The following is a 222,809-nucleotide window of genomic DNA, read 5'->3' as shown; positions in this document are numbered from 1 at the left end:
CTCCCGAGGCCGGCGGCCACCTGCCGCAGATAGGGGTTGGTGGCGCGCTCCTGGCCGATGGTCGTCTGGGGACCGTGTCCCGACAGCACCACGGTCGAGTTGTCGAGGGGCAGGCACACGCGGGCCAGCGATTCGAGCATCTCGTCCATGTCACCGCCGGGCAGGTCGGTGCGTCCGATGGAGCCGGCGAAGAGCAGATCACCCGAGAAGAACACGGAGGGAATCTCCGGGGTCTTCGGCATCTGGAAAGTCACCGACCCCTTGGTATGACCGGGCGCATGCGCGACGGAGAACTCCAGTCCGGCGAGATCCAGCTTCGCGCCGTCGGTGAGCTCGTGCACGTCGTCCGGCTCGCCCACGGTCAGTTCGCCCATGAGCGGCATCCCGATGGAGCGGCCGAGGGCCTTCTCCGGGTCGCTCATCATGTACCGGTCGGAGGGGTGGATCCACGCGGGTACGTCATGGGCGCCGCAGACCGGGACGACGGAGGCGACATGGTCGATGTGGCCGTGGGTGAGGACCACCGCGACGGGCTTGAGCCGATGCTTCTTGAGCGTCTCCTCGACTCCCTGGGCGGCCTGGTGGCCCGGGTCGATGATCACGCACTCCTCGCCTGCGGCGGGGGCGACCAGGTAGCAGTTGGTCCCCCAGGCCCCGGCGGGGAACCCGGCAATCAGCACGATCGTCCTTAAATGTCGTCCGGCGCGAGGGTGCGGCGGAGCGGAAGCGGCAGATCAGAGCCTACCGGCGCTGCGTATTCCACAGCCAACCCGTATACGGTACGGGCACACCCGGCCAGGACAGGAACAGACGACCGACAAGGAGCAGACCCGGTGGTCAGCAGCGATCAGCGGCGGCGGCAGCTCGCCAGGGAGAAGTACGCGCGGCAGCAGCAGCGACGGCAGGAGGCGCGGCAGAAGGCCAGGCGCCGTAACACCGTCATCGCCGCCTCGCTGGCCGTCGTGCTGGCCGCGGGCGGCGCGGTGTACGCCTCGGTCGCGCTGACCGACGGTGGCACGAAGGGCTCGGACAGCGCCGCGGGCGGCGACCCGACGCCCTCGACGAGCGAGTCGACGACGCCCGAGCCGGCGATGGCCGTCGACCAGAAGGCCACGTACACGATGGCCCTGAAGACGAACGTCGGAGACATCTCCCTGGCCATGGACGCGGCGAAGACCCCGCGGACGGTGAACTCCTTCAAGCACCTGGCCGACAAGAAGTACTTCGACGGGACGAAGTGCCACCGGCTCACCACCGACGGCATCTTCGTCCTCCAGTGCGGTGACCCGAAGGGTGACGGCACCGGCGGCCCCGGGTACACCATCCCGGACGAGAACCTGGACTCCCTCGGCAAGGCCGGTGCGGACGGTTCGGTGACCTTCCCGGCCGGAACGGTCGCCATGGCCAACACCGGTCAGCCGGGCACGGGTGGCAGCCAGTTCTTCCTCGTCTACAAGGACACCAAGCTGCCGCCGAGCTACACCCCCTTCGGGAAGATCGACGCGGCCGGTCTGAAGGTCGTCCAGGAGGTCGCGAAGGCCGGTGTCGAGGGCGGCGCCAAGGACGGCGCGCCCAAGAAGGCCGTCACCATCGAGAAGGCCACGGTCGCCAAGAAGTGACGCACGGCGCGACCGTTGAACTTCGGTCGCGCTGAGTGCGGACAGCCGGGCGGCCGGTCGCCTAGATTGGCGTTGTGCAGCGCGGACCTGTATTCGCGTTGTTGAGGGCGGGCGAGGCCCGCCGGGAAACTGTGGACGATGCCCAGGGGGCACAACCCCCTCGTCGGCATCATGTGGAGGAGGCGCTGTGAGCAGCGACCCGTGGGGCCGCGTCGACGAGACGGGCACCGTGTACGTGCGTACTGCCGAGGGCGAGAAGGTCGTCGGATCGTGGCAGGCCGGCACTCCCGAGGAGGCACTGGCCTACTTCGAGCGCAAGTACGAGGGCTTGGTTGTCGAGATCGGCCTCCTCGAGAAGAGGGTGAAGACCACCGACCTCTCGGCGAAGGACGCCACTGCCGCGATCGACCACATCCGGCAGCAGGTCGACGAGCATCACGCCGTGGGTGACCTCGCCGCGCTGACCACCCGGCTCGACAAGCTGGTCGAGACCGTGGAGTCGCGCCGCGAGGAGCGCAAGGTCCAGAAGGCCAAGCAGACCGACGAGGCGCGCGGCGCCAAGGAGGCTCTGGTCAAGGAGGCCGAGGAGCTGGCGCAGAGCGAGCAGTGGCGGGCCGCCGGTGAGCGGCTGCGCGCGCTCGTGGACACCTGGAAGGGCCTGCCGCGGCTCGACCGGAAGTCGGACGACGAGCTGTGGCACCGGTTCTCGCACGCCCGCTCGGCGTTCTCCAAGCGCCGCAAGGCGCACTTCGCCTCGCTGGACGCGCAGCGCGAGGAGGCCCGCAAGGCCAAGGAGAAGCTGGTCGCCGAGGCCGAGTCGCTCTCCAACTCCACTGACTGGGGTGGCACGGCTGCCCGCTACCGCGAGCTGATGGCGGAGTGGAAGGCCGTGGGCCGCGCCCAGCGCGAGCACGAGGACGACCTGTGGAACCGCTTCCGCGGCGCCCAGGACGTCTTCTTCGCGGCGCGCGGCGAGGTCTTCGCCGAGCGCGACGCGGAGCAGACCGAGAACCTCAAGCTGAAGGAGGAGCTCGCGGTCGAGGCCGAGAAGCTGGTGCCCGTGACGGATCTGAAGGCGGCGCGTGCGGCCTTCCGTTCCATCAACGAGCGCTGGGAGGCCATCGGCCACGTTCCGCGCGACGCCCGGCCGAAGGTCGAGGGCCGGATGCACGCGGTGGAGCGGGCGATCCAGGAGGCCGAGGAGTCGGAGTGGCGCCGGACCAACCCGGAGGCACGCGCGCGTGCTGCGGGTCTGACCGGCCAGCTGCAGGACGCGGTCGACAAGCTGCAGAAGCAGATCGACACGGCCCGTGCCGCGGGCAACGACGCCAAGGCCGACAAGCTGGCGCGTGAGCTGGAGGGCCGCCAGGCGCTCCTCGACCAGGCGCTGAAGGGCCTGCAGGAGTTCGGCGGCTGAGACTCCGCCGTACGTACGAGAAGGGCCCCGGTACCTCGCGGAGGCGCCGGGGCCTTTCTCGTACGCGCCGTTACGGGCGCCGCGCCGAGGTGACCCGGTAGACGTCGTAGACGCCCTCCACACCACGGACGGCCTTCAGGACGTGTCCGAGGTGCTTCGGGTCGCCCATCTCGAAGGTGAAGCGCGAGGTGGCCACGCGGTCGCGGGAGGTCTGGACGGCCGCCGACAGGATGTTGACGTGCTGGTCCGAGAGGACCCGCGTGACGTCCGACAGCAGCCGGGAGCGGTCGAGCGCCTCCACCTGGATGGCGACCAGGAAGACCGAGGACTGGGTGGGGGCCCACTCGACCTCGAGGATGCGCTCGGGCTCGCGGGAGAGCGAGTCGACGTTGACGCAGTCGCTGCGGTGAACCGATACGCCGCTGCCACGGGTGACGAAGCCGATGATCGGGTCGCCCGGTACGGGCGTACAGCAGCGGGCCAGCTTGACCCAGACGTCCTCGACGCCCTTGACGACGACACCCGGGTCGGCGCTGGAGCGGCGCTTGGCGCGACCGCGCGTGGGCGGGGCGGTCTCGACGAGGTCCTCGTTGGCGGCTTCCTCGCCACCGAGCGCCTGGACGAGCTTCTGGACGATGGACTGGGCCGTGACATGACCCTCGCCGATCGCCGCGTACAGCGAGGAGATGTCGCTGTAGCGCATCTCGTGGGCCAGGGTGACGAGCGAGTCGCCGGTCAGGATGCGCTGGATCGGCAGGTTCTGCTTGCGCATGGCCCGCGCGATGGCGTCCTTGCCGTGCTCGATCGCCTCCTCGCGGCGCTCCTTGGAGAACCAGGCGCGGATCTTGTTACGGGCCCGGGGGGACTTGACGAAGCCCAGCCAGTCGCGGGACGGCCCGGCGCCCGCGGCCTTGGAGGTGAAGACCTCGACCAGGTCGCCGTTGTCGAGGGTCGATTCGAGCGGGACGAGCCGCCCGTTGACCCGGGCTCCTATGGTGCGGTGGCCGACCTCGGTGTGGACGGCGTAGGAGAAGTCGACGGGGGTGGCCCCGGCGGGCAGCGCTATGACGTCGCCCTTGGGGGTGAAGACGAAGACCTCGTTGCGCGACAGGTCGAAGCGGAGGGACTCCAGGAACTCGCTGGGGTCCTCGGTCTCCTTCTGCCAGTCGAGGAGTTGGCGCAGCCACGCCATGTCGTTGAGGTGGTCGTCCTTGCCGGCGTTCTTCGGCACGTCGGTGCGCACCTTGGAGGCCCCGGCGACGGCCTCCTGCTTGTACTTCCAGTGCGCGGCGATGCCGTACTCGGCCCGGCGGTGCATGTCGAACGTACGGATCTGCAGCTCGACGGGCTTGCCGTTGGGCCCGATGACCGTCGTGTGCAGCGACTGGTACATGTTGAACTTCGGCATCGCGATGTAGTCCTTGAACCGGCCGGGGACCGGGTTCCATCGCGCGTGGACGGTGCCGAGCGCCGCGTAGCAGTCGCGGACGGTGTCCACGAGGACGCGGATGCCGACCAGGTCGTAGATCTCCGCGAAGTCACGGCCGCGGACGATCATCTTCTGGTAGACGCTGTAGTAGTGCTTCGGCCGACCGGTGACGGTGGCCTTGATGCGGGCGGCGCGCAGGTCGGACTGGACCTCGTCGGTCACTATGGCGAGGTACTCGTCGCGCTTGGGCGCGCGCTCGGCGACGAGCCGGACGATCTCGTCGTACATCTTGGGGTAGAGGATCGCGAAGGCGAGGTCCTCCAGCTCCCACTTGATGGTGTTCATGCCCAGGCGGTGAGCCAGGGGCGCGTAGATCTCGAGGGTCTCGCGGGCCTTCTTCTCCTGCTTCTCCCGCTTCAGGTAGCGCATGGTGCGCATGTTGTGCAGGCGGTCGGCGAGCTTGATGACCAGGACGCGCGGGTCCTTGGCCATGGCGACGACCATCTTGCGGACGGTCTCGGCCTGCGCGGCCTCGCCGAACTTGACCTTGTCGAGCTTGGTGACGCCGTCGACGAGCAGGGCGACCTGGTCGCCGAAGTCGCGGCGCAGGGTGTCCAGGCCGTACTCGGTGTCCTCGACGGTGTCGTGCAGCAGACCGGCCATGAGCGTGGCCGGGTCCATGCCGAGCTCGGCGAGGATGGTGGTGACCGCGAGCGGGTGCGTGATGTACGGGTCCCCGCTCTTGCGCTTCTGACCGCGGTGCCAGCGCTCGGCGACCTGGTAGGCCCGCTCGATCTGGCGGAGCGTCGCGGTCTCGATCTTCGGGTCGTTGGAGCGGACGATCCGCAGCAGGGGCTCGAGGACCGGGTTGTACGGGGAGGAGCGCTGGACACCCAGGCGGGCGAGGCGGGCGCGCACGCGGTTGGACGAGCCGCCGCCGGAACGGGCCACCGGGGCGGGCGCGGGCTTGGGCGTGGAGGCCGGTAGCGGGGTGGGTGCCACGGGCGCGGGCCTGCTCTCCGCGGGCTTGTTCTTGGGCGTCGCGGGTTCCGCCGCGGCCTTCTCGGCCTGCGGGTCGGGCTGCGCGGCGGAGAATGGCTGGGCCTCGTCTGGCAAGAGCGCTCCTTGGGGTCCCCCCGGACGAAGTCTGGGGGAGGTTCCGGGTCCCCCGGTCAGGCCCGGAAAGGCCATGGTATCGATCCGGGAGCGCCCGTGCTCACGCGTGCGAGTGGTGAGACGGCCGCCACGCGCGCGAACGGTCCCGTTCCGGGACATACCGGGAAAACGGTCGGGGCGCCCCGGGGATTCCCCGGAGCGCCCCTCACCACACGGGGGTGCGGTGTCAGACCGTGATCAGCGCCTCGAGCGGGGCGCCGCGCAGCGCGGGCTCCAGCCGGGCCCGCCCGGCGAGGAAGCCGAGCTCCATGAGAACCGCGACGCCCGCGACCTCGGCGCCGGCCCGCCGGATGAGCTCCAGCGAGGCCTCGGCGGTGCCGCCGGTGGCGAGGACGTCGTCGATGACCATGACGCGGTCGCCCGCGGCCAGGTCCTCGGCGTGCACCTCGATCTCGGCGGTGCCGTACTCCAGCTCGTACGCCTGCTTCAGCGTCGCACCGGGCAGCTTGCCGGCCTTGCGGACCGGGACGAAGCCCAGGCCCGCGCGGACGGCCACCGGTGCGGCGAGGATGAAGCCGCGCGCCTCCAGGCCGACGATCTTCGTCGCGCCGTGCGTGGCGCACAGCGTGGCGAGGGTGTCGGTCAGCGCGGTGAACGCCACCGGGTCCGCGAGCAGCGGGGTGATGTCCTTGAACAGCACGCCCGGCTTCGGATAGTCGGGGACGTCCCGGATCCGGCTGAGCAGCAGACCGGCGGTGTCCTGGATCTCGGCAGTCATCAGCGGCGCTCCGACTGCCTGCCGCGGCGGCCACGCTGGCCGACGACGGCGGCCTCCGCCTCGTCCTCGAAGCCTTCCGCGGCCTCGTCGGCGTCGGCGTCCAGGGGCTCACCCTTGGCCGCCGCGGCCTCACGCTTGGCGAGCACCCGCTTCTTGAGCGCCTTGATCGCCGGCTCGCGCTCCTTGAGGTCGGCGACGAGCGGGGTGGCGATGAAGATCGAGGAGTACGCGCCGGCGGCGAGGCCGACGAACAGCGACAGCGAGATGTCGTTCAACATGCCGGCGCCGAGGACACCGCCACCGATGAACAGCAGACCGGCGACCGGCAGCAGGGCCACGACGGTGGTGTTGATCGAACGGATCAGGGTGCCGTTGATCGACCTGTTGGCCAGATCGCTGTACGTGTAGCGGGTCTGCTTGGTGATGTCCTTCGTTCCCTCCTTGAGGGAGTCGAAGACGACGACCGTGTCGTACAGCGAGTAGCCGAGGATCGTCAGCAGACCGATGACCGTACCGACCGTGACCTCGAAGCCGACGAGCGAATAGATGCCGACGGTGATGGTCAGGTCGTGGATCAGGGCGACGAGCGCCGCCACCGCCATTCTCCACTCGAACGCGATGGCCAGATAGATCACCACGAGGATCATGAAGACCGCGAGACCGGTCCATGCCTTGGTGGCGATCTGCTCGCCCCAGCTGGGACCGACCAGCTCCGCCGCGATCTTGTTCTCGGCGACGTTCAGGTCCTTGGCGAGCTCCGCGCGGACCTGGTCGGACTTCTCGGTGTCGAGGCCGCCGACCTGGATGCGCAGCGCGCCGCTGCCGAGCTTCTGGACGACCGCGTCGTGGCCGGAGGCCTCTTCCGCGTACTCCTGGGCCTGCGAGACCGAGACGTCCGACTTCGGGGTGGTGAAGACGGCGCCGCCCTGGAACTCGATGCCCATGTTCAGCCCGCGGACCGCGAGGGCCACGATCGCCGTGATGGTGATCAGGATCGAGATGCCGTACCAGAGCCTGCGGTTGCCGATGAAGTCGTAGACGACCTCACCGCGGTTGAGCCGGGCGCCGAGACTGTCGTGCTTCTTCGCCATCTCACGCCTCCTTCGGGTCGACGGGGGCGGAGACACGGCGGGTGCGGCGCAGCGGCGGCTTGGCACCGAGGCGCTTGGGGTCCAGGCCGGACCAGGCGTGGCCCTCGCCGTAGAACTTGGTGCGCGCGAGCAGCGTCATCAGCGGCTTGGTGAAGAGGAACACCACGACCACGTCGAGCAGGGTGGTCAGGCCGAGGGTGAACGCGAAGCCCTGCACCTTGCCGACGGTGACCAGGAAGAGCACCGCGGCGGCGAGGAACGACACGAAGTCGGAGACGAGGATCGTGCGGCGGGCACGCGGCCAGGCGCGCTCGACCGCGGGGCGCAGCGAGCGGCCCTCGCGGACCTCGTCGCGGATGCGTTCGAAGTAGACGATGAACGAGTCCGCGGTGATACCGATGGCCACGATGGCGCCACAGACGGCCGGCAGGTTCAGCGCGAAGCCGATGGCCGGGCCGAGCAGGGCCATGATCACGTACGTGAGGAGCGCCGAGACCGCCAGGCTGAGCAGGGCGATCAGCGACAGGCCGCGGTAGTAGACGACCAGGTAGAGCACGACCAGGGCCAGACCGATCGCACCGGCGATCAGGCCCGCCTCCAGCTGCTCACCGCCGAGGGCGGCGGTGACGGTGTCGACGCTCTGGGTGTCGAAGGAGAGCGGCAGGGCACCGTAGGACAGGATGTTGCCGAGGTCCTGGGCGGACTGCTGGGTGAAGCTGCCGGAGATCTCCGCGTTGGCGCTCAGCGTGGTGCGCACCGACGGGGCCGAGACGACCTCGCCGTCCAGCACGATCGCGAACTGGTTCTGCGGCTCCTGCTGCTGCGAGAGCTTGCTGGTGATCTTCGAGAACTTCTTGGCGCCCTCGTCCGTGAACTCCATGTTCACGATCCACATGCCGCGCTGCTGGTCGAGCACGCCCTTGGCGTTGTCGACGTCCTTGCCGTCCACCTCGGCCGGGCCGAGCAGGTACTTCTCCCACTGGCCGATGGCGTTCTTGCCACAGGCGACGGTGGAGTCGGCCGGCTTGACGCCCTGGCCGGCGGCGGCCCGCTGCTTCGGGTCGAGGCAGTTCAGGGCGGCGAACTTCTGCTCGAGGGCGGAGGTCGCCGGGTCGGTGCTCGGGGTACCGGAGGCCTTGGGGCTCTCGGAGCTCTTCGGGGTGGCGGAGCCGCTCGCGGTGGGCGTGGGGCTCGGCGCCTTCAGGGCCTCGGAGAGCGCGCGGCCCTGGGTGGAGGCGCTCGACGACGGAGTGCTCGACGACGGAGTGGCGGACTTCTCGTCCTTCTTGCCACTGTCCGCGGTCGCTCCGGAGGCGGAGGGCTTCGGCGAGGCGGAGGAGCTCGCGTCCGGCGCGGGCTGCTCGGAGGGCGCGTAGGTCAGAACGGGCCGGAAGTAGAGCTGGGCGGTGGTGCCGACCTGCTCACGGGCCTGCTTCTCGTTCACACCCCGGGGGATGTTCACGATGATGTTCTCGCGGCCCTGCGTCTGGACCTCGGCCTCGGAGACACCCAGACCATTGACACGGCGCTCGATGATGCCGACCGCGGTGTTCATGTTGGTCTCGTTGACGGCGTCTTCCTGACCCGGCTCGGCCTTCGCCTTGAGCGTGATCGAGGTACCGCCCGCGAGGTCGATGCCCAGACGCGGAGTGGTGTGACCCGACCAGAACATTCCGCCCGTGAGCGCGACCATGGCGATCAGGATCAGAGCCAGGGCACGCCCCGGCCTGCTCTGGCCCCCCGCCGGCCTTCGGCCCTTCTTCGGTGCTGCCACCTTGTCGTTTCTCCCTGTCCAACCGTCCCGCGCCGGGTGTGCGCGGTGCGGCCACGAAGTGTGTGTGGGGACCTGCCCCCGCAGACGTGGAACCGTGCCGGGGACCGCGGACGCCGGTGGGCGTCCCGCGGTCCCCGGACTGGACTACTTCGCCTCGGTCTCGCCGTCGGCCTTGCCGTCCTTCTTGACCGCGGCCTCGGCCTCGGCGGCCTCGACCTTCTTGGTCAGGTCGGGCTTGACGTCCTCGGACACCTCGGCGTCGTCGTCCGACGCGTCGGCCTCGGCCGACTCGGTCAGCGAGGAGGCGTCGTCCGGAACGACGGTCTCGGCGTCCGGCTCGTCACCGTGGACGATGCGGTTGTACTCCTCGTCCTGGAGAACCGCGCCGATCGCGTTCTTCGCGTAGACGGCGTGCACGCCGGGAGCGACCTCGAGGAGGACGGTCTCGTCGGCGATCTCCTTGACGGTGGCGTACATCCCCCCGATCGTGCGGACGCCGGTGCCGGGCTGCATCTCGTCGCGCATCTGCGCGGCCGCCTGCTGCTTCTTCTTCGCAGAGCGGGTCATCAGGAACATGGCCCCGATGAGGACGATGAAGGGGAGGAGGGTCACGATACTCACGGGACGGGTTTCCTTCGCACGGACGCGGAGATCCCGCGGCCTGATCTTCGGGGGTGGGCGTGCCGGCCAGAAAGGTCGGCATCGGCGGAGTCTAGGCGAGTCCGCATCGATGGAACAACGTCCAGCATCGCACCCTGGTTCCTGCTCCGACGAGTCTCCGCGCCGTCACGCCCCGAAGAGCCCCTGTTGTCCGCTTCCTGGCGCGCCCGGGGCCGCTGCCTGCGGCGGAACGAGTCCGAGATGGGTCCATGCCGCGGGAGTGGCGACCCGACCACGGGGCGTACGGGCCAGAAGTCCCTCCCGTACGAGGAAGGGTTCGGCGACCTCCTCGACGGTCTCGCGCTCCTCCCCCACCGCGACCGCGAGGGTGGACAGACCGACCGGCCCGCCGCCGAAGAGCTTGAGCAGGGCCTCCAGGACGGCCCGGTCGAGCCGGTCGAGACCGCGGCTGTCCACCTCGTAGACCCCGAGTGCGGCGGCGGAGATCTCGCGGGTGATCACGCCGTCGGCCTTGACCTGAGCGTAGTCGCGGACGCGGCGCAGCAGACGGTTCGCGATCCGGGGGGTGCCCCGGGAGCGGCCGGCGATCTCGGCGGCTCCGGCGGTGTCGATCTCGACGTCGAGGAGTCCGGCGGAGCGGTGGATGACGCGCTCGAGCTCGGCGGGGTCGTAGAACTCCATGTGGGCGGTGAAGCCGAAGCGGTCGCGGAGCGGGGGCGGCAGGAGTCCGGCCCTGGTCGTGGCGCCGACCAGGGTGAAGGGCGGCAGCTCCAGCGGGATGGCGGTGGCGCCGGGGCCCTTGCCGACGATCACGTCGACGCGGAAGTCCTCCATCGCCATGTAGAGCATCTCCTCGGCGGGGCGGGACATGCGGTGGATCTCGTCGAGGAAGAGGATCTCTCCCTCCTGGAGGGAGGAGAGGATCGCGGCCAGGTCGCCGGCGTGCTGGATGGCGGGGCCGGAGGTGATCCGGATCGGCGCGTTCATCTCCGCCGCGATGATCATCGACAGGGTGGTCTTGCCGAGGCCGGGGGCGCCGGAGAGCAGGACGTGGTCGGCGGTGGCGCCGCGCTGGCGGGCCGCCTTGAGGACCAGGTCGAGCTGCTGGCGCACCTTCTCCTGGCCGACGAACTCGCTGAGGTCCTTGGGCCGCAGGGCCGCCTCGACGGCCTGGTCGTCACCGTCGGCGGAGGCACCGACGATGCGCGCCTCGTCGTCCCCGGTGGTCTCGTCGTCCCAGTTCACGGTGTCTGCCTTCGTGGTGGTGGTGGTGCGGTACGTGTCTGCGGGGCGGGGCCGCTGTGCGGGGCTCTTTCCACACCCCGCCTTCAGCCCGTCCGGCGTTCGAGGACACGGCCGAAGGCCGTACGGGGTCCGGGGGCTTGCCCCCGCTTTCGGGAAGGGGCGGGGTGGGGTGGGGAACTGGCCCCGCAGGGCTATCTGGCGCGGTTCAGGGACTGGAGCGCGGCCCGCAGGAGCTGCGGGACCGGGGCCGAGCCGCCGGCGGCGATCGCGGCCTCGGCCTGCGGCGTCACCGCGGAGACCGCGTCCTCCGCCTCGCGCGAGGCGTACCCGAGACCGATCAGCGCGGCGTGGAGCTGCTCCGTCCACGGCGCAGGACCGGACGCCGCGCGCTGAGCGCCGACGAGACCACTGCTGCCCAGCGGGGCGCCCAGCTTGTCCTTGAGTTCGAGGAGGAGCTTCTGCGCGCCCTTCTTGCCGATGCCGGGCACGGCGGTGAGCGCCTTCTCGTCCCCGGTGGAGAAGGCGAGCCGCAGCGCGTCGGGGCTGTGCACGCCGAGCATCGCCTGGGCCAGCCGGGGTCCGACACCGCTCGCGGTCTGGAGCAGTTCGAAGACCTGCCGCTCGTCGTCGTCCGCGAAGCCGTACAGGGTCAGGGAGTCCTCACGCACCACCAGGGACGTGGCCAGCCGGGCCTCCTGACCGATCCTCAGTCCGGCGATGGTGTTCGGGGAGCACTGGACGGCCATGCCGACACCGCCGACCTCGATGACCGCGGTGGTGGGGGCGAGCGCGGCGACCGGGCCGCTGACAAAGGCGATCATGCGGAACGGCCTTTCGATGCGTGATGGGCGGCGACGGCCTGCTGGAGGCGGTTCTGGGCGGGGGCCCGCCAGATGTGACAGATGGCCAGGGCGAGGGCGTCGGCGGCGTCGGCCGGCTTGGGCGGGGCGGAGAGCCGGAGCAGCCGGGTCACCATGGCTCCGACCTGGGCCTTGTCGGCCCGCCCGCTGCCGGTGACGGCGGCCTTGACCTCACTCGGGGTGTGCAGGGCGACGGGGATGCCGCGGCGTGAGGCGCAGAGCATGGCGACGGCGCTTGCCTGTGCCGTGCCCATCACCGTACGCACGTTGTGCTGGCTGAACACCCGCTCCACGGCGACCAGTTCGGGCGAGAAGCGGTCGAGCCACTCCTCGATGCCGCGCTCGATGCCGACCAGGCGTACGCCGATGTCGGCGTCCGCGGCCGTCCGCACGACGCCCACGCCGAGCATGGTCAGGGGCCGCCCGGCGACGCCTTCGACGACGCCGACCCCGCACCGGGTCAGCCCCGGGTCCACCCCGAGCACGCGCACCTGAGCCCCTCCCTGGACCGTCTTCGTAAATCTGTTTGTGCAGGCTATCCGCTGCCACTGACAACGCCGCACGAACGGCGGCGGGCCGACGGGGTGTGTCCCCGTCGGCCCGCCGAAGTCGCCGTTGGATCAGGCGTGAAGGATCAGGCGCCCTTGATCAGGCGTCGACCTTCTCCATGACGTCGTCGCTGACGTCGAAGTTGGCGAAGACGTTCTGCACGTCGTCGCTGTCCTCCAGCGCGTCGATCAGCTTGAAGATCTTGCGCGCGCCCTCTTCGTCGAGCTCGACCTGCATGGTCGGGACGAAGCTGGAGTCGGCCGAGTCGTAGTCGATGCCGGCCTCCTGGAGGGCGGTGCGGACCGCGACCATGTCGGTGGCCTCGCTGATGACCTCGAAGCTCTCACCGAGGTCGTTGACCTCCTCGGCGCCCGCGTCGAGCACCGCGCCGAGGACGTCGTCCTCGGTCAGCTCACCCTTGGGCAGCACGATGACGCCCTTGCGGTTGAACAGGTACGAGACCGAGCCGGGGTCGGCCATGGAGCCGCCGTTGCGGGTCATGGCGACGCGGACGTCGGAGGCGGCACGGTTGCGGTTGTCGGTGAGGCACTCGATGAGCACCGCGACACCGTTCGGGCCGTAGCCCTCGTACATGATCGTCTCGTAGTCGACGCCGCCGGCCTCGAGGCCGCCGCCGCGCTTGATCGCCGAGTCGATGTTCTTGTTCGGGACCGAGCTCTTCTTCGCCTTCTGGACGGCGTCGAACAGCGTCGGGTTGCCGTCCAGGTCGGCACCGCCGGTCCGGGCGGCGACCTCGATGTTCTTGATCAGCTTCGCGAAGAGCTTGCCGCGCTTGGCATCGATCACGGCCTTCTTGTGCTTCGTCGTAGCCCATTTAGAGTGGCCGGACATCTGCCTGTCTCCTTCGCGTAACCAATTTCTGAACGAACCCCAGAGATCCTACCGGGACCTCGTCACCGCGCGGCGCGCACCATGTCGACGAACAGGGCGTGGAGGCGGTGATCGCCGGTGAGTTCGGGGTGGAACGAGGTGGCCAGGGCCTGGCCCTGCCGTACGGCCACGATGTGCCCCTCGTGCTCGGCGAGCACCTCGACCTGGGCGCCGACGGACTCGACCCACGGGGCGCGGATGAAGACGCCCTCGACGGGGCCGTCCTCGATGCCGGTCACCGCGACGCCGGCCTCGAAGGACTCGTTCTGCCGTCCGAAGGCGTTGCGGCGGACGATCATGTCGATGCCGCCGAAGGTCTCCTGGCCCGAGCGCGGGTCGAGGATCTTGTCGGCGAGCATGATCAGACCGGCGCAGGTGCCGTAGACCGGCAGGCCGGCGGCGATGCGCTCGCGCAGCGGCTCCATCAGGCCGAAGAGGTCGGCCAGCTTGGAGATGGTGGTGGACTCGCCGCCGGGTATGACGAGGCCGTCGACCTCGGCGAGTTCCTCGGGGCGCCGGACCGGCCTGGCCACGGCGTCAGCCGCGGCCAGGGCGATCAGGTGCTCCCGTACGTCGCCCTGGAGGGCCAGGACACCGATCACGGGTGTGGTCATGGGTGATTACCAGCCGCGGTTGGCGTAGCGCTCGGACTCGGGGAGGGTGTCGCAGTTGATGCCGACCATGGCCTCGCCCAGGTTGCGGGAGGCGTCCGCGATGATCTTCGGGTCGTCGTAGAAGGTGGTGGCCTTCACGATGGCGGCGGCGCGCTTGGCCGGGTCGCCCGACTTGAAGATGCCGGAGCCGACGAAGACGCCTTCGGCGCCGAGCTGGCGCATCAGCGCGGCGTCGGCGGGGGTGGCGACACCACCGGCGGAGAACAGCACGACCGGCAGCTTGCCGAGCTCGGCGACCTCCTTGACGAGCTCGTACGGGGCGCGCAGCTCCTTGGCGGCGGCGAACAGCTCGTTGTTGTCGAAGCCGCGCAGCTTGGCGATCTCGTTCTTGATCTGGCGCAGGTGACGGACGGCCTCGACGACGTTGCCGGTGCCGGCCTCGCCCTTGGAGCGGATCATGGCCGCGCCCTCGGCGATACGGCGCAGGGCCTCGCCCAGGTTGGTGGCGCCACAGACGAAGGGGGTCGTGAAGGCCCACTTGTCGGAGTGGTTGACCTCGTCGGCCGGGGTGAGGACCTCGGACTCGTCGATGTAGTCGACACCGAGGGACTGCAGGACCTGGGCCTCGACGAAGTGGCCGATACGAGACTTGGCCATGACGGGGATGGACACCGCGCCGATGATCTCTTCGATCATGTTCGGGTCGGACATGCGCGCGACGCCGCCGTCCTTGCGGATGTCGGCGGGGACCCGCTCCAGGGCCATGACGGCCACGGCACCGGCGTCCTCGGCGATCTTCGCCTGCTCGGCGTTGACCACGTCCATGATCACGCCGCCCTTGAGCTGCTCGGCCATGCCGCGCTTGACGCGCGCGGTGCCGGTCTCGGGAGACTGGGTGCTGTTGGGAAGCGTGGTGGACACGGGGACCTCACTCAAGAAAGCGGTGTTGAGACAAGAGTGAGGAAACAGGCCACCACCAGTCCACATCAAGGGCCAATGTGGAGCCGGTGGATCGTTTTCGTTGTTTTCGCAGGTTACGGGGGTCAGGCCGGGCGATCGGCAAGGGCGACGGGCGGTTCGTCGTCCATTTCGAAGGCCAGCGGGAATGGGGCGTGACCGGCCAGCCGGAACCAGCGCACCGTGCGGTGGCGGCGCAGGGCGCGGGCGGCCCGCACGGCGTCGTTGTGGAACCTGCGGGCCATCGGCACCCTGCGGACGGCTGCGGCGAGCTCTCCGGCGGCCTCCTCGCCGCCGGGGGCCTCCCGTACCGCCTCGACCTGCTCCGGCTCCCCGAACACGGCGCGCAGGGCCTGGCTCAGCTCGCTCTCGGCGACCTCGCGGTGGTCCTCCTCGGCCTGCCGGGCGGCGTGCGCGGCCTCGTAGAGCACGATCGAGGCCGCGGGGTCGAGGATCCCGGACGTGGCGAGTTCCTGGGCGACCGAGGCCCGGCGGAGCAGCTGGGCGTCGAGGGCGGCGCGCGCCGCGTCGATCCGCGCGTGCAGTCGGTCGAGCCGGCCGGCGGTCCAGCTGAGGTACAGGCCGATCGCGATCAACACGACGACGGTCCAGATCAGGGTTTCGGTCACGGGCGCACAGGCTACCGTCGCGGTGGCAGCACACCCGCCCAGAGGTCACGGTCGTGGGCGAACCGGACGTATGCGGTCCGCCCGTCGGCGAGTTCCGCGAGCCGGTCGAGCCAGGGGCGGTACGGGACGCCGAACTCGGCCGCGAAGTCGTACGCCTGGCCCGCGAGGACGGTGACGTGCTCGCCTTGGTCCACCACCAGCGACTGGTGGCCCTCGGTGTGCCCGGGCGTCGGCACGACCGTGATCCCGGGTGCGATCTCGTACTCGCCGTCGATCTCCTGGTACCGGACGCCGTCGAGCAGCCGGTCGAGGGTGTAGCCACCGGCGCGGGCGGTGGCCAGTTCCTTGCGCTGGACGAGGACGGGGGTCTCGGGGAAGAGCGGGTTGCCGCCGATGTGGTCGAAGTGGAGGTGGCAGTTGACGACGAGATCGACGTCCTCGGGGCCGACGGGCAGGGGGAGGCGGGTGGGTCGGTAGTGCGCGTCCACCTCCGCCGAGCCGGCACCGATACCGGTGTCGAACAGGAGCGTGCCGCCCGGGTGTTCCACGAGATAGGCGAGGACGGGCTCCACGCGGTCGTGGGGCCCGTCCCACTCGTGTGCGGGGCGCACGATGTGACCGAGGTCCAGTAACTGAAGGGAGTTCATGGGCTCAGCGTGCCAGGCCACCGGGCCGAGCGGACCTGGAAACGGCACCGCCGTCGTGGGGTTGTGCCAGGCGTCGCGGACCCCGCCGTGATCCGCCGGACCGGCCCTAGTCCCGCGACGCCAGGCCGAACCTCGCCCGCAGGCCCGTGCGTTCGTCCGTCGCCACCGAGGCCGCGCCGTCCGTCACCGTCTCGTAGACCGCGAGGATGTCCGCGCCCACCGTCGACCAGTCGAAGCGCCGCACGTGCGCGCTGCCGCGCTTGCGCAGCTCGTCGCGCCGTACCTCGTCCCCCAGCAGCCGGATCGCCGCGTCGGCCAGGGCGTCGGCGTCCTCGTTGGCGAACAGCTCGCCGGCCGCGCCCTGGTCCAGGACCTGGGCGAAGGCGTCCAGGTCCGAGGCGAGGACCGGCGCCCCGGCCGACAAGGCCTCGACCAGGATGATCCCGAAGCTCTCGCCGCCCGTGTTCGGCGCCACGTAGACGTCGACGCTGGCCAGCAGCCGCGCCTTGTCCTCGTCGCTGACCATGCCGAGGAACTCGACGCGTGACCGCATCTCGCGCGGCAGCGATGCCACCGCCTCCTCCTCGTCACCGCGCCCGGCGACGAGAAGCCGGGTCTGCGGACGCTCGGCGAGGATCTTCGGCAGGGCCTTCATGAGGACCGGAAGACCCTTCCTCGGCTCGTCGATCCGCCCGATGAACCCCAGGGTCTCGCCCTGCCACTCCGCCTTGGGCTCGGCCCGCGCGAAGAAGTCCACGTCGACGCCGTTCGGGATGACGACGGCGTCGCCGCCCAGGTGCTCGACCAGGGTGCGCCGTGCGTACTCGCTCACCGCGATCCGCGCGCTGATCTTCTCCAGGGCGGGCTGCAGGATCGGGTACGCCGCGATCATCGCCCGCGAGCGCGGGTTCGAGGTGTGGAAGGTCGCGACGATCGGTCCCTGCGCCGCCCAGCAGCTCAGCAGGCCGAGCGAGGGCGAGGCCGGCTCGTGGATGTGGATGACGTCGAAGGTGCCGTCGTGCAGCCAGCGGCGTACCCGCGCCGCCGACAGGAAGCCGAAGTTGAGGCGTGCCACGGAGCCGTTGTACGGCACCGGCACGGCGCGCCCGGCCGAAAGGACGTACGGCGGCAGCGGCGTCTCGTCGTCGGCCGGGGCGAGGACGGACACCTCGTGGCCGAGCCGGATCAGATGCTCGGCGAGGTCGCGGATGTGGAACTGGACGCCGCCCGGCACGTCCCAGGAGTACGGGCAGACGATGCCGATCTTCACGTCCGCCCTTCCTCCCCGCGCTCCTCCAGGTCCGCGAGCCACAGTCGTTGCAGCATGTGCCAGTCCTCCGGGTGGTCCGCGATACCGCCGGCGAAGGCGTCGGCCAGCGCCTGTGTCATCACAGACGTCTTGTCGGCCCGCGTACCTGTCTCGGGTACGTCGATGGGCGCGTGCACGCGCCCCTTCATGACCGGGCTGTCGTCGTACCAGAGGGTCACGGGCAGCAGCAGCGCGCCCGTCTGCTGGGCCAGCATCGCGGGACCGGCAGGCATCCGCGCCGTCTCGCCGAAGAACTTCACCTCGATGCCGGAGGCGGACAGATCGCGGTCGGCGACCAGACAGACCAGGCCGCCGGCCCGCAGCCGCCGCGCCAGCGTGCCGAAGGCGGAGCCACCGGTGTGCGGCAGGACCTCCATGCCCAGCGACTCGCGGTAGGCGACGAACCGGTCGTACAGCGTCTCCGGCTTGAGCCGCTCCGCGACCGTGGTGAAGGGCACGCCGAGCGAGCGGGTCACCCAGACGCCCGCGAGGTCCCAGTTGGCCAGGTGCGGAAGGGCGAGTATGACGCCGCGCCCCGAGGCGAGGCCGTCCTTCAGGTGGTGGACGTCCTTGATGTCGAAGCCGCTGTCGACGCGCTCCTTGCTCCAGGTGGGCAGCCGGAAGGACTCCATCCAGTACCGCATGTACGAGCGCATCCCGGCCTTCGACAGCTCGGCCAGCCGCTCGGGGGTGGCGTCCGGGACCACGCGCGCGAGGTTGGACTCCAGGCGCAGCACGCTCTTGCCGCGCCGCTTCCAGGCGACGTCGGCGATCCGCCGCCCGAGCCCGGCGGCCACGGGTTCCGGCAGCTTCTTCACGGTCGCCCAGCCGAGCCCGTACAGCCCGTCGGTCAGCCGGTCCTTCATGGCACTCGAGCCACTCATGACGTCGCCTCGTTCCCCCGTGCGGCGGCCGCGTCCGCGTCCGCCTCCGCCGACTCCCGTCGTACCGTCACCACACGCTGCCCCAGCGTCACCGCGGAGCCCACGGCGACGATCCACAGCGCGATCGGCAGCAGGACGTCGATGCCGGGCACGCCGAACGCGTGCAGTCCGGCGAGCCCGGCGGCGACCAGCGAGATCACCAGCCGCTCGGCCCGCTCCACCAGGCCGTTCACCGCGACGGGCAGGCCAATCGATTCACCACGCGCCTTGGTGTACGAGACGACCTGACCGCTGGCGAGGCAGAAGATGGAGACGGCGCACAGCACGTTGTCGTTGCCCGTACCCGCGTACCAGAGCGCGAAGCCACCGAAGATGGCGCCGTCGGCGACCCGGTCGAGGGTCGAGTCGAGGAACGCGCCCCAGCGGCTGGAGATCCCGGCCTGCCGGGCCATGTTGCCGTCGACGAGGTCGGAGAAGACGAAGAGGGTGATGACGATCGTGCCCCAGAAGAACTCTCCCCTGGGGAAGAAGACCAGTGCACCCGCCATCACTCCGGCCGTGCCGACGAGCGTCACCGCGTCGGGGCTGACGCCCCGGCGGAGCAGAAACGCGGCGAACGGTGTGAGGACACGCGTAAAAAATGCACGCGCGTACTTGTTCAGCATGGCCTTCCCGACGTTCGGTGGGCCGCGCGGCCCCTATGACCACCGGCTCGCCCATCGTAGCCAGGACCACCCTGCCGTACGGTCGGCCACCCGCCCTGTCGCGTCATGGGGATGTATGCCACCCTCCCCGTCGCGTCGTGTACGACGTATGGACGTGCCCTGACGTCGGTGCAAAGCTCGAAGAACCACCGCGGGCATCGCCGGAGCTGCACGCGATCCCCTCCCGCGCCGACTCCCCCGCGCCCGCGCCCCGCCGCACCGTGCAGCCGTCGGTGCAAGCGATCGGGAGGAACATCATGGGCGACAAGGCGAACGTACACTCCGGGGCCGCCGGCAGGGCTCCAACGGCCGACCAGCCCTCGGCCGTACGGAACGTGGTGCTGGTCGGCCACAGCGGATCGGGAAAGACGACGCTCGTCGAGGCGCTCGCGCTGACCGCGGGGGCGGTCAACCGGGCCGGACGCGTCGAGGACGGCGGAACGGTCTCCGACTACGACGAGATCGAGCACCGTCAGCAACGTTCCGTACAGCTCTCCCTCGTCCCCCTCGAATGGGGCGGGTGCAAGATCAATCTCCTCGACACACCGGGATACGCCGATTTCGTCGGGGAACTGAGGGCCGGTCTGCGCGCCGCGGACGCGGCCCTTTTCGTCGTCTCGGCCGCCCAGGAGGCCGACGCGATCGCCGGGTCGACCCGCATGGTCTGGGAGGAGTGCGCGGCGGTCGGCATGCCCCGCGCCATCGTCGTCACCCACCTGGACACGGCCCGCACCGGCTTCGACGAGCTGACCTCCGTCTGCGCCTCGATCTTCGGCGGCGACGACCCCGACGCCGTGCTCCCGCTCTATCTGCCCGTGCACGGCGCCGAGGCGCCGGACGGGCACGCCCAGGCCACCGGCCTGGTGGGACTGCTCTCGGAGCGGATCTTCGACTATTCCACGGGCGTACGGCAGGAGAATCCGCCGGACGACGGGCAGCAGGCGCTGATCGCGGAGGCCCGCAACCGGCTGATCGAGGGGATCATCGCCGAGAGCGAGGACGAGACCCTCATGGACCGCTATCTCGGCGGCGAGGAGATCGACATCAAGTCGCTGATCGACGACCTGGAGAAGGCCGTCGCCCGTGGCACCTTCCATCCCGTGCTGGCCGCGGCGCCCGCCACGGACGGCGGGAAGCAGGGGCTCGGCACCGTGGAGCTGCTCGAGCTGATCACCGGCGGCTTCCCCACCCCGCTGGAACGCGAGGCGCCCGCCGTGACCACGCCCGACGGCGTTCCGCGGCCTCCCCTCACCTGCGACCCCGACGGCCCGCTCGTCGCGGAGGTCGTGAAGACCGCCTCCGACCCCTATGTCGGCCGGATCTCGCTGGTCCGGGTCTTCTCCGGCACCCTGCGCCCCGACGAGACCATCCATGTCTCGGGGCACGGGCTGACCGACCGTGGGCACGAGGACCACGATGTCGACGAGCGGGTCGGCGCGCTGACCTCGCCCTTCGGCAAGCAGCAGCGCACGCTCAACCGGTGCATCGCGGGCGATCTCGCCTGTGTCGGCAAGCTCGGCCGCGCGGAGACCGGCGACACCCTCTCCGCGAAGGACGATCCGCTCCTGATGGAGCCCTGGACGATGCCCGATCCGCTGCTCCCGCTGGCGATCGAGGCCCACAGCAAGGCGGACGAGGACCGGCTCTCCCAGGGGCTCGCCCGGCTCGTCGCCGAGGACCCGACGATGCGTCTGGAGCAGAACCAGGACACCCACCAGGTCGTTCTGTGGTGTCTCGGCGAGGCCCATATGGACGTGGCCCTGGAGCGGCTGCGCAACCGGTACGGCGTGCAGGTCGACGCGGTCCCGCACAAGGTGTCGCTCCGTGAGACCTTCGGCGGCCCGTCGGCCGGACGGGGCCGGCATGTCAAACAGTCCGGCGGCCACGGCCAGTACGCGATCTGCGAGATCGACGTCGAGCCGCTGCCGCCGGGCAGCGGGGTCGAGTTCGTCGACAAGGTGGTGGGCGGAGCGGTGCCGCGCCAGTTCATCCCGTCCGTCGAGAAGGGCGTCCGCGCCCAGGCCGCGCGCGGGGTCGCCGCCGGATATCCGCTGGTCGACGTGCGGGTCACACTGCGCGACGGCAAGGCCCACTCGGTCGACTCCTCCGACGCAGCCTTCCAGACGGCGGGCGCCCTCGCGCTGCGCGAGGCGGCCGCGGAGGCGAGCATCCAGCTCCTGGAGCCGGTCGCCGAGGTCCAGGTCCTCATCCCTGACGAGTACGTGGGGCCGGTGATGAGCGACCTCTCGGGGCGGCGCGGCCGGGTCGTCGGCACCGAACAGGCGGGTCCCGGACGGACGTTGGTCCGCGCCGAGGTCCCCGAGATCGAGATCGGCCGGTACGCGATCGACCTCCGCTCCGTCTCGCACGGAACCGGCCGTTTCGACCGTACGTACGCCCGCCATGAGGCCATGCCGCCCCATCTCGCGGACAGGATCCGCGAACAGGCGGAAAAGGGATCCTAGCCACATCACGGACAGCCGGATGCCGCCCGTCCAACCCCCCTCCGACGGGCGGCATTCGGCCGACTCGTGACGCATCCGCCGGTACCCGGTTACGCTGTGGTGCCCAGCTCAGCAGGTGTGCGGGGCACGGTAGTTGGGAACAGGCCGCAGAGGGAACGCGGTGAACCACGCGGGCGCGCGGCGATGGGGGCATCAGTGACGATCGGCAGTTTCGGACCCGGGGCGCAGATTCCGCTGCAGGGCTCGGACGGACAGACGGCGGCGACGCATGCCCTCGCCTCCGCCGCGTACCGGGACGGCGACGTCAAGGCGATCCTGGACGCCAACAACGACTGGCACAAGTCCAAGGTCACGGAAGGCAAGTGGAACAAGCTCTTCCGTCCGGATCTCGGCGAGGCCTTCTCGCGGGCGGTCCAGGTACGGATGCTCGGCGGCGCCCGCAAGGCACTCATCCAGTCCTTCGGCACCGAGCCTCAGCCCGTGGTCGAGCACTGCCTGGCGGCCACCCGCATCCGCAAGCAGCGTGACGTCAAGCTGACGCTGATCACCCTGCTCTTCGGCATCCTCTTCCTGCCCGGCCTGCTGCTCTGGCTGGGCGTCATCCAGCTGCGCCGCTTCGTCGCCGGCACGGAGAACAGGCGCACCAGTGCCGTGGGCACCGCGCTTCTGATCGGCGCCGGCCTGCTCGCCGCCATCGTCCTGATCAGGCTCCCGTTCGACGGGGTGCTGTCGCTCTACCTGCGAGCGATGATCGTGGCCCCGGTCGTCGGCTGGTTCCTCGCCAAGCGGGTCTGCGAATCCACGGCCAAGGATCTGCGCGAGCGCTGGTCCTCCCTGCTCAGCGGCGGAGGCATCGGGGCCAAGATCCCCGAGGCCGTTCCCCAGGACCCGACCGAGAAGGCCGCCGAGGCGCTCCGTCAGAACCTGGAGAAGCTCACCGCCGAGCAGCACTCCAACGTCGTCTTCTACGCGGGCCCCAAGGGAATACTGGGCATGGGCACGCGCTGGGGCAGCTGGACGCTCGCCGAGGAACTGGTCCCCAAGGACGGCAAGGAGATCCACGACTTCCGCGCCTGGGACGTCGTACGGAAGATCCACGACCAGCTCACGCTCCTGGAGCGTGGCTCCCTCAAGACCGGTTTCCCCAAGCCGACCGTCAAGCACTGGATCGTCTCCCCCGTCGGCGAGGGTGCGGACGAGGTCGCCCGCCCCGACGGCGAGAACATCGTCCACTTCCAGGTGAAGCCGCACGAGATACAGCGCATCTGCAACGACCAGCAGTTCGGCAGCGGCAACCGCCACTACCTGGGCGTGCAGTTCACGCTCTGGGACGGCCAGCTGGTCCTGACCATGATGATCACGGTCACCTCGCTCCTGCACACGCTGCGGGTCGAGGTCACCGGCCACGCCCTGGGACCCGTCCACTCCCTGTTCACCACCAAGCCCAAGGCGAAGACCAAGGAGGTCTCCAAGACCGTCCGGTTCTGGGAGACCAAGGAGATCCAGCTGCCGCTCGTCGACACCGACGAGGTGGTCCGCCTCGCGGTCCGCGCCCCGCTGACCTGGTTCCCGCCGATCCTGGACTTCCTCGGTGGCAAGCTCGTCCTGCCCGAGCCGTTCGGCCTGCGGCACGCCTGGGCCGCGCAGCCCTGGCGGCACCGCTTCATGGCCGACGACGCCATCCGCACGGCGACGCCCGTGATGCGCGCCGTCCACGCCGCGACCATCGAGGTGCTCGACGATCACGGCGTGGACACGGAGCGCTTCACCAACCGTTCGCTGATCCTGAGCGGAACCATCCAGGACCCGGGACCGAAGAAGGCCGACGTCTACGACGCGTGAGGACGCGCGTCAGACCCCGCGTCAGGGTTACGCCAGCTCCGAGGAGGCAGGCCAGGCGTCCGCGAGCATCTTGCGGGTGTCGGCGAGGAGCTGCGGCAGCACCTTGGTGTGGCCGACGACCGGCATGAAGTTGGTGTCGCCACCCCAGCGGGGCACGACGTGCTGGTGGAGATGGGCGGCGATGCCGGCACCCGCGACCGAGCCCTGGTTCATGCCGATGTTGAAGCCGTGCGCGCCGGACGCGGCCCGCAGCGCGATCATCGCCCGCTTGGTGAACTCGCCCAGCTCGGCGGTCTCCGCCGCGTCCAGATCCGTGTAGTCGGCGACGTGGCGGTACGGCACGACCATCAGGTGCCCGCCGTTGTACGGGTAGAGATTGAGCACCGCGTACACCTTCTCGCCGCGCGCGATCACGAGCCCGTCCTCGTCCGACTTCGCCGGAATCGAGCAGAAGGGACAGCCGTCCTCGGCCCCTGGCCCGGTCGGCTTGTTCTCGCCCTGGATGTACGCCATCCGGTGAGGCGTCCACAGGCGCTGGAACGCGTCCTGCGTCCCCACTCCGATCTGCTGTTCCGGCTCAATCGTCATGCTGTGCAGCATATTGCTTCGCCCGTTCGGAACGTGTCGCCGGGGCGTTGATCACCCTGCCTCGGAGATGCTGATCCGATGGACGAGAGGCCGGAGAAGCAGGAGCGCTGGGACCGGCGCATGGAGACACCGCTCGCGGTGGCGTCCCTGCTCTTCCTCGCCGGGTACGCGGTACGGGTCCTGGCCACCGGCCTCGGCCAGGTCTGGCTGGACCTCTGCCTGGCGGTCACGCTCCTGGCCTGGGCCGTCTTCATCGTCGACTACGCGGTACGGTTCCGGCTCAGCGGCCTCGGCCCGCTGCGCTTCGTCCGCGCGCATCTCCTGGGCACGGTGATCCTGGTACTGCCGCTGCTGCGGCCCCTGCAGATGGTGAAGATCTACGACCAGATCCAGCGCCGTCGCGACCAGCCACGTCTCACCCTCTACGCCCGGGTCATGACCTACTCCAGTCTCACGGTGACCCTGCTCGGCTTCGCGTGCGCGCTCGCCGTCTACCAGCACGAGCGGGGAGCCCCGGGTGCCACGATCCGTACCTTCGGCGACTCGGTCTGGTGGGCCGCCGAGACGCTGACGACGGTGGGGTACGGGGATGTGACCCCGGTGACCCCCGTCGGCCGGACCATCGCGGTGGGTCTGATGGCGTGCGGCGTCGCGCTGATCGGAGCCGTGACGGGTTCGTTCTCGTCCTGGCTGATCCAGACGTTCACTCGGGAGGACGAGAAGAGGCCCCCAGGGGATTCCCCGGGGGCCTCCTGACGTGCTGTCCCAGGTCAGACCTGGACGCGGTCCTCGACGATCTTGGCGATCTTGGCGATGGCCTCGTCGACCGGGATGCCGTTCTCCTGCGAACCGTCGCGGTAGCGGAAGGAGACGGCGCCGGCGGCCATGTCCTCGTCACCCGCGATGATCATGAACGGCACCTTCTGCTTCTGCGCGTTGCGGATCTTCTTCTGCATCCGGTCCGAGGAGGCGTCGACATCGACCCGCAGCCCCTGCCTCTTCGCCTTCGCGGCGAACTCCTGCAGGTACGGGATGTGCGAATCGCCGATCGGGATACCGGTCGCCTGCACGGGGGCCAGCCACGGCGGCATGGCGCCCGCGTAGTGCTCCAGCAGGACGGCGAAGAAGCGCTCGATGGAGCCGAACAGCGCGCGGTGGATCATGACCGGACGCTGCTTGGTGCCGTCGGGGCCGGTGTACTCCAGGTCGAAGCGCTCCGGCAGGTTGAAGTCAAGCTGCACGGTCGACATCTGCCAGGTGCGGCCGATGGCGTCGCGCGCCTGCACGGAGATCTTCGGGCCGTAGAACGCGGCGCCGCCCGGGTCGGGGGTGAGCGGGAGACCCTGCTTCTCGGCCACCTGCTGGAGGACCGCGGTGGCCTCCTCCCAGATCTCGTCCGAGCCGACGAACTTCTCCGGGTCCTTGGTGGACAGCTCCAGGTAGAAGTCGGTCAGACCGTAGTCGCGCAGCAGGTTCAGGACGAAGGTGAGGGTCTTGTCCAGCTCCTCCGCCATCTGCTCCTTGGTGCAGTAGATGTGCGCGTCGTCCTGGGTGAAGCCGCGGGCCCGGGTCAGGCCGTGCACGACGCCGGACTTCTCGTACCGGTACACGGTGCCGAACTCGAAGAGGCGCAGCGGCAGTTCACGGTAGGAGCGCCCGCGCGCGTCGAAGATCAGGTTGTGCATCGGGCAGTTCATGGGCTTGAGGTAGTAGTCCACGCCCTCGTCGAGCTGCATGGGCGGGTACATGCCCTCGGCGTACCAGTCCAGGTGGCCCGACTTCTCGAACAGCTTGCCCTTGGTGGCGTGCGGCGAGTAGACGAACTCGTAGCCCTCCTCCTCGTGGCGCTTGCGCGAGTAGTCCTCCATGACCCGGCGGATGATGCCGCCCTTGGGGTGGAAGACGGCGAGGCCGGAGCCGATCTCGTCCGGGATGGAGAAGAGGTCGAGCTCGTTGCCGAGCTTGCGGTGGTCGCGCTTCTCGGCCTCGGCGAGGAAGTCGAGGTGGGCCCTCAGCTCGTCCTTCGACGGCCAGGCGGTGCCGTAGATGCGCTGGAGCATCGGGTTCTTCTCGCTGCCGCGCCAGTACGCGGCGGCGTTGCGCATCAGCTTGAACGCCGGGATGTTCCGGGTGGTGGGCAGGTGGGGACCCCGGCAGAGGTCCTTCCAGCACAGCTCGCCGGTCTTGGCGTCCAGGTTGTCGTAGATGGTCAGCTCGCCGCCGCCCACCTCGACGTTCGCGCCGTCGTCGGTGGAGGCGGAGCCCTTGATGCCGATGAGCTCCAGCTTGTACGGCTCGTCCGCAAGCTCCTCGCGGGCGGCCTCGTCGGTCACCACGCGACGCGAGAAGCGCTGGCCACGCTTCTGGATCTCCTGCATCTTCTTCTCGATGGCCTTGAGATCCTCGGGGGTGAACGGCTTCTCGACGTCGAAGTCGTAGTAGAAGCCGTCACGGACCGGCGGGCCGATGCCCAGCTTGGCCTCGGGGAAGAGCTCCTGCACGGCCTGGGCCATGACGTGCGCGGTGGAGTGGCGCAGGATGTCGAGGCCGTCCGGGGACGAGATCTCGACGGGCTCGACGACATCGCCCTCGGCGACGACGTAGGTGAGGTCCTTCAGCTCACCGCCGACGCGGGCGGCGATCACGGACCGGTCGTCGGCGAACAGCGCGCCGGCGGTGGTGCCCGCGCTCACCGCCCGATCCTCGGCTCCTGAGGCGGACTGGACGGTCACACGGACATCAGACACGGATGCTCTTTCCATAAGGGCGCAGGCAGACACGAGGTGCCGGCGCCGACGGTGCGCGGCAGAGACGAGGTGCCGCGTCGCCCCCGATCCTATCGGGGCGGCCCCGGAGCTGCCGTCACTCGCCGGGCCGCATGGCCCGTGGCTGGCCTCGCTCATCCGGGCCGCCCGGCCCCGCGGCGGCCGTCACTCGCCCGGGCCGCACGGTCCGGAGCTGCCGTCACTCGCCCGGGCCGCACGCCTCCTCGAAGAAGTCGAGGTTCTCGTGGAGGGACTTCATCAGCCGGTCCCGCTCCGCCTCGTCCACCTGCACCGGTACGACGCCGGTCGCGTCGGTCAGCCGCCGGAAGCCGCCCCGGCTCTCCAGCCGCCCCACCACCCGGATCGGCAGCCCCACCAGGTGGGCGTGGCCCGCCGTGCGGTACGACTCCTCGTCCAGCGTCACCCGGACGTGCGGCACCTCCGCCCCGCCCAGGACCCGCAGCCGGACGGTTCCCTCCCCGCGCGGGCCGGAGCGGCGCATCCGGACGACGGCGCCGGTGATCCGCACCGGTACGGACGGCTCGTCGGTCAGATAGCGGGCGCCGGCCTCGCGCAGGGCGGGCAGGTCCCCCGCCGAGAACTCCACCGGCTCGGGCCGCGCCGCGCATCCCGCCGGGGTCCCGGCCGCGGGCGCCCACTCCAGCGCGATCCGGGCGCCCTCCGTGCCCCGCACCAGTGCGACGAGGGCCTCGGTGAGCTCCCGGCTCACCCCGGCCTCCACGGCGGCGTCGAAAGCCTCCATGCCACCGGTCGCCCGCTGGTAGTCGGTGGCTTCCCGCGCCGCGTAGAGCGCGTGGTACAGCCGTACGGCGATCGCCCGGCCCGGGTCGACGGGGACGAACGCGGTCAGGCCCCGGCCTCCCGGCGCCGCACCCACGACCACGCTCTCCAAGGACGCCTGGGCCTGGCGGCGGTGCCGGCCGCCGTAGTACCCGGCGCGGCCGCGGACGGCGAGCGCGCCTGCGAGCAGGAGCTGGCGGGCGGCCGACCTGAGCTGTTCCTGGACGGTCCAGGGAACGGTGCCCGCGGGCCCGGGCGGCACGTCGCGCCACCAGCGGATCTCGTCGCTGGGCACGGTCAGCCCGACCAGCACCTCCCGGGCGGACGGCGCCGCGCTGTGCTGGAGGGCGGTGAGCGCCTCGCCGAGCAGGTCCTCGCAGTCGGGGAAGGCACGGCTCTCGGGCACGAGAAGGCTCGTGGCGCCGGTGGAGCCGCCCGGTCCCGGCGGGGTCCAGCGGCTGTAGCGACCCGCGGCCCCGCCGCGCCGTCGCCAGCCGTGGCGGGCGAGGAGCGCGCCGAGGACGAGCGGGTCGACCCGTCCGGGGTCCGGCGCACCCCCGGACTCGGTCCAGGGGCCGCCGGGGACGTCGCCGGGCGTGGGGTGGGGGCGGAACGGCGGCAGCGCGGGGCCGAAGCCGGACCCGCCTCCTCCTGGTTCCTCGATCGGCCGGTGCATCAAGGTCTCCCTCCCACGCCGACCCGGGTCATGATCTCGCAGAGCGCCCGGTCGTCGAAGATCCGTGCCGTCGGTATGCGCACGGTCGTCCGGCGCCGTCCCGTGACCGGGTGGCCGGCCAGGTTGATCCAGTAGCAGCAGTGCCTCAGGTCGAGCCGGTCGTGGCCGGCCCGCAGCCAATCCTCCTGGGAGCGCGGCACGATCATCACGACGAGGATCTTGTGCACCGAGACGGGGGTCCGCGCCAGCTTCACCAGATGGTCGTTGTCGAGAGTGAACGAGAACGCGGGCCCGGACGGCCGCGGCGCCAGCTGGTAGGTGCACTTGAGCTGCACCTTGATGGTCACTTCGTCGTCGACGGTGTGGCCGGGAGCACTGTGACTCACGTGCCAGTCGATGCCGTTGTCCGGAAAGGGCTGCGACAGCGAACAGCCCGCCGCCGCCGCGACCGCGTGGAGATATCCGACCTGGAGCGTCTCCATGCAGGCGGTGGTGGCGAGTGAGCCGCGCAGCGGTGCTGCCCGCTGGGGCGGCAGCCCTCCCGATTCGGGCTGGGCGAGCGCCATGTCAATTCCCTTCCCCGTCATCTGTGTTGTCACCGGCCCGCGTACGGCGCAAACAGCCCGGGTATCACCGATTCGGGCAGGGGGACAGCCATCTGCCGCAGAGGTGCGAGGAGTTCGGGGATGACGACGCACTGGTACGACGGGCCCCTGGCCGCATTCGACACGGAGACCACGGGAGTTGACGTCGAGGAGGACCGGATCGTCTCGGCCGCCCTCGTCGTCCAGGACACGGCCGGCGGGCGTCCGCGGGTGACGCGCTGGCTGGTCAATCCCGGGGTCCCGGTGCCCGCTGCGGCCACGGCGGTCCATGGTCTGACGGATGAACATCTGCAGCGGTACGGGCGTTGGCCCGCGCCCGTGATGGAGGAGTTGGGGCGGGCGCTCGCCGAGCAGTGTGCGGCGGGGCGGCCGTTGGTGGTGATGAACGCGCCGTTCGATCTGACGATCCTGGACCGCGAGCTGCGCCGCCACCGCGCCTCCTCATTGGGCCGCTATCTGGAGAACGCGTCGCTGTGCGTGCTGGATCCGCGGGTGCTCGACAAGCATCTGGACCGCTATCGCAAGGGCCGCAGGACGCTGACGGATCTGTGCGCGCAGTACGGCGTGGAGCTGGACGGCGCGCACGACGCGGCGGCGGACGCGACGGCGGCGATGGACGTCGTACGGGCGGTGGCGCGGCGTTTCACGTCCCGACTGGAGCGGCTGTCGCCGGCCGAGCTGCACACCCTGCAGGCGGTGTGGCACGCGGCACAGGCGCGCGGGCTGCAGGCGTGGTTCACGCGGAACGGGACGCCGGAGACGGTGGATCCGGCCTGGCCGCTCCGTCCGGAACTGCGGACGGCCGCGTGAGGGCGGAGGCCGGGAATGCGGAAGGCCGGTCCGTCTTTCGACGAACCGGCCTCTCCCGGTGGGCGATACTGGGATCGAACCAGTGACCCCTTCGGTGTGAACGAAGTGCTCTCCCGCTGAGCTAATCGCCCGGGAACGGGTTGAACCATACAGGTTTCCGCGGGCTTCCTTCAAACCGAATGCAGGTGGGCCGCCAAACCACGTCGTCCGGCCCGCATCATCAGGGCGTGGTTGACGCGGAACACGGGCCGGCCGGGGACCGCGAGGCGGCGCATGAGGGGGCTGGTCACCTCGACCTCCTGCTCGTAGACCGCGCGGGTCCCGGAGCCGTCGGTCCCCTTGAGGGTCCAGCGCGCCCAGCCCTCCAGATCGCCACGCAGCTCGACCTCCAGGACGCCGGCGGCCGGGTCGCGGCGCCGGGCCGCGACGGTGACGATCAGGTCGTACGGGAGGAGGGAGCGGAAGCGCGCGGTGCCGGTGTCGTCGTCGACGGGGACGACCTCGCGGACCTGGGGCCACCACCGGGGGTAGTCCTCGCCCCGTTCGAGCACGGCGAAGACCGCGTCGGGCGGGGCGGCCAACTGCCAGACGCTGCGGAAGCGGTAGCGGCACCAGTCCATGTCCCCAGTGTGTACGTACTCAGGCCGCGATCTGAGTACGCGCGCGCATTACGGCGGAGTGTGTCCGGGGCCACACTCCGGGTATGGACACTCCTCTGCCGCCCGCCGACGAGCTGGTGCTCGTCGACCGCGAGCTGGCTCAACTCGATTCCCGCCGGGCCCAGTTGCTGGCCCGCCGGGCCTGGCTGCTGCAGGTGCTGCACCCGGTGGCCGTGGCTCCTCGGCCCGTTCCGCCGCGCCCGGTCGCGGACTCCACCCCGCGCAGCGCGCAGAACGTGCTGCTCACGCTGGGCGGGGTGCTGCTGACGATCGCGGCGCTCGCCTTCACGCTGGTGAGCTGGGGCTCGATGGGGATCGGCGGCCGTGCGGCCGTGCTGGGCGTGGTGACGTCGGCGGCGCTGGCCGTGCCGGTGGTGCTGCTGCGCCGGGGCCTCGGCTCCACGGCGGAGTCGGTGGCGGCGCTCGGGCTGGTGCTGATGGTGCTCGACGCGTACGCGCTGCACCGGGTGGCGCTGCCCGGCACGGACGGTCTCGGGTATGCCGCGGTGGCCTCGGCGGTGCTCGCCGGCGCCTGGACGGCGTACGGCGCGGCGCTGGGCCGGCTGCGGATTCCGCTGCCGGTCGCGGTCGTGGCGGCGCAACTGCCGTTGCCGCTGGGCGTGCTGGCTGTGGACGGCGGCACGCTCGCGCTGGGCTGGGCCGCGCTCGCGACGGCGGTGGCGGATCTGGCCGTGGTGCTGTGGGCGAAGCCGGTGGCGGTTCGGACGACGGCGGGCGTCGGCGCCGGGGTGATGGGCGGCTGGGCCCTGGCGACGGGCGGCAGTCTGTCGCTGTCGTCGGCGATTCCGGCGGGCGCGCTGCTGCTGGCCTGCGCGGGGGTGGCGCTGTCCCTGGCGTGGCGGGTGGCCCGGGTCGCGGTGGCCGCGTCCGTGGTTGCCGGGCTGGCGGTGGTCGCGGCGGCGGGTGGTGCGCTGCGTGTCGTGCTGCCGGGTGACTGGGAGGTGCCGGGGTACGTGCTGTGCGCGGTCGCCCTGGCGGCGGTCCTGCGGTCTCCGGCGCCGCGTGCGGTGCAGCTGGGCCTGACGGGTGCGGGTGGAGGCGTGCTGGCGCTGGGCGTGGCCTGGGCGCTGCCGCCGGTGGCGGCGTCGCTGCTCACCCCCCTGGCGCGGACGGCCCCGGTCTGGTCCGGCGCCCACGCGGACCGCGTCCTCGCCTCGTACCCGTCGACGGCCCCGCTGGTCCTGCTCGTCGCGGCAACGGCTCTGGCGGCCGTGCCGCGCCTGTGGGCCCGCTGCGCCGCCCTCGTCCTCGCCTGGTCGCTCCTGACGGCCCTGCCGCTGTCCCTGGGTCTGCCGTACGCCCTGACGCTGACCGTTCAGCTGCTGACGACCGCGGTGGCCCTGTTCCTGGCGGTGCGGCCGGGGACGGTGACGCGGGGACTCCCCGTTCCCGCCGTGACCGCGACCGGCCCCGGGGAGACGAACGGCGTCGGGGCAGGCGACGAGGTCGGCACCGAGGCAGGCGTCGAGGCCGGACCGTCGCCGGATGCGGCCGGCCTCGACACCGGAGCCGATGACGCGGGTGCTCCCTCCGCCGGGGGGAGCGGCGGCGGCGCGGACGGGCCGACACCGGGCTCCGGCATCGCCGGGGAGACCGGTCCCGGGACGCGAGGCCAGTGGGCCGGGTGGGGGCCGGGGACGGCTCCAGGGACCGTCGGGGCGCCGCTGTCGCCGCGGGAGGCTCTCGGGTGGAGTGCGCTCGGCTGTGGGCTCGCGACGGCGGCGAGTGCGGTCGCGGCCGCTCTGGACACGCAAGCGGCGACGTTCACCGTGCTGGGCGTCCTGTGCGGGCTCTTCGTCGCGGTCGCGTTCCTCGCGGAGGGCGTGCGGCGGGCCGTGGCGGCCTGTGTCGCGGTCGGTACGGCGGCGGGCCTCGTGGGCGCCGGAGCGGCCGCCACGGAGCTGCAGGACCACCACACGGCGCTCGCGCTGCTCGTGGTCCCGGCGGCCACCGCCCTGGCCGGTGCGCGGCTGCGGCGCCATCCGGTCGCCCTTCCCGTGGAGATCACCGGCGCCGCCGTCGGTCTGCTCGCGATCGTCGCCGCGGTGCCCCGACCGGCCGTGCTCGCGCTCGTCCTCGCCCTGTGCGGGGTGATCGCGGCGGCGACGGCCGTCCGCCCCGAGCGGCGCTCGTTCGCCTCGTGGACGGCCGCGGCGCTGTTCCTCCTCGCGACCTGGGTACGGCTCGCGGTGTGGGACGTCGAGACCCCGGAGGCGTACACGCTGCCGGTCACCGTGCCGGCGCTGGTGGTCGGCGTGCTGCGCCGGCGCCGTGACCCGGAGGCCTCGTCCTGGGCGGCGTACGGCCCCGGTCTCGCGGCGACCCTCGTGCCGAGCCTCGCCGCCGCCTGGGCGGACCCCGACTGGGCGCGCCCGCTGCTCCTCGGCCTCGCCGCGCTCGTGGTGACGCTGCTGGGCGCCCGGTTCCGGCTGCAGGCGCTGCTCGTGCTCGGCGGCTCGGTGCTCGCCCTCGACGGGCTGCACGAGCTGGCCCCGTACGTCGTCCAGGTCGTCGGCGCCCTCCCCCGCTGGCTTCCCCCGGCGCTGGCCGGACTGCTGCTCCTCGCGGTGGGCGCGACGTACGAGCAGCGACTGCGGGACGCCCGCCGGCTCCGGGAGCGGCTCGGCCGTATGCGGTGACGTGACGCGGGAACGCCGAAGGCCCGGAGACTGGATCCAGTCTCCGGGCCTTCGGTCCGGGTGGTGGGCGATACTGGGTTCGAACCAGTGACCTCTTCGGTGTGAACGAAGCGCTCTCCCACTGAGCTAATCGCCCGGGCGCACCGCAAACATTACCCCATGTCAGAGGGTCGCCCGACCGCCTGCCGGTCAGTCGTTGATCTTCCAGGGCATCACGAAGCCGTACTTCCACAGATAGAAACCGAGCAGCACCGCGATGATCACCAGACCGATCGTGGTCAGGATGATGTTGCGGCGCCGGACCTTCGGGTCGAGCGCGCGCTGAGCCGCCTCGGTCACCTTCCGCTTCGTCCAGCGGAGGACGAGCTGCGCCCACACGAACTCGGTGGCCCAGATCGCCATACCACCGAAGATCACCAGCCAGCCGGGGCCCGGCAGCGGCAACATCACGATGCCGGCCCCCACGACCGCGAGCCCCACGATGAAGACGCCGACCTGCCAGCTCAGGTGCAGGGTCCGGCGGGCCTTGATGAACTCGGGGGCCCGGGATCCCAGCTCGGACTCCCCGCCGGCCGCGGACTCCCCGGTCCGCTCGTCACTCTCCGCATTCATGGGTCCAACTTACCGGATCTGAGGCTCTCACCTGATTGGCGGTATTACCCAAAGTTACACACGCCCGAACGAGCTACCTGAACGATCACAAAACAGACAGAGGGGTTTACAACGGCACCGTAGGTGGCATGTCGATTTCGCCGACGTGCGAATCCCCGAGCGCACACTGAGCGAAAGGCCCTGGCGCTTATGAACACCACGGTCAGCTGCGAGCTGCACCTGCGCCTCGTTGTGTCGAGCGAGTCCTCACTGCCTGTACCCGCGGGCCTGCGGTATGACACGGCCGATCCGTATGCCGTGCACGCCACCTTCCACACCGGAGCCGAGGAGACGGTCGAGTGGGTCTTCGCCCGCGACCTTCTCGCCGAGGGGCTGCACCGGCCCACCGGCACCGGCGACGTCAGAGTCTGGCCGTCCCGCAGTCACGGTCAGGGCGTCGTCTGCATCGCGTTGAGCTCCCCCGAGGGCGAAGCCCTGCTCGAGGCCCCGGCGAGGGCCCTGGAGTCGTTCCTGAAGCGGACCGACGCCGCCGTGCCACCGGGCACCGAGCACCGTCACTTCGACCTCGATACGGAGCTCTCCCACATCCTGGCCGACAGCTGAGCCAGGCCGAGAGCCGCACGGCGCCGTCCGACTCGGGGAGACGGCGCCGCGCGGACAACCCCATAACGCAGACATCGGCGTCCTCACCGCGCAGCCGGCGCGGAGGAGGGCGCCGATGCCCGTTACCGGGTCGCGGACGGCAGGTCGGGGCCTGGTTTCGGCCCCGTTCCGGCCCGCTTTCGGTCCGCTCCGGGCCCTGCGCGGGGAAGCCGCTAGAGTCAGCGCAATTCCGCGGGCACCCGCCCGCAGCCTGCCAGGGAGCGAATCGTGCTGATCCCCCACGACACCCGCATCGCCCTCGACACCGTCGTCGATCTGATGAACACCGCCCCGCAGGGCGACCGCGACGACGAGCTCGGGGACCTCCCGTCGTTGCAGACCTTCGTCCGGGCTCACGACGTCAGCGACGTCGGCGAGCTCGACGAGAACGACCTGCGGGCCGTGCGCGAGCTCCGCGCCAGGTTCGCGGCCGTCTTCGCGGCGCCGGACGCCCGGATCGCGGCGACGCTGATCAACCAGCTGGTCGCGGCCGCGGGCACCACCCCGCAGCTCACCGACCACGACGGCTACGACTGGCACGTGCACTACTTCGCGCCCGGCGCGTCGATCGCCGATCACCTCGGTGCGGACTGTGGCATGGCGCTGGCGTTCATCGTGGTGGCCGGCGAGCAGGAGCGGCTGCGGCGCTGCGAGGCCCCGGACTGCGGCCGGGCCTTCGTCGACCTGTCCCGCAACCGTTCGCGCCGCTACTGCGACAGCCGCACCTGCGGTAACCGGCTCCACGTCGCCGCGTACCGGGCGCGCCGCAAGGAAGCCGCCGGCTGATCCGGCCCACTCCGGCCCGTCACAGCACGAAGAGATCGTGCACGGCGGCCATCAGGAGCAGACAGCCGATGACCGCGAGGAAGATCATCAGCGGCGGCTGGGAGAGCGCGAACAGACAGCCGCGCGGCTCTTCGGTGGGGGCGGGGGCGTGATCCCGCGAGGTATCCAGCATCTCGGGGGCGATCATGGCGCAGCGACCGCCGGGACAGCCCGCAACACGCCCCTCGGGGACGGCAGTTCATCACATCCCGTGGATATGCGGGCTCCCGCGGAGATGCGGCACCGTCCGGTCCCGTGGGGGATCCCGGGTCAGATCCCGTGCTTCTTCAAGATCGCCTCGATGTCACTGAAGTCGTCCCCGGTCGCCGTGGCCTGCGGCTTCGGGGTCGCACCACGCTGCCCCTGCCCCAACGCGGGCGCCGAAGCGGCCGGCGCGGCGGCATCGGGCCGGGCGCCCTTGGCCGCCTCCTTGCGGGCCGGGCCCCTGCGCCGCTCCACGGCCCGTGTGGTCATGAAGAGCCCCCAGGCCACGCCGAGCACACCGAACCCGACCCAGGCGGTCGGGCTGAAGGCCGTCTCGAAGGCCCACTCCACCGCGCCGGTCATCACCAGGCCGACGGGCACCAGCGCGTACGCCGCGATGCGCGCCGCGGTGAGGAAGCGCCTGCGGTACGCCGTGATCGCGGCGATGCCAAGCCCCGCCGCAGACACCGCGGAAAAGATGGTCTCGGCGAGCATGCGATCCTCCTGGCGCGGGGCGATACGTCCCTTCCATCCTGCACCGGGGAGGCCGCTCGCGGCCATGTCCCGGGGCGGACCTCAGGGAGATCTCCGGGTCGTCCCCTGCGGATCTCCTCCCCAGGTCCCGGTTGGGCCGTGTCACCGGCGGCTGGAAGACTGCTCCCATGAGTGACTCCACCACCCCGTCCGCCTCCCCCGTCGTCGTCGAGGCCTGGTTCGACCTCGAGTGCCCCGACTGCTTCCGCGCGCTCGACGACGTGCGCGCGCTGCGCGAGAGGTACGGCGACCGGATCGACGTCCAGCTGCGGCACTTCCCGCTGGAGAAGCACAAGCACGCCTATGCCGCCGCCCAGGCCGCCGAGGAGGCGGCCGAGCAGGGCAAGGGCTGGCCGTACGTGGAGGCGCTGCTGGCCAGGACGGAGCAGCTGAGCGACCGGGGCGAGCCGCTGCTCCTGGAGGTCGCGCGCGAACTGGGTCTGGACGCGGAGGAGTTCGACACCGCTCTGATCGACGGCAGGCATCTGCTGACCGTCGACGCCGACCAGGCCGAGGGCAAGGCGATCAAGGTCACCGGCACGCCGACCTATGTCGTGGACGGCGAGCGCATGGACGGCGGCAAGAGCCAGGACGGCCTGCGCGAGCGCATCGAGGCGATCGCCGACCGCCTGCTCGCCGGCTAGCCGCGCGCGCCTACAGCAGCTGCTTGTAGCTGTTGATGTGCGTCGTCCGGTAGCCGAGCGACTCGTAGAGCCGGATCGCCGGGGTGTTGCCCGCGAAGACATGGAGTCCCAGCAGGCGCTCTCCGGCGTCGATGGCGACCCGTTCGGCTAGGAGCATGAGCGCGCGGCCGTGACCCTGGCCCCGATGCCCCTCGGCGACCTGCACGTCGTAGACGTACCGACCGCGCACGCCCGGCTCCAGCTCGCGGGGCGCGCTCCACACGTGGCCGACGACCTCCCCGTCCCGTACGGCCAGGTCGATGCTCGTACCTGGGGTGGCCAACCCCTGCGGGAGCAGCTCCCGGTGGCTGGCCTCGGCCTTGGCCCGCGCCTGGTCCTCCGGTACGCCCCGGTCCATCCAGCTCCGCGCGAAGGCTTCCCGGGCCTTCGCCTCCCAGTCCGCGTACTCCGCCTCGGTCATGGGGCGGACCTCGATGCCGGGTGGCAGCGCGGGAGGCTCCGCCGGAAGTTCCTTGACCATGTTCCGGCTGCGTTCGGTGTAGCCGAGGACGGTGGCCATCCGCAGCGCCGCCGTGGCCGCCGCCGGTACGGAGATCTGGACCTGGCCGCAGCCCCAGCCGCGCAGCACCTCCTCGGCGGCCAGCGCGGCGACCGTGCCGCGGCCGCGGCGGCGGTCCTTCTCGTCGATGCCCAGGGCTTCGATCACGCCGGACGCGGCGCCGAAGTCGGGGGCGGTGGCGAGGTGCACGGAGCCGACGCGACGGCTGTTCACGCAGACGTCGTAGGTGCGTGAACGGTCGCCGCCGTCGGTCTGCTGAAGCGGCCCGGCCGGCCGCAGGGTGGTGGTCATCACCGGTGTTGTACCCACCGGGCGGCCGTCCGTCATCCCGTTTTACAGGTGCGGGTCCCTGTCGGCGGCCGCGCGCTCGTCGAAGATCCGCATGGCCTTGGCGGTCACCGGCCCCGGTGCGGCGGTGAGGGTGCGCCCGTCGACACGGTGGACGGCCTGGACGTCGCGGAGGGTCGAGGTCAGGAAGATCTCCTCGGCGCTCTCGAGGACGTCGAGGGGAAGGTCGGTCTCCACCGCTCCGGTCCACTCCACCGCGAGGGCGCGGGTGATGCCCGCCAGGCAGCCGGAGGAGACGGGCGGGGTGTGGATCCGGCCGTCGATCACGACGAAGACGTTGGATCCGGTGCCCTCGCACAGCCGGCCGACGGTGTTGGCGAACAGCGCCTCGGAGGCACCCTGTTCACGCGCCCTGGCCAGGGCGACGACGTTCTCGGCGTACGAGGTGGTCTTCAGGCCGGTGAGCGCGCCGCGCTCGTTGCGGGTCCAGGGGACCGTGATCACGGCGGTCGAGTCGGCGCGGCGGCCGGTCTCGCCGAGCGCCACGACGAGGCCGGGTCCGTCGTCGCCGCGCTCGGAGCCGAGTGGGGAGAGTCCGCCCGTGTACGTGATGCGGAGCCGGCCCAGCTCCATCGGGTTGGCCTCCAGGACGGCGGCGCAGGCGCGGCGGACCTCGTCGAGGTCGGGGTCGGGCAGGCCGAGACCGCGCGCGGAACGGGTCAGGCGCTCCAGGTGGAGGGTGAGGGCGAAGGTCTCGCCGCGCTCGGCCTTGACCGTTTCGAAGATGCCGTCGCCGACGGTCAGACCGTGGTCCAGTACGGACACCCGGGCTTCCGCCGCGTCGTACAGCCCGCCGTTGACCCAGAGTTTCATCGAGAAATGGCCCTTCCGCTCGCCTCGTACGTGCCCGACGCTACCGCCAGCAGGCGGGACGCCTTCAATTCGGTCTCCGCCCACTCGCGCTCGGGGTCGGAACCCCAGGTGATGCCGGCGCCGGTGCCGAAGCGGAGCACGCCCTCGGCGCGGTCGATCCAGAAGGTGCGTATGCCGACGGCGAGCTCGGCCGTGCGGCGGTCCGCGTCGACCCAGCCGATGCCTCCGCAGTACGGGCCGCGGGGCGCCGTCTCCAGGGCCTTGATGATCCGCAGGGCGCTGGACTTCGGGGCGCCGGTGACGGAGCCGGGCGGGAAGGTGGCGTCGAGCAGTTCCCGCCAGCCGGCACGCTCGTCGAGTTCGCCGCGCACGGTGGAGACGAGGTGGACGAGGCCGGGGTGCGGTTCGACGGCGCACAGCTCGGGGACGGTGACCGAGCCGCTCGCGCAGACCCGGCCGAGGTCGTTCCGCACGAGGTCCACGATCATCACGTTCTCGGCGTAGTCCTTCTCCAGGAGGCCGTCGGCGGTCCGGGCGGTGCCCTTGATGGGGCCGGACTCGACGGTGCGGCCCTCGCGGCGCAGATAGAGCTCGGGGGACGCGGTGGCGATCTCCACCCCGTGAGCGGGCAGCCGAATCGTTCCCGCATACGGGGCGGGGTTGCCGCGGGCCAGGACGGCGGTGAGGGCGTCCACGTCGGCGGCCTGCGGGTCGGGCAGGGGCGCGGACATCACACGACAGAGGTTCGCCTGGTAGACCTCGCCCCTCGCGATGTGCGCGCGGATCGTACGTACGCCGGCCGTGTACGCGGCGCGGTCGAGGGAGGACGTCCAGTCACCGACCGCAGGCCCGCGCCAGGCGCCCGGGACGGGCGCGGGTACGGGATCCGGCCGTACGTCGCCGAAGCGGGCGCAGGTGAGGCGGCCCTCGAAGTCCGCGGACACGGCCCAGAAGCCGGCGGAGTCCAGGGCCTCGGGGTCACTGGTGACATCCCGCAGGTCGGTCGCGACGAGGCCGCCGAAGCGGGCCAGAGGAGCAAGGTCGTGCACGGATCGAGTCTAGGGGTGTCGGGTACGTCAGGCCGCGGGCTCGCGTCGGGGCGGCTGCGCGCCACCTCGGGAACACGAGGAGTGAACGCCGCGCGAACCCTCTCCGCCGCCCGGATCCCCGCGCAGCTCAGCACGCTGCGGAAACGCGTTTTTGTGCTGGCCCAGGAATCCGCTAGAGTTCAACACGTCGCCGGGACGCGCAAGCGGAACGGAAACGACAAGCGGACGTGGCTCAGTTGGTAGAGCATCACCTTGCCAAGGTGAGGGTCGCGAGTTCGAATCTCGTCGTCCGCTCGATGTGGGGGATCTTCCCGAACCCCCGTATTCACTCCTGGTGGAGTGGCCGAGAGGCGAGGCAACGGCCTGCAAAGCCGTCTACACGGGTTCAAATCCCGTCTCCACCTCCAAGGACGATTAGCTCAGCGGGAGAGCGCTTCCCTGACACGGAAGAGGTCACTGGTTCAATCCCAGTATCGTCCACTGATCCGTAAGGATCTGGTCCGCAAGGATCCCCGCGCGATTAGCTCAGCGGGAGAGCGCTTCCCTGACACGGAAGAGGTCACTGGTTCAATCCCAGTATCGCGCACGCAGTAACACCTGGTCCTGTAAGGTTTGGGACCGTCCCGCGCGATTAGCTCAGCGGGAGAGCGCTTCCCTGACACGGAAGAGGTCACTGGTTCAATCCCAGTATCGCGCACCACCTCGAAGCCCCCGGCCGCCTCTCGCGGCCGGGGGCTTCGTCGTACCCGCTTCCTCCGCTCAGGAGGAGAAGAGCATCCGGCCGAAACCGCGCTGGCGGTAGTGACCGCCGTGGTGGCCGCCGTGGTGCGGGGCGCCCCAGGCGGGGGCGGCGGGGGCGGGCTGCGCCGGGTACGCCGGCGGGGCGGGCGCGGGCGGGGCCTGCTGCACCCACTGGGACTCGAGGCGGGTCAGGGCCTCCAGCTCGCCGTAGTCCAGGAATATCCCGCGGCAACCGCTGCACTGCTCGATCTGGACACCGTTGCGGTTGTACGTGTGCATGGCCGCATGACACTTGGGACACTGCATGTTCGGCTCAACTCCCTGCCGTTCGGATGGTGCTCTCAGCTTATGAGGACGCAGGCGGGGACAACTCGGTTCGGAGCGAACCGATTCGGGCGCAGGTGTCGATCATCACTTCCTCGACCTCGTCGAGCGGGCGCTGCTCCGCGGTGGATTTGGCGAGGGCGAGCGCGGCGGTCTGGACGGTCAGGGCGCGGGCGGGGACGTCGAGTTGGGCCCAGGGGTCGTGGGCGGCGACGGCGGGGCCGCCGGCCGCCACGTACGCGTCGAGGAATCGGGACCAGACGTCCGGGGGCAGGATGCCGGCGGCGAACCAGGCGGCCGGGCGGGCCAGGTCCCAGGCGGGGTCGCCCAGACCGAGGTCGTCCACGTCGATGAGGAGCCAGGGGCCGTCCGGTGTCCGTGGATCGCGTACGAGCTGGCCGAGGTGGAAGTCGCCGTGGCAGAGGAGGGCGGGGTCGGGGGCGGCGGCCGGCTCCTCGGGGAGGGTGGCCCAGGCGCGCAGCACGACCTCGACGGCGGGGCGGGGCGCGTCGGCGAGGCGCATCCGGTGGACAGCGAGGGCGGCCTTGGCGGGGGCGCGCATGGGCGGAAGCCCGGGGGGCGGCGGGGTGCGGTGGAGCCTGGCGAGGAGCCGGGCCGCGTCCTCCCAGGGGGCGGCGTCGGGGTCGGCCGGGTCGACGGGGGTGCCGTAGGGCCAGGCGGTGAGGGGGCGGGCGTCGGCGGTACGGGTGGGGAGCGTGGGGTGCGGGTGCGGGTGCGGTGGGAGCAGGATCCCGTCGAGCGCGTCGAGGGCGGCGACGGCGATCCGGGCCGCGTGCTCATCGGGATCGATGCCGGGGGCGTGGGCCTTGACGACGACGGCGCCGTGGCGGACGACGGTGCCGTCGTCGCGGTCGGCGAGGACGATTCTGGTGCGCGAGGCGCACGGGCAGTCCGCGTCGGCCCGGTGCGCGGCGTCCCGCGCGAGGTCGCTGAGCTGTTCGAGTTCGGCGTGCTCCACGCGGGGAGCGTACGCGCTGCGGCCGTGGGTACGGAGGGGAGCTCCCCCACCCCACCCCTTCCCGAAACCCTGCCGGGGGCTGGTGGGAGCTGCGGATTCCTTCCCGGGGGCTCCGCCCCCGTCCCCCCGGGAAGCGGCAGCTTCGCGCCGCCCGCGTCGCCCAGCGGCTGCGCGGCCCAGGAGCGGGCGGGCCGCATCGCCTGCGGCCGTTGAGGCCGGCACCCTGTGGTGGGACAGCAAGCGATCGACCGGGGCGCACCGTCGGCAGCGTCGCGCCGCAGGAGCGGGCCGGGCCTGCACCCCGGAGGCCCCGCATCGGCGGCTGCGCGCCGCAGGAGCGCCTGGGGGCGGGGAGAGGTGGCATCGTGCCACGGTGTCGGGTCGCGAGCGAGTCGGGTCGGGTCACGCCGGGCCGCATCGGCGGCGGCCCTGGAGGCGCGGGTGGCAAACCGACCGGGTAGTGCCCGGAACCGCAGGGCGGCGGCTGTGCACCGGAGGAACGGGGCCCACATCGCCGGTAGTCGAGGGGGGCGCAACCGGGCCGCGCTGGGCGGCCCGGGAGCGGCAGCTTCGCGCCGCAGGAGCGAGCGGGCGCCTGTATCCCCGGCAGCCCCGACTCGGCGGCTGCGTGCCGCAGGAACGGGCCCGCTCGCCCGGGGCGGGGAGAGGCGAGCTCGTGTCGCGGTAGCGGTCTCGGGTCGCGAAAGCGCGAGGGCCGGTCAGCTCCCCAGCTGACCGGCCGCACGCTGCCGTCCGCCGCACCCCCGTCCCCACGGGGTTGTTGGCCGGATGTCCCCGACCCGGGCCGCTCTCCCGGGTCCGGGGCGCCGCTCAGCGCCCCAGCATCACGCCCACGGACGACGCCTGTGTGACCACTGCGTCCCAGCCGCCGAAGACGACGACCAGCAGGGTCGCGAGAGGGAGGACCATGGCGGTCGCCACCAGGGGGTGGCGGCGGCCCGAAGGTCGGGTGTTGATCCGCGATGCCGTGTACGCCATGGTTCCTCTCCTGTCGTGTCTGGCAGCGGCGGGTGTCTGACCTCGGGGGACGAGTGCTGCACCCGCCGCTTGACCTCAACACTAGGGATCGGATGCCGCCCGGACGTCATGCCCGCGTACCGATCTCCGGGCCTCCCGGAGGATGACGAGCACCCCCGCCGCGTACTCCCCTGGGTGGAGAGCCCGCCCTAGGACTGAGGGTCTTCCCGGAGGGGTACCGGCTGCTCGACCAGCGCGAGGACCCGGCTCGCCATGAAACGGGCCGTCCGGACGACCACCCCGGTCCGCGTGACTTCGCTCACTTCCACCACCCCTCGTCGTACCGCCGTCTCCACCCTCCGGCCCGCCCGGCTTGCCACCACTTCGTACGTCCGTGTCGTGTCCCCCGCATCCACGACTATCTCCACGCGATCACCCTTCATCGATCCAATCCCCCTTCTGCGACCGGACATTGGGAAATCCCGCGGCCCGAACGGCCGTCAGCGCCGTCGTCCTGACCACCCCTCAAGTGTCCCCCTCAGCACTGACAATCGATCCTCCGGCGAGGGCGCGGCCTATGAGCACACCGGGGCGCCAATACGTAAGCTGTGCCACGTCGAACGGACGAGGGGACGGACATGGCGATGATGCGGCTCCGGCGGGAGGATCCGCGGATCGTCGGGTCGTTCCGGCTTCACCGCCGGCTCGGGGCCGGCGGCATGGGGGTCGTGTATCTGGGGTCCGACCGGCGCGGTCAGCGCGTGGCCCTGAAGGTGATCCGGCCCGATCTGGCCGAGGACCAGGAGTTCCGGTCGCGCTTCGCGCGCGAGGTCTCCGCGGCCCGGCGGATCCGGGGCGGCTGCACGGCCCGGCTGGTCGCGGCCGATCTGGAGGCCGACCGCCCGTGGTTCGCCACCCAGTACGTTCCCGGCCCCTCGCTGCACGACCGGGTCGCCGAGGAGGGTCCGCTGCGGGCCGCCGACGTCGCCGCGATCGGGGCCGCGCTCTCGGAGGGCCTGGTCGCCGTCCACGAGGCCGGTGTCGTCCACCGGGACCTCAAGCCCTCGAACATCCTGCTGTCCCCCAAGGGGCCGCGGATCATCGACTTCGGCATCGCCTGGGCCACCGGAGCCAGCACCCTCACCCATGTGGGCACGGCGGTCGGCTCCCCCGGCTTCCTCGCGCCCGAGCAGGTGCGGGGCGCGGCCGTCACCCCGGCCACGGACGTGTTCTCGCTCGGTGCCACCCTCGCGTACGCGGCGATGGCGGACTCACCCTTCGGGCACGGCAGTTCGGAGGTCATGCTCTACCGGGTGGTGCACGAGGAGCCGCAGCTGAACGGCGTACCGGACGCGCTGGCGCCGCTCGTCCGGGCCTGTCTCGCGAAGGACCCCGAGGAGCGTCCCAGCACCCTGCAACTCTCCATGCGGCTCAAGGAGATCGCCGCCCGTGAGGCGCAGGGACTGCCCGCCGGCCGCCCGCCGGCCCAGCGGGAGCGTACGGAGCAGTCCACGGGCAGTCGGCCGACGGAGCGGTACACCGAGCGCAATACGCAGGGGCGGGCACAGGGTCCGGCCTCGCGGCCTTCCGCCTCCCGCACCGGCGGCGGTCGGCCGGCCCCGCAGTCCCGGCCCAACGGACGTCCCGCACCGTCCCGGCCCGGCGCCCGCACCACCTCGACCGGCCGCCGCCCCGCCAATCCGCGGCTGCTGCGTCAGCGGTTGTTCGTGTTCGTGGTGGTGACGTTGGTGGTGGCGCTGGGGATCGCTGCCGCGCAGGCCCTGCAGGGCTAGTGGCCGCCATGATCCGCCGGACAGGCCCTGGCGGCCGCTGAAGAGGCCCTAGTCCTGCGGGCGGCCGCTTGCCACCGCGTAGAAGGCCACGGCGGCCGCCGCGCCCACGTTGAGCGAGTCGACTCCGTGGGCCATCGGGATGCGGACCCATTCGTCCGCGGCGCGCAGTGCCTGTGTGGACAGGCCGTCGCCCTCCGCGCCGAGCATCAGCGCCGCCCGCTCCAGCTTGTGCGGGGCCGCCACGTCGATCGGGGACGCCTTCTCGTCGGGGGTGAGCGCGAGGAGCTTGAAGCCCGCCTCCCGTACCGCCTCCAGGCCGCGCGGCCAGGTGTCCAGACGGGCGTACGGGACGGAGAAGACCGCGCCCATGGAGACCTTCACGGACCGGCGGTACAGCGGGTCGGCGCAGTCCGGGGAGAGCAGCACCGCGTCCATGCCGAGGGCGGCGGCGCTGCGGAAGATCGCGCCGATGTTGGTGTGGTCGTTGACCGACTCCATGACGGCCACCCTGCGGGCGGTACGGAGGAGTTCCTCGGCGCTCGGCAGCGGCTTGCGCTGCATGGAGGCGAGGGCGCCCCGGTGCACGTGGTAGCCGGTGACCCGCTCGGCGAGGTCCGGCTGCACCGCGTACACGGGCGCCGGAACCTCGTCGATGACGTCGCGCATGACGTCGACCCACTTGGCGGACAGCAGCATCGACCGCATCTCGTACCCGGCCTGGCGGGCCCTGCGGATGACCTTCTCGCCCTCGGCGATGAACAGGCCCTCCGCGGGCTCGCGTCTGCGGCGCAGCTCGACGTCGGTCAGCCCGGTGTAGTCGCGCAGACGCGGGTCGTCGGGGTCGTCGATGGTGATGAGTTCGGCCACGAGGTGATACTGCCTTGTCCGGGGTGCGGTGCCAATGTGTGCGGCAGGGGGTTGGGTTACCCCTGGTTACTTCACGAGCTTCTCGGGACCCTCGCCGACGACCTCGCCGATGACGATGACCGCGGGCGGACGGACCTCCTGGGCCTTGACCGTCTCCGCGACCGTGGCGAGCGTGGCGTCCACGCGGCGCTGGGTGGCCGTGGTGCCCTCCTGGACGAGGGCGAGCGGGGTCTCGGGGGCCTTGCCGTGGGCGATCAGCGCCTCGGCGATCTTCCCGATCTTGTCGACGCCCATCAGGATCACGAGCGTGCCGGTCAGCTTGGCGAGGGACGCCCAGTCGACCAGCGAACGCGGGTCGTCGGGGGCGACATGGCCGCTGACCACGGTGAACTCGTGCGCCACACCGCGGTGGGTGACCGGGATGCCGGCCGCTCCGGGGACGGAGATCGAGCTGGAGATACCGGGGACGACCGTGCAGGCGATGCCCTCCGCCGCGAGCGCCTGGGCCTCCTCCATGCCACGGCCGAAGACGAAGGGGTCGCCGCCCTTGAGCCGTACGACCGACTTGCCGGCCTTGGCGTGCTCGATGAGCGCGTTGTTGATGGCCTCCTGGGCCATGAAACGGCCGTAGGGGATCTTCGCCGCGTCGATCACCTCGACGTGCGGAGGCAGTTCGTTGAGCAGGTCGCGGGGGCCGAGGCGGTCAGCGATGACCACGTCGGCCTCGGCGAGCAGCCGGCGGCCGCGGACCGTGATCAGGTCCGGGTCGCCGGGGCCGCCGCCGACCAGCGCCACGAAGGGGGTACGGGAGCGGTGCTGCGGGGCCGCGATCGAACCGTCCCGCAGGCCCTCGACGATCGCGTCGCGCACGGCGGCGGAGCGGCGCGGGTCGTGACCGGTGAGCACGGCGACGGTCACGCCCTCACTGCGGCCGGTGGCCGGGGTCCATGCGGTGGCCGCGTCGGCGTCGTCGGAGCGCACGCACCAGGTCTTGGTCCGCTCGGCCTCGGCGGAGGCGGCGGCGTTGGCGACGGGGTCGCTGGTGGCGACGAGGGCGTACCAGGCGTCGGCGATGTCCCCGTCCTCGTAACGGCGCCTGACCCAGGTGATCTCGCCGGCCTCGGCCATCGCCTCGACGGAGGGAGTGGCCGAGGGGGAGATGAGGGTGACATCGGCGCCGGCGGCGATCAGGGCGGGGAGGCGGCGCTGGGCGACCTGGCCACCGCCGAAGACCACGACGCGGCGGCCGGAGAGGCGGAGTCCGACGGGGTAGGCGGGGTGCGCGGCGTGCTCGGCCATGGGTGTGCGGCTCCTCGAAGGGGCGTGTGTGGAGGCCGCTGCGGCGGTGAAGCGGCTGGTGGGGCAGGGTTTCGGCCGCCCGCACCCACGATATCGGTCACCGGGGGTGGGCGGCCTGTGACGGATATCCCCCTCGGTGACCTGGCGGGTCTCCGGCCCCGGTGCGAAGGAACGTGCCGACGCACCGGGGCCGTGGTGTGGTCCCCACCCGTTGCGGATCAGTCGTCCACAACGGTTACGGCTACTTCTCCGTGACACCCGCCGAGTCGAAGGTCGCCACCTCGTGCATCGCGCGGGCCGCGCTCTGGACGACCGGGAGGGCGAGGAGCGCGCCCGTGCCCTCGCCGAGACGGAGGTCGAGGTCGACCAGAGGACGCAGGCCCAGCTTGTTGAGGGCCGCGACGTGGCCCGGCTCCGCGCTGCGGTGGCCCGCGATGCAGGCCGCCAGGGACTCGGGCGCGATCGCCCGGGCCACCAGCGCCGCCGCGCCGGTCGAGACGCCGTCCAGGACGACCGGGGTACGGAGCGAGGCCGCGCCCAGGATCAGGCCGACGAGCGCCGCGTGCTCCAGGCCGCCGATCGCCGAGAGGACACCGATCGGGTCCGCCGGGTCCGGCTTGTGGAGGTCGAGGGCGCGACGGACCACGTCGACCTTCCGCGCGTGCATCTCGTCGTTGATGCCGGTTCCCCGGCCGGTGACCTCGACCGGGTCGACCCCCGTGTACACGGAGATCAGCGCCGCGGACGCGGTCGTGTTCGCGATGCCCATCTCACCGGTCAGCAGGGCCTTGTTGCCCGCCGCCACCAGGTCCCGCGCGGTCTCGATGCCCACCTCGATCGCGGCGAGCACCTCCTCGCGGGTCATCGCGAGACCGGTCGTGAAGTCGCCCGTACCGGCACGGACCTTGCGGGGCAGCAGCCCCGGCGTGGACGGCAGCTCGGAGGCGACGCCGACGTCGATGACGCAGACCTCGGCGCCGACCTGGTTCGCGAAGGCGTTGCAGACCGCTCCCCCGCCGAGGAAGTTCGCGACCATCTGGCCGGTCACCTCCTGCGGCCAGGCGGTGACGCCCTGGGCGTGCACCCCGTGGTCGCCGGCGAAGATCGCGACGGCCGCGGGCTCCGGGATCGGCGGCGGGCACATCCGGGAGAGCCCGGAGAGCTGCGCCGAGATGATCTCCAGCATGCCGAGCGCCCCGGCGGGCTTCGTCATGCGCTTCTGCCGCTCCCACGCCTCGCCGAGCGCCTTGGCGTCCAGCGGGCGGATGTTGGAGACGGTCTCCTGGAGCAGGTCGTGCGGCTCCTCGCCCGGCAGGGCGCGGCGGCCGTACGTCTCCTCGTGGACGACCCAGGACAGCGGGCGGCGCTTGGACCAGCCCGCCTGCATCAGCTCGGGCTCCTCGGGGAACTCGTCGACGTACCCGACGCACAGGTACGCGACGACCTCGAGGTGCTCGGGGAGGCCGAGCGCGCGGACCATCTCGCGCTCGTCGAAGAAGCTGACCCAGCCGACGCCGAGGCCTTCGGCACGGGCGGCGAGCCAGAGGTTCTCGACGGCGAGCGCGGAGGAGTACGGCGCCATCTGCGGCTGCGTGTAGCGGCCCAGGGTGTGCCGGCCGCCGCGCGTGGGGTCGGCGGTGACGACGATGTTGACCGGGGTGTCGAGGATGGCCTCGATCTTCAGTTCCTTGAACTGCTTCGCCCTGGCCTTGGGCAGCGACTGGGCGTAGGCCTCGCGCTGACGCTGGGCCAGTTCGTGCATGCTCCGGCGGGTCTCGGCGGAGCGGATGACGACGAAGTCCCAGGGCTGGGAGTGGCCGACGCTGGGGGCCGTGTGGGCGGCCTCCAGGACGCGGAGCAGCACCTCGTGCGGGATCGGGTCGGAGCGGAAGCCGTTGCGGATGTCGCGGCGCTCGCGCATCACGCGCAGCACGGCCTCGCGCTCGGCCTCGTCGTACCCGGGCGCCGGGGCACCGGCGGCCTCCTGCTCCTCGGCCTCCTGGACCTCAGAGGCTTCCTGGGCTTCCGAGGCTTCCGAGGCGTCCGGGGCCTCCTGAGCCTCAGGGGCCTCCTGAGCCTCCGGGACCTCCTGGGTGGAGTCCTCGACGGCAGCGATCTCCTCGGCCACCGGCTCCTCGACCGCCGGCTGTTCGGCGGCGGGCGCCTCGACGGCCTCGACCACGGGCTCGGCCTGGACGTCGACCGCGGGCTCGGCCTGGACCGCCTCGGCCTGGATCTCGGGCTGCTCCTGCTCAGGGGCCTCGACGACGGCGGGCTCCACGGCGACGGCGGGCTCTTCGGCGACGGGGGCCTCGGCGACCGGCTCCGTCTCGGGCTCCGGTGCCTCCTCGGCGACGGGCTCGACAGCGGGCTCGACGGCAGCCTCGGTCACGACCTCCTGGACCGGCTCGGCCTCGACAACGGCCTCTGCCTCGGCCTCGACGGGCGGTACGGGAACGGCGGCGGACGAACCGCCGTCGCGCGGGGCGGGGACGGCCACCGGGGCCTCCGCCACCGGCTCTTCGGCCACGACGGAATCCTCGACCGGAGCCTCGACCGCGGGCTCGGCGGCGACGGGCTCGACGGCCTGCGCCTCCACCTGCGCCTGCTCAGGCTCGGTCACCGGTTCCGGTGCCGGAACCGGCTCCTCGGCGGCGGCCTCGACCACCGGCGGCGTCGGTGCCAGGTGCGGGGTGGTCGGGACCGTGCCCTCGACCTGGACGAACTGGCCGACCGTTTCTGCGGGTCCTGCCTGCTGCACCGGCGCCCCCACGGGACCCTGGGGCTGCGGGTCCCACGGCACGGCGCCCTGCGGCGGGAGTTCGCCGAACTGGGGGGCGGCCTGCGCGGCGGGCTGCTCTCGCGGGACGTCGAGGTACTCGAGGCCGGTCGTCGCCGGGCCCTGCGCATGGGCCGGAACCGCGGCGGGCACCGTGGAGGCGACAGGCGCGGGGGCCGGGGCGGGCGCCGGCGCGGCGACGTGTGCGCCGGCGGGACCACGGTCGGCGAGCGAGCGCACGACTCCCCCGCCGGCCTCGGGCACGGGCGGGCCCATGTGCAGCGGTCGGCGGGCGGGCGGCGGGGTCGGAGCGGCGGCCGGCGGCGGTACGCGTACCGCGCCGAGGTCCACCGAGCCGGAGTCGCGGCCGGCTGCCTCGTGGGCACCGGTGTCCAGGATCCCGGGCTCGTACCCGTGGTCGGTGACGACCGGCTCCTGCGGGGCAGCCGGTACCCCGTGCGCCGGGGTGGAGACGGCCTCGTGCGCGACCGGCGGAGCCGGTGCGACGGGCGTCTGGGCGGCGAGGGCGTCGGCGATCGGACCCGCCAGCGGGTCGGTGAGCGGGTCGCCGACCTGGGGCAGTTGCCCCGGCATCATCCCGGGCGGCGGTACGGCGACGGGCGGCGCGGGCACGGCGCCCGGCTGGTGCTCGCTCCACGCGCCCTGCGCGCCCGGCATCAGAAGGAGGTCGTCGTCCTCGGCTGCGCTCTCGGAGGGGTCCAGGAAGGTGTACGCGCCCGGTGCGGGGATGCCCGGCTGCTCCACCATGCCTGCGTTCTCCGGCAGCCCCTCGCCCGGGACCTGGCCGGTGTCCGTCATGCGTACCCCTCGCCCATCGGTTGTGCTCCTTCAGACCTTCGCCCGTCAACAAGAACGAGCGTGCGCGCCGTGCGGCACGAATGACGCGCGGACACCACAGCATTGTCGCGGGCTTCGGCCATCGTGGCAGGGAGATCCGCCACGGTGCGCTGTGGACTGCGCCACGTCGCGCGTCCCCCGGTTGCTCCGTACCACATCAGCGGCCCAAAGGAGCCCCTACTTCCGGACATTGGAGAACAAAACACCGAAGGTCCGGCTGCGGTACAACAATCGGCCAGCCTACCTGGCCCTCCGGGCGGCACGGTCAGGGGGCGGCGCGGTCGATCCGGCGTCCGGAGAGGAGGAAGACGACGGTGCGGTCCCGTTCCGACCAGTCGTTCGGGTCCAGGCCGACGCTCTGCAGCAGGGCGCATTCGACGGTGTAGCCGCCGTCGGTGAGCGCGGCGCCGATGGCCTCCGCCTCGTCGCGCGTGGAGGCGTGGGCGACGATCGCTTCGGGCCTGCGGTCGGTGCAGGCGGTGACGACGGGGACGCCGCCGCCCCCGATCCGTACGACATCGGGCTCGGGGAGCCGTTCCAGTACGTGTGGGGCGCGGCCGGCCACGGCCTGCAACTGGACGCCGTTGCGGCGGGCAGCGGCCTCGGTGCGGGCGCACGCGTCCGGGTCGGCGTCCACGGCGATGACGGCGGCGCCGAAGCGGGCGGCCTCGACCGAGAACGCGCCGCCGCCGCAGCCGATGTCCCAGACCAGGTCGCCGACGCGGGGGCCGAGCCGGGCGAGCTGCGCCGCGCGCAGGGTCAGGTCCTGGCCGCTGCCGCCACCAGTCTCCTCCGAGGGCAGCGCCCAGCCTCGTACGGCCGGGGTCTCGTGACCCATCAGCCAGCCTCCGCCCTGTCCGCCGGCGGAGCCGCCGATGACGATCACGACGTTCGGGTCGCGCCAGGCGTGGTCGGCGGCCTTGTCGGAGGTGAGGACGGTGACCTGTTCGCGGTCGGTGCCGAGTTCCTCGCAGATGACGAACGTCCGGTGCACCCCGTCGAGGAGGAGCGCGAGCTCGGCGGGACCCGCGCCGGGCGAGGTGAGGACGGCGACCTTGGGGTGGGCGCGGCAGACGTTCACGGCGCGGCGCAGGGTGCGCTGGTGGGCGACGACGATCCGGGCGTCGTCCCAGGGCATTCCGGCCCGGGCGAAGGCGGCGGCGACGGAGGAGACGGCGGGCACGACCTCGACCTCGAGGCCGTGCTCGGGGGCGCGCAGGGTGCGGACGACGCCGAAGAAGCCGGGGTCGCCGTCGGCGAGGACGACGGCGGTGCCTCGGTGGCCGGCGATCCTGCGGGCGGCGAGGTCGACGCTGCCGAGGCGGATGCGCTCGGCGCCCGGCGGCACCTCGGGCAGGGCGAGGTGGTGCGGGGCCCCGGCCACGAGGGTGGCGGCGGAGAGCGCGGACCGGGCCGCTGCGGTGAGGGGCGAGCCGTCCCAGCCGATCACCGTGACCCGGTCGGCCATCGTCGTCTGTCTCCTGAGGTCTTGTCGCAGGTCGGGGAGCGTGTCGAGCGTACCCGGGATCGGTGGCGGGCTCAGCTCCAGTCGGTGAACGAGGAGTATCCGGCCTCAGCCATCTGGTCGGCGACGCCTTCGAGGTCCTCGGGGAGCAGTCCCCAGACGATGAAGTCGGTGCGGAGGTCGGCCCACGTGCCGTCCTCGGTGCGGGTGCGGGCTATGCAGGCGCCGCGCAGGACGCCTTCGCTGATGCAGCCGATCTTCTGGGCGACCTGCTGGGAGGCGGTGTTGTCGGCGGCTGTGCGCAGCTCGATGCGTTCGAATCCCTGGTCACCGAAGAGCCACTGGGCGGTGGCGAGGGCGGCTTCGGAGGCGTATCCCTCGCCGCGGGCCCAGGGCGCGATGATGTACGACATCTCGGTGGACCTGACATGCCAATTGGTCTTGCCCAGCTGGATGATGCCGACGAGGCGCTGAGTGAGGAACTCGGTGACGGCGAGGTCGAGGCCGCGGCCGGCTTCGCGTTCGGTAGGGGCGTACTCGGTGATCCAGCGGAGCGCGCCGTCCTCGGTGAAGGGCTGGGGGACGGCCGTCCAGGCCGCGACCATCTCGTCGTTCATCATCTCGGCCAGGGCCGGGGCGTCGGCCTCTTCGAGCGCGCGCAGCACCAACCGGTCCGTGTTGATGGAGATGTCCGGAAAGGTGGTAGTCATGCGCAGCTCCATGCCGTGGACCGTCCGAATCGACCGTGAACGCACAGCATGCAGCATGCAGCGGCCGGTGCGCATGGCCGGGTCCGATGTGGCGTCAGATACGGGAGGGTGCGACAAAGGCCCCGCGCACCGGACGGGATGCGGGGGCCTTCGTCACAAGAACTGTACTGCGGGCCTTACTTGGCGACGGCGCCGAAGGCCGGGACGACCGAACCGTTCTTGTAGGTGTCCTCGATGTACTTCTTCACCTCGGGCGAGTTGAGGAGCTTGGCGAGCTTCTGCACGCGGGCGTCCTTCTCGTTCCCCTCCTTGACGGCAAGGAAGTTGGCGTACGGGTTGCCGTCCGCCTTCTCCAGGGCCAGGGAGTCGGTGGCCGGGTTGAGCTTGGCCTCGATGGCGTAGTTGCCGTTGACGACCGCGGCGTCCACGTCGTTCAGGGCGCGGGGCACGGTGGCGGCCTCCAGCTCCTTGAACTCCAGGCCCTTCTTGTCGGTGATGTCGGAGAGCTTGCCGTTGGAGCCGACGCCGTCCTTGAGGGTGATGAGCCCGTTGTCGGCGAGCAGCTTGAGCGCGCGGCCGCCGTTGGTGGTGTCGTTGGGGACGGCGATGGTCTGGCCGGCCTTCAGGTCCTTGAGGTCCTTGACCTTCTTGGAGTAGAGGCCGAGGGGCTCCAGGTGGACGTTGACCACCGGGACGATGTGGGTCTTGTTCTTCAGGTTGAAGTCGTCGAGGTACGGCTTGTGCTGGAAGAAGTTGGCGTCGACCTGGCCGGACTCGGTGGCGGTGTTCGGCAGGACGTAGTCCGTGAACTCCTTCACCTCCAGCTTCAGGCCCTCCTTCGCGGCGAGGTTGTCCTTGACGTAGTTGAGGATGTCGGCGTGCGGCGTCGGGGACGCGGCGACGACGAGCGCCTTGTCCGCGGATCCGGCCGCGTCCTTGGAGGAGGACGGGTCGGAGGAGGTGCCGCAGGCCGTGAGGCCCAGGGCGAGCGCGGTGGTGGCGGCGAAACCGGCGGCGAGCTTGATGTTCTTACGCACGAAAAGTGCCTCTTTCTGGTGGTGCGGTGGACGCCTGGACAACAAGTCCGGGCTCTTCTTCGAAAATCGAAGTCTGTGGAGTCGCGCGGTGGTCGGCGCGACGGGCGGGGGCGCGGTCAGGCGGTGCGTCCCCGGCGGGCGAGGAGGCGGACGGCCAGGTCGCCGATGAGCTGGACGACGGTGACGATCGCGATCAGGACGACGACGGTGACCAGCATGAACTGGGTGTCGAAGCGCTGGTATCCGTAGGTGATGGCCTTGGAGCCGAGGCCCTCGCCGCCGACCGCGCCGGCCATCGCGGAGTAGCCGACGAGCACGATGACGGTGGTGGTGACGCCGGAGACCAGCGAGGGCAGCGCCTGCGGCAGCAGCACCTTGCGGATGATCGTGGGCACCGAACCGCCCATGGACTGGACGGCTTCGACCAGTCCGTGGTCGACCTCGCGGACCGCCGTCTCGACGAGGCGCGCGAAGAACGGGATGGCGCCGATGGCGAGCGGCACGATCATCGCGGTGGGGCCGATGAAGGTGCCGACGACGAAGGTCGTGAAGGGGATCAGGGCGATCAGCAGGATGATGAACGGCAGCGAGCGGCCGATGTTCACGATCACGCCGACGACCTTGTTGACCACGGTGTTCTGCAGCAGTCCGCCCTTGTCCGTGAGGACGAGGAGGATGCCGAGCGGCAGTCCGCCGAGGACGGTGACGAGCGTGGCCCACAGGACCATGTAGAGCGTGTCGACGGTGCCCTGCTCAAGCAGCGGCTGCATCTCCGACCAGGTCACTTGGCACCTTCCTTGACCAGTTCCGCGGTGGGCGCGGTCTCCTCGTCGACGACGTCGACCTGGAGTCCCTGCTCGCGCAGGAAGCCGACGGGCACGACGTTCTCCTCGTACCGTCCGGGCAGTTCGATCCGCATCCGGCCGATCTGCTTGCCGCCGACGGTGTCCATCGCGGCGCCGAGGATCGAGATGTCGATGTTGTACGTACGGGAGAGCTGCGAGATCACCGGCTGGGTGGCGGCCTCGCCGTGGAAGGTGACGTCGACGACCGTGCGGTCGGGGCCGGTGGCGGCGCCGCTGACGGGGAAGAGCTCGGCCGCCAGCTCGGAGCCGGGGGTGGCGAGCAGTTCGCTCACGGTGCCGGACTCGACGATCCGACCCTTCTGCATCAGCGCGGCGGAGTCGCAGATCGTCTTGACGACGTCCATCTCGTGCGTGATGAGCAGGACGGTGAGGCCGAGTTGCCGGTTGAGGTCGCGCAGCAACTGGAGGATGGAGCGGGTGGTCTCCGGGTCGAGGGCGCTGGTGGCCTCGTCGGAGAGCAGCACCTTGGGGTTGCCGGCCAGGGCGCGGGCGATGCCGACGCGCTGCTTCTGGCCGCCGGAGAGCTGGCCGGGGTAGGACTTCGCCTTGTCGGCGAGGCCGACGAGGTCGAGGAGTTCCAGGGCGCGGCGCGAGCGCTCGGCGCCGGAGACGCCGAGGATCTCGAGCGGCAGCTCGATGTTGTCCTTGACGGTGCGCGAGGACAACAGGTTGAAGTGCTGGAAGACCATGCCGATGCTGCTGCGGGCGCGGCGCAGGTCCTTGCCGGCGCGGCGGCCGCTCGCCGCCAGCGCGGTGAGGTCGACGCCGTCGACGGTCACGGTGCCGGAGGTGGGTCGCTCCAGGAGATTGACGCAGCGGATGAGCGAGGACTTGCCGGCGCCGCTCTGGCCGATCACGCCGAACACCTCGCCCTCGCGGACGTGGAGGTCGACGCCGTCCAGAGCGGTGACCTGGCGGCCGCGCGACTCGTAGACCTTGGTCAGGCCCGAAGTGGTGATCACAGGGGTTTCCGTCACTGTCGAGTGCGCGGCGCGGGGTCCGCCGGGCACGGGGCATTCGTCATTCGGACAGTCAGGCGCGAAGTCGGCTGGTCCGGTGGGTGACCGGGCGGCAGCGCGTGCGCGGGGCGGGCACGGTCCGGCGCCGGAAGGGCGGGCGGATCGGCTCGGCCGTCGGGGTCTCGCTTCGGGGCGCGAGGCTCAGGCGGGGGCCCTCAGAAGGCGCACATTCGACACATACAACGAGCACCGGGCGTCGTGATCGCCTCGGTCGCAAGGGTGCGGCTGCTCGTCGTGGTCATGGCTGCAAGTAAAGCACGCACCTGTCAGGCCGGATCCGGAGTGTCCGAATAGCGGACGTCGCCGAGATGCCATCCGGACACCTCGCCCGGCCGTCGCGCACCGGGGGCGGCCTCCGGTACCCCGGGCGTGGCCTGCGTGGATGGCTCCGCCAGGCCGGCCACGACGACATCGGCACGACCTCGGATCGGCCGTGGCTTGTGGCCAAGGCCACGGTCCTCATGCCTACCGCACAGTGGGGGCCGCGCGGCTCCACACGGTGGGGGGCGAGAGCATCGGGTCTCTTGGCCCGTAATACCCTCGGGCCCATGCTTGACGCCCTGACGGTCGCGGTTTCGGTGGCCGCGCTCGCCCTCGCCGCCTGGTGCGGCTTCGCCTTCACCCGCGATCAGCCGACCAAGGACTGGCACTTCATCGGCATGGCCGTGGTGACCTTCCTCGCCCTGGTCCAGCTGATCGTGGGCATCGTGCAGCTGTCGCGCGGCGAGAAGGCCGAGGAGGGCACGACGATCTTCGTCGCGTATCTGCTGGGCTCGCTCTGCGCCGTGCCGGCAGCCGGCTTCATGTCGCTCGCGGAGCGGAGCCGCTGGGGCTCGGCGACGGTGGCGGCCGGCGCGGTCGTGCTCGCCGTCCTCGAGGTGCGTCTCTTCGACATCTGGACGGTGGGCTGATGACCGCGACCGAGGGAACCGCCCGCCTGGTCAAGGGCCCCGGCATGCTGCTGGTCTGGCTGTACGGAGTGATGTCGGTCGGCGCGGTCTCCCGCTCGATCTACCAGATCGCGACCGAGTTCGACCGGGCGCCGCTCGCGTACTCGCTGTCGGCGGTGGCGGCCGTGGTGTACGCCTTCATCACGTACACGCTGGTCCGGGGCGGGGAGACGGCCCGCAGGGCGGCGCTGGTGTGCTGCGCCGCCGAGCTGGTGGGCGTACTGACCGTGGGGACCTGGACACTGGCGGACCCGTCCGCGTTCCCCGACGCCACGGTCTGGTCGGACTACGGCTACGGCTACATCTTCATTCCGGTACTGCTGCCGGTGACCGGGATCTGGTGGCTGCGCCGGTCCCGGACGAGCGCCTAGGCGGCCTTCTCCAGGGTCACGAGCGTGAGCCGCGGGCCGATCTCACGCGTGGCGACCTGCTCGTAGCCCTTGCTGCGGTACAGCCTCAGGTTGCCCTCGCTGCGGTGGCCGGTGAAGAGCTGGAAGCGCTTGGCGACGGGGGCCGGGTCACCGGCGAAGTGGCTCTCGATGGCGTCGAGCAGCCGGCCGCCGAGTCCGTGGCGCTGCATCCGCGGGTGGACGATGAGCTTGGCGATCCGTACGGTGCCGGTCTCGTCGACCCGCCCTCGTACGGAGGCGACGACCTCGTCGCCGAGGCGCGCCACGAGGCCGTGGCCCTGGGCGAGTTCGGCCTTGAGGGCGTCCAGGGTCTGGGTGAGAGGCTCGATGGAGTAGTCGCCGTAGAGCTCGGCCTCGCTCTGGTAACAGAGGTACTGCAGCTTGAGTATGTGCTCCGCGTCCTGCGCGGTTGCCGCTGAGATGGTCACGCTCATGCCCATGTGCGCATGCCTCCCGCTCACCTGGTCCACCGGTCGGTCTACCGCACCTTTCCCCTCGAGGTCGATGCGGGAACCTCTGCAGCCAGCATTCTGCGCAGGCATCCCAGGCAGCGGGAACGCATCGGCCCCAGACTGCCCTGTGAGATACCCAACTCCCCTGCGATTTCCCGGTAGGTGGGGTCGGCCGGATCGAGCATCGCGGTGAGCAGGCGCGGGCAGTGGCCGGGGGTACGGCGGACGGCCGCGCGCACGACGCGGCGGCGTTCGGCCACGAGGGCCGAGCTCTCGGGGGAGTCGTGCGGTTCGGCGGCCTCCTCCTGGTAGGGGCGTTCCCGCAGGACCGCGCGGCGGGCGCGGCGCGCCTCTGCGCGGACGGCCCGGCGCAGCCAGTCGGCGGGGCGGGTGGGCGCGTCGTCGTCCTGGAGCCGTTCGAGGAGTTTGAGCCAGACGGCCTGTTCGATGTCGCCCGCGTCGACGCCGGCGGCGGGGGCCTCTGCGTTCGATTCGGCGGCGAGAAGAGGGGCGAGGGTGCGGAGGAGGTGGGCGTCGGTGGCGGTCATGCCGGGGACGACGGGCCGGGGCGGCGGGCGGTTGCGGGCTCGTGCGTAAACCACTCGCGTGGGTGCCGTTCATGCAGTGCGGGCCGCGCCCCGGGGTGGACGTCCTTGCGAAAGGCGCCGGCCCCGGGGCGTTGTGCCCACCCGTCCCCCTAGGACTTCGGCCTGGGGACCCCCACCGCGGGACGAATGCTCACAACAGGGCCTTACAAGTCCGCCGCTGCCAGGAGGGCCGTGTCCGGGTTGTCGGAGAAGATGCCGTCGATGCCGGTCGACAGGTAGGTCTTCAGGGCGCCGAAGACGTCTCCGTAGGCTGTCGGGTCCGTGCCTCGGCGGTATTCGGCCGGCAGGAAGCTGTTCTCGTTGCGCTGGGTGTACGGGTGGAGGATCAGGCCCTCCGCGTGCGCGTCGCGCACCAGGGTGGTCGGGCTCCCGAGGCGGCCGCTCGCGTCGCGCGGGATGACCAGGTCCAGGGTGGGGCCGATGCCCTGCGCGTACGAGGCGATCCAGCGCAGGCCCTGGGGCGTGACGAGGTCGGCGACCGTGCGCGGGTCGCCCGCCTGGACGAAGTCCCAGGGGCGGCTGCTCGCGGCGGAGAGCAGCACCACGCGCGGGGAGTTCACCAGCTTGGCGAGGCGCTGGATGCTGCTCGGCTCGAAGGACTGCAGGAAGACCGGGGAGTCGGCGCGGTGGCGCCCGTACCGGCGCAGCAGCTTGGCGAGGCGCTCCTCCAGGCCGAGGCCGAGGGAGCGGAAGTAGGTGGGGTGCTTGGTCTCGGCGTGCAGCCAGACCTCGCGGCCCCGGCGGCGGCCCTCCTGCTCGGCCCAGCGCAGCACCTCCTCGAAGGTCGGAATCTGCCAGCGGCCGTCGTAGAGGGTGTTCTCCTGGCGGGTGCCGGGGATGCGCTCCTTGGCGCGCAGCGTCTTGAGCTCGGCGAGCGTGAAGTCCTCGGTGAACCATCCGGTGAGGGAGACCCCGTCGACGGACTTGGTGGTCCTGCGGGAGGCGAACTCCGGGTGGTCGGCGACATCGGTCGTGCCGGTGATGTCGTTCTCGTGCCGGCAGACCAGATGGCCGTCCTTCGTGGGGACGAGATCCTGTTCGATCACATGGGCGCCGAGGTCGAGCGCGAGCTGGTAGGAGCCGAGGGTGTGCTCGGGGCGATAGCCGCTGGCGCCGCGGTGGGCGATGACCGTGGGGACGGGGAGGGAGCGGAAGCCGTGGCCCTTGCCCCGTGCCTCGGCGGCCTGCGCGGCGCCCGTGGGCAGGACCGTCGAGGCGCCCAGTACGGCCGCGCCCGCCGCCCCGAGGACCGTCCGCCGGGCCGGGCTCCGGTGCTCACCCTGTGTCATGAAGGCTCCTTCGATGTGATGTCCCGCACCTGTCAACAGCTGCTCCGACCGTAGGCAGTCACCCCCTCCTCGCGGCAGACCCTGGTCGAACATGGCGGAAACACACGTCAACACTGCGTATCCACTCGGTGAACCCGATGTGCGTACGGTGGTGACCCGCGAGTATCGTCCTCACCTGCATACTCCCCCACACACCGACGCCGTCCGTCCCGACACCGGAGGAACCGTTGTCCCGTCTGGCCCTCATCAAGGCAGTGCTCGGACCGATCCTGCGCCTGATGTTCCGCCCACGTGTGGAGGGCGCCGAGAACATCCCGGGAACGGGTCCGGTGATCCTCGCGGGCAACCACCTCACCTTCATCGACTCGATGATCATGCCGATCTGCACGGACCGCCCGGTCTTCTTCATCGGCAAGGACGAGTACGTGACGGGCAAGGGCGTCAAGGGCCGGCTGATGGCCTGGTTCTTCACCAGCGTCGGCATGATCCCGGTGGACCGCGACGGCGGCCGGGGCGGTGTCGCGGCGCTGATGACGGGCCGCCGGGTGCTGGAGGAGGGCAAGATCTTCTCGATCTACCCGGAGGGCACCCGCTCCCCCGACGGCCGGCTGTACCGGGGTCGTACCGGCATCGCGCGCCTCACGCTGATGACCGGCGCGCCGGTGGTGCCGTTCGCGATGATCGGCACGGACAAGATCCAGCCGGGCGGGGCGGGTCTGCCCCGGCCGGGCCGGGTGACGGTGCGGTTCGGCGAGCCGATGGAGTTCTCGCGGTACGAGGGGATGGACCGGGACCGCTATGTGCTGCGGGCGGTGACGGACTCGGTGATGTCCGAGGTGATGCGGCTGTCCGGCCAGGAGTACGTGGACATGTACGCCACCAAGGCGAAGGCCGCGTAGCGGTCGCGAGCAGGTAGGCCCACGGGGCCGGGATCCTCGAGAAGGATCCCGGCCCCGTGGTGTTGGGCCCGCGGCGGGTTACGGGTGCTCCACCCCGTCCTCCAGCTTCTGGCCCTTCAGCAGGAACCAGGCCGCGGCCGCCGTGGCGAGGAGGACCGCGGCGCCGACGCCCGCCGCGATGTTCAGGCCGTCCACGAAGGCGTCCTGGGCCGACGCGACCAGGGTGGTCGCCGTGTCGGGGGCGAGCCCCGCGGAGGCCTCGACCGCGCCGCCGAGCGACTCGTGGGCCGCCGCGGCGGCATCCGAGGGGACGCCCGCCGGGGTCGTGAAGCCCTGGTAGACGCCGGTGACTATCGAGCCGAGGAGCGCGATGCCGAGCGCCGCGCCCAGTTCGTATGCGGTCTCGGAGACGGCGGAGGCCGAACCGGCCTGCTCCTTGGGCACGCTGGAGAGGATCACGTCGGCGGTGACGGTGAACGAGAATCCGGCGCCGAGGCCGACGACGAGCAGGGCCGCGCCGAGCAGCGGGTAGCCGGTCTCCCGGTGGACCAGGGTGATGACGGCGAGCGCGAGTCCGATCGCGGCGAGACCACCGGCCACGATGCCCCGTACCGAGAACCGCCGGGCGTACCGGCCCGCGATCAGACCGGTGACCACCGCGCCGACGGCGGCGGGCAGTTCGGCCAGGCCGGCCTCCAGCGGCTCACGCCCCTGGACGAGTTGCAGGAACTGGGAGAGGAAGAAGACCAGTCCGGACAGTCCGAAGACGGTGAGCAGGTCGGCCAGGACCGCGCCCGAGAAGCCGCGGTGCTTGAACAGCCGCATGTCGAGCAGCGGCGCGGTCAGCGCGTACTGGCGCCGGACGAAGGCGTAGAGGGCGGCGGCGCCGATGGCGACGGCGCCCCCGGCCTCCATGGACGGGCCGTGGGAGGCGAGTTCCTTGACCGCGTAGACGACGCCGATGATGCCGACGAGCGAGAGCCCGACGCTGATCAGGTCCCAGGGGCCGGCGACCGGGTTCTTGGACTCGGGCAGCAGCTTGATGCCGACGAGGACCAGGACGGCCATGACGGGCAGGTTGATGAGGAAGACCGAGCCCCAGTAGAAGTGCTGGAGCAGCGCCCCGCCGACGACCGGGCCGATGGCCGCGCCGGCCGAGGCGGTGGCGCCCCAGATACCGATGGCGAGACTGCGCTCCTTGGGGTCGTGGAAGATGTTCCGGATCAGCGCCAGGGTCGACGGCATCAGGGTCGCACCGGCGACACCGAGGAGCGCGCGGGCGACGATCATCATCTCGGGGCTGGTGGCGTACGCGTTGAGCACGGAGACGGCGCCGAAGGCGGTCGCACCGATCAGGAGCAGCTTCTTGCGGCCGATCCGGTCGCCGAGGGAGCCCATGGAGACGAGCAGGCCGGCGATGACGAAGGAGTAGATGTCGCCGATCCACAGCAGCTGCGTGCCGGACGGCTTGAGGTCCTCGCTGAGCGAGGGCGTCGCGAGACCGAGTACGGTGGCGTCCACCGCGACCAGCAGGACGGCCAGGACCAGCACCGCGAGGGCGAGCCAGCGGCCGGGGCTCTTCACCTCCGTGCCCTGCGTCGGGGTCAGTTGCCGGGTCCCGCTCATTGCTCCACGCTCCGTCGTGCGCCACCGAGCAGCAGCTCGGTGGTCATGTAGTGAAAGTCCTTGGCCGCGACCCTGCCGTCCATGACGGACCAGGCGCAGGAAGAGATGAGGCCGTAGAGGGCCTCGGTGAGCCAGGCGGGGCTCAGGTCGATCCGGAAGGTGCCCTGCTCCTGGCCGCGCCTGAAGAGGTCGCTGACCCTCGCGTCGAGCCGGGCCCAGCCCTCGTTGACCTGGTCGCCCTCGAAGAGCTGGTTCTCGGTGACGAGGAAGGCCAGCAGCTGCGCGCAGGGCTCGGATTCGGCGACGAGGCGCCGCAGGGCGTCGTCGGCCGGACCGTCGTCGAGCCGTGCCGCGTCGAGCGCGGCTTCGAACTCCTCGATGCCCATCGCCTCCAGCGCCCTGACCAGCGCGTCCCGCCCGGCGAAGTGCCGGTGCAGGGTGGCGCGGCCGATGCCCGCGGCCCGGGCGACCTCGTCCATGGTGGCGGTCGATTTCCGGGAGAGCAGGGCGGCAGCGGAGCGGAGCACCTGGGTGCGGTCGACTGACATGAGACAACCATACACCGAATGAGACATCAATGTCTCATTCGATAAATCGACGCCTCACCGCGAGGCTGGAAGGAATGCTGTGAACATGACGAAGCCGCTGCTGCTGATCGACGTGGACGGGCCGCTGAATCCTTATGCGGCGAAGCCCGAACGCCGCCCCGAGGGATACGGCACGCACCGGATGCACCCGACGGGCTGGACGGGGGCGAAGCCGCTGCGAGTCTGGCTCAACCCCGACCACGGAAGCGAGCTGCTCGCGCTCGCCGAGGCGTACGAGCTGGTCTGGGCGACGACCTGGAAGGGCGAGGCGAACGACTGGATCGGGCCGCATCTCGGGCTGCCCGAGCTGCCGTTCATCGACTGGCCCCAGATGCACGGAAAGGCCCCTCGCGGGACCTTCTGGAAGACGCAGTACATCCTGGAGTACGCGGCCGCGCGGCCGTTCGCCTGGGTCGACGACGACATCACCTCGTACGACCACGAGTATGTGGACCAGAACCACCTCGCCGCCGCCCTGTTGCTGCACATCGATCCCCGGCTCGGACTGCTCCGGCCGGACTTCGACGCGCTCGCGGACTGGGCGGCGGCGCTGTGACGCTGCTGCGGACTACTTCTTGGCGGTGGCCCAGGCGTGCTGGATCACCAGGTCCGCCTTGACCTCCACCAGCTGGGCGGCGACCGCCGACGGAGCCGTACCGCCGCGACCGTCACGGGAGGCGAGCGCGCCCGGGACGTTGAGGACCGTGCGGACCTCGGGGGTCAGGTGCTCGGAGATCTTCACGAACTGGTCGTCCGTGAGCTCGTCGAGCTCCTTGCCCTCCGCCTCGGCGACCTTCACGCACTCGCCCGCGACCTCGTGCGCCACCCGGAACGGCACGCCCTGCTTGACCAGCCACTCGGCGATGTCGGTGGCGAGCGAGAAGCCGGCCGGGGCCAGCTCCTCCATGCGCTCCCGGTTGACGGTGAGCGTCGCCATCATGCCGGTGAAGGCGGGGAGCAGGACCTCCAGCTGGTCGCAGGAGTCGAAGACGGGCTCCTTGTCCTCCTGGAGATCGCGGTTGTAGGCGAGCGGCAGGGCCTTGAGGGTGGCCATCAGACCGCTGAGGTTGCCGATGAGACGGCCCGACTTGCCCCGGGCCAGCTCGGCGATGTCCGGGTTCTTCTTCTGCGGCATGATCGACGAGCCGGTGGAGAAGGCGTCGTGCAGGGTCACGAAGGAGAACTCCTTCGTGTTCCAGATGATGATCTCCTCCGCGATACGGGAGAGGTTGATCCCGATCATCGCGGTGACGAAGGCGAACTCGGCCACGAAGTCGCGCGAGGCCGTGCCGTCGATGGAGTTGCCCGCCGAGCCGCGCTCGAAGCCGAGGTCCTTGGCGACCGCCTCCGGGTCGAGCCCGAGGGAGGACCCGGCCAGCGCGCCGGAGCCGTACGGGGAGACGGCGGTCCGGGTGTCCCACTGCCGCAGCCGCTCCGCGTCCCGGGAGAGGGACTGGACATGGGCGAGGACATGGTGGGCGAAGAGCACCGGCTGGGCGTGCTGGAGGTGGGTCCGGCCCGGCATGGCGACGTCCGGGTGGGCCTCGGCGAGGCCGACGAGGGCGTCCTGGAGGTCGGCGATCAGACCGCCGATGATCCGGGCGTGGTCGCGCAGGTACATCCGGAAGAGAGTGGCGACCTGGTCGTTGCGGGACCGGCCCGCGCGCAGCTTGCCGCCGAGGTCGGGGCCGAGGCGCTCCAGGAGGCCCCGCTCCAGGGCGGTGTGGACGTCCTCGTCGGCGATGGTGCCGACGAACTCGCCCGAGGCCACGTCCGCTTCGAGCTGGTCGAGGCCGGCGAGCATGCGCGTCAGCTCGTCCTCGGTGAGCAGCCCCGCCTTGTGGAGCACGCGCGCGTGGGCGCGGGAACCGGCGATGTCGTACGGCGCGAGCCGCCAGTCGAAGTGGACCGACGCGGACAGCTTTGCCAGGGCCTCGGCGGGACCGTCGGCGAAACGGCCGCCCCAGAGCCGGACGTCACCGTTGTTGCTGCTCACAGCTACTGCTCCTCAAGGGGTGGGTACAAGGCCGCCTCCCTGCCGGGGAACCCTCGGGGAGGCGGTTGTGGAACGAGTCGTGGTCGGGCGAGGTCACGTCGGGCTACGCCCGCAGATCACGCCGTGCGGCGATCTTCGCGGACAGCGCGAAGATGTCGATGAAGCCCTGCGCCTTGGACTGGTCGAAGGTGTCGCCCGAGTCGTACGTCGCGAGGTTGAAGTCGTACAGCGACTCCTCGGACCTCCGGCCGGTGACGACGGCGCGGCCGCCGTGCAGGGTCATCCGGATATCGCCGGTGACGTGCTGGTTGGCCTCGTTGATGAAGCCGTCGAGGGCGCGCTTGAGCGGGGAGAACCACAGGCCGTCGTAGACCATCTCGCCCCAGCGCTGCTCGACCTGCCGCTTGTAGCGGGCCAGCTCGCGCTCGACGGTGACGTTCTCCAGCTCCTGGTGGGCGGTGATCAGGGCGATCGCGCCGGGAGCCTCGTAGACCTCGCGGGACTTGATGCCCACGAGCCGGTCCTCGACCATGTCGATCCGGCCGATGCCCTGGGCGCCGGCCCGCTCGTTGAGCTGCTGGATGGCCTGGAGCACGGTGACGGGCCTGCCGTCGACGGCCACGGGCACGCCCTCCTTGAAGGAGATGACGACCTCGTCGGCCTCGCGCGGGGTGGCGGGGTTCTGCGTGTACTCGTAGATGTCCTCGATCGGCGCGTTCCAGATGTCCTCGAGGAATCCGGTCTCGACGGCGCGGCCGAAGACGTTCTGGTCGATGGAGTACGGGGACTTCTTGGTGGTCGCGATGGGCAGGTTCGCCTTCTCGGCGAAGGCGATCGCCTTGTCCCGGGTCATGGCGTAGTCACGGACCGGGGCGATGCACTTCAGATCCGGGCCGAGGGCCTGGATCCCGGCCTCGAAGCGGACCTGGTCGTTGCCCTTGCCGGTGCAGCCGTGGGCGACGATGCCGGCGTCGTGCTTCCTGGCGGCGGCGACGAGGTGCTTGACGATGGTCGGCCGGGAGAGCGCCGAGACCAGCGGATACCGGTCCATGTAGAGGGCGTTGGCCTTGATCGCCGGGAGGCAGTACTCGTCGGCGAACTCGTCCTTGGCGTCCGCGACCTCGGCCTCGACCGCACCGCAGGCGAGCGCGCGCTTGCGGATGACGTCCAGGTCCTCGCCGCCCTGGCCGACGTCCACGGCGACGGCGATGACCTCGGCGCCCGTCTCCTCTGCGATCCAGCCGATGGCTACGGAGGTGTCCAGGCCGCCCGAGTAGGCGAGTACGACGCGCTCGGCCATGGTTTTCTCCTTACCTTGCAAGCACTGACATGCATGAGTATGCATTCCTCCGCATGATTCGTCAATCGACGCCCGGATCCGGAGCGCGAGACTGGACATGCCCGCTACAGAACGGAGGCACAGCCATGACCCCACGCCTGCGCGACGGCGTGTCCTTCGCCCAGACCGAGTACGGGCTCGCGCTGCTCGACGAGGAGCGGGGCAGCTACTGGCAACTGAATTCCACGGGGGTCCAGGTGCTGCGCGCCCTGCTCGCCGGACGCCCGGCGGAGGCGGCCGTGCGGGAACTGGCCGACGAGTACGGCGTCGACGCCGACAGCGTCCACCACGACGTGCAGGAGCTGGTCGCCGCTCTCTTCGCCTCGGGCCTGCTGGTACGTGGGGAGGACGGCCGGCCATGAAAGTCTCCGGCCCGTGGCGGTGCGCCCAGGTCCATGGGGTCGTCGGTCTGGCCCGGTTGCCGGCCCTCCGGCCGCCGGGCCGCCTCCGTGCGGTGCTCGTCCGGCTGGGCCGCGGTGCCGCCCTCGGGCAGCGCCGAGCCCGTTCATGACGTACGACAAGGACCGCGATCTGCACGCGAAGCGAGGTGGGTGACGGCCGGCCGTTCCTCCGTACCGACCGTCACCATGTGCCTACCGGCTGAACCCTCAGCGGTCGTTCTGCGCCAACCGCAGGAGGTGATCGGCGAGTGCCTGGCCGCCCGCGGGGTCGCGGGAGATCAGCAGCAGCGTGTCGTCACCCGCGATCGTGCCGAGGATCGCGTGGAGTTCGGCCTGGTCGATGGCCGACGCGAGGAACTGGGCCGCCCCCGGCGGGGTCCGCAGGACCACCAGGTTGGCGGAGGCCTCGGCGGAGATCAGCAGTTCGCCGGAGAGGCGCCGCATTCTCTCCTCCTTGGCGGACTCACCGAGCGGCGCCTGCGGGGTGCGGAAACCGCCCTCGCTGGGCACCGCGTAGATCAGCTCTCCGCCCGTGTTGCGGATCTTCACGGCGCCGAGCTCGTCGAGGTCGCGGGAGAGCGTCGCCTGGGTGACGCTCAGCCCGTCGTCCGCGAGGAGCTTGGCGAGCTGGCTCTGCGAGCGCACCGGCTGCCGGTTGAGGATGTCGACGATCCTGCGGTGGCGTGCGGTGCGGGTCTGCGGAACGGACGGCCCGCCGTGCTCGGATTCCTGCGCGTCGGTCATCGTCGTCTCATTCTCCGGTTCGTCCTTCCCCGTTCACCGCTTCGTCGAGGACACCGGGGAGCACTGCCAGGAATGCGTCCACCTCCGCGTCTCCGATGGTCAGTGCCGGCATGAGCCGTACGACATCGGGGGCGGGCGCGTTCACCAGGAGACCGGCGTCCTGAGCCGCCTGCTGCACCTGGGGCGCGAGGGACTCGGTGAGCACGATACCCAGCAGGAGGCCCGCACCACGGACATAGGAGACCAGCGGATGGTTCAGACCCTCGATTCCGCTGCGCAGCTTCTCGCCGAGACGCTTGACCTCGTCGAGGGTTCCGCCGGTCGCGAGGGTGTCGATCACGGCGAGGCCGGCGGCGCAGGCGACCGGGTTTCCGCCGAACGTCGTGCCGTGGTGGCCGGGCGTGAACAGCTCGGCCGCCTCGCCGAAGGCGACGGTCGCGCCGAGCGGCAGCCCGCCGCCGAGGCCCTTGGCGAGGGTCACGATGTCGGGCTCGACGCCGTCGTGGCCCTGGTACTCGAACCAGTGGCCGGTCCGGCCGATGCCCGTCTGGACCTCGTCGAGGACGAGGAGGGTGCCGGTGGCGCGGGTGATCTCGCGGGCGGCCTGGAGGTAGCCGACGGGCGGGACGACGACGCCGTTCTCGCCCTGGATCGGCTCGATGATCACCAGGGCCGTGTCCTCGGTGACGGCCGCGCGCAGGGCCTCCACGTCTCCGTACGGGACGTGCGTGACGTCGCCGGGGAGCGGCAGGAACGGGGTCTGCTTGCCGGGCTGGCCGGTGAGCGCGAGCGCGCCCATGGTCCGGCCGTGGAAGCCGCCCTCGGTGGCGACCATGTGGGTCCGGCCGGTCAGCCGGCCGATCTTGAAGGCGCTTTCGTTGGCCTCGGCCCCGGAGTTGCAGAAGAAGACCCGCCCGGGCCGGCCGAAGAGCTGGAGCAGCCGCTCGGCGAGGGCGACGGGCGGCTCGGCGACGAAGAGGTTGGAGACATGGCCGAGGGACGCGATCTGCCGCGATACGGCCTCGACGATGGCCGGGTGCGCGTGACCGAGGGCGTTGACGGCGATGCCGCCGACGAAGTCGAGGTACTCGGTGCCGTCGGCGTCCCAGACCTTGGCGCCCTCGCCGCGGACGAGCGGCAGCCGGGGCGTGCCGTAGTTGTCCATCAGCGAGCCCTGCCACCGCCGGGTCAGTTCCTCGTTGCCGCTCACGACTCCCCCTTCTCGTCCGGCACGACCATCGTGCCGATGCCCTCGTCGGTGAAGATCTCCAGCAGGATCGAGTGCTGGACCCGGCCGTCGATCACACGGGCCGTGGTGACCCCGTTGCGTACGGCGTGCAGGCAGCCCTCCATCTTGGGGACCATTCCGCTGGAGAGCTCGGGCAGGAGCTTCTCCAGCTGGCTCGCGGTGAGCCGGCTGATGACCTCGTCGCTGTTCGGCCAGTCCTCGTAGAGGCCCTCGACGTCGGTCAGGACCATCAGGGTCTCGGCGCCAAGCGCCGCAGCGAGAGCCGCAGCCGCCGTATCAGCATTGACGTTGTAGACATGTCCGTCGTCCTGGGAACGGGCGATGGAGGAGATGACCGGGATCCGGCCGTCCTCCAGGAGCGCCTCGATGGCGCCGGTGTCGATGGCGGTGATCTCGCCGACCCGGCCGATGTCGACCTGTTCGCCCTCGATGACCGGCTGGTGCTTGGTGGCCGTGATGGTGTGCGCGTCCTCGCCGGTCATGCCGATGGCGAACGGGCCGTGCTGGTTGAGCAGGCCGACGAGCTCGCGCTGGACCTGCCCGGCGAGGACCATCCGTACGACGTCCATGGCGTCCTCGGTGGTGACGCGCAGGCCGGCCTTGAACTCGCTGACGATGCCGTGGCGGTCCAGGGCGGCGCTGATCTGCGGGCCGCCGCCGTGCACGACGACCGGCTTGAGGCCGGCGTGACGGAGGAAGACGACATCCTGGGCGAAGGCTGCCTTGAGCTCGTCGTCGATCATGGCGTTGCCGCCGAACTTGATGACGACCGTCTTGCCGTTGTGGCGGGTCAGCCAGGGCAGCGCCTCGATGAGGATCTGGGCCTTCGGGAGCGCGGTGTGCTTACGGGTTCCGGTCATGACGAGTACGCGCTGTTCTCGTGGACGTAGTCGGCGGTGAGGTCGTTGGCCCAGATGACCGCGGACTCGGCACCGGCGGCGAGGTCGGCGGTGATCGTGACCTCACGGAAGCGCATGTCGACGAGGTCACGGTCCTCGCCCACCGAGCCGTTCTTGCAGACCCACACGCCGTTGATGGCGACGTTGAGCCGGTCGGGGTCGAAGGCCGCCTGCGTGGTGCCGATGGCGGAGAGCACCCGGCCCCAGTTGGGGTCCTCGCCGTGGATGGCGCACTTGAGGAGGTTGTTGCGGGCGATGGAGCGGCCCACCTCGACGGCGTCGTCCTCGGTCGCGGCGTTGATCACCTCGATACGGATGTCCTTGCTGGCGCCCTCGGCGTCGCCGATGAGCTGGCGGGCGAGGTCCTGGCAGACGTCCGTCACGGCCTCGGCGAACTCCTCGTACGCCGGGGTGATGCCGGAGGCGCCGGAGGCGAGCAGGAGGACGGTGTCGTTGGTGGACATGCAGCCGTCGGAGTCGACCCGGTCGAAGGTGACCTTGGTGGACTGCCGCAGCGCCGAGTCGAGGTCCTTGCTCTCCATATCGGCGTCGGTGGTGACGACGACGAGCATGGTGGCCAGGCCCGGGGCGAGCATGCCCGCGCCCTTCGCCATACCGCCGACGGTCCAGCCGTCCTTGGTGACCACGGAGGTCTTGTGGACGGTGTCGGTGGTCTTGATGGCGATGGCGGCCTTCTCGCCGCCGTGCTCGGACAGCTCGCCGACGGCCTTCTCGACGCCGGACAGAACCTTGTCCATGGGGAGCAGCAGGCCGATGAGGCCGGTGGAGGCGACGGCGACCTCGCCGGCGCCGACCTGGAGGAGCTCGGCCACCTTCTCGGCGGTCGCGTGGGTGTCCTGGAAGCCCTGCGGGCCCGTACAGGCGTTGGCGCCGCCGGAGTTGAGGACGACGGCCGCCAGCTCACCCGCGGTCAGGACCTGCTGGGACCACAGGACGGGCGCGGCCTTGACGCGGTTGGAGGTGAAGACGCCGGCGGCGGCGCGGCGGGGCCCGTTGTTGACCACGAGGGCCAGGTCCGGGTTGCCGTTCTCCTTGATCCCGGCGGCGATACCGGCCGCCGTGAATCCCTTCGCTGCGGTGACGCTCACTGTGATTCTCCGTTCGCTTCTCCGCCCACGCAGCGCAGAGGCGCGGGCATCGTCTTCGTCTGCGGCCCGGCGGCTGCGCGTGCGCCGCTCACCGTGCTGCTCCGTTCGCTTCTCCGCCCGCGCAGCGCAGAGGCGCGGGCATCGCCCTCGTCTGCGGCCCGGCGGCTGCGCGTGCGTCGCTCACCGTGCTGTTCCGTTCGCTTCTCCGCCCGCGCAGCGCAGAGGCGCGGGCATCGTCTTCGTCTGCGGCCCGGCGGCTGCGCGTGCGTCGCTCACGGAGCGACCCCCATCGTCGAAAGTCCCGTGTCCTCGGGAAGCCCGAGGGCGATGTTCATGCTCTGGACCGCGCCGCCGGCGGTGCCCTTGGTGAGGTTGTCGATGGCGCTGATGGCGATGATCCGGTTCGCGGCCTCGTCGTACGTGACCTGGATCTGAACGGCGTTGGAACCCTGGACGGATGCCGTGGACGGCCACCGGCCCTCGGGGAGCAGGTGGACGAACGGCTCGTCCGCGAAAGCCTTCTCGTAGGCGGCCCGTACGGTCTCCGCGGTCGCACCGGGCTTCGCCTTGGCGGAGCAGGTGGCGAGGATGCCGCGGGACATCGGGGCGAGGGTCGGCGTGAAGGAGACGCTGACGCGCTCGCCGGCCAGGCCGCTCAGGTTCTGGATCATCTCGGGGGTGTGCCGGTGGCCGCCGCCGACGCCGTACGGCGTCACGTTGCCCATGACCTCGCTGCCGAGCAGGTGCGGCTTGAGGGCCTTGCCCGCGCCGGACGTGCCGGTGGCGGCGACGATCACGGCCTCGGGTTCGGCGAGACCGTTCTCGTACGCGGGGAAGAGCGCGAGGGAGACGGCGGTGGGGAAGCAGCCGGGCACCGCGATGCGCCTGGACCCCTCCAGCGCGGCGCGGGCACCCGGCAGTTCGGGAAGGCCGTAGGGCCAGGTCCCGGCGTGCGGGGACCCGTAGAACGTCTCCCAGTCGGCGGAGTCCTTCAGCCGGAAGTCGGCGCCCATGTCGATGACCAGGACGTCGGGCCCGAGCTGCTCGGCGACGGCGGCGGACTGGCCGTGCGGAAGCGCGAGGAAGACGACGTCGTGCCCGACCAGCTCCTCGGCGGTGGTCGGCGCGAGGACGCGGTCGGCGAGCGGGAGGAGGTGGGGCTGGAGGGCCCCGAGCTGCTGTCCGGCGTTGGAGCGGCCGGTCAGTGTGCCGATCTCCACCTCGGGGTGGCCGAGGAGGAGACGCAGGAGCTCTCCACCCGCGTATCCGCTCGCGCCTGCCACTGCTGCTCGTACCGTCATCGAAACCCTCCTCCTGGATGGCATGACTATACGCAGCTCCGCAGTTTTATGCAAAGATGAAATCCGGCCCCCGCGCGCCGTGGGAACGGCCCGAACTCGCGGGGCCCGCACTGCTGCCCATACATCCAGTCTCACCCTGGTCCCCGTTACGGAGCAGCGTCACACCCGCGCCCTCACGCCCGTCATGGCAGTGAAGGAAGCGACGAGGAGTGATGACCACCATGTACGACCAGGAGTTTCTTGCCAGGCGGTTCGACGCCCACCAGGACCGGCTGCGGGCCATCGCCCGCCGGATGCTCGGATCGCACGGCGAGGCGGAGGAGGCGCTGCGTGAGGCGCGGACGCGGCTCGACGGGGTCGAGAGCTGGCTGGCGGTCGCGGTCGGGCGGGTGTGCGTGGACAGGCTCCGGACCCGGGCCGCAGGCGCGTACGGACCGCCGGGCGGGTACGGACCGCCGGGCCGGGGTGAGGCCAGGGAGACTGTAGGCGCGGCGGGCGCCGGGGGCGCTGTCGACTCCGTGTGGCTCGCCCTGTTCGTCGTACTGGAGTCGATGGCGCCGGACGAGCGGCTCGCCTACGTCCTGCACGATCTGTTCGGCCTGCCGCTGCGCGAGATCGCACGGATCACCGGCTGCTCCCCCGAGGAGGCGGAACGCCTCGCCGGACGGGCGCGGCACCGGGTGCGGGGCTCGGGCGGGCGGGACTCCGGCGGTACGGAGGCGGAAGACGAGCCGGGGCGCCGGCGCGCGGTCGTCGAGGTGTTCCTCGCCGCCGCCCGCGCGCGGGACGCGCGGGCCCTCGCCGCCGTCCTGGACCCCGATGTCGTGGCGTACTCCGAGAACGGTCCGGTCCACGGCGCGCCCGCCGTCGCGGAGGGGGCCGCCACGTTCGCCCGGCTCGCCGCGGTGGCGAAGCCCGCGCTGGTGAACGGTGCGACGGGGGTCGTCACGTTCAGGGAAGGGCGACCGGTCTCCGCCGTGGCGTTCACGATCCGGGGCGAACGGATCACCGCCCTCGACATCACGACCGACCAGGAGCGGCTGCGCGGACTGGACCTGGTGTTTCCGGAGTGCTGACCGGTGTCCCCGCGCCCTCCGGGGCCCGGGCCGGGCCTGACCCCGCGCGCCCCGGGCGGAAAACTCGGGTGCGCGTCCCCCATGGCCCCCGTTAGCCTCGACGGCATGTCTACGCCCCGAATCTCCTAGCTCAAGGACCCGCTTCCACGCCACCCGTGTGTCCTTCTGCTTTTTCGGAGCGTTACCCCATGATCACCGTTCGTGGTGCCGACGTGCGCGCCGGCGCCCGGCTGCTGCTGTCCGACATCTCCTTCCACATCGCCCCCGGCGACCGGATCGGCCTGGTCGGCCGCAACGGCGCCGGGAAGACCACCCTCCTCGACACCCTGGCCGGGCTGCGCCGCCCGGCCGCGGGGTCCGTCACCCACACCGGCGAGCTCGGCCATCTCCCGCAGGACTCCCGCGCAGCCGACCCGGCCGTCAGCGTCGCGGACCGGATCCTCTCCGCGCGCGGGCTCGACCGCGCCGCGCACGCCCTGCAGGCCGCGGCGACCGCCCTCGGCGACACCGGCGACGCGCGGACCATGGCCGCGTACGCCCGCGCCGAGGCGGAGTTCGAGGCGCGCGGCGGGTACGCCGCCGAGGCCGAGGCCGCGCGGGTCGCCGCCGGACTCGGCCTGCCCGCCGAGATGATGGGGCGGGCCGTCGGCACGCTCTCCGGCGGCCAGAAGCGGCGGGTCGAGCTGGCCAGGATCCTGTTCGCGGGACACGGCCGCGAGGGCACGCTGCTGCTCGACGAGCCGACCAACCACCTCGACGCCGACTCAATCGGCTGGCTGCGCGGCTTCCTGACGGCTCATCAGGGCGGTCTCGTGGTGATCAGCCACGACATCGGCCTCCTGGCCGACACCGTCAACCGCGTCTTCCACCTCGATCCGCAGCGCGCCACGATCGACATCCACAACACCGGCTGGGCCGCGTACCTCGCCCAGCGGGACGCCGACGAGCGCCGCCGGACCCGCGAGCGGGCCAACGCCGAACGCAAGGCGGCCACCCTGCACGCCCAGGCGGAGCGGATGAAGTCACGGGTCGCGACCGCGACGACGGCCAGGAGCATGGCCCGCCGCGCCGACCGCCTGCTCTCCGGGCTCGAACCCGCACGCCGGGCCGATCAAGTGGCCCGTATCCGGCTCCCCGAGCCCGCGCCGTGCGGTCGGATGCCGCTCGGAGCCGTATCGCTGACCAAGGCGTACGGGGAGGGGCGCCCGGTCCTCGACGGCGTCGACCTCGCCGTGGACCGGGGCAGCCGGCTCGTGGTCCTCGGGCTCAACGGCGCGGGCAAGACCACGCTGCTGCGTCTGCTGGCCGGACGGGAGGTTCCCGACTCCGGGCGCGTGGTGCACGGTCCCGGCCTGCGTGTCGGGTACTTCGCCCAGGAGCACGAGACGCTCGACCCCGACCGCACGGTCCGCGAGAACCTGGCCGCGGCCGCTCCTCATCTGACGGACGGGGAGGTACGGGGTGTCCTCGGGGCTTTCCTGTTCCGGGGCGACGACGCCGAGAAGCGGGCGGAGGTCCTGTCGGGCGGCGAGAAGACCCGGCTCGCGCTCGCCGGCCTCGTCCACTCGGGCGCGAACGTCCTGCTCCTGGACGAGCCCACGAACAACCTGGACCCGGCGTCGCGGGACGAGGTCCTGGCCGCCGTGGGCACGTATCCGGGCGCGATCGTGATGGTCACGCACGACGAGGGGGCGATCGACGCGCTGCGGCCGGAACGGGTGCTGTTGCTGCCGGACGCGGACGAGGACCTGTGGAGCGAGGAGTACCGGGACCTGGTGACCTTGGCGTAGCCGGTCCCGGGGCCGGATCGCGGGCCGGGCGCCTCGACCGTCGGCCCTGCCCATGGGGCAGGGCCGACCCCGTGACGTGCGTTGACTACGCTCCACTCCATGATCGTCAACGCGCAGACCCGGATTCGTGTCGCCCGTCCCTCGCGGGACATCGCCGCCGCCGAGCGCTTCTACGTCGAGGGGCTCGGCCTCGACGTGCTGTGGAGGAGCACGGAGCGGGTGTCCGGCAAGCACGACCTGGTCATGGTCGGTCCCGCGGACGGCACCTGGCACTTCGAGCTCACCCACGACCCCGAGAACCCGCTGGAGCCGACGCCGACCGTCGACGACCTGTTCGTGGTCTACCTGGGCGCGCCCGTCGAGGAGGCCCAGGTGGCCCGGCTGCTCGCGGCCGGCGGGACGCGGGTGCCGGCGCACAACCAGTACTGGGAGGAGTTCGGGGTCACGGTCGCCGACCCCGACGGCTACCGGCTCGTCCTCTGCTCCCGCGCCTGGAAGCCCTAGCGCGGCGCGCGTTGTCCGCGCGGTGCGGCCGGCGCAGCCGCCTGCCCCGCTGCCTTCCGGCCCTGCCCGCCCGACTGCTTGACGGCCCGCAGGACCACGAACTTCGGGTCGCTCGCGACCAGTTCGCAGGAGCCGAAGATGCGGCGCAGCGTGACGTGGTAGCCGAGGTGCCGGTTGCCGACGACCCACAGTTCCCCGCCCGGCCGCAGGGCGCGCCGCGCGTCGGTGAACATCCGGCGTGCGGTGCGGTCGGTGGTGGCCTGGTGGCTGTGGAACGGCGGGTTGTTGAGCACGAGGTCGACCGAGCCGGGGGCGAGGTCCGCCAGGCCGTCCCCGACCACGAACTCGGCGGTGCGGCCGGGGGCGGCGTGGGTGCGGAAGTTCTCCTCGGCCGAGGCGACGGCCTGGTACGACTCGTCGGCGAAGACCAGCTCGGCCTCGGGCTCGGTGAGCGCGACGGCCAGGCCGACGACTCCGTTTCCGCAGCCCAGGTCGGCGACCCGGGCGCGGCCGAGGCCCGTCGGCAGGTGCTGGAGGAAGAAGCGGGTGCCGATGTCGAGGCGGTCGGCGCAGAAGATCCCGGCCTGATTGGTGACGGTCCGTCCGGCGACGACGGCGGCGTCGGCGGGGAGTTCGTACCGGTACGGCCAGGGGTTGGCCGCCCGCTCCAGAGCCGGTTCCGGGGTGCAGAAGATCAGCCGGGCCTTCTTCGCGGCGAGCGAGGTGCGGGTGGGGCCGAGGATCTTCTCGAAGAGCTGGAGCGTGGAGGTGTGGATCTCCTTGACCATGCCGGTCCCCACGACCACGGTTCCCTCGTGCACGGCGGGCGCGAGCCGGTGGAGCTGGTCCTCCAGCAGAGCGAGGCTCTTGGGGACACGGACGAGCAGGACGTCGACGCGCTCGGGCGGCGGGTCCTGGGTGGTGAGCAGGGTGACCGCGTCCGGGGCGGCCCCGGAGCGGGCCAGGTTCTCCTCGGTCGCCCGGCGGCCGAGGTAGGAGTCGCAGATCTGCGTGAGCGCGGCGGGGCGGCGGGCGGCGAGGGCGGTGGTCAGCGCGCCCCAGCGGTCGCCGACGACGGCGACCGCGCCGGACAGGTCGGTGTCCGTCTCGGCCAGGTGCCGCAGCAGGTACTCGTCGGACGCGTCCCAGGCTCGCAGGGAGTCGCGCGGGTCCTCGGGGAAGCGGGTGAGCGGGAACTCGCCCCATGACGTGGTCAAACGGTTCATCGTGGTCTCAGGCTAGCCGGTCGGTCCCTAGAGTCCGGCGGCCGCCTGCAGATGGAGGTGCCACAGTCCGGGGCGGCCGGTGAGGGTGACCGTGGACAGCGGGCGGACGTCGACGTTCCAGAACGTGGCGGGCGGCGCCTTGAGCGCGTACACCAGGGCGGCGCGTACGACGGCGGGTTCGGCGACGGCCACGATGGAGCCGTCGTCGGCGGGCCGGGTGTCGAGCCAGCCCCCTATGCGCGAGATGAAGGCGAGGAGGGTCTCGCCGCCGTGCGGGGCGGTCCGCGGGTCGGCCAGCCAGGCGTCGACGGCGGCCGGTTCGAGCGCGGCGACCTCGGCGAGGGTCAGTCCGCGCCAGCGGCCCATGTCGCAGTCACGCAGGGCGGGCTGGGCGAGCGGGGCGTACCCGAGCGCCGTGCCGGTGGCGCGGCTGCGGGGCGTCGGGGAGCAGTAGCGCAGCTCGGCCGCGCCGAGCGGGACCAGCGAGTGTGCGGCGAGCTGCACCTCGTACCAGCCGGCCTCGTCGAGCGGCCGGTCGTCGTCGAAGCGCTCGGCGAGCAGGGAGGAGCTGCGCGCCGCTGTGACGAGCGTGACCCTTGTACCCATGGCCGCGATCGTGGGGCCGGAAGCCTGGCAGGTCAAGAGGGCATATGCGCGAACCCCGATTTGTGATCCTGAGCCGGTGGCGCGGTCAGTGCAGCCCGAGAGTCATCCACTTGTCCGGGTTCCGCAGGGTCTCGAAACCGACCTTCTCGTACACACCGTGCGCGTCGGCGGTGGCGAGCATGATGCGACGCAGCCCGTACGGCTCCAGGTGGTCCCGGACGGCGGTCACGAGGGCGGTGCCGAGCCCGGTGCCGCGGGCCGGCCGGTCGACGTATACGTCGCAGAGCCAGGCGAAGGTGGCGTGGTCCGTGACGACCCGGGCGTAGGCGGCGATCTCCCCCGTCTCGCGGTGGTACGCGCCGAAGTTGAGGGAGCCGTCGACGGCCCGGTCCTGCTTGTCGCGCGGGCGGCCCAGTGCCCAGTACGCGTCGGTGGAGAGCCAGTGGTGGACCCGGGCCCGGTCGATCCGGGCCGGGTCGGTGGAGATCTCGTACGCGCCGTGCGTGAGGAGCGGTGTGGCGTTCGTGGTGCTCATGCCGGGCAGGCTTCCAGGCCGCCGCGGCGGTTGTCAGGTCATTTTGCGGGCCGTCTCAGGGGGCGAGTTCGTCGACGGCCGTCCGCAGCCGCCGCACCCCCTCGGCGATCTCGGCGGGCCCGGCCACGCCCGCGAAGCTCAGCCGGATGTGGCCGGCGGGGGGCTCGGCGCAGAAGTAGGGGCGGCCGGGGGCGACGGCAACGCCGGCCCGCAGGGCGCCCGCGACGAGGGCGGGCTCGGGGATGCCGTCGGGGAGCCTGAGCCAGAGCTGGTAGCCGCCGGAGGGGATGTGAGGCAGGGCGAGTTCGGGGAGGTGGAGGGCGAGGGCCCCGGTCATGACCTCGCGGCGGCTTCTGAGCTCCTGGGAGACGGCGCGCAGATGGCGGCTCCAGGCGGGCGAGCCGACGAGTTCCAGGGCGGCCTCCTGGAGCGGGCGGGCCACGAAGAAGCTGTCGACGACCTGGATGGCGCGCAGCCGTTCCAGGACGGGGCCCCGGGCGGCGAGGGCGCCGACGCGCAGGCTCGGTGAGGTGGGCTTGGTCAGGGAGCACACGTGCACGACCACGCCGTCCGCGTCCTCGGCGGCGAGGGGCGCGGGCAGCGGGGCGGCGTCCTCGTGGACGAGCCGGCGGGCGAAGTCGTCCTCGACGACGAAGGCACCGGCCGCGCGGGCGATCCTGACGACGTCACGCCGGCGCTCGGCGCCCAGGACGGCGCCGGTCGGGTTCTGGAAGAGCGGCTGGCAGACGAGGACCCGGGCGCCGGTGGCCCGGAAGGCGGCCTCCAGCAGGTCGGGGCGGACACCGTCGGCGTCGGCCGGGACGGGGACGGGACGCAGGCCGGCCGCGCGGGCGATCGCGAGCATGCCGGGGTAGGTCGGCGATTCGACGAGGACGTGCGTGCCGGGCGGGGCGAGGGCCCGCAGGGCGGTGGTGATGGCGGACTGGCCGCCTGCCGTGATGAGGACGTCGGCGGCGGTGACGGTGCCGCCGATCTCGCGGGCGAACCACTCGCGCAGTTCGGGCAGGCCGTCCGTGGGCGGCCGGCCCCAGGCGCCGGGGCGGCGGCCCGCGCGGGCCAGCGCGGCGGCCATGGCGCGTTCGGGCTGGAGCGAGGGGTGCAGATATCCGCCGTTGAACTCGACGACGCCCGGGGGCGGCGCCGACAGCGTCACGAGCACGCCGGAGGCGTCGACGGCCCGCGGGACCAGTTCGGTCGCGGTGTCGGCGCTGAGCGCCACCTCCTGCCAGGAGGTGTCCCCCACGACGGGCGTCTGCGCGCGGGGCTCGGCCCGGAACGCCCCGGCCCCCGGCCGGGTGACGACGAGGCCCTCGGCCGCTAGCTGGGCGAGGGCCCTGGTGACCGTCACCGGGGAGACCCGGTAGCGCTCGACGAGGGCACGGCTCGACGGCAGCTTTCCTCCGGGTGAGTAGCGGTTGAGTTCCGCCCTCAGGGAGTTGGCCAGTTCACCCACACTGCTACACTCTTGCATGACAGCACAGAATAGCGCTACTCCCACTTCGGCGATAGCGGTCGGCAGCGCCACCACCGCCTCCCCGCGGGCCCGCGGAACGCTCCTGGCCGCGCTGGGCGTGGTCTCGTTCTCGCTCACCTTCCCCTCCACCGCCTGGGGGCTCGAGAGCTTCGGCCCCTGGTCGCTGGTCGCCGTGCGCTCGACGCTCGCCGCGCTCATCGCGGGGGCCTTCCTGCTCGCGATGCGGGTGCCGCTGCCCGAGCGCCGCCACTGGGCCGGTCTCGCCGTCGTCGCCGGCGGTGTCGTGGTGGGCTTCCCGCTCCTGACGACCCTGGCCCTGCAGACCTCCACGACCTCGCACGCCGCCGTGGTCGTGGGCCTGCTGCCGCTCACCACGGCCACCCTCGCCGCGATCCGTACGGGCCGCCGGCCGTCGCGTACGTTCTGGATCGCCGCCGTCTCCGGCGCGGCGGTCGTCATCGCCTTCACGCTCCAGCAGAGCGGCGGCGCCCTGTCCACGGGCGATCTGTACCTTTTCGGCGCGCTCCTGGTCTGTGCGGCCGGGTACACCGAGGGCGGCCGGCTCGCCCAGCACATGCCGGGCTGGCACGTCATCGGCTGGGCGCTGATCCTCTGCCTGCCGCTGATGGTCGCGGGTTCGGCCGTCGCGCTGCCCTTCGAGCCGGTCAGCCTCAGCGCCCACGGCATCATCGGCCTTGTCTGGGTCGCGGCCGGCTCCACCTTCTTCGGCCTGTACGTCTGGTACCGCGGCATGGCGGCCATCGGTATCCCCAAGGCGAGCCAGCTCCAGCTCGCGCAGCCGCTGCTGACCCTCGTCTGGTCGGTCACGCTGCTCGGGGAGTCCCTGTCCCCCGCCGCACCCCTCGCCGCCGGCGCGGTGCTCGTCTGCATCGCGGTGACCCAGCGCGCGAAGAGCTGAACGCGCGCACGGGGGTGATGCGGGTCACAATGGCGGACGTAGACTCCGAAACAGGACAGGCACGGCCGCGAGGAGGTCACCCCGATGCAAGCGACAGTGGGCGACAAACTGCTGGTGCACGGCCGGACCGTCGGTCAGCACGACCGTACGGCCGAGGTCCTTCAGGTACTGGGCGAGAACGGCAACCCCCCGTACCGCGTGAAGTTCGACGACGACGGTCACGAGGCCCTGATGTCACCGGGCCCCGACACCGTCGTGCGTCACCACGAGAAGACGTGAACCGAATCGCCTAGCGCGGCGGGCGGACCCAGGTCGGGTAGTGATCGGCCACGACGGCGGCCATCGCCCCGATCCGGTCCGACGCGACTTCCTTCGCCGAGAAGTAGCAGTGCCCGCCCACCTTCGGATAGCGGCCGGCGAGCGTCAGATGGCGGGAGAGTTCCTTCGGGTCCCGCCAGGCCGCCGGCTGGGCCGGGTCGCCGCACTTGTAGAGCGCCTCGCCGATGTACAGGCTGACGCCCGTTCCCCGTACCGTCGCGTCCCACCAGGGCACGAGCTTGGCGTAGTCGGCGGCGGCGAAGCCGATGTGCCAGTAGAGCTGGGGGACGACGTAGTCGATCCAGCCCTCCTTGATCCATTTTCTGGTGTCGGCGTACAGCTCGTCGTAGGTCTGCCTCGCCTGGGTGTCCGAGCCCGCGGGGTCGGTGGCCGCGTTGCGCCAGACGCCGAACGGGCTGATACCGAAGGCCTGCTGCTTGCCGATCTCCTTGATCCGGGCGGCCGTCTCGGAGACCAGGAGGTCGATGTTGTTCCGCCGCCAGGACGCCCGGTCCCGGAAACCCGCGCCGTACCGCGCGAAGGCGGCGTCGTCGTCGAAGACCTGACCCGCGACCGGGTACGGATAGAAGTAGTCGTCCCAGTGCACGGCGTCGATGTCGTAGCGGCGGACCGCGTCGAGCATGGCGTCCTGGACGAAGCGGCGGACCTCGGGCAGGCCGGGGTTGTAGTAGAGCTGCCCGCCGTACCGGACGAGCCAGTCGGGGTGGCGCCGGCCCGGGTGGGCGGCGGACAGCCGGGCCGGGTCGGCGTGAAGCGCCACGCGGTACGGGTTGAACCAGGCGTGCAGCTCGAGGCCCCGCGCATGGGCCTCCGCGACGGCCGTCCCCAGCGGGTCCCAGCCCGGGTCGCGGCCCTGCACCCCGGTGAGGCACTCGGCCCACGGCTCGTGTGGGGATGGCCACAGGGCGTCGGCGCTCGGCCGCACCTGGAAGATCACGGTGTTCAGCCGTCGCTCGACGGCCGTGTCCAGATGGGCGAGGAGTTCGGCCCGCTGCCGCTCGGGGGCGAGGCCCGTACGGGAGGGCCAGTCACGGTTGAGGACCGTCGCCAGCCACATGCCGCGGAACTCACTCGCCGCCCGCGATCTCTTCCGTACCGACTCCGACTCCGACTCGTTCTCCGACGCCGGCTCCATCCCCGGCTCCGTCCCCGACGCCGTCCCCGACGCCGACGCGGGCGCGCTCGCGGTGCCGGCGGCGGCGGAAAGCGCGGCCAGCGCGGTGCCCGCCACGAACCCTCTTCTGCCGATGGGTCCCATATGTCATCCCTCAGGTGTCGGATACGTCACACGCATGAGCTGATGATGCCCGCCCCGGACGATCGATCATCGGTTAATGAGCGGTAACGTCGTGGGGTCGAGGCGGACGCACCGGAATGACACGGGGCCCGCTGCCAGAGAAGAGCGAAAGGCACGAGGTGACGGACTCCATGGCCGACATTGAGCGCGTCGGAGTGGTGGGCTGCGGCCAGATGGGCGCGGGCATCGCGGAGGTGTGTGCCCGCAGCGGTCTCGAGGTGAAGGTCGCCGAGACCACCGGCGAGGCACTGGAGATCGGCCGCACGCGGCTCTACAACTCGCTCGCGAAGGCCGCCGAACGCGGCAAGATCAGCGAGGAGGAGCGCGACGCGACGCTGGCGCGGCTCAGCTTCACCACCGACCTGGGCGAGTTCGCCGACCGCGACCTCGTCATCGAGGCCGTCGTGGAGAACGAGCAGGTCAAGACCGAGATCTTCCAGGTCCTGGACCAGGTGGTCACCCGGCAGGACGCGATCCTCGCCTCCAACACCTCCTCGATCCCCCTGGTGAAGCTCGCCGTGGCGACCTCGCGCCCCGACGCGGTCATCGGCATCCACTTCTTCAACCCGGCCCCGGTGCAGAAGCTCGTCGAGCTGATCCCGGCCCTCACCACCTCCGAGGGCACGATCAGCCGTGCGCAGGTCTTCGCCGAGAAGGTGCTCGGCAAGCACGCCATCCGCGCCCAGGACCGGTCGGGCTTCGTGGTCAACGCCCTCCTCGTCCCGTATCTGCTCTCCGCGATCCGTATGTTCGAGTCGGGCATCGCGAGCCGTGAGGACATCGACAACGGCATGGAGTTCGGCTGCGCCCACCCGATGGGCCCGCTGAAGCTCGCCGACCTCATCGGCCTGGACACGATCGCCTCGATCGCCGACTCGATGTACACCGAGTACAAGGAGCCGCTGTACGCCGCTCCCCCGCTCCTCCAGCGGATGGTGGACGCGGGCCGGCTCGGCCGCAAGACCGGCTCGGGCTTCTACCCGTACTCCTGAGCCGCCCCGATCACCGTTCGGCCCGTACACCCGCACAGGTACGGGCCGTTCGGCGTTCTTCCCGAGGTCAGCCGAGTCGCAGATGGTGGAGCATCAGCAGCCCGGCGGCCATGTTGGCGGCCGGGATCTCACCCCGGGCGATCATGTCCGGGACCAGTTTGAGCGGTATCCACTCACGCCGCGAGGACTCGAAGTCGTCCTCGGGGGGGCCGATGTACGTGGCCTCCTCGGCCCAGTAGAGGTGGTGCCGGGCGTCGGTGAGGCCGTTGGAGGGCTCGACGGTGAGGAGATGGCGCAGGGGTCCCGGGCGCCAGCCCGTCTCCTCCTCCATCTCGCGGGCCGCGGCCGTCTCCAGATCCTCGCCGTCCTCCACCACGCCGGCGGCCAGTTCCCAGCCCCAGCTGTCCGTGATGAAGCGGTGCCGCCAGAGCATGAGGACTTCGTTGGCCTCGTTGACGGCGGTCGCGACGGCGACCGGGCGGAGCCGGATCAGATAGTGGTCGAGGTGGCGGCCGTCCGGGAGTTCGACGTCCGCGAGGTTCACCCGGAACCAGCGGTTCTCATACACGGGCTGTTCGCTTAATTTCGTCCACTGCACGTTTCTGCCACCTTCCGATTGGTCGGTGGCAATATGGCAGCAGCCCAAGGCTCACAGGGGAACGCGTAGCGCCCCGTCGATGAGTTCGGCCGCCTCACGCGCGTCCCCGCAGTCGCTCGCCAGCAGGTGCTCCCGTACGAGCCGCAGCCGGTCGCGCAGTCGCTGCGACTCCATGCCGCGCGCCCGCTCGGTCATCTCCACGGCCGTCCGCGCCGCCTCGTCGGCCTCCCCCTGCAGCAGCTCGATCTGGCACAGCATCGCCAGCCGGTGCACCCTGCCCCGGTCGTGCGCCGGTGTCTCCACGGCCGCCCGCGCATGCTCCCGCGCCGCCGGAAGATCACCCAGACTGAGCAGAGCCTCCGCGACCTGCACATTGACGAGCCCCGGCTGCACATAGCCCGTCTCGGCCGGCTCGTGTCCAGGGCTGATCCGCTCCGCCTCCGCCTCCGCCCGCCGGATGCAGGTCAACGCCGCCGCCCCGTCGCCGAGATGGGCGTACGCCTTCGCCTGCATCGCGGAGAGATCGGCGGCGAGCGCCGGGGTGATCTGTCGCCCGGCCGCCCGCAGAGCCGCCTCGGCGAACGCCACCGCCTGCCGGAACTCCCCCATGAACAGAGACTGGTTGACGAGCAGCGCGATCACATACGCGCCGAGGCCCCGGTCCCCGCTCGCCTTCGCGAGGCGCAGCGCCTGATGGAAGTAGCGCTGCGCGAGTCCGTGCGCGTCGGAGTCGTAGGCGCAGATGCCGGCCACCGCCACCAGACCGCCCGTGGCGCGGTGCAGCTGCCGGCCGAGATCGTCGCTGTACGCGCCCCGCAGCAGCGGCGCGGTCTCGGTGTTGAGGAAGCCGACGACCCGCGCGCGGGTCGCGATGCCGCCGGCCTTGCGATACATCTGCTCGTAGTGCGCACGGGCGGCGCGGAGCATCGTGATGTCGGCCATCGACACCCTGGTCCGGCCGTCGCGAGACACGTCGGAGTCCTCCGGCGGGTTCTCCCACTCCCAGACCGGCATCACGGCGGGGGTACCGGTGACGGCCTGCGCCCCGAGTATGTGCGGCCGCTGCTGCTCGTCGGAGCGCCAGAGGGCGGTGGCCCGCTCGACGAACCCGGAGAGCGGCGAACCGTGCACGACGGCCTCGCCGCCCCGCACGCCCAGGCCGATGTCGTCGAGGGTGACCGCCCGGTGCAGCCGGGCGGCCAGCACCTCGCAGATCAGGTCGGGGACCTGGCCCCGCGGCCGCTGCCCCTTCAACCAGCGGGCCACGGCCGTGTGTTCGTATCGTAGGGCGAGGCCACGGGAGCGGCCCGCCTGGTTCACATGGGCGGCCAGGCCGGCGTGTGAGACGCCCGCCTCGTCGAGCAGGGCGTCGAGCAGGGTGTTGGGCTGCATGGCCCCTCCCTCGGTCCATGGGCAGGCTCAGCGTAGCGGCGGGCGGTTTCGCACGGGGTGTGAATGAAGTGCCCGTATTTCCGGTCCGTGCACGCTGCCGCCGTCCCGTCCGGACCTGTTGACTGGGCGCCTCGCCGCAAGGCGACCGGGCCGCCGGCTCCCCCTCGTACAGTGCGGCGGCCCGCACTCGCCGCCCGCCCTGCCGACCTGCCCGACACTCCGTGGCAGGGCGGGCGGCACGACCGTTCCCATCGCTCACCAGTGAGGGGAGGGCTCAGGTCGGGTACGGCGCAGCCCGGGTTCGGCGGGCTGCGCCGGAACCCGCATCCGGTCGTTGCGGACGACCAACAGGGCGACGTCGTCGGCGAGTCGGCCGCGGGTGTGCCGCAGCAGGGCGGTGTGCACACGACGGACGAGCGCGGCAGGCGGAACGGACACGTCCCGGGCGGCCTCGGCCAGGACCGCTTCGAGGGCGAAGAAGCGACCGGCCCCGTCGCGGGCGTCCTCGGCACCGTCGGTGTGCAGGAAGAGCGCCTCGCCCGGCAGGAGCCGGGTGCAGTGGTACGAGGTGAGGTCGGCGGGCAGCGGGAAGGCGCCGAGCGGCGGGAGCGGGTCGCCGACGGGGACGGACTCCACCCGGTGGCCGATCCGGTAGGGCCCGGGGTGCCCGCAGTTGAGGGCGTACACGTCCCCGTCCGGGCTGATCTCCAGGAGCAGCACGGTGACGAACTCCTCGGCCGCGGGATGCTCCGGCTCACGTCCCTGACAGGCCGCCGGGTGTTCGTCGCGGGCCCGTTCGCGCAGATGCCTGCCGAGCGCCCGGTCGAGCCGGCGCAGGACGCCGCCGAGTTCGGGTTCGTCATGGGCGGCCTCGCGGAAGCTGCCGAGCACGGCGACCACGGCACCGAGGGCCGCGAGACCGTGGCCCCGGACGTCCCCGATGACGATCCGCACACCGTAGGGCGTGGCCACCGCCTCGTACAGATCCCCGCCGACGGCCGCGCCCCGGGAGGCGGAGAGCTGGCCGGCCGCGACGGACAGGCCGTCGAGCCGGGGCGGCGGCGGGCGCAGCAGCACGCTCTGTGTGGCGTGCGCGATGGCCCGCATCCGCTTCAGCTCGCGCGAGAGGCCGCGGCGGATGCCGAGGATCAGCCCGGTGCCGACGGTGAAGAAGACCACGCTGGTCGCGATGCGCATGGGGAGGCCCGGTTGCTGGGCCAGCGGACAGCCGAGTTTCCAGGTCACGGCCACGGCACCCCAGAGGGTGGGAAGGGCGAGTGGTCCCAGCCGGCGCAGCCGGGAGTCGTCGGAGAGCAACGTCCTGGTACGGATCATGCACGGCCCTTCCTGAGGCCCTGCAGCGCCCGAAGGCCCTGCGGCACACAGGCCCGCCCCTGTGGCCGCGTCGATTCTCCCGACCGTATGGGGGACGGGGGAACACCGACCGGACATCTCACCCGAAGGAGTGAGCGCCCCCGGCGCGCCGCGGCGCGCCACCCGTCCGCCACCCGCACAGGAGGGGGAATCCCGCACGGGTGCCCCCCTCGGCATCAGGTCGTCGTGCGGCGCACGATGTCGACGACCCGTTGGTAGAGCCGCTCCGCCTCGGTCAGGTCGCCGCGCAGGCGCAGGACGGCGCCCAGGGCGTTCAGCGGCGGGGCGAGACGTGTGTCGTCGGGACCGTAGGCGCTTTCGTAGAGGTGCACCGCGTGGCGCAGGGCCTCTTCCGCCTCGGCGGGTCGGCCCAGGGCTTCGAGCAGGATGCCCAGGGCCGACGCCGCATCGGCCGTCTCGGCCGAGGCGGGACCGGGCGTGCCGCGCGCGAGCCGGAGCGCCGCCCGCAGCGCGCGCTCGGCCTCCGCGTAGCGGCCGCCGGCCCGGTGCCACCGGGCCCGCGCCAGGTGCTCGCGCACGCGGCGCCGGGGTGTCGTCGGGTCCGTCGTCGTGTCCGTCGTCGTGTCCACGAGGCACCCCTACGCGGGGACCTTCGCCTTCGGCCGGCGGTGCACGGCGTTTCCCGCGAGGTGCCGGACGACGTACTCCGCGTCCCGGCCGGCGCCTCCGATGAGCATCGAAGCGAAGGCGTACTGGAAGGCCAGGCCGACGAAGTACAGCCCGGGCGACGAGGGCACCACGCCGCGTTCCTCGAGCGGCCAGCCGTCGTCGTCCGTGACCGGGATGTCGATCCAGGAGAAGTCCTGCCGGAAGCCGGTGCACCAGACGACGTTGGCGACGTCGAGCACACGGCCCCCGTCGAGGACGGGCAGTCCGTCGCGCACACCGGCGGTCCGTTCCGGGACCATCTCGACGCCTGCGCGGGAGAGGTCGGCCCGCTTGATCCGGATCAGCGGCCCGCCATGGGCTCTGACCTCGGGACGGATCTTGCGGCCGATGGGGGTCCGGAGAGTCAGCAGGTGCTGCGCCAGGAACCACAGGGCCGGGAAGATCACGTGGGCCGGCCCGCCCTCGATGTCGAACGGGATCTCGCCGTGGATCGGCCCGCTGAGCACGGTCGGGTGGCCCGCCGAGCCCACCTCGTAGGCGACGTCCCCGCCGGAGTGCGAGGCTCCGACCACGAGCACGCCGCCGGGCCGCAGCTGAGCGGGATTCTTGTAGGCGCTGGAGTGCAGCTGTGTGATGCGCGGGTCGAGCGCGTCCGCGAAGGCAGGGATGTACGGGGTCCGGCCGAATGTGCCGGAGGCGACGACCACGTTGTCGCACACATAGGCCGTGGTGTCCGTCTCCACGACGTACCGCCCGTCCTCGCGGCCCACCCGCTGTACGCGCTGCCCGTTGCGCACGGGCAGCCCGAAGGTGGCGGCGTACGTCTCCAGGAAGTCGGCCATCTCGTCCTTGGTGGGGAACGACATCGGCGGCGCGGGGAAGCGCATCCCGGGCAGCGAGGCGACGCGCGCCGGACTGAACAGGCGCAGGGAGTCCCAGTGGCACCGCCAGTTGTCGCCGATGCGGTCGTTGCCGTCCAGGACGACGAACGGAAGGCCGCGCCCGGCGAGGTGGTATCCGGTCGCGAGACCCGCCTGACCGGCGCCGATCACGACCGTCTCGATGTGTTCAACCCTGTCGGTGAGGTTCATCGTCGGCCTCCTCGGTCGTTCCTTGTGTTCGACACTAGGAACGTGGGAGGCACGACGGCTTCGGGAGAACGCCCCAACCGCGCGGCTCGACGGCGATGGGTGATTCTGTCCAATGTGCCGGTGCCCGAAGCCCATCTGGTGGGCCTCGGAATCGCCGCGTGGCTGCGGCGCGCGCATCCCTGGGCGCTGCTGCACGTCGGCGCGGCGGTCGCCGGCGGCTCGGGCTGGGCTCTGGCGTCGTTCCTGCCCGTCGCCGTGTGTACGCACGGCGAGGTGCTGCGCGAGGAACGAGCCCTCACTGCCGCGTTCGGTGAGGAGTACCGGCGCTATCGGGCCTCCGTGCCCCGCTATCTGCCGCGTCCTGGCCGCTGCGCCGCCCGCTGACCAGGTCGTGCTCGTAGGCGTACGCCGTGGCCGCGGACCGTGAGGAGAGGCCGAGCTTGCCGAAGATGTTGCTCAGGTGCCGGGCCACCGTCTTCTCGCTGAGAACCAGGTCGGCGGCTATCGCATGGTTGGTCCGGCCGGTGGCGACGAGTCGCAGGACCTCGATCTCGCGCGGGCTGAGCCTGGTGTCGTCGGCGGGCCGGTCGCGGGTGGGCGTGTCGAGCCGGGCCAGGTCGGGGGCCGCGCCGAGCTGCCGGAACACCTGACGCGCCGCGTCGAGTTCCAGCCGGGCCGTGTCGGCGTCGCCGAGCCGCTGCCGTGCCCGGCCGACCAGGACGCGGGACCGTGCCCGGTCGTACGGAGCGTCGAGTTCCGCCCAGGTCCGGGACGCGTCGAGCAGGGTGTCGAGCGCGGCCCTGGCATCGCCCTCGGCCAGGAGTACGGCCCCGCGGGCATGCGCGGCGACGGCGGACAGCAGCGGGGCGCCGATGTCGTCGGCGATCCCCGACAGCTCGTCCGCCGCGCCGCGGGCCGCGGCCACGTCGTCGGCGGCCAGCATGATCTCCACGTACGCGGCCAGTACCTTCGCCCGGCCGAGCCGGTCCGGCGTCTCGTCCGCGGCACCCCTGATCGCCGCGACGGCCGCGTCGACCCGGCCCTGGGCCAGCCACAGCAGCGCGAGTCCCGGCCGTGCCGGGTGCCCGCTCCGGTCCGCCCGGCGGTAGCCCTCCTCCGCCTTCGTGAACGCACCGCGTACCCGGTGCAGCTCGGCCTGCTGGTAGAGGGCCATGCCGAGCGCCGGGTGGCCCGGCGACTCGGAGAGCCGGTCGCACGCCTGCCGCGCCTCGTCCAGCGCGTCGGGCCATGCGCCGCGGGTCTGGAGCACCTGGGAGCGGTGGACCAGGCACTGGCCGCGGTACGGCACGAGGTCCGGCTGGGAGGCGCACCATTCGGACAGCGCCGCCGTCCACTCCTGCGCGCGGCGCAGGTCGAACATCTCCTGGCAGGCCTCGATGACGCTGCAGTAGACGATGCCGGTCACGAGCGGCGACAGCTCGCCGGAGGTGACCGCGACCATGCTCTCGTCGAGGAGCGTCACACCGGCGGCGATCTCTCCCCCGGCGATCAGCGCCCGGCCCTGGCCGTGCCGTGCGAGGGCCACCAGCTCCGGGTCCGCGAAACGTTCGCCGATCTCGACCGCCTTGGTGAAGACGGCGTGCGCCGCCTCGGCGTCGCCCTCGTAGACGAGCCGCACGCCGGAGGGGAACAGCACATAGCCCTGCTCCACACAGTCGAGCCGCCCGTCGTCGATCAGTCGCTGCCCTCGGGCGAGCCAGCCGCCGCCGCGGGCCACGTCGCCCTTCAGGATGAGCGGCATCGCCATCCAGAAGGCGCACCGCACCGCTCGCGCCGGCAGGCCCAGACGCAGGTACGCATGATGCGCCCGCTCGGTCGCCGCGCCGCTCTCCGCGTCGTGTCCGACCAGATAGGCGGCGGTGGCCAGCCGTACGAGGTCGTCGGGGTCGAGCGGATCCTCCCGGTCGGCGCGCGACAACCGGGTGTAGGCGTCCCGCCATGCCTGACGACCGAAAGCGTCCCTGGCCTGTTCGAGTTCCGCAGCGACGTCCATGGCGCCTCCTCCCCCATTGCACCTCGCGATCGCGGGCTTGTCAGGCCGAGGAACCCCGGGGGGAACGCCGGAGGGGGCCGGCCCGGTGGTGTCCGGGCCGGCCCCCTCCTGAGGGTTCCGCGATCAGGCGCCGCGCAGGACGGCGCCCGTGCGCTCGGCCGCGAGGGCCACGGCCGCGTCACGCGCGGCACTGGCCTCGTCGACCGTGAGGGTGCGGTCCGTGGCGCGGAACTTCAGCGCGTACGCCAGGGACTTCCGGCCCTCGCCGAGCTGGTCGCCGGTGTAGACGTCGAACAGCCGGATGGACTCGAGGAGTTCACCGGCGCCGTCGCGCAGCGCGGCCTCGACCGTGTCGGTCGGGACCTTCGCGTCGACGACCAGGGCGACGTCCTGCGTGGCCACCGGGAAGGAGGAGATGCTCGGGGCCTTCAGCGGGCCTTCGTTCGCCTTCTCCACCAGGTCCAGGTCCAGCTCCATCGCGCAGGTGCGGTCCGGCAGGCCGAGCGCCTTCACGACGCGCGGGTGCAGCTCACCGCCGTGGCCGACGAGGGTCTTCTCGCCGTCCACCACGACATGGAACGCGGCGCAGCGGCCCGGGTGCCACGGGGCGTGCTGGTCGGCGCTGATGATCAGCTCGACACCGGCCTCGGCGGCGACGGTGCGCGCCGCCTGGATGGCGTCGGCCCAGTCGGAGGGGCGGCCCTTGCCCCACCAGCCGGCCTGCTCACGGGCGCCGGCGAGGACGACGGCGACCCGGCGCGGCTGCGCGGGCAGCGCGGCGTTGACCGTGGCGATCTCCTCGTCGGTGGGACGACGGTCGACGGGCAGCCGGACGGCGACACCCGGCTGCTCGCCCGGCCGGAAGACCAGACCGGTCTCGAAGAGCGCCAGGTCGTGGCTGCCGCGTCCGTCGTTGCGGCGCAGCGCGCCGAGCAGGCCCGGCAGCAGCGTCGTACGGAGCGCGGGCTCCTCGTCGGAGAGCGGGTTGACCAGCGTGACCACGCGGCGGCGGGCGTCGTCCGCGTCCAGGCCGAGCTGGTCGAAGACCTGCTCGCCGATGAACGGGTAGTTCAGCGCCTCCACGTAGCCGGCCCCGGCCAGCGCGCGGCCGACCCGGCGGTGGGTGCGCTGGCGCTCGGTGAGGCCGCGCCCGGCCGGAGGCTTGGGCAGTGTGGAGGGCAGGTTCTCGTACCCCTCCAGGCGGATGACCTCTTCGGCCAGGTCGTTCGGCACGAACAGGTCGGGGCGCCACGACGGGACGGTGACGACGAGTTCGTCCTGCCCGTAGACGTCGCAGCCGATCTCCTGGAGGCGGCGGACGACGGTCTCGCGACCGTAGTCGACGCCCGCGACGCGGTCCGGGTGGTTCGCCGGCATGGTGACCGTGCGGGGCGCGGTCGGGGCGACGATCTCGGTGACACCGGCCTCGGCCGTGCCGCCCGCGAGCAGCACGAGCAGGTCGACCGTGCGCTGCGCGGCCGCCGCGGCGGCCTGCGGGTCGACGCCGCGCTCGAAGCGCCTGGACGCCTCGGAGGGCAGCTTGTGGCGGCGGGCCGTGCGCGCGATCGAGATCGCGTCGAAGTGCGCGGCCTCGATGACGACCTCGGTGGTGCCCGTGACGATGCCCGTCTCGGGGTCGGTCACCGGGTCGGCGATCTCCGTGTTGGCGCCGCCCATGACGCCCGCGATGCCGATCGGCCCGCGGTTGTCGGTGATGACCAGGTCCCCGGAGTCGAGGACGCGCTTGGCGCCGTCGAGCGTGGTGATCGTCTCTTCGGCGGCGGCGCGGCGGACCCCGATGGGGCCGTCGAGCCGGGTGCGGTCGTAGGCGTGCAGCGGCTGGCCGAGCTCGAGCATCACGTAGTTGGTGATGTCCACGGCGAGGGAGATCGGGCGCATGCCGGCCTTCTGGAGGCGGCGCTGCAGCCAGATCGGGGAGCGGGCCTCGGGGTCGAGGCCGACCACCGTACGGGCGGTGAAGCGGTCGCAGCCGATCGGGTCGGCGATCTGGACCGGGTAGCCGTACGAGTTCGGCGCGGGCACGTCGAGGAGCGCCGGGTCGCGCAGCGGCAGGCCGTACGCGATGGCGGTCTCGCGGGCGACGCCGCGCATCGAGAGGCAGTAGCCGCGGTCGGGCGTGACGGCGATGTCGAGGACCTCGTCGTACAGCTCCAGGAGCTTGGTGGCGTCGATGCCGACCTCGTGCTCCGGCGGGAGCACGATGATGCCGTGCGAGCCGTCGTCGCCCATGCCGAGCTCGCCGCCCGAGCAGATCATGCCGCGGGAGACCCGGCCGTACGTCTTGCGCTCGGCGATCTGGAAGTCGCCGGGGAGCACGGCGCCGGGCAGCGCCACGACGACCTTGTCGCCCTCGGCGAAGTTCCGGGCGCCGCAGATGATCTCCTGGGGCTCGCCGGTGCCGTTGGCCTGGCCGACGTCGACGGTACAGAAGCGGATGGGCTTCTTGAACTCCGTCAGCTCCTCGATGGTGAGGACCTTGCCGACCACCAGCGGGCCGGTCAGGCCGGCACCGAGCTGCTCGACCGTCTCGACCTCGAGTCCTGCCGAAATGAGCTTGGCCTGGACGTCGCGTCCGGTCTCCGTCGCCGGCAGGTCGACGTACTCCCGCAGCCAAGAAAGCGGGACCCGCATCAGATCTCCATCCCGAACGGCCGGGTGAACCGGACGTCACCCTCGACCATGTCTCGCATGTCTTCGACGTTGTGGCGGAACATCAGCATCCGCTCGATGCCGAACCCGAAGGCGAATCCGCTGTACTTCTCCGGGTCGACACCGCAGGCGACGAGCACCTTGGGGTTGACCATGCCGCAGCCGCCCAGCTCGATCCAGCCCTCGCTGCCGCAGGTGCGGCAGGGCCGGTCGGGGTTGCCGACGGACTCGCCGCGGCAGACGTAGCAGAGCATGTCCATCTCGGCGGACGGCTCGGTGAACGGGAAGAAGTTCGGACGGAGCCGGGTCTTCATGTCGGGCCCGAAGAGCGCCTGGACCATGTGGTCGAGGGTGCCCTTGAGGTCGGCCATGGTCAGGCCCTCGTCGACGGCGAGCAGCTCGATCTGGTGGAAGACCGGGGTGTGCGTGGCGTCGAGCTCGTCGGTGCGGTAGACGCGGCCGGGGCACACGACGTAGACCGGGGGCTCCCGGTCGATGAGCGTGCGGGCCTGCACCGGGGAGGTGTGCGTGCGCAGCACGACGCCGGACTCGTCGCCCGTGGTGCCTTCGGGGCCCTGAACGAAGAAGGTGTCCTGCATCTGGCGCGCCGGGTGGTCCGGGACGAAGTTGAGGGCGTCGAAGTTGAACCACTCCGCCTCGACCTCGGGGCCCTCGGCGACCTCGTAGCCCATGGAGACGAAGACGTCGGCGACCCGCTCCATGAGCGTGGTCAGCGGGTGGCGGGCACCGGCCGGGACGCGGTCGTACGGCAGGGTGACGTCCACCGCCTCCTCGACCAGGACGCGGGCGTCGCGCTCGGCCTCCAGCTCGGCCTGCCGGGCGGCGAGGGCCTTGGAGACCGCACCGCGGGCCTGGCCCACGAGCTTTCCGGCCGCGGCCTTGGCCTGCGGCGGCAGCGCGCCGATCTCCCGGTTGGCCAGCGCGAGCGGCGAGGTGCCACCGGTGTGCGCGACCTTCGCGTGCGCGAGCGCGTCGAGGTCACCCGCGGCGGCGAAGGCGGCGAGCGCCTCGTCCCGCATGCGCTCGATCTCTTCCGGTTTCAAGGCCTCGACCTCGACCGGGTCGTACGACTTATTGGGTGCGGACATCTCTTCCCGTGCTTCCGTTTGGCTGGCTGGGCGCGGCCCCGCTCGACGACAAGGGCGCAAACGTGCCAAAGGTCGAGTCTAACGGGGCGCAGGGACGCGAATGAGCCCGTGGGCGGCCCGGGCGGCTCGTGATCTCGTCAGGCGAGATAGGCCGGGGCGCCGACGGGCAGGATAAATCGGAACTCGGCGCCGCCGCGGGGGCCGCGGCCGACGGTGATCGTGCCGCCGTGGGCTTCGACGATGCCCTTGACGATGTAGAGGCCGAGTCCGGTGCCACCGCGCTTGCTTCCCCGCCAGAAGCGGGTGAAGACGCGTCCCATCGACTCCTCGGGGATGCCGGGGCCTTCGTCGCTCACGGTGACCGCCGTTCCCTTCTCTCCGTCGGTGGTGGCGCAGGTGGGTGCCACCTCGATGGTGACGGTTCCCTCGCCGTGGCGCACCGCATTTTCGAGGAGGTTGCCGAGGATCTGGTCGACCTTGTCCGGGTCGGCCCACAGGTCGGGCAGCTGGGGCTGGACCCGTACGAAGAAGCGGTCCGGGGACTGGCCGCCGGTGGTGTGGGCCTGGATGTGCCGGCCGACGGCGGCGGCGATGTCGACGGGCTGGCGGCGCACCTCGAGGCGGCCGGAGTCGATCCGGGAGATGTCGAGGAGTTCGGCGATGAGCCGGGTGACGCGGTTGGCGTCGGCGTCGACGGTCTCCAGCATCAGCCGCTTCTGGTCGTCGGTGAACCGTTCCCACTTGGCGAGCAGCGTCGCCGTGAAGCCCTTGACGGAGGTCAGGGGGGAGCGCAGCTCGTGGGCGACGGTGGCGATGAGTTCGGCGTGGCTGCGTTCCGTACGGCGTCGGGCCTCGGTGCCGCGCAGGGAGACGACGACGCGGCGGACGGGCCCGGTGGGGTGCTCGCGGACGTAGCGGGCGGAGACCAGGACCTCGCGGCCGCCGGGCAGGAGGAGGTTGCGCTCGGGCTGGCCGCGGCGGGTGGCGAGTCCGCCGTACGGGTCGGTGAGGGTCCACCAGCGCCGGCCCTTGAGGTCCTCCAGGGGCAGAGCCTGCTCCAGGGGGAGGCCGAGGGCCTCGCCTCCGGGCACGGAGGTGATGCGGCTGGCGGCGGCGTTGAAGCAGACGACCCGGCCCGTGGCGTCGGCGACGACGAGGCCGTCGGGCAGCTCGTCGGGGTCGATCCCGACGCCGTCAGGCGCCGGGCCGGCCGGTTCCCCCGGCTCCTCCGGGGCAGGCCGCTCGGCACCGCTCCGTGCGTGTGCGGGACTGTCCGTGCCGACCGTCATCCCCGTTCCCCACCCCTCCGTGTAGCGCAGTGGGCCCCCGAGCCCGTCACCCTACTAGGTGGAGGTGGCGGAGTGGACCCCCTCAGGCGGAGGTTCGGGGGCGCTGGGCACGCGCGGAGGCGTAAAGGCACACGGCGGCGGCCGTCGCGAGGTTGAGGCTTTCGGCCTTGCCGTGGATCGGGACGCGTACCACCGCGTCGGCCAGGGCGCGGGTCTCCTCGGGGAGCCCCCATGCCTCGTTGCCGAAGACCCAGGCGGTGGGACCGCCCATGGTGCCGGCGTCCAGCTCGTCGTCGAGGTCGTCCTCCCCGGCCCCGTCGGCGGCCAGGATCCGTACACCCGCGCTCTTCAGGCCGGCGACGGCCTGCTCGACCGGGACGCCGACGACGACCGGGAGGTGGAAGAGGGAGCCGACGGAGGCGCGGACGGACTTGGGGTTGTACAGGTCGACGGAGGCGTCGGTGAGGACGACGGCGTCGGCGCCGGCCGCGTCGGCGCAGCGCAGGACGGTGCCGGCGTTCCCGGGGTCGCGGACATGGGCGAGGACGGCGACCAGCTTGGGCTTGGCCGCGAGGATCTCCTCGAAGGGCGAGTCGAGGAAGCGGCAGACACCGACCAGGCCCTGCGGGGTGACGGTCTGGGAGACCTCGGCGAGGACGGCGTCGGAGGCGTGGTGGACACGGGCCCCGGCCGCGCGGGCGGCTTCGACGATCCCGGCGTACCGCTCGGCGGCCTCGACGGTGGTGAAGAGCTCGACGAGGGTGGGCTCACCGGTGCCGCTACGGTGCTCGACGGCCTCGCGCACGGCCTGCGGGCCCTCGGCGATGAAGAGGCGGTCCTTGCCCCGGAAGTTGCGCTTGGCGAGCCGCCTGGCGGCGACGACACGCGGGGAACGCGGGGAGATCAACTCGGGGGTACCCATGGGGTCGGTGGCTCTTTTCGGGGGTCCGGGCGGGTGAAGGGGCTGGGGGTGTCCGAACACGACCGGACCCGCAGGCCCGAAGGCCTGCGGGTCCGGTGCAGAAGATCTGCGGCCTGGGGATCAGGCAGCGGCCTTCGGGGCGTTGACGTCGGCCGGGAGGGCCTTCTGCGCGACCTCGACCAGCGCGGCGAACGCGTTGATGTCGTTGACGGCCAGCTCGGCGAGGATCTTGCGGTCCACCTCGATGTTGGCGGCCTTCAGACCCTGGATGAGGCGGTTGTACGTCATGCCGTTCTGGCGGGCAGCGGCGTTGATGCGCTGGATCCACAGCTGACGGAAGTCGCCCTTGCGCTTCTTGCGGTCGTTGTAGTTGTAGACCAGGGAGTGGGTGACCTGCTCCTTGGCCTTGCGGTACAGGCGCGAACGCTGACCGCGGTAGCCGCTGGCCTGCTCGAGGATCGCCCGGCGCTTCTTGTGGGCGTTGACTGCCCGCTTGACGCGTGCCACTTCTTAACTCCTTGTAGCGGGGTCGTGGTGGTCCTCACACGACCCGGAAATCGGATGGGTCCCGGACTTGGCCGGATGCCCTCGTCGCCGAGGGCGGGAGATCAAGCTCAGATGCCCAGCATCTTCTTGATCTTGGCCGCGTCGCCCGGGGCCATCTCGGCGTTGCCGGTGAGGCGACGCGTCAGCTTGGACGACTTGTGCTCGAGCAGGTGGCGCTTGCCGGCGCGCTCGCGCAGCACCTTGCCGGAGCCGGTGATCTTGAAGCGCTTCTTGGCACCGGAGTGCGTCTTGTTCTTCGGCATCGCGCCGTTATCTCCTCGTCAGTGGCGCTCCCACCCGGTGCGGGCACCGGGCATCCGGGAGCGTCAGATTCGTTTGGTGGTTCCGGGCGGAGCCCGGGGCTGCCTGGGTGGCAGCCCCTCGGGTCACGCCTCGGGGTTCTCGGCCTCGGCGGCAGCCTCGGCCGAAGCCTCCTCGGCCGGAGCCTCGGCGGTCTCGTCGGACGAACCGCCCTGACGCTCCGCCTTGCGCGCGGCCTGGGCCTCACGCGCCTCGGCCATGGCCTCGGTCTTCTTCTTGTGCGGGCCAAGAACCATGATCATGTTCCGGCCGTCCTGCTTCGGGTTGGACTCGATGAAGCCAAGCTCCTCGACGTCCGACGCCAGCCGCTGCAGCAGCCGGAAACCAAGCTCGGGGCGGGACTGCTCACGACCACGGAACATGATCGTGATCTTGACCTTGTCGCCCTGCTTGAGGAACCGGACGACGTGACCCTTCTTGGTGTCGTAGTCGTGCGGGTCGATCTTCGGCCGGAGCTTCATCTCCTTGATGACCGTGTGCGCCTGGTTCTTGCGCGCCTCACGGGCCTTCATGGCCGACTCGTACTTGAACTTCCCGTAGTCCATGAGCTTGCACACGGGCGGACGGGCGTTCGCCGCGACCTCGACAAGGTCGAGGTCGTACTCCTGTGCGAGCTCCAGGGCCTTGGCAAGCGGAACAATCCCGACCTGCTCGCCGCTGGGTCCGACAAGTCGCACCTCGGGAACGCGAATCCTGTCGTTGATGCGGGGCTCGGCGCTGATGGATCCTCCTCGGTAGCACCACGCGACCGCCTGGCGGACGGACGCGTATGTCTGTTTCAGTGAGACCAACCGCGCCGGTACATCAAAAATGCCCCGGACGGGACACAGGCGGGGCTCCACGGAAATACCGGAGCACCGCCGCGGTCAACCGCGGGGCGCACATCGGGCGGCTCCATCGTCCGTACGGAACGATGGGCGCCACCTGACCGGTGACCCGCCGTCCGTGAGGACGGCCAGGTGGGAGATCGGAGCCTCCACTTGTGGGCCGGGCACACACGTGTCCGGCCGGTCGTTACACAAGGTTAGCACCGACCGCCGGGGTTCGCTAACCGAGGACCGCGGGAGGGACGACGCGGTCGCCCGGCTTATCGTGTGGGCATGAGCGAGACGCCCCCCAACGAGTCCCCCGACTTCGACGACATGACCCGTGACATCGCGGAGGTCCCCGCGGTCGAGGTCATCGTGACCGTCGCGGTGAACCTGATGAGCGCCGCCGCGGTGAAGCTCGGCCTCACCGAGGACGGCGAGAAGCACAAGGACCTCGACGAGGCGCGCAAGCTGGTCCACGCGCTGGCGGGCCTTCTCGACGCCGGCGCGACGGAGATCAGCTCCTTCCACGCGGCGCCGCTGCGGGACGGCCTGAAGTCCCTGCAGCTGGCCTTCCGCGAGGCCTCGATCGTCCCCGACGACCCGGGCCAGGGCCCGGGCGAGAAGTACACGGGGCCGGTGTACGGCTAGACCCCGTCGGGGGTACGGGGGTCGGCCCCCGGCCCCGATTAGTTCTTTACGTAGAAGGGCTCGCCCGGAGGCGTGGCCGTGGCCGGCAGGAGTGCCAGGTCGAGGCCGCGCACCAGGCGGGCCCTCAGTGTTTCGTCGGCCGCCAGGGAGCGGGCCACCCGCTGGGCCGCCTCCGCGGGCGCGTCGTCCTCGGCCAGGACGAGGGCGAGGGTGCCGTCGGCGCTGCCGGGGCCGAGATGGGCGCGCAGGACCGCGGGCTCGGACGCGACCGCGTTCCGTACCGCCTCCCGTACTGCCGGGTCCTCCAGCGGGTCCACGCTGGTGCGGCCCTCCGCGAGGGCCAGCAGCGCCGGGCCGCTCAGCTGGTACGGAACGGGTCCCGCCAGGTCGAGGACGACGGTGTCGGCCTTCTCGTGGGCGGCGGCCTGCAGCGCCTGGTGCAGGGGGACGGCGACGGGCCGGGCCGCCGGGTCCCACAGCGCGAGCGAGGCGATCGAGGTGAACGCGGGCAGCGCCCTCCGATCGCCCGCGGTCAGCGTGGGCACGGCCATGTCGCTGGTCTTCTCCCGGCGCAGCCCCGTCTCGGGGTCCTCCTCGACCTCGCCGAGGACGGCGACCACGGGGACGAGCAGGCGCGCGTCCCGCAGGGCCTCCAGGACCGGGCCGTGAGCGGTTCTGTCCTCCGCCCAGGCCGCGAGGGCCGCGGCGAGCCGCGGGTCGGCGGTGCCGTCGTCGTCGGAGAAACCGGGGTCAGGGATGTTCTTGAGCGCCACGCACCGAGCCTAACCGCCACTCCGGGGCCGCTTTCCCAGCGGGTGGCCGGCTCGCGCACAGGGCACACCCAGGCGGGGTTCCTAGCGTCCCGCCCATGCCCCGCCCCAGACTTGCCCTGCCGGCCGTCGTGCTCACGGCGGCCGCCCTGTGCCCGCCCGCCGTGCGGCCGGCCGATCCGGTGCCGGCCGCCGCGCGTCCCACCATGGAGGAGACCGCCACCGTGACCGTGGAAGTGGATCTCGACGCCGTGCTCGCGGAGGCGGTCGACCCCGTCGTCGCCGGAGCCGCCGGAGCCGCCGGCGGTGACGCGTCCCTGTCGGTCGCGGTGCTCGATCTGGAGACCGGGCGCTCGGCCTCGTACGGCGGTGCGGGACGGACGTACGACACCGCCAGCATCGTGAAGCTCGACATCCTCGCCGCCCTGTTGCTGCGCGCGCAGGACGAGGGCCGGGAGCCGACCGCGGCGGAGCGGACGGCGGCCGCCGCGATGATCGAGCGCAGCGACAACGCGTCCGCGACCACGCTCTGGCAGACCATCGGCGGCGCGGAAGGGCTCGACGCGGCCAACGCGCGGCTCGGGCTCACGGAGACGACCGGGGCGGCGGCGTGGGGTCTGACCCAGACCACGGCGGACGACCAACTGGCGCTGCTGGAGGCGGTGTTCGGCACGGACTCACCGCTGGCGGCGGACTCCCGTGCGTATGTCGCGGAGCTGATGGAAGGTGTGGTCGCCGGGCAGGACTGGGGCGTGTCCGCGGCGGGCGCCGGCCCGGCGCTGAAGAACGGCTGGCTGCCGCGGGAGGCGACCGGCCTGTGGGACATCAACAGCGTGGGCCGGGTGACGGCGGGCGGGCGGGTCTACCTGGTGGCGGTGGTGTCCGACGGGCACTCGACGAAGGAGGCGGGGATCGGACTCGTGGAGGACGCGGCCCGGGCGGCGGTCACCGCGGTGGGCGCGGTCCTGTAGCGCGGCTCCCCCGCCACAGGACCACCGCCGCGGCGAGCAGCAGCGCGCCGAGGCCGCCGGCGGCGGGGGCGAGCAGGCCGACCGGCTCACTGTCCTCGGGGGCGGCCTGCGGTCCGGGGCCGAAGTACCGGCCGGCGTAGCCGGAGGTGGCGCCCTTCGGGTCGGCGCCCTTGAGCCGGACGCCGGCCTCGATCGCGGCGGCCGGGTCGACGGTGCCGTACCCCTTGTCGTCGCTGCGGCCGTTCTTGGGACGGTTGCGGGCGGTGTCGATGAGGAGCTGCTTGACCTGGGCGGGGGTGAGGTCCGGGTGGGCGGCACGGACCAGCGCGACGGCGCCGGAGACGAAGGCGGCGGCCGCGCTGGTGCCCCAGCCCTCGTAGTAGCGGCGGTCGGGGTCGGCGATGACGATGTCGACGCCAGGGGCGCTGACGGTGGCGTACCAGCGGCTGGTGGAGAACGAGGCGTGGGTGCCGAAGCGGTCGACGGCGGTGACGGCGACGACGCCGGGGTAGGCGGCGGGGTACGAGATGTGGTCGCCCTTCTCGCCTCCGTTGCCTGCCGAGGCGACGACGGAGACGCCCTTGGCGAGGGCGTACTGGACGGCGGCGTCCTCGCCGGCGTCGGGGTGGGCGGACTTGGAGTCGTCGCCGAGGGAGAGGTTGATGACGTCGGCGCCGTGGTCGGTGGCCCAGCGGATGCCCTCGGCGAGGGCGGTGCCCCGGGTCTTGCGGGCCTTGTCACGGGCCTTGTCGGTGCCTTCGAGGATGACCCGGACGGGCAGGATCTTCACCTTCGGCGCGACACCGAGGACGCCGTCCTGGCGGCCGGGGCCGTGGCCGTGTCCGGCGATGATCCCGGCCATGGCGGTGCCGTGCCGGGCCCAGGCGCGCTCGCCTTGTTCGGCGCCGAAGCCGACGAGGTCCTTGCCGGTGAGGACGGAGCCGGCGAGGTCGGGGTGGTCGGCGTCGACCCCGGTGTCGAGGACGGCGACGGTGATGCCCTCGCCCTTGGTGGTCCGCCATGCCTCGGTGGTGTGCAGGGCTTCGAGTCCCCATTGGCGGGCGCGGATGGTGTCGGCGTACGCGGGGGTGGTGGTGGCGGGGAGGATGGCGAAGGCGGCGGCGAGCAGGGCCGCGAGGGTACGGGGGCGGGGGCGGGGGCGGGTCACTGGTCGTCGTCCTTCGCTGCCGCCGTGACCGCCGCGCGCAGTCCGCGTTCGATGCGGTCGGCGACGCCCTTGGCCTCGTGGCCGAGGCCGGCCTGGGCGGGGGCGCTGGTCTGTCCGGAGGCCATGGCGCGTTCGGCGGGCTCGGGGCGGTCGACCCGGCGGCCGTCGGCGAAGCCGGAGACGGTGGTGACGACGACGGGGAGATCGGTGAGGGGGCGCGTGAACCAGCTGGCGCGCTGTGCGGCGCCGAAGCGGGCGGCGACGGTACCGGGGGCGGCGAGCGCCGGGGGGACGTCGGTGGCGATCAGGGCGGCGGACCCGGCGGCGAGGGAGCGGGTGGCCTCGGGGTCGGCCTGGGTGAAGACGAGGCCGACGGTGACGACGCTGCTGGCGGTGGCGTCGGTGTACGTGGCCCGCAGGACGCGCTCGCAGCCGACGGTCCGCACCGCCGTGAGCAGGGACTTCTGCAGGACGGCGGCCGAGCAGGGGGCGTCGGCCGCGACGACGACGCGTGTCCAGGTGCGGTCGGCCGCGCCGGGGCCGGCGCCGGGGCCGGCGAGGGTACGGGGGAAGAGGGTGTCCACGGGGACGTCGTGCCACAGGCTCTTGGCCTCTTCGTACCCCGCGGGCCGGGCCGGTGCACCGGCGTCGGCGGCGGCGAGTACGGCTCCGGCGACGGCCCCGCCGATGAGACCGAGCCCCAGGACGAGACAGGCCCCGGCGGCGACGACACGCCCGGGGCGGCGCTCACGGATGGGTCGCAGACGGGTGGTGGTCTCGACGGGAGTCTCGGGCGGCGCGGTGTACGGCCGGTAGGCGCCGTAGGCCTGATGGGGCCTCGGGGGCGCGGGGTGCGGCGGCCCGGGGCGAGAGGGTGCGGGCCGCGCGGGTGCGGGCCTCTGATGCTCGGTGGCACGGATGGGCCGCAGGCGCGTCGTCGTCTCGACCACGGGCACGTCGGAGGCCGGGGCGGGGCGCTGCACGGCGGGAGCAGACGCGGGGCGCTGTGCGGCGGGGGCCGGGGCGGCGCCGGGTATGGGGGGCGCATCCTGCGGGCGCGGCGGAACGCCGTGCGGGGGCTGGGGCGCGGGGGCCGGCATGGGCTGGGCGCCGGCGGCCCGCGTGGGCTGCGGCGCGGGGGTCGGGGTGGGCTGCGGCGCGGGCGGGGCGGCTTCCGGACGCGGCGGCGCCACGCTCGGACGGGCGGCGCTCTGCCCACCGGGCGGAACGGCCTCCGGCCTCGGCGGTGCCACGCTCGGACGGACGGCGCTCTGCCCGCCGGGCAGAACGGCTTCCGGCCTCGGCGGCGCCACGCTCGGGCGGGTGGTGCCCTGCCCGCCGTGCGGAGCGGCTTCCGGCCTCGGCGGCGTCACGCTCGTGGAGCTCTGCCCGCCGTGCGGGGCGGCGTTCGGGCGGGGCGTGTTGCGGTCCGGTGCGGCTGCCGCGACCGGGCGGGCCGAGTTCTCGGGCCGCGCCGCGGGGTCGTCGCTCGGCAGCAGGGCGTCGGTGATGCGGGACGAGGGGTGGTGCGCGTCGGTGCTCATCCCCGTCCCCCTGGTCGTCCCGTCGTGGTGCCTGCCCCGGCAATGCCCGCCACTCTACGGGCTGTTCCCCGCAGCGCGGGAACTCAGGGGCTACCCACCCGTAAACCCGTCTGGCAAGCTCGGGCCATGACTCCCCGCGCCGCCGACCGGGCCCGGTACGACCGGGCCACCGCCCATCTCGACGCGCCCGTCGCCATCGTCGACCTGGAGGCGTTCGACGCCAACGCCGACGATCTCGTCCGCCGCGCGGGCGGCAAGCCGATCCGGGTGGCGAGCAAGTCCGTTCGGTGTCGTGCGCTCCTGGAGCGGGTCCTCGCGCGCGAGGGCTTCGCCGGGATCATGTCGTTCACGCTCGACGAGTCGCTGTGGCTGGCCCGGGCCGGGTTCGAGGACGTCCTGCTCGCCTACCCCTCCGCGGACCGCACCGCGTTCGGCGAGCTGGCGAACGACCCCAAGCTCGCGGCCGCCGTGACCGTCATGGTCGACGACCCGGCGCAGCTGGACCTGATCGACGGGGCCCGCGCGGGCGGCGGTGAGGAGATCCGGGTCTGTCTGGAGCTGGACACCTCGCTCCGGCTGCTCGGCGGCCGGGTGCGGGTCGGTGCCCTGCGCTCCCCGCTGCGCGAGCCCGCCCAGCTCGCCGAGCTGGCCCGCTCGGTCGACCGCAGGCCCGGCTTCCGGCTCGTCGGGATCATGGCGTACGAGGGGCATGTCGCCGGGGTCGGGGACGCGGTCGCCGGACGGCCCCTGCGGTCCCGGGCGATCCGGCTCATGCAGTCGGTCGCCCGCAAGGAGCTGGAGTCCCGGCGCGCGGCCGTGGTCCGTGCGGTGCGGGCGGTGGCGCCGGACCTGGAGTTCGTCAACGGCGGCGGTACGGGCAGTGTGCAGCACACGGCGGCCGAGGACGCGGTGACCGAGATCGCCGCCGGCTCGGGCCTCTATGTGCCGCGTCTCTTCGACAACTACACGTCCTTCACCGGCCGCCCCGCCGCCCTTTTCGCCCAGCCCGTCGTGCGCCGCCCGGGCGTCGGCGTGGTGACCGTGCTCGGCGGCGGCTACCCCGCGTCCGGTGCGGCGGGCCCGGACCGGCTGCCCGTCCCGTATCTCCCGGAGGGGCTGCGCTACGACCCGCAGGAGGGTCCCGGCGAGGTGCAGACGCCGCTGCTCGGGTCCCCCGCCGACGATCTCCTCATCGGGGACAAGGTGTGGTTCCGGCACGCGAAGGCCGGGGAACTGTGCGAGCGGTTCGACAGCCTGCAGCTGATCGAGGGCGACCGGATCACGGCGACCGTCCCGACGTACCGGGGCGAGGGCCGCACCTTCCTGTGACCGCCGGTCAGGACCCCGGGGTGATCGAGCTGCCCACTCCCCCGCCCGTCGCGCTGCCGATGGGCAGGATCCCCTTCGCGATCTCGTCCATCGCGGCGAGCGGCGGACCGTCGGGTCCCGCGTCGAAGGCGAAGCGCACGACGACCGGCGACTCGCTGCCCGTGGGGGACGGGAAGGCGAGCGACTGGACGTAGCCGCCGGGGCCCTTGCCGGTGGTGACCTGCCACCGGACCAGATAGCCGGTGCGTCCGGCGACGACGGCGGGGCGGGCGGCGACCTGCTTGTGGGACTGGATGTCGCCGTACAGCCAGTTCCCGAAGACGTCGTCCCCGAAGTAGGCGTCGGCGGCCAGGGCGATGTCCTCCTTGGCCAGGGCCTCGGGGGTGGCGGCGTCGGTGCCCGACGCCGAATGGGAGGACACGGTGCCGTGCCGGCACTGCTTGTTGGTGGCGCCGGGGCAGGGGTACTCGCCGACGGTCGTGACCGTCGGCGAGCCGCCCGAGTGGAACTCCGGCTTCTCCCAGCCCTTGATGACCGGGAGCGTGATCCCGTTGAGCTGGTCTTCGACCTTCGTGGGGTCCTCGGCGGGCGGGCTGCTGGAGGCGGACGACGTCGGCGCCGAGCCGGTCGTGGTCGCCGCGGTCGGACCAGCCGTGCCCGGGTCGCCCTCCTCCTCACCGCCGACGAGGGCGACGACTCCGGCGACGATCGCGGCGACGACGGCCACCGCGCCGGCACCGAGCGCGACGGCCCTGCCCCGCCCGTGGCCACCCACGGGAAGAGCGGCGACGGCCGTCGTCGGCGCTGTCGCCTGCCGGGTGTGCGCGGTCCAGGTCGTACCGTCCCACCAGCGTTCGACGGTGGGCGTGGCCGGGTCCGGGTACCAGCCGGGAGGGGTCGTCATGCTCATCCCGCAAGCCTAGAGGGCGGGTTCAGGAGCCGAACACGGAGTCCCGCTGGTCGGGAACGACGCTGCCGTCGGCCCGCCGGACGGGCTGCGCCGTGCCGTCGGCGGCGGTGTAGGCGGTGGTGGCGCACGGATAGGGGCTGGTCTTCTGCTTCTTCGGCTCGATGAACATCGGGTTCACGATCCACCGCCCGTCGCTGTTGTCGTACGCCCGGCACATCAGCTCGTTCTTGTTGCGGTTGAGGACCAGGCGCAGACCGGTCGCGTCGCGCAGGAAGGAGATGTCGGTGTCGGAGTCCCCGGCGGCGAACACCTGGCGCCGGGCTGCCGGTTGGACACGCTCGGCCGCGGGCCCGCGCACGCCGAATATCTCCTGGTTGATCCAGCAGCGCTTGCCGTCGATGTACGTGATCATCGAGTCCTCGCCGTCGCGGACGCCACCGCAGCCCTTCAGCCGGGCGCCGAGGCGGCCGTGTTCGGTGGTGTTGCGGATGCCGAGGGCGTGCGAGGGCGCGATGCCGACGCCCCTGGCCCAGACGTCGACGACCGGTTCGGGCGAGGCCGAGACGATCCAGACGTCGAAGCCCGCCTTCCGGAGGGTACGGACGAGGTCGCGCTGCTGCTCGTAGTAGCGGACCCAGGCGGTGACCTCGCCGCTGCCGACCCGCTGGGTGGCGCCGATGGGCGCGGCCAGGTTCTCGGCGCGGGCGGCCGCGGCGAAGGACTCGACCTGGCGGGTGGTCCAGCCGCGCAGGAGCTGGGCGAGCCAGGCGTACTGCGGTTCCATGCGGCGGTGGTCGAAGCCCGTGAACGCCTCACTGCCGGCGGTTGTGGCGCCGTCCGCGTAGACGGAGAGGATCTCGTCGGCGCAGCGGGTGTCGGTGGCCGTGGGCAGGGGGCGGACGCCGGTGGGGCAGGCGTCGCGCAGCGCGACGGCCGCCTCCGGGGTGAGATAGCGGCTGGTGGTCGTCCAGTCGTCGCTCTGGGGCGGGCGGATGCGGCTGTTGCGCAGGAGCCAGAAGAGGGTGGCATCGCCGACGTCGTTCTTGATGACGGTGTTGTCCCAGTCGAAGACGGCGACGGGCCGGTCCGCGCCCTTGTCCCCGCAGTGCGCGTCGATGAGCTGTTGCAGCCGGGCGCGGTTCTCGCCGTACCAGCCCTCGGAGACGGTCAGTGTGGGGCATGGCTCGGGCCTCGCCTGGGCGGGTGTGGCGGTGACCAGGCCGGCGAGGGCGAGGACGGTGGCGGCTGTCGCCGCGATCCGGCGGAATCGGGGGTTCAAGGGCGCACTCCTGTCTGGGGATGTCCGGCTCTCCGGATGTCCGGATGCACGACAGCCGGGCGCCTTGCGACGCCCGGCTGCCGGGTGGGGGTGGGGGGTGGGGTCGAGGTCTAGAGCGGGGTCACGTACGCACCGGAGATGCCTCCGTCGACGAGGAAGTCGGTGGCGTTGATGAAGGAGGAGTCGTCGCTGGCGAGGAAGGCGACGGCGGCGGCGATCTCCTCGGCCTCGGCGAACCGGCCGACGGGGATGTGCACGAGCCGGCGCGCGGCCCGCTCCGGGTCCTTGGCGAACAGCTCCTGCAGGAGCGGGGTGTTGACCGGTCCGGGGCAGAGGGCGTTGACGCGGATGCCCTCACGGGCGAACTGGACGCCCAGCTCGCGGGACATGGCGAGCACGCCGCCCTTGGAGGCGGTGTACGAGATCTGGCTGGTGGCCGCACCCATGACGGCGACGAAGGAGGCGGTGTTGATGATGGAGCCGCGGCCCTGTCGCTGCATGTAGGGCAGGGCGGCCTTGCAGCACAGGTAGACCGAGGTGAGGTTGACGTCCTGGACGCGCTTCCAGGCCTCCAGGCCGGTGGTGAGGATGGAGTCGTCGTCGGGCGGGGAGATGCCCGCGTTGTTGAAGGCGATGTCCACGGAGCCGTAGGTGTCGAAGGCGACCCTGAAGAGGTTCTCGACCTCCTCGGGGTCCGTGACGTTCACCTTCACGAAGGTGCCGCCGACCTCCTCGGCGGCGGCCTTGCCCGCGGTCTCGTCGATGTCGCCGCAGACGACGTTCGCGCCTTCGGAGGCGAGGCGGCGGGCGGTGGCGAGGCCGATGCCGCTGCCGGCCCCGGTGATGACGGCGGTACGGCCGACCAGACGGCGGCAGACGATCTCTTCGGTGCTCATGCGGTTCAGGCCTCCGTGCTTTCCGTGCTGATGAAGACGTTCTTGGTCTCGGTGAAGGCGGTCAGGGCGTCGGGGCCGAGCTCCCGGCCGAGGCCGGACTGCTGGTAGCCGCCGAACGGGGTCCAGTAGCGGACGCTGGAATGGGAGTTGACGGAGAGGTTGCCGGCCCGGACGGCGCGTGAGACGCGCAGGGCGCGGCCCACGTCCCGGGTCCAGATCGAGCCGGACAGGCCGTACTCGGTGGCGTTGGCGAGGCGGACGGCGTCGGCTTCGTCCTCGAAGGGCAGGACGACGGCGACCGGGCCGAAGACCTCCTCGACGGCGCAGGGCGCGTCCTCGGCGAGGCCGGTGAGGACGGTCGGCGGGAACCAGAAGCCGGGGCCCTCGGGGGCCTTGCCGCGGATGCCGGGGAGGGCATCGGGGACGTACGCCCGTACGCGCTCCAGCTGGGCCCTGGAGATGAGCGGGCCCATCTGGGTCTTCTCGTCGGCCGGGTCGCCGACGACGATCTCCTCGATCGCGGGGGTGAGCAGCTCCAGGAAGCGGTCGTAGACGCTGCGCTGGACGAGGATGCGGGTACGGGCGCAGCAGTCCTGGCCGCTGTTGTCGAGGAAGGACATCGGAGCCGCGGCGGCGGCCGCCTCGATGTCGGCGTCGGCGAAGATGATGTTGGGGCTCTTGCCGCCGAGTTCGAGCGTCACGCGCTTCACCTGGTCGGCGCACTTCGCCATGATGCTCTTGCCCACCCGCGTCGAGCCGGTGAAGACGATCTTGGCGATGCCGGGGTGCTCGACGAGCGCGTTGCCCGCGACGGCGCCCTCGCCCGGGAGGACCTGGAAGAGGCCCTCGGGGAGTCCGGCCTCCAGGGCGAGTTCGGCGAGGCGGAGCGCGGTGAGCGGGGTGGTCTCGGCGGGCTTGAGGAGGACGGCGTTCCCGGCGGCGAGGGCCGGGGCGAGGCCCCAGGCGGCGATCGGCATGGGGAAGTTCCAGGGCGCGATCACGCCGACGACGCCGAGCGGTTCGAGGATCGTGACGTCGAGGCCGCCGGCGACGGGGATCTGGCGGCCGTTCAGCCGCTCCACTCCCCCGGCCGCGTAGTCGAGCAGGTCGCGGACGTTGCCGGCCTCCCAGCGGGCGTTGCCGAGGGTGTGACCGGCCTCACGCACTTCGAGGAGGGCGAGTTCCTCGATGTGCGTGTCGACGACGGCGGCGAAGCGGCGGAGCAGACGGGCCCGGTCGGCGGGCGCGGCCGCGGCCCAGTGCCGCTGGGCCGCCGTGGCCCGTACGACGGCGGCGTCGACGTCGGCCGGAGTGGCGGCGGGGACGGTCGCGACGACCTCTTCGGTCGCCGGGTTGAGTACCTGGAGTTCCTGGAGCAACTCTTGCCTCACATGCGTTCGAAGGAGCGGCGCAGCTCCCAGTCGGTCACCGCGGCGTCGTACGCGTCCAGTTCGACGCGGGCCATGTTGCGGTAGTGCGCGACGACCTCGTCCCCGAAGGCGGCCTTGGCGATCGGGCTGGTCTCCCAGAGTTCGGCAGCCTCGCGCAGGGTGGTGGGGACGTGGGCGTACTCAGCGGTGTAGGCGTTTCCGTCGCAGGCCGGAGGCAGTTCGAGCTGCTGCTCGATGCCGTACAGGCCGGCGGCGACGAGGCCCGCGACGGCGAGGTGGGGGTTGACGTCTCCGCCGGGCAGGCGGTTCTCGAAGCGCATCGAGCGGCCGTGGCCGACGACGCGCAGGGAACAGGTGCGGTTGTCGACGCCCCAGGCGACGGCGGTGGGGGCGAAGGAGCCGGGCTGGAAGCGCTTGTAGGAGTTGATGTTGGGGGCGTAGAGGAGGGAGAAGTCGCGCAGGGCGGCGAGCTGGCCGGCCAGGAAGTGGCGCATGACGTCCGACATGCCGCCGGGTCCGTCACCGGCCATGACGTTGGTGCCCGCGTCGTCGATGGACTGGAGCGAGAGGTGGATGTGGCAGGAGTTGCCCTCGCGCTCGTTGTACTTCGCCATGAAGGTGAGCGAGACGCCTTCCTGGGCGGCGATCTCCTTGGCGCCCGTCTTGTAGACGGCGTGCTGGTCGCAGGTGACGAGGGCTTCGTCGTACTTGAAGGCGATCTCGTGCTGGCCGGGGTTGCACTCGCCCTTGGCGGACTCGACGGTCAGTCCGGCGCCGGCCATCTCGTTGCGGATCCGGCGCAGGAGGGGCTCGACCCGGCCGGTGCCGAGGACGGAGTAGTCGATGTTGTACTGGTTGACCGGTGTCAGGTTCCGGTAGTTCGCGTCCCAGGCCTGCTCGTAGGTGTCCTTGAAGACGATGAACTCCAGCTCCGTACCGACGTGGGCGGTGTAGCCGTGTTCGGCGAGCCGTTCCAGCTGGCGGCGGAGGATCTGGCGGGGTGCGGCGACGACGGGCGAGCCGTCGTTCCAGGCGAGGTCGGCGATGAGCATCGCCGTACCCTCGTTCCAGGGGACGCGGCGCAGGGTGGAGAGGTCGGGGTGCATGGCGAAGTCGCCGTAGCCGCGGTCCCAGGAGGACATCTCGTATCCGTCGACCGTGTTCATCTCGGCGTCGACGGCCAGGAGATAGTTGCAGCCCTCGGTGCCGTGGTCGAGGACGTCGTCGAGGAAGAACGGTGCGGCGAACCGCTTGCCCTGGAGCCGTCCCTGCATGTCGGGGAAGGCCAGGACGACTGTGTCGATCTCACCGCTCGCGACGAGAGCACGGAGCTCCTCGACGGAGAGCGGGGCTTGGCGGTCTGCCACGGGAATACTCCTCCTTCGGCCAGCCGGGAGCCATAAGGTATTGCGGAAGACCATTGCTTGGGAAGGGGAAACGAGAACGTGTCCAGTACGAGTGAATCGGCGGACCGGCTGACGCCCGTGCTGCGGCCGGTCCGGGCGGGCAACGGTTTCGAGGAGGCCCTGCAGCAGATCCTCCAGGTGGTGCGGCTCGGACTCGTCCCCGGCGGGGAACGACTGCCCGCCGAGCGGGAGCTGGCCGACCGCATGGGGATCAGCCGGGTCACCCTGCGCGAGGTCCTCAAGGTTCTCCAGGAGCAGGGGCTCGTGGAGAGCCGGCGCGGCCGGTACGGCGGAACGTTCGTACTGCAACGCCCCCAGACGGCGGACGAGGACGAGCTGCGGCGGCGGATCGCCACGATCGACGTCGAGGACACCCTGCGTTTCCGGGAGGTCCTGGAGGTCGGCGCGGCGGGGCTCTGCGCGGCGCACGGGCTGACGGACGAGGGTGCGGAGCGGTTGCGCGCGGCGCTCACGGCCACCCACGACGCACCGCTGGCCGACTATCGGCGCCAGGACACGCTGCTCCATCTCACGCTGGCCGAACTCTCGGGCTCCCCGACGCTCACCGCCCAGTACGCCGCCGTCCGGGCGACGGTCAACGACCTCCTGGACTGCATCCCGCTGCTCGTACGCAACCTGGAGCACTCCCAGCACCAGCACACCGCAGTGGTGGAGGCGGTCCTCGACGGCGACGCGGACGCGGCCCGCGAGGTCATGCGCGAACACTGCGGAGGCACGGCGGCGCTGCTGCGCGGCTTCCTGACGTAGAGCGCCGACGCAGGGGGCGAACCGAGCCCCGAAGACGGGCCCCCCGTAACCCGAAAGTAACGCACGGGGGTTGCGTTCCGGCCGACCCGGCGCAAAGGTATGGTCCCATTCCATTGGGCCCGACGCGGGAGCTGACGCTGCCATGACGCTCGAAGACACCACCGGGGACAAGACAGCACCTGACGACTACCTCGAACGCCGGGCCCTGCGCCGCGGCAGCGCCGGCTGGCTGCTGCTCACCGGACTCGGCGTCGCGTACGTCGTCTCCGGCGACTTCTCCGGCTGGAACATCGGCCTGTCCAAGGGCGGATTCGGCGGACTCGCCATCGCCACCGTGCTGATGGGCGCGATGTACGCCTGTCTCGTCTTCGCACTCGCCGAGCTCTCCGCCATCCTGCCCACCGCGGGCGGCGGCTACGGCTTCGCGCGCCGGGCGCTCGGCACCTGGGGCGGCTTCCTCACCGGCACCGCGATCCTCATCGAGTACATCCTCGCCCCCGCCGCGATCTCCATCTTCATCGGCGACTACGTCGAATCGCTCGGCCTCTTCGGCCTGGAGTCGGGCTGGCCGGTCTATCTCGCCTGCTTCGTGATCTTCATCGGGATCCATCTGTGGGGCGTCGGCGAGGCGCTGCGCTTCAGCCTCATCGTGACGGCGATCGCGGTCGCGGCCCTGGTGATCTTCGCGCTGGGCGCACTCAGCGACTTCCACGTCGACGGCCTGAACGACATCCCGGTGGACGGCGAGGCCCTCGGCTCCAACTCCTGGCTGCCGTTCGGCCTGCTCGGGATCTGGGCGGCGTTCCCCTTCGGCATGTGGTTCTTCCTCGGCGTCGAGGGCGTGCCGCTCGCCGCGGAGGAGGCGAAGGACCCGGTCCGCTCGATGCCGAAGGCGCTCGCGATCTCGATGGGCATCCTGGTGCTGCTCGCCGTGGTGACCTTCTTCGCCTCGACGGGGGCGCGCGGCTCGGCGGCCATCCAGGAGGCGGGCAACCCGCTGGTCGTGGCGCTGCAGGGCGACGGGGATCCGACCGCGCTCAGCCGCTTCGTGAACTACGCGGGCCTCGCGGGCCTCGTGGCCTCCTTCTTCTCGCTCATCTACGCCGGCTCGCGCCAGCTCTTCGCCCTGTCCAGGGCCGGCTACCTGCCCCGGTTCCTGTCCCTGACCAGCCGCCGCAAGTCACCGTACCTGGGGCTGCTGATCCCGGGCGCGATCGGCTTCGCACTCGCCGCGGGAACCGGGAACGGCGCGCGGATGCTGAACATCGCGGTGTTCGGCGCGACCATCTCGTACGCCCTGATGGCGCTCTCCCACATCGTGCTGCGCCGCCGCGAGCCGGATCTGCACCGCCCGTACCGGACGCCGGGCGGCGTGGTGACCTCGTCCGTGGCGTTCGTCCTCGCCCTCTCGGCGCTGGTGGCGACCTTCCTGGTCGACCAGGACGCGGCGTTCATCGCGCTGGGGGTCTATGTGATCGCCCTGGCCTACTTCGCGTTCTACAGTCGGCGTCATCTGGTGGCCAAGGCGCCGGAGGAGGAGTTCGCGGCGCTTGCGGCGGCCGAGGCCGAACTCGAACGCGACTGACCACCGCTCTCTTCAGGAGGAGTCTTCCGTGTCCAAGCCGCTCATCGGCGTGACGACCTATCTGGACCAGGCCCGCTGGGGGGTGTGGGACATGCCCGCGGCCCTGCTGCCCGCGCAGTACCCCCGCCTGGTCCAGGCGAGCGGTGGCCTGGCGGCGATGCTCCCGCCGGACGAGCCGTCCGCCGCGGCCGCGGTGGTGGCCCGGCTCGACGGTCTGGTGGTCGCGGGCGGCGCGGACGTCGAGCCGGTACGGTACGGGGCCGCGCCCGATCCCCGTACCGGCCCGCCCGCCCGGGCCAGGGACGCCTGGGAGCTGGCCCTGGTCGAGGCGGCGCTGGCCGCCGGCACCCCGGTGCTCGGCATCTGCCGGGGCATGCAGCTGCTGAACGTGGCGCTCGGCGGCACCCTGATCCAGCACCTGGACGGCCATGTGGAGGCGGTCGGCGTCATAGGGCGCCACACGGTGAAGCCCGTCCCGGGCACGCGGTACGCCTCCCTGGTCCCGGAGCAGACCTCGGTGCCCACCTACCACCACCAGGCGGTGGACCGCCTAGGCGAGGGCCTGACCCCGTCGGCGTACGCGGAGGACGGCACGGTCGAGGCGGTCGAACTGGCCGATCCGGTCTGGGCGCTCGGCGTCCAGTGGCACCCGGAGATGGGCGAGGACCTACGGGTGATGAGGGGCCTGGTCGCGGCATCGACCTGAGAAGGCCCCCCGGGGGGCGCGGCGACCTGAGAGGCCCTCTCAGGGGCGCGGGGAACTGCGCGACCAGCCACGACGGACCCGCAGCCACCCGACGGCACCAGCACGCCCGCCCCTCAGGGACGCAGGGAACTGCGCGACCAGCCACGACGGACCCGCAGCCACCCGACGGCACCAGCACACCCGCCCCCCAGGGGCGCGGGGAACTCCGCGACCAGCCACAACGGACCCGCACCTGCCCACCGGCCGGGATCGCCCCCGCCCTCACCCCGACGGCGTCGCCCGCGTCAAGGACAGCAGGTCCCGCGCCGGGCCCGTGGGCCGGTGGCCCGTCGGCCAGACCGCGCGGAGGTCACGGCGGAGCAGGACGCCCTCGACCGGGACCTCGACCAGGCGGCGCGACGCCAGCTCCTCCGCGATCGCCAGCTCGCTCAGCACCGCCGGCCCCGCCCCGCTGACCGCCGCCGCCTTCACGGCCGTCGTGGAGGCGAGCTCCAGGAGGGGCTGGGCGAGGCCGCCGTGCGCGGAGAGCGCGGAGTCGAGGACCTGGCGGGTGCCCGAGCCGCGTTCGCGCAGGATCAGCGGGGTCACGGCCAGCTCGCCCGGGTCCAGCGGCCTGCGGCGGCGGGCCCACGGGTGGGAGGGGGCGGCGACCACGACGAGCCGGTCACGGGCCACCACAGCTCCGTCCAGGCCGTCGGGCACGGCGAGCCCCTCCACGAACCCCAGGTCCGCCTCGTCGGCGAGGAGACGCTCCGCGACCGCCGCCGAGTTCCCCGCCATCAGCGACACGGCCGTGTCCGGCCGCTCCGCGCGCAGCGCGATCAGCCACCCCGGCAGCAGGTACTCGGCGATCGTCATCGACGCGGCCACCCGCAGCCGCGAGTCCCGCCGTCCCCGCAGTGCCTGCGCCCCGGCGTCGAACGCCTCCGCCGCCTCCACGATCCGCCGCGCCCAGTCGGTCACGAGTGCCCCCGCGTCCGTGAGGCGCGAGCCGCGCGGCGAACGGTCCACCAGGGCGACGCCGAGCTGCCGCTCCATCGACCGGATGCGGCTGCTCGCGGCGGGCTGTGTGATGCCCACCTCGCGGGCGGCCCGCCCGAGGCTGCCGTGCCGGGCGACGGCCAGGAGCAGTTCGAGTGCGCCGAGGTCGGGGACCCGGTGGGACAGGGGTGCGGGATCGACAGGCTCGCTGCTCATAAAGTCAGCTTATGACGTCATAGCACCAAGATCCCTGGTCGGGCCCGGGAATCGGCACGAGGGTGGGGCCATGGCAACCCTCGCACCTTCCCGTCGGGCCTCCCTCGCCACCACCCCCGGCGTACGGGCGGCCGCGGTCCGTCACCTCGGCCCCAACTGGTACGCCTCGGTGATGGGCACCGCCATCGTCGCCAACGCGGGAGCGACCCTCCCCGTGGACGTCCCGGGGCTGCGCACCGCCTGCACGGCGGTCTGGGCGCTCTCCTTCGCGATGCTCCTCGCCCTGCTCACCGCCCGCTCGCTGCACTGGGTCCACCACCGTGACCGGGCGCGGGCCCACCTCATGGACCCGGCCGTGGCCCCGTTCTACGGCTGTCTGTCGATGGCTCTGCTCGCGGTCGGCGGCGGCACCCTGATCGTCGGCCAGGACTGGATCGGTCTCCCGGCGGCCCTGGCGATCGACACCGTCCTGTTCACGGCCGGAACGGTCATCGGCCTGGCCGCGGCCGTCGCGATCCCGTACCTCATGGTGGTGCACCACAAGATCGAGAGCGCGTCCCCGGTGTGGCTCCTCCCGGTCGTCGCCCCGATGGTGTCCGCCGCCCTCGGCCCCCTGCTCGTGCCGCATCTGCCCGCCGGCCAGGCCCAGGAGACCCTTCTCCTCGCCTGCTACGCCATGTTCGGCATCAGCCTGCTCGCCACCCTCGTGATGCTGCCGCTGGTCTTCGGCCGGCTCGTCACCGGCGGCCCGCTGCCCCTCGCCCTCACCCCCACCCTCTTCCTGGTCCTCGGCCCGCTGGGCCAGTCGACCACGGCCGCGAACAAGTTCGCCGACGCCGCCGCGAGCGTGCTGCCCGCCTCGTACGCGCATGGCTTCGCCGCCTTCGCCGTCCTCTACGGCGTGCCGGTGACGGGCTTCGCCCTGCTGTGGCTGGCGCTCGCGGGAGCGATGGTGCTGCGGGCGCGGCGCCGCGGCATGGGGTTCGCGATGACCTGGTGGGCCTTCACCTTCCCCGTCGGCACCTGTGTGACCGGCGCCGAGGGGCTCGCCCAGCACACGGGGCTCTTCGCCTTCCGCTGGCTCGCGATCTTCCTGTACGTGTTCCTCGTCGCGGCCTGGCTGGTGGCCGGATTCCACACCCTGCGCGGGCTGTTCAGCGGGGCGCTGCTCGCAGGGCCCGGGACAGCACCCGCGGGGCCTCGGCCAGTGACGGCCCGTACCAGGTGAGATGACGCCCGCTGACGAGTGCGGCGGCGGTCCCGGGGAACGCCTCGGGGCCGTCGTCGGGCGTGAAGCGGTACGGCTCGTCGGGCAGGACGACGAGGTCGGCGCCGGCGGCCCGGAGTTCGTCGAGAGGGATGCGCGGATAGCGCTCGGAGTGACCGCCGTACAGCTGATGCACGCCTAGGCGGGCCAGCAGGTCGCCCGCGAAGGTGTCACGGCCGAGGACCATCCAGGGCCGGCGCCAGATCGGCACGACGGCGGTCAGCGGCGGTCCCGGTGCTTCCACGGCGGCCCACGCCTCCTCGGCCTCGTCCAGCCAGCGGGGCCGGTCGGGGACACCGCAGGCCCGGAGCGTCCGGTCCAGCTCGAGGAACGCCTGGTCGAGCGTGCGGACCTCGGTGACCAGGACCTCGATCCCGGCGGCACGCAGCGCGGCCAGGTCGGGGGCGCGATTCTCCTCCTCGTTGGCGATCACCAGGTCGGGCCCGAGGGCGGTGATCGCGGCGACGTCGGGGTTCTTCGTGCCCCCGATCCTCACGACGGCGAGATCCGCCGGATGGCTGCACCAGTCAGTGGCGCCGACGAGCAGGCCGGGCGCGGTGACGGCGACCGCCTCGGTCAGCGAGGGGACGAGGGAGACGACCCGGGCCCTCATGACGCGTCGTCGGCCTCGATGTGCTCGGCGACGGCCACGACGAGCAGGCGGGTGCCGGACTCCGTGGCGCGCCACCGGTGCCGTACCCCTCCGGAGAGGTACAGCGTGTCCCCGCGTTCGAGCCGGTACGCCCGCCCCTCGGCCTCGACCTCGGCGGCGCCGTCGGCGACGAACAGCAACTCGTCGTTGCGGTGCTGGAATTCGCGGCCGGCGTCCTGCTCTCCGGTGAACTCCAGGGCGTGCAGCTGGTGCCGGCCGCGGACCAGGGGGCGTACCCCGATGGGCATGTCGTGCAGCTGCTCGGCGGCCCGTACGACGTCGACGGTACGGGCGGACTCCGCCGCGGCCAGCAGCTCGGCGGCCGTGGTCTCCAGGGCTCCGGCGACGAGCTGCAGCGACCGCGTGCTGGGGCGGGCCCGCTCGTTCTCGATCTGGCTGAGGAAGGGCACGGACAGGCCGCTGCGCGAGGCGACGACGGCCAGGGTGAGCTTGAGCGCTCTGCGGCGCCTCTTGACGGCCGCGCCCACGCGCAGTGATTCCTTCTCGTCCATGTCGGCTCCCTCCCTCGTGCCTCGTGCCTGCGTACTGGTCGGTTACCTGAACCTTACGCAGCTTTCGGGCGGGGTTTCGCGTCGTGGCGAAAAGGGGCGGTCGCCGAACACGCTCGGCGACCGCCCCTTTTCGGACAGGAGTCGGGAATCCCTGTTCTTCCTTACTGCGGAGCCAGCTTCTCGGCGAGGCCGGGGTTCTTGTCCAGCCAGCCGCGGACCGCGTCCTGCTCCTTGCCCTTGCCGGTCTCCTGGATGGCCGCCTCAAGATCCGTGAGCTGCTTCTCCGTCAGCTTGAAGTTCTTCAGCCAGGAGCCGACCTCGGGGTTGTCGGCGCTGAAGCCCTTGCGGGCGAGGGTGTGGACGCCGTCGCCCTTGCCCCAGGTGCCCTTGGGGTCCTTGAGCTTCTTCAGGTCGTAGGACGAGTAGGCCCAGTGCGGCGACCAGAGCGTGACGACGACCGGTTCCTTCTTGTCGTAGGCGCGCTTCAGCTCGGCGAGCATGCCGGGCGTGGAGCCGTCGACGACCTTGTACTCGCCGGCCAGGCCGTAGTCGTTCAGGACCTTGTCCTTGAGGATGCCCATCATTCCGGCGCTCGGCTCGATGCCGATGATCCGGCCCTTGAACTCGCCGCTCTTGCCCTTGAGGTCCTCGAGCGAGTCGATGCCCTTCATGTAGGAGGGCACGGACAGCTCCAGAGAGGTGGGGCCGTACCAGGAGCCGAGATCCTCCAGCTTGTTCTGGTACTTCTCCCAGTACTGGGCGTGGGTGACGGGGAGCCAGGAGTCGGTCTGGAAGTCGATCTGGCCGCCCGCGAGACCGGTGTAGAGCGCGCCCGCCTCCAGCTGCTTGGCCTCGACCTCGTAGCCGCGGCGCTCGAGCAGTTCCTTCCAGAGGAAGGTGGAGGCGATGCCCTCGTCCCAGGGGATGTAGCCGAGGCTGATCTTCTTGCCGTGGCCGATGTCCTTGCCGCCGGCGGCCGTCGACGCCTTGCCGCCGCCGAGGAAGCCCATGCCGCCCGCGACCAGCGCGAGGACGACCACGCCGACGAGCGCCGTGACGGGCTGCGGGCGGTGGTTCCAGAGCTTCGCCCCGGCGCGCGCCGCGCTCGCGGCCCGTGTCTTGGCGAGCGCCCGGCGGCCGAGCGGCGAGACCTGGCGGCCGAGCGCGCCGGTCATCCGGTCCAGGTACATGGCGAGGATGACGATGGAGATGCCGGCCTCGAAGCCGAGGCCGATGTCGACGTTGCCGATGGCGCGGTAGACGGCGCCGCCGAGCCCGCCGCCGCCGACCATGCCGGCGATGACGACCATGGACAGGCCCAGCATGATGACCTGGTTGATGCCGGCCATGATCGTGGGCAGGGCGAGCGGCAGCTGGACGCGCAGCAGCGTGTTGCGCGGGGTGGTGCCGAACGCCTCGGCCGCCTCGACCAGCTCGCCGTCGACCTGGCGGATGCCGAGCTCGGTCATCCGTACGCCGGGCGGCAGGGCGAAGACGATGGTGGCGATGATGCCGGGGACCACGCCGACGCCGAAGAAGATGATGCCGGGGATCAGGTAGACCATGGCGGGCATGGTCTGCATGAAGTCCAGGACGGGGCGCAGCACGGCGCTGACCGTCTTGGAGCGGGCCGCCCAGATGCCGAGCGGGACCGCGATCACCAGGGTCACCAGGGTGGCGACGAGCACCAGGGAGAGGGTCGACATGGCGTCGTCCCACAGCTCGATGGAGTCGACGAGCGCGAATCCGGCGAAGGCGAGCAGACCGGCGGGCAGCCCGCGCAGCCACCAGGCGACGACGGCGAGGATGCCGGCGAAGAGCAGCGGCTCGGGCGCGGAGAGGACCGCGTCGAGGCCGTCGTAGAGACCGGTGACGGCGGCGCTGATGGCGTCGAAGAGCCAGGACAGCTGGGCCTGGAGCCAGTCGACGGAGCTGTCGACCCACTGGCCGAGAGGGAGCCTAGGCATGCGGGGCCACCTCCTTCGTACCGGTGGTGCAGGCAACGGGCGGGCGCTGCTCGTCTCCGATGAAGCCGATCAGGCGGGACTGCGGTACGACGCCGAGGACGGCGCCGTCGGTGTCCTTGACGGCCACCGGGTGCGGGACGCGGGCGCTGACCGCGCACAGGTCGGCGACCGGGGTGTCGGGGCCGACGGTCTCGCAGTCGCAGGCAGCGGCGTCGTCGCGCTCCGCGTCGGTCATCACGGCGGCGGCCGTGAGCACGCGGGAACGGTCGACGTCCTGGATGAACGAGGCGACGTAGTCGTTGGCGGGGCGGACCAGGATGTCCTCGGCGGTGCCGAGCTGGACGATCCGGCCGTCACGCATCACCGCGATGCGGTCGCCGAGGCGCATGGCCTCGTTGAGGTCGTGGGTGATGAAGACGATGGTCTTCTTGAGGCGCTTCTGCAGTTCGAGGAGCTGGTCCTGCATGTCGCGGCGGATCAGCGGGTCGAGCGCGCTGAACGACTCGTCCATGAGCAGCAGGTCGGCGTCGGTGGCCAGCGCGCGGGCGAGGCCCACACGCTGCTGCATGCCGCCGGAGAGCTCGTCGGGCCAGGACTTCTCCCAGCCGGCGAGACCGCACAGCTCCAGGGCCTCGGTGGCGCGCTTCTCACGCTCGGCGCGCGGTACGCCCTGGACCTCCAGGCCGTACGCGGCGTTCTCCAGAACGCTGCGGTGCGGGAAGAGGGCGAAGTGCTGGAAGACCATGCTGATCTTCGTGGACCGCACGGTGCGCAGATCGCGGGGGCTGAGCGCGGTGAGGTCCTTGTCGTCGAAGAGCACGCGGCCCGCGGTGGGCTCGAGCAGCCCGTTGAGCATCCGCAGGAGGGTGGACTTGCCGGATCCGGACAGACCCATCACGACGAAGATCTGGCCGGGCTCGACGGTGAAGGACGCGTCGATCACGGCTGCGGTCGTACCGTCGGCGCGGAGCTCGTCGCGGTCCGCGCCGTCACTGAGTTTCTTGACGGCTTCGTCGGGTCGTCTGCCGAACACCTTGAACAGGTGATCGGCCTGGAGCCTGGACACATATACCTCGCGTGTTGAAACGAAAACGGCCCTCCCCCAGGACTTCGTCCTGGGGCTCCCACCCCGCGGCCGGGCCGTGGAGCGGGGCGGTTTCGGCCCGCGACTCCCGTGATGTACCGGGATTCGTTGTTGAATCCCGTACCGGGTCCGCTCCGGGCCCGCGCCTGCCCCCGGCTCCACGGGGCAAACGCAAAGGTGACGGGGGTCACGGAAGCCCGCGGGAACCGGGCCGCGCTGTCGGTCGGGGCCGGTGTCGGTGGGGTGCGGCATGATCGGGGTGTGACGCGACGCCTGATGCTCCTCGACACCGCCTCTCTCTACTTCCGCGCGTACTTCGGCGTGCCGGACTCGGTCCGGGCCCCCGACGGCACGCCGGTGAACGCCGTGCGCGGCCTGCTGGACTTCATCACCCGGCTCGTCCAGGACCACCACCCCGACGACCTCGTCGCCTGCATGGACGCCGACTGGCGGCCTCAGTGGCGGGTGGACCTGATCCCCTCGTACAAGGCACACCGGGTCGCCGTGGAGACCGAGACGGGGCCGGACGAGGAGGAGATCCCCGACACGCTCGCCCCGCAGGTGCCGGTGATCGAGGCCGTCCTGGACGCCCTCGGCATCGCCCGGGTCGGGGTCGCGGGCTACGAGGCGGACGACGTGATCGGCACGCTGGCCGGGCAGGCGAAGGGCCCGGTGGACATCGTGACGGGCGACCGGGACCTCTTCCAGCTGGTGGACGACGAGCGCGGTGTGCGCGTGCTGTACCCGCGCAAGGGGGTCGGCGACTGCGATCTGGTCGACGGCGAGCTGATCCGTACGAAGTACGGGGTGCGGGCCGACCAGTACGCCGACTTCGCGGCGCTGCGCGGTGACGCCAGCGACGGGCTGCCCGGGGTGAAGGGCATCGGGGAGAAGACGGCCGCGCAGCTGATCACGGAGTACGGCGATCTGGCGGGCGTCCGGGCGGCCGCCGTGGACCGCACGTCGAAGCTGACCCCGGCCAAGCGGCGCGGGATCGTGGAGGCGGCCTCGTATCTGGACGTGGCCCCGACGGTCGTCCGGGTGGCCGGGGACGTACCCCTGCCGGAGTTCGACCCGGCCCTGCCGAGCGGGCCCCGGGACCCCGAGGCGCTGGCGGAGCTCGTGACGCGGTGGGGCCTGGGCGGGGCGGTCGGCAGGCTGCTTCCGGTGCTGGGCCGCTGAGGCGTTCTGGGCCGGAGTCGCCGGGGATGCTAGCTTAGGCATACCTAAGTTCGCAGAGTCAGGGGAGACCGTCGTGGCAGAGCAGCCGGCGCGCAAGGCACCGAAGGCCCACGAGGCGCGGGTGGTGCGCACGGAGCGGATCACGCCGCACATGGTGCGGGTGGTGCTCGGCGGGAACGGCCTCGACGCGTTCGAGCTGGGCGAGTACACCGACCACTACGTGAAGCTGCTGTTCGCGCCGGAGGGCGTGAGCTATCCGGAGCCGTTCGACATGGAGCGGATCCGCGCGGAGTTCCCGCGCGACCAGTGGCCCACCACGCGGACGTACACGGTACGGAGCTGGGACCCGGTCCACCGCGAGCTGACCGTCGACTTCGTGGTCCACGGCGACGAGGGTCTGGCCGGGCCGTGGGCGGCGCGGGCGCGGGCCGGCGAGACGATGCGCTTCCTCGGGCCGGGCGGCGGTTACGCGCCGGACGCCGAGGCGGACTGGCACCTGCTCGTGGGCGACGAGAGCGCACTGCCGGCGATCGCGGTGGCCCTGGAGCGGCTGCCGGAGGGGGCGACGGTGCACGCGTTCCTGGAGGTCGCGGACGCGACGGAGGAGCAGAAGTTCGCGACGGCGGCGGGCGTCGAGGTGACCTGGCTCCACCGGGGCGCCCGTCCGACGGGCGAGGCCCTGCTGGACGCGGTGAAGGGCCTGGACTTCCCGGCGGGCGACGTCCACGCCTTCGTCCACGGCGAGGCGGGCTTCGTGAAGGACCTCCGCCGCCACCTGCGCCTGGAGCGCGGGGTGCCCCGCGAGCGCCTCTCGATCTCGGGCTACTGGCGCCTGGGCAAGACGGACGAGGCCTGGCGCGCGATCAAGCGCGAATGGAACGACCAGGTAGAACGCGAACAGGAGAACTGACGCGCGCACCACTCCCGGGGGGGCACTCCCGCCCCCCGGCCCCCCGTTATGGGCACAGGCCCTGCAGGGGTGCTCCCACCCCTGACCCGTTGTGGGCCCAGGCCCCCACGGAGGCGCACTCCCACCCCCCTGACCCGTTGTGGGCCCAGGCCCCCACGGAGGCGCACTCCCACCCCCCTGACCTGTTGTGGGCAATCGTCCCGCAGGGCGGGACGGGTGGCCACAACCCCACGGGGGCGGCGCCCGTTCAAGGGCCGTTCAGCCCATGGGCGGGGGCACCCCGATGCGCCCGCACCCGCAGGGGCCGGCCACGCCGGGGCCCGGGGGTCACCCCGAGGCGCCCGCACCCGCAAGGCGCGCGGTCACCCCCCGGTCCCGAAAACCCGCACCGACGCATCCACATGCGCCAGCCTCCGCAGCGCCCCGAACACCGCGTCCCCCAGCACCGTCCCCACCACCACGCTCTCCACCAGGTCCTCCCGCTCCACGTTCCGCGCCACGTACTCCAGGTCCGCGTGCGCCACCCGCTCCGCCGCCTCCGCGTACGCGTCGAGCACCTCCGCGAAGCCCCCGTGCCCCACGGTCTCCAGCGCCGCCAGGGCCACCGCGAGCGCCTCCGCCGCCGGGCTGTCCCCGTGCACGCGCCAGCCGCGCCGCGCGATGAGCTCGGCCACCTTCTTCCGGGCCTCGACAACACCCTCCCCCGGCTCCTCGGTGTAGCGCGGCACCACCCGGTCCGCGGCGCTGCCGAGCAGCTTGTGCACCGACCGGTCCGGGTCGTCGACCGCCGCGATCACCTCGCGGATCGCCGCGACCGAGAGTCCGCCGACATCCAGCAGCGCCCGGATCAGGCGCAGGCGCCGTTCGTGCGTCTCGTCGTACGAGGCCTGGTTCGGGCTCGTCAACTGCCCGGCCGGCAGCAGCCCTTCCCGTACGTAGTACTTGATCGTCGGCACGGACACCCCGGTCCTGCGGCTCAACTCTCCGATGCGCACTCTGCGTTCACCTTCCCGATCCTGCCCCGGCCTTGCCGACCGGCACCTCCATCATAGATAGTGGCGCTATCAGATAGCGGCAAGTGCCGCTATCCATAACTCGCGGGGGTACCCATGTCTTCTCCGTTTCCGCAGGTCCGCGACCTGCATCGTCCGCTGGTGTGGTTCTCCGCCTCCATGGCGTTACTCGCCCTGGTCTCCGTCGGCGGCCTGATCCTCGACGACCGGATGCTGGTCGGCGTACCGATCTGGACGAAGCCGTTCAAGTTCGCGGTCTCGTTCGTCGCGTACTGCATGACGCTCGCCTGGATGCTCACCCTGCTCCCCCGAGGCCGGCGAGTCGGCTGGTGGGCGGGCACCGTGCTGGCCGCGGCGAGCGCCGGGGAGATGGTGCTGATCACCACTCAGGTGATCCGCGGCAAGCAGAGCCACTTCAACAACGAGACACCCTTCGACGCCGCCGTCTTCCAGGCGATGGGCCTCACCGTCGTCGTCCTGTGGCTGGCCGCCCTGGCCATCGCGATCCTGCTGCTGCGCGCCCGGATCCTGGACCGCGCCACCGCCTGGTCCGTACGTCTCGGCTCCCTGATCGCCCTCGTGGGAGCCGCCGTCGGATTCCTGATGGTCCAGCCCACCCCCGAGCAGCGCGCCGCCGGGGACGACGCGAGGATCGTCGGCGCACACAGCGTCGGCGTTCCGGACGGCGGCCCGTCCATGCCGGTGACCGGCTGGTCCACGACCGGCGGTGATCTGCGCATCGCCCACTTCTTCGGCATGCACGCCCTGCAGGTGATCCCGCTCCTGCTGCTCGCCCTGGTCGCGCTCGCCCCGCGGTTCGCCCGGCTGGCCGACGAGCGGGTACGGCTTCGACTGACGTTCGTGGTCTCGGGGACGTACGCGGCGGTGTTCGCCCTCCTCACCTGGCAGGCCCTGCGCGGTCAGGCGCTGCTGGATCCCGACGCCACGACGCTCGCCGCGACCGGCGCGATCGCGCTGCTCGGCGCGGCGGCGACCTGGGCGGCCCTGCGTACCCCGATCCGTACCGAAACCGCGCTCCCCGCCAAGGAGTTCACCGCATGACCGGCTTCCTCTTCGAGCTGAGCTTCTTCCTCGCCGCACCCGTCTGGCTGTTGATGATCTTCGCTCCGGGGTGGCGGGGCACGGAGCGCCTCGCGGCCTCCCCGCTGACCGCCGTACCGATCCTGGCGGTCTACCTCACCCTGGCGCTCCCGGTCCTCCCCGAGCTGTGGGCGGCGGTCAGCAACCCCGACATCGACACGTTCCGGGACCTCATGGCGCTGGCGAACGGGGCGGGGGCGATCTGGGCGCAGGTCATCGCCTGGGATCTGCTGCTCGGCCAGTGGATGTACCGGGAGGCGCGCAGGCTGGGACTCTCACCCCTGCTGATGGGCCCGTTGCTGGTCCTGACGATCCTGCTGTCCCCGATCGGGCTGCTCGTCTTCCTGGGGCTGAGGGCGGCGAGGAAGCCCACTCCCGTGCCGGTGCGATGATTTCGGCGAGCCGGGGGCTCCGGCCGTCGGCCGAGGCTCCCGCCGACCTCAGGCGGTTCGCTCCGCCGCCCGCAGCGGGCATCCCGTGCCGACGCGGGCGGCGAGGTCGGCGCGGAGGGTGGCGAGTTCGGCCATGCGGGCGTCGATGACCTGGATCTTCTCCGCGAACAGCGTGGAGAGCGCGTCCGCGGAATCCGGCGCCTCGCGCAGCTGCTCCCCGTGGCGTGCGATCTCCGCCAGGGAGAAGCCCAGCGTCTGCGCGGTGCGGACGTAGTGCAGCCAGGCCACGGCCTCGGGCGGGAAGTCGCGATACCCGTTGGGGAGCCGACGGCCCTCGACGAGGCCGACCTTCTCGTAGAACCGGATGGCGTCCCTGCTCACACCCGCCTGCGCGGCCAACTCCCCGATGCGCATGGCCCCTCCGTGCCGTGATGGGCTTGACCTTGGACCCTACTCCACTGTTTAGCGTGAGGCGTCGCCGCAACGAGACCGGCAGGAGCCTCATGATGACCCGTCACTTCGCCTCCGTACGCCCCGGAGACCTGGAACGGCCCGGATATCTTCGCCTCGTCCGCGCGAGCGCCTGGTACGACCTCGTCGTCACGGCGGGTTTCGCGACGCCCTGGACATACGCGCTGGTGCACGGCGCCCTGTCGTCGACGGGCGAGGCCCTCGGGATGGGCGGGATGCCCGAACTCGACCCGATGCAGACCCTGTACGCGAATCTGATGGGGTCGGTCGTGGTCGTCTGGGCCGTTCTGCGCATCGTCCGGCCGCTGCCGCTGCACGGCCTGTTCGACGGCGTCGCGCGCACGTTGTTCGCGACGTGGCAGGCGTACGCGCTGGCCCACGGCGCGACGCGGCTGCTGTGGCTGTTCCTGGTCGTCGAGGTGGTCTTCGGCGTCGTCCAGCTCGCACCGTGGCGCCGGCACCGGCTCGCCGGGCGCCGCCTAGGGGTTGACCGACCCTGATCCGCCGGACAGGCCCTCGGGCAAGGGGGCGGCCCGAACCCGCCCGTGCCATGACCTGTATGGCGCACCGAGACCTTCCTCCCGGGTGATCCCGGTGGCGTGAGTCCCGGTGTCGCCAGTGTCTGTACGAAGGTGGAGCAGGCAGAAAGCGAGAGACGATGGAGCGGAAGCACAAGCACCTGGCCACGCCCCGGGCCGCCGGGATGGCCGGAGTGGTGTTCGCGGTCCTGATGGCCACGGCGATCGTCCTGGTGCGCATCGCTCTGCCGGGCGGAGCCGACGGGGACGAGGTGACCGTCGACGCCGGACAGCGGAGCGCCGTGCGGACGGCGCTGGAGCTGCTCCCGTTCGCCGGGATCGCGTTCCTGTGGTTCATGGGCGCCCTGCGCGAGCAGGCGGGCGAGGGCGAGGACAAGTTCGTCTCCACCGTGTTCCTGGGCAGCGGCCTGGTCTTCGTCGCCACCCTGTTCGGCGCTGCCGCGGCGGCCTGGACCGTGCTCGACGAGAGCCAACAGGACTCTCCCTTCGGCCGCCACTTCGTCTACGCCCTGCTGAGCACGTACGCCATGCGGATGGCGGCGGTGTTCATCATCACGACCGCGACCATCGGCCGCCGGCTCGACCTCCTCCCGCGCCCGCTCGTGGTCCTCGGCTATCTGGGGGGCCTCACGCTGCTCGTGGTGGGAGCGGACGTGCCCTGGTCCGAACTGGTCTTTCCGGCCTGGGTGCTGCTCCTCAGCCTGAACATCCTGCGGGGTCGGCGTCCCGAGGCGTCACGGCCCGCCGCCTCGACCTGATCCGGCCGCACCGCTCACTCGAACGGTCCGCTCCTCGTCGCCGCGGCCCGCCCGGCCACCGAGAGTGGGCGCAGAGGCTCGACCGGGCCATTGGAGAGGACCGATCCCGTGGTAAGGGTTGCCGTCGATCTGAACCGCTGTCAGGGGTATGCGCAGTGCGCGTTCCTCGCCCCCGAGATCTTCGTCATGCACGGCGAGGAGGCGCTGCTGTACGACCCGGAGGCCGACGAGGAGCAGCGCGAGAAGCTGGCCCAGGCCGCCGCGGCCTGCCCCGTCCGGGCCATCCTCGTCGATGCCGTGGACGAACCGGCCGAGGCGGTGGCCGGTGCTCGGTGACGGAGCCTTGGAGCAGCTCAAACGCGAGGGCCGCATCGTCGTCGTCGGCGCCTCGCTGGCCGGCCTGCGGGCTGCCGAAACCCTGCGGGCCAAGGGCTTCGCGGGGTCACTGACCATGATCGGCGACGAGCCCTGCGAACCGTACGACCGACCCCCGCTGTCCAAGCAGGTGCTGCTGGGCAGGGCGCGCGCCGACCGCACCGCACTGCCAAGGCTCCGATCCGTCGACGCGACCTGGCGGCTCGGCGTTCCGGCCACCGGCCTGGACATGGCCGCCAGGCGGGTACGGCTGGCCAACGGCGACGAGGTGCCGTACGACCGGCTGCTGATCGCCACCGGGGTTCGGGCGCGCCCGTGGCCGCGCGAGGACGAGGCGGAACTCGACGGCGTCTTCGTGCTGCGGACCCGTGACGACGGCGCCGCGCTCGCCCGGCGGCTCGCCGAGGGACCCAGGCGGGTCCTCGTCATCGGGGCCGGGTTCACCGGCTCGGAGATCGCCTCCGCCTGCCGCGAACGCGGCCTCCCCGTCACCGTCGCCGAACGCGGCGCGGCGCCCCTGGTCGGCGCACTCGGCGGGGTGGTCGGCGCGGTGGCCGCCGACCTCCAGCGCGGGCACGGTGTGGACCTGCGGTGCGGGGTCATGGTGACCGCTCTGGAGGGCGACGCCTCGGGACGGGTGCGCGCCGCGCATCTGTCCGACGGCTCGACGGTGGAGGCCGACGTGGTGATCGTCTCCCTCGGCGCCATCCGCAACACCGAATGGCTCTCCGGTTCCGGACTCGGGGCCGGCCCACGGGGCATCGCCTGCGATGCCGGCTGCCGGGCCTTCGACATCCGCGGAATCGTCACCGACGACATCTATGCGGCGGGCGACGTCGCCCGCTGCCCGCACCCGCTGTTCGGCTACCAGTTCCTGTCCCTGGAGCACTGGGGCAACGCCGTCGCCCAGGCCGCGATCGCGGCGCACAACATGCTCAGCGAGAGCACCGAACGCGTGCCGCACATGGAGGTGCCGGCCTTCTGGTCCTCCCAGTTCGGCGTCAACATCAAGTCGGTCGGAGTGCCGTCGATGGCGACGGAGATCCTCATCTCGCAGGGCTCGCTCGACAGCCGCCGGTTCATCGGCGTCTACGGGTACCAGGGGCGCGTCATCGGCGCCGTCGCCTTCGACCATGCCCGGTGGCTGCCGTTCTACCAGGAGCTGATCGAGACCACCGCGCCGTTCCCCCCGACGTTCGCCACGGTCGACCGGCGCCCGGACGGACAGCGACCGATCGACGCGGACTTCCCCGACCCCTCGGTACCCACCCACGGGCCCACCGTGACCCTCAGCGGATACTCACCGGCCGACCGCCGGATGACGTTCACCCCCGCGCACTGACCCGCACGGCCACGAGGACCTGCCATGACGCAATCGCTGCTGCACCAGATCCTGGACTACGCCAACCGGGCCGATCCGTACCCGATCTACGAAGAGCTGCGGAAGACGCCGGTCCACCACGAAGCCGACGGGCCGTACGTGATCAGCACCTACTACGAGATCCGCAGCCTTCTGCACGATCCCCGGATCAGCTCCGACGCCCGCAACCTGGCCTCGAACACCGGTGACCCGCTGGGCGAGGCGGCCCCGGAGGAGGGCGCCCTGCCGCCGGGCTTCCTGCGGCTCGACCCGCCGGAGCACGACCGGATGCGACGCATGACGAACCGGCACTTCGGCCCGCCGCACTCCCCCCACCGCGTCGACGGAATGCGCCCGGAGCTCCACGAGATCGTCGCCGACCTCATCGACGGCATCGGCGACCCGGGCCGGATCGACCTGGTGGAAGAGTTCTCGTACCCCTTCCCGGTGACGGTGATCTGCAGGCTGCTCGGAGTGCCGCGCGAGGACGAGGCGCGCTTCCACACCTGGGCGGACACCCTCGCCGCAAGCCTGGACCCCGACCCGGACGCAGATCCCGCCGAACGGGGCAAGGGCGCGCACGACGCCCGGATGCAGTTGGGCATGTACCTGGCCGGCCTGATCGAGGAGCGCCGCAAGAACCCCGGGGAGGACATGCTCTCCCAGCTGGCCACGGCCAAGGGCGCGGACGGCCCGATGACCACGATGGAACTGCTCAGCACGGCGGCGCTGCTGCTGATCGCGGGGCATGAGACCACGGTCAACCTCATCACCAACGGAATGCTCACCCTGCTGCGCAATCCCGACGTCCTCCAGCGGCTGCGTGCCGAACCTCGGCTGGCCGTGCCCATCGTGGAGGAGCTGCTGCGCTTCGAGCCGCCGGTGCAGCTGCTGCCGCAGCGCACCACTCTCGCCGACATCGAGGTCCGCGGCGTCACCATCCCCAAGGGCGCCACCCTCTGGCTGGTCCTGGCGTCCGGCAACCGCGACCCCCAGCGCTTCGAGGACCCGGACCGTTTCGACCCGGACCGCCCTGACGTCCAGCACCTCGGCCTGGGCAGCGGCATCCACAGCTGCTTCGGCGCACCGCTCGCCCGCCTGGAGGCCCAGCTCGCCCTGTCGGAGCTGGCCCGGAGGCTGGAAAACCCACGCCTGGTGGAGGACCCGCCCCCGTACCGGCAGAACGCCGTGCTCCGCGGACCGCGGCACCTACACATCGCTTGCGACGGAATCCGCCCCTAGACCCTGCCCGACGGGCCCGGGGCTGACGGGCCCTAGGCTGACGGGCCTAGGCTGACGGGATGCGAACGATCGAGCGTGCCGTCGGCGCCGTACTCGGCTCCGCGGTGGGGGACGCGCTGGGTGCCCCTTTCGAGTTCGGGCTGCCGGGCGTCTTCCACGAACGCTTCCCCGACGGCGTCGGCGCGATGTGCGGGGGCGGCGGCTGGGACCCGGGCGAGGCCACCGACGACACTCAGATGGCCGTCCTGGTCGGGGAGTCGCTCCTCGACCGGGGTGGCCTGGACCTGCCGGACGTCTTCGACCGGTTCCGCCGCTGGGCGGCGTCCGAACCGAAGGACATCGGCCTGCAGACCGAGGACGTCCTGACGAGCGGCGACCCCTGGGACACGGCAGCCGCCCTCCACTTCCAGATCAACGGCCGCGCGGCGGGCAACGGTTCCCTGATGCGAGCCGCCACGTCGGCGGTGTACTTCGCGGCGGCGGGGCCCGAGGCCACGATGGACGCCGCCCGCCGCATCGCGGCTCTCACCCACGGAGACGGCGCGGCGTGGGAGGGTACGGCGATCCTCCACGACCTCGTCCGGGTCGCCCTCCTCGGCGAGGACCCGCTCGCAGCCCTGCCCACCACGCTCGCCGCCGTCGCCGCGCCGCACCGGGAACGCTGGTCGACGGTCCTCTCCCCCGGCTGGCACCCGGACGACGCCACCGAGTTCAACGGCGCGGTCTGGCCCTGCCTGGGCTCGGCGGTCTGGGCCGTTCGTACGACGGACTCGTTCGAGCGGGCCCTTGCCGCGGCGATCGACCTGGGCGGCGACACGGACACCGTGTCGGCGGTCACGGGCACCCTCGCGGGCGCCGTGTACGGCGACAACGGCATCCCCGCCCGCTGGACTGATCCCCTCCACGTCCCCCTGCCGGGCTTCGGCGACCGGATCCTGCGCGCCGAGGACCTGCGGGACCTGGCCACCCGTCTGCTCGCCCCCGCCGCCCCACGCCCCTGAGCCCGCGACCGCTCGCCCCCGCCGCGTCCGCCGCCGACTCGCGGGCGGAGGGCGGACGAGGCAGCGCCCCGGCGCCCGGACGCCTCACCGCCCCGGCAGCAGTCGGGTCTCGGCTTTCGGGAGCTTGCTCCACCAGTGGCCGTAGCGGCGGTACACCTGCGGGTCGCGGTCGGAGAGGAAGGCCACCAGCGCGCGGGCCTCGTCGGCCAGTCCCTCCCAGACCTCGTCCGGCAGGTCGTGAAACGCGGTCGCCTCGATCCCGCCCTCGGCCGGGCGCCACACACCGGCGACGTATCCGTCGATCAGGAGGGTCGGCAGCACGTCTCCGTTCCGGCGGATGACGAGGGTGCGGTAGTCGGGAGGGATGACCCGGCCGCGGTCCGCGTAGGCCAGCAGGGTGCTGTCCCACATGGCCATCAGCCGGGGCGGGGCGGGCGTGTCCTCGTCCGGTCGGGGTGCGTCCGGTATGTCGAACAGCTCCTCGCCGTCCGGCCCTTCGCACCGCTCGAGCTCGTCGGTCAGCGCGGCCAGCGCCTTCCTCACCCTGGCCCGCTGGACCAACGCGAACTGCGCCACGTCCGCCACCGACGCCGGCCCGAACCCCTGGAGATAGCGCAGGACCAGCGTGCGCAGGGCGGCGTCGGACACCTCCGGCTCCGGCGTCGCCGGCGGGTCGGGCGGTGCGACGTAAGCGGGGCGTTCCCCGAACGACCACGGTGGGGTGGTGGGCGCGTGCAGCAGCGGGGTGTAGTGCCGCAGCCCCCACCACGCCCCGGACTTCGGCATGGCGCCCACCCGTTGCTCGAGCCATGCCTCGTACTCCGCGTTCGTCCGGGGCCGGTCGGCGAATGCCAGCAGTTCCGGGACGAGCGCGTCGGCGTCCGCCGGGGTCAGCCCCGACTCCGCGAAGCGGCCGCCCAGCCTGCCGGACCTCAGCAGGGGATGCACCGCCTCCCGGAACGGCCGGTAGTCGTCGGCGTGCACGGCATGCAGGGTGATCCGCATCAGTGTCGACTTGACGACCGTCCCGACGGCGAAGGCGCCGTCGAGTTCGGTCGGGTCGAACGCGGCGGTCCTGTTCCACAGCGCGAGATACGGAGACGCGGGCTGCTGGGCCTGCAGCGCCACGACGCGCCGTACCGCTTCCGCGGCACCGATCGCCTCCCGTCGGAGCAGCAACTGCCGGGCGAGAGTGGAGCGGTTGAGCCCCCGCGCACTGATCTTCATACCGGAATCTTCCCGCACCTCAACGGCGCGCCCGGACGGTGGCGAGGACCTCCCGCTCCGGCTGGAGCGTCAGGCTCGGCACGGGACGTATCTCCCCGGGGTCGATGTCGAGGCGGAACCGGCGGGCGAGGACGGCGAGGATCAGGACGGCCTCGACCATGGCGAACCGGGTTCCGAGGCAGACGCGCGGCCCGCCCCCGAAGGGGAACCAGGCGTACTCCGGTATCTCCTCGGCGGCCGCGCCCTCGCCCGTGCCCCAGCGTTCGGGGCGGAACTCCTCGGGATCGGTGAACCAGCGGCCGTCCCGGTGAGTGGCCCACTGGCTGCTCCACACCCGTGTCCCGGTCGGGATCGGCATTCCGCCGAGGGTCGCTCCTTCCTTGGCGATACCGGTGAGGAGCCAGATGGTCGGATAGAGCCGGAGGGTCTCCTTCACGACGGCCTGGGTGTAGGTCAGTCGGGCGTAGTCGTCGAAGCCGGGTTCGTGGTCGCCGAGGACGCGGTCGAGTTCTTCGGCGAGCGCCTCGCGCCCGCGGGGGTTGCGTGAGAGCAGGTGCCACGCCCAGACGAGGGTGGAGCTGGTGGTCTCGTGTCCGCCGATGTAGAGGGTGACGGTCTCGTCGCGGATCTCCTGGTCGGAGAGATGGGCGCCGGTCTCGTCCTGGGCGGCGAGCAGCCTGCTGAGGAGGTCGGGTCGTTCGGTCTCGCCGTCGCGATGGCGGGCGACGATCCGGGAGACCTCCGCGTCGATGACGGCGGTGGCGCGCTTGATGCGGGCGCGTCCCGGGGTGGGCACCCAGTCGGGCAGCAGGGCGCCGATGCCGCTGAACTCGGCGCCGATCTCCTTCTGGGCAACGTCCATGGCACGGCCGATGGCCTCGGCGTCGGCTGCGGTGTCGACGCCGAAGATGGTGCGGACGGCGATGAGCTGGGTGAGGGCGGCCATCTCCTTCTTGATGTCGATGCGCTGCCCGTCGCTCCACCGGTCGGCGACGTCGATGGCGCACTCGGCCATCGTGGCGGCGTAGGACCGCACCTGCTTTGGCCGGACGGAGGGCTGGACGAGGGACCGTTTGCGGCGCCAGTCGGCGCCCTTGGCGACGACGACTCCGTTGCCGAGCAGGGTGCGGAAGGCGATACCGAGGTCGGGCTGGTCGAAGGTGCGCTCGACTTCGACGAGGAGTTCCCCGATGGTGTCGGGGTGGGCGACGAAGAGCGCGGGGCCCGGTCCGAATCGCCAGCTGACGAAGTCTCCGCGCTCGCGCAGCCGCTCGAAGAAGGCGAGCGGGTCCTTGCCGAACTCCGGCAGGTTCCCGAGCAGCGGGACGCCCCGTGGACCCGGCACGATCTTCTGTCCGTCCGCGGTCTCCTCGACCGCGGCCGAACCGGCTTGCGTGGTCACGTGCGTCCCCTCCCAGCGGTGTTCCCCGGTGTGTGAGTCCATGGAATCGGAGAGGTCGGACACTCCGCCACCCCTGTGGACAGCGCCCTGTGGACAACCGGGACGAAGACCGCAACACGAAGGGCCCGTGGTATCAACCACGGGCCCTTGCAGGTGAGTTCAGGAGGTCAGCCCACCGAGCTGTAGGCGACCACGCCCCTCAGCAGCGATTCCACCGCCTTGCGCGCGTTCTTGGCGACGGTGCTGTTCTCCTTGGGCGCGGCGGCGGCGATCTGTCCGAGGACGTCGATGACCTGCTTGCACCAGCGGACGAAGTCGCCGGCCGGCATCTCGGCCTCGCGCAGGACTTCGTCGAGCCCCTTGTCGGAGGCCCACTGGTAGGCGGCCCAGGCGAAGCCCAGGTCGGGTTCGCGCTGCCCGACCCCTTCCGCCTGGTTGATCTTGAACTCTTCCTCCAGGGCGTCGAGCCGCCCCCAGATCCGTACCATCTCGCCGAGCGCGGCCTTCGCCTTCCCGGTGGGGAGCTTCGGCGGCACGGCGTCGTCGGACTGCCGCGCCTCGTACACCAACGCGGAGACACAGGCGGCCAGTTCGGGCGGGGTGAGGCCCTCCCAGACGCCCTCACGCAGGCATTCGCTGGCCAGCAGGTCGAGTTCGCCGTAGAGCCGGGCGAGGCGCTTGCCGTTGTCGGTGACGTCGTCGCCGCGAAGGTAGTCGAGCTCGGTGAGGAGCGCGACGATCCGGTCGAAGGTGCGGGCGATGGTGTTGGTCCGGCCCTCGATGCGCCGTTCCAGCTGCCGGGTGTCGCGCTGGAGCCGGTGGTAGCGCTCGGCCCAGCGGGCGTGGTCCTCGCGCTCGTCGCAGCCGTGACAGGGGTGAGCGCGCAGCTCCGTACGGAGCCGGCTGATCTCACGGTCGTCGGCGGCGGCCGAGCGATCCCTGCGGTGTCGCTCCGGGTTGAGGTGTCCGGCCTTGGTACGCAGGGCGGAGGCGAGGTCCCGCCGCGACTGCGGGGAGCGCGGGTTGAAGGACTTGGGGATCCTCATACGCTCCATGGCCTCGACCGGGATCGGGAAGTCGATCGAGGCGAGCCGCTTGACCTGCCGTTCGGCGGTGAGCACGAGCGGGCGGGGCCCGTCGTGGTGCTCGAAGCCGCGGTGGCCGTTGGTCCGCCCGGCGGGGATGCCGGGGTCGAGGACGAGGGCGAGTCCGGCGAACTTGCCCGTGGGGACGTGGATGACGTCGCCGGGCTTGAGCTTCTCCAGGGAGGCGGCGGCCTGGGCGCGGCGCTGTGCGGCGCCCTGCTTGGCCAGTTCGGTCTCGCGGTCCTTGAGGTCGCGGCGCATCCGCGCGTACTCCTCGAAGTCCCCGAGATGGCAGGTCATGCCCTCCCGGTAACCGGCGAGGCCCTCCTCGTTCTTCTGGACCTGGCGGGAGATGCCGACGACGGACCGGTCGGCCTGGAACTGCGCGAAGGAGGTCTCGAGCAGCTCGCGGGAGCGGTGGCGCCCGAACTGGTCGACCAGGTTGACGGCCATGTTGTACGAGGGCTTGAAGCTGGAGCGCAGCGGGTACGTACGCGTGCCGGCCAGCCCGGCGAGGTGGCCCGGGTCGAGGCCGCGCTGCCACAGGACGACGGCATGGCCCTCGACGTCGATGCCACGGCGCCCGGCGCGTCCGGTGAGCTGGGTGTACTCGCCGGGCGTGATGTCGGCGTGCTGTTCGCCGTTCCACTTGACGAGCTTCTCCAGGACCACCGAGCGGGCGGGCATGTTGATGCCCAGCGCGAGGGTCTCGGTGGCGAACACGGCCTTGACGAGGCCGCGTACGAAGAGCTCCTCGACGACTTCCTTGAAGGTGGGGAGCATTCCGGCGTGGTGGGCGGCGATGCCGCGCTCCAGGCCTTCCAGCCACTCGTAGTACCCGAGGACGTGGAGGTCTTCGGAGGGGATGGAGGCGGTGCGCTCCTCGACGATCTCGCGGACCCGGTGGCGGGCCTCGTCGTCGTTGAGCCGCAGGCCGGCGTACAGGCACTGCTGGACGGCGGCCTCACAGCCGGCCCGGCTGAAGATGAAGGTGATGGCGGGCAGGAGACCTTCGGCGTCGAGGCGTTCGATGACCTCGGGCCGTCCGGGCGTCCAGATGCGGGAACGCTGGCGGCGCTCGCGCTCGCGGTCGGCCTCGCGGATCATCTTGCCGCGGCGGCGCTCGCGCGGGTTGTACGTGCGGGAGTTCTCAGTGCGGGCCAGGCGCATCAGGTCGGGGTTGACCTCGCGGCGGGACGCGCCGCGGCCGCCGTGGTCGGTCTCCTCCTCGAACAGGTCGTACATCCGGCGGCCGGCGAGGACGTGCTGCCAGAGCGGCACGGGGCGGCTCTCGGAGACGATGACCTCGGTGTCGCCGCGGACGGTGTCCAGCCAGTCGCCGAACTCCTCGGCGTTGGAGACGGTCGCGGAGAGTGAGACCAGCGTCACGGACTCGGGGAGGTGGATGATCACTTCCTCCCAGACGGCGCCGCGGAAGCGGTCCGAGAGGTAGTGGACCTCGTCCATGACCACGTAGCCGAGGCCGCTGAGCGCCTGGGACCCCGCGTACAGCATGTTGCGGAGGACCTCGGTGGTCATGACGATGATCGGGGCGTCGCCGTTGACACTGTTGTCACCGGTGAGGAGGCCGACCTTGCCGGGTCCGTAGCGCTTCACGAGGTCGGCGTACTTCTGGTTCGACAGCGCCTTGATGGGTGTCGTGTAGAAGCACTTGCGCCCTTGGAGCAGGGCGAGGTGGACGGCGAACTCGCCGACGATGGTCTTGCCCGAGCCCGTGGGGGCGGCGACGAGCACGCCTTTGCCCGCCTCGAGGGCCTGGCAGGCCTCGATCTGGAAGGGGTCCAGACCGAACTCGTACATCTCGCGGAAGGGGGCCAGCGCCGTGGCCTGCTCGGCGTTGCGGGCCCGAGCAGCTGCGTACGCTTCGGCTGGTGTGAGGTCCTCTGTCATCTTGCTCTCGAGCCTACCCGCCACCTCTGACACTGACGCGATCTTTAATGACGGACCGATTTTCCACCCGAGCACGCCTCCCGAGCCCGCCGCCAGGACGCGACCCGCGCCCGCCGTAGCGGCGCTCCGCGTCAGGGCGCCAGGACGCGCAGTGCACCCGGTACGCACACGGCGGTCAGCGGCAGCGGCCCCAGCGGCTCGCCGTCGGCATAGCCGGTGATCCCGGGGGCGTCGAGGGTGAGGGAGCGGACACGGTGGACGGTGACCTTGGGGTGGTCGAGGTGGGTGCCACGGTAGACCCGGGGAAAGACCTTGATCAGCGTCGTACGGGAGCAGTCGCCGACGACGGTGACGTCGAAGAGGCCGTCGTCCATGCGCGCTCCGGCGCAGATGCGCATGCCGCCGCCGTACGAGGTGCCGTTCCCGACGGCGACGAGCGTGGCCTCGACCTGCCGCTCGGTGCCGTCGTCGAAGGTGAGGCGGTACGGCACGGGCCGGAACGCGGCGAGCTCGGCGATCATGGCGAGGTCGTACTTGAAACGGCCGACGGGCAGCTTCATGCGGTTGCCGCGGTCGTTGACGCGGGAGTCGAACCCGGAGGCGAGGACGGTGCCGAACCAGCGGTCGCCGACCCTGCCGAGGTCGATGTCGCGTCCACCCCCGCCCTCGAGCAGCTCGGCGGCGAGCCGGCCGGCCGCCGCGGGGTCGCGCAGGGGCAGGCCGAGGGTGCGGGCGAAGTCGTTTCCGGTACCGACGGCGACCACGCCGAGCGGGGTCCGGGTGCCGGCGAGGGCCTGGAGGGCGAGCGAGATCATGCCGTCACCGCCGACGGCGACGACCGCGCCGGTTCCGCCGGCGACGGCGTCACGGGCGCGTCGCAGGGCGTCGTCGGCGTCGACGCCGAGGACGGTACGGACGGAGAAGCCGGCGTCCCTGAGCGCGCGGGCGGCCGGCTGCGCGGCGTGCGCGCCCCGGCCGCGTCCCGCGGTGGGATTGACGAGGAGGGTGATCTCGCTGGTCATGGGGGTCCCCCCGGACGGAGTGTCTGGGAGGAGGACCCTACAAGATCAGGTGATGTCGTCGTAACCGCCGGGCCTGAGCGACCTACCGCCGTCGGCCTCGCCGCCGGACTGCTGGGGCAGTGCGCGGGTGGCACTGACGGGTTCGACGGATCCGACACCCTCGGGAGTGAGGTCGAGGCTGGACGCCTCGTCGTCGTCGAGTTCGGCGTCGGGGTTGTTGCGGGCCCGGCGCTTGTCGTTGAGGAGCGAGAAACCGACGGCCCCGAAGTACAGGACGGTGATCGGCCCCGCGAGGGCGATCATGCCGACGGGGTCGGTGGTCGGGGTGATGACGGCGCCGAAGACGAAGACGCCCATGATCACGCCCCGCCACCAGCCGGCCATGCGGCGGCCGGTGAGGACGCCGGTGAGGTTCAGCATCACGAGGACGAGCGGGAGCTCGAAGGCGAGGCCGAAGACGAGCACCATGCGCAGGGTGAAGTCGAGGACGTCACCGAGGGAGAGGATGTTCGCCGATCCGCCGGGCGTGAGGCTGATGAGGACCTTCACGCTGATGGGGAGGATGAGGTACGCGAGGTAGGCACCGGCCGCGAACAGCGGAACCGCGGCACCGACGAAGGCGTAGGTGTACTTCTTCTCGCTCCTGTGCAGGCCGGGCGCGATGAAGGCCCAGAGCTGGTAGAGCCAGACCGGGCTCGCGACGACGAGGCCGGTCACGAGGCTGACCTGGATCGTCGTGCTGAACGGTGCGATCAGCGTGTTGAAGGAGACGACCGCACAGTTACCGCCGTCCCCCATCGTGCCCTGCGGGCACTTGGGCACGGACTTCGTCAGGAACTGCATGAGCTCCTCGCTGTACACGAGGGCCACGACGGTGACCGCGGCGACGGCCAGCAGGCCCTTCGCCATGCGGTTGCGAAGTTCACGCAGGTGCTCCACGAGGGGCATCCGGCCCTCGGGGTCCTTCTCCTGCTTGCGGGCAGACTTGAGCAACCCACGTCCTCATCTCGTGCGGCAGGCCGCCGCTCGGTGCGGCGGCCGCGGCGGACCGGGTCAGCGCTTGGTGGTGTCCGTGGGCTCGGTGACGGGACGCGAGCTGGTCACGTCGCCGGGCGCGGCCTGGATGGTACGCGGGGCGGCCTGGTCCGGGGTGCCGGGGGTCGGCGGGTCGGCAGGGGCGCTCTGCTGGTCGTCCGACTTCATCGCCTTGGCCTCGCTCTTGAGGATGCGGGCGGACTTGCCCAGCGAACGGGCCATGTCGGGGAGCTTCTTGGCGCCGAACAGCAGGATGATGACGACGAGGATGAGAATGATCTCGGTGGGGCCGAGCCTACCCATAGCTGTTTACCTTCTTCACCGAGGCGACATGGTGTGCATGCCCGGCGGGTCGGACATGCGTCCGGCCACCGCGCTGTCTGCGATCGTAACCCGCAGGAGTAAACGCAGGGCAATGCCTGTGCATACTCACGATTGCGGTCCGAGCACCCCCGTCAGGACCGTCCTGAGCAGCGTACGGCACGGTCTCAGCGCAGCGCTTCGCCGGTGCGGGCCAGCTGCCCCGCGGCGTTCTCGAGGTCTTCGGCGGCGCGGTTGATGCGCTCGGTGGTGTGTGCCACTTGGCGGCCGAGCCGCTGGGCCTCGACGAAGACCTTGATGCCGAGGACGCCGAGGACGGCGATGCCGAGGAATCCGAGAGCGATGGCGAGCATGGGCCAGAACATGTGCCGAGCCTAGACGTTGTGCGCCCCTTGGCCGAGCTGCCGGGGCGTCAGACGGTGGAGTGCAGCCGCAGGGTGCGGACGCCGCCCCCGGTGAGGAGTTCGACGATCCGTTCGCCGGCGGGCTTGCGGACGGAGCTGCCGCACTCGGGACACGTGAAGGAGTAGAAGGTGGTGCGGCGGCTGGCGCCGATCGCTAGGCGCAGCGCACCCGCGGAGAGTTCGAGACGAGCACGGCAGTCGGGACAGGACGCTTTGAAGAGGACGGGTGCGATCGACGCCGTCATTCCGTGCATCACGGACATTTCCCTCATCCCTCTCGGTTCCCGCGCTCGCGGAGTCCGCACTGTCGCGAATCCATCGGCTTCACAGGCAACAGCGTCGACCCGGCGGGGAATGTCACATTCCCCTTCGGGTCACCCCTGGCCGTCTCGTGTCACTCCTGGCCGTCGTAGGCGGCCAGGGCGGCCGTCGCCGCCTCCCGGGCGCTGTCGGCGAGGTCCTGCGGGGAGACGATCCGCCCGTCGCTGCCGAGTCGAAGGGCGAGGCGCCGCAGCGAGGCGGGGGCCGGCGTCCGCAGCGTGATCCGCAGTCCCCCGTCGGGCAGCTCGTCGGCCCGGTCGTGCGGGTAGTACTCGGCGACCCAGCGACCGCCGGGTCCCACCTCGACGACGACCTCCGGATCCTCGGCGGACGGCTGGACCAGCCCCTCCGAGAGATCCCGCAGTTCGATCTCGGGCGGCGCGGACTGCTCGTCGAGGATCCGGATCTCGGCGACGCGGTCGAGCCGGAAGGTGCGGCGCGCCTCGGAGAGCCGGCACCACGCCTCCATGTACGTGTGGCCGACGGCGAACAGCCGGATCGGATCCACCTCGCGCTCGGTCAGCTCGTCGCGGGCGGGCGAGTAGTAGCGCACCCACAGCCGTCGGCGCTCGGAGATCGCCCGGTCCACCTCGGCGAAGACACCGCCCTCGGACTCGAAGGTGACCGAGAGCCGGGCGCTGGCCCCCGCGGCCTCGCCGGCCGCCGTCTCCAGCTTGGCGGTGGCGCGCAGCAGCGCCTCTCGGTCGCTCTCCCGCAGACCTGGCAGCGTGGCGACGGCCCGAGCCGCGACCAGCAGCGCCGTCGCCTCGTCGGCGGCGAGCCGCAGCGGCTCGGCGACATCGTCCGGGTTGTGCCACCAGATCCGGTCGCCGTCGGTGTCGATGTCGAGCAGATCGCCACCGCGGAAGCTCGTCCCGCACATGGGCAGCACATCGAGGTCGGAGATCAGCTCGTCCTCGGTGATCCCGAAGGCGCGGGCGACATCGGCGACATGCGCGCCGGGCCGTTCCCGGAGGTAGGTGACGAGGGAGAGCATCCGCCTCGTCTGGTCGATCGCGTTCGCAGCCATGCTGTACGTCTCCCCCTTCAGCCCTTGGCCACGGCGCGCAGCCGGTCCACCACATCGGCCCGCAGATCCGCGGGTTCCAGCACGACGACATCAGGACCGAACTCCACGAGCCAGGCGTCGAGACCGTGCCCGTACGGAATCTCCAACTCGTCCCAGCCGTCCGCGCCTTCCCGTACGGACTGGGCCCTGGCCCGCAGCGGATAGCCGCAGCCGACGCGCAGCCGGATCCGGGCGGAGCGGGTGGCGATCTCGCCGGCCCAGCTCTCGACGGTCTCGCGGACCGTGACCACGTCGGGCACCGGCGCGGTGAAGGCACCGGCCCGCGAGCGGACCTTGCCGGTGATGCGGGAGAGGCGGAACACGCGCTCGGCGCCGCGGTCGCGGTCCCAGCCGGCCAGGTACCAGTGGCCGCGCCAGCACTCCAGGGTCCACGGCTCCACCTGGCGGGTCTCCGGGCGGGCGGCCGTGGCCTTGCGGTAGTCGAAGACGACCGGGCGCCGGTCGCGGCAGGCCAGCATCAGGGGCTCGAAGGCCGTCTCGTGGACGGGGATGCGGGGCTCGAGCGCGCTGTGCTGGGTGTCGTACGAGTCCTCGGCCTCGGGCATCCCGGCGGCGCGCAGCTTCTGCAGGGCCCCGCTGGCCGCTCCGGCGAGGCGGGCCTGCTGCCACACCTTGGCGGCGAGGCCGAGGGCCGCGGCCTCCTCGGCGTCGAGCGTGATCGGCGGGAGGCGGTTGGAGTCGCGGCGGGCCAGATAGCCGATCTCGCCCTCGAGGTTCTCGACCGTCTCGATGACCAGGCCGAGCTCGCGCAGATCATCCTTGTCGCGCTCGAACATACGGTTGAAGGCGTCGTCGCCACCGGCTTCGAGATACGCCTCAATGGATCCGCGCAGCTCACGCTTGGAGAGCGGCCGGCGGGTCCCGAGCAGACAGAGGGCCAGATTCATCAGCCGCTCGGCCTTGGCAATCGCCATCGACGCCCTGCACCTCTTCTGCCGGATTGACTTCTCGGACATCCGACCGTACCGCCCCGGGGTGTCCGGGCAAAAGCCGAGGGTCCCCGCCGTACGACGGGGACCCTCGAGTGACCGTTTCAGGTCGTGACGTGACCGATCAGACGGCGATCAGGTCGCAGACGAAGATCAGGGTCTCGCCCGGGGCGATCTTGCCGCCGGCGCCACGGTCGCCGTAGGCGAGGTGGGCGGGGATGATCAGCTGGCGGCGGCCGCCGACCTTCATGCCCTGCACGCCCTTGTCCCAGCCGGCGATGACCTGGCCGACACCGAGCTGGAACTGCAGCGGGGTGCCGCGGTTCCACGAGGAGTCGAACTCCTCGCCGGTGGAGAAGGAGACGCCCACGTAGTGGACGGAGACGGTGGCCCCGGCCTTCGCCTCCGGGCCGTCGCCCTCCCAGATGTCCTTGATCTCCAGGTCGGCCGGCGGCTCGCCGCCCGGGAAGTCGACCTCGGGCTTCTCGATGCTCACTGCAGTGTGCTCCTCAAACTGATGAACCGCGCGAACGGTGACCGCGCGACCCGGACAACCTACCTTGCGACCGGTGCTCCGGCCGGGATTCGCTACTGCTTGGCCAGGATGTCCACGGAGAAGACGAGGGTCGAGTTCGCCGGGATGGGACCCTGGGCCTGATCGCCGTAGGCGTCGCCCGGCGGCACGACCAGCAGCACCCGGCTGCCGACCTTCTTGCCCTCCAGGCCCTTGCTCCAGCCCGGGATGACGCCGGCCAGCTGGAACGTGGCCGGAGCACCACCGCGTGCATAGCTGCTGTCGAACTCCTTGCCGTCCTTCCACAGGACGCCCTTGTACTGGACGGTGAGCGTGTCCGTGGCCTTGACGGCCTCGCCCTTGCCCTCGATCACGTAGTTGGAGACGAGCTTCGCCGGCGGGTCGACCTTGGGGACGGTGATCGAGGGGGCCTTGCCGTCGGTGTTCGTACCGACCTTCGGCAGATCCTTGTTCTCCTGGGCGACCTCGGTGCCCTCGGCGGACTTCGGAATCGTGGTGGCCTTCAGGATGTCCACGACGAAGACGAGGGTGGCGTTCGGCTTGATGTCGCCCTGCCCCTTCGCGCCGTAACCGAGCTCCGGCGGGATGCCGATCTCGATACGGCTGCCGACCTTCTGGCCCTCCAGGCCCTGGTCCCAGCCCTTGATGACCTGGCCGGCGCCCAGGGTCAGCGCGAACGGCTGGCCCCTGTCGAAGCTGTTGTCGAAGGGCGTGTCCGAGTCCCAGGCCTGACCCAGGTAGTTCACCTGGAGCGCGTCACCCTTCTTCGTGACCGCACCGTCGCCCTCACTGATCACATTGACCTTGAGGTCCTTGGGCGGATCACCCACCCCCTTCGCCAGAGTGGGCTTCTCCCCGAACTTCTCACCCGCGGTGATGGCGGGCAGTCCGTTCTTCATCGAAGCGGAATCGGAGCCCTTGTCGTCGCTGCCGCAGGCCGCTGTCGAGAGCAGCAGCAGCGGGACGACCAGTAGGCCGGCAAGTCGGCGCACGTGTTCCTCAGATCTCAGACGGCACAGTAGTTGCCCGACACTCTAGGGGACCATCCGGACAGGCCAAGGGCCCCGCACGTCAATCGCGCGGGGCCCTGGCACTTCGTACGGCGATGTCCTACATTCCGGCGATCAGTTTTTCCACTCGGTCGTCGACCGACCGGAAGGGGTCCTTGCACAACACGGTGCGCTGCGCCTGGTCGTTGAGCTTGAGGTGGACCCAGTCGACGGTGAAGTCCCGCCGCTGCTCCTGCGCGCGGCGGATGAAGTCGCCGCGCAGCCGGGCCCGGGTGGTCTGCGGGGGCACCGACTTGCCCTCGAAGATCTTCAGGTCGTTGCAGATCCGGGCCGCCTGGCCCTTCCTCTCCAGGAGGTAGTAGAGCCCGCGGCGGCGGTGGATGTCGTGGTACGCGAGGTCTATCTGAGCGACCCGGGGGTGCGACATGGTCATGTTGTTCTTCGCCCGGTAGCGCTCGATGAGCTTGTACTTCATGACCCAGTCGATCTCGGTGCCGATCCGGTCGAGGTCCTCGGCCTCGATGGCGTCCAGCGTGCGGCCCCAGAGCTCCAGGACCTGGGCGACCGTGCCCGTACGGATGCCACGGCGGTCGACGAAGTCGGCGGCCTTCTCGTAGTACTCGCGCTGGACCTCCAGGGCGGAGGCCTCGCGGCCGCTGGCGAGCCGGACCTTGCGCTGCCCCGTGATGTCGTGGCTGACCTCTCGGATGGCCCGGATCGGGTTCTCCAGGGTCAGGTCACGCATCACGGTGCCCGCCTCGATCATGCGGAGCACGAGGTCGGTGGCGCCGACCTTGAGCAGCATGGTCGTCTCGGACATGTTCGAGTCGCCGACGATGACGTGCAGCCGCCGGTAGCGCTCGGCGTCGGCGTGCGGCTCGTCGCGGGTGTTGATGATGGGCCGGGAGCGGGTCGTCGCGGAGCTGACGCCCTCCCAGATGTGTTCGGCCCGCTGGGAGACGCAGTAGACCGCGCCACGCGGGGTCTGGAGCACCTTGCCGGCGCCGCAGATGAGCTGTCGGGTGACGAGGAAGGGAATGAGGATGTCCGCGAGCCGGGAGAACTCTCCGTGGCGGGCGACGAGATAGTTCTCGTGGCACCCGTAGGAGTTTCCCGCCGAGTCGGTGTTGTTCTTGAAGAGATAGACGTCGCCGGCGATTCCCTCCTCGTGCAGGCGGCGTTCGGCGTCGACGAGCAGGCCTTCGAGAATGCGTTCGCCCGCCTTGTCGTGCGTGACCAGTTCGGTCACGTTGTCGCATTCGGGAGTTGCATATTCCGGATGCGAACCCACGTCGAGGTAGAGGCGGGCGCCGTTCCGCAGGAAGACATTGCTGCTGCGGCCCCATGACACGACACGGCGGAAGAGGTAGCGCGCCACTTCGTCAGGAGACAGTCGGCGCTGTCCCCTGAACGTGCACGTGACGCCGTACTCGTTCTCCAGCCCGAAAATGCGGCGGTCCATGTCTGAACATTACGCCTGATGGCCTGAGCTGAAACCGGGTTCGACAGCCCCGTTTCGATCATTTTCCGATGAGTGCGCGTTCTTTTCGGCGTGTCCGCTGCTCCCGGTGGTGCCACTGACGGCGTGTCGCACGCTGCGGCCGGGGGCCGTGAGGACCCGCCCGGTGGCCAGGAGGACGAGCAGGGCCACGAAGCCGCCCGCTCCGGCGACGGCGAAGCCCGCGGTGGTTCCGGCGAGTTCGACGGCCGGTCCCGCGACGGCCGAGCCGAGGGCAGCCCCCACACCGAACGTGGTGACGAGCCAGGAGAAGGCCTCGGTGACGGTTCCGCTGGGCGCGTGCCGGTCGACGACGATGAAGCCGCAGGCGAGGGCGGGGGCGAGGAAGACGCCGGAGAGCGCGGCGAGGGCCGTCATCGGGACGACACCCGGCGTGAGCATGAGCGGCAGATAGCCGAGGGCGAGCAGTCCGACGATGACCGTCAGCCGCCGCTCGGGAGCGCCCGCCCAGCGCCGGGCGCCGTAGAGCACGCCGCCGATCAGCGCGCCGAGACCGAGAGCGGCCATCAGCCAGCCGTAGGCCGATTCGTTGCCCTGCTCGTCGGCGTAGGCGAGGCCCGCGACGGTGATGGAGCCCAGCGCGAGACCGACGAAGAAGAACGAGCCGAGCAGGGCGAGCAGGCCGGGCGAGCGCAGGGCGCCGAGCCAGTGGGCCTCGCGGGGCTCCGAGCGCCACGCGCGCGAGGGCTCGGACAGGACGACGGAGAGTGCGCCGAGGACGCCGAGGACGTTGATGACGAGGAGCGCGGCGGCCGGCGACCGGAGGGCGACCAGGAGGGTCACCAGCAGCGGTCCGACGGTGAACATGACTTCCTGGGCGACCGCGTCCAGGGCGTAGGCCCGGTGGACCCGGTCCTCGCGGCGGAGGACGCTCGGCCACAGGGCGCGCAGTCCGCCTTCGAGGGGCGGGGTGAAGAGCCCGGCGACGACGACGGCCGCATAGGCGAGGACGAGGGGGCTGATTCCGGCCACGGCCAGGACGATCATGCCGAGGGCGGAGACGATCGCGGCGGGCAGCTGGACGCGCGGCTGACCCTTGAGGTCGACGGCCCGGCCGAGCAGGGGCTGGCCCACGGCGGTGGCGATGCCGTACGCGGCGGTGAGTCCGCCGGCGAGGCTGTAGCTGCCGCCCTCCGATCGGGTGAAGAGCACGATGGCTATGGGTCCGGTGCCGTTCGGGAGTCGGCCGACGAGGGTGCCGGTGAGCAGTCGCAGGGCGTGCGGCGCCCTGAGGATGTCGAGATAACCGCTGCTCTCCTTGGCCTCGGTGGCCATGTCCGTCTCCTCTCCCCCGGTGCCCCCACCAGAGGTTTTACGTATAACTTCCAGGGTCATACGTACCATGGCGGCATCCCGCGGGTCCACCCCGCGGGCAGCAACCATCCCTCGCGGAGGCATCGAGTGCAGACCCCGGAATCCCTCAGCGCCGCACGTCCCACCAGCCGGGACGTCGCCAGGGCCGCCGGAGTGTCCCAGGCCACGGTCTCCCTCGTGCTCGGCGACAAATGGCGCGGTCGTGTCTCCGAGCGCACCGCGGAGGCCGTACGCGAGGCCGCTCGCGGTCTCGGATACCGGCCGAATCTCGCCGCCCGCAACCTCCGCCTCGGGCACACCAGGACCGCGCTCCTCGTAGTCCCCGCACTAACCAACGAGTTCTTCGCCCGCGTCTACACGGGCGCCGCCACCGTCGCCGCCCGGCACGGCTTCGGTGTCGTCCTCTACCCGTCCCCCGACGGCGTCGGCCCCGCGAAGGACCCCTTCGCCTCCGCGCGCGCGGCGCTCGACGGGGTGATCGCCTCCTCCATGGCCGCCGACGCCCTCAAGGCCTTCCGCGGCACCGATCTCCCACTGGTCATGCTCGACAGCGACCCCTCCGACACCGGCGCCGCCCACGTCAACCTCGACATCGCGGACGGGATGCGCCAGGTCACCGGGCACCTCCTGGCCCTCGGGCACCGCCGCTTCGTCCATCTCGCCTCGGCCGTGCCGTCCTGGACCTTCGACGTACGGGCGGCCGCGCTCGCCGAGGCGCTGCGCGACGCCTCGGTACGTACCGTGCGCGCGCCCCTGGACGTGGACGGGGCCCGCGCCGCCGCCGAACGCGCCCTCACCGGCCCCGGCCCGCGGCCCACCGCCCTCGTCTGCGACGACGACATCCTCGCCGCCGGCGCGTGCAAGGCCGTGCGCCGCCTCGGGCTGCGCGTCCCCGAGGACGTCTCCGTCACCGGCTTCGACGACCTGGCTCTCGCCACCGCCGTCGAACCGGAACTCACCACCGTCCGCCTCCCCGCCGAACGCATCGGCGAGCGCGGCATGGCCGCCCTCCTGGCCGTCCTGGCGGGCGAGAGTCCCGAACCGGGCGATCTCCCGGTGACCCTGATGCCCCGCGACTCCTCCGGCCCGGCACCGGCCGCCTGAGCACGACGAAGCCCCGGCCCGCAGAAGCGGGCCGGGGCCATCGTGCGTGCGGAGGAAGGAACTACTCCTCCGTGTCCTCCGGAATCTCGTCCGACGGCTCGTCCGTCTTGGCGATCGCCGCGTTGTCCGCCTCGAGCAGACGCACCAGCTGACGCCCGACGATCCGCTTGAACTTGCGCTGCTGCGGGCGCGTACGGTCCAGGACCGCCACCTCGAGCCGCTCCGCGGGGATCTCCCGCTCACTGCCGTTGGTGTCCCGCGAGAGCGCCTGCACGGCCAGCTTCAGCGCCTCGGCGAGCGACATCCCGTCACGGTGCCGCTGGTCGAGGAAGCTGCCGATCTGCTCCGCGTTGCCGCCCACGGCGACCGAACCGTGTTCGTCCACGATCGAGCCGTCGTGCGGCAGGCGGTAGATCTGGTCGCCCTCGGGCTCCGCACCGACCTCGGCGACGACCAGCTCCACCTCGTACGGCTTCTCCCCGGCACTCGAGAAGATCGTGCCCAGCGTCTGGGCGTACACGTTCGCCAGGCCCCGGGCCGTGACGTCGTCCCGGTCGTAGGTATAACCACGCAGGTCCGCGTACCGGACACCGCCGATCCGCAGGTTCTCGTACTCGTTGTACTTGCCGGCCGCGGCGAAGCCGATCCGGTCGTAGATCTCGCTGAACTTGTGCAGCGCGCGGGACGGGTTCTCGCCGACGAACACGATGCCGTCGGTGTACTGAAGGACGACCAGACTGCGGCCGCGGGCGATGCCCTTGCGGGCGTACTCCGCCCGGTCGGCCATGGCCTGCTGGGGTGAGACGTAGAACGGAGTCGACACCGGCTACCCGTCCCTTTCTTCTGGGATTCTTCGGACGACGAGTGATCAGAGCAGGGCCGCGCGCGGACCGTCGGGCTGCTCCAGGCGCCGATCGGTGACCGAGCGGGCGAGCGCCGAGGACTCCTCCTCGGTGAGCCTGCGGAAGCCCTCGTCGGTGATGACGGTGACGATGGGGTAGATGCGGCGGTACAGGTCGGGGCCGCCGGTCGCCGAGTCGTCGTCGGCGGCGTCGTACAGCGCCTGCACGACCAGCGTCGTGGCCTGCTCCTCCGTCAGGTCGGGGCGGTACAGCTTCTTCATGGAACCCCGGGCGAAGATCGAACCGGAGCCGGTGGCGGCGAAGCCGTGCTCCTCCGAGCGGCCGCCGGTCACGTCGTAGGAGAAGATCCGGCCCTTCTCCTTGCCCTCGTCCCAGCCCGCGAAGAGCGGCACGACGGCGAGGCCCTGCATGGCCATGCCGAGGTTGCCGCGGATCATGGTGGACAGGCGGTTCGCCTTGCCCTCCAGGGAGAGCGTGGCCCCCTCCACCTTCTCGAAGTGCTCCAGCTCCAGCTGGAACAGCTTGACCATCTCCACGGCGAGACCGGCGGTGCCGGCGATGCCCACGGCCGAGAACTCGTCGGCCGGGAACACCTTCTCGATGTCGCGCTGCGCGATCATGTTGCCCATGGTCGCCCGCCGGTCGCCGGCCAGGACCACGCCACCGGGGAAGGTCACGGCGACGATGGTGGTGCCGTGCGGCGCCTCGACGACCCCCTCGGGGAGCTTCCGGTTGCCCGGCAGCATCTCCGGCGAGTGGTCGGACAGGAAGTCCATGAACGAGGACGATCCCGGCGTCAGGAAGGCAGCTGGTAGACGCCCGGTGCTACGAGTGTTGGCTTCCACGCGTGTCCCTCCAAATATTGAGATGGCCCGACGCAGAGTGTCGGGAACGTCTCCCAACTTGCCGATGGCCGAATTGCAGTTGAAGCACAGTACGCCACGGACCCTACCCGTCTTGTGACGGTGATCCACATGGATCGCGAGGGCAGTCGGTCGCACCGTTGTTCGAACATCGTTTGCGACCGGACGGCGCGAGCAGCTTCGCCCGCACCGTCCGGCAACCGCTTGGGGTACCCCCGCCCCGGCCTTCGATCCGAAGGCTGGACGACCTTACTGGCCACCCTTTTGCACGAAGGACCGCACGAAGTCCTCGGCGTTCTCCTCGAGCACGTCGTCGATCTCGTCCAGCACGGAGTCGACGTCGTCGCTCAGCTTCTCCTGGCGTTCCTTGAGGTCGGAGCTCGCCTCCGCGGTCGTCTCCTCGACCTCCTCCGTGGAACGCGTCGCCTTCTGCTGTCCGCCGCCGGTGTCCTTGGTCGCCATATCCCTCACCCCGCTCGAATCGGCCCGCTCGGTTGGGTCTCTCAAGATCAGACCCTACAAGCCAGGTCTGACATCGGCCCCGCAGTTTGGTACAACGTCCGGGCACTAGTCCCATGATTCCCAGTGCCCGGGCATTTCAGCCGCCCGACAGGATGCGGACCAGTTCCTCCGCCGTCCTGCACCGGTCAAGCAGCTCCTTCACATGGCTCCTGGTACCCCGCAGGGGCTCCAGGGTCGGTACGCGCTGCAGGGAGTCGCGGCCCGGGAGATCGAAGATCACCGAGTCCCAGGAGGCGGCCGCCACGTCGTCCGCGTACTGCTCCAGGCAGCGGCCGCGGAAATACGCCCTGGTGTCCTCCGGAGGCTTCGTCTCGGCCCTTTCGACCTCGGTCTCGTCCAGGAGTCGCTTCATGCGCCCGCGGGCCACCAGACGGTTGTACAGGCCCTTCTCGGGGCGTACGTCGGCGTACTGCAGGTCCACGAGGTGCAGCCGGGCCGCGTCCCACTCCAGGTTGTCGCGGCGCCGGTAGCCCTCCATGACCTCCCGCTTGGCGATCCAGTCCAGCTCCCCGGCGAGGCTCATCGGATCGTTCTCGAGCCGGTTGAGGGTGTCCTCCCAGCGGATCAGGACGTCCTTGGTCTGGTCGTCGGCGTCGACGCCGAAGCGCTCCTCCACGTACTTCCTGGCCAGCTCGAAGTACTCCATCTGGAGCTGGACCGCGGTGAGTGTCCGGCCGCTGCGCAGCGTGATCAGGTGCTGGAGCGTGGGGTCGTGGGAGACCTGGTGGAGCGTGCGTACGGGCTGGTCGACGGCGAGGTCCACGTTGATGAAGGAGTCCTCGATCATCGACAGGACCAGGGCCGTGGTGCCCAGCTTGAGGTAGGTGGAGATCTCCGAGAGGTTCGCGTCGCCGATGATCACGTGGAGGCGCCGGTACTTCTCGGCGTCCGCGTGCGGCTCGTCGCGGGTGTTGATGATGGGGCGCTTGAGCGTGGTCTCCAGACCGACCTCGACCTCGAAGTAGTCGGCGCGCTGACTGATCTGGAAGCCGTGCTCACGGCCGTCCTGGCCGATGCCGACACGGCCGGCGCCCGTGACGACCTGGCGGGAGACGAAGAAGGGCGTCAGGTGGCGCACGATGTCCGAGAACGGGGTCTCCCGCTTCATCAGGTAGTTCTCGTGCGTGCCGTAGGAGGCGCCCTTGTTGTCGGTGTTGTTCTTGTAGAGGTGGATGGGCTGGGCGCCGGGGAGCTGGGCGGCTCGTTCGGCCGCCTCCGCCATGATCCGCTCGCCGGCCTTGTCCCAGAGGACGGCGTCGCGGGGGTTGGTCACCTCGGGGGCGCTGTATTCCGGGTGGGCGTGGTCGACGTAGAGCCGGGCTCCGTTGGTGAGGATCACATTGGCCAGGCCGATGTCCTCGTCGGTGAGCTGGCTGGAGTCGGCGGCCTCGCGGGCGAGGTCGAAGCCGCGGGCGTCCCGCAGCGGATTCTCCTCCTCGAAATCCCAGCGGGCGCGGCGCGCCCGGTGCATCGCCGCCGCGTAGGCGTTGACGATCTGGGACGAGGTGAGCATGGCATTGGCGTTCGGGTGGCCCGGAACGGAGATCCCGTACTCCGTTTCGATGCCCATTACTCGCCGTACGGTCATGCGGCCCTCCTTGCCCGGCGGCGCTCCCCTCCGGGTGCGGCGCAACAAGTACCGACGAGCCTAGAGCGACTCCGCGCCGGTGGGGAGATCGATTCAGGTTTTGCTGAGATGGAAGCTGGGGTGGAACTCGGGTGGAATACGACGGCTGCGGATGTCCGTGGTTCCGGACATCCGCAGCCGGTGTGCGATCTACAGGTACTGACCGGTGTTCGCCACCGTGTCGATGGAGCGTCCGGTGTCCGCGCCCTGCTTTCCGGTGACAAGGGTGCGGATGAAGACGATCCGCTCGCCCTTCTTTCCGGAGATCCGGGCCCAGTCGTCGGGGTTGGTGGTGTTGGGCAGGTCCTCGTTCTCCTTGAACTCGTCCACGCAGGCCTGGAGGAGGTGGGAGACGCGGATGCCCTTCTGGTTGTGGTCGAGGAAGGCCTTGATGGCCATCTTCTTGGCCCGGTCCACGATGTTCTGGATCATCGCTCCGGAGTTGAAGTCCTTGAAGTAGAGGACTTCCTTGTCGCCATTGGCGTACGTGACCTCGAGGAAGCGGTTCTCCTCGGATTCCGCGTACATCTGCTCGACCACGGACTGGATCATTCCGTGGGCGGCGGCCTCCTTCGACCCGTGGTGCTCGGAGAGGTCGTCGGAGTGCAGCGGCAGCGAAGGCGTGAGGTACTTCGCGAAGATGTCCTTCGCGGCCTCCGCGTCCGGGCGCTCGATCTTGATCTTGACGTCGAGCCGGCCGGGCCGCAGGATCGCGGGGTCGATCATGTCCTCGCGGTTCGAGGCGCCGATGACGATGACGTTCTCCAGGCCCTCCACGCCGTCGATCTCGGCGAGCAGCTGCGGGACGATCGTGTTCTCGACGTCCGAGCTGACTCCGGATCCTCGGGTGCGGAAGAGGGACTCCATCTCGTCGAAGAAGACGATGACGGGGGTGCCCTCGCTCGCCTTCTCTCGCGCACGCTGGAAGACGAGGCGGATGTGCCGCTCGGTCTCACCGACGTACTTGTTGAGGAGTTCCGGGCCCTTGATGTTGAGGAAGTAGGACTTTCCGGCCGGCTGGCCGGTGACCTCCGCGACCTTCTTGGCAAGGGAGTTGGCGACGGCCTTCGCGATCAGCGTCTTGCCGCAGCCGGGCGGACCGTAGAGCAGGATGCCCTTCGGAGGCCGCAGTTCGTGCTCCTTGAAGAGGTCCGGGTAGAGGTACGGAAGCTCGACCGCGTCCCGGATCATCTCGATCTGGCCGCCGAGGCCGCCGATCTTGTCGTAGTCGACGTCCGGGACCTCTTCGAGGACGAGCTCCTCGACCTCGCTCTTGGGGACCACTTCGTAGACGTAGCCGGACCTGGGTTCGAGCAGCAGGGCGTCGCCGGGGCGGATGGTGATGTCCAGCAGCGGCTCGGCGAGCCTGACCACCCGTTCCTCGTCGGTGTGCCCGATCACCAGGGCGCGCTCGCCGTCCTCGAGGATCTCCTTGAGGGTGACGATGTCCCCGGCGCGCTCGAATTCCATGGCCTCGACCACGTTGAGCGCCTCGTTGAGCATGACTTCCTGGCCGCGCCGGAGCTCGTCGAGCTCGACGCTGGGACTGACGTTCACACGGAGCTTCCGGCCTCCGGTGAAGATGTCGCAGGTGCCGTCCTCGTTGGCCTGAAGGAAGACACCGAAGCCTGCCGGTGGCTGTGCGAGCCGGTCGACCTCCTCCTTGAGGGCCACGATCTGGTCGCGGGCCTCGCGGAGCGTGTTGGCGAGCCGCTCGTTCTGTGCGGACACGCCGGCCAGGTTTGTCTGCAGCTCGACGATCCGCTCTTCGAGAATCCTCGTATGACGCGGAGAGTCGGCGAGCTTGCGGCGCAGGACGGCGATTTCCTGCTCGAGATAGGCAACCTGGCCGGCAGGGTCTTCAGACCCCCGCCCCGGCCGGATGCCGCGGTTGATGTCGTCGTCGTGGGCTGCCACGGTCCTCACCTCCTCCAAGGGGAGCTGGACGCTTCCTGACCCTACCTGCGTGGGTGGTGATTGAAACCCCTAGATCACAAAGACTGTCGGGGCGTGTCCGATCTTCACCCTTGCGCTTCCCCTCACGCCAGTGGAATACCCACCCATCAACATCGGAAAGCGGGCGGTTGTATCGTCGTGAGTGGTCAACACCCGTCAGGCTTGGCCGGACTTAGAAGAACGATCTCTTTCGACACCCAGGAACGGCAGGAGACATGACCGTGCAGCACGAGGCCCCGACGACCGGCGCCGACGAGGCGCTGGAGGTCTGGATCGACCAGGACCTCTGCACCGGTGACGGGATCTGCGTGCAGTACGCCCCCGAGGTCTTCGAGCTGGACATCGACGGGCTCGCGTACGTGAAGAGCTCGGACGACGAGCTGCTGCAGGAGGCCGGGGCGACGACGCCCGTGCCGCTGCCGCTCCTGCAGGACGTGGTGGACTCCGCGAAGGAGTGCCCGGGCGACTGCATCCATGTGCGCCGGGTTTCGGACAGCGTCGAGGTCTACGGCCCTGACGCGGAGTGACGCGTCACATACCACGCGCGTCCGACTGCGCGGCACGGACGAAGGCTCCGCCCCTCCAGCGCCAGCCGACGCGCTCCTGCTCGTCGGGGCAGCAACTGGGTACGTCCGGGGACGAGTAGCCGAGCAGCGTGGCGGTGACCGCCCCGTCGCGTACGGCGAGGTCGGCGACGTTCTTCTGCTCGGAGGGCTCGACGAGGGTCGCGACCACGCGTGCGTCCGGGCCTGTCTTGGCGTGGGTCAGCACGTAGACGGCGTGGGGAGGCGTTCCCGATCCGGCTTCGCAGTGTACGACTGCGACGGTCTCGGGGTTCGCGTCGCCGTCGAGGTCCCCGGTGGCCCGCTGCGCGATCTTGACGGGGGCTCCCCCGCACTCCAGGGGGTAGTCGGCCGACGCGGCGTCGGGTGCCGGCCGTGGGGCGGTCGAGCCGCTGCCGGCGGTCGTGGTGGTCGCGGTGGCGGGGCCGGGTTGCAGGAGGCCGGCGGCGGCAACGACGGCGGCCATGGCGGTCGCGGTGGCCAGCCAGTGCACCGGCCGGGCGTGGGTGTGCGCGAGGTCCGGGACGGCGGGGGGCTGCACGCGGGATGTCTCCTGTGAGGGCGGTGCGGAAGGAGTTGCGGGCATCGTGCCACACGTCACAGGTGGGTGGAACAGTCGGGGTGCGGGCTGTCCGCAAAGATGCCGAACGTGAAGGTGCCGCCGTCGAGTTCCCTGCCCTGGGGGCGGAACTCGACGGCGGCACGCCTTCGTTGTCGGGGTGTCAGCCCTTGTTGGGGCCTTCGTAGTCCTCGCCGTACGCGCCCTTGGCGGGGCGACGGCGGCGCATCGGGGGCTCGACGCCGTCCGCGAGGCGGCGGGCGGTGACGAGGAAGCCGGTGTGGCCGATCATCCGGTGGTCCGGGCGGACGGCCAGGCCCTCCACGTGCCAGTTGCGGATCATGGATTCCCACGGCTGCGGTTCGGCGTAGCAGCCGAACTCGCGGATGGACTCCACGGTGCGCGCGAGCTGGGTCGTGGTCGCCACGTAGCAGCAGAGGATGCCGCCGGGGACGAGCGCCTTGGAGACGGCCTCCAGGCACTCCCAGGGGGCGAGCATGTCCAGGATGACGCGGTCGACGTCGGTGTCGGACAGGTTGTCCTGGAGGTCACCGACGGTCAGCTGCCACGCGGGGTGCGGGCCGCCGAAGTAGCGCTCGACGTTGCCCTTGGCGATCTCGGCGAAGTCCTCGCGGCGCTCGTAGGAGTGCAGCATTCCGCTGTCGCCGATGGCGCGCAGGAGGAAGCTGCTGAGCGAGCCCGAGCCCACCCCGGCTTCCACGACGCGGGCGCCGGGGAAGATGTCGGCGAAGGCCAGGATCTGCCCCGCGTCCTTGGGGTAGACCACGGCGGCGCCGCGGGGCATGGACAGGACGTAGTCGGGGAGCAGGGGGCGCAGCGCGAGGTAGGCGACGTTTCCCGTGGTACGGACAACACTGCCCTCGGGAGCACCGATCAGCTCGTCGTGGGGGAAGGAACCCTTGTGGGTGTGGAAATTCTTCCCGGCCTCGAGCGTGAACGTGTAGTGGCGTCCCTTGGGGTCGGTGAGCTGGACCTGGTCCCCGACCTTGAAGGGCCCGCGACGGCGGGCGGCACCGGTCGGTTCGGACATGTGACCAGAGTACCGGGGTTAGGCGGAGGGTCGTGCCATGGCCTTGACGAAGGCGCGTTCCACATCGTTGGTGGAGAGGACTCCGTAGATCTCGCCGGTGTCCTCGACGACGAGGTATTCGGTGGCGGGGCTGGCGCGGAGGTGGTCGAGGAGGGGCTGGCCGGTGAGGTCGGCGGGGACCCTCATGCCGTCCGTGAGGTCCTGGGCGAGGGTGCTGACGGCGACCCAGGGGCGGCGGTGCTGGGGGACGCCGGCGATGGCGCTCTCCCGGACGAGGCCGGTGGGGTTGCCCTGTCCGTCGACGACGACCAGGGCGCGGGCTCCGGCCTCGTTGGCGCGGCGCAGGGCCTCGGAGAGCGGGGTCGCGGGCTCGACGGGGATGGCGCGCCGGGTGAGGGTGCGGGCGCCGAGTTCGGGGAGGTGCTCGCGAAGCCGGGCCATGCGCAGGCTGTTGCCGGCGCCGGTCCAGATGATGGCGGCGAGGATCGCGGCGAGCAGGGCGTCGGTGACGGTGTCCATGCCGCTGATGTCTTCGGTGGAGTTGCCCAGCAGGCCGGTGCGGGTGAGGAGGGGGAGGCCGATGAGGACGGCGACGGCGAGGGCTCGGCCGACCCAGGCGGCGGCGACGGTGCCCGCCATGGGCTTGCCGGTGATCTTCCAGACGACGGCGCGGAGCATGCGGCCGCCGTCGAGCGGGAGGCCGGGCAGCAGGTTGAAGACCGCGACGATCAGGTTGGAGATCATGAGGCCGGCGAGGAGGACGCCGGGGACGGTGCCGGGCTCGACGGCGTACAGGGTGAGGTAGAAGACGCCGGCGAGGACGAGGGAGAGCAGCGGGCCGACGAAGGCGAGGACGAATTCGCGGCCGGGGGTCTCCGTCTCCTTCTCGATCTCGGAGACACCGCCGAAGAACTGGAGCTGGATGCGGCGCACCGGGAGCTTGAAGCGGAGTGCGGCGATGGTGTGGGCCAGTTCGTGCACGAGGACCGAGGCGTAGAAGGCGATGGCGAAGAAGAGGGAGACGAGGTAGCGGGCGGCGCCGAGCTCGGGCAGGACGCGTTCGATCTGCTCGCCGAAGACCCAGGTGATGAGGGCCGCGACCAGGAACCAGCTGGGGGCGACATAGACGGGCACGCCGAAGGGGCGGCCCATGAGGATCCCTCCGCCGGGTTCCTCGTTCCGCCGGGAGCGGGAGTCGGCGGTGGCCGGCGGTTCCGCTTCGCCGGACCGCGGCCGCTTGTTCTCGCCGCGCTCGTCGTCCTGGTTCACGGGTTCCTCTCGTAAGCCTTCCGCGCGACCGCCGTCGTGCGTCACTCTTCGATCATGCAGCGTGACGTGGTCTGTCGTCGATGGTATTCCGCTCGCTGTCGGTGGCGGGTCGTAGGGTCTGGGTCATGAGTACGAGCGAGCAGCCGCCCGTGGGGGCCAGGACACCCATGTCGTTGTCGCCCTCACGGGCGAGCGACTTCATGCAGTGTCCCCTGCTGTACCGGTTTCGGGTGATCGACAGGCTGCCGGAGAAGCCGAGCGAGGCGGCGACGCGGGGCACGCTGGTGCACGCCGTGCTCGAGCGGCTCTTCGACGATCCGGCGGTGGACCGGACGGCGCCGCGGGCGAAGGCGATGATTCCGGGGCAGTGGGACCGGCTGCTCGAGTCGAAGCCGGAGCTGGGCGAGCTGTTCGCCGAGGACGCGGAGGGTGAGCGTCTGGCCCGCTGGCTGGGCGAGGCGGAGCAGCTGGTGGAGCGGTGGTTCACGCTGGAGGATCCGACGCGGCTGGAGCCGGCGGAGCGTGAGCTGTTCGTGGAGACGGAGCTGGAGTCGGGGCTGCGGCTGCGCGGGGTGATCGACCGGATCGATGTGGCGCCCACGGGCGAGGTGCGGATCGTCGACTACAAGACGGGCAAGGCGCCGCGGCCGGAGTACAGCGAGGGCGCGCTGTTCCAGATGAAGTTCTACGCGCTGGTGATCTGGCGGCTGAAGCGGGTGGTGCCGCGTCGGCTGCAGCTGGTGTACCTGGGCAGCGGCGACGTGCTGACGTACGACCCGGTGGAGGCGGATCTGCTGCGGGTGGAGCGGAAGCTGCTCGCGCTGTGGGAGGCGATCCGGCTGGCGACGGAGACGGGTGAGTGGCGCCCGCGTCCGACGAAGCTGTGCGGCTGGTGCGACCACCAGTCGGTGTGCCCGGAGTTCGGGGGGACTCCCCCGGTGTATCCGCTGGAGATCCGGCGGGAGATCGTTTCCGCGCGCCCGCCGGAGTCGGGCGAATCGGGGCAGGGCAGAATGGGGCCGGTCCAGCCCACGCCGTGAAGGAGTTCCTGTGGCTATCCGCGTCCTGTTGGTCGACGACCAGCCGCTGCTGCGTACCGGTTTCCGGATGATTCTGGAGGCGGAGCAGGACATCGCGGTCGTCGGTGAGGCCGGGGACGGTCTCCAGGCCCTGGACCAGGTCCGGGCGTTGCAGCCCGATGTGGTGCTGATGGACATCCGGATGCCGCGGATGGACGGGGTGGAGGCGACCCGGCAGATCACGGGGCCGGGGCGGGACGGGCCGGCGAAGGTGCTGGTGCTGACGACGTTCGACCTGGACGAGTACGTGGTGGAGGCGCTGCGGGCGGGGGCCAGCGGCTTCCTGCTGAAGGACGCGCCGGCCAACGAGCTGGTGCAGGCGATCCGGGTGGTCGCGGCGGGTGAGGCGATGCTGGCCCCGTCGATCACGCGGCGTCTGCTCGACAAGTACTCGGCGCATCTGCCGTCGGGCGACGAGCAGGTGCCGGACACTCTGAACACGCTGACCGAGCGTGAGGTCGAGGTGCTGAAGCTGGTGGCGCGTGGTCTGTCCAACGCGGAGATCGCGGCGGATCTGTTCGTCAGCGAGACGACGGTGAAGACGCACGTGGGTCATGTGCTGACCAAGCTGGGGCTGCGTGACCGGGTGCAGGCGGCGGTGTACGCGTACGAGAGCGGTCTGGTGCGCCCGGGCGGGCAGTAGCCGACGGCGAAGGACCTACGGGAAGGGGCCCGGCACGCGACACGCGCGCCGGGCCCCTTCCGTACGGACGACCGGTGTGGACGGCCGATGGGCCGTCAGCCCTTCTTGATCTCCCAGAAACGGAAGACGGTCGAGGCGTCCAGGGTCCACTCGAGGCCGGTGACGCCGTCGCGGGCGACGGCGTACTGCTTGCCCTGCCAGAGCGGGAGGACGGGCAGTTCCTCGGCGACCAGGTCCTGAAGCCTGCCGAAGTCCTGGTTGGTGGCGGCGCGGTCGGCGGCGGCCGAGGTCTTCGGGAGCAGGCTGCCGGTTATGGTGGCGTTGTCGTAGTTGTTGCCGAGGACGTTGCCCGCGCCGAAGAAGGGGGCGGTGAAGTTGTCGGCGTCGGGGTAGTCGGGGACCCAGCCCTTGACGTACACCCCGTACTTGCCGGCGGCGATGTCCTTCTCGTACTGCTCGAACTCGACGGACTGCACATCGGCCTCGAACAGGCCGCTCTTGTTGAGCTGTTCGGCTATCGCCTTGAGCTCCTGGTCGGTCGCGGGGCCGTAGCGGCTCGGCGTGGACCAGAGGGTGAGCTTCACCTTGTCGGTGATGCCCGCCTTGCGCAGCGCCTTCTTGGCCTTGGCCGCGTCGGGGCTGCCGTAGGTGTCGAAGAAGGCGGTGTTGTGGCCCGCGATGCCCGCCGGGACGATCGAGTAGAGCGGGGTGGCGGTCGACTTGTAGACGTTCTGGACGAGCGCCTCGCGGTCGACGAGGTGGGCGATGGCCTGGCGGACGCCACGCTTGCCGACGACGGGGTCCTTGACGTTGAAGACGAGGTGCTGGACCTCGGCGCTGGTGCCCTGGATGACCTCGACGCCCTCGTCGGCCGTGGTGGCGGACGCTTCGAGTGCGGCGATGTCGTCGGCGGACAGACCACGGTAGGCGACGTCGATGTCGTTGTCGGCGATGGCCTTGGAGAGGGCGGCACGGTCGCCGCCGTAGAGCTTGAGGGTGACGCCGCTGTTCTTCGGCTTGGCGCTGCCCCGGTACTCGGAGTTGACGGAGAAGACGGCCTCGGTGTCGCTGATGGACTCCAGCTTGTACGGGCCGGAGCCGACCGCCTTCCCGTCGGTGCGCAGCGCGTCCTCGGAGTACTCGCGGTGGTCGACGATCGAGCCGGCACCGGAGGCGATCTTGCTGGGGAAGGTGGCGTCGGGGGTCTTCAGCCGGAAGACGACGGTCAGGTCGTCGGGGGTCTCGATGGAGGCGATCGTGGACAGCAGCGGCGCCGGGCCGGCCGGGTCGTCGATCTTCAGCGCGCGGTCGAAGGAGAACTTGACGTCCTTCGAGGTCAGCGGGTTGCCGTTGGAGAACTTCAGGCCCTCGCGGAGGGTGCAGCGGTAGACCTTGCTGCCCCCTTCGAAGTTGCACTTCTCGGCGGCTTCCGGTTCGGGCTCGGTGGTGCCCTTGGGGAAGCTGAGCAGGGACTGGAAGACGTTGTTGAACAGCAGCCAGGAGCCGGGGTCGTAGCCGGCGGCGGGGTCGGTGGCCAGAACCTCGTCGGACATGCCGACGCGGACGTTGTCACCGGAGCTCGCGGCGCCGTCGCCCTGCTCCGTGCCACAGCCGCTGAGCAGGGCGGCGGACAGCCCCGCGGCGAGGGGGGCCGTCAGCCACTTGTTGTGCTTCACAGAACGTGCCTCTTGATCTCTTGCCAGACCGGCGCGCGCCTCTGCGCGGCCGGTGTTACCGAGCTGGTTGCGGGGTCAGGCGGTGCCCCGGCCGAGCTCCCAGAGGAGCAGGTCCGAGGAGGTGTTCAGCGCCCATTCGACGCCGGTCAGGTCGTCGCGTGCGGCGACGTACTGCTTGCCCTGCCAGAGCGGCAGGACGGGTACGTCCTTGGCGACGATCTTCTGGATCTGTCCGAAGACGGGGCTCACGGCGGTGCGGTCGGCCGAGCGGCGCGACTGCGGGATCAACTGGTCGCGGACGGACTTGTTGACGTAGGGGGTGTTGAGGAAGTTGTCGGCGTCGAGGAAGGGGGCGACGTAGTTGTCCGGGTCGGGGAAGTCGGGGAACCAGCCGAGCCCGTAGACGGGGTAGTCGCCGCGCTTCTGCGCGGGCCGGAAGGTGGACCACTCGGTGCCCTGCACGGTGACGTCGAAGAGTCCGGTGGCGTTGAGCTGGTCGCGCAGCGCCTCGAACTCCTTCTTGGTGCCGGAGCCGTAGTGGTCGGTGGTGTAGTGGAGGGTGACCTCGACCGGCTTCTTGATACCGGCCTTGCTCAGGATGCCGGCCGCCTTGGTGGTGCTGGGCTCTCCGTAGCTGTCGAAGAAGGCCGTGGAGTGGCCCGTGACGCTGGAGGGGATCAGCGAGTAGAGCGGCTGGGCGGTGGTGCCGTAGACCGCGTTGACGAGCGCGCCGCGGTCGACGACGGCGGCCATGGCCTGCCGGACGGCCTTGTCCTTGACGGAGGGGTCGGCGGTGTTGAAGGCGAGGTAGCGGATCTCCAGACCGGGGACCTCGGTGAGATCGATGCCCGCCTTGGGCTTCTCGGTGAGTTCCTTGACCTGGTCGAGCGACATGGAGCGGGTCATCATGTCGATCTCGCGGTTCTCGAGGGCCTTGCCCATGGTGTCCGCGTCGGCGAAGGAGCGCAGTTCGACCTTGTCGTTGCGCAGGGTGATGTCGCCCTTGTACTTCGGGTTCTTGGTGAAGACGGCCTTGACGATGTGCTCGCCGTTGCGCTCGGTCTTCATGGTGTAGGGGCCGGAGCCGTCGACGTCGAAGCCTTCGCGGAGCTGCTTGGCGCTGTACTTGTTCTTGCTGAGGATGCCGGCGACGGGGGTGGAGAGCTTGTACGGGAACGTCGCGTCGGGGGTCTTCAGGTGGAAGACGATCTCGCGCTCGCCGTTGGTCTCGACGGTGTCGATGTTGGCGAGGAGGGCGGCCGTACCGTTGTCGGACTTGATGGTCAGCACGCGTTCGACGGAGAACTTCACGTCTTCGGCGGTGACGGGGGTGCCGTCGGCGAAGGTGAGTCCTTCGCGCAGTGTGCAGCGGTAGCTCTCGCTGGCGCGGTCGCTGAAGCCGCAGCTCTCCGCGGCCTCGGGGACGGGCTCGCCGCCGCCGCGTGGCACGTGCATCAGGGTCTGGACGGTCTGCCGCAGGATGTTCCAGGCGCCGGTGTCGTAAGCGAAGGCCGGGTCGAGGGGCGCGGGCGCCTCGGCGGTGGCGAGGAACTGGTCCGTGGTGCCGACGACGATGGCTTTGTTCTCGTCCGAGCCGCCGCAGGCGACGAGCAGCGGGGCGAGCAGGCCGGCGACGGCCGGCAGTGCCAAGGTCTTGCGGTTCATCCTGGACGTTCTCCTCATCCGGCACTGGGATACAGCGGGTACGGACACTCCGTCGCTGCGCCCGGTCGGGGCGGGGATCGGGCCGGGATGGTGTGCGATCGGTCCTGTGTTCACGGCGACTTGGGTGGGTCGCCGGTGCACGCGGATGTGCGGCGAAGTACTCGCGAAAGATTAGTGGGCGAGTCCGTATTGCCAGGACCGCGGGTGGCCGGCCGCGGATGCGCACGGTGATCATGAATACGGCGGGCTCGATAGTCATGCGGGGGAATGATTCATCAGGGACTGCGCGAATCGGGACAGACAGGGAAGGCGGAATCCCCTCTTTCCGGACACCGGACGCACGACGGCCACCCGCCGGTCGGCACGCTGGGTGACCAAGGTCACGTACGCACCTTTTCGGCGGATGGCCGATTCATTTCGTGACAGCAGTCACGGAAAATGCTCGATTGAACGCCCTGCGTCTCCATCGGGCATTCGAGGGAGAAAAGCGCGAGGAAAGCTCAGGAAAAGCTCAACCGATCACGGACCCGCGATGAGCGTCCGCAGGAAGGGAACGTTCACGTCCTCCAGGGAGCGGACGACGACCCGGCCGGCCGAAGGCGCGATCGGCGCGACGGAGGGCACGGCCACCACCCGGCAGCCGGCGGCCTCGGCCGCCGCCACACCCGTCGCCGTGTCCTCGATGACGGCACACAGCGCCGGCTCGGCGCCGACCCCGCTCGCGGCGGTCAGATACGGCTCGGGGTGGGGCTTGGTGCGGACCACCTCGTCACCGGCGACGGTGAGGGTGAAGCGGTCACGGCCCAGGGAGGCGAGGATCCGGTCGATGATGCGCCGGTGCGAGGCGGAGACCAGGGCGGTGGGGATGTTGTGGTGGGCCAGCTCGGCCAGCAGCCGCTCGGCGCCGGGCATCAGCGGTACGCCCCGGTCGATGCGCTGCTCGAACTTCTCGTTGAGCAGGACGGTGAGCTCGGCGACGGTGATGTCGGCGCCGGTGGCATCGATCAGATAGCCGGCGCTGCGGGTCATCGGTCCGCCGACGACGATGTCACGCCAGGTCTCGTCCAGCCGGTGGCCCAGGTCGGCGAAGACCTCGACCTCCGCGTCCCACCAGAACCCCTCGGTGTCGACGAGGGTGCCGTCCATGTCGAGGAAGACCGCCTGCAGGGCGGAGCTGCCATTGGTACGGAACAGGGACGCGGGGACCGTACTGGTCATCCGGCACACCTCCATGGAGGGACGAGAAGGCCGGCCTCCCTCCCCGGTACGGGGAGGGTGACCGGCCTGCACTGGACCGACAATTGTACGTCTCGATCACCGAGAACGCAGGGATATACGCCGTGACGTGCGCCGGAGTGGCGCCGACCACTCAGCGCGCGTTGAAGTACTTCGCCTCGGGGTGGTGGATGACGATCGCGTCGGTGGACTGCTCGGGGTGGAGCTGGAACTCCTCCGAGAGCTGGACGCCGATCCGCTCGGGCCGCAGCAGCTCGGCGATCTTCGCCCGGTCCTCCAGATCGGGGCAGGCACCGTAGCCGAGCGAGAAGCGCGCGCCGCGGTACTTGAGCGCGAACATGTCCTCGACGTCGGCCGGGTCCTCACCCGCGAAGCCGAGCTCGGCGCGGACCCGGGCGTGCCAGTACTCGGCGAGGGCCTCGGCCAGCTGGACGGAGAGTCCGTGCAGCTCCAGGTAGTCGCGGTACGAGTCGGACTCGAAGAGCTTGGCGGTGGCCTCGCCGATCCGGGAGCCGACGGTGACGACCTGGAGGCCGACGACATCGGTCTCGCCAGACTCCTCGGGCCGGAAGAAGTCCGCGAGGCACAGACGGCGGCCGCGGCGCTGGCGCGGGAAGGTGAAGCGGGTCCGCTCGTTGCCCTGCTCGTCGAGGATGATCAGGTCGTCGCCCTTGGAGACACAGGGGAAGTAGCCGTGGACGACGGCCGCCTCCAGGAGGTTCTCCGTGTGGAGGCGCTCCAGCCAGCCGCGTAGCCGCGGACGGCCCTCGGTCTCCACCAGCTCCTCGTACGACGGTCCGTCGCCGGCCCGGTTCTGCTTGAGCCCCCACTGGCCCTTGAACAGGGCGCCTTCGTCGAGCCAGCTCGCGTACTCCTTGAGCTGGATGCCCTTGACGACGCGGGTGCCCCAGAACGGCGGGGTCGGCACCGGGTTGTCGGTGGCGACGTCCGAACGGCCGCCCCCCTCGGGCTCGTTGACCTCGAGCGCCGTGGCGCGCTGGGCGACCCGGCGCTGCTTGAGCTCGGGGAGCGCCGCTCCGGGCACGCCCCGCTTGACGGCGATGAGGGCGTCCATCAGGCGCAGGCCCTCGAAGGCGTCGCGGGCGTAACGGACTTCGCCCTGGTAGATCTCGTGCAGGTCCTGCTCGACGTACGCCCGGGTGAGGGCGGCGCCGCCCAGGATGACCGGGAAGTCGGCGGCCAGGCCGCGCTGGTTCAGCTCCTCCAGGTTCTCCTTCATGATCACCGTGGACTTGACCAGCAGGCCGGACATGCCGATGACGTCGGCGCGGTGCTCCTCGGCGGCGTCCAGGATCGCGGAGACCGGCTGCTTGATGCCGAGATTCACCACGTTGTAGCCGTTGTTGGACAGGATGATGTCGACGAGGTTCTTGCCGATGTCGTGGACGTCACCGCGCACCGTGGCCAGGACGATCGTGCCCTTGCCGTCCGCGTCCGACTTCTCCATGTGCGGCTCCAGGTAGGCGACCGCCGTCTTCATGACCTCGGCGGACTGGAGCACGAACGGCAGCTGCATCTGCCCGGAGCCGAACAGCTCGCCGACCACCTTCATGCCGTCGAGCAGCGTCTCGTTGACGATGTCGAGGGCGGGGCGCTCCCGCAGGGCCTCGTCGAGGTCGGCCTCCAGGCCGTTCTTCTCGCCGTCGATGATGCGGCGCTTGAGGCGCTCTTCCAGCGGCAGGGCGAGGAGTTCCTCGGTCTTGCCGGCCTTCATCGACTTCGTGGTGGCGCCCTCGAAGAGGGCCATCAGCTTCTGCAGGGGGTCGTAGCCCTCGGCGCGCCGGTCGTAGATCAGGTCGAGGGCGGTGGTGACCTGCTCCTCGTCGAAGCGGGCGATCGGCAGGATCTTGGAGGCGTGCACGATGGCCGAGTCCAGGCCGGCCTTGACGCATTCGTCGAGGAAGACCGAGTTCAGCAGGATCCGCGCGGCCGGGTTGAGGCCGAAGGAGATGTTGGACAGGCCCAGCGTGGTCTGGACGTCCGGGTGGCGCCGCTTGAGTTCGCGGATGGCCTCGATCGTGGCGACGCCGTCCTTGCGGGACTCCTCCTGCCCGGTGCAGATGGTGAAGGTGAGCGTGTCGATGAGGATGTCCGACTCGTGGATGCCCCAGTTGCCGGTCAGGTCGTCGATGATCCGCTCGGCGATGGCGACCTTGTTCTCGACGGTGCGGGCCTGGCCCTCCTCGTCGATCGTGAGCGCGATGAGCGCGGCGCCGTGCTCCCGCGCCAGCCGGGTGACCTTGGCGAAGCGGGAGTCGGGTCCGTCGCCGTCCTCGTAGTTGACGGAGTTGATGACGGCGCGGCCGCCGAGCTTCTCCAGACCGGCCTTGATGACGTCGACCTCGGTGGAGTCGAGGACGATCGGCAGCGTGGAGGCGGTGGCGAAGCGGCCTGCCAGCTCCTCCATGTCGGCGACGCCGTCGCGGCCGACGTAGTCCACGCAGAGGTCGAGCATGTGCGCGCCCTCGCGGATCTGGTCGCGGGCCATCTCGACGCAGTCGTCCCACCGGCCGTCCAGCATGGCCTCGCGGAACTTCTTCGAGCCGTTGGCGTTCGTCCGCTCACCGATCGCCATGTACGAGGTGTCCTGGCGGAAGGGGACCGTCTGGTAGAGCGAGGCGGCGCCGGGCTCGGGGTGCGGTTCACGGACGGTCGGGGTGAGGTCGCGGACCCGCTCGACGACCTGACGCAGGTGCTCCGGGGTCGTACCGCAGCAGCCGCCGATCAGGGAGAGGCCGTAGTCGCGGACGAAGGTCTCCTGGGCGTCGGCCAGCTCGGCCGGGGTCAGCGGGTAGTGCGCGCCGTTCTTGCCGAGGACGGGCAGGCCGGCGTTGGGCATGCAGGAGAGCGGGATACGGGAGTGCCGGGCGAGGTAGCGCAGGTGCTCGCTCATCTCGGCGGGGCCGGTGGCGCAGTTCAGGCCGATCATGTCGATGCCGAGGGGCTCGAGCGCGGTCAGCGCGGCGCCGATCTCGGAGCCGAGCAGCATGGTGCCGGTGGTCTCGACGGTGACGGAGACGATCAGCGGCACGTCGGCGCCGAGGGCGTCCAGGGCACGCCGGGCGCCGATGACGGAGGCCTTGGTCTGCAGCAGGTCCTGGGTGGTCTCCACGAGCAGCGCGTCGGCGCCACCGGCGAGCATGCCTTCGGCGTTCTGCTGATAGGCGTCGCGCAGGAGGGTGTACGGGGCGTGGCCGAGGGTCGGCAGCTTGGTGCCGGGGCCCATGGAGCCGAGGACCCAGCGCTGCTGTCCGGTGGAGGCGGTGAACTCGTCGGCGACCTCGCGGGCGATCCGGGCACCGGACTCGGAGAGCTCGTACACGCGCTCCGGGATGTCGTACTCGCCGAGCGCGGCGAAGTTCGCACCGAAGGTGTTGGTCTCGACGCAGTCCACGCCCGCGGCGAAGTACTCCTGGTGCACGGAGCGGACGATGTCCGGCCGGGTCACGTTCAGGATCTCGTTGCAGCCTTCGAGGTTCTGGAAGTCCTCGAGGCTGGGGTCCTGCGCCTGGAGCATGGTGCCCATGGCTCCGTCCGCCACCACCACTCGGGTCGCGAGTGCCTCGCGGAGGGTTGCGGCGCGGGTCCGGCTGTCGGCGGAAGGGGTTGGCGACGAGGCCATGGATGAGCTCCCTGGGATGCGACGGCTGTCGGCTTTGCACTCTCGGCGGAGGGTGCACGTTGGCCAGAGTAACCGTGCACGCGCCGGGGTGGACACGGCGTCCCACGGGCCGGACGGCATCCTGTGTCGGGGGACTCCCGGTCACACCCGTTCGTGAACGACACTGTCAGGGTAAAGAGTGGTCGGCATCGACCGATAGTGTTCAGCATTGTCGAACAGCATGATCCACGGGATCCTGTCCGTAAGATCCACGGGACCGCCGGGATCGAGGGACCGCGGGACCGCCGAACAGGGACAGGGAGAAGGGCCGGGCGATGGCGAAGAACATCCAGTCGCTTGAACGGGCGGCGGCGATGCTGCGACTGCTCGCGGGCGGCGAGCGCCGGCTCGGACTGTCCGACATCGCCTCGTCACTGGGTCTGGCCAAGGGCACGGCGCACGGCATCCTGCGCACCCTGCAGGCCGAGGGCTTCGTGGAGCAGGAGGCGGCCTCGGGCCGCTACCAGCTGGGCGCCGAGCTGCTGCGCCTGGGCAACAGCTATCTGGACGTGCACGAGCTGCGGGCGCGGGCGTTGGTCTGGACGGATGATTTGGCGCGTTCCAGCGGCGAGAGCGTCCATCTGGGTGTTCTGCACCAGCAGGGCGTGCTGATCGTGCACCACGTCTTCCGGCCGGACGACAGCCGCCAGGTCCTGGAGGTGGGGGCGATGCAGCCGCTGCACTCCACGGCCCTGGGCAAGGTGCTGTCGGCCTACGACCCGGTGGCGCACAGCGAGGGCCTCGAGGTTCCGCGCGAGAGCTTCACACCCCGGACGGTCACGGACCTCACGGAGTTCGAGTCCCTGCTCGACATGACCCGGGCCCGGGGCTGGGCCGCGGACGTGGAGGAGACCTGGGAGGGCGTGGCCTCGGTGGCCGCCCCGATCCATGACCGGCGCCGGATGCCGGTGGGCGCGGTGGCGATCACGGGGGCCGTGGAGCGGGTCTGCGACGACGGAGAGCTGCGCTCGGAGCTCATCGCGGCGGTACGGGACTGCGCCCGCGCCGTCTCCCGCGACCTCGGCGCGGGGCGCTTCTAGAGACACCCCCAGCCCGCCCGCGGGGCCTCCCCCGCCCCTCCGACCCCGGCCCGGCCGCCCGATGGCGGCCGGGCCGTCGCGTGTCCGCGCCCGCGCCCGTCCGACCGGTCGGTAACGATCGGGTCATGCGGGACGCAATCGGCGATCGAACCCTTGACGTGCTGTTAACCGGAGGGCAAAACTTCCGTTCATCGGTCGGCATTGCCGAACACCTACCGGCAATACACGCTAGAGTGTGGCAGTGCCAAGGGCCGGCAACGCCCTCATTCGAGGGCGCGGACCACCGGAGGGACCCGGGGTTCGCCTTCCCCTGGACGAAGGACAAAGGAGTCGCGGGTGTCCAGCTCCGACATCTTCATCGGCGAGATCATTGGTACCGCCGTACTCATTCTGCTCGGCGGCGGCGTCGTCGCCGCCGTGGTGCTCAAGCGCTCGAAGGCCCAGAACGCCGGATGGCTCGCCATCACGTTCGGATGGGGCTTCGCGGTCATGACTGCCGTGTACATGACGGGTACCCTCTCGGGTGCCCACCTGAACCCCGCCGTCACGGTGGCCATCGCGATCAAGGACGGGGACTGGAGCAACGTTCCGGTCTACTTCGCAGGCCAGATGCTGGGCGCCATGCTCGGCGCGTTCCTGGTCTGGGTCGCGTACTACGGACAGTTCCAGGCCCACCTCACGGACCCGGAGATCATCTCCGCGCCGCCGCACGAGGAGGGCATGGTCGACCAGAAGGCCGCACCGGACGCCGGCCCTGTGCTCGGCGTGTTCTCCACCGGCCCCGAGGTCCGCGTGGTCTGGCAGAACCTGGCCACCGAGATCATCGGCACGGTCGTGCTGGTCCTCGCGGTGCTCACGCAGGGTCTCAACGACAGCGGCAAGGGCCTCGGTGTCCTCGGCGCCCTGATCACCGCGTTCGTCGTGGTCTCCATCGGCCTCTCGCTCGGTGGCCCGACCGGTTACGCCATCAACCCGGCCCGTGACCTCGGTCCCCGCATCGTGCACGCCCTGCTCCCGCTGCCGAACAAGGGCGGCTCCGACTGGAGCTACGCCTGGATCCCGGTCGCCGGTCCGCTGATCGGTGGCGCCATCGCCGCGGGTATCTACAACATCGCGTTCGCCTGAGCAGTCCTTCCACCCAGACTTCCTTGGAGCACACCGTGACCGACGCACACACCGCCGGCCCGTTCATCGCCGCCATCGACCAGGGCACCACGTCGTCCCGCTGCATCGTCTTCGACAAGGACGGCCGGATCGTCTCGGTCGACCAGAAGGAGCACGAGCAGATCTTCCCGAAGCCGGGCTGGGTCGAGCACGACGCCGCCGAGATCTGGGCCAACGTCCAGGAAGTCGTGGCGGGCGCCATCGAGAAGGCGGGCATCACCTCCGCCGACGTCAAGGCCATCGGCATCACCAACCAGCGCGAGACAACTCTGCTCTGGGACAAGAACACCGGTGAGCCCGTCCACAACGCCCTCGTCTGGCAGGACACCCGCACCGACGCCCTCTGCAAGGAGCTCGGCCGCAACGTCGGCCAGGACCGCTTCCGCCGCGAGACCGGTCTGCCCCTCGCCTCGTACTTCTCCGGCCCGAAGGTCCGCTGGCTGCTCGACAACGTCGAGGGCCTGCGCGAGCGCGCCGAGCGCGGCGACATCCTCTTCGGCACGATGGACTCCTGGGTCATCTGGAACCTCACCGGCGGTGTCGAGGGCGGTCACCACGTCACCGACGTCACCAACGCCTCGCGCACCATGCTCATGAACCTGCACACCATGAGCTGGGACGACAAGATCCTTCAGTCCATGGAGATCCCGGCGCAGGTACTGCCGGAGATCCGCTCCTCCGCCGAGGTGTACGGCACCGTCAAGGGTGGCGTCCTGGACGGCGTCCCGGTCGCCTCCGCGCTGGGCGACCAGCAGGCCGCGCTGTTCGGCCAGACGTGTTTCGCCGAGGGCGAGGCCAAGTCCACGTACGGCACCGGCACCTTCATGCTGATGAACACCGGTGACAAGATCATCAACTCCTACAGCGGCCTGCTGACCACGGTCGGCTACCAGATCGGCGACCAGAAGCCGGTCTACTCCCTGGAGGGCTCGATCGCCGTCACCGGTTCGCTGGTGCAGTGGATGCGCGACCAGATGGGCCTGATCAAGTCCGCCGCCGAGATCGAGACCCTCGCGTCCTCGGTCGAGGACAACGGCGGCGCCTACTTCGTGCCTGCCTTCTCCGGACTGTTCGCCCCGTACTGGCGCTCCGACGCCCGCGGTGTGATCGCCGGCCTCACCCGGTACGTCACCAAGGCGCACATCGCCCGTGCCGTCCTGGAGGCCACCGCCTGGCAGACCCGCGAGATCACCGACGCCATGACGAAGGACTCCGGCGTCGAGCTGACCGCGCTCAAGGTCGACGGCGGCATGACCTCCAACAACCTGCTGATGCAGACCCTCTCGGACTTCCTCGACGCGCCGGTCGTGCGCCCGATGGTCGCCGAGACCACCTGCCTCGGTGCCGCCTACGCCGCCGGCCTGGCCGTCGGCTTCTGGCCGGACACCGACGCCCTGCGCGCCAACTGGCGCCGCGCGGCGGAATGGACCCCTCGCATGGACGCCGACAAGCGTGACAGCGAGTACAAGAGCTGGCTCAAGGCCGTCGAGCGGACCATGGGCTGGATCGAGGACGAGGAGTAAATCGACATGACCACCCTGCAGAGCGTCCCTGCCCTGGGGACGCGACCGGCCGCCGGTTCCCTGCCGAGCCGCGCCGAGACTCGGGAGCAGCTTTCCAAGGCGACGTACGACCTCCTGGTGATCGGCGGCGGCATCCTGGGCATCTCCACCGCCTGGCACGCCGCGCAGTCGGGCCTGCGGGTGGCCCTGGTGGACGCCGGCGACTTCGCCGGCGCCACCTCCTCCGCCTCCTCCAAGCTCCTCCACGGCGGTCTGCGCTACCTGCAGACCGGTGCGGTCAAGCTGGTGGCGGAGAACCACTTCGAGCGGCGTGCGGTCTCCCGTCAGGTGGCACCGCACCTCGCCAACCCCCTCACCTTCTACCTGCCCGTCTACAAGGGCGGCCCGCACGGCGCGGCCAAGCTCGGTGCCGGTGTCTTCGCGTACTCCGCCCTGTCCGCCTTCGGTGACGGCGTCGGCCACCTGCTCAGCCCGGCGAAGGCCGCGCAGGACGTGCCGGAGCTGCGCACGGACAACCTCAAGGCCGTGGCCGTGTACGGCGACGACCAGATGAACGACGCGCGCATGGCGCTGATGACGGTCCGCGCGGCCGTCGACGCCGGCGCCACCGTGCTCAACCACGCCGAGGTCACCGGGCTGCGCTTCACCCGGGGCCGGGTCACGGGCGCGGAGCTGAAGGACCGTACGAGCGGCGACGAGTTCGGTGTCACCGCCCGCCTGGTGCTGAACGCGACCGGCCCGTGGGTCGACCACCTGCGCAGGATGGAGGACCCGAACGCGGCCCCCTCCATCCGCCTGTCCAAGGGCGCGCACCTGGTCCTGAAGCGGACCTCGCCGTGGAAGGCCGCGCTGGCGACCCCGATCGACAAGTACCGGATCACCTTCGCCCTCCCCTGGGAGGACATGCTGCTGCTCGGTACGACCGACGAGGAGTACGAGGGCGACCCCGGCCAGGTCGAGGTCACCGAGAAGGACACCGCCCAGATCCTCGACGAGGCCGCGTTCTCCATCCGCGACCAGCAGCTGTCGCGCGATCTGATCACCTACGCCTTCGCGGGCCTGCGGGTGCTGCCGGGCGGTCCCGGCGACACCTCCAAGGCCAAGCGCGAGACGGTCGTCACCGAGGGCCGCGGCGGCATGCTGTCGGTCGCCGGCGGCAAGTGGACGACCTTCCGCCACATCGGCCGTACGGTGATGAAGAAGCTGGAGTCCCTGCCGGGCCACCCGCTGGGCGAGGACTACGAGCCGGTGTCGACGCTGCCCAAGCGGCTGCCGCTGCCCGGCATAGCCAACCCGAACGCGGTCGCGCACCGCCTGCTCGTCGACGGTCCGGCGCCCGGCCCGCGGATGGCCGCCGACACCGCCAAGCACCTGGCGACGCACTACGGTTCGCTCTCCTTCGACATCGCCCGGATGGCGAACGAGAACCCGGAGCTCGGCGAGCGCATCCACCCGGACGCTCCGGAGATCTGGGCGCAGGTCGCCTACGCGCGTGACCACGAGTGGGCCGAGACGGCCGACGACGTGCTGCGCCGCCGTACGACCCTGACGATCCGCGGTCTGGCGACGGACGAGGTCCGCGGCAAGGTCGAGGACATGCTGCGCAAGTGAGATGACGTAAGGGGCGGCCTCAATGGGGGCCGCCCCTTACGCGTGCCCGGAGCCGGGCCGTGTGCGGGGCGGGGATCCTGGGTAGTGATCAAGGCCGCCGAGGCTCCCGGTTCGTACACGAGGGCTGCGGACGGACGGCCGGAAAGCCGTAAGGTTGGTCCGTACGACAGGAACTTCGAAAAGGAGGCACTGGGTGATCGAGCTCGAGGGGGTTCCCGAGCTGATCGACCCGGTCATGGTGGCCGCGTTCGAGGGCTGGAACGACGCCGGCGACGCCGCCTCCACCGCGGTCGCCCATCTGGACCGGGAATGGAAGGGCGAGGTGTTCGCGGCGCTCGACGCCGAGGACTACTACGACTTCCAGGTCAACCGGCCCACGGTGTGGCTGGACAACGGTGTCCGGAAGATCACCTGGCCGACCACCAGGCTCTCCGTGGTCAGGGTCGGCGGCGAGAAGCCGCGCGACCTGGTCCTTGTGCGCGGGATCGAGCCGTCGATGCGCTGGCGCTCGTTCTGCAACGAGATCCTGGGCTTCGCCCATGAGTTGGGCGTGGAGATGGTGGTGATCCTGGGCGCGCTGCTCGGCGACACCCCGCACACCCGGCCCGTACCGGTCAGCGGAGTCACCTCCGACCCGGATCTGGCGCGCACGATGGATCTGGAGGAGACCCGCTACGAAGGCCCCACGGGCATCGTCGGCATCCTCCAGGAGGCGTGCACGCACGCGGGGGTGCCCGCGGTGAGCCTGTGGGCCGCGGTGCCGCACTATGTGTCGCAGCCGCCCAACCCCAAGGCGACGCTGGCTCTGTTGAACCGTCTCGAGGATCTGATCGACCTGCGGATCCCGCTGGGCGAACTGCCCGAGGACGCGCGGGCCTGGCAGCTGGGCGTGGACCAACTGGCCTCCGAGGACAGCGAAGTGGCGGAGTACGTCCAGACGCTGGAGGAGGCGCGGGACACCGCGGAGCTGCCGGAGGCCTCGGGTGAGGCGATCGCCCGGGAGTTCGAGCGGTATCTGCGGCGGCGTGACGGCGGTCCGGGTCCCGGCCAAGGCCCCGGTCTCGCGACGGACGGTGGCGACTCCTCGTATCTGAGGGACACCGGCAGCGGCCGGACGCGGCCACCGAAGCCGGAGCAGCCGGGTCCGGAATCGGCGCCGGAGAGCTCCGAACCGCAGGCGCCCCGCGAGGGCGAGGACTCCGAGGGCGACGCCGGACCCGACGCCGAGGAGTGAGCCGTACGAGAGGGGCCGCGCCGATTCCGGCGCGGCCCCTTCGTCGTTCCCCTGCCCTATGTCAGGCGCAGGCGAAGCGGGCCGCCGCCCAGTCCCCGTGGTCACCGCTCTTGGAGCCGTTGGTGTCGGTGATCCGCAGCCGGACATGGCGGGCGCCGATGACGTCGACGTCGACCGGTACGGTCGCCGAGGCGCCGGTCAGTTTGGGCGAGGTCCACAGCACCTTGCCGTCGGCCTCGACCGAGAACGCGACCTCCCCGTAGCCGTTGATCTCGTCGTCGATGCCGACCTCGGCGGTGAAGTCCGTACAGCGGCCGCCGAGGTAGACCTCGATGTCGGAGTCGGCGTGGGCGCCGATGCCCTTCTCGTAGGTCTTGCCGGCCAGGGTGAGGGTGCGACCGTCGCTCGCGCCCGACTCGCCGTTGGAGCGGTCGCGTTCGGGCGGGCCCCAGCCGTTGGTGGCCTTCAGCCAGACCAGATCGCTCGCCCAGACGCCGGTGGTGGGCGGCTCGGGCATCACTCCGACGGCGAAGCGCTGGACGGCGGTGCGGTCCTGGCCTGCGGAGCGGTGGCGGGCGGTAGCGGTGAGGGTGGCCTCCCCGGGCTTGGCGTCCTTCGCCGGGGTGACGGAGACCTCGACCCGCTTCGTGGTGCCCGCCGGGATGCGGTTGACCGGCGCGGCCGGGGTGACCTGCCAGCCGGCGGGGGCCGTCAGTGAGACCTGGACGCCGGTGGCGTCCTTCGTCCCCGCGGTGACGTCGACGGCCACGGTGCCGGGGACACCGGCGCCCAGCTCCTGTCCGGCCGGGGCGGCGACGGTGGCGGCGGCGCCCGGTACGGCTCCGCCGACCGCGCTGGTGTCGTCCAGTTCGAGGGTGAAGGCCCGGTCGGTGCGCTGGGCGGCGGTCTTGACCTTCACCACTCCCCCGCGGTCGTCGCGGTCGTACCACCAGCCCTGGCCGGCCGCCTCGTAGGCGGTCTTGGAGGTGAGGCGGGGCAGCTCGCGGTCGCCCAGCCTGACCTCGCTCGGCGCGTCCCCGGTGTGGAGGGTGAACTGGTACGGCCGGGCGGCGGACTTGCCGACGAAGGTGCCCTTGCTCGCGCCGATCCGTACCGTCACGTCACCCGCGCCGCGCTGCGGCGCACGGACCTCGGCGGTCTGGGTGGCGTACTGGCCGGTGCGGTGGGCGCGGGTGACGCCGTCGTCCTCGTACAGCTCGAAGGACGAGGCGCCCTGCGGGTAGATGTCCCAGGCGAGCGGGGAGTCCGCGGTGCGGTCGGCGTACGAGCGGATGCCACCGGGCCACATCGGGATGGTGGCCCCGGCCCGTACGAACAGGGGCAGGGTGTCGAGGGGGGCGCTGTAGTCGTCGACGGTGACGGGGCCTTCGTAGGTGCGACCGCTCCAGTAGTCGATCCAGGTTCCCTTGGGGAGGTAGATGCCGTCGCGTTCGACGGCGTCCTGGTAGACGGGGGCGACGAGGAAGTCCTCGCCGCTCAGGAACTCGTACTTGGCCGCCTCGCTCGCGGCCTTCGGGTCGTCGGGGTACTCGAGGACGAGCGGCCGGGCGAGGCCCACACCGGACGTGGTGGCGCGGTGGGCGTGCGAGTAGATGTACGGCAGCAGCGACTCGTGGAGCTTCAGCGAGGCGCGGTTGATCGAGGTGTACGGCTCCCCGTAGCGGAAGGGCTGCTTGTCGTTGGCGGCCCAGCCGTCCATGGTCATGGTGACCGGCAGGAACATCTTCCACTGCAGGTCGCGGGTGTACGTCTTGGCGCTGCCGCCGAAGATGCCGTCGACGTCGCCGGTGGTGTAGGCGAGGCCGGACATGGAGGCGCCGGCGTAGGTGGGGATCTGCCAGCGGATGTACTCCCAGGTGCCGGACTGGTCGCCGGACCACTGGACTCCGCAGCGCTGCGCGCCGGACCAGCTCTCGGGGGCCCAGGTGAAGCCGCGGGCGTCGCTGTTGGCCTCGATGCCGGCGTGGGCGTCCTTGCAGCCGTCGAGGGCGAACTTGTAGCCCGCGCCGACCCAGGCGACGTCGAGCTTGGCGACCCGCTGGCCGGCCTTCACCTGGTCGGCGAGCTTGTCGAGGCCGTCCTCGGTCCACAGGCCGAGCTGCATCTTGCGCTGCTGCAGGCCGGTCGCGGTCTCGGCGAGGTTCTCGTAGCCGCAGCCGTAGCCGTCGTTGACGAGCATCCAGCCGTTGGGCATGTCGTTGGCGACATAGCCGTCGGCGACCTTCAGGGCGTCGAGGGTGTGGCGCTCACCGCGGTTGGCGTTGTGGAGGTAGCAGTCGGCGTCGCCGATCTCCAGGCCGTAGACGGGTGGCAGGAAGGGCTTGCCGGTGAGGCTCGTGTACTGGCCGATGACGTCCTTGAGGGCGTCGGAGCCGGAGCCGGCGAAGTAGTAGGCGTCGAAGCGCTGTTCGCGGGCGGTGGTGGTGACGGGCTCGCCGAACACATAGGTGTTGGGGGCGTAGGTGTTGCGGTAGACGCCGTAGCCGGCCGACGAGAGGTAGAACGGGACGGAGTTGGGGTGCCCGCCGTCGTTCCAGTTGTAGTCGACGCCGACCTCGACGGTCTTGCCGCGGTGTGAGGTGTTGCCGCGGCCGTTCTGCATCCCGGCGCCGTAGAACTGCTCGTCGGCGCCCCGGGTCAGGGACTGGGTGGTGCGGTCCTGGCTCCAGGTCAGGCCCGTGGTCTCCGACCACAGGGGGGTGCCGTCGGCGCGGAGGGCGGCGAAGCGGAGCGGTGACTTGTAGGCGCGCAAAGTCACCTTCGCGGAGGTGAGTTCGTAGCGGTCGCCCCGGTCGTACCAGCGGGTGGTGGGCGCCGGGCCCTGGGGCAGCACGATGTCCTGCCCGGTGGGGTCGGTGAACCGTCCGTCGGGGGCGAGTTCGATGCGGAAGGTCTCGTCGGTGACGAAGCTGACGCGGGCCTGTGCCTGACCGGCGGTCAGTCGGTAGACCGCTCCGTCGGCGGCGAAGCCGGTGACGTCCCCGACGGTGGTGGGTGACGGCTCGGCGGACTGGGCGCTGCCCGGCCCCGCGAGCACGGCGAGGAGCCCGAGCACGGCACCGGAGAGTGCAGCTTTCATGCGCAATATTGATTGCATGGAGCGTATTTAGCGCAGAAACAAGCACAGGGCCAGGACAAAACGGAACCGCCCTCGGACTTCGGGAAGAAGTCCAAGGGCGGCTGGCCGAAAGAGAGTTGTGCGGGAACCCCGGTTACAGAGCCACGCCGAGCAGTGCGTCGACGGCGCGGGAGACGAGGCCGGGCGCGGACTCATCCGTACCGCCCTCGGCGCTCTGCTGCGCGGCCCAGCGGTCGACGGCCGCGAGCGCGGCCGGCGCGTCGAGGTCGTCGGCGAGCGCCTCGCGGATCTCCTCGACGAGCGCGTCGGCGGACGGGCCGTCGGGGCGGGAGACGGCGGCGCGCCAGCGGTCGAGGCGCTCCACCGCGTCCTGGAGGACCTGGTCGGTCCACTCCCAGTCGGCGCGGTAGTGGTGCGAGAGGAGCGCCAGGCGGATGGCGGCCGGGTCGACGCCGTCGCGGCGGAGCGCGGAGACGAAGACGAGGTTGCCCTTGGACTTGGACATCTTCTCGCCGTGCAGGGCGACCATGCCGGCGTGGACGTACGCCTTGGCCATGGGGAACTCGCCGGTCAGCGTCTGGGCGTGGGAGGCGCCCATCTCATGGTGCGGGAAGATCAGGTCGGAACCGCCGCCCTGCACGTCGAAGCTCATGCCCAGGTGGTCGAGGGCGATGGCGACGCACTCGATGTGCCAGCCGGGGCGGCCGGGGCCGAGGCTGCCGCCGTCCCAGCTCGGCTCGCCTTCGCGGGCGGCCATCCACAGCATCGGGTCGAGCGGGTTCTTCTTGCCCGGGCGGTCCGGGTCGCCGCCCCGCTCGGCGGAGAGGTGCCGCATCAGCTCGGTGTCGTAGTTCGACACCTGGCCGAAGTGCGGGTCGGCCTCCACGGAGAAGTAGATGTCGCCTTCGAGCTCGTACGCGGCGCCGGAGTTCCGCAGCCGCTCGACGAGCGGCACGATGCCCGGTATGGCCTCGACCGCGCCGATGTAGTGCTGCGGCGGCAGCATCCGCAGGGCGGTCATGTCCTCGCGGAACAGGGCGGTCTCGCGCTCGGCCAGGCCGACCCAGTCGATGCCGTCACGGATCGCCCGCTCCAGGAGCGGGTCGTCCACGTCGGTCACGTTCTGGACGTAGTGCACCTGCCGCTTGGTGTCGAGCCACACGCGCTGAACGAGGTCGAACGCGTTGTAGGTCGCCGCGTGACCCATGTGGGTCGCGTCGTACGGCGTGATGCCGCAGACGTAGATACGAGCGACGGGGCCGGGGTCGAGGGTCACTCGTCCACCGGTCGCGGTGTCGTGGATCCGGAGGTCGCGGCCCTTGCCGGGCAGGGCGGGGACCTCAGAAGCGGGCCAGGCATGCATGACCTGAGCGTAACCGGACACACGTTCCGGATACGAACCGGATGCGGGATCTTGGCCGATGAGGCGCTCTTGCAGCTCGCGGCCGTTCATGCATACCCCCTGGGGGGTGCCGACAGCGGATCGGGTTGGCCGGATCCGATCGGTCAGACCGGCGGCCAGGGGATCGCGGGCCACTGCCCGGAGGGCTCGGGGTGCCGGCCGGTGGTGCGCAGGGCGCTCACCCGGCCGCGCAGGGCGTCCACCTCGGCCGCGGTGAGCAGCTCCGCCAGCCGGATGGTGAGCGGCGTGCCGGGGGCCAGATCGCCGTCGAGCCGGTCGAGCACCTCGGTGGCCTCGGCGGGCAGCTCCTCGCCCGCCCAGCCCCACAGGAGCGTGCGCAGCTTGTCGTCCACGTTGAAGGTCACCCCGTGGTCGATGGCGTACAGACGCCCGTCCGGGGCGGGCAGCAGATGGCCGCCCTTGCGGTCGCCGTTGTTGATGACCGCGTCCAGGACCGCGAGCCGGCGCAGCTCGGGGCGGTCGGCGTGGACGAGGAGCGCCGTGCGGTCCTCGCCGACCTGGGCGGGTCCGACGGCCTTCCAGCCCTCCCCGGCCTCCTCGTCCTCGGTCAGGGCGAGCAGGTTCGCACCGGGGTCGGCCTCGATCCAGAGCTGAACCATGCCCTCGCCGTACGGGCCGTCGCGCAGCACCGTGGGCGGTACGAGCCCCCAGCCGGTGGCCTCGGAGAGCTCGTAGGCGGCGACCTCACGCTGGGCGAGGGTGCCGTCGGGGAAGTCCCACAGCGGCCGCTCGCCCGCGACGGGCTTGTAGACGCAGGCGGCCTCTTCGCCCGCGTGGGCGACGGAGCAGAAGAGCACCGCGTTGGAGGCCTCGCGGACCTGGCCGCGGACGGTCAGCTCTCCCTTGGTGAGCAGGTCGAGGACCGCCCGGCTGTCGGGACCGCTCATGCTCCGCGTCGGTATCCGTTCTGGCGGGGGCACACATGGCCCTCGGGGTCGAGCGGCAGGCTGCACAGGGGGCACGGCGGCCGGCCGGCGTTGACCACGTCGAGGGCGCGCTTGGCGAAGGCCCTGGCCTGGGCGCCGGTGAGGCGGACCCGCAGCATCGGCGGGCCGTTCTCCTCGTCCTGGAGCATCCGCTCCTCGGCCTCGGCGAGGTCCTCGTCGGTCTCGGCGTCGAGCTCGACGAGCGCCTGGGCCTCGACGATCATGCGCTGTTCCTCGCCGTCCCAGGCCAGTGCCATCGTGCCGACCCGGAACTCCTCCTCGACCGGGATGTCGAGGGGGGCGGAGTCCGTGATGTCGGCGGGGGCGACGGCCGGGACGGGGGCGTTGCCGCCGGTGCGGCGCACGACCTCGTCGAGGAGTTCGTCGATGCGTTCGGCGAGCGCGGCGACCTGGGTCTTCTCCAGGGCCACGCTGGTGACCCGGCCCGCCGCGGACGCCTGCAGGAAGAACGTACGGCGGCCAGGCAGCCCGACCGTGCCGGCCACGAAACGCTCCGGTGGGTCGTAGAGGAACACCTGACGGGACACGTCCCTGACTCCCTTGAGTCTCGACAGTGGTGAAGGCCCGCGCTACAGCGGCCCGTCCACCCTACTGCGCGGATGGATCACGGTGCGCCCGCACCGCCCCCGACCTCCGCGGCCCCGCCCGAGTCGCCGCCCTCCCGGGGGGTGAGCGCGGCGAAGTCGCCGGTGTCGCCGAGGCGTACGACGAAGGGGCGCAGCCTCGTGTAGCGGATGACGGTGACGGAGCAGGGGTCGACGTGGATGCGCTGGAAGAGGTCGAGGTGCATCCCCAGCGCGTCGGCGACGATCGACTTGATGACGTCTCCGTGCGAGCACATCGCGTAGACGGCGTCCTCGCCGTGCTCCGCCTCGATCCGGGCGTTCCAGTCCCGTACGGCGTCGACGGCCCGCGCCTGCATGCCGCGCATCGACTCGCCGCCGGGGAAGGCCGCGGCGGAGGCGTGGGCCTGGACGATCTCCATCAGCGGCTCGTCGCCCAGTTCGGCGAGTTTGCGGCCGGACCAGTCGCCGTAGTCGCACTCGCTGATCCGCTCGTCGGTGTGGAACGGCAGTCCGGGCCGGGCGTCGAGCAGCGGCCGCACGGTCTCGCGGCAGCGCTGCAGCGGGCTGGAGACGACGGCGGCGAGCGGCACTCCGGCCAGTCGCCCGGGCAGCGCGGCGGCCTGCGCGGCCCCCCGCTCGTCGAGGGCGACCCCGGGGATCCGTCCGGCGAGGACCCCTGAGGTGTTGGCGGTGGAACGTCCGTGACGGACGAGGATCAGCGTGGCCATGGCGGCAAGCGTAAGTGGCGGCACGCGCGCGTGGGACAGGGGCGGCGGACGATTCGTGGGCACGCGCGCGTGCAGGACGAGGACCGGCGGGGAAGAATACGGCGCGTGATCGTGGACTCCGCCATCTATCGGCGCGGGCGCCGTACGGAAGGCCCCGCCGACCTGTCCGATGCCCTGGAGCAGGCGAGGGCGACCGGTGACGCGTTCCTCTGGGTGGGGCTGTACGAGCCGACGGAGGCCGAGTTCGATCACGTCTCCGCCGAGTTCGCACTGCATCCGCTGGCCGTCGAGGACGCCTTGAAGGCCCATCAGCGGCCCAAGCTGGAGGTCTACGACGACTCGCTCTTCGTGGTGCTCAAGCCGGTGCTCTACGAGCCGGAGAGCGACCGCGTGTCGACCGGCGAACTGATGGTCTTCATCGGCGACTCGTTCGTGGTGACGGTACGGCACGGCGAGGGTTCGCCGCTCGCGGCGGTACGCCGCCGTCTGGAGGCCGATCCCGACGTGCTGCGGCACGGGCCGACGGCCGTGCTGTACGCGATCAGTGACGCGGTCGTCGACCACTACATCGACGTGGCCGGGGAACTCCAGGTCGACCTGGAGGAGCTGGAGGCCGACGTGTTCGCGCCGACCGGCGGGAAGCCGGGGAGAACGGCGGAGCGGATCTACACCGCCAAGCGCCAGGTGCTCGAGTTCCGCCGGGCCGCGGGCCCGCTGGCGGCGCCCGTGGAAAGGCTCGCGACCGGGACGGTGCCGTTCGTGAACCAGCACGCGAGGCCCTTCTTCCGGGATGTCAGCGACCATCTGGTGCGCGCCAACGAGCAGGTGGAGAGCCTGGACCGGCTGCTCTCGGACGTGTTGGCGGCGCATCTGGCGCAGATGGGCGTGCGGCAGAACGACGACGTGCGGAAGATCTCGGCGTGGGCGGCCATGGCCGCGGTCCCCACGATGGTCGCGGGGATCTACGGCATGAACTTCGACCACATGCCCGAGCTGCACTGGGTCTGGTCGTACCCGGCGGTGATCCTGCTGATGGCCGGGGCCGTCCTCGGCCTGTACCGGCTGTTCAAGCGCCGGGGCTGGATGTAGGCGGGTTCAGAACGCGGGAGCCGGGGTCGCGGGGCCTCCCAGCGCGTTGCGCCGCTCGGGCATCGTGAGCTCGACCATCTTGTGCCAGCCGCCCACCCGTTCCCATGTGTACATGCCGTGGATCCCGGCGGCCAAGGCGGCCGACTTGGCCTTGGGCCACCGCAGGATGCGGCCCATGTGGCTCATCACGGCGAGGCTCACGTCGCGGTAGACCCGGATCTCGGCGAGCGCGGACTCCCGCAGGGTGCGCTGGATGAGCCGGCCGTGTCCGGCGTACGCGAGGCGCAGCAGCTCCTCGTGGCAGTAGGCCAGGTGGTTCGCCTCGTCGTGGTCGATCATGTGGATCGCCTTGCCGAGCTCGGGGTGGTCCCCGAAGTATGTGACCAGCATGTCCATCTGGTCCGCGGCCCGTTGCTCGGTGACCCGGCTGTGCGCGAGGTAGACGATGATGTCCTGCTCGCTCAGCGGCTCGTCACGGCGGAGCTTGTCGTGGGCGAGGCCGATGCCGCGCTGTTCGAGGAGCATCGTGTAGTCGGTGTCGGGCGGCACCGGCACGGGCTCGAGGCCGCGCTTCTTCAGCAACGCGTTGAAGATCCGGCCGTGCTTGTCCTCGTCGGCCCCGTGCCGGGTGATCTTGGGGGCGAGATCCCGCATCCCCGGCGCGACCAGGGCCGCGATCCGAGCGTTCTCCCAGCCGCCCTGGGTCTCGCCGCTGGCGGCGATGGAGCAGAAGAGCTGGAAGGAGTCGTCGTTGTCGATGATTTCCTGGAACAGGCCCTTGGCCGTGAGCATTGCAGCCACCTCCATGCGGGCGTCCGCACGCCGCACGTCCGCAGAGAACGAGTCAAATGCGGTACCGGCGAGTGGGCAACAGGAGCGGCGGGCGACTCGGCCGAAAGAGTGAGGCCCGCGCTCGTAACCAGGAGGACCGTGGCGCGTTGTGCTGCATGACGGCCGTGGCGGGGAAGACCCCCCGAGCCCCCACCACGGCCGCAGAACTTTCCGGTTACGCGAGGCCCGCCCGCTCCAGGGCCTCGGTGCCCGCCCGCAGGGCCGCCACCCGCTCGTCGAGGGTGAAGCCGGCCGGGGCGATGGTGAGGGTGGTGACACCGGCCTCCGCGTACGCCTTCATCCGGTCCGCGATCCGCTCCACGGAGCCGAGCAGGGTCGTCTGGTCGATCAGCTGCCGCGGTACGGCGGCGGCAGCGCCGGTCTTGTCACCGGCCAGGTACTTGTCCTGGATCTCGGCGGCCTGCTTCTCGTAGCCCATCCGCTGGGCGAGCTGGTTGTAGAAGTTCTGCTTGCGGCTGCCCATGCCGCCGACGTACAGGGCGGTGTACGGGCGGAAGATGTCGGCGAGGGCGTCGATGTCGTCGCCGAGGGCCAGGGGCAGCGTGGGGTGGACGTCGAAGCCCTCCATGGTCAGCCCGGCCTTCTCGCGGCCCGCCCGGAGCGGGCGCAGCGCGGTCTCCTCCAGGTGCTCGGCGGAGGGGAAGATCAGCAGCGCGCCGTCGGCGATCTCGCCGGTCTGCTCCAGGTTCTTCGGGCCGATCGCGGCGATGTAGAGCGGGATGTGCTCGCGCTGCGGGTGCACGGTGAGCTTGATGGGCTTGCCCGGGCCGTCCGGCAGCGGCAGCGTCCAGTGCTCGCCCTCGTACGTGAGGCGCTCGCGCGACATGGCCTTGCGGACGATCTCGACGTACTCGCGGGTGCGGGCCAGCGGCTTGTCGAACTTGACGCCGTACCAGCCCTCGGAGACCTGCGGTCCCGACACGCCGAGGCCGAGGCGGAACCGGCCGCCGGAGAGCGAGTCGAGGGTGGCGGCGGTCATCGCCGTCATGGCGGGCTGGCGCGCCGGGATCTGCATGATCGCGGAGCCGACGTCGATCCGCTCGGTCTTGGCGGCCACCCAGGAGAGCACGGTCGGCGCGTCGGAGCCGTAGGCCTCGGCTGCCCAGCACACGTCGTAGCCGAGACGGTCCGCCTCCTGCGCGACGGCGAGATTGTCGCCGTCCATACCGGCGCCCCAGTAGCCGAGGTTGATGCCGAGCCTCATGACCACACCCTCTTTACTGATCAGTAACGTCCCTTGGGCCGGACTCTAGCGCGCGGGTGCGCGATCCGTCAGGGGGAGGTTGTCCACAGGCTCTCTCCGCGTGGGGTCTTGGCCAGTAATCTCGCGCCCATGGAGCAGAGGCATCTCGGACGTACCGGCCTGCGCGTGTCCCGGATCGGGCTCGGCACCCTCACCTGGGGCCGGGACACCGACGAGCACGACGCCGCCGACCAGTTGAAGGCGTTCTGGGACGCGGGCGGCACGCTGGTCGACACCGCGGACGTGTACGGCGGCGGCGAGTCGGAGTACGTGCTCGGGCAGCTCATGGAGCGTCTTGTGCCGCGGCGCGATCTCGTCATCTCCACGAAGGCGGGCAGCGTCCCCGACCCCGACCGCCGGATGGACGGCTCGCGCGGGCATCTCCTGGCCGCGCTCGACGCCTCCCTGGCCCGCCTCGGCACCGACCACGTCGATCTCTGGCAACTTCACGCCTTCGATCCGCACACCCCGCTGGAGGAGTCCCTCCAGGCGCTGGACATCGCCGTGAGCAGCGGGCGGGCGCGGTACGTGGGGGTGTCGAACTTCTGCGGATGGCAGCTGGCGAAGGCGGGGACCTGGCAGCTCGGCGCGTCGGGCGCGGGACGGACGCGGCTGGCGGCGACGCAGATGGAGTACTCGCTGCTCCAGCGGGGCGTCGAGCGGGAGGTACTGCCGGCCGCCCTCGACCTGGGGATAGGTCTGCTGCCGTCCTCACCCCTGGGCCGCGGGGTGCTGACGGGCAAGTACCGCACCGGCACCCCGACGGACTCGCGGGGCGGCTCGGAGACCATGGCGCCCTTCGTGGAGCCGTATCTGGACGAGGCGGCGAGCCGGATCGTGGACGCCGTCGCGACGGCCGCGGACGGCCTGTCGGCGACACCGCTGCAGGTGGCGCTCGCCTGGGTGCGTGACCGGCCGGGGGTGACCGCCCCGATCGTCGGCGCGCGCAACGCGCGGCAGCTCACGGCGGCGTTGTCAGTGGAGAGCCTTAGTCTTCCTGACGAGATCTGCCGGGCTCTCGACGATGTGTCGGCGCCCGTGCACCGCTATCCGGACCAGGACTGGAGCACCCTGTGACCGAGCCTTCCCGGGAGACCCCTCCCGAGGCAGCCGAGCCCGCGCCGGGCGAGGACGAGGCCACGACGGATCGCCCCGCGGCGGGCGCCGACGCCGCCGCGGACCATGTGGTCTCCGGCGACGCGCCGGCGGAGACCGACGGCGACGACGCGGCCGACGAGGCCACGGGGACCGACGGTGCACCTGACGCCGGCGCCACGTCCGCCGACGGCGGCGACAAGGCTGCCGAGGTCTCCGAGGCGCAGGCGGAGCTCGCCGCGCAGCGCGAGCTGCGGGCCAGGATCGAGCAGCGCAAGGCCGAGAAGGAAGGCCCCATCGAGGCGGGCACCAAGCTCAGCGGCAAGGCGGCCGATCTGCTCGCGGCGGTGCGGGCCGTGGAGAGCGGTACGACGTCGGGCAGCGCGCTCCTGGAGGCGCCCGAGCCCGGGCCCCGGCGCCCCGCCCCCGCGGCCGAGCCTGCCATGACGGTCCGCCCGGCCCCGGTCGAGAAGGCGGCAGCCGCCCCGGAGACGCTGACGGCCGTGCGAGAGGTCCTGGCGCGCGGGGGTGCGCCGGAGTCGCTGACCGGGCAGGTCGCCACCGTGCTCGGCGAGGGCGCCGCCGAGGCGCTGCGCGAGGACCCCTGGCAGCTGCTCGCGGTGCCGGGGGTGCAGCCCGAGCACGCGGACGGCTTCGCGCGGGCCCTGCTCGGCGCGGAGTGCGGCCCCGGCGATCCACGCCGGGCCGTCGCCCTGGTCGCCTGGCTGCTCGAGCGGGCCGCGCTGAAGGGGCACACCGCCCTGGAGGAGACGGCCGTGCGGGCCGGTCTCGCCAAGCTGTCGGTTCCGGACCCGGACGAGGCCGTCCAGCAGGCGATCTCCGAGGGCGCGGTGCTGGTCTTCCAGGAGGAGGACGCCCAGGCCGCCGAGGAGGACACCGAGGAAGAGCAGGCATCCGCGCTGGAGGCCCCCGACGTCCCGGTCCTGCTCGGGCTCGACCGGTACGCCCTCGCCGAGGAGAGCCTGGCCGACGGCCTCGCCCGGCTGGCCAAGACGGTCACCGCCGACACCTGGGACGGGCCCGAGCTGGTCCGCGCCGCCGGAGCCCATGGGCTCGTCGCGCACACCGGCGGTGAGGCGGCCCGCCGCGAGCCGGTCGCGCTCGCCGAGGCCGCCCGGGAGCGGGGGCTGCGCGTTGCCGTGGCGGCGCACAGCGAGAACGGCGTCCGTCGCCTCGGCGCGCAGGCACTCACCGTCGCCGCCCTGCTGTCGGGCGCGGCCGGACCCGGCCGGGACGAGGAGGGCGCCCTCGCCCTGGACCTGCTGATCGTGCTCGACGCGCCACAGCTGGACGTCGAGACCGCCGCGATGCTCGTGGAGTCGCTGCCGGACGGGTGCCGTCTGGTGCTGAGCGGCGACCCCGGTGTCCTCGGCTCCGCGGGTGCCGGCCGGGTGTTCGGCGATGTGCTGGCGGCCCGCGTGTGCCCGCAGGTCGCGTCCCGCGTCCCCGATCCCGGCCCGATCGGCGAGCTCGTCTCGGGCATCGGCATCGGCGAGCTGAACCAGGTGGACGCGCCCGGCAAGGAGGTCGTGATCGTCCCGGTCCGGGACGCGGGCGAGGCCGTGCACCGGTCCGTTCAGCTGGTCGCCGACTCCGTTCCGCGGGCGATCGGCGTGCCGGCCGAGCAGACCCAGGTGATCACGGTCGGCCACGGCGGCTCGGCGGGCACCCGCGCGCTGAACGCGGCGCTGAAGCAGCGGCTCAACCCGGGCCCCGGGCGCTTCGGCGGCTTCGACCCGGGCGACCGGGTGGCGTACGTCCCGGCCCCGGGGCGCACGGTGACCGGCACGGTCGTCTCGGCCGACGCCGAGGGCCTGTGGCTGGAGTGCGAGGGCGAGAAGCTCGTCGTACCGAAGGAGCGGGTGGAGTCGGCGCTGCGGCACGGCTGGGCGCTCACCGCGCACCAGGCGGCCGGCATGCGCTGGCCCGCCGCGGTGGTGGTCCTGCCCGGCGATGCCGCCCAGGGGCTGAGCCGGGCCTGGGTCTACACGGCCTTCGGCCGTGGGGAGCGCCATCTGTCGGTGGTCCACGGCGTGGACCAGGCGCTGCCCCGCGCCGTGGCCGAAGGGGCGTCCCAGGACCGTACGACCCGGCTGCGGCCGCTCCTGGAGGCTCTCCTGGCCGTCGGGGAGGAATGACCCGGCGCGAGGCGGAGTACGACGGAGGGCGGGGCACCCACACGGTGTCCCGCCCTCCGTCGTACGCCTCAGGCGTCCTGCTGCTCCGGACCGTCGTCGAGTTCGTCGTCGAAGACCGCGCTGACGTCGAAACGGCAGACGATCCGCTCGGGATCGGCCTGCTCAAAGGGGGCGTTCAGCCACTCCCCCGGCTCCGGCAGCTCCTCAGCAGCCGAGACCCAGAGGGTGGAGTCGCCCTCCTCCAGGCCGAACTCCTTGTGACGTGAGGCGATTTCGTCCGGTTCGTACTCACCGAAGAGCACGCCGAGCGCCGCGTGCGTACTGGCGCCGACGACGGGGGCGTTCTCCGGGCCCTCCTCGTCGCTCTCCAGATCGGTGATGCGCTGGGCCTGGGCGAGCAGTCGCTGTGGCTCCACCACCGCGTAGTCGCGACGGATCAGCACGCTGAGGGCGTGCGGCTCCTCGGGACCGGCGTACGGCGGCAGCGAGTCGTCGGCGCCCGGGATCTCGAAGGGGGTGACCTCGTCGTACCGGTCGTAGAGCCGCTCGTCGTACGCCTCGGCCGCCGCGGCGAGGGCGTTGAAGGCTTCGTAGACGGCCGGGTCGTCGTCCCCCGAGCGGCGTTCGACCGCCGCGAGGTGACGGTCCAGTGCGGCTTTGACCGCCTCGGCGGCGGCACGTACCTCGGCAGCGGTGGGCTGCGCAGCATCAGACATGGGACGCACGCTATCCGTACCGGGCCTGTGCCCGCACAATAGATGCGATGCCGGAATACGAATTTGTCGACGTGTACGTGCCGCGCGGCGTCTCCCGCAAGGAGGCGACGCGGCTTCTGACCGACCATGCCGAGTACGGGCACTGGGAGTTGGACCGACTGAGCCTGCACCGGGACGGCAGCCGCAGGGTGCGGCTGCGCCGGCGCATCATCCGTCAGGTCCGCGCCACCTGGTGACGGAGAAGGGGCCCCGCGGTGCGGGGCCCCTGTGTGTTGCGCGCCGTCCTACGCGGTCTGACGGGCGCGGCGGTAGAGAACCGCGCCCGCGAGCAGCAGGCCCGCGCCGGCCGGGACGATCACCCCGAGCGGACCGGAGCCCGTCTCCGCGAGCTCCTCGGTCCCGTCGGTCTGCGTGATCGTGTGCGCACCGGGTGTGTTCGGTCCGTTCGGCGTGCCGGGGCCGCCGTGCTCGCCCGAGTCACCGGGGCCGCCCGGGGTCCCGGGGTTGCCGGGCGTGCCCGGGTTACCGGGGTTGCCCGGGTTACCGGGGTTCCCGGGGTTGCCCGGATTTCCAGGGTTCCCGGGGTTGCCCGGGTTCCCCGGCTCGCCCGGGTGACCCGGGTGGGTCGGCTCGACGCCGTTGCCGCACTCGTTGCCGAACGCCGGGTTGATGGCGCCGATGACCGAGACGCTGTTCCCGCAGGCGTTCACGGGGGCGTCGATCGGCACCTGCACGTTGTTGCCCGAGCCGACGCCCGGGGAGTTGCTGGTGCCGCCCTCGGCCGAGGAGCCGCGGCCGCCCGGCTTGGAGACATTGGCGCACTTGTTGCCGAACGCCGGGTTGATCAACCCGACGACACTGACGGTGTTTCCGCAGGCGTTCACGGGGACGTGAACCGGCACCTGGACGGAATTTCCGGACGCGACGCCCGGGGAATTCGAGGCCGTACCGTTCGCACCCGAATCCGCATTCGCATAACCACCACCGAGGGCGAGTACGCCGCCCGCGGCCGCAATGGTGATCAGGCCCTTGCGCGTGACCTGTCGCATAGTTGTTCCCTGCCTTCTCGGCTTCTGCCTTCTGAGCTTCAGAAGAGGGCCACCGGGCGCCACGCCCGGGGCGGAAATGGCCACCGGCCCCGGAGTGCATGGCACGCACTCCGGGGCCGGACCGGCTCAGACCCTCACGGGTCGAGGCACAACGTCAGGCGTTGACACAGGTGTTGCCGAAGGCGGGGTTCAGCAGCCCGATCACGGAGACCGTGTTGCCGCACACGTTCACGGGGATGTGAACCGGCACCTGGACGACATTGCCCGAGAGCACGCCGGGGGAGTGCACAGCGGCACCCTGGGCTCCCGCATCGGCAACGGCCATGCCCGCACCCGCGAGAACGAGACCGCCGGTGGCAGCCGCAGCAGCGACGACCTTCTTGATCATTATTCCTCCTTGTTGGCAAATGCGGTCCCAGCCGCGGACCGCATCACCTGTAACGAGGGGGAAGTTATGTGGCTACGAACCTATGAGTGCATTCACTCTTTCCGGTCACACACGCACACGCGGCCGATTACCGAGAGGCGCGACCGAGCAGGAACGACGCTCAGGAGGCGTCGATGAAGCGGTCGAGAACACGGACGCCGAACTTCAGTCCATCCACCGGCACCCGCTCGTCCACACCGTGGAACATCCCGGCGAAGTCCAGCTCCGGCGGCAGCTGGAGCGGCGCGAAGCCGAAGCAGCGGATGCCGAGGTCGTCGAAGGACTTGGCGTCGGTCCCGCCGGAGAGCATGTACGGCACGGCGCGGGCGATCGGGTCCTCCGCCTTGAGGGCCAGCTGCATCGCGTCGACGAGGTCGCCGTCGAAGCTGGTCTCCAGGGCCTTGTCCCCGTGCACGTCCTCGCGCTTGACCCGCGGCCCGAGGATCCGGTCGAGGTCGGCCAGGAACTCCTCCTCGTAACCGGGCAGGAACCGTCCGTCGACGTGCGCCGTGGCCTGGCCCGGGATGACGTTCACCTTGTACCCGGCGCCGAGCATCGTCGGGGCGGCGGAGTTGCGCAGGGTGGCGCCGATCATCTTGGCGATGCCGCCGAGCTTGGCGAGCGTGGCCTCCATGTCCTCCGGGTCGAGCGGGGTGCCCAGGGCGTCCGAGAGCTCGTCCAGGAAGGACCGTACGGTCTTGGTCATCCGCACCGGCCACTGGTGGCGGCCGAGACGGCCGACGGCCTCGCAGAGCTCGGTGATCGCGTTGTCGTTGTTGGTCATCGAGCCGTGGCCTGCCGTGCCCTCGACGGTCAGCCGCATCCAGTGCATGCCCTTCTGGGCCGTCTCGACCAGGTAGAGCCGCAGGTTCTCGTTGACGGTGAAGGAGAAGCCGCCGACCTCGCCGATCGCCTCCGTCACCCCGTCGAAGAGGTCCCGGTGCTTGTCGACCAGGTGCCGGGCGCCGTAGGTGCCGCCCGCCTCCTCGTCGGCGAGGAACGCGAGGACGATGTCGCGCGGGGGCTTGCGGCCGCTGCGCATCCGGTCCCGTACGACCGCGAGGGTCATCGCGTCCATGTCCTTCATGTCGACCGCGCCCCGGCCCCAGACACAGCCGTCGGCGACCTCGCCCGAGAACGGGTGGTGGGTCCAGTCCTCGGCGTTGGCCGGCACGACGTCGGTGTGGCCGTGGATGAGCAGGGCCGGCCGGGAGGGGTCCTCGCCCTCGATACGGGCGACGGTGGAGGCCCGCCCCTTGTGCGACTCGATGATCTTCGGCTCGAGTCCGACCTCCGCGAGCTTCTCGGCGACGTACTCCGCCGCCTTCCGCTCGCCGGGGCCGGAGTGGTCGCCGTAGTTGCTGGTGTCGATGCGGATGAGGTCGCGACAGAGGTCGACGACCTCGTCCTCGCCGGTGACGCTCCGGGCCGTGTTCGACTCGCTCACGCTGCTTCCTCCCACTACGTGCCCCACGTGCTTGCTGGTGGTCGCCCCCATCCTCCCGTGCCGGGCCCCCGGGACCCAAGGGCGGCCGTCGGCCGACATGCCGCTGTCACACGGTTCCGGCCGGAGCAGGGGTGGTGATCGGCCACCCCGAATGTTTGCTATGGTTTTCCACGTCGGAACGGCCGAGCGGCCGGAAAGACAGACACCTTGTCCGGGTGGCGGAATGGCAGACGCGCTAGCTTGAGGTGCTAGTGCCCTTTATCGGGCGTGGGGGTTCAAGTCCCCCCTCGGACACCACACGAAGTCCCCGTCGAGATCTTCTCGACGGGGACTTCGGCGTTCCGGCCGCAGGGCGCGAGTGCCGTCGAGGTGGTGCGCCCGTGCGCGCGGGGGTCGCTACACGGCGTGAAGACTCGCACGCTCTACGCGGTTCGACCGAGGCGGGTGCGCGGCCGCGGGCGTAGGGAGGCGTAGAGGGGTGGTTACCGTGGTGCGGTGAGACGCAGAACGAAGGCTCCGGCGGCGCCGCTCCCCCAGCGCGACGGGATCGATCCGGTGCGGGTGCGGCTGCCGGCGGATCCCGGCGGTGCGTGGGCGACCCTCGGGGACCATCTGCGGGGCCGCTTCGGGGGTGCCGTCGGGGTCGCTCGGATCGAGGAGATGCTCGCCGGCGGGCGGTTCGTGGGCACGGACGGGCCGGTGGACGGGGAGGAGCCGTACACCGCCGGGCAGTATCTCTGGTTCCACCGGGACTTTCCGGCCGAGGAGCGGGTGCCCTTCGAGATCGGGGTCGTGTACCGGGACGAGCGGATCGTGGTCGTCGACAAGCCGCACTTCCTGGCGACGATGCCGCGCGGCCGGCATGTGACCGAGACTGCCCTCGCCCGGCTGCGGCGGGAGCTGGGGCTGCCCGAGTTGCAGCCCGCGCACCGGCTCGACCGGCTGACGGCCGGCCTGGTGCTGTGCGTCGTACGGCCCGGGGACCGGGGGGCGTACCAGACCCTGTTCCGGGACCGGCTGGTCGGCAAGGAGTACGAGGCGGTGGCGCCGTACGACCCGGCGGTGGCGCTGCCGGTGACCGTGCGGAGCCGGATCGTGAAGGAGCGGGGGGTGATGGCCGCCCGGGAGGAGCCGGGCGAGCCGAACAGCGAGAGCCGGATCGAGCTGGTCGAGCACCGGGCGGGGCTCGGACGCTACCGGCTGCTTCCCGCGACCGGGCGCACCCATCAGCTGCGGGTGCACATGAACGCCCTGAGGCTGCCGATCCTGCACGATCCGGTCTATCCCGTGGTGCGCGAGGACGGGCCGGAGGACTTCTCGCGTCCGCTGCAACTGCTCGCGCGGACGCTGGAGTTCACCGACCCGGTCTCGGGCGTACCGAGGAGGTTCGAGAGCCGGCTGCGGCTCAGTGGCCTCGGTTGATCCACTCCTGGAGGTGCGGGGCCTCGGCTCCGACGGTGGTGGTGTCGCCGTGGCCGGTGCGGACGACCGTCTCCGGCGGGAGGGTCAGCAGCCGGTCGCGGATCGAGTCGACGATCGTGGGGAAGTCGGAGAAGGACCGGCCCGTCGCGCCGGGGCCGCCCTGGAAGAGGGTGTCGCCGGTGAAGACCGTGCCCAGGTCGGGCGCGTACAGGCAGACGGCGCCCGGGGCGTGACCGGGGGTGTGCAGGACCTTGAGGTCCGTACCCGCGATGGTCAGGGTCTGGCCGTCGGCGAGTTCGCCGTCGGGGGTGTGGTCGGGGTGGGTCTGCTTCCACAGCGGCTGGTCGGCGGGGTGGAGCAGGATCCGGGCGCCGGTGGCCGCGGCGAGGGCCGGGGCCGCGTCGATGTGGTCGTTGTGGGCGTGGGTGCAGACGATCGCGCGCAGCGTCCGGCCGTCGAGCGCGGCGAGGATGGCGGGGGCGTCGTGGGCGGCGTCGATGACGATCGCCTCCGAGTCGTCGCCCACGATCCAGACGTTGTTGTCGACGTCCCAGGTGCCGCCGTCGAGGCTGAACGTGCCGGAGGTGACCAGGTGGTCGATACGGGTCGTCATCAGAGGACCACCACCGAGCGCAGGACGTCGCCCTCGTGCATCCGCGCGAAGGCCTTCTCGACGTCGCCGAGGCCGATGGTCTCGGTGACGAAGGCGGCGAGGTCGATGCGACCCTGCTGGTGCAGGTCGATGAGCATGGGGAAGTCCCGGGAGGGCAGACAGTCGCCGTACCAGGAGGACTTCAGCGCACCGCCGCGGCCGAAGACGTCCAGGAGCGGGAGTTCGAGCGTCATCTCGGGGGTGGGGACACCGACGAGGACGACGGTTCCGGCGAGGTCGCGGGCGTAGAACGCCTGCTTGTACGTCTCCGGGCGGCCGACGGCCTCGATGACGACATCGGCTCCGAAACCGCCGGTGAGCTCCCGGATGGCCTCGACGGGGTCGGTGGTGCGGGAGTTGACGGTGTGGGTGGCGCCCATCGCCCGTGCGGTCTCCAGCTTGCGGTCGTCGATGTCGACGGCGATGATCTTCGCCGCGCCGGCGAGGCGGGACCCGACGACGGCCGCGTCGCCGACGCCGCCGCAGCCGATGACGGCGACGGTGTCGCCCCGGCCGACGTTGCCGGTGTTGATCGCGGCGCCGATGCCGGCCATCACTCCGCAGCCGAGGAGCCCGGCGACCTCGGGGGCGACGGACGGGTCGACCTTGGTGCACTGGCCGGCGGCGACGAGGGTCTTCTCGGCGAAGGCGCCGATACCGAGGGCCGGGGAGAGTTCCTGGCCGGTGGAGGCCAGCGTCATCTTCTGCTCGGCGTTGTGGGTGGCGAAGCAGTACTGCGGGCGGCCCCGCAGGCAGGCGCGGCAGGCGCCGCACACGGCACGCCAGTTGAGGATCACGAAGTCACCGGGGGCCACGTCGGTGACACCCGCGCCGACGGACTCGACGATGCCCGCCGCCTCGTGGCCGAGGAGGAAGGGGAAGTCGTCGTTGATGCCGCCCTGTTTGTAGTGGAGATCGGTGTGGCAGACCCCGCACGCCTGGATCTTCACCACGGCCTCGCCCGGTCCCGGGTCGGGGACGACGATCGTCTCGACCCGTACGGGCTCGTTCCTGCCGGGGGCGATGACCCCCTGCACCTGCTGCGCCATCGGGCACTTCCCTTCCTCTGTAAGGCTCTTGGGTACCACTATCTCCTGACAAAGGGCGAGACCCCCGCAGGTTCGCACCTGCGGGGGTCTCCACCCGTGGGGGGGTACGGGAAGGGCTTCCGTCCTCGTACGTCGGTCCGTGGACCTCGGTCCTGGTACGTCAGTCCTTGTACGTGGCGGCGGTCGCGCGGACCCGCTTGCGGACCAGGAACCAGCCGCCGACCAGCGCGGCCGCGATGAGCGGGAGGCAGTTCACCGTGGTGCGGCTGATGCCGCCGTCCATCCACATCAGGACCAGGACCGAGCCGAGGAAGACCAGCGTGACGATCTGGGTGTACGGGGCCCAGGGCAGCTGGTAGCCGGGGCGGGTGACCCGGCCGTCCTTGGAGCGGTTCACGAACAGCAGCGAGCAGACCATGATCATGGCCCAGGTGCCGATGATGCCGATGGAGGCGAAGTTCAGCACGAGCTCGAAGGCGTCGCCGGGCATGACGTAGTTCAGGCCGACACCGACGACACCGAAGGCGGCCGTGAGCAGGATGCCGCCGTAGGGGACACCGCCCTTGTTCATGACGCCGGTGAACTTGGGCGCGGAGCCCGCCAGCGACATGGAGCGCAGGATCCGGCCGGTCGAGTAGAGACCCGAGTTGAGGCTGGAGAGCGCGGCGGTCAGGACGACCAGGTTCATCACGCCCGCGGCGCCGGGGATGCCCAGCTTGTCGAAGACCGTGACGAAGGGGCTCTGGTCGCCGGAGTACGCGGTGTACGGGAGCAGCAGCGCGAGCAGGACGACGGAGCCGACGTAGAAGAGGCCGACGCGCCACATGATCGAGTTGATGGCCCGCGGCATGATCTTCTCGGGGTTCTCGGTCTCACCGGCGGCGACGCCGCACAGCTCGACGGAGGCGTAGGCGAAGACGACACCCTGGATCAGCAGCAGCATCGGCATGACACCGCTGGGGAAGATGCCGCCGTTGTCGGTGATGGTGGACAGGCCCGGGGTGTGGCCGCCGATGTCGTGCGAGGTCACGACCAGGAAGATGCCGATCAGCATGAAGGCGACGAGGGCGCCGACCTTGATGATCGCGAACCAGAACTCCATCTCGCCGAAGTACTTCACCGAGATGAGGTTGGCGGCGAGGACGACCGCGAGGGCGATCAGGGCGAGGATCCACTGCGGGACGTCGCTGAACATGGCCCAGAAGTGGGCGTAGGTCGCGGCCGCGGTGATGTCGGCGATGGCGGTGGTCGACCAGTTGAGGAAGTAGAGCCAGCCGGCCGTGTAGGCACCCTTCTCGCCCATGAACTCACGGGCGTACGAGACGAACGCGCCGGAGGAGGGGCGGTAGAGGACCAGCTCGCCGAGGGCCCGCACCACGAAGAAGGCGAAGACGCCGCACACCGCGTAGGCGATGAAGAGGGACGGTCCGGCGTTGGCCATGCGGCCACCGGCGCCGAGGAAGAGGCCGGTGCCGATCGCGCCGCCGATGGCGATCATGTTGATGTGCCGGGACTTCAGGTCCTTGCGGTACCCGGCGTCACCGGCGTCTACGTGGGGTGACGCTCCGGATGCCGTCGCCGGTGGCGTGGCGGACAGCGTGTCGGCCGCAGGGAGGGTGCGGTCACTCATGGAGTTGTTCGCCTTCGTGAGGGGGAGGGTCTGTGCGGTACCCGGCCGCGCGCGCATGGAGGTCGTCCACGGCTCACGCGGCCAGCGCACATCGTCACGGCACGGCGGGATTTCGGCAGTGGCCAATGTCACTGAACGCCCATAATTGAGCTACTTCTGAGGTTCCTCCGAGGCGAACGCCTGGGATCGGAAGGTTTTACGGCGCGAGAACATCCAGTTCCTTGAGCGCGCCGACCGCGATCTGGCGGGTGAGTTCCTCGGCGCGGGCCGCGTCCTTCTCCCGTACCGCCTCGGCGACCTGGACGTGGAGGGTGACGGCGGCCGGGTCGGGGTCCTCGAACATCACCTGGTGGTGCGTACGGCCGGTGAGCACCTCGGCGACCACGTCGCCGAGCCGGGCGAACATCTCGTTGCCGGAGGCGTTCAGGACGACCCGGTGGAAGGCGATGTCGTGGACGAGGTACGCCTCCAGCTGCCGGCCGCGCGAGGTGGCGACCATGCCGAGCGCCTGCTCGGTCAGCTCCCGGCACTGCTCGGGTGTGGCGTGGACGGCGGCGAGTCCGGCCGCGACCGGTTCGACGGCGGAGCGCAGCACGGTGAGCGAGCGCAGCTGGCGGGGGCGGTCGGCACCGGCCAGGCGCCAGCGGATGACCTGGGGGTCGTAGACGTTCCACTGCGCCGTGGGCAGGACGATCACGCCGACGCGGCGCCGGGACTCGACCAGGTGCATGGACTCCAGGACGCGGACGACCTCGCGCACCACCGTCCGGGAGACGTCGAAGCGTTGGGCGAGCTCGTCGGTGCGCAGCACGCTGCCGGGCGGGTACTCCCCCGCGGTGATCGCGAGACCCAGGGTGGCGAGGACGTGCGGATGGAGCCCCTGGCCCGGTGTCGTCATGGGGGTCAGCCTACGGGGCGACCAAGATCCCGAACAAAAAGTATGACTTTAATGTCACAGGCTCTTGAATACGTCGTACCCAATGGGTTTCATGAGCGCGACGGAATCGCGAGATCGATGTCGATGAAGACAGCGAGGCACCACCCATGAGCACCACCTCCCCGACGGTCCCCCGGGTCGTCGTCGTGATGGGCGTCGCCGGCACCGGCAAGACGACCATCGGTCCGCTGGTCGCGGACGCGCTCGGCGTCCCCTATGCCGAGGGCGACGACTTCCACCCCGCGGCGAACGTCGCCAAGATGTCGGCCGGCATCCCGCTGGACGACGCGGACCGCGGCCCCTGGCTCGACGCGATCGGGCAGTGGGCGCACGGCCGGGAGGGCCGGGGCGGGGTGGTGAGCAGCTCCGCGCTGAAGCGGATCTACCGGGACCGGCTCCGGACGGCAGCCCCGGGCGTGGTCTTCCTCCATCTGACCGGCGCCCGCGAGCTGATCGAGCGGCGGATGTCCGAGCGCAAGGGCCACTTCATGCCGACCGCGCTGCTCGATTCGCAGTTCTCCACCCTGCAGCCGCTGCAGGAGGACGAGGCGGGCGTCGCCGTCGATGTCACCGGCTCCCCCGAGGAGATCGCCGCGCGGGCCGTCGCCGCGCTGCGCGGGCTCGCCCACTGATCTCGTACGGACCCACCCGTACGCACAGCTTTCCCCGTTCCCCTTCCTGCCCCCACCCGTCCTCTAAGGAATCAGCGTGACCAGTCTCAGCGTCGAGATGCTGGCAGCGGACGCCGTCGAGCCGATCACCTCGGCCGGCAACGCCCAGCTCGGCATCGCCGTGCTCGCGGGCATCGCCGTCATCGTCCTGCTCATCACCAAGTACAAGCTGCACGCCTTCCTGGCGCTGACCATCGGGTCGCTGGCACTGGGCGCGTTCGCCGGGGCCCCGCTCGCGGCGACCATCGACTCCTTCACGGCCGGCCTCGGCAAGACCGTCGCCGGCGTGGGTGTGCTGATCGCGCTCGGCGCGATCCTCGGCAAGCTGCTCGCCGACTCCGGCGGCGCGGACCAGATCGTCGACACGATCCTGGCCAAGGCGAGCGGGCGGGCGATGCCCTGGGCGATGGTGCTGATCGCCTCTGTCATCGGCCTGCCCCTCTTCTTCGAGGTCGGCATCGTGCTGCTGATCCCGGTCGTCCTGCTCGTCGCCAAGCGCGGCAACTACTCGCTGATGCGGATCGGCGTCCCGGCCCTGGCCGGACTGTCGGTCATGCACGGACTGATCCCGCCGCACCCCGGCCCGCTGGTCGCCATCGACGCGCTGGGCGCCAACCTGGGTGTCACGCTCGCCCTGGGTGTCCTGGTCGCCATACCGACCGTGATCATCGCCGGTCCGCTGTTCTCCCGGTACGCCGCCCGCTGGGTGGACATCCCGGCCCCGGAGAACATGATTCCGGCGCGTCCCTCCGAAGACCTGGAGAAGCGCCCCGGCTTCGGCGCCACGGTCGCGACCGTCCTGCTGCCCGTCGTCCTGATGCTGGTCAAGGCGCTGGTCGACATCGTCGTGGACAACCCGGAGAACGGCCTGCAGAAGGTCACCGACGTCATCGGCTCCCCGCTGATCGCGCTGCTCGCGGCCGTGCTCGTCGGCATGTTCACGCTGGGCCGCGCCGCCGGCTTCACCAAGCAGCGGCTCTCCTCGACCGTCGAGAAGTCCCTCGCCCCGATCGCGGGCGTGCTCCTGATCGTCGGCGCGGGCGGCGGCTTCAAGCAGACGCTGATCGACGTCGGCGTGGGCCAGATGATCCTGGACTTCTCCAAGAACTGGTCGATCCCGGCCCTGCTGCTCGCCTGGCTGATCGCCGTGGCGATCCGGCTCGCGACCGGTTCGGCGACCGTGGCGACGATCTCGGCGGCCGGCCTGGTGGCCCCGCTCGCCGAGGGCATGGGCACGAGCGAGACGGCCCTCCTGGTCCTTGCGATCGGTGCCGGTTCGCTCTTCTTCAGCCATGTCAACGACGCCGGGTTCTGGCTGGTGAAGGAGTACTTCGGGATGAACGTCGGCCAGACGATCAAGACCTGGTCGGTGATGGAGACGATCATCTCGGTCGTCGGCCTCGTGTTCGTCCTGCTGCTGTCGCTCGTGCTGTAGCCGCGGCCTTCCGCACGCTCCAACCGGACCGGGTCCGGACGCCGTTCAGGCGTTCCGGGCCCGGTCCGGTGCGTGGAGGCCGTGCCAGACTGCCGGGCATGGAACAGGGCATGGAACAGACGGAGTACGTGGCGCGGAGCGAGGACCCCGAGTCCCTCAAGCCGTTGGCGCTGGCCTTTCCCGGGCCGCTGCGCGACCAGTTGGTGGCCGCCGTCCTGTCGGGCGAGAAGACCTCGACGACGGGTCTGATGGTGGCGTTCGAGGTCGAGGGCGAGGAGCTGCCGCGCGTCGGCGAGCGCTGGGCGCTCATCGACTCCGAGGAGCGGCCGGTGGCGGTGGTGGAGACCACGGAGGTACGGGTCCTGCCCGTCGGGGAGATCGACCTCCAGTTCGCCATCGACGAGGGCGAGGGGTACACGACGGTCGCGGAGTGGCGGGCGTCCCACGAACGGTTCTGGCACGGCGCCGAGATGCGGGAGTTCCTCGGCGACCCGGAGTTCACCGTGACCGACGCGACGATGGCGGTCGCCGAGCGGTTCGAGGTCGTACGACGCCTCGGCTGAGCCGGGACGCGGCGGCGGGCGCGTCGGTCGGGGCCGGGACCCGGCGGCGGGGGCCGTCGGTCGAGGCCGGGACAGCGGGGCGGTTCGGCCGAAGACGGGACGGCGGCGCGTCGGTCGGGGCCGGGCGGCCCGCCGCCTGTGCGCCGTCGTCCTAACCCACCGCTTTCGCCGCCGCCCGGCCCGCCGCGCGGCCCGAGAAGATGCAGCCGCCGAGGAAGGTGCCTTCCAGGGACCGGTAGCCGTGGACGCCTCCGCCGCCGAACCCGGCCGCCTCGCCCGCCGCGTACACCCCTTCCAGTACCTCGCCGCCCTCCGTGAGCACCCGCGACGAAAGGTCCGTCTCCAGGCCGCCGAGCGACTTCCGGGTGAGGATGTTGAGGCGCACGGCGATCAGCGGACCGGCCTTCGGGTCCAGGATGCGGTGCGGGGACGCCGTACGGATCAGCTTGTCGCCGAGGTACTTTCGGGCGCCCCGGATCGCCGTGACCTGGAGGTCCTTGGTGAAGGGGTTGGCGATCTCCCGGTCCCGGGCGGTGATTTCGCGGCGCAGCTCCGCCTCGTCGATCAGCGGCTCGTCGGTCAGCGCGTTCATGCCCCGGACGAGGGCGGGCAGGTCCTTCTCCACGACGAAGTCGACGCCGTGGTCCATGAACGCCTTCACCGGTCCCGGCACGTCCGCGCGGGCCCGGCCGATCACGTCCCGGATCGACTTGCCGGTGAGGTCGGGGTTCTGCTCGGAGCCCGAGAGGGCGAACTCCTTGCCGATGATGCGCTGGTCGAGCACGAACCAGGTGTGGTCGTACCCGGTCCGCATGATGTGCTCGAGCGTGCCGAGCGTGTCGAAGCCGGGGAAGAGCGGGACGGGCAGCCGGCGGCCGCGGGCGTCCAGCCAGAGCGAGGACGGGCCGGGCAGGATGCGGATGCCGTGCTTGGCCCAGATCGGGTTCCAGTTCTCGATGCCCTCGGTGTAGTGCCACATCCGGTCGCGGTTGATGTGGTGGGCCCCGGCCGCCTCGGTGATGCCCAGCATCAGCCCGTCCACATGGGCGGGGACGCCGGAGAGCAGCTTCGCGGGCGGGGTGCCAAGCCGGTCCGGCCACTGCTTGCGTACGAGGTCGTGGTTGCCGCCGATGCCGCCGGAGGTGACGACGACCGCCTGGGCCCGGAGTTCGAAGGTACCGGTGACCCCCCGGCTGCTCGCCTCCCCGCGCTCCACCCCGGACGGCTCCAGGATCTCCCCGGTCACGGTGTCCACGGCGCCCGCCGTGCGGCCGAGGCCGGTGACCCGGTGGCGGAAGCGGAACGTGACGAGGCCCCGGGCGACGCCTTCGCGGACCCGCTGCTCGAAGGGAGCGACGAGGCCGGGTCCTGTGCCCCAGGTGATGTGGAAGCGGGGCACCGAGTTGCCGTGCCCGGTCGCGTCGTAGCCGCCGCGCTCCGCCCAGCCGACGACCGGGAAGAACCGCACTCCGCGCGAGTGCAGCCAGCTGCGCTTCTCGCCCGCGGCGAAGTCGACGTACGCCTCCGCCCAGCGCCGCGGCCAGTGGTCCTCCTTGCGGTCGAACCCGGCGGTGCCGAGCCAGTCCTGGAGTGCGAGCTCGTGGCTGTCCTTGATCCGCATCCGGCGCTGCTCGGGCGAGTCCACGAGGAACAGCCCGCCGAAGGACCAGTGGGCCTGGCCACCGAGGGACTGCTCCGGCTCCTGGTCGAGCAGGATCACGCTCCGGCCCGCCTCCACGAGTTCGGCGGTGGCGACGAGCCCGGCGAGGCCGGCTCCGATCACGATCACATCAGCGTCGTACGACATGGACCGAATATTGGATACACGAATGTATCGAGTCAACAGTCCGGACCCATCGCATTGCCTCTCCTGGTTTCTAATGTCGAGCATTAATATGGAGGCATGGCGAGAACATCGGGGCCCGAGACCCGGGACAAGCTGATCCGCGCGGCGGAAGAGATCTTCGCCGCCCAGGGCGTCGACGGCGCCCAGCTCCGCGACATCGTCGCCCTGGCCGGCCAGAGCAACCCCTCGGCCGTGCAGTACCACTTCGGCTCGCGCGGCGGCCTCCTCGACGCGGTGATGGCCGGCCGCCAGCTCCGTACGGAGAAGGTCCTCACCCCGCTCCTCTCCGCGGCCTCCGACGAACCGCGCGCGCTGATCCGTGCCCTGGTCACCGCCGAGGCGAGCGAACTGCGCACCGAGCGCGGCCTGCGCTGCCTGCGGATCTCCGCCCAGCTCAGCCATGAGAGCGGCGTCCGCACCCGCACCCCCCATCCCACGCTCGACGGCACCGTCTACTGGCGGCTGATCGAGCGGATCGAGGCCTGTCTGACCGGCCTGCCCGAGCCGCTGCGTCTGGAGCGCCTCGATCTGGCGCTCACCGTCGTCGGCGCGGCCCTGGCCGACCGCGCCCGGCAGTACCTCGACGGCACCGAACCGCTCACGAGCGAGGCGCTCTTCCTCGCCGACCTCGTCGAGACCACCACCGCCCTGCTGCAGGCCCCCACGCCCGCGACCCGAAAGGACATTTCATGAACGACCTCACCGGCAAGACCGTCCTCATCAGCGGAGGCGCCCGCGGCCTGGGCGCCGAGGCCGCGCGGCAGGCCGTCGCCGCCGGGGCGAACGTCGTGATCACCGACGTACTGGACGACGAGGGCAAGGCGACCGCGGCCGGGCTGGGCGAGCGGGCGCGCTTCCTCCACCACGACGTCACCTCCGAGGAGGAGTGGGCCGCGGCCGTGGCGTACGCGGTCGCCGAGTTCGGCGGTCTGCACGGTCTGGTGAACAACGCCGGGATAGCCACCGGCGCCTTCCTCGAGACCGAGTCCGTCGAGCACTTCCGCCGGGTGCTCGACATCAATCTGACCGGCGTCTTCATCGGCATGAAGGCCGCGATCCCGGCGATGAAGGAGGCCGGCGGCGGGTCGATCGTCAACATCTCCTCGGCGGCCGGTCTGATGGGTCTCGCGCTGACCGCGGGCTACGGCGCCTCCAAGTGGGGCGTGCGGGGGCTGACGAAGATCGGCGCGGTGGAGCTGGGCACGGCCGGGATCCGCGTGAACTCGGTCCACCCCGGCATGACGTACACCCCGATGACCGCCGCCGTCGGCATCGAGCGCGGCGAGGGCAAGTACCCGAACACCCCGATGGGCCGGGTCGGCGAGGCTCCCGAGATCGCGGGCGCCGTCGTCTTCCTGCTGTCGGACGCGGCCTCGTACGTGACGGGCGCGGAGCTGGCCGTGGACGGCGGCTGGACGACCGGTCCGACGGTGAAGTACGTCATGGGTCAGTGAGTCGCGAGTCGGTGATCTGATGGGGGGCATGAACCCCGCCGAAGAGATCCTGGACGTCGTCGACGAGAACGACGAGGTCATCGGACAGGCCCCGCGCGCCGAGGTGTACGCGCGGGGCCTGATCCATCGCTGCACGTTCATCCAGGTACGTGACGCCGAGGACCGGATCTTCGTGCACCGGCGCACGCCGACGAAGCTGGTCTACCCCTCCCTCTACGACATGTTCGTCGGCGGGGTCGTCGGCGCGGGCGAGAGCTACGACGACGCGGCGCTGCGCGAGGCCGAGGAGGAGCTGGGGGTCTCCGGGCTGCCGCGCCCCGAGCCTCTGTTCCGCTTCCTGCACGACTCCGGAGGCGTCGCCGGGAAGTGGTGGTCGGCCGTGTACGAGGTGCGCTGCGAGCTGCCGGTGAACCCTCAGGTGGAGGAGGTCGCCTGGTACGCCTTCCTGCCCGAGGCGGAGGTGGTCGCGCGGCTCGGGGAGTGGGAGTGGGTCCCGGACGGCCGGGCCGCCTACGAACGACTGCGCGCGCGCCGCGGTTAAGGTGCCCGGGTGAGTGACTTCGTGCAGAGTCTGCGGCTGTGGTTCGCGCCGCAGCGGATCCGGGACGAGGGCGAGACTCCGGACTACCGGTTCTCGCTCGCCAACGAGCGCACCTTCCTCGCCTGGATCCGGACCGCACTGGCGCTCGTCGGCGGCGGTTTCGCCGTCGACCAGTTCCTGCCGGATCTGCGCTGGGGGGTACGGGTCGGGCTCGCGCTGGCGCTGCTCGGCGCGGGTGTGCTGTGTGCGCTGCGGGCGGTGAACCACTGGGTCCGGTGCGAGCGGGCGATGCGGCGCGGCGAGGACCTGCCGGTGTCCCGGTTCCCGACGGTGCTGAGTCTCGCGGTGGCCGTGGTGGCGCTGGCGATGGTGGTGGTCATCGTCTTCGGCTGGGCCGGGCGGTGACGCAGCGAGCGACGTCGACGCGGGATCCGGGGCTGCAGCCGGAGCGGACACGGCTGGCGTGGCGGCGGACGACGCTGACCTGCACGGTCGTGGCCGTGCTCGCCGCGAAGTCGGCGATCCGGGACGAGATCACGGCGGCCGGGATCGCGGGCGCCGCGCTGACGGCGCTGGTGTGGGTGGCGTTCCTCGCCGTCGCCCACCGGCGCATCCACGCCCTGGACGCGGCGCGGCCGGGGCCGTTCTCGCACCGGGGCGCACTGCTGGCGACGGCCTGCACGGTCGCGCTGGCGGCGTTCGCGGTCGCGGTGGTGCTCTGACCGGGCGGTCGGCGACGCGGGGCGGGGTCGAGGCCTGTCCGACCTTGATCCGCCGAACGGGCCCCAGGGGGCGACACCCCCTAGTCCGGCCACTCCACCGTGACCACGACCTTGCCGTTCAGGCCGCCCTCGGCGTTCGCGCGCTGCGCGTCGGCCGCCTGTTCCAGCGGGAAGGTCCGCGCGACCCGTACGGACAGCACGCCCTCCTCGACGAGGCCGGCGAGCGCGGCCAGGTCATCGGGGTCGGGGCGGACCCAGAAGTAGCGACCGCCGAGGCTGATGACCTCGCCGTCGGCGATCGACGCGAGGCGGCCCTCGGGAGCCAGCACATCCGCGGTGATCTTGAGGAACGGGCCGCCGATGGTGTCGAACGCCGCGTCCACCCCGTCCGGCGCCAGTTCGCGGACCTGCGCGGCGAAGGTGTGCTCGTCGTACAGGACCGGCTCGGCGCCCAGCTCCTTGATGTGCTCCTGGCCCCCCTCGCGCGACGCGCCGATCACCCGGCAGCCGAGGTGGCGGGCGATCTGGACGGCCATGGAACCGACGCCGCCCGCCGCCGCGTGCACCAGGACCGTCTCCCCGGACCGGACGGCGAGGGCCTGGTGGAGCACCTGGTAGGCGGTGAGCCCGGCCAGCGGAAGGGCGGCGGACTCCTCGAAGCCCAAGGTGCGCGGCTTGCGGGCGAGGGTGCGGACGGGGGCCGCGACGTACTCGGCGAAGGTGCCGCGGGAGAGGAAGTCCTCGCGGACGTAGCCCATGACCTCGTCGCCGACGGTGAACTCGGTGACGGACACTCCGGGCTGGACGACGACCCCGGAGACGTCCCAGCCGGGGATGACCGGGAAGACGGCGTCCATCATCCCGTCCAGGTAGCCGGCCTGAGCCTTCCAGTCGACCGGGTTCACGGCGGCGGCCCGTACCTTCACGAGGACGTCGTCGGGGCCGACCTTCGGGTCGGGCCGCTCGCCGTACTCGAGCACCTCGGGTCCGCCGTACCGGCTGTAGCTGATCGCCTTCATACCCCGAACGATCACGTCGCCCCCCGCGCCCCGCAAGCCGGATTCCTCCGGGCGGTGTTCTCTCCCAGGACCCGTCGAGGCGCTGGGGCGGTGGTCCGCCGAGTACGGCGACGCGTTTGCCGAAGCCCCGGGACAGGACAAGGACGAGGTGGACATTTAGGACTAATCTGAGGTGGTCACACCCCCTCACAGAGGCGATGGTCATGACCGTTCTCCATCACGAGCACCCCACCCACGCGCACACCCACGGCCCGTCGTGCGGGCACACCGCCGTCACGCACCGTGACCATGTCGACTACGCCCACGACGGGCACCTGCACCGTGAACACGCCGGGCACTGGGACGAGTGCGAACCCACCGACCACATCCAGCACACCCACCCCGACCACACGCACGGGCCGGACTGCGGACACACCGCCGTCACGCACGGCGACCACATCGACTACGTACACGACGGGCACCGTCACGCGGAGCACGGCAACCACTGGGACGACCACTGACCCCACGGCCGCCGAGCTTTCCCCGGACGGGGCCCAACTGGCAGTCTTCCACCTGTCAGTTGGGCTCTCGTCTTTCTCGTCCAGGGGAACGCCTTGTCCGTCACCGACCCGTATGTCGTCGCGCTCGCGCCGCGGGTGCACGCCTTCGTCCAGCCCGACGGCGGCTGGTGCCTGAACAACGCCGGCTTCGTCGGCGACGCCCACGAGAGCCTGCTCGTGGACACGGCCGCGACGGAGCGGCGGGCGCGGCTGCTGCGCGAGGCGGTCCTCGCGGAGGGGTTGCCGCTCCCCCGCACGATCGTCTCCACGCACCACCACGGCGACCACACGTACGGCAACGGGGTCTTCCTGCCGGAGGCGCGGATCGTCGGGCACGACAACTGCCGGGCCGAGCAGCTCGCGGCCGGGCGTCAGCTCCATCTGCTGTGGCCGCAGACCGACTTCGGCGAGATCGAGGTGACGCCGCCCTCGCTCTCGTACGGCGAGCGGCTGACGCTGTACGTGGGTGACCTGGAGGTACGCGTGCTGCACCCGGGGCCCGCGCACACGACGGGCGACTCGATCGTCCATCTCCCGGAGCAGGGCGTCGTCTTCACCGGGGATCTGGTCTTCCACGGCGGGACGCCGTTCCTGCCGATGGGCTCGCTGGCGGGTTCGCTGCGGGCGTTGGACATGCTGCGCTCGCTGGACGCGCCGACGGTGGTGCCCGGACACGGCCGGGTCACCGACCCGTCGGCGTACGACGCGACGGAGCGCTACCTGCGCTGGGTCGCCGAGCTGGCGCGCGAGGGCCACGCGAAGGGCGCGACCCCGCTGGAGACGGCCCGCACGGCGGACCTCGGGGAGTTCGGGGCGTGGCGGGAGAGCGAGCGGCTGGTGGCGAACCTGCACCGGGCGTACGCGGAGCTGGACGGCCTCCCGGAGGGCTCGCCACTGGACGCGGCGGCGGTCTTCGGCGACATGGCGGCGATGAACGGGGGCGTCCCGGTGGCGTGCCACGCGTAGCGGAACGCATGCCCGCGAGACACCACCTAGGACCGTAGCCTGCGCAGCGCCGCCGCGTCGTCGCGGTCCCGGAGGGTGCCGTCGTCGTCGAGCCAGCGGCGGTGCAGGGCCGTCAGGGCGTCGCGGTCCAGTTCGACGCCGAGGCCCGGGGCGTCGGAGACCGTGAGGCGGCCGGCCCGGAAGTCGGGGCGGGTGGTGACGACGTCCTCGGTCTGCCAGGGGTAGTGGGTGTCGCAGGCGTGGTCGAGGTGCGGCAGGGTCGCGGCGACGTGGGTCATGGCGGCGAGGCTGATGCCGAGGTGCGTGTTGGAGTGCATGGAGAGCCCGACGCCGTAGGTGCGGCAGAGCGCGGCGAGCTCACGGGTGCGGTGCAGGCCGCCCCAGTAGTGGTGGTCGCAGAGCACGATCCGTACCGCGTCGCGGGCGAAGGCCTCCGGGACCTCCTCGAAGGTCGTGACGCACATGTTCGTCGCGAGCGGTACGTCCGTCCGGGCGGCGATGTCGGCCATGGCGTCCGTGCCGGTCGCCGGGTCCTCCAGGTATTCCAGGACGTCCTTCAGCTCCCGCGCCACCTCCAGCGCGGTCTCCACGGACCAGGCCCCGTTCGGGTCGAGGCGGAGCGGCCGGCCGGGGAACTCCTCGGCGAGGGCCCGGATCGCGGCGATCTCCTGCTCGGGCGGGAAGACTCCGCCCTTGAGCTTGAAGGAGCGGAAGCCGTACGTCCGGTCGAAGCGACGGGCCTGCTCGACGATCCCCGCCGGGTCGAGGGCCGCTCCCCAGTCGTCCGTCCCGTCGAACTTGTAGAAGAGATACGCGCTGTACTCGACGGAGTCGCGGACCTTGCCGCCGAGCAGGGCGTGGACGGGCAGGCCCAGGGTCTTGCCGAGGGCGTCCAGGCAGGCGACCTCGAAAGCGGAGACGACGGAGAGGCGGAGCTTGTCGGCGGTCTGCACCCCGCGCAGCCCGCCCGCGTCGACCCGCTCGTCGACGCCCAGTGAGTCGCCGCACACCTGCGCGGCCAGCGAGAACAGGCCGTTCACGTCCGTGACCGCACGGCCGGGCAGCGCTTCGGCCAGCGGCCGGGCGAGCCCCAGGTACTTCGTATCGCCGTAGGTCTCACCGAGGCCGGTGACCCCGCCCCGCGTGACCACTTCGACCACGAGCCGGGGCGTGAGGGGCTGATGGACGCCCTGGGTGTTGAGCAGAGGGGGGTCGGAGATCAGGATCGGGGTCAGCCGGACTTCCTCGACGAGCAGCTCTGGATTCATATGTGAACCATATTCACGAGCTGGACCGGTGGCCAGACCGACGACACCGCTTTCCCTCCCGAGCCCTGGACGACATACCGACTGGTCGGTCATCATGAACGCCGACCAGCCACCCTCTGGAGGTACGCACGATGAGTTCAGCTCCGCCGCCAGGTCTCGACCCCGAGCAGTTGCGCGGATTCCTCGACCGCGAACGGCCGGGGCTCGTGCGCGGCCCGCTCCACGCCCGGCTGATCGAGGGCGGCAGGTCGAACCTCACGTATGTCGTCACCGACGGCACGGCACAGTGGGTGGTCCGCAGGCCCCCGCTCGGCCACGTCCTGGCCACCGCGCACGACATGAAGCGCGAGCACCGCGTGATCCGCGCCCTGCACGGCACGGCCGTGCCCGTCCCCGAGCCCCTGCTGCTCTGCGAGGACGACACCGTGCTCGGAGCGCCGTTCTACGTCATGGAGTTCGTCGCCGGCACCCCGTACCGCTCGGCCGAACAGCTCGCCCCGCTCGGCGCCGAACGCACCCGCGAGGCGGTCCTCGGCCTGGTCGACACCCTCGTCGACCTGCATGCCGTCGACCCGGCGGAGGTGGGCCTCGCCGACTTCGGGCGGCCCGAGGGCTTCCTCGACCGGCAGCTGCGCCGCTGGGGCAAGCAGCTCGACGCCTCCCGCAACCGCGACCTGGCGGGCATCGACGAGCTGCACGCCGCTCTCGGCCGCGCGCTCCCGGCCTCCCCCGCCCCTACGGTCGTCCACGGCGACTACCGGCTGGACAACGTCCTGATCGGCGCGGACGACCGCATCAAGGCCGTCCTCGACTGGGAGATGTCCACCCTCGGCGACCCGCTGACCGACCTCGGGCTGCTCGCGATGTACAGCGCGCCGCTGGACGTCCCGCACTCCCCCGTCAGCACGACCGCCACGGCCGCCGGACACCCCACGCCCGCCGAGCTGATCGAGCGCTACGCGGCCCGCTCGGGCCGCGACACCTCCGCCATCTCCTGGTACACGGCCTTCGCCTGGTTCAAGCTCGCCGTGATCCTGGAGGGCATCCACTACCGGTACACCCTCGGCCAGACCGTCGGCGCCGGCTTCGACCGCATCGGCGAACTCGTCCCGGTCTTCATCGAGCACGGCCTCACCACCCTTCAGGAAGGCTGATCCGCCATGGACTTCGCATTCGACGCACGCACCGAGGAGCTGCGGGCGAAGCTGCTCGCCTTCATGGACGAGCACGTCTACCCCGCCGAGCAGACCGCACACGAGCAGCGGGCGCTGCTCGCCTCGCCGTGGGACACCCCGCAGATCGTCGAGGACCTGAAGGCCGAGGCCCGCCGCCAGGGTCTGTGGAACCTCTTCCTGCCCGACGCCGAGCACGGGGCGGGTCTCACCAACCTCCAGTACGCGCCGCTGGCCGAGATCACCGGCCGCAGCCCCGAGCTGGCCCCCACGGCCCTCAACTGCGCGGCCCCCGACACCGGGAACATGGAGGTGCTCGCCCAGTTCGGCGACGAGGCGCAGAAGAAGCAGTGGCTGGAGCCGCTCCTGGCCGGCGAGATCCGCTCGGCGTTCGCGATGACCGAGCCCGAGGTCGCCTCCTCCGACGCGACGAACATCGAGACCCGGATCACGCGTGAGGGCGACGAGTACGTCCTCAACGGGCGCAAGTGGTACATCTCCGGGGCGATGAACCCCAACTGCAAGATCTTCATCGTGATGGGCAAGACCGACCCGGAGGGCGCCGACGTGCGCCGCCAGCAGTCGATGATCCTCGTCCCGCGGGACACCCCCGGCGTCGAGGTGCGTCGGGCCATGCAGGTGTACGGCTACGAGGACCACTCCCACGGCGGCCACGCCGAGGTGCTGTTCCACGACGCCCGCGTCCCGGTCTCGAACCTGATCGGCGAGGAGGGCGGCGGCTTCGCCATCGCCCAGGCCCGGCTCGGCCCCGGCCGGATCCACCACTGCATGCGGCTGATCGGCATGGCCGAGCGGGCCATCGAGCTGATGTGCCGCCGGGCCGTCTCCCGTACCGCCTTCGGCAAGGCGATCGCACAGCAGGGGGTCGTGCAGAACTGGATCGCCGACGCCCGGGTGACGGTCGAGCAGCTGCGCCTGCTCGTCCTCAAGACCGCCTGGCTGATGGACACCGTCGGCAACCGGGGCGCGCACACGGAGATCCAGGCGATCAAGATCGCGACCCCGCGCGCGGTGGTCGACATCATCGACAAGGCCGTGCAGGTGCACGGCGCGGGCGGGGTCTCGCAGGACTTCCCGCTGGCCGAACTGTGGGCCGCGGCGCGGACGCTGAAGCTGGCGGACGGTCCGGACGAGGTACACCAGCGGTCGCTGGCCCGGCGGGAGCTGAAGAAGTACCTGTGACGCGGAAGGGCCCGGGGCGGACTCGCCCCGGGCCCTCCGTGCGTCGACAGCCGCAGCCGGCGCGTTACGGCCGCAGCCGGTGCCGTCACTGCCGCAGTCGGCGCGTCCAGGCGCGGTCAGCGCGTTTACGGCCGCAGCCGGTGCGCTTACGGCCGCAGCGCCCGCAGCAGCAGGTCGGCGAGTTGGTCGGCGACCTGCTGCGGGGTGAGCGGCCCGTCCGGGCGGTACCAGGTGGACAGGTGGTGGACCGAGCCGAAGTGGTAGTCCACCACCAGGTCGGCGGGGGTCGCCACGGAGAACACCCCGGCCTGCTGGCCCTCCTCGATCAGCGCCCGGAACCGCTCGTGGTAGCGCCGCCGCTCGGCGCGCACCTGCTTGTTCTTCTCCGGGCTGAGGTGGTGCATCGAGCGGAAGAAGATCGAGGCGTCGTCGAGGTTCTCGATCGTGGTGACCACGACGTCGGCGGCGGCGTCGCGCAGCCGCTGCTCGACCGGGGCGTCGGCGCCCGCGAAGGCGTCGAGCCGCTCCTGCTGGAGCCGCAGCACCCGGGAGTAGACCTCCTGGAGGAGGTCCTCCTTGGAACCGAAGTAGTGGTAGAGCGCGCCCTTGGTGACGCCCGCCGCCTCCACGATCTCCTGGACGGAGGTGCGGTCGTACCCACGCTCCGCGAAGAGCCGGGTGGCGGCGGCCAGCAGCCTCTGGGGGACGGGGGTGCCGCTCCCGTCCGTCGTCCTGGCCATGCGCCGCCGCCTTTCCCTCATGATCGTCATGCTTGATCGTCGTTACTTGGGGGAACGGAGTTCCCGCCTCAGGATCTTCCCACTTGTCGTCTTGGGCAGCTCCGCCAGGATCTCGACCTCGCGCGGGTACTTGTAGGCGGCGAGCCGCTGCTCGCAGTACGCGGAGAGTTCGGCCGGCTCGGCGGCGGCGCCCGGACGCAGGCTCACGTACGCCTTGACCGTCTCGCCCCGGTAGGCGTCGGGGACGCCGACGACGGCGGCCTCACGGACGGCCGGGTGGGTGTAGAGGACGTCCTCGACCTCGCGCGGCCAGACCTTGAAGCCGGAAGCGTTGATCATGTCCTTCTTGCGGTCGACGACGTAGAGCCAGCCGTCCGCGTCCATGAAGCCGATGTCTCCGGTGCGCAGTTCCCCGTCCGGGAAGGTCTGCTCGGTGGCCTCCGGGAGCCGCCAGTAGCCGGGGACGACCTGAGGGCCGCGCACCGCGATCTCGCCCTGCTCCCCGAAGGGCACCTCGGCGCCGGTCTCGTCGAGGATGCGGACGATCGTGTCCGGCCCGGGGACGCCGACCGAGAGGGTGCCGGAGGCGGGGTCCACCGGGGCCTCCTTCTCGGGCGGTACGGAGGCACAGGGCGCCGTGCACTCGGTGAGACCGTAGCCGTTGCGGATGTACGGGCCGAAGCCGGCGCGGAACTTCTCCACCAGGGCGGGCGGGACCGGTGCGCCGCCCGAGGAGATGACCAGGAACGAGGAGAAGTGGTCGCGGGTCGCCCCCGGGTGGGCGGCGAGCGCCATGAAGGCGGTGGAGGGGCCGACCGTGTACGCGGGACGGTGCTCCAGGAAGGCGTCGAGGACGACCCCTGCGTCGAAGCGGTAGGCGAGGACGAGGGTGCCGGCGTTGCCGAAGCAGGCGGCGAGCTCGCAGACCAGGCCGGTGATGTGGAAGAGCGGGGCGAGCGCGAAGTAGCCGGCTCCCTCGGGGACGGGGTGCCCGGTGCGCTGGCGCTCGGCGTTGTGGCTGATGCCCCGGTGCAGGTTGAGCGCGCCCTTGGGGGTGCCGCTGGTGCCGGAGGTGTAGCTGATCAGGGCCACGTCGTCGGTGGTGAGCTCCCGGTCGGCGGGCGCGGGGTGCCCGGCTCGGGCGACCGTCAGCAGGTCGTCGGCCTCGGTCGGGACGCGCTCGAAGGCGAGGACCCGGGGGTCGTCGCGGGTCTGGAGGTCGCGTTCGCAGGCGGTGAGCGCGATGCGTACGGAGGAGTCGGCCGCGGTGTCCCGCAGAAACGCGTCCCAGGCCCGGTCGGAGCAGATCAGGGCGGTGGCGCCGGAGTCCCGCAGGGCGTGCCCGACCTCGGCCGACTTGTACATCGGGTTGAGCGGGACGACCGTGGCGCCCGCCTTCCAGGCGCCGAGCAGGGCGAGGACGAAGTGCGGGCTGTTCTGGAGCATGATCGCGACCCGGTCGCCCCGCTCCAGGCCGCGCGCGGCGAGGTGTCCCGCGACCGAGTCGGAGAGGACGTCGGTCTCGCGGTAGGTCAGGCGGCCGTCGAAGTAGGCGAGGGCCGGGTGCTCGGGGGCCCGGGCGGCGGAGGCGCGGAAGGCGTGCAGCACGGTGGCCGGCGGATCTATGGGACCCCGCTGGGTCTCGGTCAGCTGGGCGAGCCACGGCTTGGCCGCGTAGACCGACTCGGTCGAGGTCATGCGCCGGCCCCTTCCCACTTGCGCTGGATGTGGTTCATGTTGCCGAGCCAGCGCTCGGGGTCGGTCGCCCTGGCCCGGTAGAACTCGGCGACCTCGGGGTGCGGGAGGACCAGGAAGCGGTCGGCCTCGATGGCGTCGAAGAGGGAGTCGGCGACGTCCTCGGGCTCGATGGCGGTGGGGGCGAGGACCAGTTCGCCAGCCGATCCGGCGGCGGTGAGCATGTCCGTACGCACGCCCTGCGGGCAGATCGCGTGGACCTTGACCCCGCGGTGGCGGTAGGTGAGGGAGAGCCATTCGGCGAAGGCGTACGCACCGTGCTTGGAGACGCTGTAGGGGGCGGCGCCGACCATGGTGAGCAGGCCGGCGGCGGAGACCGTGGAGACGAAGCGGCCGGTGCCGCGCTCCAGCCAGTCGGGCAGCAGGGCGCGGGCGGCGCGGACGTGGGCCATGACGTTGACGTCCCACGCGGCGGCCCAGACCGCCTCGTCGGCGAAGGCGTCGCCGGGTGAGGCGAGTCCGGCGTTGGCGCACCACACGTCGACGGTGCCGCCGAGGGCCTCGCGGGCCTCCTCGACGATCTCCGAGGCGTCGCCCGGTACCGCGGTGGCGCCGATCTCCTCGGCGACGGCCTTGGTGCGGCCGGGGTCGAGGTCGTTGACGACGACCCGGGCGCCCTCGGCGGCGAACCGGCGGGCCAGTGCGGCCCCGATCCCGCCGCCCGCGCCCGTGACGACCACTCCAGCGCCCTGCACCGTACTCATCGAGATCCGCCTCTCCGTCGTGACAGTCCCAGCAGACTAACCAGTCGGTATGTGGCAGGGGAAGACCTCTGGCGCACGCCTCGTTCCCTGGGGCGGTCAGGAGCGCTAGCGTGCGTGCCCATGTCCGGAAAGGCGATCAAGGAGGTTTCCGTATGAGCCTGTCGGGACTGTCCAGACGCAGCCTGCTCGCCGCGGGCGGCGCGGTGGGGTTGGGGGCCGCGGCGGCGCCCGTGGCCGTCGGGCACGACGGCGGCCACCGGGTCCGCACAGGTTTCGAGCGGCTGGCGGCCGAGGGGTACGCCTCGCTCGCCGGAGAGCGGGTCGGCGTCGTCACCAACCCGACCGGGATCACCTCGGACGTCCGCCACATCGTCGACGTCATGCACGCCGACGACCGGGTCGACCTGGTGGCCGTCTTCGGCCCCGAGCACGGCTTCCGGGGCACGGCGCAGGCGGGCGGATCCGAGGGGCGCTACGACGACCCGGCGACCGGGCTTCCCGTCTACGACACCTACCTCAAGAGCGGGCAGCCGCTCGCGGACATCTTCACCGCCTCGGGCGTGGACACGGTCGTCTTCGACATCCAGGACGTGGGGGCGCGCTTCTACACGTACATCTGGACGCTCTACGACTGCATGGTGGCGGCCTCGCTGGCGGGGAAACGGTTCGTCGTTCTCGACCGGCCGAATCCGGTCACCGGGCGGGCGGCGCTCGGTCCGGTGCTCGACCGCGCCTTCGCCACCTTCGTGGGGCGCGAGCCGATCGCGCAGGCGCACGGCATGACGGTGTCGGAGCTGGCCCGGCTGTTCAACGGGGAGTTCCTGCCCAGGCCGGTGGAGCTGACGACCGTCCGGATGTCGGGCTGGAAGCGGCGGGACTTCTTCGACGCCACCGGGCTGCCGTGGGTGCCGCCGAGCCCCAACATGCCCACGCCCGACACCGCGCTCGTCTACTCCGGCACCTGTCTCTTCGAGGGCACCAACCTCTCCGAGGGGCGGGGCACCACCCGCCCCTTCGAGCTGCTCGGCGCGGAGGGCGTCGACCGGCGTTGGGCGGAGGCGGCGAACGCCCTGGAACTGCCCGGGGTGCGCTTCCGTGAGGCGTACTTCGCCCCGACCTTCTCCAAGTTCCAGGGGAAGACGGTCGGCGGCGTGCAGGTACAGGTCCACGACCGGGACGCCTTCGACCCCGTACGGACCGGGATCGGGCTGCTCGTCAGCGCCAGGCGCTCGTGGAGCGGCTTCGCCTGGCGATCGGACAACTGGATCGACAAGCTGACCGGCTCGACGCGGGTACGGACCCTGATCGACGCCGGCGCGGACACGGACGAGGTGGTGGGGGCGTGGGGCGGGGACCTGGCCGCGTTCCGCGCCGTGCGGGAGGAGTACCTGCTCTACCGATGACCGAAGCCGATGACGGGTGGGGCAAACCCCCGTCCGGTCAGGGGTGTTGGCAGGTTGGTCACGGCGGGTCGCCGGTCGACAGTCTTGATCCATGAACACCTGGACACACCATCGGTTACCGCTGGTGGGGGCGGTCGTGGCACTCTGCCTCGCCGCCCTCGCCCCCGCCGCCGCAGGGGCGGAAGCGCCCGCGACGCGGGACCCCGCCCGTGAACTCGCCCGCAGCGCACGGCCCTTGGACGACCTGGGCCCGCTGGACCGGATGGTCGGCTCGGCGAAGGTCCTCGGGATCGGGGAGGCGACCCACAGCTCGGCCGAGTTCTTCGAGACCAAGCACCGGATCTTCGAGCACCTCGTGGAGAAGAAGGGCTTCACCACCTTCGCCCTGGAGGCCAACTGGTCCACGGGGCTGCTGATCGACGACTACGTACGGTTCGGCAAGGGCGACCCGCGGAAGATCCTGCGGGACGAGTTCCAGAACGCCTACCGCTTCTGGAACACCGAGGAGTACCTCGACCTGATCACCTGGATGCGGGAGCACAATCTGCGCCACCCCGGCCACCAGGTCCGCTTCATGGGCAACGACCTCGGCTACGCGGGACCGAACCTCTTCGACACGGTCACGGGCTATGTGGCCCGTACCTATCCGCGGCTGCTGCCACGCTTCCAGGAGCTCTACCGGGCCTCACGTCCGGTCGGCGAGGTCGACCCCTGGATGAACGCGTACCTGGCCAAGCCGTCCGAGGAACGCCGGCGGATGGCCGCGGACGTGAACCGCGCCCTCGCCCTCCTGGAGCGCCAGAAGCCGGGCCGGGACCGTACGGAACACGCCTGGATGCTCCAGCACGCCCGGGCGATCGCCCAGGTCGGCACGGAGTACGCGCACGAGATGACGACGGATGAGGGCATCGCCGACGCGATGCTCTACCGCGACCGGATCATGGCCGAGAACACCGTGTGGTGGCAGCGGCGGACCGGCGAACGGATCGTGCTGTCCGCGCACAACGGCCACGTCGGCTACGAGACGACCAAACCGGACCAATACCCGCGCCTCCAGGGCGCCTTCCTGCGCGACGCGCTCGGCCGGGACTACGTGAGCATGGGGGCCTCCTTCGGGCGCGGCTCGTTCAACGCCCACGACACCGGGACGCCGGGCGAGCCGATCCGGAGCTTCACGGTCGGCTTCCCGGGCGCGGACAGCAGCGCCGAGACCCTGGACCGGGTGTCGCCGCGCCCCTTCTACCTGGACCTGCGCACCACGACGCCCACCGCCCGGAACTGGCTGAACGTGCACCGTCCGGCCTGGCTGATCGGTACGGCGTACCCGTGGGAGGGCAACCACGCGCCGGTCCGGCTCGCCACGGCGTACGACCTCCTCGTCCACTTCCCCAAGGTCTCCGCGGCGCGTCTGCGCTGAAAACCTGGCCGTCCCTCCGTGCGCGCAGGATGCTGTCGCGGGGAGTAATTCCTCAGCAGCTTCCTCGACGCGGAGGGACGGGGCAGACATGGCCGGGATGAGTGTGGAGCCGTACCGGGAGATCACCTTCGACAAGGAGGGCGACGGGGCGGCCGGACAGCACGAGGCGCTCGCCGCGCTGGCCCGTCAGGGGGTCACGGATCTGGTGATGTTCGCCCACGGGTGGAACAACTCCCGTTCCGTGGCCACCCGTCTGTACGGCGCGTTCTTCGCCCCGTTTCCGGAGACCGTGAGGCCGGATGTGCGGGTGGGATACGTGGGGGTGGTGTGGCCGTCGATGATGTTCTCTGACGAGCCGATCCCCGACTTCGAGTCCGTGGCGGCCGTGCACCCGGGCAAGGAGGCGGTGGTGGGGCGGCTGGCCACGCTGCTGCGCGAGCAGCCGGACGACGAGGCGGCCTTCACCGAATTCGGCGACCTGCTGCGGCAGTTGACCGACACGAACGGCTCGCGCGGCTTCGCGGAGAACGGCGGCCCCGACGTGCCGGACTTTCTCCTCGGCGACCCGGTGGTCGTCTGCGCGATGTTCGCCGACGCGCTGGAGGAGGCGGCGGGGCCGGGGAGCGTGCCCACGCCGCGCGAGGCGTTCGGGGGCCGGCTGACGCGGTACTGGAAGGGCGCGCGGGAGGCCCTGCGGCAGGCCACCTACTACACGATGAAGCGGCGCTCGGGCACCGTCGGCGAGCGGGGGCTCGGCCCGCTGCTCGGCGAGCTCGCTCGCTCCGCTCCCGGGCTGCGGGTCCATCTCGTCGGGCACAGCATGGGCGCCCGGCTCGTCTCGTTCGCCCTGCGCGGGCTGCCCACCGGGGCGCGGAACGTGGCTTCGGTGACGCTTCTCCAGGGGGCCTTCTCGCACTACGCGTTCGCGGCCCGGCTGCCGCACGAACCGGGCCGCGGCGGTGCGCTGCGCGATCTGCAGCAGCGGGTCGACGGGCCCGTGGTCGCCTGCTACTCGCGCCACGACACCGCGTTGCGCGTGATCTACCCCCTGGCCTCCCGGCTGGCCCGGGACGCCGATTCGCTGCTCGGCAGCGACAAGCGCTGGTGGGCGATCGGCCACGACGGCGTCCAGGCGGTCCCCGGAACGCCCTCGCTGCCCCTGGCGGCGGCGCTGCGCAACGGCTTCCCGGCATCGGGGTGCGTGAGCGTCGACGCGGCGGAGGTGGTCGGGGAGCACAGCGACATCTGCCACGCGGAACTGGCGCGGTTGGTGGCGGCGGCGGGCCGGATCGGGAAGCGCTAGGTCACCCCGCCGGAAGGCCCCCACGGGCCGGTTCGCGGACGTGCTCATCGCCGATCTCCGCCAGCCGTTCGAACAAGCTCTCCGGCAGGGCCGGATTGTCCGCGAGCCCCAGCAGAACGTCCTGCAACAGATCTCCCCCGCGCGCCTCTGATGGGCCCCATCGAATTTTCGATGGAACACGAACGGGCGGCCGTTCGTCCATCCCATAACGTCCTTGACGCCGAAGTACCAGCGACGGAGGTGCAGAGCGATGGCGGGTTTCCGGAGTCTTGCGAGACAGGTGCGCGATCCGGGGTGCGACACGGCGCTGCGGAGGTATTCACTCCGCAAGTGCCTGGAGCGGTTCGCCCCGTACGGGCACCGCGCGACCTGGGACCATCTGTGCCGCAGGCACAGGTTCGGGCCCGAGGACCGGGATCTCGATCCTGGGCGGCTGGTGGCCGCACTGGAGGAGCTGGAGGAGGCGCGGGCGGTATGGCTCGCGTACGAGGAGGAGTTCGCGGCGCGGCGGCGGCGCGAGAAGCAGGACGGGCTGCGCCGGCCCGGCGCGCTGGACGACTGGCACCGGCGGACCTGGGGCGGCAACGGGGTGGCGCGGTGTGACGATCCGGAAGTGCATCCGTCGGAACCGCTGGCCGACGTGCTGCGGCGGCTGATCGCGGCCCTGGAGTCCGGCCCCGGGGAGCACTGCCCGGTGTGCGCGGGCCTCAGGATCGAGTGGCGGCCGGATCTGGACGACGAACCGTGGTTCGGCCCGGTGTGCGGTGACTGCGGAGTGGTGGTGCCGCGGGCGATGCTGACCTCGGGGGCGCTGGCACGGGCGCGGGGAGAGGCCTTCCCGCGGCTGGCGTCGGTGGCATGACACGGTGCTGATCCAAGTATGTCTGAACGGGGGCCACGGCCCCGGGGATTCGGCGGCTGTGCCGATGTCCCCGGGCGCGATGGCGGACGAGGCCGCGCGGGCGGTCGCGGCCGGGGCGTCGGACGTTCATGTGCACCCCAAGACTCCGTGCGGCGGGGACACGCTGTCGCCCCGGGTGCTGGCGGAGACGCTGACGGCGATCCGGGAAGCCGTGGACGTCCCGGTGGGCGTGACGACGGGCGCGTGGGCCGAGCCCGATCCGGTACGGAGAGTGGAGCGCGTCCGCGCCTGGACCGTCCTGCCCGACCACGCCTCGGTGAACTGGCATGAGCCGGGCGCCGAGGAGCTGGCGGCCGTGCTCCTCGACCGGGGTGTGGGCGTGGAGGCGGGCCTCTGGTCCGGTACGGAGGGCCCTGAGCGGTTCCTCCGCTCGCCTCTGGCTCCCCGGGTGCTGCGGATCCTGGCGGAGGTCACCGACCCGGACCCGACGACGGCCGAGTCCACGGCCCGCACGCTCCTGACCGACCTGGGCCCCGCCCACGGCCTGCCGATCCTCCTCCACGGCGAGGCCGGCGGCACCTGGCCGGTCCTCCGCCTGGCCCGCCACCTGGGCCTGTCCACCCGGATCGGCCTGGAGGACACCCTGTTCCTGCCGGACGGGAGCCCGGCACGGGACAACGCTCAGCTGGTCTCGGCCGCGGTCTCGGCGACCATCTCGGAGTAGGCGGGGCGCGACGCTACCAGAGCGCAAATCCGCTGGCCCACCCGAATTCCGCTCCCGCACAGTGTCTGGCGATGAGAGCGACACCCGAGCCACCGGAGAACCGACATGTCGACCCTGCGCGTCACCGCCGAGCCACTGACCGTCCATGAGCACCCCAACGCCGACGCACTCGAGCTGGCCCAGGTGGGCCTCTACCGAGCCGTCGTCGCCAAGGGTGCCTACCGCACCGGTGATGTCGCCGTGTACATCCCGGAGCAGGCCGTGCTGCCCACCGCGCTCGTCGACGAGCTGGGGCTGACCGGGCGGCTGGCCGGGAAGGCGTCGGACCGGGTCAAGGCGGTGCGGCTGCGGGGCGAGTTGTCGCAGGGGATCGTGTGCCGGCCCAAGGCGCTGGCGGATGTCGACCTGGCCGCCGCGGCCGCCGAGGGTACCGACTTCGCCGAACTCCTGGGCATCACCAAGTGGGTGGCGCCGATCCCGCCGACGATGAGCGGGGACGTGGAGGCCGCGCCGGATCTGCTGCCGTGGGTCGACATCGAGAACCTGCAGCGCTATCCGGGGGTGTTCGAGCCCGGCGAGCCGGTGGTCCTGACGGAGAAGCTGCACGGTTCGGCCTGCCTGGTGACGTACCTCGCCGAGGACGGCCGCGTGCAGGTCTCCTCGAAGGGCTTCGGCGCGAAGGGGCTCGCGCTCCAGGAGGACCCGCGCAATCTGTACTGGCGCGCCGTGCACGGCCATGGCGTGCCGGCGGTCGCGGCACGGCTCGCCGAGCGGCTCGGCGCACGCCGGGTCGGGCTGTTCGGTGAGGTGTACGGGGCCGGGGTGCAGGACCTCGGCTACGGCGCGAACGCCCGCGGCGAGGGCATCGGTTTCGCCGTGTTCGACGTGTCGGCCGAGATCGACGGCCAGGTGCGGTGGCTGGACCCGGCCGAGGTCCTGGAGGCCGGCGAACTGCCGCTCGTACCGCGGCTGTACACGGGGCCGTACGACCTGGAGCGGGTGCTGGAGCTGGCGAGCGGCCGGGAGACCGTGTCCGGCCGGGAGCTGCATCTGCGGGAGGGTGTCGTGATCCGGCCGGTGACGGAGCGGTACAGCCAAGTGGTCGGCGGCCGCGCGATCGCCAAGGCGGTCAGTCCGGCCTATCTGACCCGTAAGGGCGGCACCGAGTACGAGTGATCCGGCCGACCGGAACCGAGGGGCCCGTCCACGGGGGTGGCGGGCCCCTCTCCGTCATGCGTCCTTGCGTTCCGGCAACAGCCGCGAGCCCGTCATCCGCTCGCCGAACACGTCGTCGGGGTTGGACAGCACACAGTTCTGCAGCGACAGACACCCGCACCCGATGCAGTCCGTCAGGTGGTCGCGGAGCCGTCCGAGCTGCTTGATCCGCTCGTCCAGCTCCGTGCGCCAGGCCGCCGAGAGCCGCGCCCAGTCCTCGTTGGTGGGGGTGCGCTCCTCGGGGAGTTCGGCGAGCGCGTTGCGGATGGTCGCGAGCGGGATGCCGACGCGCTGCGCGGCCCGGATGAAGGCGACCCTGCGCAGGATGTCGCGACCGTAACGGCGCTGGTTGCCGCTGGTGCGGCGGCTGCTGATCAGGCCCTTGGACTCGTAGAAGTGCAGGGCGGACACGGCAGCGCCGCTGCGCGCGGACAGCTGGCCGACGGTGAGCTCGTGGATCTTCTCTGGAATCTGCGGCACTCCTCGAACCCTACTGGCTGGTCCTCGCCGACCCGTTGACAGAGCCCCCCGCCCCCAGCCAGACTAAGCAGTCGCTTAGATAGCGTCGACATCGGGGTGAGAGGCAGGGAGCTGGGACATGGCTGAGCCGAGGATCTTCACATCCGCCGAGGAGCTGCGCGCCGGCGTGGGCGAGCAACTGGGCCACAGTGACTGGCTGGAGGTCGAACAGAAGCGGATCGACCTGTTCGCCGACGCGACCGGTGACCATCAGTGGATCCACGTGGACCCGGAGCGGGCGGCCGCCGGGCCGTTCGGCAGGACGATCGCGCACGGCTATCTGACGCTGTCGCTGCTGCCGACGCTCGTCCCGCAGATCATGCGCGTCGAGGGCATGAAGATGGGCATCAACTACGGCACCAACAAGGTCCGCTTCCCCTCCCCCGTGCCGGTGGGCTCGCGGCTGCGCGCGAGCGCGGTGCTGACCGAGGTGACGGAGGCCGGCGGCGGTGTGCAGGTCACCGCGACCGTGACGGTGGAGCGCGAGGGCGGCGACAAGCCGGTCTGCGTCGCCGAGTCGGTCTCGCGCTACTACTTCTGAGCGCCGACCATCCGCAGCACGAGGTCGGCGTAGAGCGCGCCGACCTCGTCCGGCGTCCGGCGGCCCTGCGTGTTGAACCAGCGCGACACGTCGATGCAGAGGGAGAGCACCGCGACGGTGGTGCCGGGAACGTCCGGCACGTCGAACTCGCCGGCCGCCACGCCCTCGTTGATGATCCGGCGCACGGCCGCGTCGGATTCTCGGCGCAGCTCGACGATCTCCGTACGGTGCTCGGGGCCGAGCGCGTCGAGCTCGTACTGCACGACCCGCGCGGTGGTGTGCCGCTCGGCGTGCCAGCGCACGAAGGACCGCACGGCGTCGGCGAGCCGCTCCCCCGCCGTACCCTCGCCGTCGGCCGCGGCCCGGAGGATCTCCAGGGCCTTGTCGTGACCGATGCGGCTGATCCGGTGGAGCAGCTCTTCCTTGGTCTTGTAGTGGATGTAGAGCGCGGCCGGGCTCATGCCGGCCCGGCCCGCGATGTCACGGGTCGTGGTGGCGTGGTACCCGCGCTCGGCGAACGCCTCGACGGCCGCGAGGAGCAGCCGCCTGGCCGCCTCGGGCGTGACCTCGCCCCACGGCATTTCCTCGCCGCCGGGCGTCTCCTCCGCCACGCTCATCGTTCGCCCTCTCTCCAGCCGTCAGGACGAACACCATACAACGAAGGTGAGCAAGCGCTTAGAGATACGAGGTCAGAGCCACCGGAAGGCCGGCCTGCGCCACCTCCGCCTGGATACTACTGAGCGCTCAGAAGGCCGACACGCCCGTGAGCGCGCGGCCGATGATCAGCTTCTGTATCTGACTGGTGCCCTCGTACAGGGTCATCACACGGGCGTCCCGCAGCAGCTTGCCGACCGGGTACTCGTCGATGTAGCCGTAGCCCCCGAAGACCTGGAGGGCGTTGTTCGCCGCGCGGACGGCGGCCTCGGAGGCGTACAACTTGGCCTTCGACGCTGCCGTGGCGAACTCCTGGCCGCGGTCGATCAGATCGGCGACGCGCCAGGTCAGCAGCCGTGCCGCGTCCACGTCGACGGCGATGTCGCTGATCAGCTCCTGCACCAGCTGGTACGAGGCGATGGGCTTGCCGAACTGCTCGCGCTCCCCCGCGTAGCGCACGGCCGCGTCGAGTGCCGCCTGCGCGAGGCCGACACAGCCGGCCGCGACCGACATCCGCCCCTTGGCCAGGGCGGACATGGCGATGGAGAAGCCCTTGCCCTCGGGGCCCAGCATCGCGGAGGCGGGGACGCGGACGTCCTCCAGAACCAGTTCGGCGGTCGCCTGGCCGCGCAGGCCGAGCTTGCCGTGGATGGTGCGGCGGGTGAGGCCCGGGGTGTCCGTGGGCACCAGGAAGGCGGAGACGCCCTTGTGGCCGGGCGTGTCGTTGGTCCGGGCGAAGAGCAGGACGACATCGGCCCAGGTGCCGTTGGTGATGAACATCTTCGAGCCGTTGACGACGTAGGTGTCCCCGTCCCGGACGGCCTTGGTGGCGAGGTTGCCGGCGTCCGAGCCGGTGCCGGGCTCGGTCAGCCCGAAGCAGCCGATGGCCTCGCCGCCGGCGAGCCGGGGCAGCCAGGCCCGCTTCTGGTCCTCGCTGCCCCAGGAGGCGATGGTCTTGGCGACAAGGCCGAGCGAGACGGAGACGATGCCGCGCACGGAGGAGTCACCACGGCCGAGCTCCTCGGTGACGAGGCAGTAGGAGAGGTGGTCGCCGCCGGAGCCGCCGTACTCCTCCGGGATCGTGAGGCCGAGGAAGCCGACGGCGCCGAGCTTCTTGACGATCGACCGGTCGACGTTCTCGGCACGGTCCCACTCGACGACGTGCGGGGCGACCTCGCGCGCGACGAAGTCCTCGGCGAGCTGCCGCACGGCTTCCTGTTCCTCGCTCAGCTCCAGATTCACGGCGACACCCCGGGTTCCCTCAAGTTTAATTACCACTGCTAGTTTTTAGCGGGCACGCCTACTATGTGCGCCATGGCCCGACCGCGCAAGCCCCTCCTGAGCAGAGACCGCATCGTCGCCACGGCGGGGGCGCTCGTGGATGCCGAGGGCCTCGCCGCGCTCTCGACCCGGCGGCTCGCGGCCGAACTGGGGGTGAGCGGACCCTCGCTCTACAACCACTTCCGCACGAAGGACGAGATCCTCGACGCGGTGGCCGACGCGGTCAGCGCGAAGATCGACCTGACGATGTTCGAGGAGACCGACGGCCGGGACTGGCGCACGGCGCTCCACGACTGGGCGGTCTCCTACCGCGCCGCCCTCGCCGACCATCCCCACATCGTCCCGGTGCTCGCCCAGGGCCCGGGCCGCCGCCCGGCCGGTCTGAAGGTCGCCGACGCGGTCTTCGGCGCGATGGTCCGGGCCGGCTGGCCGCCCGCCCAGGCCACGTACATCGGCGCGCTGATGCGCTACTTCATCACCGGCTCCGCCCTCGGCTCCTTCGCCCGGGGCTTCGTCGACGACGAGACGGCCTACGACCCGGCCGACTACCCCCACCTCGGCCAGGCCCATCTCCTCGCGGAACGCAGGGAGAAGGTCGACGAGGGAGCCTTCGAGACGGGCCTGCGGGCGCTGCTCGACGGGCTGGCCATGCAGTACGAGGCGGGGGTACGGGGGAAGTGGGCGAGGCAGGACGCGACGAGCGGCTCGTAGCGGCGGTACGGGCGGGGGACGCGGAGGCGGTCCGCCGGCCCGGCGCGACGATCCGCGCACCGAGGAGGCGTACCGGCGGGTGGGGGAGGTCACCGGCCCGCGGTTCGAGCACGATCACCGGCCCACGCAGCTGCTCCACCACCGATGGCGCCCGCAGGATCGTTCGGCCGCCGCCGAACGATGACTGCGCCATCCTGTTCCCATGGCACCCAGAGACCTCGCCGCCCTCGCGGCGCTCTTCGCGGACGAGACCCGGGCCGCGTTCCTGCTCGCCCTGCTCGACGGGCGGGCCTGGACCGCCGGGGAGCTGGCGCGGCACGCGCGCGTGGCGCCGTCGACCACCAGTGAGCACCTCGGGAAGCTCGTCGCGGGCGGGGTGCTCGCCGAGGAGCGGCAGGGGCGGCACCGGTACGTGCGCCTCGCCGACCCCGGGATCGCCCACCTGGTCGAGGACCTGGCCGCCCGCGCCGAACCGGCGGTGAACCCGCCGCCGCGCACCTTGCGGGCGGCGAGCGCGGGGCAGGCGATGGCCAGGGGGCGCACCTGTTACGACCATCTCGCCGGGCGGCTCGGGATCGCGATCACCGAGGCGATGACCGTACGCGGACTGCTGCGCCAGGACACCGGGTTCGCGCTCACGGACGCGGGCGTGGGGTGGTTCGGGGAACTGGGCATCCCACTGGCGGCGAAGGGGCGGCGGCCCGTCGCGCGCGGCTGTCTCGACTGGACCGAGCGCAAGCCGCATCTCGCGGGGATCGCGGGCGCGGCGCTGTGCCGGCACGCGATGGACGCCGGGTGGTGCGTACGGATCGGGTCCGAGCGGGCCGTGAAGGTGACCCCCGACGGGGAGCGCGCGCTCCACGAGGCGCTGGGCATCGACCCGGCGATATTGCGGTGAGCGCCGAACGGTCCAGGGCCTACCGTCACCCCATGACCAACTCCCCCGCCACGTCTCGCCTGGCGCTCGCCGCCGCCGGTGTCACCGTCGTCCTGTGGGCCTCCGCCTTCGTCTCGATCCGCAGCGCCGGGGCCGCCTACTCCCCCGGCGCGCTCGCCCTCGGCCGGCTCCTCGCCGGAGCGCTCGTCCTCGGTGCGGTCCTGCTGATACGGCGGGAGGGGCTGCCGTCACGGGCGGCCTGGCCGGGGATCGCGGTCTCCGGACTCCTCTGGTTCGGCGCCTACATGGTGGTGCTCAACTGGGGCGAGCAGGAGGTCGACGCGGGCACGGCCGCCATGGTCGTGAACATCGGACCGATCCTGATCGCCCTGCTCGGCGCCCGGTTCCTGGGCGAGAAGCTGCCGCCCCGGCTGCTCGCCGGGATGGGCGTCTCGTTCGCGGGCGCCGTGGCCGTCGGCCTCTCGATGTCCGGCGAAGGGCACGCCTCCGTCCTCGGCGTCGTGCTCTGTCTGCTCGCCGCCGTCGCGTACGCGGGCGGGGTGGTCGCGCAGAAGCCCGCGCTCGCCCACGGAAGCGCCCTCCAGGTCACGACCTTCGGGTGCCTGGTCGGCACGGTGGCCTGTCTGCCGTTCGCCGGACAGCTGCTCGAGGAGGCGGGCCGGGCCCCGCTCTCCGCGACCCTGAACATGGTGTACCTCGGGGTGTTCCCGACCGCTCTCGCCTTCACCACCTGGGCCTACGCCCTGGCCCGTACGACCGCGGGCCGGATGGGCGCGACGACGTACGCCGTGCCGGCGCTGGTGGTCGTCATGGCCTGGGTGTTCCTGGGCGAGCTGCCGGGACTGCTGACGCTGGCGGGCGGCGTGCTCTGTCTGGCCGGTGTGGCGGTCTCGCGCTCTCGGCCGAAGCCCGGGAAGTCCGGGACATCCGGGACGTCCGGGAAGCCCGTCCAGGACTCGGCCGAGAACGCCGAAACGGCGCCGGAAGCGGTCTAGAAGACGACGAGTGCCCGGCCGCCCTTGCCCGCGAGCATGTTGTCGAAGGCGCCCGGGATGCCGTCCAGGGTGATCCGCTCGGTGACCAGTGCGCTCAGGTCGAGGCGGCCGGCCCGGATGTGCTCGGCGAGGACGGGCAGGTCCTCGGCCGGGTCGGAGTTCCCGTACACGCAGCCGGACAGCGTTCGGCCCCAGTGGAAGAGCTCCAGGGCGTTGAAGGTGACCTGCTGGTCCTTGCCACCGATGCCGACGACCGTGGTGCGCCCGCCGCGCCGGGTGGAGTCCCAGGCGGTACGGATGGTGGTGGCGCGGCCGACGCACTCGACGGCCACGTCGGCGCCCTGACCGCCCG

The 222,809-nt window shown here is 71.4% G+C and carries 214 protein-coding genes, 8 tRNA genes and 1 pseudogene (2 of these 223 only partly in view); 83 read left to right on the top strand and 140 right to left on the bottom strand.

The features are described 5' to 3' along the window. Positions 1-680, bottom strand: partial view of an MBL fold metallo-hydrolase gene (locus tag ABZ939_RS01620; protein WP_361847560.1) — the 5' portion only. Its footprint begins 28 nt before the window's first position; the window shows 680 of its 708 coding nt (coding positions 1-680); its start codon is at positions 678-680; its stop codon lies beyond the left edge, outside the window. Between the two features lie 153 nt (positions 681-833). On the opposite strand from ABZ939_RS01620, the gene ABZ939_RS01615 reads away from it, so the two are divergent. Both ABZ939_RS01615 and ABZ939_RS01610 read left to right on the top strand, forming a co-directional pair. Continuing rightward, complete coding sequence (locus ABZ939_RS01615) at positions 834-1,619, top strand: peptidylprolyl isomerase (protein WP_361847557.1); 786 nt, start codon at positions 834-836, stop codon at positions 1,617-1,619. Positions 1,620-1,806: 187 nt separating this feature from the next. Then, positions 1,807-3,036 carry a DUF349 domain-containing protein gene (locus ABZ939_RS01610; protein WP_361847554.1) on the top strand — a complete coding sequence of 410 codons (1,230 nt, stop codon included), beginning with the start codon at positions 1,807-1,809 and terminating at the stop codon, positions 3,034-3,036. A 70-nt stretch (positions 3,037-3,106) separates the two neighbouring features. On the opposite strand, the gene ABZ939_RS01605 is transcribed toward ABZ939_RS01610, so the two are convergent. From ABZ939_RS01605 to pgsA, 16 genes are all read right to left on the bottom strand, one after another. Then, positions 3,107-5,581 carry a RelA/SpoT family protein gene (locus ABZ939_RS01605; protein ID WP_361847551.1) on the bottom strand — a complete coding sequence of 825 codons (2,475 nt, stop codon included), beginning with the start codon at positions 5,579-5,581 and terminating at the stop codon, positions 3,107-3,109. A gap of 226 nt (positions 5,582-5,807) precedes the next feature. Further along, positions 5,808-6,359 (bottom strand): adenine phosphoribosyltransferase, encoded by a 552-nt coding sequence (locus ABZ939_RS01600; RefSeq protein WP_361847548.1) that lies wholly within the window; start codon positions 6,357-6,359, stop codon positions 5,808-5,810. Next, positions 6,359-7,450 carry a protein translocase subunit SecF gene (gene secF / locus ABZ939_RS01595; RefSeq protein ID WP_361847545.1) on the bottom strand — a complete coding sequence of 364 codons (1,092 nt, stop codon included), beginning with the start codon at positions 7,448-7,450 and terminating at the stop codon, positions 6,359-6,361. Before secF ends, ABZ939_RS01600 begins: the two co-directional genes overlap by 1 nt. A gap of 1 nt (position 7,451) precedes the next feature. Continuing rightward, entirely contained in the window at positions 7,452-9,224 is a 1,773-nt protein-coding gene (gene secD, locus ABZ939_RS01590) for a protein translocase subunit SecD (protein ID WP_361847542.1), read from the bottom strand. 144 nt (positions 9,225-9,368) lie between these two features. Further along, a complete protein-coding gene (gene yajC / locus ABZ939_RS01585; RefSeq protein ID WP_361847539.1) occupies positions 9,369-9,845 on the bottom strand; it encodes a preprotein translocase subunit YajC in 477 nt (158 codons plus the stop codon). A gap of 165 nt (positions 9,846-10,010) precedes the next feature. After that, positions 10,011-11,090 (bottom strand): Holliday junction branch migration DNA helicase RuvB, encoded by a 1,080-nt coding sequence (ruvB, locus tag ABZ939_RS01580; protein WP_361847536.1) that lies wholly within the window; start codon positions 11,088-11,090, stop codon positions 10,011-10,013. A 191-nt stretch (positions 11,091-11,281) separates the two neighbouring features. Further along, on the bottom strand, positions 11,282-11,911 hold the full coding sequence (ruvA, locus tag ABZ939_RS01575) for a Holliday junction branch migration protein RuvA (RefSeq protein WP_361847533.1): 630 nt from the start codon (positions 11,909-11,911) through the stop codon (positions 11,282-11,284). Next, on the bottom strand, positions 11,908-12,441 hold the full coding sequence (gene ruvC / locus ABZ939_RS01570; RefSeq protein ID WP_361847530.1) for a crossover junction endodeoxyribonuclease RuvC: 534 nt from the start codon (positions 12,439-12,441) through the stop codon (positions 11,908-11,910). Before ruvC ends, ruvA begins: the two co-directional genes overlap by 4 nt. Before the next feature lie 157 nt (positions 12,442-12,598). Continuing rightward, a complete protein-coding gene (locus ABZ939_RS01565) occupies positions 12,599-13,351 on the bottom strand; it encodes a YebC/PmpR family DNA-binding transcriptional regulator (protein ID WP_361847527.1) in 753 nt (250 codons plus the stop codon). 62 nt (positions 13,352-13,413) lie between these two features. Further along, the gene (gene pdxT, locus ABZ939_RS01560; RefSeq protein ID WP_361847524.1) at positions 13,414-14,004 is read right to left on the bottom strand and encodes a pyridoxal 5'-phosphate synthase glutaminase subunit PdxT; all 591 of its coding nucleotides are present in this window, start codon (positions 14,002-14,004) and stop codon (positions 13,414-13,416) included. Between the two features lie 6 nt (positions 14,005-14,010). Continuing rightward, positions 14,011-14,925, bottom strand: coding sequence for a pyridoxal 5'-phosphate synthase lyase subunit PdxS (pdxS, locus tag ABZ939_RS01555; RefSeq protein WP_361847521.1), 915 nt, complete (start codon positions 14,923-14,925; stop codon positions 14,011-14,013). 122 nt (positions 14,926-15,047) lie between these two features. After that, positions 15,048-15,590, bottom strand: coding sequence for a hypothetical protein (locus ABZ939_RS01550; protein ID WP_361847518.1), 543 nt, complete (start codon positions 15,588-15,590; stop codon positions 15,048-15,050). An 11-nt stretch (positions 15,591-15,601) separates the two neighbouring features. Beyond that, positions 15,602-16,237: an N-acyl homoserine lactonase family protein gene (locus ABZ939_RS01545; protein ID WP_361847515.1), complete on the bottom strand. Its 636-nt coding sequence runs from the start codon at positions 16,235-16,237 to the stop codon at positions 15,602-15,604. A gap of 106 nt (positions 16,238-16,343) precedes the next feature. Then, positions 16,344-17,507, bottom strand: coding sequence for a glycosyltransferase family 4 protein (locus tag ABZ939_RS01540; protein WP_361847512.1), 1,164 nt, complete (start codon positions 17,505-17,507; stop codon positions 16,344-16,346). Next, positions 17,504-18,412: a phosphatidylinositol mannoside acyltransferase gene (locus tag ABZ939_RS01535; RefSeq protein WP_361847949.1), complete on the bottom strand. Its 909-nt coding sequence runs from the start codon at positions 18,410-18,412 to the stop codon at positions 17,504-17,506. Before ABZ939_RS01535 ends, ABZ939_RS01540 begins: the two co-directional genes overlap by 4 nt. Positions 18,413-18,426: 14 nt before the next feature. Continuing rightward, positions 18,427-19,095, bottom strand: coding sequence for a phosphatidylinositol phosphate synthase (gene pgsA / locus ABZ939_RS01530; RefSeq protein ID WP_361847509.1), 669 nt, complete (start codon positions 19,093-19,095; stop codon positions 18,427-18,429). Between the two features lie 296 nt (positions 19,096-19,391). On the opposite strand from pgsA, the gene ABZ939_RS01525 reads away from it, so the two are divergent. Next, positions 19,392-21,599 carry an elongation factor G-like protein EF-G2 gene (locus tag ABZ939_RS01525; RefSeq protein WP_361847507.1) on the top strand — a complete coding sequence of 736 codons (2,208 nt, stop codon included), beginning with the start codon at positions 19,392-19,394 and terminating at the stop codon, positions 21,597-21,599. Between the two features lie 183 nt (positions 21,600-21,782). Further along, complete coding sequence (locus ABZ939_RS01520) at positions 21,783-23,441, top strand: hypothetical protein (protein ID WP_361847504.1); 1,659 nt, start codon at positions 21,783-21,785, stop codon at positions 23,439-23,441. A gap of 27 nt (positions 23,442-23,468) precedes the next feature. Here ABZ939_RS01520 and ABZ939_RS01515 read toward each other — a convergent pair whose 3' ends face one another. Then, positions 23,469-24,041 carry an HIT domain-containing protein gene (locus ABZ939_RS01515; RefSeq protein ID WP_361847501.1) on the bottom strand — a complete coding sequence of 191 codons (573 nt, stop codon included), beginning with the start codon at positions 24,039-24,041 and terminating at the stop codon, positions 23,469-23,471. 66 nt (positions 24,042-24,107) lie between these two features. Between ABZ939_RS01515 and ABZ939_RS01510 the strand changes: the two genes are divergently transcribed. Beyond that, entirely contained in the window at positions 24,108-24,785 is a 678-nt protein-coding gene (locus ABZ939_RS01510; protein WP_361847498.1) for an ion channel, read from the top strand. Between the two features lie 14 nt (positions 24,786-24,799). Here the strand turns inward: ABZ939_RS01510 and thrS are convergent, their stop codons facing one another. The 3 genes from thrS to ABZ939_RS01495 all read right to left on the bottom strand — a co-directional run bounded on the left by thrS (position 24,800) and on the right by ABZ939_RS01495 (position 28,837). Continuing rightward, on the bottom strand, positions 24,800-26,776 hold the full coding sequence (thrS, locus tag ABZ939_RS01505; RefSeq protein WP_361847496.1) for a threonine--tRNA ligase: 1,977 nt from the start codon (positions 26,774-26,776) through the stop codon (positions 24,800-24,802). A 217-nt stretch (positions 26,777-26,993) separates the two neighbouring features. Continuing rightward, positions 26,994-28,271, bottom strand: a complete 1,278-nt coding sequence (locus tag ABZ939_RS01500; protein ID WP_361847493.1) for a hypothetical protein — start codon at positions 28,269-28,271, stop codon at positions 26,994-26,996. Beyond that, a complete protein-coding gene (locus tag ABZ939_RS01495) occupies positions 28,271-28,837 on the bottom strand; it encodes a DUF4365 domain-containing protein (protein ID WP_361847490.1) in 567 nt (188 codons plus the stop codon). The genes ABZ939_RS01500 and ABZ939_RS01495 overlap by 1 nt, the downstream gene beginning before the upstream one ends. A 120-nt stretch (positions 28,838-28,957) precedes the next feature. Here ABZ939_RS01495 and ABZ939_RS01490 point away from each other — a divergent pair, with 120 nt between their 5' ends. Further along, the gene (locus tag ABZ939_RS01490; RefSeq protein ID WP_361847487.1) at positions 28,958-29,686 is read left to right on the top strand and encodes a 3'-5' exonuclease; all 729 of its coding nucleotides are present in this window, start codon (positions 28,958-28,960) and stop codon (positions 29,684-29,686) included. A gap of 59 nt (positions 29,687-29,745) precedes the next feature. Here the strand turns inward: ABZ939_RS01490 and ABZ939_RS01485 are convergent. Next, positions 29,746-29,817 (bottom strand) — tRNA-Val (locus ABZ939_RS01485). Between the two features lie 39 nt (positions 29,818-29,856). Further along, complete coding sequence (locus ABZ939_RS01480; protein WP_361847485.1) at positions 29,857-30,306, bottom strand: SRPBCC family protein; 450 nt, start codon at positions 30,304-30,306, stop codon at positions 29,857-29,859. Between the two features lie 83 nt (positions 30,307-30,389). On the opposite strand from ABZ939_RS01480, the gene ABZ939_RS01475 reads away from it, so the two are divergent. Next, a complete protein-coding gene (locus ABZ939_RS01475; protein ID WP_361847482.1) occupies positions 30,390-33,005 on the top strand; it encodes a hypothetical protein in 2,616 nt (871 codons plus the stop codon). A gap of 61 nt (positions 33,006-33,066) precedes the next feature. Here the strand turns inward: ABZ939_RS01475 and ABZ939_RS01470 are convergent. Beyond that, a tRNA-Val gene (locus tag ABZ939_RS01470) sits at positions 33,067-33,141 on the bottom strand. Between the two features lie 53 nt (positions 33,142-33,194). Beyond that, entirely contained in the window at positions 33,195-33,617 is a 423-nt protein-coding gene (locus tag ABZ939_RS01465) for a TIGR02611 family protein (RefSeq protein WP_361847480.1), read from the bottom strand. 189 nt (positions 33,618-33,806) lie between these two features. On the opposite strand from ABZ939_RS01465, the gene ABZ939_RS01460 reads away from it, so the two are divergent. Then, the gene (locus ABZ939_RS01460; protein ID WP_015032345.1) at positions 33,807-34,220 is read left to right on the top strand and encodes an SsgA family sporulation/cell division regulator; all 414 of its coding nucleotides are present in this window, start codon (positions 33,807-33,809) and stop codon (positions 34,218-34,220) included. A 267-nt stretch (positions 34,221-34,487) separates the two neighbouring features. After that, positions 34,488-35,045, top strand: a complete 558-nt coding sequence (locus ABZ939_RS01455) for a CGNR zinc finger domain-containing protein (protein ID WP_361847477.1) — start codon at positions 34,488-34,490, stop codon at positions 35,043-35,045. A 19-nt stretch (positions 35,046-35,064) separates the two neighbouring features. Here the strand turns inward: ABZ939_RS01455 and ABZ939_RS01450 are convergent, their stop codons facing one another. Both ABZ939_RS01450 and ABZ939_RS01445 read right to left on the bottom strand, forming a co-directional pair. Then, complete coding sequence (locus ABZ939_RS01450; protein ID WP_361847474.1) at positions 35,065-35,217, bottom strand: hypothetical protein; 153 nt, start codon at positions 35,215-35,217, stop codon at positions 35,065-35,067. Between the two features lie 137 nt (positions 35,218-35,354). Further along, positions 35,355-35,783, bottom strand: a complete 429-nt coding sequence (locus ABZ939_RS01445) for a hypothetical protein (protein WP_361847471.1) — start codon at positions 35,781-35,783, stop codon at positions 35,355-35,357. A gap of 167 nt (positions 35,784-35,950) precedes the next feature. Here ABZ939_RS01445 and ABZ939_RS01440 point away from each other — a divergent pair, with 167 nt between their 5' ends. Continuing rightward, complete coding sequence (locus ABZ939_RS01440; RefSeq protein WP_361847468.1) at positions 35,951-36,466, top strand: DsbA family protein; 516 nt, start codon at positions 35,951-35,953, stop codon at positions 36,464-36,466. Between the two features lie 10 nt (positions 36,467-36,476). On the opposite strand, the gene ABZ939_RS01435 is transcribed toward ABZ939_RS01440, so the two are convergent. From ABZ939_RS01435 to ABZ939_RS01425, 3 genes are read right to left on the bottom strand one after another with little or no spacing between them, the layout of a single operon-like run. Beyond that, positions 36,477-37,316: a GNAT family N-acetyltransferase gene (locus tag ABZ939_RS01435; RefSeq protein WP_361847465.1), complete on the bottom strand. Its 840-nt coding sequence runs from the start codon at positions 37,314-37,316 to the stop codon at positions 36,477-36,479. Positions 37,317-37,358: 42 nt separating this feature from the next. After that, positions 37,359-38,186: an aminodeoxychorismate lyase gene (locus ABZ939_RS01430; protein ID WP_361847463.1), complete on the bottom strand. Its 828-nt coding sequence runs from the start codon at positions 38,184-38,186 to the stop codon at positions 37,359-37,361. Further along, positions 38,183-39,235 carry a chorismate-binding protein gene (locus tag ABZ939_RS01425; RefSeq protein WP_361847460.1) on the bottom strand — a complete coding sequence of 351 codons (1,053 nt, stop codon included), beginning with the start codon at positions 39,233-39,235 and terminating at the stop codon, positions 38,183-38,185. The genes ABZ939_RS01430 and ABZ939_RS01425 overlap by 4 nt, the downstream gene beginning before the upstream one ends. Before the next feature lie 221 nt (positions 39,236-39,456). Here ABZ939_RS01425 and ABZ939_RS01420 point away from each other — a divergent pair. The 5 genes from ABZ939_RS01420 (at position 39,457) to ABZ939_RS01400 (ending at position 39,935) form a co-directional block, all read left to right on the top strand. Continuing rightward, positions 39,457-39,529: transfer RNA gene (locus tag ABZ939_RS01420), tRNA-Gly, on the top strand. 39 nt (positions 39,530-39,568) lie between these two features. Beyond that, positions 39,569-39,642, top strand: a tRNA-Cys gene (locus ABZ939_RS01415). A 1-nt stretch (position 39,643) separates the two neighbouring features. Further along, positions 39,644-39,715: transfer RNA gene (locus ABZ939_RS01410), tRNA-Val, on the top strand. 34 nt (positions 39,716-39,749) lie between these two features. Next, a tRNA-Val gene (locus tag ABZ939_RS01405) sits at positions 39,750-39,821 on the top strand. 39 nt (positions 39,822-39,860) lie between these two features. After that, positions 39,861-39,935, top strand: a tRNA-Val gene (locus tag ABZ939_RS01400). 59 nt (positions 39,936-39,994) lie between these two features. On the opposite strand, the gene ABZ939_RS01395 is transcribed toward ABZ939_RS01400, so the two are convergent. From ABZ939_RS01395 to ABZ939_RS01380, 4 genes are all read right to left on the bottom strand, one after another. Further along, the gene (locus tag ABZ939_RS01395; RefSeq protein ID WP_361847457.1) at positions 39,995-40,282 is read right to left on the bottom strand and encodes a zf-TFIIB domain-containing protein; all 288 of its coding nucleotides are present in this window, start codon (positions 40,280-40,282) and stop codon (positions 39,995-39,997) included. A 40-nt stretch (positions 40,283-40,322) separates the two neighbouring features. Then, complete coding sequence (locus ABZ939_RS01390; RefSeq protein ID WP_361847454.1) at positions 40,323-41,279, bottom strand: phosphotransferase; 957 nt, start codon at positions 41,277-41,279, stop codon at positions 40,323-40,325. 831 nt (positions 41,280-42,110) lie between these two features. Beyond that, positions 42,111-42,278, bottom strand: a complete 168-nt coding sequence (locus ABZ939_RS01385) for a hypothetical protein (protein WP_361847451.1) — start codon at positions 42,276-42,278, stop codon at positions 42,111-42,113. A 188-nt stretch (positions 42,279-42,466) separates the two neighbouring features. Beyond that, a complete protein-coding gene (locus ABZ939_RS01380) occupies positions 42,467-42,700 on the bottom strand; it encodes a hypothetical protein (RefSeq protein ID WP_137990476.1) in 234 nt (77 codons plus the stop codon). 195 nt (positions 42,701-42,895) lie between these two features. On the opposite strand from ABZ939_RS01380, the gene ABZ939_RS01375 reads away from it, so the two are divergent. Continuing rightward, entirely contained in the window at positions 42,896-44,050 is a 1,155-nt protein-coding gene (locus ABZ939_RS01375; protein ID WP_361847448.1) for a serine/threonine-protein kinase, read from the top strand. Positions 44,051-44,098: 48 nt separating this feature from the next. Here the strand turns inward: ABZ939_RS01375 and ABZ939_RS01370 are convergent, their stop codons facing one another. The 8 genes from ABZ939_RS01370 to ABZ939_RS01335 form a co-directional block, all read right to left on the bottom strand. Further along, positions 44,099-44,917, bottom strand: coding sequence for an RNA methyltransferase (locus tag ABZ939_RS01370; RefSeq protein WP_361847445.1), 819 nt, complete (start codon positions 44,915-44,917; stop codon positions 44,099-44,101). A 66-nt stretch (positions 44,918-44,983) separates the two neighbouring features. Beyond that, on the bottom strand, positions 44,984-46,216 hold the full coding sequence (gene cobA / locus ABZ939_RS01365) for a uroporphyrinogen-III C-methyltransferase (protein WP_361847443.1): 1,233 nt from the start codon (positions 46,214-46,216) through the stop codon (positions 44,984-44,986). 241 nt (positions 46,217-46,457) lie between these two features. Next, a complete protein-coding gene (cobT, locus tag ABZ939_RS01360) occupies positions 46,458-49,814 on the bottom strand; it encodes a nicotinate-nucleotide--dimethylbenzimidazole phosphoribosyltransferase (RefSeq protein WP_361847440.1) in 3,357 nt (1,118 codons plus the stop codon). Between the two features lie 304 nt (positions 49,815-50,118). After that, the gene (cbiE, locus tag ABZ939_RS01355; RefSeq protein ID WP_361847437.1) at positions 50,119-51,321 is read right to left on the bottom strand and encodes a precorrin-6y C5,15-methyltransferase (decarboxylating) subunit CbiE; all 1,203 of its coding nucleotides are present in this window, start codon (positions 51,319-51,321) and stop codon (positions 50,119-50,121) included. A gap of 71 nt (positions 51,322-51,392) precedes the next feature. After that, positions 51,393-52,028, bottom strand: coding sequence for a GNAT family N-acetyltransferase (locus ABZ939_RS01350; RefSeq protein WP_361847434.1), 636 nt, complete (start codon positions 52,026-52,028; stop codon positions 51,393-51,395). Positions 52,029-52,204: 176 nt separating this feature from the next. Continuing rightward, positions 52,205-53,065 (bottom strand): MetQ/NlpA family ABC transporter substrate-binding protein, encoded by an 861-nt coding sequence (locus tag ABZ939_RS01345; RefSeq protein WP_361847431.1) that lies wholly within the window; start codon positions 53,063-53,065, stop codon positions 52,205-52,207. 116 nt (positions 53,066-53,181) lie between these two features. Further along, entirely contained in the window at positions 53,182-53,850 is a 669-nt protein-coding gene (locus tag ABZ939_RS01340) for a methionine ABC transporter permease (protein ID WP_361847428.1), read from the bottom strand. Continuing rightward, positions 53,847-54,893 (bottom strand): ATP-binding cassette domain-containing protein, encoded by a 1,047-nt coding sequence (locus ABZ939_RS01335; RefSeq protein ID WP_361847425.1) that lies wholly within the window; start codon positions 54,891-54,893, stop codon positions 53,847-53,849. Before ABZ939_RS01335 ends, ABZ939_RS01340 begins: the two co-directional genes overlap by 4 nt. 605 nt (positions 54,894-55,498) lie before the next feature. Here ABZ939_RS01335 and ABZ939_RS01330 point away from each other — a divergent pair. Both ABZ939_RS01330 and ABZ939_RS01325 read left to right on the top strand, forming a co-directional pair. Next, on the top strand, positions 55,499-55,861 hold the full coding sequence (locus ABZ939_RS01330; RefSeq protein ID WP_329122724.1) for a hypothetical protein: 363 nt from the start codon (positions 55,499-55,501) through the stop codon (positions 55,859-55,861). Further along, the gene (locus ABZ939_RS01325; protein ID WP_361847422.1) at positions 55,861-56,271 is read left to right on the top strand and encodes a hypothetical protein; all 411 of its coding nucleotides are present in this window, start codon (positions 55,861-55,863) and stop codon (positions 56,269-56,271) included. The genes ABZ939_RS01330 and ABZ939_RS01325 overlap by 1 nt, the downstream gene beginning before the upstream one ends. Here the strand turns inward: ABZ939_RS01325 and ABZ939_RS01320 are convergent. From ABZ939_RS01320 to ABZ939_RS01310, 3 genes are all read right to left on the bottom strand, one after another. Further along, positions 56,268-56,750: a GNAT family N-acetyltransferase gene (locus tag ABZ939_RS01320; RefSeq protein ID WP_361847420.1), complete on the bottom strand. Its 483-nt coding sequence runs from the start codon at positions 56,748-56,750 to the stop codon at positions 56,268-56,270. The two genes, ABZ939_RS01325 and ABZ939_RS01320, sit on opposite strands and share 4 nt — an antisense overlap. Before the next feature lie 38 nt (positions 56,751-56,788). Then, positions 56,789-57,310, bottom strand: coding sequence for a sigma-70 family RNA polymerase sigma factor (locus ABZ939_RS01315; protein WP_361847417.1), 522 nt, complete (start codon positions 57,308-57,310; stop codon positions 56,789-56,791). A gap of 203 nt (positions 57,311-57,513) precedes the next feature. Beyond that, on the bottom strand, positions 57,514-58,659 hold the full coding sequence (locus ABZ939_RS01310) for a glycerophosphodiester phosphodiesterase (RefSeq protein WP_361847414.1): 1,146 nt from the start codon (positions 58,657-58,659) through the stop codon (positions 57,514-57,516). A 227-nt stretch (positions 58,660-58,886) separates the two neighbouring features. On the opposite strand from ABZ939_RS01310, the gene ABZ939_RS01305 reads away from it, so the two are divergent. Further along, entirely contained in the window at positions 58,887-59,558 is a 672-nt protein-coding gene (locus ABZ939_RS01305; RefSeq protein ID WP_158985569.1) for a lysophospholipid acyltransferase family protein, read from the top strand. 78 nt (positions 59,559-59,636) lie between these two features. Here ABZ939_RS01305 and ABZ939_RS01300 read toward each other — a convergent pair whose 3' ends face one another. Further along, positions 59,637-61,184, bottom strand: a complete 1,548-nt coding sequence (locus ABZ939_RS01300; protein WP_361847411.1) for an MFS transporter — start codon at positions 61,182-61,184, stop codon at positions 59,637-59,639. Further along, complete coding sequence (locus tag ABZ939_RS01295) at positions 61,181-61,732, bottom strand: helix-turn-helix domain-containing protein (protein WP_361847408.1); 552 nt, start codon at positions 61,730-61,732, stop codon at positions 61,181-61,183. The genes ABZ939_RS01300 and ABZ939_RS01295 overlap by 4 nt, the downstream gene beginning before the upstream one ends. Positions 61,733-61,817: 85 nt before the next feature. On the opposite strand from ABZ939_RS01295, the gene ABZ939_RS01290 reads away from it, so the two are divergent. Continuing rightward, a complete protein-coding gene (locus ABZ939_RS01290; protein ID WP_361847405.1) occupies positions 61,818-62,327 on the top strand; it encodes an HAD domain-containing protein in 510 nt (169 codons plus the stop codon). Between the two features lie 12 nt (positions 62,328-62,339). Here ABZ939_RS01290 and argH read toward each other — a convergent pair whose 3' ends face one another. After that, on the bottom strand, positions 62,340-63,767 hold the full coding sequence (gene argH / locus ABZ939_RS01285; protein ID WP_361847402.1) for an argininosuccinate lyase: 1,428 nt from the start codon (positions 63,765-63,767) through the stop codon (positions 62,340-62,342). 103 nt (positions 63,768-63,870) lie between these two features. Further along, complete coding sequence (locus ABZ939_RS01280) at positions 63,871-65,067, bottom strand: argininosuccinate synthase (RefSeq protein WP_361847399.1); 1,197 nt, start codon at positions 65,065-65,067, stop codon at positions 63,871-63,873. A gap of 125 nt (positions 65,068-65,192) precedes the next feature. Here ABZ939_RS01280 and ABZ939_RS01275 point away from each other — a divergent pair, with 125 nt between their 5' ends. Then, a complete protein-coding gene (locus ABZ939_RS01275; RefSeq protein WP_361847396.1) occupies positions 65,193-65,468 on the top strand; it encodes a lasso peptide biosynthesis PqqD family chaperone in 276 nt (91 codons plus the stop codon). A gap of 246 nt (positions 65,469-65,714) precedes the next feature. On the opposite strand, the gene ABZ939_RS01270 is transcribed toward ABZ939_RS01275, so the two are convergent. From ABZ939_RS01270 to argC, 5 genes are all read right to left on the bottom strand, one after another. Next, on the bottom strand, positions 65,715-66,251 hold the full coding sequence (locus ABZ939_RS01270; protein WP_361847393.1) for an arginine repressor: 537 nt from the start codon (positions 66,249-66,251) through the stop codon (positions 65,715-65,717). 7 nt (positions 66,252-66,258) lie between these two features. Further along, a complete protein-coding gene (locus tag ABZ939_RS01265; RefSeq protein WP_361847390.1) occupies positions 66,259-67,461 on the bottom strand; it encodes an acetylornithine transaminase in 1,203 nt (400 codons plus the stop codon). Continuing rightward, positions 67,458-68,360: an acetylglutamate kinase gene (gene argB, locus ABZ939_RS01260; RefSeq protein ID WP_361847387.1), complete on the bottom strand. Its 903-nt coding sequence runs from the start codon at positions 68,358-68,360 to the stop codon at positions 67,458-67,460. Before argB ends, ABZ939_RS01265 begins: the two co-directional genes overlap by 4 nt. Next, positions 68,357-69,508: a bifunctional glutamate N-acetyltransferase/amino-acid acetyltransferase ArgJ gene (gene argJ / locus ABZ939_RS01255; RefSeq protein WP_361847384.1), complete on the bottom strand. Its 1,152-nt coding sequence runs from the start codon at positions 69,506-69,508 to the stop codon at positions 68,357-68,359. The genes argB and argJ overlap by 4 nt, the downstream gene beginning before the upstream one ends. 272 nt (positions 69,509-69,780) lie before the next feature. Further along, entirely contained in the window at positions 69,781-70,809 is a 1,029-nt protein-coding gene (gene argC / locus ABZ939_RS01250) for an N-acetyl-gamma-glutamyl-phosphate reductase (RefSeq protein ID WP_361847381.1), read from the bottom strand. 212 nt (positions 70,810-71,021) lie between these two features. On the opposite strand from argC, the gene ABZ939_RS01245 reads away from it, so the two are divergent. From ABZ939_RS01245 to ABZ939_RS01235, 3 genes are all read left to right on the top strand, one after another. Further along, positions 71,022-71,885, top strand: a complete 864-nt coding sequence (locus ABZ939_RS01245; RefSeq protein WP_361847378.1) for a sigma factor-like helix-turn-helix DNA-binding protein — start codon at positions 71,022-71,024, stop codon at positions 71,883-71,885. A 188-nt stretch (positions 71,886-72,073) separates the two neighbouring features. After that, positions 72,074-73,675, top strand: a complete 1,602-nt coding sequence (locus ABZ939_RS01240) for an ABC-F family ATP-binding cassette domain-containing protein (protein ID WP_361847375.1) — start codon at positions 72,074-72,076, stop codon at positions 73,673-73,675. Between the two features lie 99 nt (positions 73,676-73,774). Continuing rightward, positions 73,775-74,179: a VOC family protein gene (locus ABZ939_RS01235; protein ID WP_361847372.1), complete on the top strand. Its 405-nt coding sequence runs from the start codon at positions 73,775-73,777 to the stop codon at positions 74,177-74,179. Here ABZ939_RS01235 and ABZ939_RS01230 read toward each other — a convergent pair. From ABZ939_RS01230 to ABZ939_RS01215, 4 genes are all read right to left on the bottom strand, one after another. Then, the gene (locus tag ABZ939_RS01230; protein ID WP_361847370.1) at positions 74,176-75,405 is read right to left on the bottom strand and encodes a methyltransferase; all 1,230 of its coding nucleotides are present in this window, start codon (positions 75,403-75,405) and stop codon (positions 74,176-74,178) included. The two genes, ABZ939_RS01235 and ABZ939_RS01230, sit on opposite strands and share 4 nt — an antisense overlap. 27 nt (positions 75,406-75,432) lie before the next feature. Then, positions 75,433-76,011: a histidine phosphatase family protein gene (locus tag ABZ939_RS01225; RefSeq protein ID WP_361847367.1), complete on the bottom strand. Its 579-nt coding sequence runs from the start codon at positions 76,009-76,011 to the stop codon at positions 75,433-75,435. A gap of 85 nt (positions 76,012-76,096) precedes the next feature. Beyond that, entirely contained in the window at positions 76,097-76,546 is a 450-nt protein-coding gene (locus ABZ939_RS01220; RefSeq protein ID WP_361847364.1) for a GNAT family N-acetyltransferase, read from the bottom strand. A 55-nt stretch (positions 76,547-76,601) separates the two neighbouring features. Further along, the gene (locus tag ABZ939_RS01215) at positions 76,602-78,038 is read right to left on the bottom strand and encodes a PLP-dependent aminotransferase family protein (protein ID WP_361847361.1); all 1,437 of its coding nucleotides are present in this window, start codon (positions 78,036-78,038) and stop codon (positions 76,602-76,604) included. Here ABZ939_RS01215 and ABZ939_RS01210 point away from each other — a divergent pair. Then, positions 78,037-78,960 carry a DMT family transporter gene (locus tag ABZ939_RS01210; RefSeq protein ID WP_361847358.1) on the top strand — a complete coding sequence of 308 codons (924 nt, stop codon included), beginning with the start codon at positions 78,037-78,039 and terminating at the stop codon, positions 78,958-78,960. The two genes, ABZ939_RS01215 and ABZ939_RS01210, sit on opposite strands and share 2 nt — an antisense overlap. Before the next feature lie 84 nt (positions 78,961-79,044). Continuing rightward, positions 79,045-79,239, top strand: a complete 195-nt coding sequence (locus tag ABZ939_RS01205; protein WP_361847356.1) for a DUF1918 domain-containing protein — start codon at positions 79,045-79,047, stop codon at positions 79,237-79,239. Between the two features lie 10 nt (positions 79,240-79,249). Here the strand turns inward: ABZ939_RS01205 and ABZ939_RS01200 are convergent, their stop codons facing one another. Next, the gene (locus ABZ939_RS01200) at positions 79,250-80,434 is read right to left on the bottom strand and encodes a family 10 glycosylhydrolase (RefSeq protein WP_361847946.1); all 1,185 of its coding nucleotides are present in this window, start codon (positions 80,432-80,434) and stop codon (positions 79,250-79,252) included. On the opposite strand from ABZ939_RS01200, the gene ABZ939_RS01195 reads away from it, so the two are divergent. Both ABZ939_RS01195 and ABZ939_RS01190 read left to right on the top strand, forming a co-directional pair. Further along, entirely contained in the window at positions 80,355-80,600 is a 246-nt protein-coding gene (locus ABZ939_RS01195) for a hypothetical protein (protein WP_361847966.1), read from the top strand. The two genes, ABZ939_RS01200 and ABZ939_RS01195, sit on opposite strands and share 80 nt — an antisense overlap. Before the next feature lie 127 nt (positions 80,601-80,727). After that, the gene (locus ABZ939_RS01190; RefSeq protein WP_361847354.1) at positions 80,728-81,588 is read left to right on the top strand and encodes a 3-hydroxybutyryl-CoA dehydrogenase; all 861 of its coding nucleotides are present in this window, start codon (positions 80,728-80,730) and stop codon (positions 81,586-81,588) included. A gap of 67 nt (positions 81,589-81,655) precedes the next feature. Here the strand turns inward: ABZ939_RS01190 and ABZ939_RS01185 are convergent, their stop codons facing one another. The 5 genes from ABZ939_RS01185 to ABZ939_RS01165 form a co-directional block, all read right to left on the bottom strand. Continuing rightward, a complete protein-coding gene (locus tag ABZ939_RS01185) occupies positions 81,656-82,186 on the bottom strand; it encodes an NUDIX hydrolase (RefSeq protein WP_361847352.1) in 531 nt (176 codons plus the stop codon). A 51-nt stretch (positions 82,187-82,237) separates the two neighbouring features. Continuing rightward, positions 82,238-83,578, bottom strand: a complete 1,341-nt coding sequence (locus ABZ939_RS01180; protein WP_361847350.1) for a transcriptional regulator — start codon at positions 83,576-83,578, stop codon at positions 82,238-82,240. A gap of 255 nt (positions 83,579-83,833) precedes the next feature. Then, entirely contained in the window at positions 83,834-84,913 is a 1,080-nt protein-coding gene (locus tag ABZ939_RS01175) for a PP2C family protein-serine/threonine phosphatase (protein WP_361847348.1), read from the bottom strand. Between the two features lie 215 nt (positions 84,914-85,128). Further along, positions 85,129-85,542, bottom strand: a complete 414-nt coding sequence (locus ABZ939_RS01170; protein WP_361847346.1) for a tetratricopeptide repeat protein — start codon at positions 85,540-85,542, stop codon at positions 85,129-85,131. A gap of 9 nt (positions 85,543-85,551) precedes the next feature. Then, positions 85,552-86,673 carry an NAD(P)-binding domain-containing protein gene (locus ABZ939_RS01165; RefSeq protein WP_361847343.1) on the bottom strand — a complete coding sequence of 374 codons (1,122 nt, stop codon included), beginning with the start codon at positions 86,671-86,673 and terminating at the stop codon, positions 85,552-85,554. 120 nt (positions 86,674-86,793) lie between these two features. Here ABZ939_RS01165 and ABZ939_RS01160 point away from each other — a divergent pair, with 120 nt between their 5' ends. Then, entirely contained in the window at positions 86,794-87,057 is a 264-nt protein-coding gene (locus ABZ939_RS01160; RefSeq protein WP_361847340.1) for a hypothetical protein, read from the top strand. Here the strand turns inward: ABZ939_RS01160 and ABZ939_RS01155 are convergent. From ABZ939_RS01155 to infC, 8 genes are all read right to left on the bottom strand, one after another. Then, positions 86,969-88,687, bottom strand: a complete 1,719-nt coding sequence (locus ABZ939_RS01155; RefSeq protein ID WP_361847337.1) for a response regulator transcription factor — start codon at positions 88,685-88,687, stop codon at positions 86,969-86,971. The two genes, ABZ939_RS01160 and ABZ939_RS01155, sit on opposite strands and share 89 nt — an antisense overlap. A 123-nt stretch (positions 88,688-88,810) precedes the next feature. Next, the gene (gene pheT / locus ABZ939_RS01150) at positions 88,811-91,339 is read right to left on the bottom strand and encodes a phenylalanine--tRNA ligase subunit beta (RefSeq protein ID WP_361847334.1); all 2,529 of its coding nucleotides are present in this window, start codon (positions 91,337-91,339) and stop codon (positions 88,811-88,813) included. Continuing rightward, entirely contained in the window at positions 91,339-92,466 is a 1,128-nt protein-coding gene (pheS, locus tag ABZ939_RS01145; RefSeq protein WP_361438928.1) for a phenylalanine--tRNA ligase subunit alpha, read from the bottom strand. The genes pheT and pheS overlap by 1 nt, the downstream gene beginning before the upstream one ends. Before the next feature lie 137 nt (positions 92,467-92,603). Continuing rightward, positions 92,604-93,755 carry an ATP-binding protein gene (locus tag ABZ939_RS01140; protein WP_361847331.1) on the bottom strand — a complete coding sequence of 384 codons (1,152 nt, stop codon included), beginning with the start codon at positions 93,753-93,755 and terminating at the stop codon, positions 92,604-92,606. Positions 93,756-93,837: 82 nt separating this feature from the next. Next, positions 93,838-94,677, bottom strand: a complete 840-nt coding sequence (locus tag ABZ939_RS01135; RefSeq protein WP_361847328.1) for an RNA methyltransferase — start codon at positions 94,675-94,677, stop codon at positions 93,838-93,840. Between the two features lie 120 nt (positions 94,678-94,797). Then, the gene (gene rplT, locus ABZ939_RS01130) at positions 94,798-95,184 is read right to left on the bottom strand and encodes a 50S ribosomal protein L20 (protein WP_030493496.1); all 387 of its coding nucleotides are present in this window, start codon (positions 95,182-95,184) and stop codon (positions 94,798-94,800) included. 107 nt (positions 95,185-95,291) lie between these two features. Then, positions 95,292-95,486, bottom strand: a complete 195-nt coding sequence (gene rpmI, locus ABZ939_RS01125) for a 50S ribosomal protein L35 (protein WP_019884943.1) — start codon at positions 95,484-95,486, stop codon at positions 95,292-95,294. A gap of 123 nt (positions 95,487-95,609) precedes the next feature. Further along, the gene (infC, locus tag ABZ939_RS01120) at positions 95,610-96,326 is read right to left on the bottom strand and encodes a translation initiation factor IF-3 (protein ID WP_361847944.1); all 717 of its coding nucleotides are present in this window, start codon (positions 96,324-96,326) and stop codon (positions 95,610-95,612) included. A 318-nt stretch (positions 96,327-96,644) separates the two neighbouring features. Between infC and ABZ939_RS01115 the strand changes: the two genes are divergently transcribed. Further along, on the top strand, positions 96,645-97,004 hold the full coding sequence (locus tag ABZ939_RS01115; protein ID WP_361847325.1) for a DUF1844 domain-containing protein: 360 nt from the start codon (positions 96,645-96,647) through the stop codon (positions 97,002-97,004). 38 nt (positions 97,005-97,042) lie between these two features. On the opposite strand, the gene ABZ939_RS01110 is transcribed toward ABZ939_RS01115, so the two are convergent. Next, complete coding sequence (locus tag ABZ939_RS01110; protein WP_361847322.1) at positions 97,043-97,777, bottom strand: SseB family protein; 735 nt, start codon at positions 97,775-97,777, stop codon at positions 97,043-97,045. Between the two features lie 95 nt (positions 97,778-97,872). Between ABZ939_RS01110 and ABZ939_RS01105 the strand changes: the two genes are divergently transcribed. Further along, positions 97,873-98,745: a serine hydrolase gene (locus ABZ939_RS01105; RefSeq protein ID WP_361847319.1), complete on the top strand. Its 873-nt coding sequence runs from the start codon at positions 97,873-97,875 to the stop codon at positions 98,743-98,745. Here ABZ939_RS01105 and mycP read toward each other — a convergent pair. After that, positions 98,720-99,913 carry a type VII secretion-associated serine protease mycosin gene (gene mycP / locus ABZ939_RS01100; protein WP_361847317.1) on the bottom strand — a complete coding sequence of 398 codons (1,194 nt, stop codon included), beginning with the start codon at positions 99,911-99,913 and terminating at the stop codon, positions 98,720-98,722. The two genes, ABZ939_RS01105 and mycP, sit on opposite strands and share 26 nt — an antisense overlap. After that, positions 99,910-101,457 (bottom strand): hypothetical protein, encoded by a 1,548-nt coding sequence (locus ABZ939_RS01095; protein ID WP_361847314.1) that lies wholly within the window; start codon positions 101,455-101,457, stop codon positions 99,910-99,912. Before ABZ939_RS01095 ends, mycP begins: the two co-directional genes overlap by 4 nt. A gap of 126 nt (positions 101,458-101,583) precedes the next feature. On the opposite strand from ABZ939_RS01095, the gene ABZ939_RS01090 reads away from it, so the two are divergent. Continuing rightward, entirely contained in the window at positions 101,584-102,786 is a 1,203-nt protein-coding gene (locus ABZ939_RS01090) for an amino acid deaminase/aldolase (RefSeq protein WP_361847311.1), read from the top strand. A 7-nt stretch (positions 102,787-102,793) separates the two neighbouring features. Here the strand turns inward: ABZ939_RS01090 and ABZ939_RS01085 are convergent, their stop codons facing one another. From ABZ939_RS01085 to ABZ939_RS01065, 5 genes are all read right to left on the bottom strand, one after another. Continuing rightward, complete coding sequence (locus ABZ939_RS01085; RefSeq protein WP_361847308.1) at positions 102,794-103,696, bottom strand: DUF2510 domain-containing protein; 903 nt, start codon at positions 103,694-103,696, stop codon at positions 102,794-102,796. Between the two features lie 22 nt (positions 103,697-103,718). Beyond that, positions 103,719-104,975: a haloacid dehalogenase-like hydrolase gene (locus ABZ939_RS01080; RefSeq protein ID WP_361847306.1), complete on the bottom strand. Its 1,257-nt coding sequence runs from the start codon at positions 104,973-104,975 to the stop codon at positions 103,719-103,721. 110 nt (positions 104,976-105,085) lie between these two features. After that, positions 105,086-105,871 (bottom strand): 3-oxoacyl-ACP reductase, encoded by a 786-nt coding sequence (locus ABZ939_RS01075; protein WP_361847303.1) that lies wholly within the window; start codon positions 105,869-105,871, stop codon positions 105,086-105,088. A 5-nt stretch (positions 105,872-105,876) separates the two neighbouring features. Beyond that, the gene (locus tag ABZ939_RS01070; RefSeq protein WP_361847300.1) at positions 105,877-107,250 is read right to left on the bottom strand and encodes an aldehyde dehydrogenase family protein; all 1,374 of its coding nucleotides are present in this window, start codon (positions 107,248-107,250) and stop codon (positions 105,877-105,879) included. Between the two features lie 8 nt (positions 107,251-107,258). Next, the gene (locus ABZ939_RS01065; protein ID WP_361847297.1) at positions 107,259-108,629 is read right to left on the bottom strand and encodes a glutamine synthetase family protein; all 1,371 of its coding nucleotides are present in this window, start codon (positions 108,627-108,629) and stop codon (positions 107,259-107,261) included. A 78-nt stretch (positions 108,630-108,707) separates the two neighbouring features. On the opposite strand from ABZ939_RS01065, the gene ABZ939_RS01060 reads away from it, so the two are divergent. From ABZ939_RS01060 to ABZ939_RS01050, 3 genes are all read left to right on the top strand, one after another. Continuing rightward, positions 108,708-109,436 (top strand): FCD domain-containing protein, encoded by a 729-nt coding sequence (locus ABZ939_RS01060; protein WP_361847294.1) that lies wholly within the window; start codon positions 108,708-108,710, stop codon positions 109,434-109,436. A 142-nt stretch (positions 109,437-109,578) separates the two neighbouring features. Further along, positions 109,579-111,021, top strand: a complete 1,443-nt coding sequence (gene eat, locus ABZ939_RS01055; RefSeq protein ID WP_361847291.1) for an ethanolamine permease — start codon at positions 109,579-109,581, stop codon at positions 111,019-111,021. 28 nt (positions 111,022-111,049) lie between these two features. After that, positions 111,050-111,727, top strand: a complete 678-nt coding sequence (locus ABZ939_RS01050) for a gamma-glutamyl-gamma-aminobutyrate hydrolase family protein (RefSeq protein WP_361847288.1) — start codon at positions 111,050-111,052, stop codon at positions 111,725-111,727. Between the two features lie 261 nt (positions 111,728-111,988). On the opposite strand, the gene ABZ939_RS01045 is transcribed toward ABZ939_RS01050, so the two are convergent. Further along, positions 111,989-112,924 (bottom strand): LysR family transcriptional regulator, encoded by a 936-nt coding sequence (locus ABZ939_RS01045; RefSeq protein ID WP_361847285.1) that lies wholly within the window; start codon positions 112,922-112,924, stop codon positions 111,989-111,991. A gap of 70 nt (positions 112,925-112,994) precedes the next feature. On the opposite strand from ABZ939_RS01045, the gene ABZ939_RS01040 reads away from it, so the two are divergent. After that, positions 112,995-114,152, top strand: coding sequence for a TDT family transporter (locus ABZ939_RS01040; protein ID WP_361847282.1), 1,158 nt, complete (start codon positions 112,995-112,997; stop codon positions 114,150-114,152). Here ABZ939_RS01040 and ABZ939_RS01035 read toward each other — a convergent pair. From ABZ939_RS01035 to ABZ939_RS01020, 4 genes are all read right to left on the bottom strand, one after another. Then, a complete protein-coding gene (locus tag ABZ939_RS01035; protein WP_361847279.1) occupies positions 114,079-114,804 on the bottom strand; it encodes a helical backbone metal receptor in 726 nt (241 codons plus the stop codon). The two genes, ABZ939_RS01040 and ABZ939_RS01035, sit on opposite strands and share 74 nt — an antisense overlap. Beyond that, complete coding sequence (locus tag ABZ939_RS01030; RefSeq protein ID WP_361847276.1) at positions 114,801-115,355, bottom strand: XRE family transcriptional regulator; 555 nt, start codon at positions 115,353-115,355, stop codon at positions 114,801-114,803. Before ABZ939_RS01030 ends, ABZ939_RS01035 begins: the two co-directional genes overlap by 4 nt. Before the next feature lie 161 nt (positions 115,356-115,516). Continuing rightward, the gene (locus ABZ939_RS01025; protein ID WP_361847273.1) at positions 115,517-117,322 is read right to left on the bottom strand and encodes an ABC transporter permease/substrate binding protein; all 1,806 of its coding nucleotides are present in this window, start codon (positions 117,320-117,322) and stop codon (positions 115,517-115,519) included. Continuing rightward, on the bottom strand, positions 117,315-118,388 hold the full coding sequence (locus tag ABZ939_RS01020) for a glycine betaine/L-proline ABC transporter ATP-binding protein (RefSeq protein ID WP_361847270.1): 1,074 nt from the start codon (positions 118,386-118,388) through the stop codon (positions 117,315-117,317). The genes ABZ939_RS01025 and ABZ939_RS01020 overlap by 8 nt, the downstream gene beginning before the upstream one ends. Positions 118,389-118,682: 294 nt before the next feature. Here ABZ939_RS01020 and ABZ939_RS01015 point away from each other — a divergent pair, with 294 nt between their 5' ends. Together ABZ939_RS01015 and ABZ939_RS01010 are read left to right on the top strand one after the other, a co-directional pair. Continuing rightward, complete coding sequence (locus tag ABZ939_RS01015) at positions 118,683-119,588, top strand: 5'-3' exonuclease (RefSeq protein WP_361847941.1); 906 nt, start codon at positions 118,683-118,685, stop codon at positions 119,586-119,588. A 73-nt stretch (positions 119,589-119,661) separates the two neighbouring features. After that, the gene (locus tag ABZ939_RS01010; RefSeq protein ID WP_361847267.1) at positions 119,662-120,498 is read left to right on the top strand and encodes a siderophore-interacting protein; all 837 of its coding nucleotides are present in this window, start codon (positions 119,662-119,664) and stop codon (positions 120,496-120,498) included. A 362-nt stretch (positions 120,499-120,860) separates the two neighbouring features. On the opposite strand, the gene ABZ939_RS01005 is transcribed toward ABZ939_RS01010, so the two are convergent. Continuing rightward, the gene (locus ABZ939_RS01005; protein ID WP_361847264.1) at positions 120,861-121,493 is read right to left on the bottom strand and encodes a MerR family transcriptional regulator; all 633 of its coding nucleotides are present in this window, start codon (positions 121,491-121,493) and stop codon (positions 120,861-120,863) included. A 177-nt stretch (positions 121,494-121,670) separates the two neighbouring features. Here ABZ939_RS01005 and ABZ939_RS01000 point away from each other — a divergent pair, with 177 nt between their 5' ends. Then, entirely contained in the window at positions 121,671-122,573 is a 903-nt protein-coding gene (locus ABZ939_RS01000; RefSeq protein ID WP_361847938.1) for a hypothetical protein, read from the top strand. Next, complete coding sequence (locus tag ABZ939_RS00995) at positions 122,570-123,004, top strand: ABA4-like family protein (RefSeq protein ID WP_361847261.1); 435 nt, start codon at positions 122,570-122,572, stop codon at positions 123,002-123,004. Before ABZ939_RS01000 ends, ABZ939_RS00995 begins: the two co-directional genes overlap by 4 nt. A gap of 48 nt (positions 123,005-123,052) precedes the next feature. On the opposite strand, the gene ABZ939_RS00990 is transcribed toward ABZ939_RS00995, so the two are convergent. Continuing rightward, positions 123,053-123,418 carry a MerR family transcriptional regulator gene (locus ABZ939_RS00990; RefSeq protein ID WP_361847258.1) on the bottom strand — a complete coding sequence of 122 codons (366 nt, stop codon included), beginning with the start codon at positions 123,416-123,418 and terminating at the stop codon, positions 123,053-123,055. A gap of 89 nt (positions 123,419-123,507) precedes the next feature. Between ABZ939_RS00990 and ABZ939_RS00985 the strand changes: the two genes are divergently transcribed. The 6 genes from ABZ939_RS00985 (at position 123,508) to ABZ939_RS00960 (ending at position 128,750) form a co-directional block, all read left to right on the top strand. Next, positions 123,508-123,975, top strand: a complete 468-nt coding sequence (locus ABZ939_RS00985; protein ID WP_361847255.1) for a hypothetical protein — start codon at positions 123,508-123,510, stop codon at positions 123,973-123,975. A 158-nt stretch (positions 123,976-124,133) separates the two neighbouring features. Continuing rightward, positions 124,134-124,772: a hypothetical protein gene (locus tag ABZ939_RS00980; RefSeq protein ID WP_361847252.1), complete on the top strand. Its 639-nt coding sequence runs from the start codon at positions 124,134-124,136 to the stop codon at positions 124,770-124,772. Positions 124,773-124,880: 108 nt separating this feature from the next. After that, on the top strand, positions 124,881-125,108 hold the full coding sequence (locus ABZ939_RS00975; protein ID WP_361847249.1) for a ferredoxin: 228 nt from the start codon (positions 124,881-124,883) through the stop codon (positions 125,106-125,108). Continuing rightward, positions 125,065-126,489 carry an FAD-dependent oxidoreductase gene (locus ABZ939_RS00970; protein WP_361847246.1) on the top strand — a complete coding sequence of 475 codons (1,425 nt, stop codon included), beginning with the start codon at positions 125,065-125,067 and terminating at the stop codon, positions 126,487-126,489. Before ABZ939_RS00975 ends, ABZ939_RS00970 begins: the two co-directional genes overlap by 44 nt. A gap of 24 nt (positions 126,490-126,513) precedes the next feature. Beyond that, positions 126,514-127,749, top strand: coding sequence for a cytochrome P450 (locus tag ABZ939_RS00965; RefSeq protein ID WP_361847243.1), 1,236 nt, complete (start codon positions 126,514-126,516; stop codon positions 127,747-127,749). A gap of 59 nt (positions 127,750-127,808) precedes the next feature. Next, a complete protein-coding gene (locus ABZ939_RS00960) occupies positions 127,809-128,750 on the top strand; it encodes an ADP-ribosylglycohydrolase family protein (protein WP_361847240.1) in 942 nt (313 codons plus the stop codon). A gap of 84 nt (positions 128,751-128,834) precedes the next feature. On the opposite strand, the gene ABZ939_RS00955 is transcribed toward ABZ939_RS00960, so the two are convergent. From ABZ939_RS00955 to ABZ939_RS00890, 14 genes are all read right to left on the bottom strand, one after another. Next, positions 128,835-129,977 carry a winged helix DNA-binding domain-containing protein gene (locus ABZ939_RS00955; RefSeq protein WP_361847237.1) on the bottom strand — a complete coding sequence of 381 codons (1,143 nt, stop codon included), beginning with the start codon at positions 129,975-129,977 and terminating at the stop codon, positions 128,835-128,837. A gap of 19 nt (positions 129,978-129,996) precedes the next feature. Then, positions 129,997-131,379 carry a cytochrome P450 gene (locus ABZ939_RS00950; RefSeq protein WP_361847234.1) on the bottom strand — a complete coding sequence of 461 codons (1,383 nt, stop codon included), beginning with the start codon at positions 131,377-131,379 and terminating at the stop codon, positions 129,997-129,999. A gap of 167 nt (positions 131,380-131,546) precedes the next feature. Then, positions 131,547-134,375: a DEAD/DEAH box helicase gene (locus tag ABZ939_RS00945; protein WP_361847231.1), complete on the bottom strand. Its 2,829-nt coding sequence runs from the start codon at positions 134,373-134,375 to the stop codon at positions 131,547-131,549. 131 nt (positions 134,376-134,506) lie between these two features. After that, on the bottom strand, positions 134,507-135,397 hold the full coding sequence (locus ABZ939_RS00940) for a diacylglycerol kinase (RefSeq protein WP_361847228.1): 891 nt from the start codon (positions 135,395-135,397) through the stop codon (positions 134,507-134,509). Between the two features lie 45 nt (positions 135,398-135,442). Then, positions 135,443-136,345 carry a twin-arginine translocase subunit TatC gene (tatC, locus tag ABZ939_RS00935; protein WP_361847936.1) on the bottom strand — a complete coding sequence of 301 codons (903 nt, stop codon included), beginning with the start codon at positions 136,343-136,345 and terminating at the stop codon, positions 135,443-135,445. Between the two features lie 105 nt (positions 136,346-136,450). Then, positions 136,451-136,735: a Sec-independent protein translocase subunit TatA gene (tatA, locus tag ABZ939_RS00930; protein WP_361847225.1), complete on the bottom strand. Its 285-nt coding sequence runs from the start codon at positions 136,733-136,735 to the stop codon at positions 136,451-136,453. Between the two features lie 185 nt (positions 136,736-136,920). Further along, on the bottom strand, positions 136,921-137,118 hold the full coding sequence (locus ABZ939_RS00925; protein WP_361847222.1) for a hypothetical protein: 198 nt from the start codon (positions 137,116-137,118) through the stop codon (positions 136,921-136,923). 47 nt (positions 137,119-137,165) lie between these two features. Next, positions 137,166-137,429 carry a hypothetical protein gene (locus ABZ939_RS00920; protein ID WP_361847219.1) on the bottom strand — a complete coding sequence of 88 codons (264 nt, stop codon included), beginning with the start codon at positions 137,427-137,429 and terminating at the stop codon, positions 137,166-137,168. 122 nt (positions 137,430-137,551) lie between these two features. Then, positions 137,552-138,508: a WYL domain-containing protein gene (locus ABZ939_RS00915; RefSeq protein ID WP_361847216.1), complete on the bottom strand. Its 957-nt coding sequence runs from the start codon at positions 138,506-138,508 to the stop codon at positions 137,552-137,554. A gap of 17 nt (positions 138,509-138,525) precedes the next feature. Continuing rightward, a complete protein-coding gene (locus ABZ939_RS00910) occupies positions 138,526-139,482 on the bottom strand; it encodes a WYL domain-containing protein (protein WP_361847213.1) in 957 nt (318 codons plus the stop codon). Positions 139,483-139,621: 139 nt separating this feature from the next. Then, on the bottom strand, positions 139,622-139,993 hold the full coding sequence (locus ABZ939_RS00905; protein WP_361847211.1) for an FKBP-type peptidyl-prolyl cis-trans isomerase: 372 nt from the start codon (positions 139,991-139,993) through the stop codon (positions 139,622-139,624). A 92-nt stretch (positions 139,994-140,085) separates the two neighbouring features. Further along, on the bottom strand, positions 140,086-141,024 hold the full coding sequence (locus ABZ939_RS00900) for an FKBP-type peptidyl-prolyl cis-trans isomerase (RefSeq protein WP_361847208.1): 939 nt from the start codon (positions 141,022-141,024) through the stop codon (positions 140,086-140,088). A gap of 118 nt (positions 141,025-141,142) precedes the next feature. Next, positions 141,143-142,504 carry a Pup--protein ligase gene (gene pafA / locus ABZ939_RS00895; RefSeq protein ID WP_137990376.1) on the bottom strand — a complete coding sequence of 454 codons (1,362 nt, stop codon included), beginning with the start codon at positions 142,502-142,504 and terminating at the stop codon, positions 141,143-141,145. A gap of 9 nt (positions 142,505-142,513) precedes the next feature. Next, positions 142,514-143,836 carry an MFS transporter gene (locus ABZ939_RS00890; RefSeq protein ID WP_361847205.1) on the bottom strand — a complete coding sequence of 441 codons (1,323 nt, stop codon included), beginning with the start codon at positions 143,834-143,836 and terminating at the stop codon, positions 142,514-142,516. 126 nt (positions 143,837-143,962) lie between these two features. Here ABZ939_RS00890 and ABZ939_RS00885 point away from each other — a divergent pair, with 126 nt between their 5' ends. Then, on the top strand, positions 143,963-144,979 hold the full coding sequence (locus ABZ939_RS00885) for a LacI family DNA-binding transcriptional regulator (RefSeq protein WP_361847202.1): 1,017 nt from the start codon (positions 143,963-143,965) through the stop codon (positions 144,977-144,979). Positions 144,980-145,040: 61 nt separating this feature from the next. Here the strand turns inward: ABZ939_RS00885 and prcA are convergent, their stop codons facing one another. From prcA to arc, 6 genes and pseudogenes are all read right to left on the bottom strand, one after another. Next, positions 145,041-145,802: a proteasome subunit alpha gene (prcA, locus tag ABZ939_RS00880; protein ID WP_361847199.1), complete on the bottom strand. Its 762-nt coding sequence runs from the start codon at positions 145,800-145,802 to the stop codon at positions 145,041-145,043. 45 nt (positions 145,803-145,847) lie between these two features. Next, on the bottom strand, positions 145,848-146,687 hold the full coding sequence (prcB, locus tag ABZ939_RS00875; RefSeq protein WP_361847196.1) for a proteasome subunit beta: 840 nt from the start codon (positions 146,685-146,687) through the stop codon (positions 145,848-145,850). After that, a pseudogene (locus ABZ939_RS00870) lies at positions 146,639-146,825 on the bottom strand (endonuclease domain-containing protein); the annotation flags it as partial. The gene prcB and the pseudogene ABZ939_RS00870, both read right to left, overlap by 49 nt. A gap of 129 nt (positions 146,826-146,954) precedes the next feature. Next, entirely contained in the window at positions 146,955-147,167 is a 213-nt protein-coding gene (locus tag ABZ939_RS00865) for a ubiquitin-like protein Pup (RefSeq protein WP_175439096.1), read from the bottom strand. A gap of 136 nt (positions 147,168-147,303) precedes the next feature. Continuing rightward, positions 147,304-148,815: a depupylase/deamidase Dop gene (dop, locus tag ABZ939_RS00860; RefSeq protein ID WP_361847193.1), complete on the bottom strand. Its 1,512-nt coding sequence runs from the start codon at positions 148,813-148,815 to the stop codon at positions 147,304-147,306. Between the two features lie 189 nt (positions 148,816-149,004). Continuing rightward, complete coding sequence (gene arc, locus ABZ939_RS00855; protein WP_361847190.1) at positions 149,005-150,771, bottom strand: proteasome ATPase; 1,767 nt, start codon at positions 150,769-150,771, stop codon at positions 149,005-149,007. 254 nt (positions 150,772-151,025) lie between these two features. On the opposite strand from arc, the gene ABZ939_RS00850 reads away from it, so the two are divergent. Next, on the top strand, positions 151,026-151,337 hold the full coding sequence (locus tag ABZ939_RS00850; RefSeq protein WP_361847187.1) for a ferredoxin: 312 nt from the start codon (positions 151,026-151,028) through the stop codon (positions 151,335-151,337). A gap of 4 nt (positions 151,338-151,341) precedes the next feature. Here the strand turns inward: ABZ939_RS00850 and ABZ939_RS00845 are convergent, their stop codons facing one another. From ABZ939_RS00845 to ABZ939_RS00835, 3 genes are all read right to left on the bottom strand, one after another. After that, complete coding sequence (locus tag ABZ939_RS00845) at positions 151,342-151,914, bottom strand: hypothetical protein (protein WP_361847184.1); 573 nt, start codon at positions 151,912-151,914, stop codon at positions 151,342-151,344. A 181-nt stretch (positions 151,915-152,095) separates the two neighbouring features. Next, positions 152,096-152,983, bottom strand: a complete 888-nt coding sequence (locus ABZ939_RS00840; RefSeq protein ID WP_019884997.1) for a tRNA (adenine-N1)-methyltransferase — start codon at positions 152,981-152,983, stop codon at positions 152,096-152,098. An 18-nt stretch (positions 152,984-153,001) separates the two neighbouring features. Then, entirely contained in the window at positions 153,002-154,252 is a 1,251-nt protein-coding gene (locus tag ABZ939_RS00835; RefSeq protein WP_361847181.1) for a site-2 protease family protein, read from the bottom strand. 125 nt (positions 154,253-154,377) lie between these two features. Between ABZ939_RS00835 and ABZ939_RS00830 the strand changes: the two genes are divergently transcribed. Both ABZ939_RS00830 and ABZ939_RS00825 read left to right on the top strand, forming a co-directional pair. Then, entirely contained in the window at positions 154,378-155,292 is a 915-nt protein-coding gene (locus ABZ939_RS00830) for a RecB family exonuclease (RefSeq protein ID WP_361847178.1), read from the top strand. Between the two features lie 10 nt (positions 155,293-155,302). Then, positions 155,303-155,974 (top strand): response regulator transcription factor, encoded by a 672-nt coding sequence (locus tag ABZ939_RS00825; protein ID WP_361847175.1) that lies wholly within the window; start codon positions 155,303-155,305, stop codon positions 155,972-155,974. A 95-nt stretch (positions 155,975-156,069) separates the two neighbouring features. Here the strand turns inward: ABZ939_RS00825 and ABZ939_RS00820 are convergent, their stop codons facing one another. The 4 genes from ABZ939_RS00820 to metH form a co-directional block, all read right to left on the bottom strand. Further along, positions 156,070-157,650, bottom strand: a complete 1,581-nt coding sequence (locus tag ABZ939_RS00820) for an ABC transporter substrate-binding protein (protein WP_361847172.1) — start codon at positions 157,648-157,650, stop codon at positions 156,070-156,072. Positions 157,651-157,725: 75 nt separating this feature from the next. Beyond that, positions 157,726-159,315, bottom strand: coding sequence for an ABC transporter substrate-binding protein (locus ABZ939_RS00815; protein ID WP_361847169.1), 1,590 nt, complete (start codon positions 159,313-159,315; stop codon positions 157,726-157,728). A 519-nt stretch (positions 159,316-159,834) separates the two neighbouring features. Continuing rightward, positions 159,835-160,533 carry an HAD family phosphatase gene (locus ABZ939_RS00810; RefSeq protein WP_361847166.1) on the bottom strand — a complete coding sequence of 233 codons (699 nt, stop codon included), beginning with the start codon at positions 160,531-160,533 and terminating at the stop codon, positions 159,835-159,837. Between the two features lie 151 nt (positions 160,534-160,684). Then, positions 160,685-164,194 (bottom strand): methionine synthase, encoded by a 3,510-nt coding sequence (gene metH / locus ABZ939_RS00805; RefSeq protein WP_361847163.1) that lies wholly within the window; start codon positions 164,192-164,194, stop codon positions 160,685-160,687. A gap of 314 nt (positions 164,195-164,508) precedes the next feature. Between metH and ABZ939_RS00800 the strand changes: the two genes are divergently transcribed. From ABZ939_RS00800 to ABZ939_RS00780, 5 genes are all read left to right on the top strand, one after another. Further along, the gene (locus tag ABZ939_RS00800) at positions 164,509-165,273 is read left to right on the top strand and encodes an IclR family transcriptional regulator (protein WP_361847160.1); all 765 of its coding nucleotides are present in this window, start codon (positions 164,509-164,511) and stop codon (positions 165,271-165,273) included. A 336-nt stretch (positions 165,274-165,609) separates the two neighbouring features. Then, positions 165,610-166,398, top strand: a complete 789-nt coding sequence (locus ABZ939_RS00795; protein ID WP_361847157.1) for an MIP/aquaporin family protein — start codon at positions 165,610-165,612, stop codon at positions 166,396-166,398. 35 nt (positions 166,399-166,433) lie between these two features. Beyond that, positions 166,434-167,960: a glycerol kinase GlpK gene (glpK, locus tag ABZ939_RS00790; protein ID WP_361847154.1), complete on the top strand. Its 1,527-nt coding sequence runs from the start codon at positions 166,434-166,436 to the stop codon at positions 167,958-167,960. Positions 167,961-167,966: 6 nt separating this feature from the next. Further along, a complete protein-coding gene (locus tag ABZ939_RS00785; protein WP_361847151.1) occupies positions 167,967-169,571 on the top strand; it encodes a glycerol-3-phosphate dehydrogenase/oxidase in 1,605 nt (534 codons plus the stop codon). A gap of 193 nt (positions 169,572-169,764) precedes the next feature. After that, positions 169,765-170,805 carry a PAC2 family protein gene (locus tag ABZ939_RS00780; RefSeq protein WP_361847148.1) on the top strand — a complete coding sequence of 347 codons (1,041 nt, stop codon included), beginning with the start codon at positions 169,765-169,767 and terminating at the stop codon, positions 170,803-170,805. 61 nt (positions 170,806-170,866) lie between these two features. Here the strand turns inward: ABZ939_RS00780 and ABZ939_RS00775 are convergent, their stop codons facing one another. The 5 genes from ABZ939_RS00775 to ABZ939_RS00755 all read right to left on the bottom strand — a co-directional run bounded on the left by ABZ939_RS00775 (position 170,867) and on the right by ABZ939_RS00755 (position 177,569). Next, positions 170,867-173,923 carry an NPCBM/NEW2 domain-containing protein gene (locus ABZ939_RS00775; protein WP_361847145.1) on the bottom strand — a complete coding sequence of 1,019 codons (3,057 nt, stop codon included), beginning with the start codon at positions 173,921-173,923 and terminating at the stop codon, positions 170,867-170,869. Positions 173,924-174,038: 115 nt separating this feature from the next. Next, positions 174,039-175,268, bottom strand: a complete 1,230-nt coding sequence (gene mshC / locus ABZ939_RS00770) for a cysteine--1-D-myo-inosityl 2-amino-2-deoxy-alpha-D-glucopyranoside ligase (RefSeq protein ID WP_361847142.1) — start codon at positions 175,266-175,268, stop codon at positions 174,039-174,041. 143 nt (positions 175,269-175,411) lie between these two features. Next, entirely contained in the window at positions 175,412-176,215 is an 804-nt protein-coding gene (locus tag ABZ939_RS00765; RefSeq protein WP_361847139.1) for an SCO1664 family protein, read from the bottom strand. Beyond that, entirely contained in the window at positions 176,212-176,802 is a 591-nt protein-coding gene (locus tag ABZ939_RS00760; RefSeq protein WP_361847136.1) for a DUF3090 domain-containing protein, read from the bottom strand. The genes ABZ939_RS00765 and ABZ939_RS00760 overlap by 4 nt, the downstream gene beginning before the upstream one ends. A gap of 77 nt (positions 176,803-176,879) precedes the next feature. Continuing rightward, entirely contained in the window at positions 176,880-177,569 is a 690-nt protein-coding gene (locus ABZ939_RS00755; RefSeq protein WP_361847133.1) for a histidine phosphatase family protein, read from the bottom strand. Between the two features lie 96 nt (positions 177,570-177,665). Here ABZ939_RS00755 and corA point away from each other — a divergent pair, with 96 nt between their 5' ends. Further along, on the top strand, positions 177,666-178,658 hold the full coding sequence (gene corA, locus ABZ939_RS00750; RefSeq protein ID WP_361847933.1) for a magnesium/cobalt transporter CorA: 993 nt from the start codon (positions 177,666-177,668) through the stop codon (positions 178,656-178,658). A 6-nt stretch (positions 178,659-178,664) separates the two neighbouring features. On the opposite strand, the gene ABZ939_RS00745 is transcribed toward corA, so the two are convergent. Together ABZ939_RS00745 and ABZ939_RS00740 are read right to left on the bottom strand one after the other, a co-directional pair. Beyond that, on the bottom strand, positions 178,665-179,450 hold the full coding sequence (locus ABZ939_RS00745) for a ferritin-like domain-containing protein (protein WP_361847130.1): 786 nt from the start codon (positions 179,448-179,450) through the stop codon (positions 178,665-178,667). A gap of 214 nt (positions 179,451-179,664) precedes the next feature. Beyond that, positions 179,665-180,714: an LLM class F420-dependent oxidoreductase gene (locus tag ABZ939_RS00740; RefSeq protein WP_361847127.1), complete on the bottom strand. Its 1,050-nt coding sequence runs from the start codon at positions 180,712-180,714 to the stop codon at positions 179,665-179,667. Positions 180,715-180,843: 129 nt separating this feature from the next. On the opposite strand from ABZ939_RS00740, the gene ABZ939_RS00735 reads away from it, so the two are divergent. Then, positions 180,844-181,830, top strand: a complete 987-nt coding sequence (locus tag ABZ939_RS00735) for an aldo/keto reductase (RefSeq protein WP_361847124.1) — start codon at positions 180,844-180,846, stop codon at positions 181,828-181,830. Between the two features lie 107 nt (positions 181,831-181,937). Then, positions 181,938-184,007: an ATP-dependent RecD-like DNA helicase gene (locus ABZ939_RS00730; protein WP_361847930.1), complete on the top strand. Its 2,070-nt coding sequence runs from the start codon at positions 181,938-181,940 to the stop codon at positions 184,005-184,007. A 68-nt stretch (positions 184,008-184,075) separates the two neighbouring features. Here ABZ939_RS00730 and ABZ939_RS00725 read toward each other — a convergent pair whose 3' ends face one another. Next, on the bottom strand, positions 184,076-184,723 hold the full coding sequence (locus tag ABZ939_RS00725; RefSeq protein ID WP_361847121.1) for a hypothetical protein: 648 nt from the start codon (positions 184,721-184,723) through the stop codon (positions 184,076-184,078). 47 nt (positions 184,724-184,770) lie between these two features. Here ABZ939_RS00725 and ABZ939_RS00720 point away from each other — a divergent pair, with 47 nt between their 5' ends. After that, positions 184,771-184,959: a DUF5703 family protein gene (locus ABZ939_RS00720; RefSeq protein ID WP_005319466.1), complete on the top strand. Its 189-nt coding sequence runs from the start codon at positions 184,771-184,773 to the stop codon at positions 184,957-184,959. A gap of 48 nt (positions 184,960-185,007) precedes the next feature. On the opposite strand, the gene ABZ939_RS00715 is transcribed toward ABZ939_RS00720, so the two are convergent. The 3 genes from ABZ939_RS00715 to ABZ939_RS00705 all read right to left on the bottom strand — a co-directional run bounded on the left by ABZ939_RS00715 (position 185,008) and on the right by ABZ939_RS00705 (position 187,646). Beyond that, the gene (locus ABZ939_RS00715) at positions 185,008-185,772 is read right to left on the bottom strand and encodes a chaplin (protein WP_361847118.1); all 765 of its coding nucleotides are present in this window, start codon (positions 185,770-185,772) and stop codon (positions 185,008-185,010) included. Between the two features lie 154 nt (positions 185,773-185,926). Beyond that, positions 185,927-186,160 carry a chaplin ChpH gene (chpH, locus tag ABZ939_RS00710; protein ID WP_361847115.1) on the bottom strand — a complete coding sequence of 78 codons (234 nt, stop codon included), beginning with the start codon at positions 186,158-186,160 and terminating at the stop codon, positions 185,927-185,929. Between the two features lie 160 nt (positions 186,161-186,320). Further along, positions 186,321-187,646: a M20/M25/M40 family metallo-hydrolase gene (locus ABZ939_RS00705; protein ID WP_361847112.1), complete on the bottom strand. Its 1,326-nt coding sequence runs from the start codon at positions 187,644-187,646 to the stop codon at positions 186,321-186,323. Positions 187,647-187,855: 209 nt separating this feature from the next. On the opposite strand from ABZ939_RS00705, the gene ABZ939_RS00700 reads away from it, so the two are divergent. Continuing rightward, positions 187,856-187,943: transfer RNA gene (locus ABZ939_RS00700), tRNA-Leu, on the top strand. Positions 187,944-188,141: 198 nt separating this feature from the next. Then, on the top strand, positions 188,142-189,068 hold the full coding sequence (locus ABZ939_RS00695; RefSeq protein ID WP_361847109.1) for an RluA family pseudouridine synthase: 927 nt from the start codon (positions 188,142-188,144) through the stop codon (positions 189,066-189,068). Here ABZ939_RS00695 and ABZ939_RS00690 read toward each other — a convergent pair. The 4 genes from ABZ939_RS00690 to ABZ939_RS00675 form a co-directional block, all read right to left on the bottom strand. Continuing rightward, on the bottom strand, positions 189,052-189,681 hold the full coding sequence (locus ABZ939_RS00690; RefSeq protein WP_361847107.1) for an MBL fold metallo-hydrolase: 630 nt from the start codon (positions 189,679-189,681) through the stop codon (positions 189,052-189,054). The genes ABZ939_RS00695 and ABZ939_RS00690 overlap by 17 nt on opposite strands. Continuing rightward, positions 189,681-190,769 carry an S-(hydroxymethyl)mycothiol dehydrogenase gene (locus ABZ939_RS00685; RefSeq protein ID WP_361847104.1) on the bottom strand — a complete coding sequence of 363 codons (1,089 nt, stop codon included), beginning with the start codon at positions 190,767-190,769 and terminating at the stop codon, positions 189,681-189,683. Before ABZ939_RS00685 ends, ABZ939_RS00690 begins: the two co-directional genes overlap by 1 nt. Before the next feature lie 160 nt (positions 190,770-190,929). After that, positions 190,930-192,399 carry an amino acid permease gene (locus tag ABZ939_RS00680; protein WP_361847101.1) on the bottom strand — a complete coding sequence of 490 codons (1,470 nt, stop codon included), beginning with the start codon at positions 192,397-192,399 and terminating at the stop codon, positions 190,930-190,932. Positions 192,400-192,595: 196 nt separating this feature from the next. Then, a complete protein-coding gene (locus ABZ939_RS00675; protein WP_361847098.1) occupies positions 192,596-193,297 on the bottom strand; it encodes an FCD domain-containing protein in 702 nt (233 codons plus the stop codon). A 146-nt stretch (positions 193,298-193,443) separates the two neighbouring features. Here ABZ939_RS00675 and ABZ939_RS00670 point away from each other — a divergent pair, with 146 nt between their 5' ends. From ABZ939_RS00670 to ABZ939_RS00660, 3 genes are all read left to right on the top strand, one after another. After that, the gene (locus ABZ939_RS00670) at positions 193,444-193,968 is read left to right on the top strand and encodes a gluconokinase (protein WP_361847095.1); all 525 of its coding nucleotides are present in this window, start codon (positions 193,444-193,446) and stop codon (positions 193,966-193,968) included. 76 nt (positions 193,969-194,044) lie between these two features. Next, a complete protein-coding gene (locus ABZ939_RS00665) occupies positions 194,045-195,442 on the top strand; it encodes a gluconate:H+ symporter (protein WP_361847092.1) in 1,398 nt (465 codons plus the stop codon). Between the two features lie 110 nt (positions 195,443-195,552). Then, on the top strand, positions 195,553-196,005 hold the full coding sequence (locus ABZ939_RS00660; RefSeq protein WP_361847089.1) for an ASCH domain-containing protein: 453 nt from the start codon (positions 195,553-195,555) through the stop codon (positions 196,003-196,005). Between the two features lie 151 nt (positions 196,006-196,156). On the opposite strand, the gene ABZ939_RS00655 is transcribed toward ABZ939_RS00660, so the two are convergent. Next, positions 196,157-197,812: an FAD-binding dehydrogenase gene (locus ABZ939_RS00655; RefSeq protein ID WP_361847086.1), complete on the bottom strand. Its 1,656-nt coding sequence runs from the start codon at positions 197,810-197,812 to the stop codon at positions 196,157-196,159. A gap of 96 nt (positions 197,813-197,908) precedes the next feature. Here ABZ939_RS00655 and ABZ939_RS00650 point away from each other — a divergent pair, with 96 nt between their 5' ends. From ABZ939_RS00650 to ABZ939_RS00630, 5 genes are read left to right on the top strand one after another with little or no spacing between them, the layout of a single operon-like run. Beyond that, complete coding sequence (locus ABZ939_RS00650; RefSeq protein WP_361847083.1) at positions 197,909-198,544, top strand: TetR family transcriptional regulator; 636 nt, start codon at positions 197,909-197,911, stop codon at positions 198,542-198,544. After that, positions 198,541-199,305 (top strand): glucose 1-dehydrogenase, encoded by a 765-nt coding sequence (locus ABZ939_RS00645; protein WP_361847080.1) that lies wholly within the window; start codon positions 198,541-198,543, stop codon positions 199,303-199,305. Before ABZ939_RS00650 ends, ABZ939_RS00645 begins: the two co-directional genes overlap by 4 nt. A gap of 28 nt (positions 199,306-199,333) precedes the next feature. After that, the gene (locus ABZ939_RS00640; protein WP_361847077.1) at positions 199,334-199,846 is read left to right on the top strand and encodes an NUDIX domain-containing protein; all 513 of its coding nucleotides are present in this window, start codon (positions 199,334-199,336) and stop codon (positions 199,844-199,846) included. Between the two features lie 9 nt (positions 199,847-199,855). Next, positions 199,856-200,251 (top strand): DUF202 domain-containing protein, encoded by a 396-nt coding sequence (locus ABZ939_RS00635; RefSeq protein WP_355116201.1) that lies wholly within the window; start codon positions 199,856-199,858, stop codon positions 200,249-200,251. Continuing rightward, positions 200,248-200,568 (top strand): DUF202 domain-containing protein, encoded by a 321-nt coding sequence (locus tag ABZ939_RS00630; protein ID WP_361847073.1) that lies wholly within the window; start codon positions 200,248-200,250, stop codon positions 200,566-200,568. Before ABZ939_RS00635 ends, ABZ939_RS00630 begins: the two co-directional genes overlap by 4 nt. Before the next feature lie 80 nt (positions 200,569-200,648). Here ABZ939_RS00630 and ABZ939_RS00625 read toward each other — a convergent pair whose 3' ends face one another. Beyond that, entirely contained in the window at positions 200,649-201,587 is a 939-nt protein-coding gene (locus tag ABZ939_RS00625; protein ID WP_361847070.1) for an NADP-dependent oxidoreductase, read from the bottom strand. A 203-nt stretch (positions 201,588-201,790) separates the two neighbouring features. Here ABZ939_RS00625 and ABZ939_RS00620 point away from each other — a divergent pair, with 203 nt between their 5' ends. Together ABZ939_RS00620 and ABZ939_RS00615 are read left to right on the top strand one after the other, a co-directional pair. Continuing rightward, positions 201,791-202,087 (top strand): hypothetical protein, encoded by a 297-nt coding sequence (locus tag ABZ939_RS00620; protein ID WP_361847067.1) that lies wholly within the window; start codon positions 201,791-201,793, stop codon positions 202,085-202,087. A 93-nt stretch (positions 202,088-202,180) separates the two neighbouring features. Continuing rightward, positions 202,181-203,092: an MBL fold metallo-hydrolase gene (locus tag ABZ939_RS00615; protein ID WP_361847064.1), complete on the top strand. Its 912-nt coding sequence runs from the start codon at positions 202,181-202,183 to the stop codon at positions 203,090-203,092. Positions 203,093-203,118: 26 nt separating this feature from the next. On the opposite strand, the gene ABZ939_RS00610 is transcribed toward ABZ939_RS00615, so the two are convergent. Then, positions 203,119-204,360, bottom strand: coding sequence for a glucarate dehydratase family protein (locus ABZ939_RS00610; protein ID WP_361847061.1), 1,242 nt, complete (start codon positions 204,358-204,360; stop codon positions 203,119-203,121). Between the two features lie 131 nt (positions 204,361-204,491). Between ABZ939_RS00610 and ABZ939_RS00605 the strand changes: the two genes are divergently transcribed. Together ABZ939_RS00605 and ABZ939_RS00600 are read left to right on the top strand one after the other, a co-directional pair. Beyond that, the gene (locus ABZ939_RS00605; protein WP_361847058.1) at positions 204,492-205,514 is read left to right on the top strand and encodes a phosphotransferase family protein; all 1,023 of its coding nucleotides are present in this window, start codon (positions 204,492-204,494) and stop codon (positions 205,512-205,514) included. Between the two features lie 6 nt (positions 205,515-205,520). Beyond that, positions 205,521-206,735, top strand: a complete 1,215-nt coding sequence (locus tag ABZ939_RS00600; RefSeq protein ID WP_361847055.1) for an acyl-CoA dehydrogenase family protein — start codon at positions 205,521-205,523, stop codon at positions 206,733-206,735. 146 nt (positions 206,736-206,881) lie between these two features. Here the strand turns inward: ABZ939_RS00600 and ABZ939_RS00595 are convergent, their stop codons facing one another. From ABZ939_RS00595 to ABZ939_RS00585, 3 genes are read right to left on the bottom strand one after another with little or no spacing between them, the layout of a single operon-like run. Next, complete coding sequence (locus ABZ939_RS00595) at positions 206,882-207,475, bottom strand: TetR/AcrR family transcriptional regulator (RefSeq protein WP_361847052.1); 594 nt, start codon at positions 207,473-207,475, stop codon at positions 206,882-206,884. Positions 207,476-207,517: 42 nt separating this feature from the next. Further along, positions 207,518-209,173, bottom strand: a complete 1,656-nt coding sequence (locus ABZ939_RS00590; protein ID WP_361847049.1) for an AMP-binding protein — start codon at positions 209,171-209,173, stop codon at positions 207,518-207,520. Beyond that, positions 209,170-209,934, bottom strand: coding sequence for an SDR family oxidoreductase (locus tag ABZ939_RS00585; protein ID WP_361847046.1), 765 nt, complete (start codon positions 209,932-209,934; stop codon positions 209,170-209,172). Before ABZ939_RS00585 ends, ABZ939_RS00590 begins: the two co-directional genes overlap by 4 nt. Before the next feature lie 152 nt (positions 209,935-210,086). Here ABZ939_RS00585 and ABZ939_RS00580 point away from each other — a divergent pair, with 152 nt between their 5' ends. The 3 genes from ABZ939_RS00580 (at position 210,087) to ABZ939_RS00570 (ending at position 214,057) form a co-directional block, all read left to right on the top strand. Next, entirely contained in the window at positions 210,087-211,337 is a 1,251-nt protein-coding gene (locus tag ABZ939_RS00580) for a DUF1343 domain-containing protein (RefSeq protein WP_361847043.1), read from the top strand. 91 nt (positions 211,338-211,428) lie between these two features. Further along, positions 211,429-212,754, top strand: a complete 1,326-nt coding sequence (locus ABZ939_RS00575; RefSeq protein ID WP_361847040.1) for an erythromycin esterase family protein — start codon at positions 211,429-211,431, stop codon at positions 212,752-212,754. A gap of 88 nt (positions 212,755-212,842) precedes the next feature. Then, on the top strand, positions 212,843-214,057 hold the full coding sequence (locus tag ABZ939_RS00570) for an alpha/beta hydrolase (protein WP_361847037.1): 1,215 nt from the start codon (positions 212,843-212,845) through the stop codon (positions 214,055-214,057). Position 214,058: 1 nt separating this feature from the next. On the opposite strand, the gene ABZ939_RS00565 is transcribed toward ABZ939_RS00570, so the two are convergent. Then, positions 214,059-214,184 carry a hypothetical protein gene (locus ABZ939_RS00565; RefSeq protein WP_361847034.1) on the bottom strand — a complete coding sequence of 42 codons (126 nt, stop codon included), beginning with the start codon at positions 214,182-214,184 and terminating at the stop codon, positions 214,059-214,061. Positions 214,185-214,307: 123 nt separating this feature from the next. Between ABZ939_RS00565 and ABZ939_RS00560 the strand changes: the two genes are divergently transcribed. The 3 genes from ABZ939_RS00560 to ABZ939_RS00550 all read left to right on the top strand — a co-directional run bounded on the left by ABZ939_RS00560 (position 214,308) and on the right by ABZ939_RS00550 (position 216,819). Then, the gene (locus ABZ939_RS00560; protein ID WP_361847031.1) at positions 214,308-214,919 is read left to right on the top strand and encodes a hypothetical protein; all 612 of its coding nucleotides are present in this window, start codon (positions 214,308-214,310) and stop codon (positions 214,917-214,919) included. A 7-nt stretch (positions 214,920-214,926) separates the two neighbouring features. Then, entirely contained in the window at positions 214,927-215,643 is a 717-nt protein-coding gene (locus tag ABZ939_RS00555) for a 3-keto-5-aminohexanoate cleavage protein (protein ID WP_361847927.1), read from the top strand. A gap of 105 nt (positions 215,644-215,748) precedes the next feature. Then, positions 215,749-216,819: an RNA ligase (ATP) gene (locus ABZ939_RS00550; RefSeq protein WP_361847028.1), complete on the top strand. Its 1,071-nt coding sequence runs from the start codon at positions 215,749-215,751 to the stop codon at positions 216,817-216,819. A 54-nt stretch (positions 216,820-216,873) separates the two neighbouring features. On the opposite strand, the gene soxR is transcribed toward ABZ939_RS00550, so the two are convergent. Then, a complete protein-coding gene (gene soxR / locus ABZ939_RS00545; protein ID WP_361847025.1) occupies positions 216,874-217,338 on the bottom strand; it encodes a redox-sensitive transcriptional activator SoxR in 465 nt (154 codons plus the stop codon). Positions 217,339-217,456: 118 nt separating this feature from the next. Between soxR and ABZ939_RS00540 the strand changes: the two genes are divergently transcribed. Next, entirely contained in the window at positions 217,457-217,918 is a 462-nt protein-coding gene (locus tag ABZ939_RS00540; RefSeq protein ID WP_361847022.1) for a MaoC family dehydratase, read from the top strand. On the opposite strand, the gene ABZ939_RS00535 is transcribed toward ABZ939_RS00540, so the two are convergent. After that, positions 217,909-218,535, bottom strand: a complete 627-nt coding sequence (locus ABZ939_RS00535) for a TetR/AcrR family transcriptional regulator (protein ID WP_361847019.1) — start codon at positions 218,533-218,535, stop codon at positions 217,909-217,911. The two genes, ABZ939_RS00540 and ABZ939_RS00535, sit on opposite strands and share 10 nt — an antisense overlap. Before the next feature lie 127 nt (positions 218,536-218,662). Continuing rightward, the gene (locus tag ABZ939_RS00530) at positions 218,663-219,814 is read right to left on the bottom strand and encodes an acyl-CoA dehydrogenase family protein (RefSeq protein ID WP_361847016.1); all 1,152 of its coding nucleotides are present in this window, start codon (positions 219,812-219,814) and stop codon (positions 218,663-218,665) included. Positions 219,815-219,886: 72 nt separating this feature from the next. Here ABZ939_RS00530 and ABZ939_RS00525 point away from each other — a divergent pair, with 72 nt between their 5' ends. The 3 genes from ABZ939_RS00525 to ABZ939_RS00515 all read left to right on the top strand — a co-directional run bounded on the left by ABZ939_RS00525 (position 219,887) and on the right by ABZ939_RS00515 (position 222,457). Further along, positions 219,887-220,564: a TetR/AcrR family transcriptional regulator gene (locus tag ABZ939_RS00525; RefSeq protein WP_361847013.1), complete on the top strand. Its 678-nt coding sequence runs from the start codon at positions 219,887-219,889 to the stop codon at positions 220,562-220,564. A gap of 202 nt (positions 220,565-220,766) precedes the next feature. Then, positions 220,767-221,462 (top strand): winged helix-turn-helix domain-containing protein, encoded by a 696-nt coding sequence (locus tag ABZ939_RS00520; protein ID WP_361847010.1) that lies wholly within the window; start codon positions 220,767-220,769, stop codon positions 221,460-221,462. Between the two features lie 32 nt (positions 221,463-221,494). After that, positions 221,495-222,457 carry a DMT family transporter gene (locus ABZ939_RS00515; RefSeq protein ID WP_361847007.1) on the top strand — a complete coding sequence of 321 codons (963 nt, stop codon included), beginning with the start codon at positions 221,495-221,497 and terminating at the stop codon, positions 222,455-222,457. Here ABZ939_RS00515 and ABZ939_RS00510 read toward each other — a convergent pair. Beyond that, positions 222,454-222,809 carry the 3' end of a zinc-binding dehydrogenase gene (locus tag ABZ939_RS00510; RefSeq protein ID WP_361847924.1) on the bottom strand. Its footprint extends 724 nt past the window's final position, so only the last 356 of its 1,080 coding nucleotides appear in the window; its start codon lies off the right edge, out of view — the gene reads right to left on this strand; its stop codon occupies positions 222,454-222,456. The two genes, ABZ939_RS00515 and ABZ939_RS00510, sit on opposite strands and share 4 nt — an antisense overlap.

Source organism: Streptomyces sp. NPDC046712, from assembly GCF_040645695.1.
Classification (GTDB): domain Bacteria; phylum Actinomycetota; class Actinomycetes; order Streptomycetales; family Streptomycetaceae; genus Streptomyces.
This window is presented reverse-complemented; position numbering and strand designations above follow the sequence as displayed.

Excerpts from the sequence above, each read along its gene's own strand:
- ABZ939_RS01600 (WP_361847548.1), bottom strand. The coding sequence starts at position 6,359 with ATGACTGCCGAGATCCAGGACACCGCCGGTCTGCTGCTCAGCCGGATC.
- secF (WP_361847545.1), bottom strand. The coding sequence starts at position 7,450 with ATGGCGAAGAAGCACGACAGTCTCGGCGCCCGGCTCAACCGCGGTGAG.
- ruvA (WP_361847533.1), bottom strand. The coding sequence starts at position 11,911 with ATGATCGCCTTTGTCAGCGGCCCGGTCGCCGCGCTCGCCCCCACCACC.
- ABZ939_RS01565 (WP_361847527.1), bottom strand. The coding sequence starts at position 13,351 with ATGTCCGGCCACTCTAAATGGGCTACGACGAAGCACAAGAAGGCCGTG.
- pdxT (WP_361847524.1), bottom strand. The coding sequence starts at position 14,004 with ATGACCACACCCGTGATCGGTGTCCTGGCCCTCCAGGGCGACGTACGG.
- ABZ939_RS01545 (WP_361847515.1), bottom strand. The coding sequence starts at position 16,237 with ATGAACTCCCTTCAGTTACTGGACCTCGGTCACATCGTGCGCCCCGCA.
- ABZ939_RS01535 (WP_361847949.1), bottom strand. The coding sequence starts at position 18,412 with ATGAAGGACCGGCTGACCGACGGGCTGTACGGGCTCGGCTGGGCGACC.
- pgsA (WP_361847509.1), bottom strand. The coding sequence starts at position 19,095 with ATGCTGAACAAGTACGCGCGTGCATTTTTTACGCGTGTCCTCACACCG.
- ABZ939_RS01525 (WP_361847507.1), top strand. The coding sequence starts at position 19,392 with ATGGGCGACAAGGCGAACGTACACTCCGGGGCCGCCGGCAGGGCTCCA.
- ABZ939_RS01520 (WP_361847504.1), top strand. The coding sequence starts at position 21,783 with ATGGGGGCATCAGTGACGATCGGCAGTTTCGGACCCGGGGCGCAGATT.
- ABZ939_RS01515 (WP_361847501.1), bottom strand. The coding sequence starts at position 24,041 with ATGCTGCACAGCATGACGATTGAGCCGGAACAGCAGATCGGAGTGGGG.
- ABZ939_RS01510 (WP_361847498.1), top strand. The coding sequence starts at position 24,108 with ATGGACGAGAGGCCGGAGAAGCAGGAGCGCTGGGACCGGCGCATGGAG.
- ABZ939_RS01500 (WP_361847493.1), bottom strand. The coding sequence starts at position 28,271 with ATGCACCGGCCGATCGAGGAACCAGGAGGAGGCGGGTCCGGCTTCGGC.
- ABZ939_RS01495 (WP_361847490.1), bottom strand. The coding sequence starts at position 28,837 with ATGGCGCTCGCCCAGCCCGAATCGGGAGGGCTGCCGCCCCAGCGGGCA.
- ABZ939_RS01490 (WP_361847487.1), top strand. The coding sequence starts at position 28,958 with ATGACGACGCACTGGTACGACGGGCCCCTGGCCGCATTCGACACGGAG.
- ABZ939_RS01480 (WP_361847485.1), bottom strand. The coding sequence starts at position 30,306 with ATGGACTGGTGCCGCTACCGCTTCCGCAGCGTCTGGCAGTTGGCCGCC.
- ABZ939_RS01475 (WP_361847482.1), top strand. The coding sequence starts at position 30,390 with ATGGACACTCCTCTGCCGCCCGCCGACGAGCTGGTGCTCGTCGACCGC.
- ABZ939_RS01465 (WP_361847480.1), bottom strand. The coding sequence starts at position 33,617 with ATGAATGCGGAGAGTGACGAGCGGACCGGGGAGTCCGCGGCCGGCGGG.
- ABZ939_RS01460 (WP_015032345.1), top strand. The coding sequence starts at position 33,807 with ATGAACACCACGGTCAGCTGCGAGCTGCACCTGCGCCTCGTTGTGTCG.
- ABZ939_RS01450 (WP_361847474.1), bottom strand. The coding sequence starts at position 35,217 with ATGCTGGATACCTCGCGGGATCACGCCCCCGCCCCCACCGAAGAGCCG.
- ABZ939_RS01445 (WP_361847471.1), bottom strand. The coding sequence starts at position 35,783 with ATGCTCGCCGAGACCATCTTTTCCGCGGTGTCTGCGGCGGGGCTTGGC.
- ABZ939_RS01440 (WP_361847468.1), top strand. The coding sequence starts at position 35,951 with ATGAGTGACTCCACCACCCCGTCCGCCTCCCCCGTCGTCGTCGAGGCC.
- ABZ939_RS01435 (WP_361847465.1), bottom strand. The coding sequence starts at position 37,316 with ATGACCACCACCCTGCGGCCGGCCGGGCCGCTTCAGCAGACCGACGGC.
- ABZ939_RS01430 (WP_361847463.1), bottom strand. The coding sequence starts at position 38,186 with ATGAAACTCTGGGTCAACGGCGGGCTGTACGACGCGGCGGAAGCCCGG.
- ABZ939_RS01395 (WP_361847457.1), bottom strand. The coding sequence starts at position 40,282 with ATGCAGTGTCCCAAGTGTCATGCGGCCATGCACACGTACAACCGCAAC.
- ABZ939_RS01385 (WP_361847451.1), bottom strand. The coding sequence starts at position 42,278 with ATGGCGTACACGGCATCGCGGATCAACACCCGACCTTCGGGCCGCCGC.
- ABZ939_RS01380 (WP_137990476.1), bottom strand. The coding sequence starts at position 42,700 with ATGAAGGGTGATCGCGTGGAGATAGTCGTGGATGCGGGGGACACGACA.
- ABZ939_RS01375 (WP_361847448.1), top strand. The coding sequence starts at position 42,896 with ATGGCGATGATGCGGCTCCGGCGGGAGGATCCGCGGATCGTCGGGTCG.
- cobA (WP_361847443.1), bottom strand. The coding sequence starts at position 46,216 with ATGGCCGAGCACGCCGCGCACCCCGCCTACCCCGTCGGACTCCGCCTC.
- cobT (WP_361847440.1), bottom strand. The coding sequence starts at position 49,814 with ATGACGGACACCGGCCAGGTCCCGGGCGAGGGGCTGCCGGAGAACGCA.
- cbiE (WP_361847437.1), bottom strand. The coding sequence starts at position 51,321 with ATGGCCGACCGGGTCACGGTGATCGGCTGGGACGGCTCGCCCCTCACC.
- ABZ939_RS01350 (WP_361847434.1), bottom strand. The coding sequence starts at position 52,028 with ATGACTACCACCTTTCCGGACATCTCCATCAACACGGACCGGTTGGTG.
- ABZ939_RS01330 (WP_329122724.1), top strand. The coding sequence starts at position 55,499 with ATGCTTGACGCCCTGACGGTCGCGGTTTCGGTGGCCGCGCTCGCCCTC.
- ABZ939_RS01325 (WP_361847422.1), top strand. The coding sequence starts at position 55,861 with ATGACCGCGACCGAGGGAACCGCCCGCCTGGTCAAGGGCCCCGGCATG.
- ABZ939_RS01320 (WP_361847420.1), bottom strand. The coding sequence starts at position 56,750 with ATGGGCATGAGCGTGACCATCTCAGCGGCAACCGCGCAGGACGCGGAG.
- ABZ939_RS01315 (WP_361847417.1), bottom strand. The coding sequence starts at position 57,310 with ATGACCGCCACCGACGCCCACCTCCTCCGCACCCTCGCCCCTCTTCTC.
- ABZ939_RS01310 (WP_361847414.1), bottom strand. The coding sequence starts at position 58,659 with ATGACACAGGGTGAGCACCGGAGCCCGGCCCGGCGGACGGTCCTCGGG.
- ABZ939_RS01300 (WP_361847411.1), bottom strand. The coding sequence starts at position 61,184 with ATGAGCGGGACCCGGCAACTGACCCCGACGCAGGGCACGGAGGTGAAG.
- ABZ939_RS01295 (WP_361847408.1), bottom strand. The coding sequence starts at position 61,732 with ATGTCAGTCGACCGCACCCAGGTGCTCCGCTCCGCTGCCGCCCTGCTC.
- ABZ939_RS01290 (WP_361847405.1), top strand. The coding sequence starts at position 61,818 with ATGACGAAGCCGCTGCTGCTGATCGACGTGGACGGGCCGCTGAATCCT.
- ABZ939_RS01280 (WP_361847399.1), bottom strand. The coding sequence starts at position 65,067 with ATGGCCGAGCGCGTCGTACTCGCCTACTCGGGCGGCCTGGACACCTCC.
- ABZ939_RS01275 (WP_361847396.1), top strand. The coding sequence starts at position 65,193 with ATGACCCCACGCCTGCGCGACGGCGTGTCCTTCGCCCAGACCGAGTAC.
- ABZ939_RS01270 (WP_361847393.1), bottom strand. The coding sequence starts at position 66,251 with ATGACCGACGCGCAGGAATCCGAGCACGGCGGGCCGTCCGTTCCGCAG.
- argB (WP_361847387.1), bottom strand. The coding sequence starts at position 68,360 with ATGACCGGAACCCGTAAGCACACCGCGCTCCCGAAGGCCCAGATCCTC.
- argC (WP_361847381.1), bottom strand. The coding sequence starts at position 70,809 with ATGACGGTACGAGCAGCAGTGGCAGGCGCGAGCGGATACGCGGGTGGA.
- ABZ939_RS01245 (WP_361847378.1), top strand. The coding sequence starts at position 71,022 with ATGACCACCATGTACGACCAGGAGTTTCTTGCCAGGCGGTTCGACGCC.
- ABZ939_RS01240 (WP_361847375.1), top strand. The coding sequence starts at position 72,074 with ATGATCACCGTTCGTGGTGCCGACGTGCGCGCCGGCGCCCGGCTGCTG.
- ABZ939_RS01235 (WP_361847372.1), top strand. The coding sequence starts at position 73,775 with ATGATCGTCAACGCGCAGACCCGGATTCGTGTCGCCCGTCCCTCGCGG.
- ABZ939_RS01230 (WP_361847370.1), bottom strand. The coding sequence starts at position 75,405 with ATGAACCGTTTGACCACGTCATGGGGCGAGTTCCCGCTCACCCGCTTC.
- ABZ939_RS01225 (WP_361847367.1), bottom strand. The coding sequence starts at position 76,011 with ATGGGTACAAGGGTCACGCTCGTCACAGCGGCGCGCAGCTCCTCCCTG.
- ABZ939_RS01220 (WP_361847364.1), bottom strand. The coding sequence starts at position 76,546 with ATGAGCACCACGAACGCCACACCGCTCCTCACGCACGGCGCGTACGAG.
- ABZ939_RS01210 (WP_361847358.1), top strand. The coding sequence starts at position 78,037 with ATGACAGCACAGAATAGCGCTACTCCCACTTCGGCGATAGCGGTCGGC.
- ABZ939_RS01215 (WP_361847361.1), bottom strand. The coding sequence starts at position 78,038 with ATGCAAGAGTGTAGCAGTGTGGGTGAACTGGCCAACTCCCTGAGGGCG.
- ABZ939_RS01205 (WP_361847356.1), top strand. The coding sequence starts at position 79,045 with ATGCAAGCGACAGTGGGCGACAAACTGCTGGTGCACGGCCGGACCGTC.
- ABZ939_RS01195 (WP_361847966.1), top strand. The coding sequence starts at position 80,355 with ATGCCGCGGAACTCACTCGCCGCCCGCGATCTCTTCCGTACCGACTCC.
- ABZ939_RS01200 (WP_361847946.1), bottom strand. The coding sequence starts at position 80,434 with ATGGAGCCGGCGTCGGAGAACGAGTCGGAGTCGGAGTCGGTACGGAAG.
- ABZ939_RS01190 (WP_361847354.1), top strand. The coding sequence starts at position 80,728 with ATGGCCGACATTGAGCGCGTCGGAGTGGTGGGCTGCGGCCAGATGGGC.
- ABZ939_RS01180 (WP_361847350.1), bottom strand. The coding sequence starts at position 83,578 with ATGCAGCCCAACACCCTGCTCGACGCCCTGCTCGACGAGGCGGGCGTC.
- ABZ939_RS01175 (WP_361847348.1), bottom strand. The coding sequence starts at position 84,913 with ATGATCCGTACCAGGACGTTGCTCTCCGACGACTCCCGGCTGCGCCGG.
- ABZ939_RS01165 (WP_361847343.1), bottom strand. The coding sequence starts at position 86,673 with ATGAACCTCACCGACAGGGTTGAACACATCGAGACGGTCGTGATCGGC.
- ABZ939_RS01155 (WP_361847337.1), bottom strand. The coding sequence starts at position 88,687 with ATGGACGTCGCTGCGGAACTCGAACAGGCCAGGGACGCTTTCGGTCGT.
- pheT (WP_361847334.1), bottom strand. The coding sequence starts at position 91,339 with ATGCGGGTCCCGCTTTCTTGGCTGCGGGAGTACGTCGACCTGCCGGCG.
- pheS (WP_361438928.1), bottom strand. The coding sequence starts at position 92,466 with ATGTCCGCACCCAATAAGTCGTACGACCCGGTCGAGGTCGAGGCCTTG.
- ABZ939_RS01140 (WP_361847331.1), bottom strand. The coding sequence starts at position 93,755 with ATGACGGTCGGCACGGACAGTCCCGCACACGCACGGAGCGGTGCCGAG.
- ABZ939_RS01135 (WP_361847328.1), bottom strand. The coding sequence starts at position 94,677 with ATGGGTACCCCCGAGTTGATCTCCCCGCGTTCCCCGCGTGTCGTCGCC.
- rpmI (WP_019884943.1), bottom strand. The coding sequence starts at position 95,486 with ATGCCGAAGAACAAGACGCACTCCGGTGCCAAGAAGCGCTTCAAGATC.
- ABZ939_RS01115 (WP_361847325.1), top strand. The coding sequence starts at position 96,645 with ATGAGCGAGACGCCCCCCAACGAGTCCCCCGACTTCGACGACATGACC.
- ABZ939_RS01105 (WP_361847319.1), top strand. The coding sequence starts at position 97,873 with ATGCCCCGCCCCAGACTTGCCCTGCCGGCCGTCGTGCTCACGGCGGCC.
- ABZ939_RS01095 (WP_361847314.1), bottom strand. The coding sequence starts at position 101,457 with ATGAGCACCGACGCGCACCACCCCTCGTCCCGCATCACCGACGCCCTG.
- ABZ939_RS01090 (WP_361847311.1), top strand. The coding sequence starts at position 101,584 with ATGACTCCCCGCGCCGCCGACCGGGCCCGGTACGACCGGGCCACCGCC.
- ABZ939_RS01085 (WP_361847308.1), bottom strand. The coding sequence starts at position 103,696 with ATGAGCATGACGACCCCTCCCGGCTGGTACCCGGACCCGGCCACGCCC.
- ABZ939_RS01075 (WP_361847303.1), bottom strand. The coding sequence starts at position 105,871 with ATGAGCACCGAAGAGATCGTCTGCCGCCGTCTGGTCGGCCGTACCGCC.
- eat (WP_361847291.1), top strand. The coding sequence starts at position 109,579 with ATGACGCTCGAAGACACCACCGGGGACAAGACAGCACCTGACGACTAC.
- ABZ939_RS01045 (WP_361847285.1), bottom strand. The coding sequence starts at position 112,924 with ATGAGCAGCGAGCCTGTCGATCCCGCACCCCTGTCCCACCGGGTCCCC.
- ABZ939_RS01040 (WP_361847282.1), top strand. The coding sequence starts at position 112,995 with ATGGCAACCCTCGCACCTTCCCGTCGGGCCTCCCTCGCCACCACCCCC.
- ABZ939_RS01035 (WP_361847279.1), bottom strand. The coding sequence starts at position 114,804 with ATGAGGGCCCGGGTCGTCTCCCTCGTCCCCTCGCTGACCGAGGCGGTC.
- ABZ939_RS01030 (WP_361847276.1), bottom strand. The coding sequence starts at position 115,355 with ATGGACGAGAAGGAATCACTGCGCGTGGGCGCGGCCGTCAAGAGGCGC.
- ABZ939_RS01025 (WP_361847273.1), bottom strand. The coding sequence starts at position 117,322 with ATGCCTAGGCTCCCTCTCGGCCAGTGGGTCGACAGCTCCGTCGACTGG.
- ABZ939_RS01015 (WP_361847941.1), top strand. The coding sequence starts at position 118,683 with ATGCTCCTCGACACCGCCTCTCTCTACTTCCGCGCGTACTTCGGCGTG.
- ABZ939_RS01000 (WP_361847938.1), top strand. The coding sequence starts at position 121,671 with ATGGCGTTACTCGCCCTGGTCTCCGTCGGCGGCCTGATCCTCGACGAC.
- ABZ939_RS00995 (WP_361847261.1), top strand. The coding sequence starts at position 122,570 with ATGACCGGCTTCCTCTTCGAGCTGAGCTTCTTCCTCGCCGCACCCGTC.
- ABZ939_RS00990 (WP_361847258.1), bottom strand. The coding sequence starts at position 123,418 with ATGCGCATCGGGGAGTTGGCCGCGCAGGCGGGTGTGAGCAGGGACGCC.
- ABZ939_RS00985 (WP_361847255.1), top strand. The coding sequence starts at position 123,508 with ATGATGACCCGTCACTTCGCCTCCGTACGCCCCGGAGACCTGGAACGG.
- ABZ939_RS00980 (WP_361847252.1), top strand. The coding sequence starts at position 124,134 with ATGGAGCGGAAGCACAAGCACCTGGCCACGCCCCGGGCCGCCGGGATG.
- ABZ939_RS00970 (WP_361847246.1), top strand. The coding sequence starts at position 125,065 with ATGCCGTGGACGAACCGGCCGAGGCGGTGGCCGGTGCTCGGTGACGGA.
- ABZ939_RS00965 (WP_361847243.1), top strand. The coding sequence starts at position 126,514 with ATGACGCAATCGCTGCTGCACCAGATCCTGGACTACGCCAACCGGGCC.
- ABZ939_RS00960 (WP_361847240.1), top strand. The coding sequence starts at position 127,809 with ATGCGAACGATCGAGCGTGCCGTCGGCGCCGTACTCGGCTCCGCGGTG.
- ABZ939_RS00955 (WP_361847237.1), bottom strand. The coding sequence starts at position 129,977 with ATGAAGATCAGTGCGCGGGGGCTCAACCGCTCCACTCTCGCCCGGCAG.
- ABZ939_RS00945 (WP_361847231.1), bottom strand. The coding sequence starts at position 134,375 with ATGACAGAGGACCTCACACCAGCCGAAGCGTACGCAGCTGCTCGGGCC.
- ABZ939_RS00940 (WP_361847228.1), bottom strand. The coding sequence starts at position 135,397 with ATGACCAGCGAGATCACCCTCCTCGTCAATCCCACCGCGGGACGCGGC.
- tatC (WP_361847936.1), bottom strand. The coding sequence starts at position 136,345 with ATGCCCCTCGTGGAGCACCTGCGTGAACTTCGCAACCGCATGGCGAAG.
- tatA (WP_361847225.1), bottom strand. The coding sequence starts at position 136,735 with ATGGGTAGGCTCGGCCCCACCGAGATCATTCTCATCCTCGTCGTCATC.
- ABZ939_RS00925 (WP_361847222.1), bottom strand. The coding sequence starts at position 137,118 with ATGTTCTGGCCCATGCTCGCCATCGCTCTCGGATTCCTCGGCATCGCC.
- ABZ939_RS00920 (WP_361847219.1), bottom strand. The coding sequence starts at position 137,429 with ATGAGGGAAATGTCCGTGATGCACGGAATGACGGCGTCGATCGCACCC.
- ABZ939_RS00915 (WP_361847216.1), bottom strand. The coding sequence starts at position 138,508 with ATGGCTGCGAACGCGATCGACCAGACGAGGCGGATGCTCTCCCTCGTC.
- ABZ939_RS00910 (WP_361847213.1), bottom strand. The coding sequence starts at position 139,482 with ATGGCGATTGCCAAGGCCGAGCGGCTGATGAATCTGGCCCTCTGTCTG.
- pafA (WP_137990376.1), bottom strand. The coding sequence starts at position 142,504 with ATGGACCGCCGCATTTTCGGGCTGGAGAACGAGTACGGCGTCACGTGC.
- ABZ939_RS00890 (WP_361847205.1), bottom strand. The coding sequence starts at position 143,836 with ATGGCCACCGAGGCCAAGGAGAGCAGCGGTTATCTCGACATCCTCAGG.
- ABZ939_RS00865 (WP_175439096.1), bottom strand. The coding sequence starts at position 147,167 with ATGGCGACCAAGGACACCGGCGGCGGACAGCAGAAGGCGACGCGTTCC.
- dop (WP_361847193.1), bottom strand. The coding sequence starts at position 148,815 with ATGACCGTACGGCGAGTAATGGGCATCGAAACGGAGTACGGGATCTCC.
- ABZ939_RS00850 (WP_361847187.1), top strand. The coding sequence starts at position 151,026 with ATGACCGTGCAGCACGAGGCCCCGACGACCGGCGCCGACGAGGCGCTG.
- ABZ939_RS00840 (WP_019884997.1), bottom strand. The coding sequence starts at position 152,983 with ATGTCCGAACCGACCGGTGCCGCCCGCCGTCGCGGGCCCTTCAAGGTC.
- ABZ939_RS00830 (WP_361847178.1), top strand. The coding sequence starts at position 154,378 with ATGAGTACGAGCGAGCAGCCGCCCGTGGGGGCCAGGACACCCATGTCG.
- ABZ939_RS00815 (WP_361847169.1), bottom strand. The coding sequence starts at position 159,315 with ATGAACCGCAAGACCTTGGCACTGCCGGCCGTCGCCGGCCTGCTCGCC.
- ABZ939_RS00810 (WP_361847166.1), bottom strand. The coding sequence starts at position 160,533 with ATGACCAGTACGGTCCCCGCGTCCCTGTTCCGTACCAATGGCAGCTCC.
- metH (WP_361847163.1), bottom strand. The coding sequence starts at position 164,194 with ATGGCCTCGTCGCCAACCCCTTCCGCCGACAGCCGGACCCGCGCCGCA.
- ABZ939_RS00800 (WP_361847160.1), top strand. The coding sequence starts at position 164,509 with ATGGCGAAGAACATCCAGTCGCTTGAACGGGCGGCGGCGATGCTGCGA.
- ABZ939_RS00785 (WP_361847151.1), top strand. The coding sequence starts at position 167,967 with ATGACCACCCTGCAGAGCGTCCCTGCCCTGGGGACGCGACCGGCCGCC.
- ABZ939_RS00775 (WP_361847145.1), bottom strand. The coding sequence starts at position 173,923 with ATGCAATCAATATTGCGCATGAAAGCTGCACTCTCCGGTGCCGTGCTC.
- mshC (WP_361847142.1), bottom strand. The coding sequence starts at position 175,268 with ATGCATGCCTGGCCCGCTTCTGAGGTCCCCGCCCTGCCCGGCAAGGGC.
- ABZ939_RS00765 (WP_361847139.1), bottom strand. The coding sequence starts at position 176,215 with ATGAGCGGTCCCGACAGCCGGGCGGTCCTCGACCTGCTCACCAAGGGA.
- ABZ939_RS00755 (WP_361847133.1), bottom strand. The coding sequence starts at position 177,569 with ATGGCCACGCTGATCCTCGTCCGTCACGGACGTTCCACCGCCAACACC.
- ABZ939_RS00745 (WP_361847130.1), bottom strand. The coding sequence starts at position 179,450 with ATGCTCACGGCCAAGGGCCTGTTCCAGGAAATCATCGACAACGACGAC.
- ABZ939_RS00740 (WP_361847127.1), bottom strand. The coding sequence starts at position 180,714 with ATGAGGCTCGGCATCAACCTCGGCTACTGGGGCGCCGGTATGGACGGC.
- ABZ939_RS00735 (WP_361847124.1), top strand. The coding sequence starts at position 180,844 with ATGGAGCAGAGGCATCTCGGACGTACCGGCCTGCGCGTGTCCCGGATC.
- ABZ939_RS00725 (WP_361847121.1), bottom strand. The coding sequence starts at position 184,723 with ATGTCTGATGCTGCGCAGCCCACCGCTGCCGAGGTACGTGCCGCCGCC.
- ABZ939_RS00720 (WP_005319466.1), top strand. The coding sequence starts at position 184,771 with ATGCCGGAATACGAATTTGTCGACGTGTACGTGCCGCGCGGCGTCTCC.
- ABZ939_RS00715 (WP_361847118.1), bottom strand. The coding sequence starts at position 185,772 with ATGCGACAGGTCACGCGCAAGGGCCTGATCACCATTGCGGCCGCGGGC.
- chpH (WP_361847115.1), bottom strand. The coding sequence starts at position 186,160 with ATGATCAAGAAGGTCGTCGCTGCTGCGGCTGCCACCGGCGGTCTCGTT.
- ABZ939_RS00690 (WP_361847107.1), bottom strand. The coding sequence starts at position 189,681 with ATGACGACCCGTATCGACCACCTGGTCACCTCCGGCACGTTCAGCCTC.
- ABZ939_RS00685 (WP_361847104.1), bottom strand. The coding sequence starts at position 190,769 with ATGGCGCAGCAGGTGCAGGGGGTCATCGCCCCCGGCAGGAACGAGCCC.
- ABZ939_RS00680 (WP_361847101.1), bottom strand. The coding sequence starts at position 192,399 with ATGAGTGACCGCACCCTCCCTGCGGCCGACACGCTGTCCGCCACGCCA.
- ABZ939_RS00675 (WP_361847098.1), bottom strand. The coding sequence starts at position 193,297 with ATGACGACACCGGGCCAGGGGCTCCATCCGCACGTCCTCGCCACCCTG.
- ABZ939_RS00670 (WP_361847095.1), top strand. The coding sequence starts at position 193,444 with ATGAGCACCACCTCCCCGACGGTCCCCCGGGTCGTCGTCGTGATGGGC.
- ABZ939_RS00660 (WP_361847089.1), top strand. The coding sequence starts at position 195,553 with ATGGAACAGACGGAGTACGTGGCGCGGAGCGAGGACCCCGAGTCCCTC.
- ABZ939_RS00655 (WP_361847086.1), bottom strand. The coding sequence starts at position 197,812 with ATGTCGTACGACGCTGATGTGATCGTGATCGGAGCCGGCCTCGCCGGG.
- ABZ939_RS00650 (WP_361847083.1), top strand. The coding sequence starts at position 197,909 with ATGGCGAGAACATCGGGGCCCGAGACCCGGGACAAGCTGATCCGCGCG.
- ABZ939_RS00645 (WP_361847080.1), top strand. The coding sequence starts at position 198,541 with ATGAACGACCTCACCGGCAAGACCGTCCTCATCAGCGGAGGCGCCCGC.
- ABZ939_RS00640 (WP_361847077.1), top strand. The coding sequence starts at position 199,334 with ATGAACCCCGCCGAAGAGATCCTGGACGTCGTCGACGAGAACGACGAG.
- ABZ939_RS00625 (WP_361847070.1), bottom strand. The coding sequence starts at position 201,587 with ATGAAGGCGATCAGCTACAGCCGGTACGGCGGACCCGAGGTGCTCGAG.
- ABZ939_RS00620 (WP_361847067.1), top strand. The coding sequence starts at position 201,791 with ATGACCGTTCTCCATCACGAGCACCCCACCCACGCGCACACCCACGGC.
- ABZ939_RS00610 (WP_361847061.1), bottom strand. The coding sequence starts at position 204,360 with ATGAATCCAGAGCTGCTCGTCGAGGAAGTCCGGCTGACCCCGATCCTG.
- ABZ939_RS00605 (WP_361847058.1), top strand. The coding sequence starts at position 204,492 with ATGAGTTCAGCTCCGCCGCCAGGTCTCGACCCCGAGCAGTTGCGCGGA.
- ABZ939_RS00600 (WP_361847055.1), top strand. The coding sequence starts at position 205,521 with ATGGACTTCGCATTCGACGCACGCACCGAGGAGCTGCGGGCGAAGCTG.
- ABZ939_RS00595 (WP_361847052.1), bottom strand. The coding sequence starts at position 207,475 with ATGGCCAGGACGACGGACGGGAGCGGCACCCCCGTCCCCCAGAGGCTG.
- ABZ939_RS00590 (WP_361847049.1), bottom strand. The coding sequence starts at position 209,173 with ATGACCTCGACCGAGTCGGTCTACGCGGCCAAGCCGTGGCTCGCCCAG.
- ABZ939_RS00585 (WP_361847046.1), bottom strand. The coding sequence starts at position 209,934 with ATGAGTACGGTGCAGGGCGCTGGAGTGGTCGTCACGGGCGCGGGCGGC.
- ABZ939_RS00580 (WP_361847043.1), top strand. The coding sequence starts at position 210,087 with ATGAGCCTGTCGGGACTGTCCAGACGCAGCCTGCTCGCCGCGGGCGGC.
- ABZ939_RS00575 (WP_361847040.1), top strand. The coding sequence starts at position 211,429 with ATGAACACCTGGACACACCATCGGTTACCGCTGGTGGGGGCGGTCGTG.
- ABZ939_RS00570 (WP_361847037.1), top strand. The coding sequence starts at position 212,843 with ATGGCCGGGATGAGTGTGGAGCCGTACCGGGAGATCACCTTCGACAAG.
- ABZ939_RS00560 (WP_361847031.1), top strand. The coding sequence starts at position 214,308 with ATGGCGGGTTTCCGGAGTCTTGCGAGACAGGTGCGCGATCCGGGGTGC.
- ABZ939_RS00550 (WP_361847028.1), top strand. The coding sequence starts at position 215,749 with ATGTCGACCCTGCGCGTCACCGCCGAGCCACTGACCGTCCATGAGCAC.
- ABZ939_RS00540 (WP_361847022.1), top strand. The coding sequence starts at position 217,457 with ATGGCTGAGCCGAGGATCTTCACATCCGCCGAGGAGCTGCGCGCCGGC.
- ABZ939_RS00535 (WP_361847019.1), bottom strand. The coding sequence starts at position 218,535 with ATGAGCGTGGCGGAGGAGACGCCCGGCGGCGAGGAAATGCCGTGGGGC.
- ABZ939_RS00525 (WP_361847013.1), top strand. The coding sequence starts at position 219,887 with ATGGCCCGACCGCGCAAGCCCCTCCTGAGCAGAGACCGCATCGTCGCC.
- ABZ939_RS00520 (WP_361847010.1), top strand. The coding sequence starts at position 220,767 with ATGGCACCCAGAGACCTCGCCGCCCTCGCGGCGCTCTTCGCGGACGAG.
- ABZ939_RS00515 (WP_361847007.1), top strand. The coding sequence starts at position 221,495 with ATGACCAACTCCCCCGCCACGTCTCGCCTGGCGCTCGCCGCCGCCGGT.